Source organism: Chitinophaga sp. SVR4-12A (assembly GCF_056754765.1).
In genome coordinates, this window is record NZ_JBPGWP010000001.1 from 5628182 (window position 1) to 5858867 (window position 230686).

Genomic DNA, 230686 nt, shown 5'->3' on the forward strand with positions numbered 1-230686 from the left:
GCCCCGATATTAAGTAATTGGATGGATAGAAAATCTTAATCGGCTGTTAACAATTACCTGCCCTCACTTCACAATCTTATAACACTTCCTGATCATCTTCTGCTGAAAATCAAACGGCAAGGTTTGCGCCGTAATATCCTTGATGCTGCTGGCTTTTATCTGATCTTCCTCCAGCACAAAACGGCGATAGTTATTGCTGAAATAAATAACGCCACCGGGTTTGGTAGCCTGTAATACTTTATTCAGCATGCTCACATGATCCCTTTGTATATCCAGGAAATCCTTCATGCGCTTACTGTTGGAAAAGGTAGGCGGATCTACTACCACGAGGTCAAAAGTGTTGGGGGATAGTGTATCCAGGTATTGCAGTACATCAGCGTGTACAAAATGATGGGCACGAAGATCAAAATCATTGAGGCGCATATTGTCTTCAGCCCAGGCCAGGTATGTTTTTGAGAGGTCTACCGAAGTAACGCTGCTTGCACCGCCGGCTGCAGCGTATACGGAAAAGGAGCCGGTATAGCAGAAGAGGTTCAGCACCTGTTTGTCTTTTGCTTCCTCCCGCACAAGGCTGCGGGTGATGCGGTGATCCAGGAACAGGCCGGTATCCAGGTAGTCGCTGAGGTTCACTTTAAATTTGAGCCCGGCCTCATGAACGGTCATCTCATGTTTTTCAAAAGAAAGCTTCTCATACTGCGCCTGTCGGTTCTGTTTACGTTGACGCTGTTTAATGAAGATGTTTTCTGAAGGCATCTCCAGTATACGGGAGATCACTTCTATACAGCTTTCCAGCCATTCTTCATGCTCCTCTTCCGTCATACCGTGGCGGCGCTGGTATTCGGCCACGTACACACATTGTTCGTAGATCTCAATGCTGAACGGGAATTCCGGGATATCATCATCGTACACACGGTAACAGGTGATCTCCTGTCGGCGCGCAGTTTTGCGCAGGTGGCGGAAGACCTTAGCCAGCCTGTTCTCGAACATTGTTAGTTTGGTGGGAGCCGTCATAGATTGAAAGAGTCCATAGTCAATGGTCCATGGTCCATAGCATATGCCTTCAGGATCAGTAACTTGTCTTTCTGGTAAACGCCATGGACCATGGACCATCGACCATGGACTATATTTATTATCAGCTGAATATATCCCTTACTTTCTCGAAAAATCCTTTTTCAGATTTCTCGGGATTGGGCTGGAAGTTCTCTGCCTGTTGCATTTTTTCCAGCATGGCTTTCTCATCGGCGGTGACATTCTGCGGCGTCCACACGTTCACGTGTATCAGCTGATCGCCTTTCTCGTAAGAGTTCACAGAGGGGAAGCCTTTGCCTTTGAGGCGGAAGATCTTGCCGCTTTGTGTGCCGGGCGGTACCTTGATTTTAGCCTTTCCGTCGATGGTAGGTACTTCCACCTGGGTGCCGAATACGGCGTCGGGGAAGGAGATATGCAGGTCAAAGGCTACGTTCAATCCATCGCGATGCAGCTCCGGATGTGGTTCCTCCTCTATCAGGATCAGCAGGTCGCCGGGGGCGCCGCCTCTTTCACCGGCATTGCCTTTGCCGCTCATGCTCAGCTGCATGCCTTCACCTACACCCGCCGGGATGTCTACGCTGATCATTTCTTCGCCGTAAACGCGGCCTTCGCCTTTACAATGGCCGCATTTGCTGGTGATGATCTGCCCCTCGCCCTGGCAGGTAGGACAGGTAGTAACGGTTTGCATCTGGCCCAGGAAGGTTTGTGTAACCTTTCTTACCTGGCCCGAGCCTCCGCAGGTGTTACACGTCTGGAAGGCATTTTTATCTTTAGCGCCTAGTCCGTTACAGTGGGAACAAGGCACGTGTTTCTTTACTTTGATCTTCTTGTTGGCGCCTTTGGCGATCTCCTCATAGGTGAGGCGGATCTTTACCCGCAGGTTGGAGCCCCTGGTACCCCGGCTGCGACGGCCGGCCGCGCCACCGCGGTTACCGCCAAAGAAGCTGCCGAAGATGTCTTCGCCGAAGATGTCGCCGAAGTTGGAGAAGATGTCCTCCATGTTCATGTTGCCGCCGCCATAACCGCCGCGACCAGCACCCGTTGCCGCATGGCCAAAACGGTCATACTGAGCGCGCTTATCCGGGTCACTCAGCACTTCGTAGGCTTCTGCAGCCTCCTTAAATTTCTCTTCCGCTTCCTTGTTATTCGGGTTCCTGTCAGGATGGAACTGCATCGCCACTTTACGGTAAGCCTTTTTTATTTCATCCTGGGAAGCAGATTTGGCAACGCCCAGTATTTCGTAATAATCTCGCTTGGTAGACATGCTTTATCGCTTGAAGCCGGGCACTACCCGGCGTGTTTTTGTTGTGGTATGGTATAGGTATGTCACATCGTCATCTTATTTCCCCACTACCACCCTTGCATGACGGATCAGCTTGTCATTCAGGTAGTATCCTTTCTGTAAATCGTCTATTACTTTTCCTTTTAATTCATCTGAGGGGGCAGGAATTTCTGTAATGGCTTCATGCAGGTCGGCATCAAATTCTTTGTGCAGACTTTCCATAGGTTTAAGACCTTTGGATTGCAGGGTGGATTTCAGCTTGTTAAATACCAGCATTACGCCGTCTTTAATGGCGTTGATATCCGTAGCCGTTTCCAGCTGTTTGGTGGCACGGTCCATGTCATCTACCACGTCCAGCAGGGCCAGGATCACTTCCTTGTTGGCAGTTTGCATGAGCTCTATCCGCTCTTTCGCATTACGCTTTTTAAAATTATCGAATTCTGCTACCAAACGGAGGTATTTGTCCCGCATTTCGTTCACTTCCAGCTGCTTTTTTTCCAGTTCATTCTCAGCAGGCTGTTGTTCAGCACCTGCCTGTTCACCAGCGTTCGCTTCGGGGGCATGATTGCCGTTGGCTGCATCCTGACGCTCTGTCTGTATATCTTTTTCTTTATCTGTCATAGTGGTTTCAATATTTGGCTTGAATCTGCAAATTTACAACGGACAATTATTTTGCCAAGGTAATATAGGCGGACAATTTGACATAGGCTTTTAGCCCCTGGCCACCAGCTTTTAGCGTGCTAATTGCTAAAAGCTAACAGCTAAAGGCTAATTTAATTTACCTTTGCCCCGCTTTTATAAGAAATATGACCAAAGTTTTTTTAAAGAAGAAGATACAGAACCGTGTATTACAGGGACATCCCTGGGTGTTTGGCAACGAGGTAGGAGAGATGGACGGGCCCGTTAACCCGGGTGATATCGTAGATGTATTTACTCACCAGGGATTCTTTGTGGGCAGGGGCTATATCAATCCCCAGTCCCAGATACTGGTGCGCCTGCTTACCAGGGACAAGGACGAGGCCATCAACGATGCCTTCTTTCACCGCCGCCTGCAGAAGGCCTGGGAGTACCGTCAAAAGCTTGGTTATGTGGAAAACTGCCGCCTGATCTTCGGGGAGGCAGATGAAATGCCTGCCCTTATCATTGATAAATTCAACGACTACTTCGTGCTCCAGACCCTGGCATTGGGAATGGACCGCTGGAAAGGCGCTATTGTGGATGCGCTGAACAGCATCTTCCAGCCTAAAGGCATTTACGAGCGTAACGATGTACCCGTTCGTGAGCTGGAAGGGCTGCCTCAGCAGAAAGGCTTTTTAAGCGCGCCTTTTGACACCAATATCATTTTAAAGGAGAACGGCCTGCAGTTCCATGTAGATATCGAGAATGGCCAGAAAACCGGCTATTTCCTGGATCAGCAGGATAACCGCCGGGCCATTCAGCATATCGTAAAAGGAGCCGATGTACTGGAAGCCTTCTGCTATACGGGTACTTTTTCCTGCCATGCAGGGTACTACGGGGCCAAGAGCGTATTGGGCCTCGATATTTCAGAGCATGCCGTGAACACCGCCCGCCGCAATGCCCAGCTGAATAAGCTGGACGAAATATGCCAGTTCCAGGCAGTGAACGCCTTTGACGCGCTGAAGCAGTGGACAAAAGAGAACAGGCAGTTTGATGTGGTGATCCTCGATCCGCCTGCCTTTACCAAGAGCCGGGAGAACATCCAGAAAGCTATTACCGGCTATAAGGAGATCAACCTGCGGGGAATGAAGCTGCTGAAACCGGGCGGTTTCCTGGTAACGGCTTCCTGCACCAACCTGGTGCCGCCTTCCCTCTTCCTGGAGATTATTGACATGGCCGCCAAAGACGCCAAAAAGAAATTGCGCCAGGTAACTTTCCAGACACAGGCGCAGGACCATCCGATATTATGGAATATCGAAAACACTACGTATCTGAAATTCCTGATAGTAGAAGTTTCCTGAGAGTAAAAAATAAAGGAAAAAAGAGATACAGGTAAAGGTCTTGGATAAAAGCGTATATACTTACACGGTATAGAGGGATACTTTACTGAAAAAGTACTGCAATTATTTCACTACGTTAAACTTACCCGATTCTACCAGGTTGCCGTCACGGTCGCGCAGCTGGAAGATGTATACTCCACTGTAGTAGGCGCTCAGATCAACGGGCGTTCTGCCACTGATGTTTCTTAACTGGTCTACTTTTTTACCAAGGAAGTTGTATACAATAAGATCATACACCTTATCGTTATTATGCAGTTGAATTTCAAAAAAGATTCTGCTGTTAGCTGGGTTCGGATAGGCTTTAACGATCTTTACACCCCCCTCGCTATCTGTGGCGGGAAGTGTCTTTGCATTTTGTTGTGCCCTGAGTGTCAGGCTACAAAAGCTCAGTAAGAAGATAAATAGTAGGGTAGAGGTTCTCCACATAGCAATATAAAGATAAAGATTTTTTCAAATATTTCACGATTTATTTCCAGTAATACTCTTACGTAAAAATAACAAACGGCGAGCCAAAAGTTGCGGCCAGCCGTCTGTTTTTTGAAAATTTTAACGCTTGCTGCAACCTTATTGCAATCCAGCCAAAGTTTGCTGTATGCTACTAAAATTAGGGAGGTCTTTAGCGCTTTCCAGTACTTCGGCATAACGCACCTTTCCTTCCTTGTCTACTACAAAAGCCGCGCGCTTGGAAACCCCTTTCAGGTCTAACACGAATGTGTCATAAAAAGCGCCGTATGCCTGGGAGGCCTCCTTGTTGAAGTCAGACAGCAAGGGAAAGTTCAGCCCCTGCTCTTCCTTGAATTTACCCAGTGTAAAGGGAGAGTCTACGGAGATACCTACCACGGCTGTGTTCAAACCGTTATAAGTGCTCAGGCTATCCCTTACGGAGCAAAGCTCTGCGGTGCACACACTGGTGAAGGCCATCGGAAAGAACAAAACCACCAGGTTCCTGCCCTTGAAATCGTCTAATGATACCTTATTTTTTTCAGTATCAAATAATGAGAATGCCGGTGCTTGGTTGCCTACTGTTACGCTCATAAGTTCAGTCGTTAGTTGACAATTGTGAGTTGTCAGTGATAAATGATGTTTCAGGTGTTAAAGTTAAACTAACAACTGACAACTGGCAACTGTCGACTAAAACCTCGGACAGTTCGTCATTTCCAGTGTACTGTTCCGGCTGTTCAGGAAATCCTTGAAAACCAGGGATATCTCAAAACCGCCAAAGGTCTGGCTGGCTGTCCGCAATTTGGAAATGTTGGCATCATAGCTGGCCCCCATTTCCCAGCTGCCCATATCCAGTTTGATGGTGGGCACAATGGCATCGTTCCAGCGGAGGAACATCCCTCCATAGATTCCCCGGTCAGATTCCAGGCCCTCGTCCAGCAGGCCGTAACCTATCAGTGCGCCGCCTATGAACTCTGAATAGGTGCCCTGGTGCAGCTCGTTATACTGGCCGATCACCTTTACCCTTTCAGATACCGGTACCGTGATACCGGCGTTGATGGTGAACTTCATATCCAGTTCCACACTGGCGTCCTTATAGAAGGAAACCTTTGGCTTGTTAAAATGATATACGGCAGCGCCCAGAAAATAGTTTGTTCCCTCCCCGATTACGCCATTATAGCTGAGGCCTATACCTGCATCCAGGTAGGTATACCCCCGCAAGGCCAGCCTGTCTTCCCCGCTGGGGGCAGTAGGATCAAAGCGCCCGTTGGTATACTGGTTATTGAAGGTAAGGTTGGCAGGGTTGAACTGCCGTTGTACCATGCCGCCCATCACCCCGAGAGACAGGAAGCTGCTTTTATCTGCGCTCAGCGATTTGTGAAAGTTGATAGCCGGCAGCACCTGTACAGAAGTGAGGCGGGAAGTCCCTGCCCTGTCGTAGGTCATTTGCAGGCCGGCTGTTACAAAGTTGTTGCTCATACCTACGGGGAACTTCATCTCCCCGCTGAGCGCCCCTGTCTGGTAAGGTACAGTGACGCTATTCCACTGGTTGCGGTATACCGCCTGCACACGTACATCACCATTAAAAATGCCTATCAGGGCCGGATTTCGTAAAATCGGTGTCTCATAGAATTGGGATAGGTGTATATCTTGCGCCAGGGCCTGCTGGGTACAGACGCCTGCCGAAACTATTAGCAGCATGCTGCATAACAGTCTTTTCATAAGGTATGGATTTAATATTATCTTAATAATGTAACATTACCTCTCAGTTCGAAACGTTCGTTGGTGTCGCAATAGGCTTCAATGAAATAAACATACACGTCTGCCGCCTGCGGCTGGTTTTTATAGGTGCCGTTCCATCCTGAGCTGATGTCGTCAATGGCTATATTTTCACGTTTGAATACTTCTTGTCCCCAGCGGTTGAAAATGCGGAATGATTTAATGAAATTAACGCCTTTTCCGCGAATGTAAAATACATCGTTCGTTCCATCTCCATTGGGACTGAAAGTGTTAGGTATATATACCGCTTCTTTATCACATACCAAATTTATATTAACTATATCACTCTTTTTACAGCCATCTGAATTTGTTACCGTAATGCTATAGCTCATGGGCCTGCGCACAGAGGCCCGGGTATAGGGACAAGTGGCGCAATCCAGGAACTCCGTAGGCGACCACAGCACGCTCTCTATGTCTGCGCTGCCCGTGGCATTGAGCGTTACCACAGCGCCGGTGGCCACGGTTTGGTCCGGGCCTGCATCCACTGAGGGAAGCGGTTTCACGCGGATGTTCACCTGTGCCGTTTGCCCCGGACAGCTGGCATCATTGGTACCGGTAACCGTATAGGTGATGTCTTGTGGAGTAGTGCTCACCGGGTTGGCGATGTTGGTCGCACTTAAATTAGTAGCCGGGCTCCAGCTATAAGTGGCTGCTCCCCTGGCCCAGAGCTGCACCGGGCTTCCGGTACAGATCGTAGTATCCGGCTGCACGCTCAGCTGTACCTGCGGTACCACTTTCACGGTGACGGAATCCCGTACGGAACAACCCACTGCGTTGGTGGCTGTTACAAAGTATTTGGTATCCACAAGCGGAGATGCAGCGGGCGAAGCGCAGGTCACACAACTCAGGTTGATATTGGGCGTCCAGAGCAGGTTGCCGTCAGACTGTGTAAGCAGTGTAACGTTGTTGCCTTCGCATATGCGGTAGTTACGGTTCGCCAGCAGCAGCGACGGCACGGGGTTTACCGTAATGGCGCTTGTTACGGAATCTTTACAGTTACGGGCGTCTGTTACTACCAGTTTCACGTTGTAAACCCCTGCGGTAGCATAGGTAGTGGGCGGTGGTGTTTGGGCAGCAGCGCTTCCCCCGTTGCCCATTGTCCACTGCCAGCTGGTCAGCGGTATGTTGGGCCAGGGCTGTGAGGCATCGGTAAAGCTGACCGGTTGTCCTGCACAAGGATTGCTGACGTTAAAATTAGCCAGGGGCGCCAGGATAGTAATGTGATTTTGCTTTACCACAGTATCGTTACAGTAAACAGCGGGATCCTTATAGAAGATAATCAGTGTATCCGTAAACGTGCCGCTCTGGTAATAGGCTTTATCTACATCGGTAGCAGTAACATCCTGCCGGGTGTTATCGCCAAAGCGCCAGCTGTAGTGGCCTACCAATTGTGAAGGCACATTCAGTACGCCATAGCCGATATTGCTTCCACGGCAGATCGCGCTGATACCGGTGCTGAAATCGGGCTTAAAGTAAGACACCGTCTCGAAGTCGCTGCTCTGGCACGCGCCGCTGGTTTCCTTTACGGTCAGGCGCACGGTATAGTTACCGGTTTGTGTATAGGTATGCACCGCATCCTGTGTATAGGCCAGGGGGCTGCCATCGCCGAAATCCCATTCATAGCTAACGCCGGTGGTGGTGGCAGATGTATTGGTAAAGGTGAATTGTTGAGGGTTGCCGCAGCTGCGGGTGTAGGTGAAATGCGCTGCAGGCCCGGTTATCTGCACGTTTACCGGTGTGCTGGCTGTATAGCAGCCATTTTTACCAGCCCTCATCTGAACGGTAATGTTACCGTTACTTTGAAAGGCGTGGCTGATATCGTTGGAGGGCCCTTCCTGGCTGGTACCATCTCCAAAGTCCCAGCTATAGCTGTCTGCATTGGTGGCGGTAGCCAACAACCTTACCGGGGTACCCGCGCAGGCGGTGCCAGGGGTAGCGGTAAAGCTCACATTGGTGGGCGGTGTACCCGCGCGTACCAGCTGACCGGCGGTTACAGAAGCCGTACATCCCTGCTGGGTAGTAACGGTAACGCTTACATTATAAGCGCCCGGCGTGTTATACTGGTGCGCTACGCCGGATGCTGCGGTAGTTTGTGTGTTACCGTCGCCAAAGTTCCAGGCGTATTGAGACACCGGGTCGTTATTGGGCGTAGTAACGACCGCCGTCAGCGAAGCGTTGACCGGGGCGCAGCCGGTAATATTAGTGCCGCTCAGCACGATGGCTGGCACGGCTATATTGACAAACGATGATTTTGTTAAGCTTTGCGTACAGCCAAATGCGTTAGTAACACTCAGCGTTACGCTATAGTTACCCGGCCGGGTGTACATATGCTGTACAGAGCCGTTATTGGTGGTCAGGCTGGTGCCATCTCCAAAATTCCAGCTGCGTACCGCCGCACCCGTCGTAAGGTCTGTAAAGGTGGCGTTAAAAGGCTTGCAGCTGGTAGTGACGTCCACCGTGAAATCTACCGCAGGCGAAGGATTGATAGTGATTTCCTTCCAGTACTGACTGCTGCCGTTGGGGTACTGTACCGTTAAGGTTACGCGGTAAGTACCCGGCTGGGTATAGCTGGCCTCCGCGTTGGCGGTGTAGGCCACGCTGCCATTGCCCAGATCCCAGGTGTAGGCAATTGGGAAACCGTTACTGGTGTTCTGAAACGTAAGCGTAGCGGGTGTACAGAGACTGGAGGGAGTAGCGGTATACGTGAAACTGGCCTGCTGGCCGCGAACAGGAGCGCTGAACAGTACGGATAAAAGCAATATCGGCAATATTGCCGGTAGGTTTAGAGGCACTCGGCTTTTCATAGGTATAGTTATGGCCTTATAATTATACCACAAATTAACGAAAAAAATAATAGATAGTCGCCAGTGGTCAGTGGTCAGTGGTCAGTTGTCAGTTGTCAGTTGTCAGTGGTCAGTTGTCAGTGAATGCTGCGGGTATAATGTCCGCTCTGATCACTGACGACTGACAACTAACAACTTACAACTACCTTAACACAGTTACATTCCCCTTCAAAGTGATGGTCTCGTTCGTATCGCACACCAGTTCTGCATAGTAAATGAACACATCCGGGTTGACAGGAATGCCTTTAAATTTACCATCCCAGCCTGCTGTCGCGTCTTCAGTGCTCACGTTGCTGCGTTCAAATACCATCTGTCCCCAGCGGTTGAAGACCCTGAACACCTTGATGTTCTTAACGCCCCGTCCGCGGATGTAGAAGATATCATTCTGTCCATCTCCGTTGGGAGTGAAGGTGTTAGGCAGGAAGATGGAGCTGGATTCGCATACCAGCCTGATATTCAGACCGTCTGTAGCAGTACAGTTGTACTGGTTGGTAACGGTCGCAAAATAATTGATGGAATTTCTGGGCAGCGCCAGCGGTGTCTCACAATCCGTACAGCTGAGCCCTTCAGCGGGTTTCCATTGTATGCTGGTCACATCATTGCTAAGCACCGGTTGCAGGCGTACTTCTGATCCGGTGGCCACTACCAGGTCTGGCCCTACGTTGATCTCAGGTGACGGATGGACGGTCACGATAGCGATGGCCGTATCGGTAAAGCAGGCATCATGGCCAAAGCCGATTACGCGGTAGGTGGTGGTGGTCTCCGGACCGGCAACAGGATTATTGATATCGGCGCGGCTCAGGCCTGTTTCCGGCATCCATTTATAAGTAACGGCGCCCCCGGCGTTCAGCTGTACTTTGTTGCCGTGACAGATATCCACATCTGCTGTATTCACCGCGAAACGACGGCTAACGGTAATGGCTACATCTGCCTCGCGCGTACAGCCAAAAGCATTCTGCGCTATTACATGATAGGTAGTATCGCGATCGGGAGTGACCTGTGGTGTGGTGCTGCGCGGGTCTGAAATGTTGTAGTCTGTCCAGGTTACCTGCGTGCCTGCATCAACGTTAGCTTGCAGTTGCAGCGGACTTCCCTCGCATACCACTGCCTCGCTGGGGGTAGGGTTCAGTAGAGGATAGGGACGTACCTGGATGGTGCTGCCAGCCGTATCGGGACAGGAGCCATCACCATTGGTAACCGTCAGCAGCACAGGAATATCACCGGGCGTATCAAAAGTAAGCGCAGGTGGTGTGGTAACGTCGTACACGTCCTGACCTACCCTCCATTGCCATTTGGTGCCTGCCAGCTGTTTGTTCTCACGTCCCTGTAGCTGTACCTGGCCACCAGCGCAGAGCGGTGTCAAAGGTAAGATAGCTGGGTCGGGCTGAGGAGATACGATGGCGGGTAACGTGATCGTATCCGTACAACCCAGTGAGCTGGTAACAAGCAGATGCACGGGATAAATGCCCGTTTGTGTATAGAAGAAGCGTGGATTACGGCCGGTGGCTACATCGTCTGTTCTTCCCGGCACACCGAAATCCCATTGATAGGTCATTGCCTGGCCCAGCTGATCCAGGGTAACGCTGCTGCTGTTGTCCATGAAGTAAATGAAGCCACTGTCGCAGGCGGCGGCATTATCCATGGTGAAGCGGGCAGTTACCTTATCGGCCACGATGGTGTCATTGCCGAGGGCAGGCACCTGGCAGCCTTTTGCATCTTCCAGGATCACCCTGGGATAATAGATCCCTTCTTTGGGATAGGTATAATCAGTAGTAGGCGTGGTAGTGGTTACCAGGTGCCCATCGTCAAAATCCCAGATATATTTTACAGCATTGGTGCCTGTGGCGGTCATGGTCACGTGCAGGGGCATACAGCCTTCGGTAGGCGTGGTGGACTGTCTGCCGTCGGGGCCGTCAATGAAGATATCTTTCGTGGTATCGCTGGAACATCCGCCGGCGGTGGTAACGGTAAGCGTTATTGTGTAAGTGCCCGGGCGACTGTAAGCGTGACTGGGAGATTCGAGCGGGGAGGTGCTGCCATCACCGAATTGCCAGGCTATTTCGTCATAATCTATAGAGGCGTTGGTAAAGGGCACCAGTACAGGCGGACAGGGCGCCAGGTCGTCCGGTACGGTAAATATGGCCTGCGGATCGCGTACGGTAATGAAGTGAGTGGCTTCCTGGCTGGCCATACAACCGTTCGCATCTGTTACGGTCAGCTTGATCGTATATACGCCAGGGGTAGTATAGGTATGTTGCGGCGCTGATTGTGTGCTGGTGCCGCCATCCCCGAAGCTCCAGTCAAAAGTAAGGTTATTGCCGATGGAGTTGTTGGAGAAGCCGAAAGCTTTCTGCAAACAGGCTTCCTGCTGCGGCACTACGATCGATGCGTTTACCACATTCACGTTTACCGTCTTGCTAACGCTGGAGGAACATCCAAACTGGTCTGTTACTGTAAGCCTTACCGGGTAGCTGGTCATGTTCGGGAAAGTATGCGGGTAGCCCACCGGTTGTGTGCTAAGTGTATCGGGGTCGCTGCCATCGCCGAAGTTCCATACCCAGGAGTTAATGACCGTGGTAGGGAAGGCAGGAACGGAAGCATCGGTGAAGGTGAAAGGCGTTTCCTTACAATTACCGGCGAAGGTAAAGTCGGCTGTAACGCCGTTGATGATCACCGTTACCGTGTTGGATACCACCTGGCAACCGTTCAGGTCTTCCATGGTCAGTATCACGTTAAAGCTACCGGGCCTGTTATAGGTATGATTGTAAACGGTATTCGGGTCGAAGCTGGCGGAGGGCACGGTTTGGGAGGTCCCATCCCCGAAATCCCATCGGTAGGACCGGATCAGGTTGTTGTTGATCGTGTCGGCATTGGTAATGGTGAAACCGATAGATCTGCCAGCACAAACAGTGGGCACGGTGGCGGCGATGACTGCCTTTTCATCGATGATCATCACCTGCTGTGTGGTAGTGGAAGTACAGCTGCCATTGTCTACTATCAGTCTCACGGTATAAGTGCCCGGCGCTGCATACGTATGTAAAGGCGATTGCAGGGTAGAGGTGGTGCCATCGCCGAAGTCCCACAACCAGCTCCTGGAAACGCTGGCGCCAAAGTCAGACTGGTCATTGAACTGGCGGTCATATTTGTTCACGCAATTGGGTAGTACGGTGAACCTCGCCACGGGCGGATATATTTCAATCAGCATCCTTTTGATCAATGTAGACGGACAGCCGTTGTTGAATACCGTCAGTATCACATCATGCACGCCTATCTGGTTGAACTGGTGTGCCGGGTTTTGTGCGGCGTCAGAAGAACCGTCCTGCGGGAATTGCCAGAGCCATTCATCGCCAGGTGGAACTGATTTATTGGTAAAGTGGAAGATGTCCGGCTGACAGCCTTTTGTCTTATCCACATCGAAATCAACGATTGATTTTATTCCTGCTTCTATTACTGCCATAGCCGTTGCCCTACAGCCGCTCTGTGTTACAATTTCAAGGGTGACGGTAAAATCTCCCTGTGTGGTCCAGGTATGGCTGGGCGTTACCAGGTTGGAAGTAGTGCCGTCACCGAAGTTCCAGTTGTAGCTTACCACCGGGTCTATGCTGGTAACGTTGGCGACGAAGTTGGAGGTGAAGGGGATACATCCGCGCGCGGTGTCAACAGAAAAGGTGACAGTTGGTTCCTGGATGCGGATATAATCCCGCTTTGTAACGTTCACGCTACAGCCAAAAGCATTGGTTGCCTGCAGGCTAACGGTATAGGTACCTGCAGCGTAGCTATGGCTAAGGGTTTGACCGGTACCTGTGCTGCCATCGCCAAAGTTCCAGGTCCAGGAAGTAGCGCCGGTAGTTTGTGCATTGAAATTGACAATGGTCGGTACCCGGCACGATATAGTAGGTGTGCCCGTAAAATCAGCTGTGGGCAGTGGATTTACGTGAATCGTCTTGGTGATGGTTTCCTGGCAGCCGGCGGTACCGGTAGCGGTCATGGTTACCGGGTAATCACCAGCTGCAGTAAAGATATGAGAGATGTTAACGCCGTATTGTGTGCTGCCATCGGGAAAGTCCCAGCGGGCAGACTGTGGCGCAGGTGTAGTCCTGTTCTCCAGTGTTACTGCCTGGTTTACGCAAATGGTGCCGATGGCTGCAAAGTCGGGTACCATGCGCACAATCTGGATATAGTTTGCTTGGGTCAGTGTCTGGCTACAGCCGCCTGCTACCGTGGCAGTGAGGCGTACGGTAAAGCTGCCCTCCCTGGTATAGGTATGCTGGGGAGTGGCGTCGGTACTGGTGGCGCCGTCTCCAAAATCCCAGAGGTAGGTCATCGCGGCGCCATTGGGCGCGGTGCTGGTATTCGAGAAATTGACGGTCAGCGGAGCGGTGCAGCTGCTGCGTACATCGGCAGAGAACCTGGCAACAGGCGGTTCCTGGATGGAGATCTGTTTAGTGGTACCATTCGTACAGCCATAGCTGTTAACTACGATCACGGCGGTGGTTTGGTTACCGCTTAAGGTATAGGTATGGGATGCGGTAGGGCCGGTACCGTTGGTACCGTCTCCGAAGTCCCAGGTAACGCTGGTAATGGTGCCGTCTCCCGGGGTGCTCTGGTCTGTAAAGGTCACTGCCAGTGGAGTACATCCGCCGGGTACGGAAGTGCTGAAGGCGGGTACGGGTTTCCGGTACACGGTGACGTTCTTTTCGCTGGTAACAATGGCGCCGTCGGGATAGGTAACGGTTAAGGTGATCTTGTAAACGCCTGCGTTATTGAAGATCCTCCCGGGGTTAGGGTCAGAAACATCTGCTCCTACGCTGAAGCTCCAGTTAACGGAGCTGTAACCGGGGTCTGATAAGTTGGTGAATTGTACTGCCAGCGGTTCGCAACCGTTCCATTTATCGGCGTCAAAATCCACGCGATGGGTTTGAGCGGAAGCTGGTAAAATATGGCATAAGAAAATGGATACCAAACAAGCGGATAGTCGCATGAGGTTTTCCCATTGGAATGTCCAATGGCGACGCAGGTGTACTTGGCATTTCATGGTTATGGCAATAGGTATAGTCGTCGGTATAAGTCCTGTCTACTTTGTGATTTCGTCCCCCTCCGGTCAGCTTGGCTATAAAGTACTAGGTATAAAACGCGAACTAAAAGTAAGCATTTTATATTGCAATGCGTGTTAATATTAGATGAGAGTGGTCAGCTAAAAACAGCAATGAAGTGATATTCATCAGTTTTTATCATCTTTGTATTGGAAAAAGAATAATATGAAACATTATCTGAATGTATTACTCTCAACGGCAGGTGCTTTGTTGTTTACATCCTATGCAATAGCCCAGTCAGTAAATGTGGAAGCTTTTGACAAAGGCATGCACGGTGCTAATGTGCAGATCTTTGATGTAAGAACAGCGGAAGAATACAACTCCGGCCATATCAGCGGTTCACTGCAGGCGGATTATACCAATAAGCAGGAGTTTGCAGACCGCGTACAGTATCTGAATAAACAGAAGCCTGTTTACATCTATTGTTTGAGCGGCGGCCGTAGTTCGGCAGCGGCTAAGTGGATGCGGGAAAATGGTTTTAAAGAGGTGGTGGAAATGGATGGCGGTATCCGTGCATGGAAAGAAGCCGGGAAACCCCTGGAAGGCGCTGGCGAGGAAAAGCAGCTGGCGGTGGATGATTTCAAGGAATCGATACAGCATGGCAAGGTGCTGGTGGATGTAGGCGCTGTGTGGTGCCCGCCCTGCAGGGCAATGGAGCCGGTATTGCAAAAATTTATCCGGGAGCACCAGGATGTGAAGCTGGTGAAAGTAGATGGAGGAAAAGACCAGGAGGTGATGACGGCGATCAGCGCGAAAAAGCTGCCCACCTTTGTGTTTTATAAGGATGGCAAAGAGGTATGGAGGAAGCAGGGGATTGTGGAAGAGAAGGAATTAGAGGCAGTGGTGAAATAGCACCATTACCCCAATAAAACGCCTGTTTTGCCTGGTGAAACCCCGGTGAAACTCCGGTGAAACTCCGGTGAAACACCACCCCCCTATTTCATTCGTAAAATTACGATAGACATACCCGCTTTTCGCTTTGTATTCATGTAAACACAGTAACGATAACGTATCTCTTAAAGAGTTACTATATCGATACGTTATCGTTACTATATCGTTACTATATCCTGGAAGGTAGGTGCAATGTAAGTAGGGTTTTATCGACAACTATAGCCCTCAGCTATAAATCTCCCCAAACTTCTCCTCTGCATATTGCAGAAAATACTGGAAATCCAGCTTTTTACCGGTCACCTTTTCACACAATTCATTGGAAGTATAATAACGGCCGTAGGCATGTACGTTCTCCCGCAGCCATTGCAATAACGGGGCAAACTGTCCAGTTGTTATCTGCTCAGTAAGACCGGGCAACTTTTGCTTTGCAGTCGCAAAAAGCTGGGCTGCATAAAAGCTGCCAAGAGAATAAGTCGGGAAATAACCAAAGCTGCCATGCGACCAGTGGATATCCTGCAGGATGCCTTCGGTATCACGCTTTGGCGTAACGTGCAAATACTCCTGGTAATAGCGGTTCCATACCTGGTCCAGGTCTTTGGTAGTGTAAGTGCCTTCCAGCAAGCCTTTCTCGATTTCGTAGCGTATCATTACATGGAAATGATAGGTTAGCTCATCGGCTTCTGTACGTATCAGGGAGGGCTGTACCTGGTTGATGCCTTTATAGAAAGCAGCCAGCGGTACATCCTTCAGGTTATCGGGAAAGCTTTGCTGTAACTGCGGGTAATAATGTTGCCAGAAGGCCAGGCTACGGCCTACGTTGTTCTCCCATAGTCGTGACTGTGATTCGTGGATGCCTAAACTGGCGGCCTCCCCACAGGGCAATCCGTATTCATCCAGGGGCAATCCCTGTTCATACAGCGCATGACCGCCTTCGTGGATGCAGCTCCAGGTCATATTGCCGAAATCATTTTCGTCGATGCGGGTGGTAACCCTTACATCCTGCGGGTTGAAGCTGGTGGTGAAGGGATGTTCGGAAATATCCTGGCGGCCGGCTCCCATGTCATATCCCATATCTTTCAGCAGGGCGATGCCCAGCTGCCATTGCTGGTTGCGGTCATAATGCTTGTGCAGGAAATCTTTCTCTACCTGCGGGCGCTGTTCTATCCGGCGCAGCAGCGGGGTAAGGGCTTTCTTCACATCGTCAAAGATGGTATCCAGCATGGTGGTGGTGGCGCCTTTCTCGTATTCATTGACCAGGGCATTGTAGGGATGGCCCTCGTAACCCAGTATATGCGTTTCCTGTTGTTTTAACAGCACCATTTTTGACAGCAGTGGTTCAAACTCCGCATAGCTGTTGGCTTTGCGCGCCCTGATCCAGGCATGGTAAGCAGCATTGGTGGTTTGAGACAGGTCTGCTACAAAGCTGGAAGGGTATTTTTTGTTCTTCTCATAGTCTTCGAGCGAGAGGGCTACATTCTTCTGTTGTACAGCGCTAAGGTCTGTACGCTGGTGCAGCTCCTGCAGGATCTGGCCCAGTTCAGGAGCGATGAACATTTCATGCGCGATGGTAGAAAGCGTGGTCAGTTGTTGTCCGCGGAAGGCCGCTCCCTTCTCCGGCAGATAGGTTTCCTGGTCCCAGCCCAATACCGCCATTGCATTGCGAACGTCAGCAATCTGCTGCATTTTCTCTTTATAGCGGGAATAAAGTTCATTGGATGATGTAACTGTCGTCATGGCGGCAAATTAATAATTTAAAATCCATTAATTTTCGCCTATGAAGATAAAGGATATCATCAACGCCATAGAATCATTTGCGCCCCTGCAGTACCAGGAAAGCTATGACAATGCAGGGCTGCTGTTCGGCCATCCGGGCTGGGAGCTGACAAATGCATTGCTGACCCTGGATGCTACGGAAGAAGTGATAGATGAGGCGATCGCACGTAACTGCAACCTGGTGGTAGCCCATCATCCCATTGTATTCGGGGGGCTTAAAAAGATCACCGGCAGCAACTACGTGGAGCGGGTGGCTATCAAAGCCATCAAGCACGATATCGCGGTGTATGCCGCCCATACCAATCTTGATAATGTGCGGAACGGGGTATGCGGGATGATGGCGCAGCGTTTAGGCCTGGAGCAATGCCGCGTGCTGGTACCCAAAAAAGACCTGCTGAAAAAGCTCTATACCTTTGTGCCCCATGCCGATGCGGAAAAGGTAAGATCAGCCCTGTTTGCCGCCGGGGCGGGTCATATCGGCAACTATAACGAGTGCAGCTTTAATGCGGAAGGCAACGGCACTTTTAAGGCAGGAGAGGGAACGGCCCCCTATGTTGGGCAACAGGGCCAGCGGCATACAGAGCCGGAAACCAGGCTGGAGGTGATCTTCCCTATGAACCTGGAGGGACGGGTAATCCAGGCCCTGCTGGAAAGCCATCCTTACGAAGAAGTAGCTTATGATATTGTGCGCCTGGACAACGCATACCAGCAGGCAGGCTCAGGCCTTATCGGCACCCTGGCCCAGCCAATGGAGGAATCGGCTTTCCTGCAGCTGGTAAAAGAGCGGTTTCAAACCGGCTGTGTGCGCTATACGCCGCTAAGGGGCAAGCCGGTAAAAAGGGTGGCCCTCTGCGGAGGGGCGGGAAGCTTCCTGCTGAAGAAAGCGATGGCTGCCGGGGCGGATGCCTATATCTCCGCGGATTTCAAGTATCATGAGTTCTTTGATGCTGAAAACCAGCTTATTATCGCTGATGTGGGACATTTTGAGAGCGAGCAGTTCACAGTTGATTTATTTTACAATATTTTGACCGAGAAATTTCGTAATTTCGCGCCTCTTAAATCTACTATTCGTACAAATCCGGTAAATTATTTATAAAACAATATATGGCTACTGTAAAAGAATACTCCGTAGAAGAAAAATTGGTGTCTGTACTTAAGCTGCAGAAGATCGATTCCAAGCTGGACGAGATCCAGGTACTGAAAGGAGAGTTGCCAATAGAAGTAAAAGACCTGGAAGATGAGGTGGAAGGGCTGAACACCCGTCTTTCTCACGTAGAGGACGAGCTGAGAGGCATCCAGGACTTTATTGCCAACAAAAAGGCAGCGATCAAAGAGTCCGAGGCACTGGTAAAGAAGTATGAGAAGCAGCAGGACAACGTAAAGAACAATCGCGAGTTTGAAGCTATCACCAAGGAAATTGAAATGCAGACGCTGGAAGTTAAGCTGGCGGAAAAGCATATCAAGGACGCTAACGAAGAAATAAAGGACAAGACCAGGGCACTGGAAGCAGCTAAGAAAGCCATCGTTGATAAAGAAGCTAACCTGAAGCACAAGAAAGGTGAGCTGGAAAAGATCATCGGCGAAACCGACAAGGAAGAGAAAGGCATCCGCAAACAGAGCGAAGAAGCCCGTACCAAGGTAGAGCCCCGCTTACTGGCTGCATATGAAAAGATCCGCAAGAACTACCGTAACGGTCTGGCTGTGGTATCTATCGTGCGTGATTCCTGCGGCGGTTGTTTCAATGCGATCCCCCCTCAGCGTCAGGCAGAGATCCGTCAGCGTAAGAAGATCATTGTATGTGAGCACTGCGGTCGTATCGTGGTAGACAATGACCTGGATGCTACGGTAACGATATAACCAGTTGTCAGTCGTTAGTTGTCAGTTGACAGTGAATGCAACGGAGAGCTATTGACAGTCTCAAAAAATTAATCAGCAGTTGTTAGTCAAGCATTTTGGCTAACAGCTGCTTTTTTTTATACTGATAACTGACAACTAATAACTGATAACTGACAACTGATAACTGACAACTAATAACTGTCAACTGGCAAAAACGTTTGGAACGGAATTTGCCTACCTTTGGCCATGCGTATTTTCTTAACGCTCACTTTGTTGAGTATCTTTTTCTCCGCTTCCGCCCGACAAAAGGCATATGATTTTAATACCCGCTGCCAACAAGCCTATGAGGCCATCATGCAACTGCGCATTGATGATGGCAAGGCCCTGCTGGAAGCGGAAAAACGCGAGCATCCTGATAACCTGATCCCTTACTTTCTCGATAATTACGCTGATTTTTTCCCTTTATATTTTAACGAGGATCCTGCGGTGTACAACGCCAAAAAAGGATTGCGGGGCAGCCGGCTATCAAAGATGGAAGAAGGACCGGAGTCTTCGCCCTATTACCTGTATACCCAGGCCGCTATTAAGTTCCAGTGGGCGTTGATCCGTATAAAATTCGGGGAAAGATGGGATGCAGGCTGGGAGATACGCAAGGCTTACCAGACCCTGAAAGATAACCAGCGCAAGTTCCCGCAGTTCCTGCCTAACAATATGCTGCTGGCCACTATGCAAACGGTGTTCGGTACTATTCCTGACGGCTATAAATGGGTCAGCAATATGCTGGGCATGAAAGGCAGCATTAAGGACGGTATGCAGAACCTGCAGAATTTCATCGACAGTAATGCGCCGCAGGCACAGCTTTTCAGGCCCGAAGCCTGTTATTACTATTGCTATCTCAAGCTGACCATGGAGAACAAGCCGGATGAGCTCTGGCAGTTTATTCAAAGCCATCACCTGGATACGCATAATAACTACCTGTTCGCCATTATGGTGGCTAACCTGGCCCTCAATAACCAGAAGGCGGTGATGGGCATCAAAGTACTGACCGAAAGGAATGACAGCGCGCATTACGAGGATATTGTCTACCAGTACTATCTCCTGGGCATGTTAAAGCTGGTGCGCATGGATGATGATGCGCATGTGTACCTGGAAAAATTCGTGAATAATTTCAGGGGTAAATTTTACCTGAAACAAGCCTTACAGCGCCTCAGCTGGTACTATTACCTGCATGGCAATATGGACGCCGCCAATAAGTACAGGGCCATGATCCTGAGTCGCGGCAGCACCGATATTGATGAAGATAAACAGGCGCTGAAAGAAGCTAAAAGCGGCAAATGGCCCAATGCGGTACTGCTGAAAGCGCGCTTGCTGAGTGACGGCGGCCTGTTTAACGAAGCGCTGAAACAGCTGCAGAACAAGAAAGCAGCTGATTTTGCGCTGATCGAGGAAAGGCTGGAATACGCCTATCGCCTGGGCCGTATCTATGATGAGATGGGGATCGATGATAAGGCCATCCAGATGTACGACGCCACCGTGAAGGCAGGTGCCAATCGCCCGGAATATTTTGCAGCAAGGGCCGCCCTGCAGATGGGATATATTTACGAGAAACGCAACGATAAAGCCAGGGCCCTGCAATGCTTTCAGACCTGTTTGGATATGCAGGGGCATGATTATAAGAACTCCCTCGATCAACGCGCCAAGGCGGGGATCCAAAGGGTGAACGGGGGATGATCATATGCTGGTCCGCCAGCTGGCGGAATACTGATCCGGGGGTGCGCAAATACATTTCGTTCCCCCGGATTTATTTTGTGCATGTGATGTTCCGGGAATCAGCGCAGCAGATTGTGCATAACTTCTTGTTTAAAATTCGGGCTTTTAATTTTAATTCGTACCAGTAACGCAAACTCCCTATATGTTACAAAAACTGACTGTTAAGAATTATGCGATCATTGACCACCTGGAGATCGATTTCTCCGGCAGCCTGAACATCATTACAGGTGAAACAGGCGCCGGTAAATCCATCCTCATGGGGGCATTGTCTTTGATATTGGGGGAAAGGGCCGATCCGGGAGTGTTATTCGATAAGTCCGGTAAGTGTGTGGTGGAAGGAATGTTCAGGATCAAAAAGGCCCAGGTGGCCGAGTTTTTCCAACAGCATGAACTGGACCTGGAAGAAGATAGCCTGATCATACGCCGGGAGATAAGCGCCGCCGGTAAATCACGCGCATTTGTGAATGATACGCCCGTGAATCTCTCCCAGCTGGCAGACCTGAGCGGATACCTGGTAGACCTCCACCAGCAGTTTGATACGCTGGAACTGGAGAAAAGTGATTTTCAGCGCAGGGTGGTAGACGCCCTGGTAAATAAACCGGAACAGCTGCAGCAGTACCAGCAGCAATGGCAGCGCTATACACAGGTGCAACGCAGCCTGAAACAGCTGCTGGACCAGCGCGACAGCGCCAATAAGGAGCTGGATTATAATAAATTCCTGCTGGACGAGCTGGAGGAAGCGGCTTTTACAGACAATGAGATCGAGTTGCTGGATGCAGAGCTGAAAACCCTGTCGCATGCCGAAGAGATCAAGAATACCCTCAGCAAAGCCGTTTTCCAGCTGAAGGAGGATGAACAGCCTATCCTGCAGCAGTTAAGACAGCTGCAATCTTCCCTGCAGGGGCTCTCCGGCTTCCAGGCAGAGCTGCCTGGCCTGGCGGAAAGGCTGCAATCTTCTTACCTGGAATTGCAGGACATCGCAAACGAAATAGAACGCATTAACGACGGCGTACAGCACGACGCCGCCCGTATAGAACAGGTGAATGAAAGGCTCACCACCGGCTACCGCCTGATGAAGAAGCACGCCGTGCAGTCCACCGCAGCTTTGCTGGAAATAAAAGCCCAGCTTACAACGCGGGTGGAAAGCGCGCTGAATACCGATGAGCAGATCGCCCGGCTGGAAAAGGAATTGGGCAGCTTGCAGCAATCACTGCAAAAAGTGGCCGACGCTATCACCGCCCTTCGCAAGCAACAGGCAGCGCCTTTTGAGAAGCAGGTGAACGCCCTGTTGGCGCAGGTAGGCATGCCCAATGCCCGTTTGAAGGTGGATATTGCAGCAGGCCAGCTGCAGGCATACGGGCAGGATAACATCGAGTTCCTGTTCGATGCCAACAAGAGCGGCCAGTTTGCGCCTATACGAAAGGTGGCGTCTGGCGGGGAATTGAGCCGTTTGATGCTGTGCATCAAATCACTGGTAGCGCAGTCTGTAGCATTGCCAACCCTCATCTTTGATGAAATTGATACCGGTATTTCTGGCGAAGCAGCCAGGCAGGTGGGGGTGATCCTCAAGGACCTGGCCCGCGCTCACCAGATCATCTGTATCACGCACCAGCCACAGATAGCCGGGAAAGCGAACGCCCATTACTTTGTATATAAAGAAAGCAAAGGCGGGAAAGTGACCACCGGCGTACGTTTGCTCTCACAGGAAGAACGCATTAACGCCATTGCCCAGATGCTGAGTGGCGAGAAGCCCACGGCTGCCGCCCTGGAGAATGCAAGGGAAATGGTGATGAATTAGTCGTAAGTCGTCAGTTGTTAGTTGTCAGTTGTTAGTGAACGGAGCGGAAAATCCGCGCTAATCCCTGACAACAGACAACTAACAACTAATAACTATTTATACTATTTTTGCCGAAATTAATTTTTGACCTAATGGCTCATAACTTATTAAAAGGAAAAAAAGGTATCATATTCGGAGCGCTGGACGAGCAGTCTCTTGCTTGGAAAACAGCTTTACGTTGTGTGGAAGAGGGCGCCGAGATCGTGCTTACCAATGCACCTATTGCTTTGCGTATGGGGGAGATCAAGAAGCTGGCTGAGACTTGCAAAGCGCCGGTGATCCCAGCCGATGTTACTAACCTGGATGACATTAAGAACCTGTTCACTAAATCCATGGAGCATTTTGGCGGTCAAATAGACTTCGTGTTCCACTCCGTAGCAATGGGCATGAACGTGCGCAAGGGCAGGCCTTATACAGACCTGGATTACGATTTCAACCACAAGACCTTCGATATCTCTGCCATATCATTACACCGTGTACTGCAAACCGCTTACCAGATGGACGCCATCGCTGAATGGGGCTCTGTAATAGCGCTGACCTACATCGCAGCACAGCGTGTATTCCCTGACTATAGCGAAATGGCAGATGCAAAGGCCCTGCTGGAATCTATCTCCCGCAGCTTTGGCTACCACTACGGTGTGAAGAAGAAAGTGCGTATCAATACGGTTTCTCAGTCACCCACCCGGACCACTGCAGGCAGCGGTGTGAAAGGCTTTGACGGCTTTATCTCTTATGCAGAGAAAATGAGCCCGCTGGGTAATGCTACTGCAGACCAATGCGCTGATTATGTTGTTACGCTGTTCTCTGATCTTACCCGTATGGTAACAATGCAGAACCTGTTCCATGATGGCGGCTTTTCCTTCACCGGGGTTTCAGCTGCAGTGGTAGAGCAGATGGAGAAATAAGTTGTCAGTTGTTAGTTGTCAGTTATCAGTGTTTATAGCGGAAAGTCTTCGTTGATCACTGTCAACTGTCAACTGGTAACCGAAAACTAATAAATAAATAGCCGTCCCGTTCAGCAAGCGGGGCGGCTTAATTTTTTTCGTTGGATAGGAGGACGACTGAGGGGCCAACAAGGTGAATGGGTTCTCTATCTAATATTCATCCTCATTAAAGAAGAAGTCATCCTGGGATGGGTAGTCGGACCAGATGTCCTCTATTCCTTCGTAAATTTCACCCTCATCTTCCAATTCCTGTAAATTTTCAATCACTTCTATTGGTGCACCGGAACGGATGGCATAATCTATCAGCTCGTCTTTCGTAGCTGGCCACGGAGCATCCTCCAGGTATGAAGCTAATTCTAATGTCCAGTACATGTTATTAAAATTTTTACTTTCTTTAAATTTTCGCAAAAGTATTATTTAATTTGAAATAAACAACTATTACTATTTTAAAGGTTAATTACTTTTCTTTGAGTATGTTAGTTGCTCGCAATCTTACCAAAAATTATTCCAACTTACCCGTTTTGAAAGGGGTAGATGTTTCCGTTAGCAAGGGGGAGATCGTGACCATCGTAGGTTCTTCCGGGGCGGGGAAAAGTACCCTGCTGCACCTGTTGGGAACCCTGGATACCCCGTCTTCAGGGGAGGTATGGCTGGGCGACACCAATCTTACTGCACTGAAAGGTAATGCCCTGGCCGATTTCAGGAACCGTCACATCGGGTTTATATTCCAATTTCACCACTTATTACCGGAGTTTACGGCATTTGAGAATGTTTGTATCCCCGGGTATATAGCCGGCACTCCCAATGCGAAAGTGCAGAAAAGGGCCCAGGAACTGCTGGAAACTTTGGGATTAAAAGACCGTGCAGGGCATAAGCCGAACCAGTTATCAGGGGGAGAACAGCAGCGGGTAGCGGTAGCGCGGGCCCTGATCAATAACCCGGATATAGTGATGGCGGACGAGCCGACGGGGAATCTGGATTCGAAGAATGCGAGGGAACTGCACCAGTTGTTTTTGGAGTTACGGGATCAGATGAACCAGACGTTCATAATAGTGACGCATAACGAGGAGCTGGCGCCTTTAAGCGACAGGCAATTGGTAATGAAGGATGGGAAAATTATCAGCGGGTCTTAAACTCTTGGTTTCCAGGTGATCTCCGGCACTCCCAGCCGGTGACCTATCCAGCGGGCCAGTACAAACAGGTAATCGCTAAGCCGGTTTATATATTGTAGCACCAGGGGCTCTACTGCCAGGCCTTCTTCCTGCATACCCACGCATAAACGTTCTGCACGCCTGCATACACAGCGGGCAATATGACAGGTAGATACTGCCACATGTCCTCCCGGCAAGATAAACGATTTCATTTCGGGCAATTCTCCGTTCATTTTATCCATGCTGGTTTCCAGGAGTGTTACATCTTCCGGGTGAAGGTCAGGGATGCTTATTTTCGTCTCTTTTTCAGGATCGCAGGCAAGAGAGGAGCCGATGGTGAAAAGCCTGTCCTGGATCTCTTTCAGCAGGCTATTGGCGGTTTCGTCGGAGATATGATCATTCACCAGCCCTATATAAGAATTCAATTCATCCACAGTACCGTAGGCCTCTATACGTATATGGCTTTTAGGCACTTTGGTGCCGCCTATCAGGGCTGTTTTACCCTTATCGCCGGTTTTGGTGTAGATCTTGAATGCCATTGTTGCTGTTTTACATTTTCTGCTGCGCTGCCGCCAGGTGTCTTTCGTTCAAACGGTCGGTTTCAATGAGGCCGTCCCGTAAGCGAACGATGCGCAGGGCATGGTCTGCAATGTCTTCTTCGTGGGTAACCAGTACAACGGTATTACCGGAAGCATGGATGGCCCCGAATATTTCCATGATCTCTACGGAGGTTTTGGTATCCAGGTTACCGGTAGGCTCATCGGCCAGGATCATAGAGGGATCGTTCACCAGGGCGCGGGCAATGGCCACACGCTGACACTGTCCACCCGACAGCTCGTTGGGCTTATGTTTATAGCGGTCTCCCAACCCTACCTTTTTCAGCATTTCCACTGCTTTCTCCTCCCGGTCCTTTTTGGAAATGCCTGCATAGATCAGCGGCACGGCCACATTTTCCAGGGCGGTAAGGCGGGGCATCAGGTTAAACTGCTGAAACACAAAGCCAATTTCCTTATTTCGTACGTGCGCTAACTGGTTGTCTTCCATCTGGCTCACATCGTGCCCGTTCAGGATATATTTTCCGCTGGTAGGGCTATCCAGGCAACCCAGCATATTCATGAGCGTGGATTTACCGGAACCGGAAGGTCCCATCAGGGCCACATACTCATTCTTGAAGATGTCGAGGGAGATGCCTTTCAATACCGGTAGTTCATTACGGCCGATAAAGTAGCTTTTGCGGATGTTTTCCAAATGGATGACTGAGGATGGGCGCATAGTACAGAATTATTTCTTGATAACTTTCGGCACTTTAAAATACTGGTCATTGGCAGAAGGGGCGTTTTGCAACGCTGCTTCCCGGGTAACAGAAGGAATGACCTTATCCTCACGGAATACGTTATAGTTTTCTGTCAGGAACAGCAGGGGCTTAACATGGGTAGTATCCAGCTCATTCAGCTTCTCCACAAAAGTGATCATCCGCTGCAGATCCTGCTGGATACCAGCCTTTTCTGCTTCGCTGAAATCAAGCCTGGCAAGGTCTGCCAGCTGTTGTACCAATGCGTCATTTACTTCCATGATCAAATTAAATAAAAAGATATTAAAATATTACTGTTAAATATGACAGTTCCTCAAAATTAGGGATAAATGGGGATTTATTATCTTTGCACCCCATTATGGCAACAGGAAAAGAAATAGTAGTAAGCGGCATACGCTCTACAGGATTTTTACATTTAGGCAATTACTTTGGCGCTATCCGCAATTACATCCGGATGCAGGAAGATTTTAACTGCTACTTTTTTGTGGCAGACTGGCATTCGCTGACTACCCACCCGGACCCTAAAGACCTGCGGGGCAATGTGTTCCGCGTACTGGCAGAGAACATTGCTTCCGGCCTGGACCCCGAAAAAGTGGCCCTGTATGCGCAGAGCGACGTACCTGAGATTGCCGAGCTGTACCTGTTGCTCAACATGCTGGCCTATAAGGGCGAGCTGGAAAAAGTGCCTACTTTCAAGGATAAGGTGCGCCTGCAACCTCAGAACGTGAATGCCGGGCTGCTGACTTACCCGGTGCTCATGAGCGCTGATATCCTGATCCACCGGGCTGTAAAAGTACCGGTAGGGAAAGACCAGGAGCAGCACCTGGAAATGGCGCGCAACTTTGCCCAGCGTTTTAATGCCCGTTACGGCGAGCTTTTCCCCGAACCGGTGGCCTTTAACTTTGGCGACAACCTGATCAGGATCCCCAGCCTGGACGGTACCGGAAAAATGAGCAAGAGTGAAAATGAAATGGCTACCCTGTACCTGGCCGATACCGATGAAATGATCCGCAAAAAAGTTATGAAGGCCAAAACAGACAGCGGCCCTGCCGAGCCGGGCGCCCCCATGCCTGAAACCATTGCCAACCTGTTCCTGTTAATGCAACAGGTATCTTCGCCGGACGTGACTGACAGCTTCAGGAAAGACTATGAAAATCAGTCTATCCGTTACGGGGATATGAAAAAGCAGCTGGCAGAAGATATGGTTAATTTTATAGCCCCCATCCGTGAAAAAGCAAAGGAGCTGCAGGAGGATCAGGCCTACCTGAACCGCATCATGAAAACCGGCGCTGAAAAGGCGCGTGCAAGTGCGGCACAAACTTTGCAAGCAGCAAGAAAGTTGATAGGGATCGCGTATTACGGGTGACCACCGCCGTAAGTGAAGAAATAGGTTTTGAAAACGCAATTTATTGCGTAAATTATCCTTTTGTATAGCACTTACTGAAGCATAGGACTTTTACTTACCACAATAAAAGCATGGCAAAACAGAACAAGATTAAGCACATCGCAATTGCGGGTAACATTGGTGCGGGTAAAACCACCCTGACCGAATTACTGGCCAAGCATTACAAATGGGTACCCCAGTTTGAAGATGTGGAACACAATCCCTACCTGAACGATTTCTATGAAGATATGCCCCGCTGGTCATTCAACCTCCAGGTATACTTCCTCCACGGCCGTTTAAAACAGCTGCTGGAGATCCAGAACGGAAAAGATACCGTTATCCAGGACCGCACCATCTACGAGGATGCGCACATTTTTGCGCCTAACCTGTATGAAATGGGACTGATGACCAAAAGGGACTTCGACAACTATTTCAATTTCTTTGAAACCCTGAAGTCTATGGTAAAACCTCCGGACCTGCTCATCTACCTCCATGCCTCTGTGCCCACCCTGGTAGCGCAGATCCAGAAACGCGGCAGGGAATATGAAGAGAACATCCGGCTGGACTACCTGAAAAGACTGAACGAATACTACAATAACTGGATAGAGAAATACAAGGAAGGCCCCCTGCTGGTAATAGATATCGACAAGAACAAATTCCCCGATAGCGAAGAAGACCTGGGTGAGATCATTTCTAAAATTGATTCCCAGCTGTATGGCTTGTTCTAAAAGAAAAATAAAAAGTAAAAAAGAAAAACTGAAGTAAGCCCCAAGATTTTAATTTTTACCTTTTTACTTTTTACTTAGTTTCGCCCCCTCTCTCTGTTGCAAGCTTTCTCCCTCAAAGACATATTGTTACCAACCAACCATTATAATGATAAGGATCATTTCAACCCTTGTTTGTGCCATTATTGCATCCATGTTGTATGCCCAGCCTGTTTGGTTGCCCACAGGCCCTTTACCATCAGGTGGGGCTTACAGCTCGCAATTTCAGCATGTGTTTACGGCCATGCATAACCAGGCTGCCCTGGCGCAGTTACCCGCACTCACGGCAGGCGCCTATACGGAGCGCCGTTTTATGTTAAAGGCGCTCAGCACTTACGCGTTGGCGTTATCAGTGCCTGTTCCACCAGGCGCGTTCGGGCTGAACTTTGCACGTTTCGGTTCTTCCATCTTCTATCAGCAAAAGCTGGGCCTGGGCTATGGCCGTTCACTGGGCGATAAGGTGAGCATCGGTCTGCAGGCTGATTACCTCGCTGTTTCCATGCAGCAATACGGTAGCGCAGCTACGCTTACTTTTGAAGCGGGATGCCTCCTGCACATCACACCGCAGCTGCATGCAGGCTTTCATGTGTTTAACCCGCCGGCCCGGCAGCTGGATAAGTCGGGCGGGGAAGAGATTCCCGTAGTATATACCGCAGGTGCAGGATATGAAGTATCATCGTCTTTCCTGTTAAGTGTAGAAGTGATCAGGGAAACAGCCCGCGCTTTCACTACACGCCTGATGAGTGAATACCGGGTGATGCCTCAGCTATCATTGCAGTTAGGGCTGTCTGCGGATCCGCAGCTGAGCGGCGCAGGCGCCAGCTTTTCATGGGAAGGATTACGCATCCATCTTTATGGTAATTATCATCCGCAGCTGGGAATCACGCCCGCTACGGCTATTGTCTGGCAATTAAAGCAACGCGAAACATTGCCATGACACATCACCTTGTAATATTAACAGGCGGCCTCTTACTGGCCGCCTGCAAGCCGGCTCTGCGCGCAGGATTCATCATTTCTTTCAGCAGCTGCAGAAGAACAGCTGGAGCATAACGTCAATGCCGCAGCAGATGATACGCACTGGCAGCAGCTGAATACCTACTCCCGCAGAAAGCTTTCACTGAATACAGCGGATGCGGCGGCATTGCGCTCACTGGGATTGTTAACACCGCTGCAGATCAATAACCTGCTCACGTATCGCAGTTTGTTAGGGCCATTGGCCAGTATTTATGAACTGCAGGCGGTGCCCGGTTTTGATACGGCTTTGATATATCGCCTGCTGCCTTATGTAAGCGTTGGGAATGCATTCCAGCCATCGTATACATTGCACGATTATTTGCACAACGGTGAGCATGTGCTGTTGTTACGTTACCAACGTCAGCTGGAACTTGCACGTGGCTATCAACGCACAGATACTTCATCGCCTCATTATGCAGGCACACCGGATCAGCTGCTGCTGCGCTACCGATATAGCTTTCCGCGTTATGCCAGCTGGGGTATTACCATGGAAAAAGATGCAGGTGAACAGTTCTTTAAAGGTGCGCAACGACAAGGCTTTGATTTTTACAGTGCTCATTTTTTTCTGCAGGATTATAAAAAGATCAAAGCCTTGGTTGTGGGAGATTTCACGGTGAATATGGGACAAGGCCTCATCCACTGGCAATCACCAGCTTTCGGTAAAAGCGCCATGGTGATGCAGATCAAGCGCGAAGGAGAGGTGTTACGTCCCTACGTGTCTGCAGAGGAATCCCTGTTCTGCAGAGGGGCTGGTATAACACTGCAGCAGGGATGTTGGCAGCTAACAGGTTTTGCATCTTTGCGCCAGCTGGATGGCAGCACAGGCAACGAAGATTCACTGGAGTATGTGAACGCAATGGTAACAGGCGGTTATCACCGCACTACTGCGGAAGCAGCTAAGAAAGGTGTTCTGCAACAGATCTCTGCAGGAGGTAATATTGTATTTGATAACGGCAACTGGCGTATAGGTTTAAACGTTATACAGCATCTTTTTTCATCTTCTTTCAAAAAGGGAGATAAGCCTTACCAATTGTTTGCGTTGGATGGAGATCATTTCTTCAACCTTAGCGTGGACTACAGCGGCAATTGGAAACAAGTTCATTGTTTCGGAGAAACGGCTGTAGATGCAGATGGTAACATAGCTGCGGTGAATGGCATACTGGCCAGCCTGGCGCCTCGTGTGGATGTGGCTTTTTTATACCGGCATTACAGCCGTGCTTACTGTTCTTTGTATGGCAATGCTTTTGGCAATAATGCACGCCCGCAGAATGAAAGCGGATGGTATACGGCTTTGTCGCTGCGCATAACGCCGCGCATCAGGTGGGAGGGATATGCAGACCTGTTCACCTTTCCCTGGTTGAGATACAGGGTGCATGCGCCTTCCGCAGGAAGGGAATTGCAGATGGCGCTTACTTATACACCGGATAAGCAGACAGAAGTTTTTATTCGTTATAAATATACCAACGGTGTAGAGAACGGTTCATCTGAGATCAGTTATATACCGCCACTTATTCCTGTAGTTAAACATGGATGGCGCTGGCAGGTAGGTATGCCATTAGGCTTGCAATGGAAGCTACGCAGCAGGTTGGAGCTCATCCGTTATGCAAAAGCAGGAGTGCAACAACAGGGCTGGTTATGTTATCACGAGCTGCAATACCGCTTTGTTGATTATCCCTTCAATGTATCCGCCCGTATTACCTGGTTTGGTACAGGCGGCAGCGGTAGTACGGTATATGCGATGGAGAGCGGAATGGGAGCAGGGTATAGTGTACAACAATTCAACGGTGAAGGCTGGCAGTATAATATGAGCCTTAAATGGAAGCTCAGAAAGCGTATGTCTGTCTGGCTGCGATGGAACCGCATATCGTATCGGAATACGGATAGTATTGGCAGCGGCTGGGATGCTATAGACGGATCCCGGAAAAGTACTATTCAGTTGCAGCTGCAACTATTGCTTTAGCAAGGAAGCGGACAGGGCAAAAAGGTTAAGTGTAAAATTAACACAGCACCAACTTTCCTAGTTAACGGATTGATGTTACAACAAATATGAATTACAAATTAAAATATCCTTAACGATTTGTTAATTTTTTCTTGGATCGAAGCAGAATTTTTCTCTAAATTGTGGCCCGTGTCAACTAAGAATTGACCCGTGTCAACCAAAATCTAAATCGTTAATAAATGAAGAAGACGTTACTCTTTTTCACCATGCTTATGGTGATTGTAACCCTGGCCTTCGCACAACAGCGCCAGGTTACAGGTAAGGTAACAGGAGGCGATGGAGCTCCTATACCATTTGCCACTGTACAAATTAAAGGGACAACTACAGGTACTACCACCGACCAAAACGGAAATTTCAAATTAAATGTTACTGGCGACAACCCGGTGTTAACCGTTAGAAGTGTAGGCTTCACAAATAAAGATGTGACCGTAGGCGCTTCTGGCAGTGTTAACGTAGTGCTGGAAACCAGCAATGAAAGCCTGCAGGAAGTTGTAGTAACAGCTTTGGGGGTTCAGAGAAAGAAAAACGAATTGCCATATTCTGCACAGACTGTGGTAGGAGAAGACGTGGTGAAAGTGAGGGAATCCAACCTTTCCAACGCGCTCTCCGGTAAAGTATCCGGTTTGGAGATCCGCCGCAACAACAGCATTGGCGGTTCAACCAACGTAGTACTGCGTGGTAACAAATCCCTCTCAGGTAACAACCAGGCATTGTTCGTAGTAGACGGAGTGCCCATCGATAACTCCAATACCAACAGTGCCGATCAACGTTCCGGCCGCTTAGGTTACGACTACGGTAACGCTGCTGCCGACATCAACCCGGATGACATAGAATCACTCAACGTACTGAAAGGCGCTGCGGCTACAGCATTGTATGGTTCCCGCGCTGCCAATGGTGTGATCATGATCACCACCAAAAAAGGCAGAAGAGGCCTGGGTGTAACGGTGAACTCCGGCGTAACCATCGGTAAAGTAGATAAAAGCACTTTCGCTAAATACCAGAAAGGATACGGCGGCGGTTATGGCGCTTACTACGGTCCTAACGAAGATGATTACTTCAACTACGAAGATATAAACGGCGACGGCACGCCTGACCGCGTGGTGCCCACCACCGAAGATGCTTCCTACGGTGGCGCTTTCGATCCGAACTTAAATGTGTATGGCTGGTACTCCTTCGATCCGGGCAACCCTTACTTCGGTAAGGCCAGACCCTGGACCGCAGCAGTCAATGATCCTTCCAAATTCTTCCAGACAGCTGTTTCCACTGTGAACAGTGTAATGGTAGATGGTGGTGGAGACCAGGGTTATTTCAAACTGGGTTACACCAAGAACATTGATAAAGGCCTGATGCCGAACAGTGAGATCAAGAAAGACCAGATCAATTTCGGCGCTTCCTATAACATCACGTCCAAATTAACAGCAAGCGGCTCTATCAACGCTACTCTGCTGAACGGTCTTGGCCGTTACGGTACCGGTTACGACTCCAAAAACCTGATGACCAACTTCAGGCAATGGTGGGAAACCAACGTAGACGTGAAAGAGCAGAAAGATGCTTATTTCAGGAACAAGACCAATGCTACCTGGAACCAATCCGGTATCGGCGCTACCAATCCTATTTACTGGGATAACCCGTACTGGACCCGCTACGAAAACTATGAAAATGACAAAAGGACCCGCTACTTCGGCAACATAATGCTGAACTATAAAATAGCTGATTGGGTAGATGTAATGGGCCGCGTATCACTGGATACTTACAATGAACTGCAGGAAGAAAGGATCGCCATGACAAGTATCGATCCTTCCGAATATCAAAGGTTTGAGCGCTCCTTCAGCGAGTATAACTACGACCTGATGGTGAACTTCCACAAGAAGCTCAGCGACAACTTCAACCTGAATGGCCTCATAGGCGGCAACGTAAGAAGGACCAGCATTCAGTCTATACGTGCCAAAACCAATGGCGGCCTGCTGATCCCGCGCCTGTATGCGCTGCTCAACACCGCTAACCCGATGGAAGCGCCTGAAGAAATCGCTACCACTGAAGAAGTGGACGGTATCTTCGCCAGCGCCAACCTGGGTTATAAAGACTTCCTCTTCCTGGATGTAACCGGCAGAAGAGACAGATCATCTACTCTGCCTTTAGGCAATAACACTTACTACTATCCATCTGTATCCCTGGGCTTCCTGTTCTCCAAACTGGTAACAAATGCGCCCTGGTTATCTCACGGTAAAGTAAGGGCCAACTATGCAGAAGTAGGCGCGCCTGCTCCTGTACTGTATACAGTGGATTATTATGATGTGCCTACTGGTATCGATGGTACCCCGCTGGCATCTATCAACAACACCAAATACAATCCCAACCTGAAGCCGGAGCGTACCAAGAGCTGGGAAACCGGTCTGGAAGCTGCCTTCCTGAACAACCGTGTAGGCTTCGACCTGACTTACTATAACACCCGCTCACTGGACCAGATCGTAGCGCTGCCTGTATCAAGGGCTACCGGTTACGACTATAAGGTGGTGAATGCTGGTGAGATCCAGAACAAAGGTGTGGAAGTATCTGTTTTTGCTACTCCGGTTAAAACGCCTGACTTCTCCTGGACCGTTAACCTGAACTGGTCAAGAAACAGGAACAAAGTAAAATCACTGCCCGAAGGTATCCAGAACCTGCAGTTGAACCCTTCTACCATGCAGGGTAGTATTACCATCAACGCTGCACTGAATGAGCCTTATGGCACCATCAGGGGCTCCAACTATGTGTTTGACCAGAATGGTAATAAGCTGATCAGCAACAGCGGCTCCGATAGCGGCCACTATCTGATCTCTCCCACTTCCAACGAGATCATTGGTAATGTGAACCCCGACTGGATCGGCGGTATCACCAATACCCTGAAGTATAAAGACCTGAGCCTGAGCTTCCTGATAGATATGCGCAAAGGCGGCGACGTATTCTCACTGGATATGTACTACGGTCTGGCTACCGGCGTGCTGCCCGAAACAGCAGGCAACAACGACCTGGGTAAACCGATCAGGAACAGCCTTGAGCAGGGTGGTGGTGTTATCCTGCCCGGCACGAAAGTAGACGGCAAACCAAATGATATCCGTGTCCCCTCTGAATACGGCCTGTTTGGTTATGTATACAACCCGGGCGCTGCCTTTGTATACGACGCCAGCTTCGTAAAACTGAGAGAAGTATCCCTGACCTATTCTTTGCCAAGAAGCGTTATTTCAAGGATCAACCCGATCAAAGGTGTTGACTTCTCCCTGATAGGAAGGAACCTGTGGATCATCCATAAAAATCTGCCCTATGCAGATCCTGAAGAAGGTATGAGCTCCGGTAACGTACAAGGTTACCAGGCGGGCGCTTATCCTACTGCCAGGACTTTTGGATTTAATTGTAAAGTGAGATTCTAAAAAATCTATCAATCATGAAGAAGCTTAAGTTATCATCTATATTTCTTTCCTCAGTCTTACTGGCTGCATCCTGCACCAAGGACCTGACGAACCTTAACAACAATCCGAAAAAGCCACTCGCAGTGGAGGCGTCTAACTTGTTTGCCAATGCTGAATTAAGCATCACAGACCTGATGACCAACACCGATGTGAACATCAATATCTTTCGCCTGATCACCCAGCAGTGGACACAAACCACTTATACGGATGAAAGCCGCTATGATCTCAGCACCCGCAACATTCCGCAGAACTGGTGGCATACGGCATACCGCGACGTATTGAAAGATCTTTCAGAAGCGCAAAAGCTGGTTACAGCAAATGCGACGCTGGATGCCGCTACAAAGAAGAATCAGCTGGCCCAGATCGAGATCGTAACGATATATACTTACGCAGTACTGGTAAATACTTTCGGAGATATTCCTTACGGCCAGGCACTGGATATCGATAACCTGTCTCCCCAATATGAAAAGGCAGAAACCATCTACCTGAACCTGCTTGACAGGCTGGATGCTGCTATCGGCAATCTGGATCCTGCTGCCCAGGGTTTCGCTGCCAGCGAAAGGTTATATGAAGCCCGTCCTTTAACGCCCGGCACCATTGCATCCTGGCAGAAGTTCGCCAACTCTCTGAAAATGAGATTGGGCATGATCATCGCCGATGTGAATAATGCAAGAGCGAAGAAGGCCGTAGAAGAGGGATCTGCAAAAGCTTTTACATCTGCTGCAGATGACGCTATCTACGCTTATTCTACTATTCCGCCGAACACTAACCCGCTGTGGGTTGACCTGGTACAGAGCGGCCGCCTGGATTTTGTAGGCGCAAAAACGCTCGTTGATACCATGAACGGCCTGAGCGATCCGAGAAGGCCCTTCTATTTCAACCAGGCTCCCGGCGGTGGCTTTAAAGGCGGTACTCCCGGCGCCAGCAATAGCTATTCTTCATTTTCCAACGCTGGTGAACTGCTGCGCAGAAAAGATTTCTCCGCTGTATGGATAGACTATACAGAAGTGGAATTCTTACGCGCCGAAGCAATAGAAAGAGGATATGCTGTTGGCGGAACCGCTGCACAGCACTATAACAATGCCGTTACCGCTTCTATCGTATCATGGGGTGGTACCGCCGATCAGGCAGCCGCTTACCTGGCCCAACCTGCAGTAGCGTATACCAATGCAGGTCCCGGCGGCTGGAAAGGCAAGATCGGCGTACAGAAATGGATGGCCCTCTACAACCGTGGTTTTGAAGCGTGGACAGAGTGGAGAAGGCTGGATTACCCGCAACTGAAGCCTGCTTCACGCGCGCAATCTGCTATTCCGCTGCGTTACACTTACCCTGTGAGTGAGCAGAACCTGAACAAGAACAATTATGATAAAGCTGCAGCCAGCATTGGTGGCGATGTGGTGACTACAAAGATGTTCTGGGATAAATTCTAAGAAGCTTTCTTAAGATATCAGCTAACCAGGTAGCCTTACACGGCTACCTGGTTTTTTTATGGCTCACCCCACTAAAAAAGAGACCTTGAATCCAAGGTCTCTTTTTTACTTTTGTACCTCAAACCAGACAAACATGGATAATCAGCACGAAGAGCAGACCCAGTTGAACATCGAATTAAGTGAGGAAATTGCAGAGGGAACGTATGCCAACCTGGCGATTATTACGCATTCCAACGCCGAATTTGTGGTGGATTTCGTGAACGTCATGCCCGGTCTGCCGAAGGCAAGGGTGAAGTCACGTATCATATTAACCCCCCAGCACGCTAAACGTTTTATGAAAGCGCTGGTAGACAATATCAAGAAGTACGAGTCCGTACATGGCCCTATCCAGGACCAGGAACCCGTATCACTGCCCATGAATTTTGGTGGTCCCACTGCCCAGGCCTGATAATTATTACTGATACAAAAGCATGAGTCATCAATTTTCCTATCAGCATTTAAGGGAATTTACGCAAGAGGTATTTGTCCGGATGGGTTGTTCGCTCGAACATGCAGACAAAGCCAGTGAAGTGCTCGTATCCGCAGATCTGCGGGGCGTAGACTCTCACGGCGTGGCCCGTCTCAGCGGCTATGTGCGTTTGTGGGAAGCTGGCCGCATCAATCCCAGGCCGGATATTCATATCGTACATGAAACACCCAGCACGGCGGTGGTGGATGGCGACGGCGGTCTGGGGCTGATCGTAGCGCCCTTTGCCATGGAAGTGGCCCTGCAGAAGGCGGAAGCCGTTGGCAGCGGATGGGTGAGCGTAAAGCATTCCAACCATTTCGGCATAGCCGGCTATCATGCTATGATGGCCCTGGAAAGAGATATGATCGGTATTGCCATGACCAATGCCAGTCCGCTGGTAGCGCCTACCTTCGCCAAAGAGCGGATGCTGGGTACCAATCCCATTGCGGTGGCCATCCCGGCCAATCAGCAGCCCGCTTTTGTGGCAGATTTTGCCACTACCACGGCCGCCAACGGTAAGCTGGAAATATTGCAGCGTAAGAACCAGCAGGCCCCTTACGGCTGGATCCAGGATAAAGACGGGGCTTCCAGTATAGACCCTCACGAGCTGAGAAATGGCGGCGCTTTACTGCCGCTGGGAGGAGACCGCGAGCATGGAAGTCATAAAGGGTATTGTTTGGGAGCGATTGTTGACATATTTTCGGCCGTTCTTTCAGGCGCCAATTACGGTCCCTGGGCGCCACCCTTCGTAAGCTTTTTACCACTGCCTCCTGACCCCGTAGGGCAGGGGCTGGGCCATTTCTTTGGCGCTATGCGGGTGGACGCTTTCAGACCGGCGGATGAGTTCAAGGCCCATATGGATAAATGGATCAGCCGCTTCAGGGAGGCCAGCCCGGTAGACGGCGAACAGGTGCTGATACCAGGAGACCCGGAACGGGAGATGGAAAAGGTGAGAAGAGAGCAGGGGATCCCCGTGCTGGAGCCGGTGGTAAAAGACCTGCAGGAAGTAGCGAATAAGTTTAAATTAAGCTTTTAGTCACCCATATAAAAGATTCACAACTAACAACTGATATGAAAGTTTTAAAATTTGGCGGCACCTCAGTGGGAAAGCCGGAACGTATGCATGCCGTAGCCAGGCTGATAACGGCAGACAACGATCCAAAGATAGTGGTGTTATCTGCACTGTCCGGAACCACCAACGCACTGGTGGAGATCGGGCAATCACTCGCAGAAGGTAAAAAGGATCAGGCTAAACAGCAGATAGACAAGCTGGAGAAGCATTACCGTACCTTTTGTGAAGAGCTGGTCAAGCAGGAGGCTCCCCGCGCCAAAGCTAAAGCTATCGTAGACGAACATTTTGAATTCCTGAACATCATCCTGAAGATCTCATTCAACGAAGCGCTGAACAAGGATATACTGGCCCAGGGCGAGCTGCTGAGCACCAAGCTGTTCACCGTGTACCTCGAAGAAGCCGGTGTAACGGCTGCCTTACTGCCTGCGCTGGATTTCATGAGCATAGATGAATTTGAAGAGCCGGAGATCCCGAAGATCAAGATCAAACTGGGCAACTTGATCGATAAGAATAAAGGACAGCACATCTTCATCACCCAGGGATATATCTGCCGCAATGCCAAAGGCGAGGTAGACAACCTGAAACGCGGCGGCAGCGACTACTCTGCGTCCCTGATCGGCGCTGCTATCCAGGCCAGCGAGATCCAGATCTGGACAGACATCGACGGCATGCATAACAACGATCCCCGTGTAGTGGATAAAACTTTCCCCATCGACCAGCTGTCTTTTGATGAAGCGGCGGAGCTGGCCTACTTCGGCGCCAAGATCCTGCACCCTGCATCTATCTGGCCTGCCCAGCATTTTAACATACCGGTGAAGCTGCTGAACACCATGCAGCCGGAAGCGAAAGGCACTATCATTACCGAATTGCCCAATGGCGACGGCGTGAAGGCTATCGCCGCAAAAGACGGCATCATCGCTATTAAGATCAAATCCAGCCGCATGCTGCTGGCCTACGGTTTCCTGCGGAAGATCTTCGAGGTGTTTGAAAAATACCGCACGCCGATCGATATGATCACTACTTCTGAAGTGGCCGTATCATTGACAATAGATAACCTGCAGAACATCGACCAGATCCTGAAGGAGCTGCATCCCTTTGGTACGGTGGAGCTGGATCATCATCAAACCATCGTATCAATTGTAGGGAACGAAGTAGCGGCTACGCCTTCTATCCTGAAGAAATTGTTTGATTCACTCAATGAAGTGCCGCTGCGCATGATCTCTTACGGCGGCAGCAGGCATAATATATCCATCCTCGTAGGCGGCCAGTATAAGGAGAAAACCTTGCAGCTGCTGAACAAAGGACTGTTCAACTTATAATGTGTTAATAGAGTTGTCAGTTGATAGTTGTCAGTTGTCAGTGATTAACGGGAAATAGATTTATCTCCATTTCAATCACTGACAACTGACAACTATCAACTGACAACTTTTTTATTATTTCTTCGATTCCTTCAGCCTTTGATCAAACACAAAGGGATGCTGGCTGAGTACTGTGATCCCTTCTGCCTCGGGGTGCAGGGGATTGATCAGGTAGTTGAATTCCTCCGGAATTACAACAGAAGGTATTTTTAGCACAGGATATTTCCCTTCTTCCAGCCAGGCGTCGCCAACTTTTTGCAGCTCAGGGAAAGGGGCCAGTGATTGCCAGCCCGAAGGCAGTTCCTTGCGCTGCAGGGTTTTCACCGGGATGGAGTCCGGGATCATGATAGTAGCAATGCAAAAATCCTGTACGATGTTCTTTAATGGTACGTGCACCAGTACTTCCAGTGCAGAGAGGGCGCGGCTTCCGGCGGTATAAACAACAGGATGTCCCTTACTGTTCCAGCGTCCGCCGTATAAACGGGCGCCAACACCATTCAGATCAGTAATGTACATGCATTTGCTGATACGGTAAACTTCCATTCAAATAGGGTGGGTTATGCAAAAATGCCGTGGGCAATTTTGCCAAGTTCATCTTGGATGAGTTGGAAACCAAAGGTGGTATCCAATAAAGAAATAGGTGGTTGATAGTTAAATGCAGGCAACGGTGTGCGCATCCATTCCTTGAAATTTTCGAGGTCGCCAAATACCAGCGTGCCGTGTTGGTACAGCTGTGAAAGTAAAATGGCTCTCTCGGATGTGTCTGCAGACAGCTTTTCATCGTCTCCGTAGCGTTGAAGCGTTCGTTCTGAAATATGGAGTATACGCGCTATCTCTGCTAAAGAGAATGAAAGCTGCTGACTCAGGTTCATGAGCGCTTTCTTAATGATCCCATCTCTGGAAAGCTGAATAAATTCAAAGTACCCCCTGCCGCCTACATAAGAGACGCCACCACTGTCTTGTACTACCAGCAAGGCCTGCTCCTGCCCGAGGTACCCCCTGTCTTTTTGCGGTTTAATCATACTTACGACATTTGTCACAAATATACGGCTTTTTGTCCGGTATTCAAATTCTTATCCTCAAAATATCCGATCTTTCTCATATAGCTGATTTCCAGGGTAATAACGCCGTACTCTTCCGAAACCTTTCCTTCCAGGATATAAAATCCCTCTTTTTGCAGGGGGTACTGGCGAAAGCTTTCAGGAAAATGTACCGTATCCAGGAAAGCGCCGTCCCGGTCCAGGAAGGTGCCAAAGCACATGGGCGCCCCCTGCGAGGTGCGGACATACTTGGTGCATACCAGGTAACCCAGGCTGCGTACGGTCCGGCCCACTTGCTGTTCCAGTTCCTTTACTGTAAGATACTGACTTTGATCGTGTTCCAGCACACTAAAAGGGGAGGCTACCGGAAATCCCATCAGGGCTATTTCCTCAAAAGCGTCTTCGTGGGAATGATAGGCCAGCTGTGGCAGCCGGCAATCCGGGGCAGGTTCCCTGAACAAGGGCAGCACATGGTCGGCATTGGGGTCCTTGCTTTTCAGCAGCAGGCTCCTTTGCCACAAGAGCTCTTTTTTGGTGCGGCCGCTGAAGCTAAAGGCGCCTATCCGGATCAGGATGTCCAGCTGCTCCCGGGGAGGCTGCATGCGTTCCGTAAAATCTTCCAGGCTGGCATAAGGGCCGTACTGCTGCCGTTCTTCCAGCATGCGTTTGATCCAGGCTTCTTCCAGTCCTTCTACATGAATGAAGCCCGTATATACTTCTTCTCCTTGTATGCTGGTAGGGTACTGGCTATTATTGATACAGGGAGGATGGACCCTGACGCCGGTTTTCTGCAGTTCCCGGAAATACAATTCGCGGTTGTAAAAGCCGCCGAAATTATTGATCACCGCCACCATAAATTCTGCGGGGAAATAGGTTTTCAGGAACAGGCTCTGGTAGCTTTCCACGGCATAGGTGGCAGAGTGGGCCTTGGAAAAGGAGAAGCTGGTGAAGCTGGAGATCTGCCGCCAGAGTTCCTTGCTTACTTCTTCCGGGCGTCCCAGCCGCCGGCAATTAGAAAAGAACTGCTCCTGCAGCTGGAGGAATGCGCCGGGGCCGCGATATTTACCGGCCATACTGCGGCGCAGGATATCCGCATCCGCCAGGTCCATATCAGCATACTCGTGTATCACCTTGATCACGTCTTCCTGGTATACCATGATACCAAATGTTTCATGCAGCACTTCTTTGATGATAGGATGCAGGTAGGTCACTTTATCCGGGTTCCGGAAATGCTCCACATACTGCCGCATCATGCCTGATTGGGCTACGCCAGGGCGGATGATGGAGCTGGCCGCTACCAGGGTGAGATAATCATCACATTCCAGCTTCTTGAGCAGTTGCCGCATGGCAGGTGATTCTATATAAAAACAGCCGATGGTGTTCACGGTTCTCAGCTGCTTTTTGATCTGCGGGTCTTCTGTAAATGCTTTGATGGAATGGATGTCAATATCCACGCCCTTGTTCGCTTTGATGATATCCAGCGAGTCGCGTATGTGCCCTAAGCCGCGCTGGCTCAGGATATCAAACTTATGGAGGCCGATGCTTTCCGCCTGGTGCATGTCCAGCTGCGCGGTACAGAATCCTTTAGGCGGCAGATGGGTGGCGCAATACTGATGAATGGGCGCTTCGCTGATCAGGATCCCGCCTGCATGTATGCTCAGGTGGTTGGGAAAAGCTTTGTTGTCCTGCGTCATTAAGCGGTTAAAGTTCAGGATCTGCCCGTGTATACTGTCTTTCTCAAATTTAAGATCGAAGGGATTTTCCAGTATGCGGTCTATTTCTTTTTTAGGCAGGCCGTATACTTTGCCCAGCTCGCGTATAATGGCATTGTCCTGGAAAGTGGCCACCGTGCCCAGTAAGGCCGTATGTTCCTTACTGTGCGTATCAAACACATGCCGGATCACATCATCGCGGTCACGCCAGGAGAAGTCAATATCAAAGTCGGGGGGCGAGCTGCGGTAAGGATTGAGAAATCGCTCAAAGTAAAGGTTCAGCGCAATGGGATCCACATCGGTAATGCGCAGGCAGTAGGCGATAATGGAGTTGGCGCCGCTGCCGCGCCCCACATAGAAATATCCTTTATGCAGCGCGTAGTGGATAATATCATGGGTGATCAGGAAGTAGGAGTTAAAGTTTTGTGCTTCAATGATCTTCAGCTCCTTCTCAATGCGGAATTTCGCTTCTTCATTATCAGGGCCATAGCGATACAGCATGCCTTCATAGGCCAGTGCTCTCAGCCGCTCACGGTCGGCATCCGCGCTACCCAGGAAATATTTTTTATTACGGTGCGCTTTCAGATCAACATGCAGTTCGCAGGCTTCCATTACACGCAGGGTTTGCTGTACAATGTGCGGGTATTGCAGGTAATGTTCCAGGAGCTCTGCAGGGGATTGCCAGCATTCATCCTGCCTGGCAGTGGTTTCGGGTGGCAGCTGGCTGATGAGGATGTTCTGATCTACTGCGCGCAGCACACGATGTAATTGGTAATGTTCCGCATCCTGGAAGGTAATGGGATGCAGGATCACCAGTTTGTCCTTATAGGCCAGGGTATCTACGCGGAATAGTTTGTTCACTTCCCGGGGGCGGATGCCCATCAGTTCATGCGCCTGCAGCTGTGGGAGGGGTATGCTGCCCCAGGCATAGATCACAAATGTATCCGGCAGGAAAGGCGCCCGGTCGGGAAAAGGCAGCTCATCCTGCAGGTGGTTGGAAAGAAATCGGTTGATGTGGAACCAGCCCTCCATGCTACGGGCCAGCAGCACATATTTGAAAACAGGACCATTGCGGCATTCCAGGCCGATGATGGGCTTGATATCGTTCTCATGGCACTCCTTCACAAAAGTCCACACATCTGCCGTCATGTTGATATTGGTGAGGGCCAGGCTGGTAATGCCCATCTGCCGGGCCGTCTTTACCAGGTCTTTGGTGCCGATGGTGCCGTAGCGCAGGCTGAAATATGTTTTGCAGTTAAGGTACATGGCTCAGCGTTTTGGATGAGGTACCATGTTATAGCGGCTGCGGCGAACGGGTTGTCCGGGCGCTGCCACGTTAGTGCCCTTCATCAGGTATTGCCATCCAAAGCGGTTCTTGATCTGGTCAATAGCCTGGTATAAAGCGATCATTTCCTGGGTATCATCAAAGAGGCTGATCTGGTAATTGCCCTGCACCAGGTGACTGAAGCGCACGCCTATCAGGCGTACCAGCAGGCGGCGGTCGTATAGCCTGTGGAACAGTTCCTTTACTTTTTCCAGCAGCACATGATCGCAGCAGGTGTAGGGAATGCTCATCTGTTTGGTGACGGTCTCGAAGTCGGAATAGCGGATCTTCAGGGTTACGCAGCCGGTGAGCTTATCTTCCTGCCGCAGCTCGAAGGCGATCTTTTCTGTCATGCGTACCAGCTCAGCATGTAAAAAGCGCATGTCGATGGTATCGGCAGAAAAGGTGCTTTCTGTGGAGATGGATTTCTGTTCATGATAGGGCACTACCGGTGATTCATCGATACCGTTGGCCTTATTCCAGAGGGCGATCCCGTTCTTTCCCAGCCAGGCTTCCAGCATGGTGACGGGTATCTCGCTGAGGGTCCTGACATCTTCCACGCCACGGCGGCGCAGCTGCCCGGCCGTTTCTTTTCCTACCATGGGCAGTTTTTCCACCGGCATGGGGGCCAGGAAGGTTTTCTCTCCGCCAAAGGGCACTTCCATTTGCCCGTTGGGTTTGGCTTCATTGGTAGCCACTTTGGAGATCATTTTATTAGACGCGAGCCCCAGGGAGATGGGCAACCCGGTTTCATGCATGATCTTCTGCCGCAGTTCGGTGGTCCATTTCAGTGAGCCGAAGTATTTATCCATCCCGGTAAGGTCCAGGTAAAATTCATCAATAGAGGATTTCTCGTATAGGGGCGCGCCGTCGGCAATAACCTCCGTGACCTGTCTGGACAGTTCACTATACATTTCCATATCGCCGCTGCGTATAATGGCGTGGGGGCATAGTTTGAGCGCCATTTTCATGGGCATGGCAGAGTGAATGCCATAACGCCTGGCCTCATAGCTGCAGGCTGCAACAACGCCCCGGTCTCCATGGCCGCCTACGAGCAGCGGCTTGCCTTTTAGCCGGCTATCTTTCAGGCATTCTACGGACACGAAGAAGCAGTCCAGGTCAAAATGCGCAATAGATCGTTGTTGTAAAGTGATCATGATAATGCCCTGTTTTCTATCCAAATATACTAACAATATTAGTATTGCTAACGATATTAGCAGGATATTAACTAAACATATTTGGCCCGATCGCTGTAGTATGTATAGGATAATGAAAACTGAAAGAAGGGAATAGAGATTTATAAACATCACTAAATCATTTTCCCAATGCAAAAGTCCGACATTCCCAAAGAACTGTTATTGCTGTTATTGCTGCTCATTCCAATGGCTTACCTGGGCATTATCTGGAATGCGCTGCCTGCCGAGATCCCTACTAACTTCAACGTGTATGGCGTACCGCAGCGCGTAGGCGGTAAATCAGACATCCTGTTGCTGATGATCTTTTTGTTCCTGACGAACCTGCTGTTATATTTTCTTTTCAGATACCTGCCCGCGGCAGATGAAGATATTGCGGAGGCAGCTCCTGCCACGGAAGGCCACCAAAGGGAGTATTACCGTATCCGTTTTATGATCCATATTTACCTGGCCATTTTTACTTCGCTGATCATATTCATGGTGAGCCAGGGAAAGCCTTTTTTCATGGAGCGCTGGGCCTTCGTAGGGGTAGGCCTGCTGATTGCTTTGCTGGGAGGATACCTGAAGAAACTGCAGCCTAACTATTTTGTAGGAGTAAGAACACCGTGGACGCTGCAAAGCAGGGAGATCTGGAAGAAAACACATACCATGGCGGGTAATCTCTGGTTGTGGACGGGTATTGTAACCATTTTAGCTGGCTTTTTCCTGCCTTTGGTCACGGGGGTATTCATTTTAATGTTCGCCGGCGCCATACTGGCGGCCCTGCCTTACATCTATTCTTTTCGCTTATTTAATGAAGATAAAGGCTGATTAGCAGCTAACCGCCAAGGGCTAGCTGCTAATAGCTGCGTTTTTATATCCAGCCTCTGCCCAGCGCAGTTCTGAAGGGCCAGGGAATCATTGCCAGTATGATCAGCAGCGCCAGACCGAAGAAAATAAGCGCACGCTTATGTTTCAATGCGTCAGTGGGCGATTTTTTCACTTTAGAACGGCCAATGTGCACCAGTACCAGTGCAATCAGCGCCATAGTGGGATGCTCTACTGAAAAGAAACGTTCGGCGGCTTCTTTCATGTTGAAGGTTACCCACGGACTTACAAACATTAATATCAGTCCTATCAGAAACTGGATGTCCAGGCTGATAGAGAAAAACAAGCTGGCCTTGTTATCAGCAGCTGCATAAGGTGTTTTTCCATTAGCTCCTTTTAACGCCCGTACGAAAGCCCAAATGCCAGTCAGTAAAATAGCCCATCTTAAAATGGAGTGAATGAGAACCAAAGTGCTATGCATATGTGTGGTTTTATAGTTCCGGATTTTCCCGGGGCAAAAATAAGTGAAGCGTATAGAATAACTGGAAATATATTTGGTAATTACAAAAATTAATTACTAAATTTGTTAGCAATGTACTAAATAATTTGGGTATGTCCATAGCGTGTCAAAATCTCAAGTTCCTGCGTAAGCAGAAGGGTTGGACCCAGCAGGAGTTTGCAGATAAATTAGGAATCAAACGTTCCCTGTTGGGAGCTTATGAAGAGGAACGGGCTGAGCCCCGTACGGAAGTACTGGAGCTGGTTAGCGACATGTTCCGTGTATCCATAGACGACCTGTTGCGCCGCGACCTGGGCTCACAGAAGGATAATTTCCTGGAGAAAAGGCGTCAGCAGAAGCTGGGCAATAGCCGCCAGCATATAGAGTTTGTGCCCGTTAAAGCGGCGGCAGGCTACCTGGCCGGTTATAATGATGACGAGTTCATTGAAGAGCTGAACACCTTTACCCTGCCCATGCTGGGCGCTGGTAATTACCGCGCATTCGAGATCGCCGGTGATTCCATGCTGCCTACACCATCGGGCTCTGTGATCGTATGTCACAAAGTAGATGGCTGGGAGGAGATCAGGAATAACGAGACCTATGTCGTGGTGACCAACCGCGAAGGCATCGTCTACAAACGCCTGCTGAAAAGTAACCGCTCCAAAGGTAAGATCACCATGGTATCAGACAACCCGCAGTTTGAGCCCTACTCTGTTGCCATGGAAGACGTGATCGAGCTCTGGCAATCTGACGCCGTGATCAGTAAAACCGGACAGCAAAGCCGCCTCAGTGTAAACCACCTGGCAGATATGGTGAGCCATTTACAGGACCAGGTAAGTTTACTGAAGAAAAAGATCAAGGATTAACAGCTGAAAGCAGCAAAGCAGATCCCCGCTGAAGAGCGGGGTAAAAGATAGGCAGACAGGCTGTCTATCCAGCTGTGAATGCAGTGCAATGTGATGCGATGCGATGCGATGGAATGCGGTCCAATGTGGTGCAATGCAAATTAATCTCCCGGCTGATATAATAATCACTAATATACACGCGTTGACATATTGACATGATGTCGATGGAAAAAGACGCTGATTAATACATAAGTTTTGTTATCCCCCGCTTTTCTAAAGCCCATCAATCATGCCGCCCCGTTATCAAACGGAGCGGCTTTTTATTTAAAGCTGCAGGTAGTTAGAACCGCATTTATTGAGGGCTTCCCGTTTAGGGCTGCAAGCACTATCTTTAACCCCGGAAACGTTACTACAACTGAACACTATGCATCCCGCGCTGATACGAGCATTCAAAAAGCACATTCACCTGACTGCTGAAGAAGAAGAACTGATCAGTGAATCATTCCGCTACAAAAAAGTCAGGCGCAACCAGCTGTTAGTGCAGCCGCCCGATATTGCCCTGCATGAACATTTCGTGATCAGTGGCTGCCTGGCAGAATATTACCTGGATGACGATGGCACACAACATACCCTGCTCTTTGCACCGGAAGGTTGGTGGACCACCGACCTGCCCAGCTTCTTGTCAGGCCAGGCATCAAAGTATCATGTTGAAACACTGGAAGACAGCGAGCTGCTGATAATATCAAAAGAGGCCCTTGATAACTTACTGGTTAAGGTGCCTTCACTCAACAACTATTTCCGGGTGCTGTACCAGAATGCAATTATCGGACTGCAGGAACGCATCTTAAATGTGTTAAGCACCAAAGTAGATGAACGTTACCTCCGCTTCCTGAAAAAATATCCGCAGCTGGAGAACAGGTTGCCACAATACCTGATCGCCTCTTATCTCGGCGTAACCCCTGAGTTTTTCAGCCGTGTAAAATCAAAAATGCATAGGTAATTTTATCTTAAACTAGATCAATTTCATTTCTTAAGATAGGTTATTGGGCAGCAGCCTATAACTCTTCAACTTTGTTCTCGTAAAATTTTAATAAAAATGAGAACATTGATCCAACGGCTTACAGCTACACAGCCTGAACTCACTCCCCTTATTTTAAGACTGGTATTTGCCATCGTTTTATGGCCGCATGGCGCCCAGCTGCTCCTGGGTTGCTTTGGCGGATATGGCTTCTCCGGCACTATGCAATTTTTTACCACCCAGGTGGGCCTGCCTCCGGTGATCGCTTTCCTGGTCATCTTCCTTGAATTCTTTGGCAGCTTATTTATCCTGCTGGGCCTTTTTACCCGCGTCTTTGCAGCAGCCTCCCTTATCCTGTTCATCGGTATGATTGTCACCGTACACCTGCCCTTCGGCTTTTTCATGAACTGGTTTGGCAATATAAAAGGAGAGGGCTATGAATACCACCTGTTGGTGATCGGCATCTTGCTGTGTTTGATCATCTCCGGTGCAGGCAAAGCAAGCTTTGACAAATTGATCTACAAATCCACGAAATAAACCGATCATACAATGGCTGATTTAAAATATTCTCCGCTTGTACAACTTACCGCAACGGCGAAAGAACATTTTTCTGCCTTCCTGGCCCGGCATCATGCCTTTGGTGAGCTGATGAGCCCTGTGCTGGGCTTTGATCACTTCCGTATGACAAAGGACGTTTTTGGGCCGCATAAGCACCAGCATATTTCTGCCATCAGCTACCTCTTTGAAGATTCAGTGGCTTATCATAACAAGGACTCTATGGGAACAGACCTCGTGATCACGCCCGGCAGCTTGTTATGGACCTGGGCAGGAAACGGCGTTGTGCATCATGAAGTGCCCACAGAAGACGGAGAGGTACACGGTTTACAATTGTTCCTGGATATTCCTCCGGCCAGGCGGGACTTGCCGCCACAGAGCATTTATATCCCCCGCGAAAAGATGCCGCTGATCGCAAAAGACGGCGCTACTGTTAAGGTAGCGATGGGATCAGCAGGAGATACGGTAAATGCTACCCAAACGCCTGAACCGGTTACCTTGCTGGATATTCAGCTGAAGGAAGGAAAGACCTGGGATTATTCGTTGCCCGCAGGATGGAATGGAACGGTCTACCTGTTGTCAGGCACTATTAGCCTTAGCGCCAACGCAGCCGGCTTTGAGCTTCATAAAAATGAAGGGATGGCTTTTGGTGCAGCCAGTGCAGTTGAGAAGATCACATTTACTGCCGGAGCTGACAGCCGCTTTTTACTGATCAGCGGTCCCCCGGTTATGTTGTAAGATAACGATGAGTTTTTGGTTGAATAAGGGCGGGGCAACCTGCCCTTATTAGTTCCAGACAGCAGCAGCTACCTTGAAGGTATTGCAATGCGCATTTACAATGTCTTTTATATTGGCTGAGTATCCGCCGCCCATAGCCACTGTACAGGGAATATGATGTTTGTGTAAATAAGAGAGCACCATCTCATCCCTTTCTTTGCATCCGGCCTGCGTTACTTTCAGCTTTCCGAATTTATCTGTTTCCAGTATATCCACCCCGGAAAGATAAAATACTATATCCGGCTTTACCCTATCAATCAACGCGGGCAGGGCCTGTGCTAACAGTTGCAGATACGTGCTGTTATCCGTGCCGTCTTTTAAAGGAATATCCCAGTCGGATGCTTCTTTGTGAAAAGGATAATTATTGGCGCCGTGCATGCTAAAGGTGAATACCTGCGCATTATCTGCAAACAAGGCCGCCGTTCCGTTACCCTGGTGCACATCCAGGTCAATGACCAGTACCTGCTTTACCAGCTTTTGAGCTAAGAGATAATTGGCTGCTACCGCAAAATCATTCAGCAGGCAAAAGCCTTCTCCACGATCAGCATAAGCATGGTGCGTGCCGCCGGCTACGTTCAGTGCAATGCCATGATGCAGGGCATGCAATGCGCAATCTATGGTGCCACGGCAGATAGTGATCTCGCGTTGCGTCAATGCGGGCGACTGTGCAAAGCCTATCTTCCGTTGTTCGCGTTCGCTCAGGGTTTGCTGTTTCAGCTTTTGCCAGTATACTTCGTTGTGAGTAAGCAGGATGATCTCTTCTTCCAGCGGCGCAGGAGAGAAGAGATGTGCGGCGGTGATCACTCCTTCGCGCAGGAGCTGCTGGGGGATCAGCTCATACTTCTCCATCGGGAAGCGGTGGCCTTCCGGTAAAGGATGCACATAGATAGGATCGTAAGCAATTTTCATACGCATTATTGCACCTGGAAGATGCTTTTATTGGCAATAGCAAATACCTGCTCCCCATCATCCGGGTCCAGCATGGCCAGGCCTGTAAAACGGCCGAATGCAGGCAATATACCGCAATGTTTTCCGAAGTAGAAGCAGGGCAGGCGTATACTTTGTCTGCCTGTTCCGGAGATGTACACACCCGGGTGCAGGTGGCCGGAGAAAACATAATGCCCGTTCTCTTCGTCTTCGCAGGGCTCGTGCATGAAATGAATATTACGAAGGGTCAATGTGTCCTGTACACTGATCTGCAGGCTTTCATACAGCGAAGCATCCAGTATATCATGGTTGCCTTTTACCAGTATAAAACGGATATGCGGAAACTGTTGCCGCCACAGGCGAAAATATTGTACCTCGTTATTGGCGCTGCTGTGGAACAGGTCGCCCACTACAATGATCTGTTGCGGGTGATAGCGGGTGATCAATTGCTGCAGCCGATACAGGTCTTCTTCAATGATGCCTGTTGGTACGGCAATGCCTGCCTTACGGAAATGGGCGGATTTACCCAAATGCAGGTCAGACAGTATCAGGGCCATTTCTTCTGCCCAGTACAGCGCCCTGCCTGCCGATAAGTGCCATGTTTGTTGCTGAAAATTAAATACCGCTTCCTCCACAGTTCCACATGATTTTTTAGGACATCAAAGCTACATACTTTCCTGTTACGAATGCTTCAGCATTTTTTTGATCCGGTCTTCCAGTTTCTCGCTGGTCAACTGCTCCCGCAGGCTGTCTACCTTGATCGGGAAGCAGAAGGGTGTAAGCCGGTGAGGGTCCGTGATCACGATCCGGCTGTTGTAAATGCGTTCCATGGCTTCCCGCAAACGGGCTTCTTCCATCTGGTAAAAGAAAGCTTCATTGAAAGCCTGTCGCAGCAACAGGTTGTGCGCATCGTAATCTTTAAAAACGTTGAACAGCAGGGACGCCGATGATTGCAAATGTCGGCTGGTCTTGTGCTTGCCGGGGTAACCCTGGAATACCAGTCCCGCTATCACTGCAATGTCGCGGAACTTCCGCCGCGCCATTTCTGTAGAGTTCACACTGGCCTGCAGTTCCACGGTCAGATTTTCAGTCGTGAACAGTTCCCGTACATTGGTAGGGTCTACCGGGATGGGCTGATCGCTCAGCAGCTCAAAGCCGTAATCGGTCATGGCAATGGAGAAAGTGATCGGCGTTCGCTGACTGATCCGGTAGGCCAGCAGGGCGGCCATTACCTCATGCACTAAACGCCCTTCAAAGGGATATACAAAGAGGTGATGACCATCTTCCGTTTCTATTTTCTCGATCAACAGCTCGTTCTCCGTCGGGATGTGCGACAGCTCTTCCTGCAGGTCAAACAGCGGCTGCAGGATCCTCAGCTCCGGTTCACGGGAAGTACCGGAAAGTGCTTCATTGAAGGTGCGCCGCAGGATCTTCCCCAGGTTGGCGGATAAGGGCATACGGCCGCCTCCCCAGCTGGGAATGATACCCCGTTTGGCTTTAGAACGGCGTACCAGTACGGTCATATCCTTGATCATCACAAACTCCAGTATGTATCCACCAGTACTGAAAGTATCGCCGGGTTGCAAACGCGCAACGAACCATTCTTCTATCATGCCGATGTATCCGCCGGTCATGAATTTCACTTTCAGCATGGCGTCGCTTACAATCACGCCGATATGCAGGCGATGGCGCATAGCGATCATCCGGCTACGGCAGATATACAGATCGCCTTCACGTTCCAGCTTGCGGAACTCATCATAGCTTTGCAACGCCTCGCCGCCGGTGGTCAGGAAGGAGAGGATCCATTGCCAGTCTTCTTCGGTAATATCGCTGTAACAAAAAGTGCCGCTGATCTCTTCGAATACCTCATCTGCATAAAAGCCATCAGAAACGCCCAGCGTCATCAGGTATTGCAGCAGCACATCATAAGCCAGCAGCACAGGCATACGGCTTTCTACCAGCTCTTCCTGGAGGGCGGCTTTCAGGGCGGCTGCTTCTACCAGTTCCAGCGAGTGGGTGGGTAAAAAGTAGATGCGGCTCACCGCCCCGGGCTGGTGACCGCTACGCCCGGCCCTTTGCAGAAAGCGGGCTACGCCTTTAGGACTGCCCACTTGTATCACCGTGTCCACAGGCCGGAAATCAACGCCCAGGTCCAGGCTGGCGGTACATACCACGGCTTTCAGCACGCCGCTGTGCAGCGATTCTTCCACCCAGGTGCGCAGTTCCATATCAATAGAGCCGTGGTGCAATGCAATGGCCCCCGCCAGGTCCGGGCACTGGCGCAGGATCTCCTGGTACCATATTTCAGATTGAGAGCGGGTATTGGTGAATATAAGGGTGGTGCGGCTTTCCAGTATAATGGGCAGCGCCTTTGGCAGCATGCGGGTGCCCAGGTGCCCCGCCCAGGGATATTTCTCGATCTCATCCGGCAGCACGCTTTCCAGGGCGATCTGTTTTTTGAGCTTGGCGCGGATGATCACCGCCCCGGGATCCGGCCTGCCCAGCAGCACTTCCAGCGCTTCATCCAGGTTGCCGATGGTGGCAGATATGCCCCAGATCCTCAGGGGTGAGCGTCCTTCCTTGCGCGCCAGGCCTTTCAGGCGGCTCATGGCCAGCTCTACCATCACGCCCCGTTTGCTGCCCAGCAGCTCATGCCATTCGTCGGCTACAACGGTGTGTAAGCCGCTGAACACGCGCGCATAATCTTTTTGTGCCAGCAGCACATGAATGCTTTCCGGCGTAATGATCATGATCTCAGGCATCTGTTTTTTCTGCTGCTGCCGTACAGCCGTCGGCGTATCGCCGCTGCGGATGCCCACCTGCCAGGGCATATCCAGCTCCTGCAGCACTTCCTCCATGGCCCGGCCAATATCCTTTGCCAGCGCCCGTAAAGGCGTGATCCACAACATTTGCAGGCCGTTCTTTGTTTTCTTCCGGTACTCGCGGGGGTGACGGTCTATCCAGTCTATTACTACGCCCAGGAACAACGAAAAGGTTTTGCCGTACCCGGTAGGAGCGTTCACCAGCCCCGATCTTCCCTGCTGGTAGGCGCGCCAGGCTTCTTCCTGAAACGCAAAAGGCTGCAGCTCTTTTGCAGCCAGCCAATCTGTGATCACTTTCCATCCTTCGGTCATACTATGAAATTAGGATAAAATCTATTTTTGTGCATGCTATCAACATTCTTTCGTTTACCAGCACATCAAACTACGGTAAAAAAAGAGATCCTTGCGGGGCTGACCACCTTTTCCACCATGGCGTATATACTCGCTGTGAACCCCGGTATCCTTTCCAGCACCGGTATGGATTTTAACGCGCTGATCACCGCCACCGCCCTGTCGGCCGCCATTGGTACGCTGGTAATGGCCCTGTATGCAAAGCTGCCCATCGGCGTGGCGCCCGGCATGGGGCTCAACGCTTTCTTTGCATACACCATTGTAGCGGGAATGGGTTACAGCTGGCAGTTTGCGCTCACCGCAGTTTTCCTCGAAGGCATCATCTTCATTGCGCTCTCCCTGCTCCGTATACGCGAAGCCATCATCAACAGCATACCCGATAACCTGAAGCATGCCATTTCTGCGGGCATCGGGCTCCTGATCGCATTGATAGGAATGGCTAATGCAGGTATTATTGAAACCGGTATGCGGCACGTCGGTAACGACCGCCTGGCAGGTGTGGTGCTAAAGATAGGCGATATTACCAGCGCCGGGCCATTGATCGCATTAACAGGTTTGATCGTCAGCGCCGTGCTGATGTACCGTAAGGTGAACGCCGCGCTGCTCATCGGTATACTGGCCGCCACCGTGGTGGGCATCCCGTTCGGCTTAACACATTTGCCTGAGAACGGCCGGCTGGTGAGCCTTCCGCCCTCCCTGGCGCCTATTGCCTTTAAGCTGCAGTTTGACAGGATTTTCACTATGGACATGGTACTGATCCTTTTCACCCTGCTCATGGTAAACCTGTTTGATACTGTGGGCACCTTGATAGGCCTTTGTAATAAAGCCGGCCTGCTGGACAGCCAGGGGCGTATTCCGCGCGCTAAACAGGCGCTGTTGGCAGATGCAGTGGGCACTACCGCTGCAGGTCTGTTAGGCACCAGCGTGGTAACTGCCTATGTAGAAAGCGCCAGCGGTATTGCGGCCGGTGGCCGCACCGGCTTAACAGCGCTCACCGTTGCATTCATGTTCCTGCTGGCCTTGTTCTTTGCACCTGTATTCGCCATGATCCCGCAGGCGGCTACGGCGCCCGCATTGATCATTGTAGGCATGCTCATGATGAGCGCCGTCATGAAAATAGATTTCAATGATGTAACAGAAGCTATTCCTGCCTTCCTGGCTATTGTGATGATGCCTTACAGCTACAGCATTGCAGAGGGAATTGTATTCGGTATGCTGTCTTACGTGCTCTTAAAACTGTTAACCGGGCAATATAAAGTGATCAGCCCTGTGATGTACGTGTTGGCGATATTGTTTGTGATAGCATTGGTAATGGCCTGATGTTTATCTCAGTTCCATAAGTTCCACTTTATCGCTGCTTACGTTTAAGCGGTGCATCACACCGCATTTCAGCGCATAATTATTTCGCTGATGCCCTACCGGGAAATTAAAGCAAACAGGGTAGGGCAGGTCTTTCACTCTATCCAGCACCATATCGTAAACCGTGCGGCCAAATTCTTCTCCCGGGTCATCTGGTTTAATGCGGTTAAAGCCGCCGATGATAAGGCCTGCCAGGCTGTCCAGCTTATGCGAACGTTGCAGGTTGCCCAGCATGCGGTCCAGGCTATAGAGATACTCACCGGCATCTTCCAGGAAGAGTATTTTACCATTCGTATCTATTTCCGAATCTGTGCCGGATACACTTTGTATCATGGAGAGATTGCCGCCTATCAGTATACCGCTGGCTTCACCGTTGCGGTTGCGCGCATCCGGCAAAGCAATGTACTGCATAGGCACTCCCGTTAATGCCTGCCGGATGGAAAGAATAGTATTTTGTACTTCGGGATCTGCGTTTTGAAAGTCATCCGGGAAGCTGTTGCACATTTTTGAATGCAGGCTGGCAATACCGTAATGCCGGTTAATATGACAATGCAGCACGGTAATATCACTGAAGCCGATCACCCATTTGGGTTGTTCCCTGAATTTTGTGAAGTCCAATTGGTCTACGATCCTCGCACATCCATATCCACCGCGGCCACACATAATCGCCTGAAGATCCGTACTGTCCAGCATAGCCTGCAGGTCCTGCAAGCGTTCTGCATCCGTACCGCCGAAAGTAAAATCACGTTTGCCTACGGTATTGCCGCTACGAACTTTAAAGCCCCAGCTCTCCAGGATGCGTACGGCAGGCTGGATCTCTGCTGCGCTGATATAACCCGCCGGACAGGTAATACCGATCGTATCGCCCGGTTTTAAATAGGGGGGAATGAAAGGATAAGGAGCAACAGTAGCCGCACTTGCAGCAGCCCTTGAAAAACGGCTGAGCACAGGTATACTCATACCAGTGCTCAGCAAAGCAGAAAGGAAATGCTTACGGTTCATAGGGTTAATGTAACAATAATTTTCAACAAGCGCTTATTCGCCGCTGCTGATCACCTGTCCGTAACGCCAGTGCTCCGCGTATTGACCATTCTTCAACTTCACAATATCTATCAGGTACATCGATACCCTTTTACCGCTGGCAGGCTGCCCCATGAATTCGCCGGTTTGTAGGCCGGTGATGGCTTTGCGGGTCACTACGGTATCGCCTTCTGCTATCTGCTCAAAGATCTCCACCTTGATGTCTGAAAGCGCTTTGTGCAGCACGTCTATGATATAATCCCTCACGCCTTCCCTGCCGGGTTGTGCGCCAATCGCAAAGGCGCTGCGGTTCACAAAATCAGCTGCCACGATCTCTTCAAAGGCCTGCAGATCGCCTTTCTCAATAAAGTCCTTGTTAAAGCGGGTTACTACCGCTTTGTTCTTTTCCTGCTCGGTCATCGTTCATTTATTTTACAGTGAATGGATCAGCACTTTGCTTTCCAGCATAACAGGGATGTACAGGCGTTTCTTTTTAGCGTCCAGGTAGAAATCAGCCGGGCCTGCAATGAGGGGCATCTCTATCTTGCTGGCTGTTTTGCTGCGAAGGTCTATTTTTTCTACAATACCGGCCGGACGTCCCATCGCCACCCAGTCAGATACTACCAGGGTATGCGCATCCAGTTGTTCCAGGCCGTCAAAGCCACCGTGAATGTCGCCAATCCTTTCATACACGGGTTGTTGATCCTGCCAGCTCACTACGCCGATCTCGCCGCCCTGCACGTTCTCAAAAAGAAAATTGCAGGTGTACAAATGTTTGCTGGCCTTATCATAATGCAGGCCGTTAGCGCCTTTGAGGTCCACTACAGGTGTGGTTGTACCGCTGCTGATGTTCACTTCCACGATTTTGCCAACGTCCATCAGTGAAACAAATAAAGTATGATCATCCTTCACGGTAAGGTCATTGGCAAAGTTGGTGTGATAAGCGCTGAGGCTGATCTCTGCTGTTTTTTTCCCGGAAGCAAGATCAATGCCTACAATACGATCCAGGTCTGCTACGTATAAAATGCCTTTAATAATAGCAGTGCCTTTGGGTGCATTTAACACTTCGCTGGTAATGCTGGGAGTGATCATCTTTCCATCCAGCGACAGTTTGCTGATAAAGCCGTCGCCGTCTCTGGCCGCAGGGTCGCCGGTTTTACCGATGTTGGTGGCGTAGAGGAAATGACCATCAGCATTCAGGCTTTCAGGATGTGCCAGGGCCTGGTTGTCCTGCGCGCTGGCATGCCATGTCCATACCGCAGCAGCAAGCAGTAATACTATGTTTTTCATTGAAAAAATGTTTAAGCAAAGGTATTGGTGAGCAGGGGACTGCTGGTAACGCTAAAAGCTCAAACAATTGCTTTTTTGGCTCTGTCGGTATTGGGGGTAATACCGTACTCCTGTTTATATATCCTGATAAAATGGGGAATGTTCTCAAAGCCGCACTCCATCGCTATTTCAGACACCTGTTTATCAGTATGCTGTAGCAGCATGTGTGCGTGCGCCAATCTTTGTTCATTGATCCACTTCTTGGGCGGGCACTGAAATTTCTGCTGAAAATCACGTTTAAAAGAGGCCAGGCTGCGGCCCGAAAGTTTGGCCAGCTCTTCCAGCGACAATGGCTGAAAGAGATGCGTACGTACTATATAATCGATATCCAGCGGACGACCGAATGCAATGCTCTGCAGAAAGGTCAGCACCTGGGGCTTCTGCGGGCCTGCCAGTAAGAGCAGCAGCAGTTCTTGCAGTTTCAGCTGCAGGATGTTTTCCAGCCCGTCTACATTTTTTCCGAAATAACCCATGAACTGGTTCTTGAAATTATCCAGCAGCTCATTAGTAGGGATCACCAGGTGGGAGGCGGTTTCCGGCGCCGCCGCAGTAGAGAGCTGGTAGCTGTGCAGGAATTTCTTCAGGAACTCATCGGTAAAGAACAGCAGCAATGCTTCGTAGTTCAGTCCCTCCGGTATGAATTCAGACATGGTATAAATGCCGCGTTTCATCAGCATTACATGCCCCGCCTCCGCAATATGCGTATGCTCGCCAATGTGCAGGAGCTTATGTCCGCCCAGCACAAACAACAGCGTATGCTCTGTGATGAAGTTGGTCCGCTTGTCAGTGGTGACGGCCGTTTTATACCTGGCAAAAGGCATGGTGGCCGATTGCAGCACATGGTCATTCTTTTCAGTCACTAATTGTGGGTACCGGTGTAGCATACTGCAAAGTAAAGGGATTCTTACACAATTTTGTGAGTAGCCTTGATAACAGACATAACGAACACGCTTTCCATATGCCCGATATTATCCAGCTCGCCCAGCTTATTTACATTGAATTCGTAATAAGCGTTCATATCCTTTACCTGCACTTTCAGCATAAAGTCAAACTGCCCGGAGATGTTCAGGCATTCCGTTACCTCTGTAAATCCTGTTACTTCCCGGATAAATTTACCGCCTGCTTTTTTACCATGTTCTTTGAGCGAGATGTAACACAGTACGGTCAATCCCTTATTGATCTTACGCGGGTCTACAATAGCGGCATACTGGCGGATTACGCCCGACTGCTCCATTTTGCGGATCCGCTCATATACGGGCGTAGCGCTCAGGTTCATACGGGAGGCAATATCCCGTATCGTCATCTTGGCATCTTCCTGCAACAGTTTAAGGATGCCCAGATCTTTGTCATCCAATACTATATCATTCAATTCCATTAGAATATTGTACTGTTTAATGGTTAGATTACTGTACAATATACTAATTATTCCGCACCTTGCAGGGCAACCTTGCTAGGGCTTCGGGTTTAAAATGATAATACCGCTCCTGGAATTTACCTGGTCTCCATTCCTGACTTCCAGGTAGAGCTGAAGGGTATCTTTTTGTGTAACCGGCGGACATCCAAAGCGGAAGTGCGGCTTTGTCCACACTTCCACGCCGTTCACCTTCCAGCTGGCCTTACAGAGATGAGCCGGTGAGAACTGGATGTCATATTCCACGGTGTCGCCTTCATATACATTGGCTTCCTTTGTCCAGGTGCCGAGTATACGTGGATAGTCTGCTTCCGTCAGCGGCGGGTTTTGCGGATCTTTTTTGCAGGCGCAGTACAGGCTCAGAAATAAAAACAATACAACAGGATATTTAAGCGCATGATGCATACGATGGTTGCGTTTAGTCAGTTTAGTATTATTATTTATCCCACCACACAGGTTTGGTCCAGTCGTCCTTACCGCCCAGCCGCTGAACGGCGGCATTGTAATTATCTTTATTATCGATGCTTTCAAAAATCGGGTAGGGCAGCCGCCTGGGAATGGTAGCGGATTCCGATCCTCTCGAGGGATCGCTCACGGATTTCAGCTTCGGATAACCGGAGCGCCGCCAATTGGCAAAGGCCTGTACACCATCCATGAAATAGTACACCCATAGTTGTTCATTGATATGCTGCAAGGCTGCTTCGCCTGCCCCCAGGGGATTTGCTGTTATATATTGATCGATGCTGTCTTGCGGAACCGCTTTCACCGCGGGGTACAGGGTTAAAGATTTAATAGCAGCATCTACGCCGTTCTTGTAATGTTGTTCCGCACTTCCGTTGATATTCCAGCGCAGTGATGCTTCGGCCAGGAGCAATTCAACTTCTGCATTCGTGATGTGAATGCCCGGCGCATCAAATGTAATTAAGGCATTCGCTATTTGCGGACGGCGTTCCGAATCCAGCCATCTGTCTTCTACATGTGCGTATATCGGCTCATCTGGTAGTGCAAAACCACCGGGCCAGTCGTCCCACCAGAAATTACCCGGCTTTACAGGGGCAAAGCCCAGGTCACTTTTTTTCAGCAGCTCTGTAATATCCGTGCGGCCAAAAGGTTGCTGGCGGCTGTCATTCAGGTAAGCCCTGCCCAGGATGAACTGGCGCGGGTCATGTGTTTGCGCAAGATGATCCCATAAGGTGGAAGCGATACAGATATCCGGCCGTTCTCCTTCTCCTACAATGCCGGCCGACAGCCCATTGCCCCTGAACTCCCAGTTATAGCCGTTATGGATATTCAGGTGCTTGGTGATCGCGTTATCTTCAGCAGATAAGATCAAACCGCCCACGCCATTGATCGCCGCTGTTGCTTCCGTTTTAGCCATAGCAGGATCCGCTTTGATCACGCGCATGGCCAGGCGCAAACGCAACGAGTTCCCGAATTTCTGCCACTGTGCAATATTGCCGTGATAGATAATATCGCCGGTAACCTTGTCCTTGCTCATGTCCAGCGCTTTCACAGCAGCATCCAGCTCACGGAAAAAATCTTTGTAAATATCCTCCTGCCGGTCATATGCGGGCCTGTCTATACCGTTGATATAGCCCTTTCCCGCATCAAAATAAGGAACGTCTCCGTAGGTATCTGTCAGCTTTGAGAAAAGGTACACCTTAAAGATCCTGGCCACGGCGTTGATATTCACTTTTGCCGGATCGCCGGTGGTGCGCATAACAATATCTACCAGGTTCTTGATCATCTGCGGGTACATATTCGAGAACATCCTGTTGGAGTCAAAATCATATTGCTTGTATAAACCGCCGAATTGAGATCCCCAGCTGCCTGCATGCTGCTGTATCATCGGCGAGAGGAATTCTAAAACGGGCAAGGTCACATCACGGAAGCCTGTTGTTTGCAGCTGGCATAGCGAAAGCTGGTGGTTGGGATCTATATCGGAAGAGGTATCCGGGTCTTTGTTCAGCGCTTCATAATCCTTTTTACAGCCGGCCATTGTGATCACGGCTGCTATTAACACTATCCAGGTACAAGATCTGATAAACATAGTGATGATATTTAAAAATGAACGTGGATTAAAATTTAGCGTTCAGGTTGATGCCCCAGCTTTTCCTGGTAGGTAAGGAACCATATTCCAGTCCCTGACCGTTACTGTTATTATAGTTGGAGTCAGGATCAACATTGGGTACCCGCTTATAAATGATGAAAGGGTTACGGCTTACTACAGAGATAGCGGCACTTGTCACAAATGTTCTTTTCAGCCATGCTGCGGGAAGCGAGTAGCCTACGGTCAGCTCCCGCATCTTGATATAGCTGGCGTCATAGATATAGGGAGTAGGTATTTGTCCTGAGTTCTGGAAGTTTTGCCACCATACGCTGGGATTCACATAACGGGTATTGGGCCGGTACACTGTTTTGCCGCTGGCGTCTTTTTCTTCTATGACTCCTTTGGGCAGATAGCCGCCGGTGGGCGTCCATTCGGCAGAACTTTTGCCTGCGGCCTCTCTTTCTTCTTCGGAGCGGATCCAACCCTCTCGTCCCTCCAGGGTATGCTGATCGCTGCCGTTGGCATGTGCGATCATATTCGTCATAGAAAAGAGGTCTGCTCCCCATTTTACATCAAACAGCGCGGTAAGATAAATGCCTTTATAATTGAAGGTGCTGCTAAGCCCACCTGTCCAGTCCCAGGTGCCTTTGCCCAATACGGTGAAGTTGTCTGTAGGTACGGGTAAGGCCGTATTCGCATCCACGATGATCTGTCCGTCGGGCGACCGTTTAAAATCTTTGCCGATGATGGCGCCGTACAATTCTCCTTTCCTGGCTACAATGCGGGCGCCTGCCCAGCGGGCTTCTGCGAGGGAGAGGTCATCAAGGCCGGGCGCCAGTGAGATCACTTTGTTCACGTTCCTGGCAAAGTTGACAGACAGGTCCCAGGAGAAGTTTTTGTTACGCACCGGGCTGCCGGTTAGCAATACTTCCATACCGTTATTGACGATCTCCCCGGCATTGATCACCTGGAACCTGAACCCTGATGTAATGGAAGAAGGAACGGTGACGATCTGGTCCTTGCTGTTCTGCCGGTAATAAGTAAAGTCTAGCCCCAGGCGGTTGTTCAGGAATTTAAGCTCTGTTCCTAATTCTATGGACCGTGTGCGCGAAGGCCGCAGATCCGGGTTGGGCTTGGTTTCCTGGGCAATGTATGCCAGGCCGTAGTCTTCATAGGGCAATCCCAGCAGGTTGTAGCTTAAGGCCAGCTGAAAAGGATTGGTGTCGCCGCCTACCTGTGCCCAGGATGCACGCAGCTTACCGAAATTCAGCCATTTACCGGCCAGTTTGAAGGCATCTGTAAATATGAAGCTACCTGATACGGAAGGATACAAATAGGTGTTATCCGCAACCGGTAGGGTAGACGACTGATCCCTGCGAAGAGTGGCATCTACATACAGGTAGCTCTTATACCCGGCGGAGATCATGCCAAACACGGAGTTGATCTCTTTGCGATAGGAAGACTGCTTTACATCTTTCTGCAGATAGCTGTTCAGGGAGATCGCATCGCCTTTCATGTTCTTGCCTTCGGCATCCATGATCGTATTATCAATACCGAAAATGCTGCCGCCGATATTGGCGGAAAGCGAGATGTCTTTAAAGCCTTTTCTAAAACTGATCAGTAATTCGTGGTTATAGGTGAGGTTGTCAAAGGTCTGTCTTCTCAGCCTGCCGGGAATATCTCCGGGCGTTGTGCGCGGCACATACTCTTCAAAATAATAACCACTGTAATCAATGCCAGAGGTCAGTTGTGCACTGATGGCCGGGCTCAGCTCGTACCTTAACTGGCCGGAGGCAATGATGCGGTTCTTCTCTGATTTGTTGCTCATCTCGTATAGCGACCAGTAAGGATTTAAACGCCAGGGATTACCACCGTTCCAATCGTAATAAGTGCCATTTTCATCTTTATCATTTGCCAGCCATGCCTGGTCATAATTGTTGGCCAGCCCTATCAGGCTATAGGCGGCATTGTTCTTGCTGTCTGACAAAGCAGGGCGGTTGTGCACTTTTTCCCGGACGTAGTTCACCTTGGCGTCCAGGTTCAGTTTTTTCCCGAACCGCGAAGTGCCGCGCAGGGTAAAGGTATTGCGCGACATATCACTGTTAGGCAGGATGTCCGTATTACGCATATCGGATACAGACCCACGAAAAGTGCTCTGCTCATTGCCAGAGGAAAAAGAAAGCGTATTGGTGAATGTCATACCGGTGCGAAAGAAGTTTTGAATGTTGTTCGGCACCAGCGAATAAGGCCGCTCTTTTCCGTCAAAACCAATGATGGTGAGGCCGGGGTCCAGCTTAGCGCCCCAGTTGCTGGTCACGGAACCGCGGTCGCCCCGGCCCGGTAGCAGACCATTATTGCCCTGGCCATAGCTATACTGGTAGTTCTCAAAACGGGTGAGTATACGTTCAAAGCTGCTGGTGCTGTTCAGCTCAACGCCCAATCCTTTTTTCTTTGTGCCTTTCTTGGTAGTGATCAGGATCACGCCATGCGAAGCCCTGCTGCCATATAATGCGGATGCTGCGGGCCCTTTTAATACAGATACGGTTTCGATATCATCCGGGTTGATGCTGGAGATCCCGTCACCCAGGTCGTAACCGCCGTAAGTGCCTGCGCTGCCGGGGTTACTGTTGTCAATAGGCACGCCGTCCACTACATACAGGGGCTGATTGTTTCCCGAAAGCTCTGTATTGCCCCTGATGATCACCCGGGTAGAGCCGGAGGGACCGCCGGCCGTAGTATTGATCACAAGACCAGGTACTTTACCTGCCAGAGAATTGATTACATTCGGTTCCCTGGCTTTGTTGAGTTCATCGCCACCTACTTCTCCAATGGCATATCCCAATGCTTTCTTTTCTCTTTTAATGCCCAGCGCCGTTATCACCACCTCGTTCATCTGGCGGGCATTCTCTTCAAGTACCAGGGTAATATTACGTTGGGCCCCTACCGTTATTTCCTTTGTGAGGTAGCCAATAGAAGAGAACTGCAGCACCGCATCTTCGCCGGGTACCAGCAGCACAAAATTTCCGCTGGCGTCTGTAACGGTTCCTGCTGAACTACCCTTTACTTTAATGGAAACGCCTGGCAACGCTTCACCACCTGGGGCCGTTACCTTTCCTTTGATGGGGATCTCATTCTGCTGCGCAGCAGCGGTTTTCCTGGAGAGTACGATCGTTTTGCCTACTATACGAAAATGCAGCGGCTGATCTTTCAGGATAAGGGCCAGGAAATCAGCCAGCGGCATATCTTTTACTGTGGCAGATACTGGCCTGGCATCCTTTAGCAGCTCTTTGTTGTAAAAAACAACAAAGCCGGTCTGCTTTTCAATAAGGGGAAAGATCTGCTGCAATGCCATCTCCTTTGCAGAAAAGGTAATGGTTTGCGACAGCGCCCTGGCGCTTATTTGCACAAAGAACGCCGTTAAAAAAACGAAGGTAAGGGGCATTACATGCACAATAGAGTTGGTGATTCCCTTTTTCATAACAATCTGTTATTAACGTGGATGGTTGATCAGCTGAATAATAGGTCGCCTTTAAGGCATTACGATCAGGCGCCGGCCTTCTGTTCGGAAATGTACTTCTGAGTCGTCAAGCACTTTTAAAAGGTCGGATAATGGCATGTCCCTGCTTATTTTACCCCCGAATACAATAGGCGGAACGCCGGTTTCATACACGATCTCAATATCATACCACCTGGACACTTGCCGCATTACCTCTTCCAGGCTGGTATCTTCAAAATCAAAAAGCCCGTTCTTCCAGGCAAGCGCCTTCTCAAGATCTGTGTTGTTTATAATTTCAATGGCCTGTTTGCCCGCGCGGCTCTGAATCCGTGCCGCTTGTCCGGGCGACAGCAGGGCTGTATGTTGTCCACTGATCATGCGCACAGCTCCTTCTACCAGGGTGGTTCTTATAGCTGCTTCGTCGGGGTATGCATGTACGTTAAAGCGGGTTCCTAATACCTGTATGCCCGTTTCCTTGTCAATATTTACCATGAAAGGCCGCTGCTCATCTTGCGCGATTTCAAAATAGGCCTCGCCGCTGATTTGTACGCTTCTTTCCCTGCCGCTGAAAGCAGTGGGATAGGTGAGGGAAGAGGCGGCATTCAGCCATACGCGTGAACCGTCTGGCAGTACCAGCTGGAACTGTCGTCCACGTGGGGCGGTAATAGTATTGTAGCTTATTTGCGGACCTGCTTCGCCCACAGCGTCGTAGCTGAGTTGCCCGTTTTGTAACACCACCTGTGCGCCGTTCTGCCTGGCCACGAGCCCGTTCTTAAGGCTGTCCAGCACTACCTGGCTGCCATCTGCCAGGGTAAGGATAGCACCTTGTTGGCCGGGCGCTATATCTGGCAGCATGGCGGTACCAGGCGTCGCTACAGTTGTATTTTTTCTTTGAAGGCTTAACAAATAAGCGCCTGCACTAATTAACAGGATAACAGCGGCTGCCCATCCCCATTTGCGCAGCAGATACACCCGTCCGGCAGGCCTGGTCGCCGGCCTTGAAATGGTAAGAATGGCGTTCAATATCTCTTCAGCTGCCTGCTCGTCAACCGCAGGTGCCTGGTTGGCAGGAACATCATATTGCTCGCTGAGCTTGTCCAGCAAAGCCTGGTAAGCAGGCTGCTGGAGCAACGCAAAGAACTCTTCCCGCTCTGCTTCGGTATACGACTTCCGCAGGTACTGTTGAAAAAGATATTCAAAGCGCGCTGTTTGCATAATAGTAAGAGACCGTGGAGGGCGCAGATTATTAGTGGAACGTAAAATTTTTTTTAAAAAAGATCCCGGCGGTGCAGAAATACGATAAAAACCTCCAGGCTGGATACCAGGAAAGCCCTTACCAAACGGAGGGCAATGGTGAGGTGAACGCTGACGGTAGCCTTGCTGATGCCCATTTCTTTTGCGATCTCTTCCCGCGGAAGCCCTTCTATCCGGCTCAGTTCAAACACTTTCCGCTGCTGCGGACTGAGTATGGCCAATGCCTTTTGCAACAGCTCCTGGATCCGGTGCTCGGAAAGCTGGTATACCGGATCAATGTCAGATGCCATGAGATCAGCAACTGCGCTGAGGTCCTGTGTTCTGCCTGCCGCCAGCTGTTTTAATACCCTTAAGGAGCGGTTCCTGGCAATGGTATATAGGTACGCGGCCAGGTCCTTGATGGCAGTCAGCTGCTCCCGGTTCTTCCAGGTGATCAGGAATACGTCCTGCAGGATCTCTTCCGACAAGGCCTTATTCTCGGTATAGGTCCACGCTACATTATATACCAGCTGCTTATACGCATGAAACAGCCGGGCAAAGGCCTTTTCATCTCCCCGGGCGATGCTTGAAAGGAAGGAAGCGTCAGTATGTAGGCGATGATTTACCAATATGGCAGTGATTTATCAGCAGGATAAAAATAGCAGAAAAACGGGCATCACATACCTTTGTATTGTTGCAGCAGTTGCTGCAGGTCTTCCAGTGTATTGATCTCCTGTGGAGATTTATCTTTCCTCCAGCGGTGAATTCTCGGGAAGCGTAGCGCCACGCCTGATTTATGGCGGTTGCTGGCGGCAATGCCTTCAAAAGCGATCTCAAATACCAGCTCCGGCTTTACGGTTCTTACCGGGCCAAATTTCTCCAGCGAGTTCCTTTTCACCCAATAATCCACCTCGCCGATCTCTTTATCTGTAAGGCCTGAATATGCCTTGGTGAAGGGCACCAGCTGATCGCCATCTTTCACGGCAAAAGTATAATCGGTATAGAGGTCGGCGCGGCGCCCATGCCCTTTCTGCGCATAGATCATCACCGCATCGATGGTAAAGGGATCGATCTTCCATTTCCACCAGTCGCCCCGTTTGCGGCCTACCTGGTAGGGAGAGTTGCTTCTTTTCAGCATCAGTCCTTCGCTGCCCTGGTCCCGGGCTTGCTGCCGCAATGCGGTGAGCCGTTCCCAGCTGTCGAAGGTGATCACGGGGGATAAGCGCAGGGCGGGATGATTTACTTTTTCTACCAGTTGCTCCAGCAGCTGCCGCCGTTCCACCAGCGGTGTATCGCGGATGTCTTTGCCTTCCCATTCCAGCAGATCATAGGAAAGGAATACTACCGGCGCTTCCTGCAGTTGTTTACGCGTAACGTTCTTGCGGCCGATGCGTGTTTGCAGAAACTGGAAGGGCAGTGGGAAATTATTGCTGTAGGTAAGGATCTCTCCGTCTACCACGGTGCCTTCAGGAAGGATACTCAGTAATGGCGCATACTCCGGGAACTTTTCTGTGATCAGCTCTTCCCCTCTTGACCATACAAACAGCTGATCATTACGTTTGATAAGTTGTCCGCGGATGCCATCCCATTTCCATTCTGCGATCCATTCTTCCGGCGTTCCTAATGTATCCGGCTCTGCTTCCAGGGCGTAGGCCAGGTAAAAAGGGTAGGGCTTGGAAGCATCAGCGCCAGCATGGTTTTCATGTAACAATGCATCCAGGCTGGTTTGCCGCGGGTCCCAGTTACCGCTGATCATGTGCGATAATGTGGCAGCCGGTATATCATAAGTTTGTGCCAGTGCATTCACCATCATTTGCTGTGAGACGCCTATACGGAAACCGCCGGTGATGAGCTTATTGAACACAAACCGCTCATTGGTATCCAGCTCCTGCCAGGCTTGTAGTATGAATTGTTGTTTTTCGGGTTCCGGTGCTTTTTCTATGGCGATAAGTTGCTCCAGCCAGTAGTGAAGGGGATGGGTAGATAATCGTTGTCCCGTTTCCGGTAGCAGTAAGGCGATGGTTTCTGCGAGGTCTCCTACTGAATGATAGCATTCTTCAAACAGCCATTCCGGTAATCCTGCGGCTTGTATACACCAGTTCTTTAATTGCGTGCTGTTCACAGTACGTTTGGGCCGCCGCCCGCTGAACAGGGCCAGTACCCATGGCTTATCCCGGTCATCCGCTGTTGCGAAATAACCGCGTAAGGCATCCAGCTTTTCATTGGTTTTTGTGCTGTTGCTGATAACCTGTACTAAGTTGGTGAATGCTTTCATGAACTTGTATTAAAAAGTCTGAGGTTTGAGGTTTGAAGTTTGAGGTTTGAGGTTTGAGGTTTGAGGTTCGTTGAAGGTTGGAGGTTGCTGATGAAAAACCAGCACGAAAGTCGATATCTTTTATTTCAGATGTTTTGGATGAGGCCGAAAAATATGTTTTGAACTTTTAACCTCTAACGAACTTCAAACCTCAAACCTCAAACCTCAAACTTCAAACCTCAAACCTCAACATTTTCTTCTTCATCCTCCGTTCCAAACTCCGTCTTCACCTCCGCTGCCGCTATCCCATTCTCCTGCAAATACCTTGCAAACGCGCTGCTAAACCCATGCGTGGTAAACACTTGTTCCGCGCCCGTTGCCTTTACTACCTGCAGCAATCCCGTCCAATCCGCATGATCAGACAGCGCAAATCCTGCATCGGCATTGCGCCTGCGCATATGCCCACGAACCTGCATCCATCCGCTGCAGATCCCCAGCGCATAAGGATTAAATTTCCGCATCCACACACTCCCCGCTGCCGAGGGCGGCGCAATGATCACGGCCCCTTTCAGATCCGCCTTCGGCGTATCCGGTGTAATGCGTTGTGCAGGCGGTAGTAAATGCCCGTTGGCCAGCAACACCTGGTGCGCCACATCAATGGCCCCATGTACCATAAAGCGGTCTACACTGTCTGCTAAGTTATACATCAGCCGCTGCGCCTTGCCCAGGCTATAGGCCAGCAGCACGCTGCTCTTCCCGTTCTCCCGGTTTTCGTTGATCCAGTCCCTGATCTGGCTGAAGATGATGCCTTGCGGCTGCCAGTTGTAAATAGGCAGTCCAAACGTGCATTCCGTGATGAACACCTGGCAGGGCAGGGGCTCAAACTGCCCGGAAAGCCCGTCGTTCTCTATTTTGTAATCCCCGCTTACCACCCATACTTCATTGCCTTGCTGTACACGTACCTGTGCACTGCCGATAATATGCCCGGCAGGATGCAGGGATACCCGCACCCCATTGTAAGCAATGGTCTCCCCAAAGTTCACACCCTGTACGCTGATATCGCCTAAACGCAGTTTGAGTAATGGAACGCTGTCGTGCTGACAGAGATAATGCTGATGCCCCCAGCGGGCATGATCTGAATGCGCATGCGTGATCACCGCACGTTGTACCGGCCGCCAGGGATCAATGTAGAAGTCGCCGGCCGCACAGTAAATGCCCTTATCGGTAAATTGGAGAACAGACATGTAACTAGCTATTGGCTGTTAGCATTTAGCTTTTAGCTAAAGCTACCAAATACAAGGCGTCAAAAAAAATGCCGGAAGATGTATCATCTCCCGGCATTTCACTAATAGCCAACAGCTAACAGCCAGTAGCTAGTAAAAAAAATGCCGGAAGATGTATCATCTCCCGGCATTTCGCTAATAGCTAACAGCTAACAGCCAGCAGCTAGTTATTCAGCCGTACATCTGCGCTGTCGCTTTTCTGTATAATGTAAATATTCTTGTTCTCGAAATAATCCGGCTGCGCTTCGTTCTCTTTCAGGTATACCGGCTGGTAGTTATAGCTGGTGAACACCTTTTTGGAAGGATCGTTTACAGCGGTATTGAAATACACCCCTTTATCGTTCAGCAGCTTGAGAAAGTAGTAAGTGGCTTCAAAACCTTTGTAGGCCATATCGGAAGGACGTGCTTTATACACGCGCTTGAAATAGTCGCCGATAAAGCGGCTGTAGGCATCCAGCTTATCATTGAAGTAAGGAGTGGAGTAGTACAGCTGCAGGCTTTTCAGCTCCGGCTCTTTGAACTTCATTACATCCCAGGTAGGCATACCGAAGATGTGCAGGGGATAAGTGGCGCTTTGTACGCTTAGCTTCTGCAGGATGGCTTTAGCGCCTGCTTCATCCAGTGCGGTCACGATGCAGATGTTGGGCCGGTCGGCCAGCAGGTTTTGAGACAGTTCCATATCGGTAGTGCCTTCATTCCAGACTACTTCCTTGATACGTACTTTGCGGTCGCTCTGCATTTTGTCGTAAGCCGCTTTGATATCATTTGCTATACGCGATTCAATACTGTTGTTGCGGCGCAGCAGTACAATGTTCTTGGTGGCAAAGCCTGTCTGCACATAGTTCTGCAATGCTTCGCAGTGCGTCTTTAAGGTGCTGTTGGTGATCAGCAGGAAAGGGTTGGCGCTTACACCCCCATCATTCGGGTAGGTGGCGGATACCAGGTTCACTTCCTTGCTGCGTGCAAAATCAGCCAGCTCTTTCAGTTCCGGATTGCTCACGGAGGCGATGATCAGGTCTACCGCATCCAGGTTCCTGTTACGCACCAGGTTGGGTATGCTGTTCATGCGGGATTTGCTGTCGTATACAATCACGTTGAGGTTCAGGCCCTGCTGGCGTAAAGTGTCCAGCGCAAGCTGTGCGCCTTCGTAGAAATCCAGGCCGGGCAGCACATAGCGTGGCATGGTGCGCCCGGGAATATCCATGGAACTTGCAAATACGGAATCAAGATATAAAGGAGCAAATAAAGCAACGTTGTAAGAGGATCTTTTTACTTCCTTGGCAAAGGCAGGCACATTGAAGGGGGCTGCTTTGGCTTCTGCTTTCTTTTCCTCGTCTTTCTTTTTTTCTTCGGTTTTCGGTTTGGATGTTTCTGTTTTCGGAACATTCGTGCTGGTGCTTGTACCGCTTTTGAACAGCGAACAGGCGCTCAGGAACATTGCCAGTACTGATACAGCTAACAGTTTTTTGTTGATGGTTTTTCGGCTCATAGCGTTCTTTGAATTACAAAAATCATTCCCGGTTAATAGTCATTAGTCGTAAGTCATCAGTCGTCAGTAAGGAGCAAAATCGTAGCACTGATCACTAACCACTAATTACTAACGACTTACGGCTAACGACTTACGACTATTACTCCCATTCAATGGTAGCGGGCGGTTTGGAACTGATATCGTACACAACGCGGTTGATACCTTTTACCTTGTTTATGATGTCGCTGGACATCCTGGCGAGGAACTCGTATGGCAAATGTGCCCAGTCTGCCGTCATACCGTCTACTGAAGTAACGGCGCGGAGCGCTACTGTGAATTCATAGGTTCTTTCATCCCCCATTACGCCTACGCTCTGTACAGGCAGCAGGATGGTGCCCGCCTGCCATACTTTGTCGTACAGGCCTGCTTCACGCAGCCCTTCAATATAGATGGCGTCTGCTTCCTGCAGCATGGCTACCTTCTCGGGCGTGATAGCGCCCAGTATGCGGATGGCCAGTCCAGGTCCGGGGAAGGGGTGCCGTCCCAGGAACAGCTCACTGATCCCGATCTCGCGGCCTACCCGGCGTACTTCGTCTTTAAAGAGGAAACGTAAAGGCTCTACCAGCTGCATGTTCATTTTCTCCGGCAGGCCGCCCACGTTGTGGTGTGATTTAATGGTAACGGAAGGGCCGTTCACCGATACGGATTCGATCACGTCCGGGTAAATGGTACCCTGTCCCAGGAAGGAAATATCGGTCAGCTCAGTAGCTTCATGCTGGAACACCTCTATGAACAGGCGGCCGATGATCTTGCGCTTCTTCTCAGGATCGCTCACGCCGTTTAACTCATTGTAAAACAGTTGCTTGGCATTTACCCCCTTCACATTCAGGCCCATATGTTTGTAGGATTCCAGCACGGTCTCAAATTCATCCTTGCGCAGCAGGCCGTTATCCACAAAAATGCAGAACAGGTTCTGGCCAATGGCTTTATGGATCAGCTCTGCGGCCACGGTGGAGTCTACCCCCCCGCTCAGGGCCATTACCACCCTTTTGTTGCCTACCTGCTCTTTGATGCGGGCCACGGTTTCCTGTACAAAGGCCGCCGGGGTCCAGTCCTGTTTGCAATCGCAGATGTGTACCAGGAAGTTGCGCAGTAAAAGCTTGCCTTCCAGGGAATGGGTCACCTCAGGATGGAACTGAATGCCCAGGATGGGATGGGCGGTAAGGGAGTGGCTTTTGAAAGCTGCCACCGGTATATTTTCCGTACGGGCAATGATCTCAAAACCCTCCGGCATGCGTACAATGGTATCAGCATGGCTCATCCATACCTGGCTTTTGGCAGATATGTCATATAATAAAGACTCTTCCCTGTTGCTGTGCTCCATAAAAGCCCTGCCATATTCACGGCTATTGCTTTTAGCCACTTCCCCGCCAAAGTTTTTTGCCATCAGCTGGGCGCCGTAGCAAATACCCAGTACAGGTACCTTATTGGCCATGGCGGCAATGTCAACGCTGGGGGCGTTGGCGTCGTTCACTGAGAACGGGCTGCCTGACAGGATAATACCTTTGATGGATGGATCCCAGGTGATGGGCTGTAAGCAAGGCTTGATCTCACAGTAAATATTCAGTTCCCGGATGCTGCGTGCAATTAGTTGCGTATATTGGGAGCCGAAATCGAGGATAAGAATCTTTTCAGTCATGGTGGTGCAAAGATAAAGGCCAATTTCTAATGAACAATTAGGAAAATTCGAACGTAGTATAGCAGACCACCGGCACAAGGGACATTTTACAAGCAAAATCTTTTAACTTCATAACTAAATATTCCTCAACATGAAAACAATCTGCCTGCTAGCATCCCTGATGGCCATTTCCACTGTTTCCCTTACCAGCTGCGACGTTACCGGTCAAAACCGCGTAAAAGGCAGCGGCAACGTAACAAAAGAAGAGCGTAGCGTTGACGCATTCAAAGAGCTGTCTGTAAGGGGCAGTATGGACGTCTACCTTACCCAGGGCCCTGCCAAAGCCGCCGTTATTGAGGCGGAAGACAATCTCATCCCGCTTATTGAGTTCGAACGCGAAGGCGATAAGCTGATCATACGTGAAAAAAGGCATACGAATATCCATGCCACCCGTCCCATGAAGGTGTACCTCAGCACACCGGAACTGGAGAACATCGGCCTGGCCGGTTCAGGAAACATTAACCTGGAGAACAAGTTCACGAACAACACCCACATGAAGCTGAGTGTTTCCGGCAGCGGTAATTTCAGCGGCGCCATTAACTCCCCCGAAGTAGGCGCCGATATCGCCGGTTCCGGGAATATCTCTGTAGAAGGAGAGAGCCGCAACCTGGATGTAGATATCGCCGGTAGCGGCAATTTCAAAGGCCAGCAACTGCTCTCAGAAAAAGCGGATGTGAGTATTGCCGGTAGCGGTGATGCCAGCGTACACGCCAGCGTTAGTCTGGATGCAAAGATCGCAGGTTCCGGCGATGTGCATTATAAGGGCAGCCCCCAGGTAAACTCCAGGGTAGCGGGTTCCGGCTCCGTTAAAAAAGACTGATCCCTAACAGCCTGGGATAAACGATCATGATTAACTAATTGTTTCTTAAGTTTTATTTAACATTTCGTTTATCATATTTTACTCACCTTAGCGATCTGATTATTGCTTACGCTTTAATCAAACACAAACTTTTTCAAGTCCTTTAGCCTGGGTACTGCTGTAAACGATCTCGTGTTACTTCAGTACCTGGCTGAGGCACAAGCCGGATGATGAGTCCATGGTCCATAGTCGATGGTCCATGGCATTTCCTCACATCTTTAATGCCCCAACCGCCTTTATTACCATTCAATAAGAAATTTCCTCTGCCCCGATATGCTATAGACCATCGACTATGGACCATGGACTAACATATATCTAAAAATAATTTGTATGTTTACAGTTCCGATTGTTGAGCTCCGGTTTTTGTATGACTAAACAAAAGATCCTGGTAATATACTATTCCCAGACAGGGCAGTTGAAACGGATTGCAGATGTGATAGCAGCGCCCTTGCAACAGCAAGCCGATATTGTGTACGAAGAGATCATCCCTGTACAGCCCTTTCCTTTCCCATGGAATAAGAAGGAATTTTTTGATGTCATGCCTGAAACGGTAATGGGCAGGCCCCGCGCCATACAACCCCTCAAAGTGGATCCACAAGATCACTTTGACCTGGTGATACTGGCCTTCCAGCCATGGTTCCTGTCTCCCTCGCAGCCCGTTGCCGCCTTCCTCCAAAGCCAGGAAGCCGCCCGCCTGCTGAAAGGTAAAAATGTTATTACGCTGATAGGCGCACGTAACATGTGGCTCAACGCACTGGAAACCGTAAAAAAATACCTGTATCAGATAGGCGCCCAGCTGGTAGGCAACATCGTACTGGTGGATACCGCTCCTAACCTCGTGTCAGTGATCACCATTGTTCGCTGGCAGTTCAAAGGAAAAAAGGAAGCTACCAGGTTCCTGCCTCCGGCCGGCGTACAGGAGAAAGATATACAGGCCGCAGCCCGCTTTGCAGGCCCTATCGGGGAAGCATTGCAGAACGGCCACTATCATCAGGTGCACCAACAACTGTTAGAACTGGATGCTGTTACACTGAAACCCAATCTGGTGTTGCTCGAGAACAGAGGGATCAAAGCCTTCCGCTTCTGGTCAGCTTACATCAGCGCCAAAGGCGGACCCGGCGCCCCTGAACGTCAGCCTCGATTGTTCATGTACCGCAGCCTGCTGCTGCTGGGGATCATCGCACTATCCCCCCTTACCGCGATCAGCTCAATGATCACATTAAGGGTAAAGCGAAATAAACTGCAGAAGGAAGTAACATACTTTAAAGGCGTGCACCTGCGTTGAGAAGGAAGGTATCCTTTAATAATTATATATTTACACGCTGGACCTGGCATGGTCGAGGGACAAGACCATGTTGATCCGCACGGACGCGCCACAACATAAAGAGTATAATTTTCAGATGAACGAAGTTTACATCACAAGGCTTTCCAAGTTCCTGCCCAATGAACCGGTTGGAAACGACGAAATTGAAGGTATACTGGGTATGGTGAACGGAAAGCCATCCCGTGCAAGGCACATGGTCTTGGGTAATAACAAGATCAAGACCCGCTATTACGCACTGGATAAAAATGGTAACCCCACCCATAATAATGCCCAATTGACCGCTACAGCCATTCATGGTCTGTTTAACGATAGCTTTCCCATCAGTCGTCTCCAGCTGCTGGCCTGCGGCACCAGCTCTCCCGATCAGCTGCTGCCTAACCACGCAGCCATGGTACACGGTTTGCTGAAATGTCAGCCGGTAGAGCTGGTCTCTACGTCCGGCGCCTGCGCCGCCGGTATGCAGGCACTGAAATACGCTTACATGTCTATCAAATGCGGTAACACCGCCAATGCCGCCTGTACCGGGTCTGAAAGGATCTCCGGCGCCATGCTGGCCACCAAGTTTGAGCCCGAAACGGAGAACCTGAAAAGCCTGAGCGAAAATCCCATCCTGGCTTTTGAAAAGGATTTTCTCCGCTGGATGCTCTCAGATGGCGCCTGCGCTGCACTACTGCAGAACAAGCCCAATGAGGAGGGCGTCTCCCTGCGGGTGAACTGGGTGGAGATCGCCTCCTTTGCGCACGAGCTGGAAACCTGCATGTACGCAGGCGCTGTGAAAAATGAGCAGGGCGATACCAAAGGCTGGTGGGATATGCTCCCGGAAGAATGGATCCGGCAGAGCGTGTTCGCCCTGAAACAGGACACCCGCATACTGTCGAAAAATATAGTGCCCTCCGGCGCAAAAATGTGGAAAGAGCTGGTAGAAAAGTATAGTATCAATATTGATGAGCTGGATTATTTCCTGCCGCATCTGTCCTCTGAGTTCTTCCGCCCCAAGGTGGATGAGGAGCTGGCCCGGCTGGGTGTGGCCATCCCGCAGGAGAAATGGTTCACCAACCTTACCCGGGTAGGGAACGTTGGCACCGCCTCTCCCTATTTAATGCTGGAAGAGCTCCTGAACACGGGCATGCTGAAAAAGGGCCAGCAGATCATGATGATGGTGCCTGAAAGCGCACGTTTCTCGTACGCCTATGCCCATCTGACCGTAGTCTGATTTCTTTAAATTGCATATTATAAAACATCCGGATGAAGAAAGATGAAGTGCCGCAGGATGGCAATAACATGCATAACGGAGTTGTAAAGCAGCTCTTCTACGCGGTAGACGATAATGGTAAATATACCCAGGTACCCAGCGTTGGCTGGGAACCGGAGAATGTTGCCATGGCCCAGGCGTGGGACGACGTGAATGAAAAAGTGGAAAAGGCCCGCCAGCGGGTATTGGCAGGGGAAATCAGCCCCATTGCCTATTATATGGAAAAACAGCTCATGAATGTTTCGCTGCTGGCCCGCTACGTTGGCAAATTCCAGTGGCAGGTAAAACGCCATATGAAACCTGCGGTGTTTAACCGCTTAAGTGAAAGGATGCTGCATCGTTATGCAGCCGCCTTTAAAATTTCAGTGCAGGAGCTGAAGCAAGTAAAGTAATTGTTGTAATGAGCGAGATACAATTTAACCATGTCCAGACAGCACATTGTGAGAGTGGCGTTATTTCCAACCTGTTCCGGCACTATGGTCTTTCTATAAGTGAACCGATGGCTTTTGGCATCGGCGCAGGTATTTTCTTCGGGCACCTGCCTTTTCTGAAAGTGCACGGGGTACCCGGTACCACCTACCGCATATGGCCCGGCGCCATTTTCCAGCGCGTATGCAAACGGCTGGGCGCAAAAATGCAGTGGCAGCGCTTTTCCAGTCCGGAGAAAGCCATGCAGGAGCTGGATAACGTGATCGGCCGGGGCATTCCCGTAGGCGTATTATCCAGTGTATACTACCTGCCTTATTTCCCGCCTTCCTATCGTTTTCATTTCAATGCACATAACCTGGTGATCTATGGCAAGAACGGAGGCAACTATCTTGTCAGTGATCCCGTAATGGATACGGTTACTGAAATAGATCCGGTAAGCCTGGCCGAGGCCCGTTTTGCAAAAGGCTTCCCGGAACCTAAAGGAAAGATGTATTATCCCCTGCAGGTACCCAAATCGGTGTCATGGGAAAAGCCCATCCGCCAGGGTATAGACCAGGCCTGTCATTATATGCTGAAGATCCCTTTCTCTCCCTTTGGCGTAAAGGGAATGCGTTTCCTGGCTAAACGCCTGGAACATTACCCGGAGAAAGTCGGAGAGAGAAGGTCTGTGCTCTACCTGGGCAACATCATCCGGATGCAGGAGGAGATAGGCACCGGTGGCGCAGGTTTCCGCTTTATCTATGCCGCCTTCCTGCAGGAAGCTGCCGAGAAGCTCAACAACCGCGAGCTGGCCAGGCTGTCGCAGGAGCTCACCCGCATTGGTGATCTCTGGCGCAACTTCGCCTTCAACGCAGGCCGCGTGTGCAAGAACCGCGCAGTGAACAATGTATCCTACAAAGAGCTGAGCGAAATGCTGATGCAATGCGCCGCGGCAGAAGAAATATTTTTCAGGGAACTGTCGAAAGTTAAAATATGATCGCCGTACAAGAGCTGCATAAAACCTTCAAAGGCGCCTGGGAGCCATCTCTCAGCGGGCTCTCATTCAGTTTTCCGGAAGGCAGCATAGCAGGGTTACTGGGACCGAACGGCGCAGGTAAAACAACGACCATCTCCATCATCTGCGGATTGGTAAAGGCCGACAGGGGCCAGGTAAAGGTGTTTAACCTTCCGCAGCAGGGGGCCAACCGGGAACGCATCAAAAGGATGATCGGTATCGTGCCGCAGCAGATAGCGCTCTTCCCGCAGCTGACAGCCCGTGAGAACCTGCTGTATTTCGGCAACCTCTATGGCCTGAAAGGCAAGCCCCTGCGCGATAAGATAGAAAGATACCTGGAACGCTTCGGCCTGGAAAAGAACGGTGATAAAGAGATCCATAAATTCTCCGGCGGCATGAAACGCCGTACCAATATCATTGCCGCCCTGCTGCATGACCCAAAGCTGCTGATCCTCGACGAGCCTACCGCAGGTGTGGATGTACAATCCCGCAGCATGATCCTGGAATTTCTGCGCGACTATAACAGCCAGGGCGTCAGCATCCTCTATACTTCGCATCTCCTGGAAGAAGCGCAGGATCTCTGCACGGAAGTGGCCGTGATAGACGAAGGAAAATTAGTATTACAGGGACAACCATCCACATTGATCCAACAGCACCCGGATTGCCGCAACCTGCAGGATGTATTCCTGCATTATACAGGGCATGCGGTGAGAGACTAAATAATATGTTACGATTACTGGCTACCATAAAGAAAGAATGGCTGTTGCTCAAAAGGGACAGAACCGGACTGGCGCTCTTATTCTTCATGCCACTGGTATTGATCACCGTTATGGCGCTGGTGGAAGACGCGCCCTTCCGTGATTTCCAGGAGCTGAAATTCGATGTGCTTACGGTTGATAATGATCATGGCCGCCTGGCCCGCCAGGTGAAAGAAGGCTTGGAACGCACCGGTCAGTTCAACATCGTTGATTCGCTGGATGGCAAGCCCATAACGCTGGAACAGGCGCAACGCCTGGTGAACGACGGCGACTACAAAATATGTATCCTCATCCCGCAAGGGGCTACCGCCGCCATTGTCAGCAATGCCAACAAAGTGGTGAACGAAATATCCAGCCGTATCGGCATGCCTGCCACCCTACCGGTAAAGCAGCGAAACGATTCCCTTAACGTAGTGATCTATTTCGACCCTGCTGTAAAGAAAGCCTTCAAAAGCGGTGTGCACCAGGCATTGGATAATTTCCTGACCCAGGTGGAAGCCGGAATGTTGATGGAACGCGTACAAAGGCAACTGCGTAGCAAAGATTCCACAGCTGCTGCAGATAGCCTGTCTGTACAGCTCAAGGCAGTCGGACTGGAAGAACAGGCTAGCGGCCCTACAAAAGAATTCAAAGGCATTTACAGCTCTGTACAGCACAATGTACCAGCCTGGACCATCTTCGCCATGTTCTTTATCGTGATTCCTATTGCAGGTAATATGATCCGCGAAAGGGGAGATGGCAGCCTGGAGCGGATGAAGCTCATCCCTGGCTCTTACCTGGCCGTATTGGCAGGTAAGATGCTGTTCTTTGTGGCCGTTTGTGTACTGCAATTCTACCTGATGACATTGGTAGGCATCTACCTGATGCCCCTGCTGGATCTGCCCCGCCTGATGCTCGGCCCCAGTCATCTCTCCGCCTTCATCATAGCGCTGACCATCGGTTTGGCGGCCACATCCTATGGCATACTTATTGGCACAATTTTTAAAACGCCCAACCAGGCGTTGAATTTCGGCGCCATCTCCATCGTGATCCTTTCCGCCATTGGCGGTATATGGGTGCCGCTGGAAGTGATGCCGCCGCACATGCAGTTCATCGGGCATTTATCGCCCCTGAACTGGGGACTGGAAGCAATTAATAACATCTACCTGCGGAATGCAGGCATCGCACATATATGGGACAACGCCGTTAAACTGCTGTTACTTTGCACCGTCATGCTCCTGGTAGCAGCCCGGGTAGAGAAAAGACGGATGGGGTAGTTGAGTGGTCAGTTGACAGTTGTCAGTTGTCAGTCGTAAGTCGTTAGTCGTTAGTCGTTAGTCGTTAGTCGTAGGTTTAATGCCATCCTCTAACTGACCACTGTCAACTGACCACTGACAACTGACAACTCTCAACCAACTACTGACAACTTACAACTTACGACTACGACTTACGACTAATTCAAATATTTTCTAATCAATTGTAAAACTGTATTTTTACTCCCACCTAATTATGGAAGCATTAAAACAAAAGCTCAAACAACAAATTATTGAGGCATTGAACCTTCAGGATACCAAACCGGAAGATATTGATGATAATGCCCCTTTATTTGGTGAAGGGCTGGGACTTGACAGCATCGATTCCCTGGAACTGATGGTACTGCTGGAAAGGCATTACCAGATCAAGGTGGAAGACCCCCGCGAAGGAAGAAAGATCTTACAGTCTGTACAATCCATGGCTGAGTTCATACAATCTAAACAACCTGCGTAAGCAAAGGGCAGATCATGGCGGAACGCGTGCTAATAACGGGAACGGGAATGATCACCGCCATTGGTGGCACGGTAGCCGCCAATCTCAAGAGTCTTCAACAGCAGCAGAGCGGCCTGGGTTTTACCCGGTTCATCGATACCATCTATAAAGATGTACTGCCGGTAGCCGAAGTAAAATACAGCAACGAAGAGCTGGCCCAAATGGCCGGCGTTGCTGGCAGGCCCGAATACACCCGCACTACTTTACTGGGCCTCGTGGCCATGCAGGAAGCCTTGCAACAAGCCGGGATACATGATCTGCAGGAAGAGCCGGCTGGCTTCATCAACGCCTCTACCGTAGGAGGTATGTGCGATACGGAAAAGGTCTACTTTGATATTATTGATCCTGCAAAGGAAGGCGACTTCCTCCGCTATATCGATACGCTGGATTGTGCCGATTGTACCCAGCGCATTGCAGATAAGATCGGTATTACCGGTTATGTCACCACCATCAGTACTGCCTGCTCCTCCTCTGCCAATGCACTGATGTACGGCGCCCGCCTCATTAAACAGGGCCTGGCCCATCGCGTGATCTGCGGCGGAACAGAAGCCCTTACCAGTTTTACCATCAACGGGTTCAACTCCCTGAAGAATATCGACAAACAAGCCTGTCGGCCTTTTGACCAGCACCGTAACGGTCTGAACCTGGGCGAAGGGGCTGCTTACCTGGTGCTCGAAAGTGAAAGCCTGGCCAGGCGCAACGGCAGCCGGGTACTGGCGGAACTGAGCGGATACTGCAACAGCAATGAAGCGTTCCATCCTACCGCTCCCTCCCCGGAAGGCGATGGCGCTTACACCGCCATGAAAGAAGCCCTGGCCGTGAGCGGCCGTAGTATTGACCAGGTACAATACGTAAACGTGCATGGTACCGCCACCTGGCCCAACGATCTTTCAGAAGGCCGCGCACTGGAACGCCTGTTTGGCAGCCAGGTGCCGCCTTTTAGTTCTACCAAACCTTTCACCGGTCATGCTTTGGCTGCAGCAGGGGCTATTGAGGCTATTTACTCAGTACTGGCCATTCAGCACCAGCTGATCTTTCCGAATCTCAATTTTTCTGAAAAGATGGAAGAGCTGGCAATTGTGCCTGAAACCCGCCTCCTCGAAGGACAAGCAGTAGAAACCGTCATCTCTAATTCTTTTGGCTTCGGCGGCAATAATGCCTCCCTGGTGATCAGCAAATATGAAGGCTAATTGTTACATACAAGGTATGGCGGCTATCACCCCTCAGCATTCGTTTGAGGGAGATCTTTTCTCACAGCCGCTGCGCAATAACACCAGCAACCTGTTCCAGGTAACAGAGCCGGATTATAAAGCCTTCATTCCGCCTAATAGCCTGCGCAGGATGAGCCGCCTCCTGAAAATGGGCCTCACCACCGCCCAAAAATGCCTGCAGGATAGCGGCCTCGGGCTACCCGGTGCGATCATTACAGGCACGGGTAAAGGCAGCCTGCAGGATACCGAGCGTTTCCTGAAAGAAATCCGCCAGTACGAGGAAAGGGCCCTGAACCCAACGCCTTTCATACAATCCACGTATAATGCGGTGAACGGGATGATCGCCGTGGCGCAGCAGTGTACTACCTATAACAATACATTCGTTCACCGTGGCTTTTCATTTGAGCATGCCCTGCTGGATAGTATACTCCAGCTACAGGAAGGCGCTTCGCACACCCTCACGGGTGCGCTGGATGAAATGTCTGAAGAGCATTTTTATATAAAATCGCGTATTGGCCATTGGAAAAAGGGCCCGGTAAATAATGTGGACTTGTATAATACCTTATCTCCGGGTACGATGGCAGGGGAGGGGGCGGTGTTCTTTTCATTGTCTGCGACCAGCACAGATCATACCTACGCCCGTATTGCGGGACTTAAAATGTTATACAAGCCTTCACCCGCTATAGTTTCAGCTGGCCTATCAGCATTCCTGGAGGAACAGCAATTATCCCCTGCAGACATCAGCCTGGTGATTACCGGCCGCAATGGCGATAGTAATTTTGAGCATTTTTATAGGGAGCTGGATACTGTTATGGGTTCCAGCTCTCAATTACCTTTTAAACATCTTTGCGGCGAGTATGAAACTTCCGGCGCCTTTGCCGTCTGGTTAGCGGCGCATATTATGAAGGCGCAGCAGGTGCCGCAGCAATGGTACCCCATGCAGGAAACTTTTCCTTCAGCAGAATTCCGCCGTATTCTGATCTATAATCACTTCTTTGGGGAACAGCACTCATTTATTTTATTGGAGCGGGAGTGAGGAGCGACAGTAACAGGAAAAAGTGGGGTTATGTGAAGGTGTGTAGAGGGTATGTGAAGGGTATGTGAAGGGTATGTGAAGGGTATATGAAGGTGTGTAGAGGATATGTGAAGGGTATGTAGAGGGGTGTGTGGAACGTATACTTTTCATTCCTGTCGTTACGGAACAAGTGGGTCTTCAGCCTCCGTCATTGCGAGGCGCGGTCGCGCCCTGTGCGTTGGCCGACGAAGCAATCTTTTAACAAATCTCCGGTTAAAAGATTCCTTCGGCCCGGCTCCACCAGGCCTTTCCCGCCCTCGCAATGACGGCGGCTGAAGACCTGTTTATTTCCACGCTACCCCGGACTCCCGCAGCTCCCCGCGGCGCTACCGGGTGTAACGGCGAGGTGAAAAAACCGATACAATTTAAACCCGCATCAAGTCCACCTCAAGTCCACCTCATCTCCACCTTACCTCCGCTTCTACATGGGTTTTCCTGGCCGCTTACACGCCGAATGCTCTTAGTGTTAATTTAGTACCAGCTTAGTGGGAGTAACCTAAGTGCTTAGTCCCCTTGCTGTAAGTCCTTAGTAAGTCCCTGGTCCCCCTACTGTCCCACTACTCTATACACCGGGTACCTCATATACCCCGGCTCCGCATACACCGAATGGTCATACACAAACTCCAGCTGGTCATCCGCACTCTTCGCAAAAGCACTATCCTGTGCCTTGCGCTCCTCCAATTCCTTCCTCAACTCCGGATGCTGCCGCAGGTACTCCGCCGCCGTATCCTCAAAAACATAGCTGGAATAATGCTCCTTCGGCATTAAAATGGCGTCAAAGAAGTTCCAGGCAAAGAAAGAATCCCCGCCGCCTGGCTCCAGCGTTTCCACCAAAAAGCGATTGGCATTCTGATGAAGGGGTATATAATAATCTCCCTTCCGGAAAGCAATCTGCATTTTAAGGGTCTCCGTTTTCACCTGGCTGTGCAGGTAATGCTTTTCAAACGGCCGCTGCGCTGTTTTATAATCCTTTACCTGGTAAACCTCCACGGCTATTGTCGTGTCTTTGGCTAAGCGCTGCATGACCACGCGATTGTTTTTCAGGAGGTCGATCACTGTCCACCAGCCCTGCGGAATAATATAAGCCTCCGGTTTCTGCACAAAATTGCCCGGGGTCACAAAGTCGTAAAATGGAACCTGCCGCTCATACGGCTTGCTACGGTCGTAATACAGCCTGGGTAACCCTGATATATCACTGGGTTTATGCCCGGCAGCGTAACCTTTAAAGGTAATGGTGCTATGCCTGCTCATATCCGGCTTCCACTCCAGGGGAAAGCTTTGCTGCGTCAGCACCGCCTGTTTGGTCTGCTCCCGCAGTTGTTTGATCTGTTCACTATGCTGGCTTACAAACTGTATAAAGCATTCCATCAGCTCATAAGTAGCCTTTACCCGCTGGGGATAAGGTTTTAGCATATGTGTTTCCGGCACAAAGCCAAAGCTGTGGAACAGGGCCGCATAGCCGCTGGAATATCGTGGGCCGTCGCTGTATTGCGTCCATCCGCTGTCCGGCGTTTCGCCGAAATGGTTCACATACGGAACCAGGTCATACCCGCGATCTTTCATGAGCTGGTACAGGCCCGGCTCAAACTCCTTTTTCAGATAATCGCCCATTACGCCGCCCAGTTTACCGTACTGGGTACTGAGCAGTGTCATAACATGCTGGTAGTCAGCTCCATTACTCACATGATTATCTACCAGCACATCCGGGTCGGTTAGCTGGAAGATCTGCTGAAAGGAGCGCGCATTCTTCGAATCCGCCTTGATAAAGTCCCTGTTCAGGTCCAGGTTCTGGGCGTTGCCGCGCGACCCGAAGGCATCCGGCCCGTTCTGATCCGGCCGATAGTAAGGGCTGCGGTTCAGGGCGCCCCCGATATTGTACAAGGGAATCACCGCCAGCACGATATTATCCGGCAGTTTCTGTTTGCCCAGGGCCAGGTCGCGCAATAGTTGCATGCTGGCGTCTATGCCGTCCGGCTCTCCGGGATGAATCCCGTTATTGATCAGTATTATACGCTTATTCTTTTTCCGGAGGCTGGAAAAGTCAAAATCGCCGCTGGCGGAGTACACGGCCAGGTGTAAAGGATAACCGGCGTCTGTAGGGCCCATTTCCAGCAGCTTGATCTGCGGAAAGCGTTTGTCCAGTGTCTGATAATAGGAAATAACTTCATAATACGTGGCAGTTTCGCGGCCCTGGCTGCGTTCAAACCGGGTACTGAGGTCCTGTGCAGATACATGTAGTTGTAACCCAAGGCCCAGTAGGGCAGCGGTGAATAGTGTTCTCATCCAGCTTTAACAGGTTTAGATGTTTAGGTTTGAGGTTTGAAGTTTGAGGTTTGAAGTTCGTTAAACGTTACAGGTTCAACATCAGCCGTCTGACTAACAATTAGTTATCCATTTGTCAGCTGTTTGCCCCCAACCTTCAACCTCCAACGAACCTCAAACCTCAAACTTCAAACCTCAAACTACAATTTCTTTCCGACGCCTAAAATAAGACCTCCTCAAACTACAATTTCTTTCCGGCGCCTAAAATAAAAAGCCCTTCCCGTTTTATCAGGAAGAGCTGATGTATCTTTGAATAATGTAGTGGCGTAGTAATTAAGCCAGCGCGTTCACCTGCTTAGTGAGCTTGCTCTTCAGGTTAGAAGCTTTGTTCTTATGGATCACATTGCGTTTAGCAAGTTTGTCGATCATAGCTACTACCTCTGAAAGATCCTTCTGAGCAGCTGCTTTGTCAGTCAGTGCCTTCAAGTCACGGATGGCATTACGGGTGGTTTTACCGTAGTAACGGTTACGCTCATTACGCTTTCTGCTCTGACGTACGTCTTTTTTCGTTGCTTTATGGTTTGCCATTTTTCTATTTTCAGTTTCAGGAGGGCAAAGGTACAGATAAGTTTTTTACAAAACAAAAAATATACAAATTACGGGGTTTGAGGTTTGAGGTCTGAGGTTTGAGGTTCGTTAAAAGTTGGAGGTCCAGTTCAAATCATTTGACTAACAGTTAATTATCTGTTTGTCAGTTGTTCACACCGAACTTCCAAACCTCCGGCCAACCTCAAACCTCAAACTTCAAACCTCAAACTAATTCCAACCTGGTAAGGTTAAACTTCTTATTATTTTACTACCGCTTTAACAAAAAACAAGCGATATTTGCAATCCAATATTATAAAGGATATCAAATTTCAACAGAAACGACCATGCTAAGACCATGTTAGCATCCCTACCTGTTGCTAATAGATGGTGAAAGCGTCCGGGAGTTCCACCTGGCCAATAGAAAGGAATAAACTATCAGGTGAAAGTAATTTGAACCGAAGACCAAGCAAAACTCGTTGTAAATGAAGGACTTCTCATTTGTCACTAACTCGCATCCTGCTTACATTGAATCTTTATACCAGGATTACCGCAAAGATCCAAATTCAGTAGACCCCGACTGGGCCAAATTTTTTGAAGGTTTCGATTTCGCGGTTTCCAATGTAAATGGCAAAGCAGGTACGGCAGCGACAGCGACAGCAGGAAGTAGCGCTTTACCTTTATCCAGCGACCAGCTTAATAAAGAACTGGCCGTATACAGGCTCATCCAGGCCTATCGCAAAAAAGGACATCTGATCTCCAAAACCAATCCCATCCGCGAAAGAAAAGACCGCCAGGCCAACCTGGACATCTCTTTCTATGGCTTTAGCGAAGCTGATCTGAAGACCGAATTTTTTGCCGGACAGGTACTGGGCCTGGGCAAAACTTCCCTTGAAAATATCGTGAACAGGCTCAAACAGGTATATGCAGGATCTGTAGGCCTCGAATTCACCTATATTAATGATTCTAAACAAGTGGAATGGCTGCAGCGCGAAATGGAAACCACTTTCCAGCAACCCATTCCCCTCGAAAAAAGAAAGCGCATCCTGGAGAAACTGAACCAGGGCGTGATCTTCGAAAAATTCCTGCACACCAAATATATCGGGCAGAAACGCTTCTCCCTCGAAGGTGGCGAAAACACCATCCCCGCATTGGATGCGATGATCAATACCGCCTCTGAATTAGGTGTACAGGAGACAGTGATCGGTATGGCCCACCGTGGTCGCCTCAACGTACTCGCTAATATCCTGGGTAAAACCTACGAGCAGATCTTCACAGAGTTCGAAGGCCTCGCTACCCCCGATATCACCATGGGCAGCGGCGACGTAAAATACCACCTGGGCTTCCGCTCCATGGTAACCACACCCTCCGGCAACCAGGTGAACCTCCAGCTGCTTCCAAACCCTTCCCACCTGGAAGTGGTAGATCCGCTGGTAACAGGCTTCGCCCGCAGTAAAGCCGATGTGATCTATAACAGCGATTACGACAGGATCTTACCTGTACTGATACACGGCGACGCCGCCGTAGCCGGACAAGGCGTTGTATACGAACTGGTGCAGATGAGCAAGCTGAAAGGCTACTACACCGGCGGTACCATGCACTTCGTGATCAATAACCAGATCGGCTTCACCACCGACTTTGATGATGCACGCTCTTCCGACTACTGTACCAGCGTAGCATCCATCGTACAGGCCCCCGTATTCCATGTAAATGGAGACGATGCCGAAGCCGTGGTGAAAGTATCCGAAATAGCCGTTCGCTATCGCCAGGAGTTCAACTCCGATATCTTCATCGACCTGCTCTGCTATCGCAGGCACGGCCACAATGAAGGCGACGAGCCTAAATTCACCCAACCCAGCCTCTATGCGCTGATCGATAAACATCCCGATCCGCGTGAAGTATATACACAGTTCCTGCTGAAGAACGGCGAAACAGATGCGCAAACGCTGGCTAAAGACATGCAGCAGCACTTCTGGGCCGACCTGCAGGAAAGACTGGACGAAGTAAAACAGCACCCGCTGCCTTACAGCCGTCAGAAACCTGAAGAGTGGTGGGCCGCCCTGCGTAAAGCTACGCCGCAGGACTTTGACGCCTCTCCCGTAACTGCCATCAAGGCGGAAGACTTTAGCCGCCTGTTCAAAAGCCTGATGCAATGGCCTGCAGATTTTGTTCCCTTACGTAAAGTGGACAAGCTGCTGAAAGATAAGATCAAGCTGTTTGAAACAGAAGGTAAGGTAGACTGGGCTACCGGCGAGCTCCTGGCCTACGCCAGCCTGCTGATTGAAGGTAAAGACGTGCGCATGAGCGGTGAAGACGTACAACGCGGTACCTTCTCCCATCGCCACGCTATCCTCTCAGACGAGAACACCAACGCTACTTATAACAGGCTTGCACACCTGCAGGAAAAGCAGGGCAAGTTCCGGATCTATAACTCACTGCTGAGCGAATTTGCCGTAATGGGCTTTGAATATGGCTACGCCATGGCCAATCCCAATGCGCTGGTACTGTGGGAAGCACAGTATGGCGACTTTGTGAACGGCGCCCAGACAGTGATTGACCAGTACATTACCAGCGCAGAACAGAAGTGGACCAACATGAACGGCCTCGTGCTGCTGCTGCCCCACGGCTACGAAGGCGGTGGCCCGGATCACTCCAACGCCCGCCCCGAGCGCTTCTTACAGTCTTGTGCAGAATACAATATCGTAGTGACCAATATCACCACCGCGGCTAACTTCTTCCATGCGCTGCGCCGTCAGCTCACATGGCCTTTCCGTAAACCGCTGGTGAACTTCTCACCCAAAGCCAACCTGCGTCACGCAGGCTCTTACTCTTCGCAGGAAGAGTTTACAACAGGCGGCTTTAAAGAAGTGCTGGATGATCCATTCATCGATGATGCTTCCAAAGTGAAGAAGGTATTGTTCTGCACCGGTAAGATCTATTTTGACCTGAGTGAAAAACAAATAAAAGAAGGCCGCAAGGATGTTGCCATTGTACGCCTGGAACAGCTGTACCCCTTACCGGCAGCACAGCTGGACGCCATTAACCAGAAATACAAAGGCGCTACCTGGTTCTGGGTACAGGAAGAACCGCTGAACATGGGCGCTGCTTCTTACCTGCAGATGAACCTGAAAACGCTGAACTACGGCGTGATCAGCCGTAACCCCAGCGCAGCTACCGCCACCGGTTATGCCAAAGTGCATACCCGCGAGCAGCAGGAGATCATCGATACGGCGTTCAATATTTAAATTTTCACCTTTCACCCGTAATATTGCAAACAGAAAACTGAAATAATGGTTGTCGAAATCAAAGTTCCTACGGTAGGAGAATCTATAAGCGAGGTAACAATTGCAAAGTGGTTGAAGAAAGACGGAGACTATGTGCAGCAGGATGAAGTGTTATGCGAAATGGAATCTGAAAAGGCCACCTTTGAATTGAATGCAGAGAAAGCAGGGGTATTGAAGATAGCAGCCCCCGAAGGCGCCACCCTAAACATCGGCGCTGTTGCCTGCACCATTGATACAGATGCTGCAGCCCCCGCATCCGCATCCCCGGCTGCTGCAGCTAAACCCGCCGCTGCTGCTGCACCTGCAGCCCCCGCCGCGGCTGCCGCTGCACCCGCTGGACCTCCTCCGGCCATGAAAGGAACTGTTGATGTAAAAGTACCTACAGTAGGTGAGTCCATCAGCGAAGTAACGCTCGTGAAGTGGATCAAAAAAGATGGCGACTACGTAGAGCGTGATGAGATGATCTGTGAAATGGAATCTGAAAAGGCCACCTTTGAACTGAACGCAGAAGAAGCCGGTATCTTAAAGACAGTAGCAAAAGAAGGCGACGTGCTGAAGATCGGCGACGTAGCCTGCAAGATCGATACCAACGCTCCCCGCCCTGCTGGCCAGGCTGCTCCTGCCGCCCAACCGGCTAAGGCCGCCGCTCCACAGGCAACACCGCAAGCCCAGCAGGCTCCGGTAACCAGCATCCCGAATAATATCAAGGCTTCTCCCGTAGCAGCCGCCGTAATAGCAGATAAGCATGTAGATCCCGCTTCCATCAAAGGCAGCGGCGCACATGGCAAGATCCTGAAAGACGACGTGTATGCAGCCCTGGAGAACCCGGGCGTAGCCATCGGTAAAGAGCTGTTCAGCCGTAACGACCGCAGGGAGAAAATGAGCAACCTGCGTAAGACAGTTTCCCGCCGCCTGGTAGAAGCCAAGAATACAACGGCCATGCTCACCACCTTCAACGAGGTAGACATGACCCGTATCATGGAGATCCGCGCGCAGTATAAAGAAGTGTTCAAGAAGCAGTTTGAGGTGAACCTGGGCTTTATGAGCTTCTTCACCAAAGCCGTTTGCTTTGCGCTGCAGGAGTTCCCTTCTGTGAATGCTTATATCGACGGCGAAGAGCTGGTGTTCCATGACTACTGCGATATCTCTATCGCCGTATCAGCGCCCAAAGGCCTGGTAGTGCCCGTGATCCGCAACGCAGAAAGCCTGGGCATGGCCGAGATCGAGAAGAAAGTAGTGGAACTGGCTACCAAAGCGCGTGATAACAAGCTCACAATGGAAGAAATGACCGGTGGTACCTTCACCATCACCAACGGTGGTGTGTTTGGCTCGCTTATGAGTACGCCGATCATCAACATACCACAGTCTGCCATCCTGGGCATGCACAAGATCCAGGAGCGTCCTATGGCAGTGAACGGCCAGGTAGTGATCCGCCCCATGATGTACTTAGCGCTCAGCTACGATCACCGCATCATCGATGGCCGCGAATCTGTAAGCTTCCTGGTAAGAGTAAAAGAAATGCTGGAGAACCCCGAGCAGCTGCTGTTCGGAAGGGACCCTGTGAAAGCATTGCTGAAACTGTAACCGTACAAACGATTATAAACGTAAAAGGTGGAAAGTGTATCATCACACTTTCCACCTTTTTTTTGTTAGTATTCGTATTTTTTGATCAGTTGTTTTGCCCCATTGGTAACAACATAGGCTTTGCTAACGCGGTTACAGCGATCCTCCTCATAAGCATAAATAGTGGTAGTCTCCGTATAGCGCCTTTCTATATGTTTTACAGGCAATTCAGGGCTGCTTAATTCCGGTTCCCGGTTCAGCCAGCTGCCGCCTGAGGGATAGTCGAAAAAGAGCGCTGCACGTAAGGTGGCAAATTCCGGGTTCACTGTTGCGCCGTAAGTAAACAGGTGGGTAGTGGTATCAACAATAACATAGTACAAGCCCGTAACCATCCTGTTAACGTTGTTGTCAGCACCGATATAATAATCGGTGCGCTTCAGCTTACTCATCTCATTTGAAACGCTCATTTGTGCTGGTGGACTGTCTGGTGTGGGCCAATGTTCATTATACTTCACGTACATGGCGTAAGAAGGCAGGAAGGAAGTGGATATGAAGGTAGACAATAGCCCTGCCGCATTGTAGTTGTACCAGACAGCTGCCTTGTACCCCGAAGCGTAGTCCAGTTTTACAGTATCAAGTTGCTGTTGGCTGTTATAAGATAGTGTATAGGTGATCACCGTTGGTCCGTGATCCGTGTAATCCGTTTGTCGTATGCTTACCGCCTTACCGGCAGCATTATAGGTATACTTGCGTTCATAACGCAGCTGCGATGTGCCTGGTTCATACGCGGTAATTTTCTTCACCAGTTTGGAAGCAGGCAGGTCAGGAATTTTCTTGCAGGCTGTAAAAACACAACAAGAGAGAACCAGTAAACAGAACAGGTAAAAGTGTCTTGTTTTCATAATACAGGTTGTTTTGAGATGAACAAATACAAGAGGGGTGATCCGGTCAACAGTACAGCGAAGGGTTTGATGGGATATGGGGTTGTACAATACTTACTGTAAGATAGCGAAAAAACAGGAAACAACTACTGCCACTTATCCAATCCTTATCTTTGTCCCATGACCCGCTGGGAAAATTATCTGTCATCTGCAGAGCGCATCATCAATAGTTATGACGGTACACTACCGTTGCATCACTTCCTGAAAGCATTTTTCAAGCAGCATCCCCAAATGGGAAGCCGCGACAGGCGCTGGGTTTCCCAGCTGGCCTATGCTTTCTACCGCCTGGGCCATCTCTGGAAAGAGGAAATGCCGGTGAAAGACAGGATCCTCCTGGGCCTTTTCCTGTGCGAAGCACAACCCAGTGAAATGCTGGCCGCCTTCCGTCCTGAATGGAATGAACAGGTAACGCTTCCCATCCCGGAAAAGCTGGCGCTGGTTTCCTTTAAGGGACAGCAGCCTGTTCCCGCAGCCATCTTCCCCTTTACAGACGAATTATCTGATGGGATAGACGCCGCAGCCTTTGCAAATTCCTTCTTTGTACAGCCCCGTCTGTTCCTCCGTGCCAGGAAGAAAAAGCAAAGAGAATTAACCCTCCTGTTCGACAAAGCCAATGTAGCATACGAATGGCTGTCAGACGAGCTGGTGGCATTGCCCAACAGTACTAAAACAGAAGACATCATCCCGCAAAGGGACTGGTACGAGATCCAGGATGCATCCTCCCAGCAAACAGGCCGCCTCTTCCATCCTGCAGCAGGAGAATACTGGTGGGACGCCTGCGCCGCAAGCGGCGGCAAATCCCTGTTGCTAATGGACCAGGAGCCCGGTGTTAAGCTAACGGTAAGCGATATACGCTCTTCCATTCTGCATAACCTGCACGAGCGCTTTGAGACCGCAGGCATCCGCAATTATGAAAGCAGGATGCTTGATCTTACCAACCCTGTTTCTCCTGCTACCTTTGCCCATGGTGAGTTTGATGGTATCATTTTGGATGCTCCCTGCAGCGGTTCCGGTACCTGGGGCCGCACTCCTGAGAATCTTTATTTCTTTGACCGCGTGAAGATCAACCGCTTTCACGCATTACAGAAAAGCATTGCCACTAATGTGATCCCCCTGTTAAAACCAGGTGGCACATTGATCTATATTACCTGCTCTGTGTTCAGGCAGGAGAACGAAGCAGTAGTGCAGCACCTTTGCAGATCAGCCGGCCTGCAGCAGGAGGAGGGAGGCATCATAACAGGATATACCCATGGCGCCGACACGATGTTTGCAGTAAGATTAATAAAGAAGGGCTAAGCCGCTCACCATTTCATCAGCTTCACCACCCGCCGTGTATTGCCTTGCACCATCCGCAGGTAATAGATACCGGTAGGCAGTTGTTCCAGTCCTGTTTCCCAGGTAAAATAGCCGTAATTGCCATAGCTGGCGGCCGTCCGGTTCCGGGTAACACGGCCCATGCCGTCTATCAGCTGCAGATGAACTGTGGCGGCCGCAGTAGATTGATAGTATATATTCAGCCGCGTAGTAAAAGGGTTGGGAAATACTTTGATCACCTGGCCTGCCAGCTGTTCGCGGATATAGGTGGAGTCTGTCATTTCCTGTCTTAGCAGTGTATCATAGGCCGCGCGGAAATTGGGAATGCCGTAGCCTATGCGCGTATCAGGAGACGTATAACGGCTGGAGGATGCCTTTACGGCCTGCAGTATTTCCATATTACTGCGGCGGGGAAATGCCTGCCACAAACAGGCCACCAATCCGGCTACCACGGGGCAGGCATAAGAAGTGCCGTTGCCTGCGCCAACACTGCCCTCGCTGGTGATAAAGGAAGTGCCTACACCTAACCCCGCTACGTCTGGTTTCACACGTCCGTCTGCTGCAGGGCCATAGCTGCTGAACGAGGCGGCCTGCCGCTGGCTGTTCACGGCGCCCACGGTCAGTACGCTGTCTCCATCCGCCGGAGCCAGTAAATATCTCCAGCTAAGATTGCCTTCATTACCGGCAGAATTTACCACGATCATGCCTTTGGCAGCGGCCCTGTCTGCCGCCCGGGTAATAGCCAGGCTATGGCCATCCATTTGGGCGTACGTGTGATTAAAGTCGGGATCATCAAAGGTATTGTAGCCCAGTGAAGAAGATATCACATCTACGCCCAGGCTGTCTGCGAATTCAGCGCCGGCGGCCCAGTTCACTTCCTCGATCGGTTGTTCGGTATCCTGTTCCTCAGTGCGCAGCAGCACGTAATCCGCTTCCGGCGCGGTGCCGGTCATCTCGCCGGGCAGGTTGGCAGCGAGTATGGAGAGGCAGTGGGTGCCATGGTCATCGTAGGAATATACGTCTGCCGTATTATCGGTAAAGTTTTTAGTGGCTATAATCTGCTGCTGGTCACGCAATGAGGCAAAGGAGCTGCTGTTGTTCACGGAAAGAAAACCGGCGTCGAACACGGCTATCATCATACCATCTCCTTTCATGCTTCGGTTATGCAGGTACTCTCCTTCATGCAGATGGATCTGCGTGTAAGCGCTGCCGTAGTCAAGATCTGTAGTGCCTGTTTGCCGCGCCGGCGCCCTGATAATCGGTTGCGGTTTGTTATCGGTCATGTCGTCACCCATCATGCGGTTGGCATTCCTGTTCACATCTTTTACAAAGGGTAGCTCCTGGATCTTTTGCAGGGCTTCGGCATCGCTGGTACGGATCACAGCCTGGTTGGTCCAACGCAGGGTATATACCACCTGTACCTTGCCTGCCTTTAACAGGCTGTCAATATAAGCGGGGTTCACCGGCAGATCGGTACTGTCTATGCGGATGTGCTGGCGTGTACGGCGTTGCAGCGCGCGTTCAGACAGGTAAACGGAAGGCGCATCCAGGCGGTAAGGACTATTGTGCTTGTCTGTAAAAGAGATTACGTAGCGGGGTACCTGGGCTGACAACTGTAAACCGCTGATGAGCAATAGGGCAAGAGGAATGAGGTATGCGGGTAGTAAAGATATTTTCACACGCTTTTCAATCTTTTGTTTTTACAAGATAACAAAAAGGGCCGGATATAGATCCAGCCCGTTAATTTTTGGTTGTTTTTATTTGTATCACTCTCTTTTCTAAGCAACTAGCTACTAGCATCTGGCAACTAGCTAATTGCTAATAGCTAACAGCTAACAGCTATTGAATAATGATCTTCCTGGTGTAAGTATGGCTGCCATTGGTAATGGTCACCACATAGAATCCACTCGCAATATTGCTGGTGGGAACGGTCAGGGTACCGGCGTTAGCCTTGTGGTAGCCTACCACTTTCTTGTTTACGTCAAGGATCATTACCTGCAGCGGAGCACTGGCGTCATATTTATCTACCTTCACGGTAAATGGACTGCCCTTTACCAGCGGGTTAGGATAAACAATAGCAGCGCCTTCGACAGCTGTTGCAGGATCTTTTACTTTAGCAGCGGTAGCGGTAGCAGCTGTTCTGGCAGCAGCGCCCACTACACCGTAGTTGAATACTTCCCAGCCCTGGGCAGTGGCCCTGTTGGCGGTCATGGCTTTGGTACCGTTCTCCGAAGAAACGTACAGGCCATTGTATGCGCGCAGCGAAATAGTGCCGTCTGCATTGGTGATCCAGTCAAACTGTTCCCAGCCCTGGATAGTGGGCCGGTTACAGTTAATGGGCGCCAGGCCGTCCTCGCAGGATACGTACTGGCCGTTATTGCCTCTCAATGCGATCTTTCCGTTACCAGCATCTACTACAGTAAACTGTTCCCAGCCCTGTACGGTAGGCCTGTCGCAGTTCATCGGCTCTACACCGTTCTCAGAAGAAACATACAGGCCATTGCTGCCTCTCAGCCAGATGGTTTGTCCTACAGGAGCAGGGCCCGGAGGATTCGGGTTACCGCCACCGGCTCTTTCAATAACTACCTGGTTAATGGCAGTTAAGAGAGAGTTGGCGTTGTTTTTATCCTGCGACAATTCCCATATCATGATCCCGCCGCCGTTGTCAAACGCCAGGTTCGTCTTGCGTTTAATGGTGGGAATACCGTTGTAGCTGATGTTGCCGAACCAGTCTGCATTCGGGCTGGCGCCTCTGTCCAGCAGCTGCGCATAAGATTCCCAGCTGGGTTTTCCATAGAAGGGAACACCCAGGATAGCTTTCTCTTTAGGCAGTCCGCGGCCTCTCCAGTAGTTGAGCGATTGTACTGCATAGTCGTAGGTGGAGTGATGGGAGCCATTCACATCGCCATCATACGCCATGATGGTCAGGAAATCTACCACCGGGAACACGCTGCCCAGGATGCTGGAACCGCCAACAGCAACTACGGCAGCGGTCAGCAGCTTACCCCTGTTGTGCATCTGGGTAGACAGCGCCGTCATCAGCGTTACGTAGTTGTTGGCAGAAGCGCCGTCATTGGGATATTCCCAGTCAATGTCTGCACCGTCCAGGTTGTACTGGTTTACAAAATTGACAATGTTGTTCACGAAATTGGTACGGTAGGTACTGTTGGCAGCCAGGCTTTCAAAGCCGCTGTCGTCGCCGTTGTTCCATCCGCCTACAGAGATCATCACCTTCACGCCGTTGGCATGGGCAGTGTTCACCAGGCTTTGCAGCTTGGATGGGTTCTCGATGGGCTGAAGTCCGCCGGTGGCAGTAGGCAACAGGAACGCATAGTTGATGTGTGTGAGCTTGCTGTACTGTATATCGCTTACGTTGCCCGACCAGGAAGGCATATAACCCACTACTTTAAACTGGGCAAAAGCCTGGCAGGAGGCAAGGATCAGCACGAGCAGCATCAGTGCTTTGTTCAATAAAGTTTTTTTCATGATGACGATGGTTTGGTTAAGAGATAGGATTCGGATCCGGAGAGTGTGCACTGCCGCGTGGCAGAGCGGCAGTGCAGGATGATTATATGTTATTGGATAATGATCTTTTTGGTGTACGTGTTGTTGCCATTAGTGATGGTCACTACGTAGAAGCCGCTGGCAATGTTATTGACGGGAACAGTGATCGTACCTGTGCTCGCCTTATGATAAGCTACTACTTTCTTGTTCACATCAATGAGCACTACCTGTACCGGTGAGCTGGCGTCGTATTTACCTACTTTAACAGTGAAGGTGCCTTCCTTTACTACCGGGTTTGGATATACAGAGATGGAAACGTTTGCATTATTTTCCAGAGATTTTGCCTGTGTTGTAGCAGTTGTTCTGGCAGCAGCGCCAACAAAGCCATAGTTGAATGCTTCCCATCCCTGGATAGTAGGCCTGTTACAGTTCATGGGCTGGGTGCCGTTCTCAGAAGAAACGTACATACCGTTATTGCCTCTCAGGGAGATCTTTCCGTCTGCATTTACGATCCAGTCAAACTGCTCCCATCCCTGTATGGTAGGTCTGTTACAGTTCATAGGCTGTTCGCCGTTCTCGGAAGAAACATACATGCCATTCGTGCCTTGCAGCGCGATCTTACCGTTTCCTGCATCTACCACCAGGAACTGTTCCCAGCCCTGTACGGTAGGCCTGTTGCAGTTCATTGGCTTTGTGCCGTTCTCAGAAGAAACATATTGCCCGTTAAATCCTTGCAGCCAGATAGTTCTGCCTACAGGTCCCTGTGAAGGAGGAGGCGTAATGCCCGGTGCAACAGCAGCGATGGTGCCGTTATTCTTCACATTGTTAACGAATTTGATGTTGTTCAGCACAGCCGCCATATTGCTGGCGCCATCCATCAGGTAGGGAGGATTGATATGCAGCAGGGCTGCATTCTCCTGGCTGTCAAAACGTTTGTAGGTCCAGTGGCACCAGCCGATGCCTTTGCTGTTCAGCGCGCGGATGTTCTCACTCAGCCAGGCGTTATTGTTCTCCCCGGTTTCGCCTACCCATACAGGTACATTATGCGTAGCGCGGAAGTTCACCAGGTTAGCGATCTTGTTGATCTGGTTCGGGTTCGGATCTGTTTCAGTAGTAGAATTGGTAAGCCAGTATCGGTGTGCGTTGTAAACCAGGTTAGACCGGTTGGTGAAAGTAAAGGGTTCCATGTAATCGTAATTGTTGCCCCATCCGTTGCCTTCGATCATCAGCAGGTGGTTGTCGCCCTGCGCGCGGATGGCGTTGATCAGGCGCTCAAACAGATCGTGGATCCAGCGGTTGTCGGGTACATTGTTCGGCTCATTGATCAGGTCATAGAAAGCAACACCGTCGTTGTTGATGTAACGGGCAGACAGGCGCTGCCACAGGCGAACGGTAATGTCTTTGTAAATGCTCCTGTTCCAGAGGTCATTGCCCATCAGCGCATCAGAGATGTTGGCGTCTGTGCCTTGCGCGCCCGGAGCGGCATGCAGGTCCAGTACGACGTACATGTTGTTGGCAGCTGTCCATTTGAGCAGGCTGTCGATGGTTCTGAAGCCTTCCAGGCTGGCGTCGTTGAACAGCTGGTTGTTGTTGTACCAGGTGGTCAGCGAGCTCACATAATTGTTGTAATTACCGGAGTTGCGGGCTACACTGTTACGTACGGCGCGCTGGCTGCTGGTGAGGAACAGCTCATAGTGCATGGGGAGGCGTACGCAGTTGAAACCCAGGGAGGCCAGGTAATCAATGTCTGCCTTGGTAATGAAATTGTCTCTCCAGCTTTGATAGAAGGCTTCCACGGCGGCGTCAGACTGCCCCTGGTCATACAGCCTTTTTTTGATAGACCATTGGGTGCCGCCGCCATCAAAGGAGGGCTTGATCATGTAGCCTTCCTGCAGCAGCCAGCCGCCAAGGCCTACTGCTTTCAGGATCACCTCCTGGTTGCTGGCGTTTACGATACGGGGGCCATCTGCTCTGAGGCGGCTGAGCTGGGCCATAGCAGGTTTGCCCATACATAATGCCAGCAGCATGAACGATAAAGCATAGAGGAAAAGGTTCGTTGCACGACATCGTTGACGTCGCGCGTACATTGTGACGCGGTTCTTCATAGAGGGTTTTCGGTTTTTAATTTAAAATGGTTATTCTTCCTTTACAGGAAGCTACTAGTCGTACAAGATTAAATTAAGTACCACCCGCTATGAGAAAATACGAAAGAAATATGGGAGAGATCAGATGAGCGTATGATCACATCCGCTGGATAATACCGCCGCCTATCACGTCATCGCCTTCATAGAACACGGCAGACTGCCCGGGCGCGATGCCCTTTACCTGGTCGTAAAAACGGACCTTTACCTGCCCGTTCTCATTATACAGGTTGCTCAGTGCGCCTTTGTCCTTATAGCGGATCTTGGTGGTGGCTTCCAGGCCTTCGGGAATATGATCGTATTTGATGTAGTTAATGCCGGACACCATCATTTCGCTCTTTTGCAGGTCTTCTTCCTCGCCCAGTACCACGGTATTGGTTTCGGGGATGATGCCTGTCACGTAGATGGGGCGGCCCAGGGCAATATCCAGCCCTTTACGCTGGCCTACGGTATAAAAGGGATAACCTTTATGCTGGCCTACGATGGTGCCGTCTTTCAGCACGAAATTGCCGCCGTTCACGCTTTCTTCCAGTCCGCTTACCCGGCGCTTCAGGAAACCACGGTAATCGTTGTCAGGCACAAAGCAGATCTCGTAGCTTTCAGCTTTCTTGGCCAGTTCAGGGTAGCCGAAATCAAACGCCATCTGGCGGATCTCTGTCTTGCGGTATTGGCCCAACGGCAGCAGGGTACGCGCCAGTACATCCTGTTGCAGGCCCCACAGCACATAGCTCTGGTCTTTCAGCTCGTCAATGCCCTTGCTGATCACATAACGGTCATTATGCTGGCGTATCTGCCCGTAATGCCCGGTGGCAATAAAGGCACAGTCCATTGCGTCTGCCCTTTTAAGCAGCGCCCGCCATTTTATATGGGTATTGCACAGCACGCAGGGATTGGGGGTGCGGCCGGCGAGGTATTCATCTACAAAGTTGTTGATCACAAAATCCCCGAACTCATCGCGGATGTCCAGCACAAAATGGGGGAAACCGTGATGCACGGCAGCTGCACGCGCATCGTTGAAAGAATCGAGGTTGCAGCAGCCAGTTTCTTTTTTGCTGGAGCCGGAGGAAGCATAATCCCAGGTTTTCATGGTGATACCCACCACTTCATAACCTTGCTCGTGTAACATCAGTGCTGTTACTGTGCTATCTATACCGCCGCTCATTGCTACCAGCACTTTGCCATGTCTGCTCATAGTAAATCCATTATGGCTGCAAAGTTAGTGAAAATCCTGCCATTGAACGTTTGAGGTTTGAAGTTTAACGTTTGAGGCTCGTTAATCGTTAGAGGTTGAGGCTCAGTCCACTAAAAGAGGTTGGGAGGCTTATTTTGAACTTTCAACCTTTAACGAACCTCAAACTTCAAACCTCAAACTTCTAACTCACAGGCGGTAGGGGCTTTTTTTCCCCGATTGCTAGAAAATCTTAAAAGGTAACCTTATATTTATTGGGTAAAGTCTTAAATATTATAAATTAGTTCCATGTTACCTGTACTAAACAAAGCGTATGTGGCCGGGCACCCGGATCTGGCAATTTCTAATGAATATTTCAGCTATCCCGAAAAAATACTCCAGTTTGGTACGGGTGTATTATTAAGAGGCCTGGTAGACTACCTGGTTGATAAAGCCAACAAGCAGGGCATTTTTAAAGGCAGGGTAGTAGTGGTAAAATCTACAGACGGGCCTGTTACCGAGTTCTCCAGCCAGGATAATCTTTACACACAACATATCAAAGGAGTAGCGCAGGGAGAGCTGGTTAATCAAACCCTGGTGAACGCTTCTATTAGCCGTGTTTTGCAATCGAATGCAGATTGGACCGCTGTGTTGGAAGCGGTACATCAACCTGGTTTACAGGTGATTATATCCAATACCACGGAGGTAGGTATTCAATATGTGGCAGAGAATATCAGCACAGGAGTACCTGCCTCTTTCCCAGGCAAACTGCTGGCGGTATTGTGGGAAAGATATCAGCATTTCAAGGGAAGCACGGGCACTGGTTTCGTGATCGTACCTACAGAACTGGTGGTAGATAACGGCCGTCTCTTACAGGAGATCGTATTGAAGCTGGCGGCGCATAACCAGCTGCCGGAAGCTTTTGTACAATGGGTGAAGACGGAAAACCATTTCTGCAATTCGCTGGTAGACCGTATTGTACCGGGTAAGCCGCGCGACCTGGAAACATTGCAGCAGCAGGCAGGCTATACAGACAGCCTTTGGATCGATGTAGAGCCCTTCCTGTTATGGGCTATTGAAGGAGGCGCATATATACAGCAGGTACTGTCTTTCCACAAGGCAGATGAGCGTATGCTGATCGCTCCCAGCATTACCCCTTACCGGGAGCAGAAATTACGGATCCTCAATGGCAGCCATACCATTTCTGTGCCCCTGGCTTTCCTTGGTGGGCTCAACACCGTATATGAATGTATGGAGCATGCGTATATGCGTTCCTTCTTCCAGACAGTGGTGCTGGAAGAGATCCTGCCTACCATACAGGATATTTGTCCGCAGGCAGGTACCTTTGCGCAGGATGTGCTGGATCGTTTCGCCAATCCTTATATTGCGCATAAGCTGATCAGCATTACCTTCCAGGAGAGCTCTAAAATGAATGCCCGTAATGTGCGCACCTTCCTGCGTTATTACGAGCGGTATAAGACCCTGCCACAAGCCATGTGCATTGGTTTTGCAGCCATGCTGCTGTTCCTGCGGCCGGTAAAAGAGGAAGGGGGCAAGTATTACGGAGCCAGGGCTGCTGCAGAGCAATACCTTATCACTGATGATAACGCCGCGGTATTCGCCGGCTATTGGAAAGGGGTGGATACCGGGAACAATACAGCAATAGCAAAATTTGTTCAGCAGGTTTGTGCAGACAGTAAGTTATGGGAAGCGGATCTCAACCAGCTGCCCGGCTTTACTGAAGTAGTTGCAGGGCACCTCTCTGCCATGCTGCAGGAAGGCGCATTGGTCTACGCAGCAGGCCTTGGTAAAGCAGTTAAATAGTATGGAACTTTCACGTATATGAAGCAACAGATATGAAGCAATTTTTGTCAGAAGATTTTTTACTACAAACAGAAACGGCTAAGCGTTTATATCATGAGTATGCCAAAGGCATGCCTGTAATTGATTATCACAACCACCTTCCGCCCGAGGATATCGCTGGCAACCGGCAGTTTGAGCACCTCAGCGCCATGTGGCTGCAAGGCGACCACTACAAGTGGCGGGCCATGCGTGCAAACGGAGTGGCGGAAGAATACATCACCGGCAACGCGGATCATCTCACCAAGTTCAAACATTGGGCGGCTACGGTGCCATATACCATGCGCAATCCGCTTTATCACTGGACGCACATGGAGCTGCTGAACCCTTTCGGTGTGAAGCAACAGCTCAATGCAGAGAATGCAGAAGAGATCTACCAGCATTGTAATGCCCAGCTCTCTCAGTGGACAGCGCCCGCGCTGCTGCAGCATTTTAAGGTGGAGGCGCTCTGCACCACAGACGATCCTGCAGATGATCTGCCGCATCATAAGGCCTTACAACAGAAAGGTTTTGGCATCAAAGTATTACCTACTTTCCGTCCGGATAAAGCTATGATCGTAGAAGATGTACCGGCCTTCAACGCCTATATCGACAAGCTGGGCGCAGCCGCGGGCATCACGATCAATAGCTATCAAACACTGTTAGACGCCCTGCGCAACAGGCATGATTATTTTCATGCTGCCGGTGGCCGTCTCTCAGATCATGGGATCAATACCTTCTATGCGGCAGACTTTACAGAAGCAGCCGTGCAGCGGATCTTTGATAAGCTGCGTGCAGGCAATGCCGTTACAGCGGAAGAAGCCTTGCAGTTTAAATCTGCCACCCTGCACAGCATTTGTGAATGGAACCATGAAAAAGGCTGGGCACAGCAATTTCATGTAGGAGCTATCCGCAATAACAACAGCCGGTTGCTGCGCCGTATCGGCGCTGATGCGGGAGTAGATTCCATCGGCGACTGGCAGGTAGCAGAGAACATGTCTGCTTTCTTCGATGCGCTGGATAAAAAAGATAAGCTGGCCCGTACCATTGTCTATAACCTCAATCCGGCCTATAACGAAGTATTTGCCACTATGATGGGCAATTTCCAGGATGGCTCCATCCCCGGCAAAATGCAGTTCGGCTCCGGTTGGTGGTTCCTGGATCAGAAAGACGGCATGGAAAAACAAATGAACGCCCTCAGCAATATGGGGCTGCTCAGCCGTTTTGTAGGTATGCTGACCGATTCAAGAAGTTTTCTCTCCTACTCCCGTCATGAATATTTTCGGCGTATTTTGTGTAACCTCCTGGGGAACGATGTTGAAAATGGTGAATTACCGGCTGATGTTAACTGGCTTGGTAAAATGGTGCAGGATATTTGCTACAATAACGCTAAAGCTTATTTTAATTTCTGATGAAGCCAGTAAAAGTTATTTCTTACGGAGAGATCTTATTTCGTTTTTCGCCAGTATTTGATCAGCACACATCAGCGCTATATATAGGCGGGGCAGAGGCCAATATGGCCGCATCCCTGGCGCGTTGGGGCACCCCGGTATCGTATATCAGTAAAGTGCCCGATAACGGCCTTTCCAAACAGGTATTGGAGCAGCTGGAAAAATCCGGTATTGTTACCGACCGCATGCTCTGGGGTGGCGACCGCATCGGCGCCTACTACCTGGCGCAGGGCAGTGACCTGAAGCATGCAGAGGTGGTGTACGACCGTAAATATTCCTCCTTCAGCGAGATCCAGCCCGGTACCACAGATTGGGACACCTTGCTGGAAGGCGCCAACTGGTTTCACTGGAGCGCCATCACCCCTGCACTGAGCCAGCAGGCGGCCACTGTGTGCAAAGAAGCCCTGGAAGCTGCCCGCCGTAAGGGGCTCATCATCTCCACCGATCTTAACTACCGCAGCAAGCTATGGCAGTACGCCAAACCCTTCCAGGTAATGCCGGAGCTCACACAATACTGCGACGTGATCATGGGCAATATATGGGCTGCCCACCAGATGCTGGACACTGCACTGGATACCGTCGCGCTGGAAAAGAACCAGAAAGAGATCTACCTGGAACAGGCTATCAAAGTAGCACAGGAAATAACAGAGAAATATCCGCGTTGTAAACATGTGGCCTTCACCTTCCGTTTCTCAGATGGGCCCACACACAACCTGTATTATGCTACTTACTACCACCAGGGTAAGCAAACGGTTTCCCGGCAATATGAGACCAATGAGGTGATAGACCGCGTTGGCAGTGGCGATAGCTTTATGGCAGGGCTGATCCATTCCCTGGTAGAAGGCTTTGACGCGCAGCAGACGATCTCTTTTGCCGCAGCAGCCGCTTATTCTAAATTGTTCGTAAAAGGGGATTTCAACAAAACGGAAAAAGCAGACATTCAAAAACTGATCTGAACGGATCCGTCTGAAAACCTTACATTGATCACGTAAACAGCGAAAACAATTATGCCTCCACAACCAGCAACCATCATAGCTGCCTTTGAACGCAGCGGCATCATACCGGTCTTCTATCATGATGACCAGGAAGTGTGTATACAGGTAATGCAGGCCTGCTACGAAGCAGGCATCCGGGTATTTGAATTTACCAATCGCGGAGAGAATGCCCGGCGCAATTTTGCCGCTATGCGCGATAAAAAGCTGGTGTCTATGCCGGATATGTACCTGGGCATCGGCACCATCAAAAGTGCGGCAGATGCTGAAACCTACACCGGTATGGGAGCCGATTTCATCGTGAGCCCTATCACAGAAGCAACAACAGGAGAGTACTGCCGTACTGCCAATATCCTTTGGATCCCCGGATGTATGTCGCCCAGCGAGATCGCTGTAGCAGAGAAACTGGAGGCAAAGCTTGTAAAGCTGTTCCCTGGTAATGTGCTGGGGCCGGGCTTTGTAAATGCTATCAAGCCGCTGTTCCCCGGCATGAAATTTATGCCCACCGGGGGGGTGGAACCAACCAAAGAGAGCGTCCAGGCATGGTTTGACGCAGGTGTGGTCTGCGTAGGCATGGGGTCTAATTTATTGTCCAAAAAAGTGATTGAAAGTAAGGATTGGGGCGGGTTGAAAGATAAGATTGTGCAAACGTTTGCTTTAGTGAAAGCATTGCACTAAATTTAAGGCAGAACTAAACCCTTTGCTTTATAAATTCCAAAATAATTAGAATGAATTCCACAAAAACCGGAAGTTATCGTTGGACCATCTGTGCGCTGCTTTTCTTTGCTACCACCATCAACTACATAGACAGGCAGGTAATTGGATTGCTGAAAGACGACCTGCAGGTTCAGTTTAGCTGGACAGAGAAAGATTACGGTTATATCGTTGCTGCCTTTTCTGCTGCATATGCCCTGGGCCTCTTGGCTTTTGGCCGTTTCGTAGACAAAATAGGTACTAAATTAGGCTATACCATTTCTCTCATCGTATGGAGCGTTGCCGCCATGGCACATGCATTGGCAAAGTCCACATTTGGTTTTGGCGTAGCCCGTGCTGCCCTTGGTCTGGGCGAGTCAGGTAATTTCCCCGCCGCCATTAAAGCGGTTGCAGAATGGTTCCCCAAAAAGGAAAGAGCCCTTGCTACCGGTATCTTTAATGCAGGCGCCAACCTGGGCCCGGTAGTTGCACCGATCATCGTATATTCGATAGCGAGAACACAGGGCTGGCAGAGCGCTTTTATCTGGACAGGCGCCATTGGCTTTATCTGGCTGATATTCTGGTTTATCTTCTATGAAGTACCTTCCAGGAGCAAACGGGTTTCAAAAGCAGAATACGATTATATTCACAGCGATACAGTAGAACCGGCAGCAGACAAACATAAGATCAGCTGGTTGAAGCTGTTCGGGATCCGCCAGACCTGGGCCTTTGTGTTTGGTAAACTGCTGACAGACCCGATCTGGTGGTTTTTCCTTTTCTGGCTGCCTTCTTACCTGGCTTCTGCTTTTAATGTAGATATGAAAGCAAATAATGGTTTGCCGATCATTATCATTTATACCATGATCAGTGTTGGCAGCATAGGGGGCGGATGGATCTCTTCTTACCTGATAAAGAAAGGATGGCCTGTGTTCAAAGCGCGTAAAACATCTATGTTCGCTTTTGCCCTTTGTGTTGTACCGGTGATCATTGCTCCCTATTCCGGCAACATGTGGGCAGCTGTAGCGCTGGTGGGACTGGCAGGCGCTGCTCACCAGGCCTGGTCTGCAAACATCTTTACTACTGTTTCAGATATGTTCCCGAAATATGCCGTAAGTTCAGTAGTAGGCATTGGCGGCATGGCAGGATCTTTGGGCGGTATGTTGTTCCCTTTATTTGTAGGCTCCCTGCTGGATCACTATAAGCTGCTGGGAAATATCAATATCGGCTATAATATCCTGTTTGTTATCTGTGGTTTTGCTTATTTGCTGGCCTGGGTGATCATGCACTTTTTTGCACCACGTATGGAACAGGTTAGTATCAAAGAAGAAGAATAAAGAACGATGATCAATATTGAAAAAGAGCTCGTCCGCCAGCGGACGGGCTCTTTTCGTTTTGCGCTAATTCATATTATTTCCCGGTACTATTCAGGTAATAGAGGGGTAGATTTCAGGTGGATGTCCGGTACCTTATAAGAGACGGAACATCTACCCCACAACTACCGGGGAAATACCGGACATATACCGGACATCCTGGGCCTCCGCCGCAATAGTAGCGGGATTTAGGCCGAACCAGGTATAAAGAAGAAGGTGTATCACTTTTGATACACCTTCTTTCTTGTTGCAATATGTAAAGTGTGCTTGATCGTTTAGAGGCTCACGCCGCGTTTCCAGGGAATAAAGTCGTCCTGGTGCAGTTGTTCTGCCTTGGTAGTAATTTCGCCGCTGGCAGACTTGATCACAAATTCCAGTATTTCTTCGCCCATTTCTGCAATGGTCTTTTCACCGCTGATGATAGCGCCGGTATTGATATCGATAATATCGGGCATGCGTTGTGCAAGACGGGTATTGGTAGCCAGTTTAACAACCGGGGCAATGGGGTTGCCCGTAGGTGTGCCCAAACCGGTGGTAAACAATACGATATTGGCGCCGGAGCCTACCTCTGCGGAAGTAGATTCTACATCATTGCCCGGTGTGCAAAGCAGGTTAAGCCCCGGTTTGGTTACATATTCTGTATAGTCCAGTACGTCCACCACAGGAGAGGTACCGCCTTTCTTGGCCGCCCCTGCAGATTTAATCGCGTCTGTGATCAGGCCATCTTTGATATTACCGGGTGAAGGGTTCATATAAAAGCCGGAGCCTACAGATTCTGCCTGGCTTTCATAAGCACGCATAATACGGATAAACTTCTCTGAAGCGTTTTCTGATACGCAGCGGTTGATCAGCTCCTGCTCTACGCCGCACAGCTCCGGGAACTCAGACAGGATAGAAGTACCGCCTAAAGCAACCAGCAGGTCGGAAGTATGCCCCACCGCCGGGTTGGCGGATATGCCCGAAAATCCGTCTGAACCGCCGCATTCCAGGCCTATTACCAGCTTGGAAAGGGGAGTAGGCTGACGTTCTACTTTGTTTGCCTCAATAAGGGCCAGGAAGGTTTCTTTAATGGCAGTAGAAAGCATGTCAAATTCTGATTTGCTTTTCTGTTGCTCAAATACCAGTACCGGCTTATCAAAGGAAGGATTCAGCTTTTTAAGCGCATTCTGCAGGATGGATACCTGCGCATGTTGGCAGCCCAGGCTGAGGATCGTAGCTCCCGCCACATTGGAATGGTGAATATATCCTGCCAGTAAGGCGCACAGCGCTTCAGCATCCTGGCGGGTGCCTCCGCAGCCTCCTTCATGTATCAGGAATTTAATGCCGTCTATATTTTGAAATACGCTGTTCTTTCGTGTAACGGTTTCTGTTGCAGTAACCGGCTGATAGGTTTTGATAGCATCTACATTTCCATTCTTGTACAGGTTTACCAGGTCGTTTACCTGCTCATTGTACACTTCCGGCGGTGCAAAGCCCAGGCCTTTTTCGAAGGCGGTTTTGATCACGCCCACATTCCTGTTTTCACAGAATACCATCGGTATTACCAGCCAGTAGTTGCGGGTACCAACCTGGCCGTCTTTACGGGGGTAACCCATAAAGGTACGGTTCTTCCAGCGGCTCACATCCGGGGCGTTCCACTGTATATTTGCGTCTTTTTCATGGAAAGTGTTGGACTCATGCCGCACATTGCCTGTTGTGATGATTTCGCCCTTGTGGATGGGCTCAGTTGCCTTACCTACCAATACACCGTACATTACAATCGGATCACCTTCCCTCAGGTCGGTGAGCATGAACTTATGCTTTGCGGGAACGTCTTTTACCAGTGCCAGAGAAGTGCCGTTGAATTGTATCTTAGTGCCGCCCGGGAGGTCCTGTAGGGCCACCAGAACGTTATCGTCAGGATGTATTTGCAGATATGTGTTCATAATACTAAAGTAGGGAATATATGATTTTGATTTTAATACTAAAATGTTAATCCTTGATAAGATTTTGACAGTTTGGGAAGCAAAGAAACTAATAAACCGCTAAAGAGGAAGGACAAATTATGCAAACGTTTGCAAGATTCACTATTTAGAATTATCTTACCATGTATTTCAAAACTACCGAGGCATGAGTACCACCGCAGAAACAAGATATGCAAACAGTCCCCAGGAAGTGAAGACCTGGACTACAGCACAAACACGGGAAGCTTTACTGATAGAAAAACTATTCGAACAGGATACGGTAAGACTGGTCTATAGCCACTATGACCGCTTTATTACCGGTGGCGTAATGCCGGTAAGCAAAGAAGTTGCGCTGCTTCCCGTAGATCAGCTGAAGGCAGCCTATTTCCTGGAACGCAGGGAGCTGGGCATCATTAACGTAGGAGGGGCCGGTACTGTAAAGGTAGATGGTGAGGTGTTTGACATCGATTTCAAAGAAGCCTTATACATAGGCCGGGGCAAACAGGAAGTGATCTTCAGCAGCAAAAATGCAGCCGCCCCTGCTAAGTTCTATCTGAACTCTACCCCCGCACATACTGGCTATCCCACCCGCCGTATCACCCGGCAGGATGCGGAAGTGGTAACTTTGGGCGCCCAGGAGACATCTAATCACCGCACCATCAATAAGCTGATAGTGAACAGTGTACTGCCCACCTGTCAGCTGCAAATGGGCATGACGGAGCTGAAACCGGGCAATGTCTGGAATACCATGCCTGCGCATACCCACGACAGGCGTATGGAAGTATACTTCTATTTCGAGGTGCCGCAGGGCCAGGCAGTATGCCATTTCTGGGGCCAGCCACAGGAAACAAGACATATCTGGATGCAGAACGAACAGGCGGTGATCTCTCCGCCCTGGAGCATTCATTCGGGCGCAGGTACCAGCAATTATACATTTATCTGGGGCATGGCAGGAGAGAACCTGGATTACGGAGATATGGACGGCTGCGCTATTACAGCTCTACGTTAGTAATTACTTAAACGGAAAATACGATAAGCATGGTGCTCGATCTATTTAATCTGAAAGGGAAGACCGCACTGGTCACAGGATGTAAAAGAGGCATTGGCCAGGCGATGGCCGTGGCCCTTGCAGAAGCAGGCGCCGATATCATCGGTGTTTCTGCCTCCCTGGAAAAGAGCGGGAGCGAGGTAGAGAAGGCGGTGACGGCATTGGGGCGCAAGTTCAGCGCCTGGCAATGCGATTTTGCAGACCGCTCTGCATTATACGACTTCATACGAAAGGTGCAGCAGGCGTTTCCTGTGATCGATATTCTTGTGAACAACGCAGGGACTATCATGCGTAAGCCCGCGGCAGAGCATCCCGACGAATTCTGGGACACTGTGATCAACACCAACCTGAATGCGCAGTTCATCCTAACGCGCGAAATAGGAAAATCTATGCTGGCGCAGGGCAAGGGCAAGATCATCTTCACCGCGTCGCTGCTTACTTTCCAGGGTGGTATCAATGTGCCCGGCTACGCTGCCAGCAAAGGCGCGGTAGGGTCCCTGGTGAAGGCCTTCGCCAATGAGTGGGCGTCTAAGGGCGTCAATGTGAATGCAATTGCTCCCGGCTATATCGCCACAGATAATACCGCCGCCCTGCGGGCAGATGAGAAACGCAGCAGCTCAATCCTGGAGCGTATTCCCGCCGGCCGCTGGGGCGAAACAGCCGACTTTAAAGGACCGGTGGTCTTCCTGGCATCAGCGGCGTCAGATTATGTACACGGCACTATTTTGACGGTAGATGGCGGATGGATGGGCAGATAGATAGGTAGTTAGCAACTTATTTCATAAATTCCACGGAGCTAATTACTAACATATGAGCAAACGTTCAGAAAAAACCATCGTAGATATTGCAGAAGAACTGAACCTTTCCGTTTCAACGGTTTCGCGTGCATTGAATGATCATCCCAACATCAGTGTGCGTACAAAGGAGAAGGTAAAGAAAATGGCGCGTAAGCTGGGCTATCGGCCCAATGCGCTGGCAGCCGGTCTTCGCAACAACAGGAGCCGCACGGTGGGATTGATCATACCACGGATCTCCATGTTCTTCCCGGCCGCTATCAGCACCATCATTCAGAACAAGCTGCAGGACCATGGTTACCATCTGATCATTTGCCAGTCCAATGATTCATTTGAGCAGGAAGTAGAGCTGGTCAACACGCTCTATTCCGCCCGTGTAGACGCTCTGGCCGTATCTACCACTCTGCATACAACAGATTTCTCCCACTTTGATGTGTTCAGGAACCACCAGATTCCCCTGGTGTTCTTTGACCGTGTACCGCTGGAGCAGAATGTAAAAGTGATCAAAGGGGATGATTTCCTGGGTGGGTTTATTGCTACTGAGCATCTCATCAAAAAAGGGTGTAAAGACATCGTCCATATCTCCGGGCCGCTTAGCTGCAGCCTGTATATAGAGCGGGTGGCCGGTTATAAGAATGCCTTGCAGCAGTATAAGCTGCCGTTTAAAAAGTCGCGCATCTTTTACCAGGAGCTGACCCGCGAAAATGCCTTACAGGCATGCAGGCAGATCTTCGACAAACAGCCTTATCCTGATGGCATCTTTGCAGCGAATGATACTACCGCCATTACCATATTGCAGTATTGCCGGTCTATTAATTTAAGAGTACCTGAGGATATCAAGATAATAGGCTATTCCAATGATCCCCGTAGTGAGATCATTACGCCTTCCATTACTTCCATAGATCAGTCGCCTGAGATAATGGGTGAACGGGTAGCGGCCGCTTTGATCGAGATGTTGAATACGGCTCCGTCAACAACGCACCGGTATTCCCAGGAAATAATTCCCATTCAGTTGATAGAGCGTGGATCTTCTGCAGGAAAAGAAGTAGTGAAAGGCCAGCAGCCCAAAGTCAAAAAGGGAAATAAGAAATAAACAAATATTCACGGAATGGAAAAACTAAAACTACTCACGGGCATTGTACTGTTGTCTGCCATGACTGCGGCAATAAACGTACAGGCTCAAACTGCTAAACCGGAGTTGGTAAAGAAGGCTGATCAGGCCCTGGATCTGGCGGTAAAGCAATATAAGCTGATGGGCAAGCAAGTGCCCGATAGTTTACTGCCACGCTCTACAAATAAGGATGGCAGCCTGATGACATCCAAATCCAGCTGGTGGTGTAGTGGCTTCTTCCCCGGCACTTTATGGTACCTGTATGAGTATTCAAAAGATGAATCCCTGAAACAGGAAGCATTGAAACGAATGGCCATCATCGAAAAAGAAAAATACAATACCCATACACACGATCTGGGCTTTATGATGTATTGCAGCTTCGGGAATGCATATCGCTTAACCAAAGATCCTGCATATAAGGATGTGCTGCTTACCAGTGCAAAGTCCCTGTCTACCCGCTTTCATCCTAAAGTTGGCTGTATCAAGTCGTGGGATCACGGCGATTTCACCTTCCCGGTGATCATTGACAACATGATGAACCTGGAATTACTTACCTGGGCAAGCCGTGTAAGTGGCGATCCTTCTTTTGATAAGGTAGCCCGCACCCATGCCAATACCACCATTAAAAATCATTTTAGAGACGACTATAGTTCTTACCACGTAATAGACTATGATACCGCTACAGGTGCGGTATTACAGAAGAAGACCCACCAGGGCGCGGCAGACAGCTCTGCATGGTCCCGCGGGCAGGCATGGGGCTTATATGGTTACACTATGCTGTACCGCGAAACAAAGAATAAAACCTATCTCAACCAGGCCAAACACATTGCCGATTTCATATTGAACAATCCTAACATGCCTACAGACATGATACCTTATTGGGATTATGATGCTCCCGGCATACCCAATGTGCCGAGAGATGCTTCTGCAGGCGCCGTAGCTGCTGCTGCTTTGCTTGAATTAAGCCGTTATGCATCCGGTAAGGATGTAGCCCGCTACTGGAATGCCGCAGAAAAAATGCTGACCAGCCTTGCCAGTCCAGCATATCTGGCTACAGAAGGAAAGAACAACGATTTCATCCTGATGCACAGCGTAGGTTCAGCACCGCATAATTCTGAAGTAGATGTGCCGCTCACTTATGCTGATTATTATTTCGTAGAGGCATTGCTGCGATATAAGCAGTGGGGTAAAAAATAACGTTTACTAAATACAAGCTTTGAACAGGCGAAATTTTATTAAAGCGGTGCCACTGGCAGGAATGGCAGGTGCTGTAAATACAGACAGTAGCTGGTGGCCTGTTGGTGGCGCCGCTCAACATCCGGTTAATGGGCAGGACCGTGCCTATTGGGCAGGCCTGCTAAGCCGTATTGCAAGACCGGTACTGTTCCATTTAAGCAAGGGAGCGCTCAGGCAGTTCATGCCGAAAGAAGTAGCGCCCCATTATAACAAGCCCGTAGAAAGAGTTACCTACCTGGAAGCCTTCGCCCGTACAATGGCCGGTGTGGCTCCCTGGTTGGAATTAGGAGCAGACAATACCCCTGAAGGCAAAGAAAGGGGCCGTCTGATAGCGTATGCAAGGGCCGCTACCGCGCAGGCAGTGGATGCCGCTTCTCCTGATTACATGAACTTTACCGGTAAATATGACGGGCAACCCCTGGTAGACGGGGCTTTCCTGGCTCATGCTTTTCTGCGTGCGCCAAAACAATTATGGGAGCCGCTGCCACTAAACGTGAAGCAGCAGGTTATTGAAGCCTTTAAAAGCCTTCGTGAAATAAAGCCCGGCTATAACAACTGGCTGCTGTTTGCTGCTATTATTGAAGCTGCCTTGCTGCAGTTTGGCGAAGCGTGGGACCCCATGCGGGTAGACTATGCATTGAAGAAGCACGAAGAGTGGTATAAAGGCGATGGACTGTATGGAGATGGGCCGCATTTTCACTTTGACTATTACAATGCATTTGTGATCCACCCCATGCTGGCAGATATTATCAAAGTATTAGTGAGCCAGGGTAAGGCATCTCAAAATGACTATGAGCGCGAGCTTAAACGGATGCAACGTTATGGGGTAATACTGGAACGCATGATCTCTCCGGAAGGCACTTTCCCGGTGGTTGGCCGTTCCATGACCTATCGCAATGCAGTATTCCAGCCACTGGTGCAGTTAGCCCTGGAGGAACGTTTGCCGGAAGAATTATCACCGGCGCAGGTTCGTTCCGCGCTAACCGGCGTAATGAAGAATATTTTTGAAACACCCGGAACATTTGATAAAGAGGGATGGCTGCAGCTAGGGTTTTGCGGACATCAACCGGAAATAGCGGATGTATATACATCTACCGGCTCCCTGTATTTATGTACAACTGGTTTTCTTGCTTTAGGACTGCCACCCGGGCATCTTTTCTGGACAGCCGCCCCTCAGGATTGGACCGCTAAAAAGGTATGGAAGGGCAGTGCGGTAGGAAAAGACCACGCGATCGATGATTGATCCCGCCGCTGCCGAAATTCCATTATCAATTACTGATGTCGATAAGGCCATACTTTATACCGAAGATCACAAGGCCTACCCGTGTTTTCACTTTCAGCTTTTCACAAAGGCTGCTCTTGTAATCATCTATCGTACGTGGGCTAACGTACATCTTCTGCGCGATCTCTTTATACGAAAGCTCTGTGCACAGGAGCTGCAGGAAATATTTTTCCTTGGGAGTAAGGTCTATCTTTTCGCTCACAGACAGTACATCCTTCTGCAGACCAGAAATTACCTTACCTGAAATGTAATCCGGTAAATAGAAATCCTTTTTAATGATAGAGTCAAAGGCTTCTCTCAGGTCATCCGGTTCCACATTTTTCATGATGTAGCCCTTGGCGCCTGATTTCAGCATTTTTATGATCACTGACTCGTCATTAAGCATGGAAAGGGCCAGTACTTTGATCTGGGGAAAGTGATTGTTGATCCAGGTGGCGGTTTCATAACCGTTCATGCCGGGCATGTTTACATCCAGGATCAGTATGTCGGGTAACTGTATTTCGCGGCTGTTAATGATCTTTATTACTTCTTCGCCATTGCTGGCCTCAAACAGCATGAAATAATCGTTGAAGGTGTTGATAAGCCTGCCAAGTGCTTTACGTACGAGAACATGGTCATCGGCAATAGCCACGCTATATTTGGCTTTCTTCGTGGTGCTCATGAAACGTTTGTTTATTTACGGGTATGGTTATTTTAATAGTGGTTCCGCCATTCTTTATACTGTTGATGATACAGTTGCCACCTATAAGGGTAGCTCTTTTCCGGATATTTCGTAGCCCTAATCCTTTGGAATGTTCCTTTTCGAGCAGGGCGCCTGGGTCAAAGCCGATACCATTATCCCTGATCTCAAGTCTGATAGTATCGTTCTCATGGGTTAAATATACTTCAAGTTCACTGGCCCTGGCATGCTTTACAATGTTATTCAGCATTTCCTGTACAGTTCTGAACAGGATGATCTCAGTTTGATGATCTATCAGGTTCCGGACATCTGTAAAATTAAAGGAAGTTTTGTACAAATTTGTTCTTTCCAGCCTTTGTAGCTCAAATTCAATGGATTTTACCAACCCTATTTCTGTGATGCGTTCAGTTTGTAAGCCTTTTGATAGATCTCTCAGCTCTGTAATGGCCTTTTGCAGCATTTTACGGCTCTCTTCAATATAGAGGTGTGCCTCGCTGCCGTTCTCCACCGGTACAGTAAGCAGTGACAGCGAAACAAAGGTGAGGGACTGGCCAATATTATCGTGAATCTCCTGGGAAAGATTACCAAAGATATTTTCCTGGATCTCCAATTGGGTCCGCAGCAGTTCCTGTTCATACTTCTCCTTCAGCAGGCTTAGTTCCTGCACCTGGGCAAGCCGGCTCTTCTGGTTCAGGATCAGCATGATAACTATGAACCCTACCAGGAAAAGCAACAGGATGGTAGTAGTTATAATTACGATGACAACTTCCGGAAATTCAGACTGCATAATGATGATATACAATACAATGAGTAAAGAATTATGCTGGTAATAGTATTAATATTGGAAAAGGTCTTATAGGCATATCGCGGTAGGTCTGATACAAAATTCACAATCCCTATATAAGGCACCGTGATGGTATTAAAGAACAAAAGGCCCGTGGCAATCCAGAATGATGGGTCTCTCAGCAGGTTGTGCCTGCTGGGAAACTTAATACGCTGGTAAAAATAACAGATAGCACAGATTACCACTATTACAGCGCCTACAATATAGCTATAAGTGCCAAAATGATGAGTTCCCTGGATAAAATAAATATTTATTAAGGCCATGCCAGGGTATATCATCATGATCCACGTAAATGTCGCCTTCGCCTTTCCATCCAGTAGAAACGACCGCAAAAGGTAAATTGTATACGTAATGTGGAACACTATATAGAAGTTATACATATAGAAATTATTGCGGCCATGCCGGGCAAATGACCACCAGGCAGTACACTCTACAATAAGGGTTAAAAGGATGTAACACGTAAAAAGTAACAGGTACGTAGGAGGGTTCTTTTTGGACAATGAGGCAATGCTTATTATAAAGCAAAGGGTAATGACGAATATATGTAGAGGAATGTCTGAAAGCAGATTTATCAATTGGCCGGCACTCATATAAAAGTTAAAATATAGTTCAAATTAGCAAACTCAAATGAATTGGATGCATACATAACAAAAAACTGCCAGACAGTTTAGCTTGTCTGGCAGTTTTCAACAAGTTTATAGCTACTACAGCTCAGGAATTTTTCGCGATGATGAATGTAGGATGATCTTTCGTCCCTCCTCCGCCTTGGGGGCAGCTTGGAGGGCAAAGGCTACCAAGGTTGAATGCAACAATTTCTGGCCCTTTGGGTGTGGAAATATACAGGTCTTTGTTTTCGGTTTTGCCCGTTATGCTTGATTTCTGTTGAGTGGCAACAAACGCAATGGTTTGGCGGCCTTCGAACAGAATATTTTCAGGATATGTGGACGGATATGCTCCAAAGTACACCCTAATCCCATCAGCACCGGCAGCTTCAGCAGTTTCCAGGTATTCTTTTAACTCAGCCAGGCTATACCAAACACTTAAAGAGTCGGGTTTACCAAGATGGTTGGTATTATTTACCCACCTTTCTCTACGGTAATTCTCACGGAGTTCATTCACATGACGAGCATCCACGAATTTGCCCGCTTTATTGATTTGTTTAGTAGAGGACATAATCGGAAATTTTAGGTTTAATGATCAAATAACATCCTAAAGCTACGGTCAAATTTGATATTACTTTATTTATAAATTATTTATTTTCATTAGATAATAAATTAACTAAATTTATAATATTGCTATAATCATGTCATATTGAATTTTTTATAATATAAAAACCGTAATTTCCGGTATAAAATATGAAGATTAATGAAGAGAAAACTGCGTAAATCACGGTATTAATCACCCGTCATTTACCGGTGGTTTTTCAGACCCGAAACGCAACATGTGAATTTTAAAGAGGGAAAGTAAAATGTCCACACCCTTGATTCCCGTATATATAAAACAACATTGTAAAGTCCGTTAGAATACGGGGACCTTGATACCGTGATTTACGCAGTTGTTTATTTCGTATTTATACATTTTCAAACTAGGTTATTACCGGTTTTTTCGCCACAGCTAACACGTAAATATATGCTCGTTTCCGTTAGTATTGCCCACCTGAAATACCGGGTAACTTCGATTGGTAAAAGGTTTGGGACTAACGCTCTCTGGCCCGTGATTTACCTGCTTTAATGCCCAAACCGGCTGTTCTGCTATAGGTAAAGTTCCCTTTCCAGCCTTTTCCCCTTTTTAATTGGATTGATTTTGATAATTTGAACCTGCAATTGAAACTCAAATGCAAGTTTTAAGATCCATTGTAAATATACCCTAAGAAATTTTTGTACTCTTGTGAAAACCCAATTGTATTGTCCCCCCCAAAGTACCATAATTGGCCTGTTGTTTAGCAGGCCTTTTCTTTTTTATTATACTTTCAGGTGAAACATATAACTGCATATTGAATTTCAATGTTTTAAGGCTATTGTGAAATGTTTTAAAGCATCCAGGTCATGAAAGAACCTAAACACGATCACCGCCATTTCGCGCGCTTGCTGTGAAGGCCCTACGTAGCAGATCTCCGTTTCACCCTCCGTTACCCAAAAATGATGTGTGTTCACGGCCTTCCGTCCAGGTCCTCCCATGTCTACATTCGGTTCACCATATACCTGGCTGAGGCGGTCAGCGATCCGGCTGTTAACCTGTAAGGGGTAAACGAATATACTGTTAATAAAGCCCTCTTCATTGATACCCGCCAGCAGGTAACGTATGTCTATATCGGTTTGCGGACTGTTCAGCCGGCCTTTGAGGGCCCCATTATAGACATAGAACCGGCTGGCATCGGGCAATACCATGAAAAGATGCCTGTGCCTGTACGCAGGCAGGGGGATCAGGCCCGCAACATGCTGTGGTTTTTTCCCCAATAGGATGGGGCCAATACCCAGGGTGTGAAAAAGATGACTTTGTTCAGCTGGAGGTACCTGCATATTTCGGATCTTTTTGTAGTTCCGTGTATAAATGTAATCAACTTATGCAGGTAATAATCGGGGAGAGCGGCAGGGGAGTGCGTATCTGTTACACGTAGGTCACCCGGGAAGTGCCGGGTGACCATACTTGGATATATATGTAATATTTTCTATTTATAATTTGCCTTCGCAGCTTTCGGCCCCATATAAAAAGTAAGCTGGCCGCCGTTTATAATGTCTGCATGAGAAATAAACGGCGTAGTGAGCTGTTTCCCATTCAGCAGTACCTTTTGAACATACACGTTTTTGTCACTTTGATCCTTCGCCTCAATGATGAAAGTTTTTCCATTCTCCAATTGCAAAACGGCATGTGCAACGGCAGGACTGCCCAGCGCATATTGATCAGCCCCCGGGCATACCGGATAAAAGCCCAATGAGGTAAAAATGTACCAGGCACTCATTTGCCCACAGTCATCATTACCGCCTAAACCGTCTGGCGCTGGCTTGTACATTTTCTTTAATATCATACGTACGCGTTCCTGTGTTTTCCAGGGTTCGCCGGTCCAGTTATACAGGTAAGCAACGTGGTGTGAGGGCTCATTCCCATGTACATAATTCCCGATAATGCCGTCACGGGTGATATCTTCCGTTTCGGCAAAAAATGCATCCGGCAAGTGCATGGTGAAAAGCGAATCCAGGTGTTGCACGAACTTTTTCTTTCCACCCATCAGTTCAATCATCTCAGCCGGGTATTGCGGAACATACAGGCTGTAATTCCAGGCATTTCCTTCAATAAATCCCTGGCCGTGTGTAGTCAATGCGTCAAACTGTTTACGGAAACTGCCGTCGCTCATTTTGGGGCGCATAAAGCCGGTAGATGCATCATAGACGTTCTTGTAATATTGTGAACGCTTCATGAATTCATCGTAGACATCCGTTCTGTTCAGCTTTTTAGCCATTTGAGCAATGCACCAGTCATCATAGGCATACTCCAGCGTTTTGGACACAGAAGAAGAGTTTTTGTCTTCCGGCACATAACCATATTGCATATAATATTCGATACCGTCATATGGTTTGTAACGGGCCGTGTTTACACACGCATCGAGCGCATGGTTGGCATCAAAAGGAGCATTGCCTTTGATCACAGCGTCTGCAATGACTGATACACTATGATAACCCGTCATGCACCAGTTCTCATTTGCATAGTGCGACCATACCGGCAGCATCTTATGCACGCTCTGATCGTAGTGAGCCAGCATTGATTGTATCATATCCGCATTCCGCTTGGGCTGTATAACATTGAAGAACGGATGTAATGCCCGATAGGTATCCCACAGTGAGAAAGTAGTATAGTTGGTAAAGCCGCTGGCGGCATGGTTGTTCTGATCCAGCCCGCGGTACATGCCATCAACATCCATATAGGTAGTTGGCCCAAGGAAGGCATGATACATGGCTGTATAGAAATTGATCTTATCATCGGCATTGCCGGTTTCAATCGCTATTTTTTGCAGTTCTTTATTCCATAGCGCCTGACCATCCTGTTTTACTTTATCAAAGTCCCAGTGTGGTATTTCTGTATGCAGGTTTTGCAAAGCTCCGGCTATGCTCACGGGTGAGAGGGCAAACTTGATCTTGATCTTTTCATCAGCGTTTGTTTTAAAATCAAACCAGGCTCTTATCTGCTTTCCCGCCATCTCCGGGAAATTGTGAAACTGGTCGAACTTTCTCCAGAAGCCCTTGTACACATCATTCGCGTAGTTGGCATGGCCATACCGGTAAAAAGGCTTCGAAAAAGTCATTGCGAAATAGACCGTACGGGTGCGCGCCCAGCCGTTGGTTTGCCGGTAACCCGTGATCAGCGTATCGTTCTCTACCCGCACAAAGGTCCATACGTTCTTGTTCTCATAGTTATAGATCCCTGCCATCAGATCCAGTACGATGTGTGCCTGGTCCGTTTGCGGAAAAGTATATTGATGGAACCCTACCCTGTTGCTTGCGGTTAGCTCCGCGAGTACATTGTATTCATCCAGCTTTACCTTGTAATAATCCGGTTCGGCTACCTCTGTCTGGTGGGAGAACGTGGACCTGTAACCACTTTCCGGGTGACTGGCTGTACCGGGGTTTAGCTGCAGGGGACCGGTAGTGGGCATGATCAGGAAATCTCCAAGATCAGAATGTCCGGTACCACTGAAGTGCGTATGGCTGAAACCTGTAATGGTCTTGTCATCGTACTGATAACCGGCGCAGTATTTATACACATCCGGGTTGTATTTGCCATTCATCTCATAAGGAATGGTGTCTGTTTCGGGGCTTAGCTGCACCATTCCGAAAGGCACGGTTGCGCCGGGATAAGTGTGCCCCATTTTCTGGGTGCCTATAATGGGCTTTACATATTGTGTCAGATCTGCAGCCGGCCCTGTCTGGGCAAATAACGGCAGCTGCATAAAACAGCAGACATGGAATAACAGCTTCTTCATTCGCTAAAGATAAACATCCTCTGGTGTATATTCTATATGGAGTATAGTGTAGTATAGTTAAGATATTACTATCTTGGCTGAATAAAACATCCACTTATGAATCAGTTGTTATGCAGGCATTTGCTGTTGGCCTGTTTGCTTGTTGTACCCGGTGTAGCCATTACTCAGCAGAAAGCGCTCGTAAACACTTCCCAAAGCAGGTTTGCACCCTTAAGCAGCATAGATATGGGGGATGTGCTGTGGACCAGCGGTTTCTGGGCAGAACGCTTTTCTGTTTGCAGGAACGCTATGGTGCCACACCTATGGAAAACCTATACGGATCCGGATATAAGCCATTCCTTTAAGAACTTTGAAATTGCTGCAGGCCTGGATACCGGCACACATGCCGGGCCTCCCTTTCACGATGGTGATTTTTATAAATTACTAGAAGCCGTGGCCAGTTTATATGCTGTTACAAAAGACAAAGCGTTGGACTCCCTTATGGACAGCGTCATACCTGTCATTGCCCGGTCCCAGCGTGAAGACGGCTATATCCACACGCCCGTTATGATCGCAAGGCGTAATAAAGCTTCCGGCGTGAAGGAATTTGAGGACCGCCTCAATTTCGAGACCTATAACATGGGGCACCTCATGACGGCTGCCTGCGTACATTATCGTGTCACAGGCAAGACCAGCTTACTGAACCTTGCTATCAAGGCAGCCGATTACCTGGATCATTTCTATAAAACCGCTTCCCCCGAGTTGGCCCGTAATGCCATTTGTCCGTCCCACTATATGGGGGTGGTAGAATTATACCGGGCCACCCACAATCCCGCCTACCTGCAGCTGGCAAAGAACCTTATCAATATTCGCGGTTATGTGGAGAACGGAACCGATGACAACCAGGACCGCGTTCCATTTCGCCAGCAGACAACTGCCATGGGCCACGCCGTACGCGCTAATTATCTCTATGCCGGTGTTGCGGACGTATACGCGGAGACCGGGGAAGACTCTTTGATGGCCTGCCTTAAAAGCATTTGGGAAGATGTGGTATACAGGAAAATGTACATCACCGGCGCCTGTGGCGCATTGTATGATGGTGTTTCTCCTTACGGTACGTCCTATGAGCCACAGCAGATCCAGAAGACGCACCAGGCTTATGGCAGGGCTTATCAATTGCCCAATATGACCGCTCATAATGAAACCTGTGCCAACATCGGTAATGTGTTATGGAACTGGCGCATGCTACAGATCACGGGCGATGCCAAATATGCAGACGTATTGGAACTCGCCTTATATAACAGCGTACTCTCAGGCATCAGCCTCGATGGCGATCGCTTTTTCTATACCAACCCGTTGAGCGCCTCCGCTCAGTTCCCGTACCAGCTGCGCTGGAGCGGCGGACGGGTTAATTATATCCGTTTGTCTAACTGCTGTCCTCCTAACGTAGTGCGTACCATAGCGGAAGCTGTCAATTACGCCTACGGCCTTTCTGACAAAGGCCTGTGGGTGCACCTGTATGGCGGTAATACCCTGTCTACTCATCTTAAGGATGGAGCTGCCCTCAGGTTATCGCAACAAACTAATTACCCCTGGGATGGCAACGTTACCCTTACCCTGCAGGCGGCGCCGGCTAGGCCGTTCACTGTTTTCCTGCGGATTCCCGGATGGAGTAAAAATGCAAAGGTGCTTGTCAACGGCAAACCTGCAGATGTTGATGTTAGCGCTGGTCGATATGCTGCCCTTCACCGCAGCTGGAAGGCCGGTGATGTGATCTCCCTGCAGCTACCCATGCCGGTTACCCTGATGGAAAGTAACCCACTGGTGGAGGAAACCCGCAACCAGGTGGCGGTAAAGCGCGGTCCGATTGTATACTGCCTCGAGTCTGCTGACTTGCCGGAAGGCGCCAGGCTCTTTGACATCGTCCTGCCCGGACAGGCAAAACTGCAGCCGGTGCCTATGAAAATTGACAACAGTAAACTGATGGCCCTAAGCGGTACTGCCCTACTCAGGAAGGACACCGGGTGGAATAACACCCTTTACAGGCAGGCCGCATTGAATGATACCCGTCCGGTCAAGGTAACCTTTATACCCTACTATGCCTGGGGAAATAGAGGACTTTCTGACATGGCGGTATGGGTTCCGAAATATTTTCAATATTTTGGGGCTCAAATACATTAGCAGTGAGCAAGCCTATTTTAGTGATCAAGTTTGGAACGGCTTCAATTACTCGTGAGAACGGAGAGCTGGACGAATCAATTATAGCGGCGATTGCCAGGCAGGTGGCCACCCTGCATGCACAATATAATATGGTGCTGGTATCATCCGGCGCCGTAGCAGCCGGAAAGAAACACCTGTTGCAGTATAATGGTACCATCAGCGAACGTAAAGCTGCAGCAGCTATCGGAAACCCCTTGTTGCTTAATAAATATGCGCAATATTTTCAGCCCTACGGTATCGCCATCGCACAAAGCCTTTGTGAAAGACGGCATTTCAGCAACCGGGGGCAGTTCCTGCAGTTGAAGAAAACTTACGAGGAATTGTGGGACAGCAACATCATCCCGGTCGCCAATGAAAATGATGTGGTAAGCGACCTGGAACTTAAATTCTCTGATAACGACGAACTGGCTACCCTGATAGCGGTAGGCTTTGGCGCCTCAGGCCTCCTATTCAGTACTTCGGTAGGCGGGGTGCTTGATAAAGAAGGCAAGGTAGTACCGCAGATAGACGTGATCGATGAATCTGTATTTGCCCTGGCCGATACAAAGAAATCCAGCCTGGGCCTCGGCGGTATGGTCTCCAAGCTTACCTTTGCCCGTTTGGCCACCCGCATGGGCATTCGTGTAGTGATCTTTGGTATCCATACGCCCGATGGTATTTTAAACGCATTGGATGGCAAAACAGGCACCCTGTGTTTACCGCAGCAATGCAGCATGCCCGCCCGTAAGAAATGGCTGGCCAGCGGCAGCCTGGTGACAGGCCGTTTACAGGTAGACGCAGGGGCTCAAAAAGCATTAGAAAAGAGACATAGCCTCCTGGCAGTAGGCGTTAAAGCCGTGCTGGAAAGGTTTACCCGCGGCGAAGTGGTGGAGATCGTTAATGAGAATGACGAAGCCATTGCCGTTGCCCGGGCAAAAGTGTCCTCAGATGCACTGTCAGGAAATAAAAAGATGCAGAATGTGGAAATCGCACATGCTGATGATATAGTGTTATTGTAGTTAAGAAGATGGAAACGATACAACCTTTGCTGGAAAAGGCGCAGCAAGCCACCAGCGCAATCAAGACATTACCCGGTCAGCAAAAGCAGGAGCTCCTGCAGCGACTGGCCGCCCGCATACAGGAACATGCGCAGGAGATCATCGCCGCCAATCAGCAAGATCTTGACCGCATGCCGGACGCCGATCCTAAAAAGGACCGCCTGTTGTTAAATGCAGATCGTATCCGGCAGCTGGCTGAGAGCCTGCAGGAAATTGCCCTGTTGCCTGATCCGGCCAATCAGCTGTTGCTGGAGAAAAAGCTGGCCAATGGCCTGCTGGTGCAAAAGCGTACGGTGCCCCTGGGGGTAGTAGGCGTGATATACGAATCAAGACCAAACGTAACGGTGGATGTAGCCGCGCTCTGTATACGCTCCGGCAATGTATGTGTACTGCGGGGAGGGTCAGATGCCTTTTACACCAACACCTGCCTGGTAGGTCTTATACAGCAGCTGCTCCGTGAATTCAAACTTCCTGAAACAGTGGTACAGCTGTTGCCTGCAGATCGTAACCTCATCGGTGAACTGCTGACGGCAGTTAAGTATATCGACATCATTATTCCCCGCGGCTCTCAGCAGCTGATAGATTATGTGCGTGAAAACGCCCGTGTACCGGTGATAGAAACCGGCGCGGGTGTCTGCCATACTTACGTGGAAAGTACTGCTGACCTGGATCAGGCCAGCGCCATCGTAACCAATGCCAAGGTATCACGTCCTTCCGTTTGTAATGCGCTCGATACCGTACTGGTGGACAATGCTGTGGCAGCCAGGTTCCTGGCCCTTCTGGCGCCCTCATTACAATCATATCATGTAGAGATCTTTGCCGATGAAAAGGCATTCCCCATATTGGAAAAGGTAGGGTATCCCTATCTGCAGCAGGCTGCTCCGGAAGATTTTGGCCGCGAGTTCCTTGACTTTAAATGCTCCGTGAAAGTGGTGGATAATGCCGATGAGGCCCTCGAACACATCCGTCAATATTCCTCCAAACATTCCGAAGCCATTATTTCCACCAATGCGGCTATCAGCGAACGTTTCCTGAATGAAGTAGATGCAGCGGCCGTATACGTAAATGCCTCCACCCGTTTTACAGACGGAGGCGTGTTTGGCCTGGGCGCAGAAATAGGGATCTCTACGCAGAAACTACATGCCCGTGGTCCTTTTGCGCTTGAAAAGCTGGTAACAGAAAAGTGGTTTGTACACGGTAACGGACAGGTAAGGACGTAGAAACGTGCTATAACATCGTCGCCGTAATATAGGCCAACCCATAACTTCCCCAGTTCTTCAGGCTCTTGTTAAGGGTTTCAAGCATCGTTTTATTATCTACCTTTTTGCCCTTTGTAGGCGCCTGCAGGTTGGATGTCGTAATGCTTTCTGTTAATACTTTGGTAGCAAACCAGGTCACATGCTCATAGGGTAGGGCTACGCCAAGGATCATTCCAGGTAAACCGCTGAAAGACTCAGGTCCTCCCGGCGTAACAATGGCGTCTGTATAGAATGCCACTACATAAACCGAATCCATAATAACGGCATTGGCCCTGCGGCAGTCAAACCCTGCTATGTTGCGTTTTTCATCTGTTATCTTCCAGCGGATGGAGCGGGTACTGTCTTTTACCAGGAATACCTCCTCAAATACTTTCTTTTGCGTAACGCTTTCCTTTTTTTCTAACTCGCTGTATACTACATTGTCGTCTGCTGGTTCAGGCCGCAGCCGTGCGTTTTCCGGGTTATCCCTTCCCGGCGCATACAATGTGGTGTTGTTATGGAAGCGTAGCTCAAAATAAGTGGTCTTGAATTTAGGGGTTCTTTTTTTCTCCAGGTCCTTCCAGGTGTTGTTGTTATTGTTGCCGAACATGGCATCCAGCCGGGCATGTGCGTTCAGCCGCTTCTCATATTCAATGCGGCCTTCTGTGATATAAACGGGCATTTGTGCCGCTACGTTCAGCGTAATGCTTATAAAAAGGAAGATCAGTAAAGTTCTCATAATTGTTGTCTTTTGCGGTTATTGCTTAGCGGGCGCTCCTGTTTTGTTAAAGTTCCAAACTACCGAAAGGAAGAAATACCGCTGGATGGTGCTATAAGTGTTCTGTGTAATGAAGTTGCTGTTTACCTGTCTGCTAAAGCCGATGTTCTCATTCAAAAGGTCGTTCACAGATGCTTTGATCAGCAGGGCATCATTCTTCAGGAGCTTCTTGCCGATCCAGGCATTCCACAGGAATACGTTGTTGTTGCTGGTAAATACGGCTGTCTTTTGGCGCAGATTGATATTGCAATCCGAATGTATCTGCAGTTTCAATGGTAAGAAGAAGTCTACATCAGGGCCGATATTGAAGGTCCAGTAATTGGTTTGTATCCGTTGCTGTATGGACGAGCTGCTGCTGGTATAATTGGCAAACGCTTCAAGGCCGATCTCATATAGCTTATCTTTCCTGTGCCGTACATAAATACCGCCCCTGTAGTTGCCGCTGTTGGTCACGTTCAGAGCATCGTTTACATAGTTTACATAACGGTTGTAGTTTACACTTCCGTTGGCTCCTACGCGTGCATCCAGCTTTGATAATTTGATGCCATAGTCCACATACAGGGAGGCCGAACGGTTGCCGTTTACGTTTACAGACTGGTTCGTTCTTCTGCCATTGGCATCGATGGTGCTCCGGCTGCTGATGGCGTTACTGGTGAAATTATAATTGGCGCTAACCCATATTCCCCGCTCAGAAAGCATTCTGAAATCGTTGAATGAAATACGGAAACTGTTGGAGAACTGTGGCTTTAGGTCAGGATTGCCGATCGTTATATTCAGCGGGTCTTCATTGGTACGCAAGGGTTGGATCTGGTCAATGCCTGGCTGACGCGTGTTGCCGTTATAGTTGATGGACAGCCTTCTCTGGCTGTTGAACATATAAGATACATTGGCTTGCGGATACCAGTTCACAAAGTCACGTGTCCTGGTAATGTTCTTGTGCACATCCCGCTGGTCAAAACTGGTGAGGCCTACGTTACCGCCAAAATTCAACCGGAACTTTTTGTTGATCAGGTTGTAGTTGATCCCACCACGATGGGTAAACACGTTGAATGCATAGTCGTTACTAAACAGGGTGTCCAGCTGGCTGTACTTTCCGCCGCCGTCCTGGTTGAAGGAATTCCTGTTGGAATTACTGTTGTTCACTACAACGCCATAGTTGAATATCAGTGAACTGGTAGCCGACAAGGGCTCTGAGTAGGTCAGCTTGGTATCAAAGCTCAGGTTTTCACTGACGTTGGTCTTATACTGGTCTATCTTCTGCGTACTCTCGATGCTGCCGTTCTCATAGAATTCCGTGGTGGCATCCAGGTAGCCGTCAGAGGTATTCCGTGTAAAGCGTTCTATCACGTTTAGCGACAGCGTTCTGCCCCTTTTACGTAGTTTTTTCCGCCATAGGATATTGCTGTTCAGGCTGCGATTATCACCGATTGTATTAATGTTACGTTTATTCTGGTTCACCAGCGAGCTGTCTTCTGCAAGCGACTCCGTATTATAAACGCTGGCGGTGGTCTTATGATCTAGCCCGCCGTCTGCCTGTATCTTGATAGAGGAGGTAGAGTCCAGCTGGATCTCATAAGCGCCGTTGGCCCGGTGCCGTAATATGTTATTGGAAAAACGCTGTGATGAATTGGTATAATATAGCGTATCCGGCAACAAGTATTGCGAGTTGGTACTGCTGTTACCATCCACATACAACTGCATGATCTTATAGCTGCCATTAACCGATTGTTTATCCTCATTCCATTTGTTGTTGTACATCAACCCGCCTGTCTGTACCAGCGGATATCCCTGACCGTTATACCGGCCGTCCCAGTTCTCCAGGTCATCGCCAGAGCCGGAAAAGTAATAGGAATCAGTTGTTTCATCATAACTGGCATCCGATCCGTTTTGTCCGTAGCTATTTCTTTCCTGCCAGTTTAACCCCGTTTTACCGGTATTGGAAATAATACCATAGCCGGATAATTTCCGCTTCTTACTAAAGGTATTGAACATGGCCTGGGTGTCATGATAACCATCGTTACCGGCGCCGGTGCTTACCTTTCCGAAGTACCCGTTCTTTTTGTTGTCTTTCAGCTTGAGGTTCAGGGTTTTTGTACGCTGCCCATCGTCCACCCCTGTAAAAGTGGCCTGGTCGCTCTTTTTATCAAATACCTGCACCTTGTCTACCATATCGGCCCGCAGGTTCTGGGTGGCCAGGGTGGGATCATCCCCGAAGAATTCTTCTCCGTCTACCAGTACCTTCTGTATCTTTTCCCCCTGTGCAGTGATCTGCCCGTTCTTGTCCACCTGGATACCTGGCAGCTTTTTAAGCAGCTCCTCCACCGAAGCATTCGGCGGCATCTTAAAGCTGTCTGCATTGTATTCTGTGGTATCGCCTTTGAGCTTGATGGCTGCCACCGCCTGGTTGATCACTACTTCCTGCAGCAAGCGTGATTTAAGCGACATGATAATTTTAGCATTGGTGATCGTCGTCGAATCCGTTAAGGTTAAGGGCTCCACATAGTCTGCAAACCCGGGTGCGGTCACCAGCATCAGGTATTTGCCTCCCTTCAGGCCCTTTAGGTCAAAGTGCCCGGAGGCATTGGTCCTCGTGAATTTGTACAGGATAGAATCTTTGGCCTGTAAAAGGGTGATGACGGTGTTAGACAGGTTTTGATGATTGAGTGTGTCCGCAATACTGCCTTTTACTGAGGCTTGCTGGCTATAGCACAGGCAAGGGACAGCAGCACAGAACACAAGGGCAAAGAGTGTCTTCATTTACGGGATTTAACAGGGTTAGCCTATTATGAGATGCATACGTTTGTTGATTCCATAAATTTAAAAGAGATTATTTTATTTTTTATAGTCCTACATAGTGAAAAAACTGTTAATTTATAAATCTTCCTGTATGGATAAAAACCATATTTCATCATCTTTACATATCCCATCATCCGATGTATCATAGCTTTTTGCCCAGTGTCACTCCCTGGTTATTTTTTAATATCTTTAACAAGCGAACTAACACTTTACACTGTCGTGCCGTATGTCGAGGGTATTGCTTATTGCCTTTTTTTTATTGAATACCTCCCTGTTATCTCCAGCGCAGCCGCCAACAGATAAATCACCTGGGGAATTGCGCCTCCTTTTACAAAAAAGCCGGCCTGATACCAACCGCATACAATGGCAATTGCAGCTGAGCGATTATTACCTGAATAAGCCTGATGAATATAAAAATGATCTTGACAGCGCTTTAATGCTTGCGCTGGAAGCCTTGCGCCTGAGCGATTCTCTCCGGTATACCTCCGGCCGGTACCTCAGCCTGGGAGAACTGGGCAGGATCTATTTTGAACGTGGAGACCTGGAGCAGGGCAAGGCCAGCTTTACACAGGTGACAGACTTTTATCACCGCACCGGTAACCGGCAGGAAGAGCTGAAATGGCTGCGGTATTTTGCCATCTTTATGCCCGAACGGGATGTGAATTACCCTGAGAAGATCAGCATTTTTAACCGTATGCTGTCTGTAAGCCGCCAGCTGAAAGATCCGCCTGGCGAAGCGGATATCTTAAGAAACATAGCAGACGTTTACCTGCGCTGGGGCAAACTCGATACTGCAGAAGCGAAGCTGTTACAGCTGCTTCGCCTGGAGCAGTCTGCCGGTATCCGGAAGCTGCATTATACATACGATCTGCTGGCCACCACATCCATGTACCAGGGAAATTACAATAAGGCCCTGCCATATGCACTGCAAACGATCAGGTACATGCAGGCGACCGGCGATAGTGCCGCTGCTGCTATTTTCTATAACCGTATGGGAAGCATTTACCGCGAACTGCTTCAGTATGAAAATAGCATTCCCTGGTACCGCAAAGCGCTGGACCATATGCCGCCCGGGGTGATGGGACGATATACCGTCGCTGGCCACCTGGTACGCGCCATGATAAAGGCAGGGCAGAAAAAAGATGCTTTAGCCCTGCTCCTGGACCTTGTGGAGAAAGCTCCGCCTGTTGCCCTGCTGGACAGGGAGGAAGTAGCCAGGGCTATGGGCGACTGCTTTAACGCCCTGCAGCAGTATGACCTGGCAGAGAAGCACTACCGGGAAATGATACACTTCGAGGAACAGCAGCCGTTGGGCGCTAACCGACATCCACTGGAAATATACTATGTGATCGGTAAGTTCTATACAGACAGGCAGGAATATAACAAAGCGAATGTTTACCTGCAGAAAGCCCTGAGCCTTCCTACCATAAAGAACAACTTTGCTTCCAGGATCAAAGATGTACACCTGGCCCTTTTTAAAGTAGATTCGGCCGGCGGCAATTACCTGTCTGCTATACAACATCTTCGCGCCTATAATATCCTGGACGATTCCATCTTTAACGAAACGAAAAGTAAACAGATCGCTGAACTGCAGATACAATATGAAACGGCCCGCCGGGAGCAGGATATTAAGCTGTTGCGCAACGAAAGCCAACTGGAACGCAACAGTCTGCAGCAGGCCAACCTTGCGAGAAATGTTACCCTTGCCGGTATTGTTATGCTGCTGGCAATTGTCGGGTTATTATATAACCGTTACCGCCTCAAACAGCGCAGTAACCGGTGCCTGGAGGAACAGCAGAAAGAGATCAACCTGAAAAATCAATCCCTGGAAGAGCTCCTGCACGAAAAAGACAGGTTGCTGGAAGAGAAAGAATGGCTGTTGAAAGAGATCCACCATCGCGTTAAGAATAACCTGCAGATCGTAATGAGCCTGCTCAATACGCAATCTGCTTACATAGAGAATGATGCCGCCCTGGTAGTGATCCGCGAGAACCAGCACCGGGTATATGCCATGTCGCTCATCCACCAGAAACTGTATCAGTCTGAAAATGTAGCCCTGATAGATATTCCTGTTTATATCAGTGAGCTGGTGGATTACCTGCGCAGCAGCTTTGACACTCATCATATTTGTTTTGAGCTGGATATTGCGCCCGTCAAACTGGATGTAGCGCAAACAGTGCCTATGGGCCTTATCCTGAACGAGGCCGTTACCAATGCCATTAAGTACGCTTTTCCCGATAGCCGCAACGGGCTTATTGCTGTTATGCTGCAACAAACCGACAGCCATCACCTGCAGCTTAGTATTAAGGATAACGGTGCAGGCTTACCCGCAGGAATGGATATTGACCAAACCGATTCCCTTGGCATGAGCCTGATGCAGGGATTGAGCAGGCAACTGGGGGGCAGCTTCCGGCTGGACAATCAACAGGGCCTGACCATTACCGTGACCTTTGTGGATGAAAGGATGGCTCACCCGGGCGCCATACAGGCAGCTTCCGATCTTTTGACCGAAATAGTTACCTATGAGTGAAAAAGTACTGATAGTAGAAGATGAATTTATTGTGGCCAACGATCTGCGCCTGATACTGCAACGGGCAGGATACCAGGTATGCGGTATTGCCCCTTCGGTAAAGGAGGCCCTGGAAATTATTGACCTGCATCAGCCCGGGTTAGTGATATTGGATATCTACCTGAAGGGCAAACAAACCGGTATTGACCTGGCTAAACAGTTAAAGGAAAAGCACATCGCATTTGTATATCTCTCCGCCAACTCCAATCAGCGTGTGCTGGAGGCGGCAAAGGCTACAGAGCCTTATGGCTTCCTGGTAAAGCCTTTCCGGGAAAAAGACGTGCTGGTCACACTCGATGTGGCCCGCTATCGCCATAAACACAGCATGGAATCCGGCTTTCGCCGCGAACTGTTGTTACAGGATACCATCTCGCACATTATCGCCGAAGGGATCAGTGCTGAACAAAAATGCCTGAAAATAGCCCGTACCCTGCAATCCTTTGTGCCTTTCGACTATATGTCTGCCGGTACGCTTGGATTTCTCCGTATCGGGTTCGACGAATACCAGGTGATCAGGAATGATGAACTCTCTACCATCTCCGGCCTGAAGCCGGCAAATCTTAATGCGCTACAGGCTGCCACGCCGGCAGATCATCTCACTGCCTTATACAACCGGGAAACGTTTGAAAAGATCTTAGCACAATACCCTTTAAAAGGTTTACTGGCGCGTACTTTCCAGCTGCAGTCCCACCTGGTGATGCCTGTTTTGAAGGCAGGCGGAGGACTGATTGCTTTTTCTTTCTACAGCCGCAGGCCTGATGCCTATCAGCCTGACGATGCCGCTGTCTTAGGGCGTTTACAGTCCTTACTCGCAAAGGTAGAAGTGCCTGGAGAACAGGCCCCCGGGGCGGCTGTTGGCTCACTTCAGGCTAATGGCCATGATGTTGCGGCCAGGTTTGATGGTATTATCGGCAAAAGCCATCGCCTGCTGCACGTGCTGGATCATGTGGCCCAGGTGGCTCCCTTTGATACGTCTGTATTGATAACAGGGGAGAGCGGCACCGGCAAGGAGAAAGTGGCCTGGAGCATTCACCGGCTTTCTCCCCGCCATAGAAAGCCGCTTATTAAGGTGAATTGTGCTGCATTGCCCGCCAGCCTGATAGAGTCTGAGCTCTTTGGCTATGAGAAAGGTGCTTTCACCGGCGCCACCGATAGAAGGATCGGTAAATTCGAACAGGCAGATGAAGGCACTATCTTCCTTGACGAGATCGGGGAAATGCCCCTAGAGCTGCAGGTAAAGCTGTTGAGAGTATTACAGGAAAAGGAGATAGAGCGTATTGGCGGCAAAAGCGCCATCAAAGTGAATGTCCGCATCATTGCCGCTACCAATCGTAACCTGGAAAAGGAGGTGGCAGAAGGGCGTTTCCGCCTTGACCTCTATTATCGCCTGAATGTATTCCCGATCACCTTGCCTCCCTTGCGGGAGCGTAAGGAAGACATCAGCTTACTGGCGGAGTCCTTCGCTACCCAATGCACCGGCAGGATAAAGAAACCCTATCACGGGATCGCCCCACAGATGATGGAAGCCCTGGAAGCCTGGGACTGGCCGGGCAATATCCGTGAACTGGAAAACGTCATCGAACAATCCGTTATACTGAACGACGGTCAATCTCCGCTTGAACTAAAACGCCCGCTGGGCAACGGATGCTTGTCAGGCCTTACGCCGGCTGCCACGGCTGGTGATGCACAGGTGAAAACATTCACTGACGTGAAAAAGTTACTCCAGGAAACAGAAAGGGCTTATATATTATCTGTGCTGAAAAAAACAAATGGCCGTATCAGAGGGGAGAACGGCGCCGCCAGGCTGTTGAACCTGAACCCTACTACCCTGGAATCCAGGATTGCCAAACTGGGAATTAAAAAAGAGGACATTTCGTAAAAGTGGCGAGGAGTCATAAAAAAAACCGGAATAAGAATACCCCGGCCTTTACCTAAACCTACAACTGTTACACTGTTAAAGACTAGCACATGATATGTGCCTATATTATCAGGTAATTCAATTCAACAGCAAAGATGCAACTAAAAACGGGCTTGGGAAATATCTAAATGACGGATTCTGTTGTACTTATCCCGGTTTATCAGAAAGCTCATCCACGATAAACCGTATTTTTACGGGGCTAAGCTCCGAAAAAATCGGAGGGAGAACATCCTCTCATTGTACGATAAATAGAAAAGGCAACAATTAAGTGCTTCTTTTTCAAAGCGCTATATCCGGAAAATATAAGTATGCTTCCGCCTAGCAATTCCGGTACATTAATAGACGGAATATGCAAAACCACAATGTTATGCTATCCCTTAACAGGCCAACGAGCATCATTAAAAACGGAACCTCTTTACAACAGCCAACCATGGGCAATGCCTTACCCTTTGAGATCCACACTATTGAATGGGTGATGAAGCACCGGTGGGGACATCCAGCTACCCCGCACCGGCATAACTATTACAAGATCATCTGGGTGAAACAGGGAGGAGGCAACTACCTGGTAGACCTGGATAAACATGGCATCAGCAATAATACGGTGTATTGCCAGGCGCCCGGACAGATATACCTGTTCAATGCCGACGAGCACACTACCGGCTATGTCGTCTCCTTTACTGCAGAATTTCTGGGCCTTCATGAGAACAGCTTTGAGCCTTTGCATGATCCGGGCTTTCTCAACGCCTGCGCACAGGCGCCTGTCATTAAAGTGAGTGGAGATCTGCAAAGAGATATGGAGGAGATCATTGAAAAAATGGTCAGAGAATATGATAACTTTTTCCTGCTCCGCTCCGAGATACTGAAAGGCCTCCTGAAGATATTCCTGATCTATCTTACCCGGCAATTTGAAAGACCTGCAAAATATCAGCAACGCACAAAAAATACAGAGCTGACAGATAAATTCCTCGCCCTGCTGGAAAAGAACTACACCAGCTGCAAAATGGTGAGCGACTATGCTGAAGAGCTGTTTGTAAGCTCCAACTACCTGAACGAAATAGTAAAAAAGATCTCCGGCTTCCCGGCCAGTTATCATATCCGGCAGCGTATCGTGCTGGAGGCGAAAAGACAGGCTATCTATGTAAACGCCAGTATGAAAGAGATCGCGTATCATCTCGGCTTTGATGATATTGCGCACTTCAGCAAATTCTTCAAGAATGTTTCGGGCATGAGTTTTACAGAATTTAAGAAGGAGGCGATGCGCCGGTTCAGCTTTCAATAGGGTAGACCTGCAGGAATTATGAAAGAACAGCCGCATAAAGTGACCTGGGTAATAGATCCTGTTCACACCAGGATCCGGTTCAGCATCCGGTATCTGCTACGAAGCTGCGTTTCAGGTTGGTTTACCCGTTTTGAAGGTGTGATCATGGCCTCGGCAGATGATTTCAGTGATGCACAGGCCCAGCTCTCCATCTTTACCAGCTCTGTCGATACGGGTAACACCCGCCGTGATACGCATCTGCGCTCTGCCGATTGCTTTGATGTGGAACAATACCCGGTCATTTCCTTTGAATCCACTTCGGTAGCGCCAGCAGGCCTCTCCATCAGTATGACCGGCATCCTGCGGATAAAAGACGTTACCGAAGTGATCGGGTTCAATGTCATACATAACGGCACGGTGGTGGACCAGCTGGGGAACATAAAGGCCGGCTTCGAAATGGAATTTGCTTTTAACCGCAGAGACCTTCATCTGCAATGGAATGAGCGCTTTGATTCCTTTGAGGAGTGCTTGTCAGATGAAGTGAAGATATTTTGTGATGTGGAACTGTTAAAGCTGGTATAAACTGGTAAATTTGTAATATGGATCAATTGATTACAGGCATTCATCACGTTACGGCCATTGCTGCCGGCGCACAAAAGAACATCGATTTTTACAGCGGTATCCTGGGATTGAGGATGGTAAAGAAGACAGTGAACTTTGACGCACCCGGTGTATACCATTTTTATTATGGAGATGAAACCGGTAGCCCCGGCAGCATCCTTACCTTCTTTCCTTATGAAGGGCTTACACATGGCCGTCATGGCAAAGGCATGCTCAACACCACCACCTTTTCGCTGCCCCTGGCATCCATGGATTATTGGCTGGAACGCCTGAAACGTTTTAACATTAGCTATAAACAACCGCAGGAGCGGTTTGAAGGCGAAGCGGTCGTATACTTTGAAGATGCTGATGGACTGGGCCTGGAACTGGTGTTCAACGATAAGGATACCCGCAGCGGTTTTACTTACGGGCACATCCCTCCGGAGCACGCCATCAGGGGATTTTACAATGTAGAGATCTGGGAAGAAGGTTACGAGCGAACTGCCGGACTGCTGACAGAACAGCTGGACCACAAGCTGATCGCCGAGAAAGGTAACCGTTTCCGTTTTGCCGCCACCGACGCGCCTGGTAATTATGTGGACATCATCTGTTCTCCCGACAGTCTGAAAGGACTCGCAGGCAGTGGCACTGTGCATCATATCGCCTTTAGCACTCCTGATGCCGCCAGCCAGCAGGAAGTGCGCCTTAAAATAGTGAAACGGATGCTGAACCCAACGCCTGTGCTCGACAGGAATTATTTTACCTCCATTTATTTCAGAGAGCCTGGAGGCGTGCTGTTTGAAGTGGCTACCGCAGGCCCGGGCTTTACTGCAGACGAGAGCAAAGAGCACTTAGGCGAAGCGCTTAAATTACCCCCGCAATATGAACCAGACAGGGCAGACATTGAAAAGAAAGTAGCTCCCGTAACTTTGGCGCCCGGTAACTATAAATAATAGTATTTTGCCGTCTATGCAAGCAACTGTATCTAACAGACGCGGAGGCCTGTTATTGTTGTTAACAGGCCTCCTGGCTATTTCCCTTATTGTAGCGGTGAACAGAACCTGGTTCGAAAGAATAGCCGGCTACTGGGAAGCCTTCCCTTTACAGGCCGCTCAGCCAGACCCTGAAGTGAGGAAAGCATCCCGCTATGGCAATGCCTATATTCTTTCCAGGTCTATTGCCCTTTCGCTGGAGAAGGCTGGTAAAAAAGAAACAGCGCTGGTGCTGTTGCCGCCTACCAGCTATTTCAAGGCTAAAGGGCTGGACTATCATGTACCGGAACCAGCCGTATTCTACTACTATACTTCATTGAGAACAGTGCGCCCGGATACAAAGGATACTGCTAATATCAATTACGTGGTTAGCGTCGAGCATAAAGACATTGCGATCAGGAAAGTGCGCGATAAGCAGCAGCTGAGCAACATATTGGCAGAATACAGAAAATACACGATCACCTTATGAACATAGTTGCCTTGCTGCTGTTGACATCATTGCAGTTCATCTCAGGTATCGGTGTGCTCGCTTTGTTCAATCTATCATTACGGAACGGTCTTAAAATTCCAATGGCATTATTGCTGGGAGTTGCCGTGTCTTCTTTTGTTCCTTTCCTGTTACAGTTATTGTATGTTCCGCTTACCGCCTTTTCTGTTTTCAGCGCGCTGGTAATGACAGCGTTGTTGTTGAACCTGAATATGGCCCGTACTGCAGCACAATGGGGTACGATGTTCCATAAGATCCGTTTTACGATAAAACTGTATGAGCTGCCTTTTATCCTGCTCATAACAGCTATCGTTTTTATCAGTGTGTGGCGCTGTTATTATCTGCCGCCTACGCCGAGAGATCTTACTTCAGGCGCCGAAGTGCTCGCAGAATATGCAGTACGCGAGCATACCATGATCAATTCGGTTTTTAAGGTAGATCTTGCGAGCACCAATAATCCTTATAAACCTGCATTCATCACCAGCCTGCAGATCATTTACAAATATGCGGGCTTCCCCTTCGGGCAGCTGTGGCTTTCTGTGATATTCGCCAGCTTTACGCTGTTGCTGTACCAGTTGTTGTGTGAGCGCCTTCACCGCTTACTGGCAGGTGTGTTGTTGTTGTGCTTCCTGGCAATACCGGAAATGTATGCTTATACCTTCATGGCATTGTTCGATTACAGCAATGCGGTGTTCTTCTTCCTGTCGGTGTATTGCTTAACACTTTACTTCAGGGAACAATCCAGGCCGTATTTACATTTTGCAGCCTGGCTAATGGGCATTGCCACCTATATACGCCCGGAAACCCTGGTCTTGGCCTTTTTCTTCATTCCCTTGCTGGTATACCGCCAATGGAGTAGTCAAACCATCAGGCAAGTGGCACTCGATGCCGCGGCGTTTGTAACGCCTGCTGTGCTGCTGTATGCTGTTTCTGTTGTGTTTTATAACAGTTATTACCTGCCTGCTCAATACGAAGTGAGTAACCTGATCAACGCGCATCCATTACAGTTGCGGCCATTCTTTGAGCGTTTTATAGACATGCACACCCGCCTGCTGTTCGGCGGGCGTGGCGTTTCCCTGTATGGTTATTTTATGGTACTGTTTGTGGTGCTGTTGCTGGTAGAAGCAGTGATGTATAAGCTGCGGTTTTCCCGTACCGCCAGGGTGTGGTTGTATGCGGTACTGGTCATCTATATTGGACTGCCTTTCCTGGGATATTTGCTCCCCCTGGTAGATCTCCAGCATTCTACCAAAAGAGGTTTGCTGAAGATCTTTCCCCTGATGTTATTATACCTGGCGCATAACCAGGCTTTGGTAAAATTATCTGCCCGTCTTAGCAGATGGGGATGATGATAAACACGTGAGGCCGTCCAAAATACTTCGGACGGCCTCACCATTTTCTTTAATACAAAATATAAGTTTGAACGGTCCTTATTACAGACCGATACCTTCGCACCAGAAAGTGTTAGGTGGAATGGTGGCAGCTTTCAGCTTGGCCTGGTTGCCTTCGCTAAGACGGGCGATTTTCACTTTTCTTTACGTCAAGTTTTTTCTTGGTTTTCTTTTTCATAAAAAGGAATTTTTGGTCAGAAATCGGGTTTAGATTAAGTATTAAGTAAAGGCCGGGTTATTGTTCAATTTACTAAATACAATGTTACAGCCCAAATCATTTGTTAGCTTTTTTTACCTGATAATTAGCCTGGTTGAGGCTGTCTTTTACAATCGTCCATCCATCCTGCAGGGTGAGGGTCCATCCTTCGCCGCTGAGCTGCTGTCCTTCAATTTTTAACGGCGCGCTCACCGTGATCTTGTCCCAGTTAGGGCTCATGAGCGCGCCCTGCTGCGCTTCCAGGATGCCCCACTCATCTGTTACCCGTATGGTAGGATATACCGTGCCTTTATCCTCTAAGGGCTGTATGTTGCTCGGATTGAAGGATACGTTCATTTTTACGAATGCTATTTCCAGGTGGGGCTGCACAATAAAGATCTGTTTATACCGGGCGATAAGCGCCTTTTTTTGTGCTGCCCGCGTTGTCTCGGCAGCGATGATCGTATCTCCCTTGTAGTATTTTAAAGCCGCAGCAACATGTGCCTTGAGGTTTCCCGGCATCGGAATAGGAAAAGTTTTGATGAAATAATCCGTTAGCCTGGTTTGTATAGAGATCTTCCCGTTCCACCGGGGAACTTTGCCTTCCAGGAGATAGCCATAAACAGGGATGGTTTGGTAAGCGAAGGATCGAACAAAGGTAGGATTGGCCAGGAAGCGTTCCATGCTGCTTTCAAAATGCTGCAGCTGTTGTGCTTTCGTTCTTCCGCTGCCCATCATACCGGTGTATTCGGCAAGCCCTTCGTTCAGCTCAAGGGCATTTTCCACGGTATCTGCTCCCGGGTACAGCTGGTAGCGGTATTTCCGGAAGCTGACGGCATCGGCCAGGTGGCTTTGTATATCCGGCCAAGCTGTAGATTGCAGGGCGGCTTTTAATGCCGCCAGTTCCAGGCGCAGGTAGATACGGCCGTCCTTTTCATCCAGGTGATTGTTATCCGGGTTACGGCCCTGGAAGCCCAGCTCAGGTTGGATCCTGTGGAAAAGCTCATGCGCCAGCAGGTTAAGCCGGTCTTGTTTATTGGCAGGCAAAGGGAGCAATACCATGGCCCAGCGGTGGCTACCCAGTTGCATGGCAGTATTGGCAATGTTATTGGCTTTAGGCAGGACGCCGGTGTATACAGGTCCTGTTCCCTGTAAGCCCAGGGCAGTGTCTGGCAAGTTTGCATACAGCTGCCGGGTTTGGGGGTTAACAAATAATAAAGGCCCTTCCAGCGGATGATCCCAGATGGCCTGCAATTGCGATGCTGCCTCCTTTATTTCATTAAAATACAGCGCGGCGCTGTCTGCATAGGGATCTTTGTTCTGGCTAAAGGCCGGTATGGCTGCTAACAGGCATAGCAGCAGATAAGTAATTGATTTCATACAGTACAGGTGTTATCGTTCGCTTACAATAATGTTTCTTTGAACAGGCGTAAGGTTCTTTCCCAGGCTAATTTTGCAGCTGCTTCATTATATCGCGTAGGGGCGGTATCGTTATTGAAGGCGTGTTGTGCACCCTCATAAATATACAGTTCGTATTTAACGCCCGCAGCTTTCAGCGCCGTTTCGTACGCGGGAATGCCAGCGTTGATGCGTTCGTCCAGTCCGCCGTAATGTAATTGCATGGCGGCTTTGATCTTTGGCACATCGGCCGCATCAGGTTGGCGTCCGTAGTAGGGCACTGCAGCTTTCAGGCCAGGTGCATGTACGGCCAGCTGGTTGGCCATGGCTCCGCCCCAGCAGAAGCCTACACAGCCCGTTTTACCGTTGCTTGCTGGTAGGGTGGAGAGGTAGTCTAGTCCTTTCAGGAAGTTATTCAGGTTTTTGGCGGCGTCCAGTTTACCTATCTGGTCGCGGGCTTCGTCTTCATTCTGCGGGGTACCGCCAAAAGGGGAGAGGGCATCCGGGGCCAAAGCAATAAAGCCAGCCTGTGCTACCCGCCGTGTTACGTCCCTGATGTGCGGGTTCAGTCCGCGGTTCTCATGTATCACCAGTACAGCGCCTGTTTTTGTAACTCCTTCAGGTTTAACCAGGTATGCTTTCATGGTAACGCCGTCGCCCTCATAGGTAACATCTGTACCCTCGATACCCTTCGCGTTTTCAGGAACAGTGGCTGCATGCGCATAGTTCACTTCCAGTAAGGGCAGTACGGCCATGGCCGCGGTCATGCTGCCGGTCAGCTTTACCAGCCGGCCGATGAATTCGTCACGCCGTAGTGGTTTGTGCGTGTATTCGTCGAAGAGGTTGATGATGCGTTGGTCCATATATTAAATTTCTGTAAGAAGTGTTTTTTATATCACGAGAGTATCAACTAAATTTAACAATTTTGAGGCATAAAGAAAATTAATCGGGATGAAGCATATTGTTGTTATTGGTGGGGGCTTTGCAGGGATCAACTTCGCGAGGTCATTGGCTGGCAGTAAGGATTTCAGGGTGACCCTGGTGGACAAGAACAATTACAATTTTTTTCCGCCGCTGATCTACCAGGTAGCTACGGCTTTCCTGGAACCTTCCAGCATCAGCTATCCTTTCCGTAAGCTGTTCCGTGGAAAACAGAACCTGTTCTTCAGACTGGGCGAGCTGCAAAAGGTAGTACCGGCAGAGAACAAGATCATCCTTTCCAATGGCGAGCTGCAGTACGATTACCTGGTATTTGCCACGGGCGCCGAAACCAACTACTTCGGTATGCAGAATGTAATGAAGCATGCGATGCCCATGAAAACCCTGCACGATGCCATTGCCATGCGTAACCGTATGCTGCAGCAGATGGAGCAGGCCATTATCACTACAGACGAGGCGGAGCGTAAAAAGCTGCTCACTTTCGTGATCACCGGCGGCGGGCCTACCGGCGTGGAAATATCCGGCATGCTGGCAGAAATGGGCAAGACCATCCTTGGAAAGGATTACCCGGAACTGAAGGGTAAACGCGGTGAAATTTATTTGGTAGATGGCAGCGAGGCCTTGTTGTCGCCTATGAGCACCAGGTCGCAACGCAATACCATGGAAGCCATCCGCAGGATGGGCGTTAAAACCCGTCTCAACACGCACGTAACAGATTATGTGAATGATACCGCCATACTGGATAATGGCGAAGAGATCCCTACTAAAAACCTGATATGGGCAGCCGGCGTTACCGCCAAAGTATTTGAGGGCATCCCGGTAGAAAGCTATGGCCGTGGCAAAAGAATGCTGGCAGATGAGTTTCATAAAGTAAAGGGAACCGAAAATATCTACGCTATTGGCGATACCAGTATGCAAACGCACGAGGCCCGTTTCCCCAATGGTCATCCGCAGGTGGCGCAAACCGCTATCCAGCAGGGTAAGCACCTGGCAAAGAATTTCAAGGCCATTGAGCAGCACAGGCAGCCTACGCCGTTTATCTATCATGATAAAGGCTCCATGGCTATCATCGGCCGTAACAAGGCGGTGGTAGACCTTCCGGGCCCTGTCAAGCATTTTAAGGGATTTATCGCCTTCTTTATCTGGTTGTTCATCCACCTAATGTCTTTGATCAACTATCGCAACAGGCTTAAAACTTTATATAACTGGACAGTAGCATATTTCAGCAAGGATCAGTCCTTACGTATGATCATCCGTCCCGATGAAAAAACAAAGGCATGAGGTATTTGCTTTATTTTTTTTATATCACATGGTATTGGGGACTGGATCTGGCAATTTTTATTATAAGGCATGAAATAAAAGGTGAAAAGAAATATGGTATCCGCACCATAGGGCTGGACAACCTGCCGGATACCGTGCCTGTTATAGAGCGCAAACACTTCAGCCTCTACGAGCCGGTCAATTATTATTCACTCACCACCCTTTTTGACCATCTCAAAGCACCCGATGTAAAAACTACCCTCCTGGATGTTGGTTGCGGCCGCGGAAGGGTGCTGGCAGTGGGTGCGGCCTATGGTTTCCGTGACATGATCGGTATTGACTTTTCCGAAAGGCTCTGCGAACAGGCCAGGGAAGTAATGGAAGGTGTGAAGGAAGGATTCCCCGGCCTTAGCGTTACCATTACCTGTGCCGATGCCCGCGATTATGATATCCCTGATACGGTGGGTGTTATCTTCCTGTTCAATCCCTTTGACGATCTTGTAATGGAGTCTTTCATAGATAAGGTTTTTGAAAGCCTCTACCGCAGAGAGCGACCTATCAAGGTGCTGTATGCCAATCCCCAGTTCAAGGAGCTATGGCTGAATGCCGGCTTTAAGGAAACCGGTTCCTTTCTCAGGAAGAAATACCTGAAAGGCAGCGTGCTGGAATGGAAGTAGTGGCAGAATTGCATATTTTAGCAGTATGCATAACCACTTTGGCTTTTACCTCATTATCCTCCTGGCGATCCTGTTCCTGTTCATGATAGCGCAACGTCTCAGGATCGCTTATCCCATCGTGCTGGTGCTGGGCGGCCTGTTGATCAGTTTCATTCCCGGCCTGCCCGAGATCAGGATCGACCCCGAACTAATATTCGTCATTTTCCTGCCGCCTTTACTGTATGAGGCGGCCTGGTATACTTCCTGGAAGGATTTCTGGAAATGGCGGCGTGTCATCAGCAGTTTTGCATTCCTCATTGTGCTGCTTACCTCTACCGTTATTGCTGTGGTGGCGCATTACTGTATCCCTGGTTTTTCACTGGCCCTGGGCTTCCTGCTGGGTGGTATTATTTCCCCGCCAGACGCTGTTTCTGCCACCTCTGTGCTCAGGTATATCAAGGTGCCCAAGCGCCTGATCGCTATAGTTGAAGGTGAAAGCCTGCTCAATGATGCAGCCAGTTTGATCGTGTTCAGGTTTGCCCTGGTGGCGGTAGAAACAGGCATGTTTGTTTTCAGCAAAGCAGCTACCAGTTTTGTGCTGGTAATCGTGATGGGGATCATTGTAGGACTGGCCATTGCTTTGGTATTTTACGCCGTTCACCGCTGGCTGCCAACCACGCCCAATGTAGATATCCTGCTTACTTTCATTGCACCGTACATGATGTACATTGTGGCGGAAAAACTGCATTTTTCCGGTGTGCTGGCTGTAGTGAGCGGAGGCCTTTTCCTGTCTGCCAATAACCAGATTATTCTCAGCTTCAGCAGCCGTTTCCGGGGGGAAACGGTATGGTCTACGGTCGGTTTTGTGCTGAACGGGCTGGTATTTATGCTGATAGGTCTTGAGCTGCCCTTTATTGTAGATCAGCTGGGGGACGTAAGCCTGGGCAGTGCTATCTCGTATGGGGTGGTTATCAGCGGGGTATTGATCGTGCTGAGATTGCTTTCTACTTTTGGCGCCTCTGTATTCACAGTATTCATCAGCCGTTTTATTACTACTGCAGACCCTCACCCGGGATGGAAAGGCCCTTTGCTCTTAGGTTGGGCTGGTATGCGCGGTGTGGTGTCGCTCGCGGCAGCATTATCTATTCCCTTAACACTCAGTAATGGGCAGCCTTTCCCGCAACGCAACCTCATCCTGTTCATCACTTTCACGGTAATATTGATCACGCTGGTGTTCCAGGGCCTTACCCTCCCATGGCTGGTGCGCGTGGTGAACATGGAAGACAAAGACCATCAATACTCTGAAGAAGAGCAGGACGCCATCATACGCAAAAAACTAGGCCACCGGGCCCTCACCCTGCTGAATGAGCAATACCAGCAGGAACTGGCTACCAATGAATTGCTACAGAGCCTGAAAACAAAGCTGGAGGCGGTACCTACGCCGCAACCGGGCGACCAGCTTTCCAACCCGGCTCACCAGACCTTCCGCAGCATCTACTCTGCCATCATTAAAGAACAACGCCTGTTACTGGAGGAGCTTAATAAGAATGAGGAGATGGACGAAGAGCTGATCCGCAAGCACATCGGCCTGCTGGATCTTGAGGAGGAGAAGATGCGCATACAGGTAGATGGAAAGGATAGGTAAGAGTTGTCAGTTGTCAGTTGCTCAGTTGTCAGTCGTAAGTCGTCAGTCGTCAGTGATTAACCCGGAGATCGACGTTGCTGTAATAACTGAGCAACTTACAACTGACAACTGAGCAACTTACGACTTACGACTGACGACTTACAACTTACGACTGATATTCGTATATTGGGGCTTTTCGTGAATTAAAGCACTGGTAGCACCCATGAGAAAGACACTGACGTTCCTGGCAGCCGTTTCTATCGGCTTATGTATGCAAACACAGCAAGCTGCTGCGCAAAACGGCAACCCGGTCATAACGGGATGGTATGCCGATCCTGAAGCCGCTATCTTCGGTAAAAAGTACTGGATTTTCCCGACCTATTCTGATAAGTACGAAAAGCAGGTATTCTTTGATGCCTTTTCGTCTGACGATCTGCGTAACTGGAAAAAACATCCCCACATACTGGACACCGCTGCCGTGAAATGGGCTAAGAAGGCCATGTGGGCGCCTGCTATTGTTGAAAAGGACGGCAGGTATTATTTCTTCTTTGCTGCCAATGATATACAGAGTGATGCAGAACAGGGCGGTATAGGCGTTGCAGTGGCCAATAAGCCAGGCGGCCCTTACAAAGATTACCTGGGCAAACCGCTCATTGACAAATTCCATAACGGCGCACAACCTATAGACCAGTTCGTGTTCCATGATAAAGACGGCCAGTACTATATGATCTACGGCGGCTGGCGTCATTGCAATATCGTAAAGATGAAACCTGATTTTACCGGTTTCCAGCCCATGGAAGACGGTACCCTATTTAAAGAGATTACCCCTGAAGGATATGTGGAAGGCCCTTTCATGTTCATCCGCAACGGCAAATACTATTTTATGTGGTCTGAAGGCGGTTGGGGCGGCCCTCACTATTCCGTAGCCTATGCCATCGCTGATTCTCCGGCAGGCCCCTTCAAGAGGATCGGCAAAATACTTCAACAGGATACCACTGTAGCCACCGGCGCAGGTCACCACTCCGTGATCAACCTGCCGGGTACTGATCGCTGGTATATCGTATACCACCGCAGGCCGCTCACTGAAACCGCAGCTAACCACCGCGTGGTATGCGTGGATGAAATGCATTTTGATAAAGACGGCGTGATCGTACCGGTGAAGATCACAAAGGAAAGCGTACAGCCGGTGAAGATCAGATAGGTACTCTTGTTGGGGTATGCTTGTATGCTAACATTCCGGTTTATATCTTTAGCCGTTATACCACCAGTATACCTTCAACGTTCACCAAATCTAAACAGGGACATCGATTTGTACGGCAGCCTTGATGATAAAGCGTTATGGGCCAGAGTAATGGAAGGCGATAAAGACGCATTAGCTTTCATTTACAATACTTATTTTCCTTCTCTTTACAGGTATGGGATGAAGCTATGCCCGGATGCAAACCTGGTGAAAGACAGTATTCACGACCTTTTTACCGGTATCTGGCTTAGCCGCGAACGCCTCTCTGCCACGGATTCCATCCGGTTCTACCTCCTGGCCTCCCTTAAACGGAGGATCAGCAGGCAGCAGGGATTGCTGAACCGTTGGGCAGGCCAGCCGTCTCTCGCGATACCCTTCACGGGCTCTCATGAAGAGGCACTGATAGGAGAACAGACCGATAAAGAACGGAAGGAGAAGCTGGAAAAAGTGATCAGCGGCCTGCCCCGCCGTCAGCGGGAGATACTGTACCTGCGCTATTACGAAGGGCTCGATACGCAGGAAACGGCCGCCATCATGTCGCTCAGCGTAAGCTCTGCCTACGTGCTGCTGTCCAAAGCACTGAATTACCTTAAACAACACAGTGATAAGCTGATTTCCCTTTTTTTAACGTATTCATTATTAAGGGGATAAAATTTTTTTAAAAAAAGTGCGGTACAAACGCTAAGATTTTGTCCGCTTGCTGCTTTATCTGTTAAGAACCAACGATGACATCCAGGGATTTTACGATCGAAGAGCTTTTGCAACATCCTGTTTTCCGCCAGTGGGTGATTGAACGGAGCGCCAGCGCTGCTGTGTACTGGCAGGAATGGCTGCAGCAGTACCCGCACCGGGCAGCAGACCTGGCCAAAGCCAGGGAGATGCTGCTGCTGATAGGTGGTCCTTCCCATGCGCCTGCTGCCACCGACGCAGCCGAGACCTGGGAAAGGGTTTTGCAAAGCATCGACAGTGGTAGCACGAAGGTGCTGCAAATGCCCGGCAACCGTATGCGTCGCTGGTGGTCCTATGCCGCAGTGATGGCAGGTGTGCTGGTGATGACCTATGCCATTTATTCCTTTTTAAAGAAGGATACCTTGCACTATGCCACCGCCATGGGCGAAATGAGAACGGTTGAATTGCCGGATCATTCACTGGTGCGCCTCAATGTAAATTCCACCTTACGCTACTCAGCAGCACTCGACGATGGCGGTCCCCGTGAAGTATGGCTGAACGGAGAGGCTTTCTTTACCGTACAGCACCAGCAGAACAACCGCCGCTTTATTGTGCATACTACGGATGTAGACATCCAGGTGGTAGGCACGGAGTTCAACGTCAACACCCGCCGGGTGAAAACACAGGTGGTGTTAAGCACCGGTGTGGTAAAGCTGGTGCTCAATAAGAAGGATGTACCCGGGGCTGCACCGATCACCATGAAGCCGGGCGACATGGTGACCTATTCTTCCACCACGGAAGAGCTGAGCAACAAAAGGGTTGATCCCGCTGCATACGCCTCCTGGCGCACAGGTGTATTATCGTTTGATGAAACGCCTGTAGCAGAAGTGATCAGATCCCTGCAGGATAACCTTGGCGTAGTTATACAACTGGAAAACGACAGCCTGGGTCTGCAAACCTATACAGGAAGTATACCAACGAGCAATATTGAGGTGTTCTTTAAAACACTCGAAAGATCATTTAATGTCCATATCAGGAAGACAGGAGCGAATACTTATACGATAGTGAACCGGGAGGATAAATAGTACATAACCAACCTTAATCTAATGCTATGGTGAAATTTTACGCCGCTTGTATCGGTGGTGTCTTTGCTATGTCCTTACTATTGGAGCCGGGCGGCTTTGCTGCTGCAGCTGCCAGTATACAGCGGCCGGCGGTTGTTTTATCAGCCGGTTATGCACAGGCGGACAATCAGCAGGAACCACTTAAACACCAGCTGGCCCGTGTGGAACAGCGCTACAAGATCCGCATCAATTATGTGGGTAACACCGTCAACGGACTTTATACGGATGCCCCCCCTGCCAAAGATCCCGCTGTGCCTATGATCGATTACCTCAACGATTTTCTGCACACCCTGGGACTGGAGGCAGAGCAAGCTGGAAAAGACCAGTACATTATCTTCAAAAAGGAAAAATCAAAACCAGCTGCTCAGCCGGTTAAACAATCAAGCGGCCTGGAAATGGACCCGCTCAACACTAGGGTAGCGGGCACGCAGCCGGCTACAGACCTGCTGCAACAGTCTGTTATTACCGGCCTGGTGACCGAGGAATCAGGTCTTCCGCTGCCGGGTGTTACCATCGTGGTAAAAGGCACCTTCAATGGTACCAAAACCAATGAGAGTGGTAAATACAGGCTGACTAATGTACCGCCCAACGGCACGCTGGTGTTTAGCTATATCGGCTATAAATCAATGGAATTGAAAGTGGACGGACGCACCTCCATCGATGCAAAGCTGCTGACTGAAGTGCAGTCCATGAAAGACTTTGTAGTGAACGGCTACCAGAAACTGCAGAAAGATAATTACACCGGTTCCGCCATTGTTATAACAGGAGAGGAGCTCAAACACTTCAACCCGCAGAATATCCTGCAAAGCATACAGGCCCGCGATCCTTCTTTTCGCCTCGTAGAGAATAATATCGCGGGGTCTAATCCTAACCAGTTGCCTAATATCAATGTGCGCGGCACCACGGCCTTGCCTTCCGGTGCGCCCAGCCAGTTGAGCCGCAACCAGCTAGCCAGTATCACCAACCTACCACTGTTCATACTAGACGGTTACCAGGTAAGCATACAGAATATTTTCGACCTGGATTTTAACCGGATAGAAACCGTGACCCTACTGAAAGATGCAGCGGCCACTGCTATCTACGGTTCCCGCGCCTCCAACGGTGTGTGCGTGTTTACCACAAAGGCGCCCAAAGAAGGCGCGCTGGAACTGTATTACAATTACGAGCTGAATGTGACCACGCCGGACCTTAGCGCCTATAACGTGCTGGATGCTGCCCAGAAGCTGGAATACGAACGGCTGGCAGGCCTTTATAAGGAAAACCAGGTAGATGGCGAGGAGGTGCTTGAGCGCCTGTACTATGCCAAGAAAAAGAATGTGCTCAGCGGTATCAATACCTATTGGCTGTCGCAACCTGTTAGCAACGATTTCGGTCATAAACATTCCGTATCCCTGCAGGGCGGCTCTTCGTCCATGCGCTATGGGGTGGATGTGCGTTATCAAACCAATAATGGCGTGATGAAAGGCTCTGGCCGTGACCGTTACAGCTTGAGCAATACGCTGTCTTATGCGCCACGCAGCAACAAGCTGTTGTTCCGTAACCAGTTCACCATCTCGCAGGTAAAAGGTACAGAGTCGCCGTACGGTTCCTTTGCAGACTATGTGAAGATGAATCCCTATTACCCGATCTATGATTCTACCGGAAGGCTGCTCCGGGAAATGGACAAATGGAATTACCGCAGTGCTGCAGAAAACAGCGCCATTAAAACAGCGAACGTGCTCAACCCCATGTATGAGGCTACCATCGGCAGTTTTAACAAACAGGAATACCTGGAGTTTATGGATGGTTTTAACGTTGAATATAATCCTACCGCGCAATGGCGGTTCAGCGGTAATATCAGTCTTATTAAGCGCAAGCAGTCGAACGATAAATTTGTATCTCCGCTCAGTAATGAATTCTATACCGCCACCGGCGATGAGCTGAAAGACCGCGGTACCTACGAATACGGCTCAGAAGACTATACGCAGGTAGACGGTAGTTTTACCATTAACCACAACCAGGTGATCCGCCGGGAGCATTTCCTGAACTTTTCACTCGGCACCAATATTCAGTCCACTACGGCCACACAGCGTTCCTTTAAAGCCCAGGGCTTTACCAACGACCGTTTTTCTGATATATCCTTTGCACGCATGTATGAGAAAGACGGCGCTCCCAAAGGCGGTGTAACAGAACAACGGCTGGCGGGCGCTTTCCTGTCTTTTAACTATTCCTTTCAGAACCGCTTTCTGATGGACGGTACCCTGCGGGTAGACGGTTCTTCCAAATTCGGTTCAGACTCCCGTATGGCGCCTTTCTGGTCTTATGGCATCGGATGGAACCTGCATAAGGAGAAGTTCCTGGAGCATACGGCTATCAGCCAGCTGCGGCTGAAAGCTACTACCGGATTAACAGGCAATGTGTCCTTCCCGGCCTATTTATCCAATACCACTTACCAGTACTACACCGGAGAATGGTACTCTACAGGCGTAGGCGCTGTGTTTACTGCTTACGGCAATTCCAGGCTGAAATGGCAGCGTACACATAACTACGAACTGGGCATGGAACTGGGCCTCTTCCAGGACCGTGTGTACTTTTCTCCCAGGTATTATCACAAGCTGACCACCGATCTGCTGGCAGACATCAATGTGCCTTCCTCCACCGGTTTTGAAAGATACAAGGAGAACCTGGGGGAGATGGTGAACAAAGGCTTTGAGCTGTATATGCGCGCCAACGTATTCCGCAGCCGTAACTGGTCTGTGAACCTGAACCTGAACATGGTGCACAACAAGAATGTGATCACCAAAATATCTGATGCGCTCAAGAATTATAACGATGATGTAGACAAGCAGCAGCAGGAGAACCCTGAACTGAAATCAGTGCCCCTGCTGCGTTACCGTGAAGGGCAGTCGCTCAACACTATTTATGCCGTACGCTCACTGGGCATTGACCCGGAGAACGGGCGTGAGATCTTCCTGAACCTGGACGGCACCCGCACTTATGATTACAACGTAAAGAACACGGTGCCCATTGGCGATCAGACACCGAAGCTCGACGGCTATTTCGGCGGCAGCGTGATCTACAAAAGCTTTATGCTGGAATTAAGCTTCTATACCCGCCTGGGTGGCGACATCTACAACCAGACGCTGATAGACCGTGTGGAGAATGCCAACCCCTGGTACAATGTAGATGCCCGCGCATTGAGCGACCGCTGGAAGAAACCCGGCGACCAGGTGTTCTTTAAAGACATCGCAGACCTGAGCGCTGCGCTCAACGGTAACACGCTTACTTCTTCCCGCTTTGTACAACGTGAGAACAGGGTAGAACTGAAAGCAGTATACCTCTCTTACGAAGCGCCGGCGTCTATCTACAAACGCCTGCGCATGAAGAACCTGCGCTGTGCGCTTAACATGAATGACATCGCTTACTGGTCTTCCATCAAACTTGAAAGAGGGATCGACTATCCTTTTGCCAGGAGCTTCACCTTCTCATTATCAACCAGGTTCTAAAAGTTTTGAACATGAAAAAGTATCTCATACTCATCATAACAACTGTTGCGCTATCCTCCTGCAAAAAATGGCTGGATGTGAAGCCGCAGACAGAGGTAGAGCAGGAAGTGCTGTTCAGCACCGAAGCAGGGTTCATGGAGGCCATTAACGGCCTGTATACCCGCTGCGCCCAGCAGGATATGTATGGTAAAGAGCTCAGCGTGGGCTTCCCTGATGCATTGGCGCAGAACTATAACGTATCTCCCGAGGATCCGAACAAGTACCGGCAAACCATGCTGTACAATTACAAGGACCAGGACTTTATGACCCGGAAGGATGCTGCCTGGAAAGGCTTGTACAACGTGATCGCCAACAGCAACATTATCCTGGAGCATGTAGATAAACAAAAAGGTGTGCTTACACAGCCCATCTATGCAATAGTAAAAGGCGAGGCCCTGGCCATGCGTGCTTATTGTCATTTTGATGTGCTGCGCCTCTTTGCTGCCTCGTATGCCGTGGAGCCGAATGGTAAAGGCATTCCTTATGTTACTGCTTTCAGCAAGAATGTTCCGAAGATGTACAAGACCGGCGAAGCAATAGATGCAATGCTACAGGATCTGAATGCTGCAAAAGAACTGTTGCGCACTGCTGATCCTATCCTCACACCGGGATATAAAGTTGGATATGACCGTACGGTGGATACTTCTACTGAGAAGGACGGTCCCATGTTCACACAGCAGCGCCGCCATCATCTCAACTACTATGCTGTTTGCGGGGAGCTGGCCCGCATCTATCTCTATAAGGGAGATCATCCCAATGCGCTGCTCAATGCCCTGGAAGTGATCAATGCCAATAAATTTCCCTGGACAAAACAGGCAGACTTCCTGAACCCGGATGAGGAGAAGAAAGACCGTATGCTCTACAAAGAGCTGCTGTTTGCTGTGTACATCTCCAATGCCGAAACGACGGATGCATTGCGCCGGCTGTTAAGGATCGAACAATCGTCATTATACGTTACCCTGCAGGACGGCCGGAATATTTATGAAACAGGCAGCGTAGGTGGTGAAGATTTCCGCTATAAGCAGTGGTTCTCAGAACAATCTGTTTCATCCGGCAACTATCTGCGCCTGGAGAAGTACACCCGTGACCCGGATCGTAACATTCACCCGCAGCTGGGGCCTGCCATCCGCCTGAGTGAAATGTACTACATCGCGGCAGAGTGCACCTTCGATAGCGATCCTGCCAAAGCCTGGGGATACTTTAATACCGTACGCCTCAACCGCGGCATCGGCGCGCAGCGGAATGATCCGTCTAAAGCCACCTTCCTGCAGGAACTGGTGAAGGAGGCACGGAAAGAGTTCTTCGGTGAAGGCCAGATCTTCTATATGTACAAACGGCTGAACATTTCTTTCCCGGGTCCTTTTGGCAGCACGATCCCGGCTACCAGCTCCGTTTTTGTGCTGCCCTTTCCGGATGATGAAATTGCTTACGGTAACAGATAAACACTGACAGATGAAGCGTCTAATAACATTTGGTTTACTATATATGGCCGTGCTCAGCTCCTGCAAGAAAGCCACGGAGCTGCAATACACCACAGACGATAATATCTATTTCGACCTTACGGACCGTACCGGCGCGCGAATAGACAGTATCGTTTACTCTTTCGCATTATTTCCTGAACTGGCCAGCGATACGGTGCTGCTGCCTTTGCGCATTTCCGGTATCAGAACACAGTCTGAACGGACTTTCAGGATAAAAATAGTGGATAGTGCTACTACCGCGGTGGCTAACCAGCATTACAAACCTTTGGAAGATGTTTATAAAGTGCCTGCAGGGCAGGGCATCATCAGGGTGCCGGTAATCATCTACAACACAGACACCGCGCTGGCCAATAAGATGGTGCGCATCAAATTCCAGCTGGAAAGCACATCGGATCTTCATGCTGATTTCAAAAAGCTGGACACCCTGCGCCTCCTGTTCTCCAACCGGCTGGAGAAGCCGGTGTGGTGGGATGCCTGGTCTGGTGAGCTGGGGCCTTACTCCCGGGTAAAGCATGAGCTGTTCATCCGTACTTCCGGTACTACTGAGCTGCCGCCTACTAACAGTGATGCTACTACTACCCCCAAAGTACTGTACTATACCAGGCGTTTTCGTTCTTTCCTCAATGACCCGGCAGGCTGGGTAGCGGATAACCCGCAGGAGGGATACACCCTGGAAGCAGCGGGCACAGGTAAGTACTACTTCTATAGCGTCACCAACCCGGCAAAAAGATACCTGATGACGCTTAACGCTTCTGATAACAGGTATTATTTCACAGACGAGAACGGCAACCGCATTATATAAACCAAAAACATTCCTGCAGATGAAAAGATATCTGTTATATATACTTGGAGGACTGGTGCTGTTGATGCTTGCCTGCTCCCGCGATAAAGGCAATTATGATTATGTGGAGCTGCCAGACCCCGTAGTGGAAGGTCTGGATACGGCCTACACTGTTCTTACTGGTGATAGCCTGATTATAACGCCTACGGTTAAACTGGCTTCCGGAAAAAGTGATTACACCTGTTACTGGAAGATCAATGTACCGGAAAAGGCCACTTCACTTGATTATGAAAGCCGCAACCTGCGTATTGTTTTCGGGCTGGCCTCCGGCCGTTACACTGCCGTGCTCTCGGTAGTGGATAACAGCAACGGCATGAAGTATTACCATGAATTCATCATCAACTGTCAAACGGAGTTTACCAGGGGCGCAGTGGTGCTTACCAGCAGCAGCGGCAGGGCAGAGCTGACTTTCATCAAGCCGGATGGCACTGTTCAATCAGGCATATACCAGGCCATCAACCAGGAGGCGCTGGAGGGAGCGCCCATGCAGCTGGTGCCCGTACAGAACCAGTTTTACCTGAACCGGCTCACTTCTTACTGGATCACGTATACAAACGGTGGCGTGCTGGTGAATGCAGATAACCTGCAGCGGATACGTACCATGAAGGAGAACTTTTTTAACCCGCCGGCTTCCGTTAAACCGGAGTACATGATGAACATGCCTAACGGTGTTACCCAGGCCGTTATTAACGGTAAGTTATATACCGGCGCTACAGAAACGGCCCCGTTCTGGCCTTACTACGGCTTCTTCGGTGTGCCGGTAGCAGGCAATTATAAACTGCACCCACAGGTGCTGCACAACGCGTACGAGAGCCCTTACAATAATTATTACATCGGCTTTGAAGCAAACCTGAAACAGTTTGTGCGCATCATGAAGCTGTCTTATTACGGTTCAGACTTCTCCGTGATGGATACTGCTTTCAATCCAAAAGACCTGAAAATGGACCTGCTGTATATGGACCGCTTCAGCGATAACGACCTGTATGCCTTCTGCGACAGCGCCGGTAAGAAGATGGAATTAAAGTTCCGTGTGACGCTGAATGACAGTACGCAGCGCTTCTATCCTTCGTATAAGAAGGCATTTCCCGGTGCAGCTTTGCTGACTGCTGGCACAATCTGGCGTTCATCTCCCATTGGCGTTTTCTTTTTCAGTGCTAATGACAAAGTATACCGCTATAACCCGCTGAACCAGGAACTGAAGGCGCTGGATGCCAACTTCGGTGGTAAGCAGGTAACCATGCTCAAAGTACAGCGCAACGGCAACCTGCTGGTAGCCGGCACCGAAGGCAGTATCTACTACCTGGATATCAGCACCGGTAAAACCGGGCAGGTGACACAGCAGTATAACGGGATAGCCGGTATACCGAAAGACGTGATCATCAGAGACTAAAATGATTTCATCATCTAAACAGCATAAAATGAGAAAATGGATATTAACGGCTTTTGTTGCCCTGCCTGTAGTGGCTGTGGCACAAAGTGGCGAATTCGTACTGAATGGTAAGCTGGGCAACCTCAATGCGCCAGCTAAAGCATACCTGCATTACCAGGGGGAAGATAATAACAGCATGCTGGATTCTGCCGTGCTGCATAACGGCACATTCGTGATCAAGGGCAAAGTGAAAGGGCCGCATATGTGCATGCTGATGGTAGATCACCAGGGCAGCGGCGATCATAACCCGCAGACAGCAGAAGACAGGCGCCTGATCTATATTGACAAGGGCAGCATCAATATCAGTGCAAAGGAAAAGCTGGAAGACGGCGCTATCACCGGCTCTCCTGTGAATGCGGAGCATGAGCGTTACAAGAAATTCCTGGCTCCCTTTGATGAGCAGATGAACAGTCTCAATAAAGACTATGGTGCATCTACACCGGACCAGCAGCGTGATACTGCTTTTATGAATGGCCTGCGTGCACGGTTCGACAAAGCCATGAAAGATAAAAGGGATTTGATGAAACAGTTCATTGCGGCAAATCCTGGCTCTTTCTTCAGTGTGGAAGCCTTGAAAGAGCTGAGCGTACACCTGAACATGAACCTGGCTATACTGGAACCGATGTATAAAAGCCTGACGCCTGAGCTGCAGAACAGCATAGCCGGTAAAGAATTTGCCGCTGCTATGGAAAGAGAGCGCCGCCTGGCCATTGGCTCACCTGCGCCTGAGTTCACGCAGAACGATGTGCAAGACAAGCCGGTGAAGCTGTCTGACTTCCGTGGTAAATATGTACTGCTCGATTTCTGGGCTTCCTGGTGTGGTCCCTGCAGGGCAGAGAACCCTTATGTGGTGGCTGCTTACAACCAGTTCAAAGACAAGAACTTTACAGTGCTCAGTGTATCCCTGGATCAGCCGGGTAAGAAAGATGCCTGGGTAGCTGCTATCAAAAAAGATGGCCTGGAAGCCTGGACACATGTTTCCGACCTGAAATACTGGAGCAACGAGGTAGCTGTATTATATGGTGTAAAAGGAGTACCAACTAATTTCCTGATCGACCCTTCCGGGAAGATCATTGCCAGGAACCTGCGCGGAGAGAAGCTGCAGGCCGAACTGGACACGATCATCAATGGCAAGACTGCGTCAAACTGACCCAGCCGATAACTATCCTATCAGATCTCCAACCAACCACCAGGCGAGGCCGGAAGCGATTCCGGCCTTCGCGTTTTTGATACGCTTGTTTGTACATTTGTCACTTTATAACTAATTTACGCCGCAAGGGGTAACCGTCTTAAATGTACAACCAATATGGAGAGTATGCCACCCGGCGAGGAGGTATTGTTAAGAATGATAGAAGGCGACGAGTCCGCATTTACAAGCATTTACAGGCACTACCATCCTGCACTCTATATCTATTTACTACGCTTCTGTAAAATACCCGACCTGTCGGAAGATCTGGTGCATGATGTTTTCCTGAAAATCTGGGAGATCAGGGACCGCATAGATCCCGCTTTGCCTTTTACCGGCTACCTGTATCGCATTGCCCGGAATCACGCTTTTAAGACCATCAAGAAACTATCGCAGGATGAAGGCCTGCAGGAACAGGTGCTGGAACACCTGGCCGCCACCGGTAGTGGTGAGCCCGAACAGCTGGTAAGGGAGAAGGAGTACGACCGCCTGTTCCGCGAAGCCCTGGGCCGCCTCGGCCCCCAACGCCTCAACGTTTTCCGCCTCTGCCGCCAGGAAGGTAAAAGCTATGACGAGGCAGCTGCTATATTGGGCATTTCCCGTAATGCCGTTAAAAAACACATGGTGCTCAGCATGCGTTTTATCCATGATTACATCTACCGCCACGGTGATCTGTTACTGACCTTCTGCCTCCTGTTAAAAATCTTTTAAATTTTTTTTGGGGAGGGGGTACCCTCCATCCTCATTTTGGGATATTATAGTAGGCGCCCGCCTGAAAGGGCGCCGGCATAACGTATGTCTCAACTAAATGGCCACTACGAAAAACTGCTGCAGCGGTACCTTGACGGGCAATGTTCGCCGGAAGAGGTAGCGGAACTGTATGCCTGGCTTCGCACGTCTGAAGCCCACCGTCCCCTGCTGGCAGCCATGCAGCAGGAGTTTGAGCAGGTTATGCAACAGCCCCAACAGGTACCTGCAGCGCTCAGCGACAGGGTAGAAGCCCGCCTGATGCAGGATATCAATCGTAAAAAGATAAGGCCCCTGTTCAACCGCTACCGGGTAGCGGCTGCTGCTGTGATCCTGCTGGCGATGGCTGGCGGTTTCTGGTGGTTCGCATCTGTCTCCCGTAACGCGCAACAAAGCGCTCCTGCCAATCAAATTGCCGCCGTTAATAAAGATAACGATGTGGCTCCCGGTACCAGCAAAGCGGTGCTCACCCTGGCAGACGGATCTACGGTAACACTGGATAGCGCCGGTAACCAGGTGATCCAGCAGGGTAGGACCCTGGTACAACAAAGTAATGGCCAGCTGCAATATGCTGCTGAAGGCAGGGGAGAAGCGATCGGGTATAATACCCTTACCGTGCCCAGGGGCGGGCAGTTCAATATAGTATTGCCGGATGGCAGTCATGTATGGCTAAACGCCGCTTCCACATTACGCTTTCCTACCGCGTTCGCCGGTAAGCAGCGTTTGGTGGAGCTGCAGGGCCAGGGCTATTTCGAAGTGAAGAAAGATGTGGCCCATCCTTTTATCGTAAAAGTGAATACAACGGAAGTGGAGGTGCTGGGCACCCGTTTCGATATTATGGCCTATGCCGATGAAAAGAGCCTGAATACCACCTTGCTGGAGGGCGCTGTACGTATGAAACAGGGAGCCATCCAGCACCAGCTTATTCCCGGTCAGCAGGCCGTGTTGGACTATGCCAGTGGCCGTATGTCTGTACACCCGGTGGATGTAGACGAAGTGGTGGCCTGGAAAACCGGCTTCTTTGAATTTGATAATGCCGCCATCACTGTCATTATGAGGCAGTTGTCAAGATGGTACGATGTTGAGATCAGCTATCTGAATAATAACAGCAGCCGGCTTTTCGGCGGCCGTATCAGCCGCAACCTGCCGCTGTCTGAAATATTGCATATGCTGGAGGCAAACGGCGCGAAGTTTAGCCTGGAGGGTCGCCGGCTGATGGTTACAGTAGAAAACTAAACTATTTGAACTAAAACAATTAATCAGCAACAAAATCTCATTACGGGCCCGCATCCACGTCCGGGCCGTAATGAAAATATCGTAAACATGAAAAAACTGGTAAACATCAACGTTATGATTCAAAAATCAAGCTAGTACAAAGGGGGGAATCAAAGAAAAAGCCGGAAGTGCTCGCAACACTCCCGGCAGGAAGTCTGGGATTCCCGAAGATCATCAGTCCCGTTTAAGAACTATTTATCTCGTCATTTCCCAAACACTACAAAAGTATGCAATTAAACTTTAGTGGTAGCGCTTTCCATGTGGGTAAGCGATCCGCTCATCAACCACGCCAGGTAGAGGCCATACTGAATGAAACACCTCGTTTTGCCTGCAAAATCGTCCGCGTCATGAAATTGACTGCCTTTTTGCTGCTCGCAGCCTGCTTGCAGATCAGCGCAAAAGCGGTATCGCAGCAGATCACACTCTCAGCGAAGAACGCACCTTTAAAGAAGGTATTGAAAGAAGTATCCAGACAGGCCGGAATTTCCATCGTATATGATGAAGGCCTGATCTCCCGTGCCAACCCGGTGACGATCTCTGTTAAGAACGCCTCCGTGAAAGAGGTACTGGACGAATGCCTGAAAGACCAGCCGATCATCTACAGCATGGATGGCATGCGTATCATTATACAAAAGCCGCAGGCGCCCCGCCAGGTACAGCAGGAGGATACTACTATTGCCGTAAGCGGCCGTATTGTGGATGAAAAAGGAGATCCCGTACCGGGCGCCAGCGTTCGCGTACAGGGCACCAACAGGGGCACTGCTACAGACCCTGAGGGCCGGTACACCATCCGTGCCCCGCGCAATGGATCACTGGTGGTGAACTTCCTGGGATATGCTCCTAAGACCGTTGCGGTAACAGGCGGCACCCTGGATGTGAAGCTGGAAGTAGCCCAAACGGCTTTAAGTGAGACCGTTGTGGTAGGTTACGGCGTACAGAAGAAAAGCGTAGTAACCGGCTCTATCTCCAGCGTAAGGGCTTCCGACCTGGAAAATCAGCCTGTTACGCGCCCGGAACAGGCGCTGCAGGGCCGCACTTCCGGTGTTACCATCGCCGCTAACTCCGGTCAGCCGGGATCCGCATCCGCAGTAAGGGTGAGGGGCCTTACCACCTTCGGTAACAACAACCCCCTGTGGGTAGTGGATGGAGTAGTAGTAGACAATGGCGGTATCGGTTACCTGAACCAGTATGATATAGAATCTATAGAAGTGTTGAAAGACGCTGCTTCCCAGGCCATTTACGGTGCACGTGCAGCCGCCGGCGTTATCCTGGTTACTACCAAAAAAGGTAAAGCAGGAACGCTGAAGGTGAACTACAATGGTTACTACGGTATTTCTGCGCCTGCCAAAAAACTGAAAATGCTGAATGCTACCGAATATGCCACTTTAAGGAATGAGGCGGCGCAAAACATGAATAACCCTACTAAATATCCTACTCCTTTTGCGGACCCTACTTCTTTCGGACAAGGCACTGACTGGCAGGAACAGATCTTTAACAACAGCGCACAAAGGCAGAACCATGAGATCAGTGTAAGCGGCGGTAACGACAGGTCTACCTTTTACAGCTCTTTCGGTTACCTGAACCAGGAAGGTATTGTAGCTACAGACATTTCAAAGTATCAGCGCGTGAATGCACGTCTTAACTCCGTGCATAAGGTGTCAAAGTATATCACTTTTGGTCAGAACGTGGGCTACTCCTATGAAAAGTCTGTTGGCCTGGGTAATACCAACAGTGAGTTTGGCGGCCCCTTAAGCTCTGCGCTCAACCTGGACCCGATCACTCCTGTAGTGGAGACGGATCCTGCTAAACTGGCACAGTCGCCCTATAACCAGGCCGGTATAAGAAGGGATGCCCAAGGCCGTCCTTACGGTATTTCCACGATAGTAGGACAGGAGATCACTAACCCGCTGGCCTACATCACTACACGCCTGGGCAACTATAACTGGTCGCATAATATTGTAGGCAATGCTTACCTGGAAGTACAACCCATCCCTGGCCTGCGGTTCAGGTCCAGCATAGGTACCAAGATAGCGTTCTATGGCGCAGAGACCTTTACGCCCAGCTTTTACCTGAACTCTTCTACCAACAACTCACGTACTTCTTTCCGTAGAACCAATAACCAGCGTTTTGACTGGAACCTGGAAAATACAGTCTCCTATACAAAGGCATTTGGTCCGCATGATGTAACGGTATTGTTAGGACAGGGCGCATATAAGGAGAACCATACCAGGGGCACGGATGTAACTTACTACGGTATTCCCGTGGATAATTTCGATGATGCTTCCATGCAATGGAATGTTGCTCCCGCAAACAAAGTGTCCTCCGGCAGCGAAGGAATCGATCATAAAGTAGCTTCCCTTTTTGCCCGTGTGAATTATGCTTACGAGGAGAAGTACCTGTTTACCGGTATTGTACGCCGGGATGGTTCTACCCGCTTTGGCGCCAACAAGAAATATGGTGTCTTCCCCTCTTTCTCACTGGGATGGGTAAGCTCTAAAGAAAACTTCTGGCCGGCTAACAATGTGGTAGACTTCCTGAAGATCCGTGGTGGATACGGCGTGGTAGCTAATGATAATACTGACGACCTGGTCTATGCGTCTCTCATCGAAGGTGGGCGTAACTATCAGCTGGGTACGCAAGACAACTTCCAGGTTGGCTACAGTCCCAAAACACTGCCCAACCCGGATCTGCGCTGGGAACAAACCAGCCAGACAAATGTCGGCTTTGAAGCTACGCTCTTCAGGGATTTCATCCTGTCTTTTGACTGGTACAAAAAAGTAACCAGCGGCATTCTCCAACCGCTGCGTATACCCATGTATGTGGGTGTTACGGTGAATCCCGTTGCAAACGTAGCCGATATGAATAACACCGGTATGGAGCTGGAGCTGGGCTACCGTAAGGAGCTTGGCGACTGGACCGTGTCCGCCAATGCGAATGTTTCCCATATAAAGAATGAAGTGACTTATCTGGGCCCCGGTAAAACCTATGTAACGGACGGACAGCAGACTTTCCAGTCTACTTCCTGGCCGCTTACCCGTACCGCACTGGGACAGCCCTTCGGCGCATTCTATGGTTTCCGTACAAATGGTATTTTCCAGACCCAGGCGGATGTAGACGCCTATGTGAATAAAGAAGGCAAAAAGATCCAGCCGAATGCAGCTCCAGGCGACTTCCGCTGGGTGGACGTGAATGGTGACGGACAGATCAACGAGAACGATCGTGATTTCATCGGTAATCCTACGCCTACCTGGACTTACGGCCTCACCCTGAACGCAGCGTATAAAGGATTTGATCTGACTGTATTCGGACAGGGCGCCGGTGGCAATAAGATCTTCCAAGGCCTTCGCCGGCTCGATATCCCAACCGCCAACTGGCAGACAACTGCCCTGGGCAGGTGGCATGGCGCGGGTACTTCCAACGACATCCCCAGGCTAACAGTGGACGATCCTAACGAGAACCACAACTACACCAATCCTTCCGACTTCTATCTGGAAAGCGGCAATTATTTCAGGATCAGGAACCTGCAGTTGGGATACACCATACCGGCATCTCTGTCTAAACGGGCTAAGATCGAAAAGATACGTGTATACATTATGGCAGAGAACCTGGTGACCATTACCAAATACTCGGGCTACGATCCTGAGGTAGGCGGTGATCTGCTGGGTGTAGACCGTGGTATTTATCCGCAGGCCCGTTCCTACATGCTGGGATTGAATGTTACTTTTTAACAAGTTAAAGCTGATCAACAATGAACAAACTGAAAATATCCTATATCGTTTTGCTGGCGGCAGGCATACACCTCGGCAGCTCCTGCAAAAGAAGTTTTGTGGAAATAAAGCCTAAAGGGGCTACCACGGAGTCCAATTATTACCGCGACCAGACCGAGGCATTCAACGGGCTGGTAGCAGTGTATGATGTAGTGGGTTGGCAGGGCAGCGGTTTTGTTACAAAAGTGGGCGCCCTCGATGCTGCCTCAGACGATCACTATGCCGGTGGCGGCGGTGCCAACGATGTAAGCGCACTGCAGGTGTTCTCTAATTATACCCTGACGCCTGCACAGGGGCCCTCCGAAGAAATGTGGAAAATGGGCTTCTCCGGCGTATATCGTGCTAATCTTTTATTGTCCAAACTGCCGAACGTACCTATGGACGAAAATCTGAAAAAGCGGTATGTGGCAGAAGCCAAAGCATTACGCGCCTATTTCTATTTCGACCTGCTGCGTTTCTTCAAAAATATACCCCTGATCCTGGAGCCGCTAACACCCGGTAACATGTATGATGTGCCGCAGGTAGCTCCGCAGGCGGTATATGCGCAGATCGAAAAAGACTTGAACGAAGCCATTGCGGAAGCAAATTTGCCTGACCAGGTTCCAAAAAACGCAGAAGGCGGCCGTGTAACCAAAGGCATGGCACATGCTTTATTGGGTAAGGTATATCTCTATGAGAAAAAATGGGCACAGGCTGTTACCGAGCTCCAGGAAGTGAACGGCGCCACCCCCGGCCAGATAAGCGCTAAATATGGTTATAACCTGCTCGCCAACTTCGGTGATCTTTGGAAATCCGATAAAAACAGCAAATTCAACAGCGAATCCATTTTTGAGATTTCCCATAATGCTACCTCTGCTGGTAACTGGGATTGCGTGGGTTGTACAGAAGGCAACGTGCTGGGCGTGATGGTAGGGCCCAGGGCATATACGCCGAAGGCTCCCGGTGCACCTGACTATGTGTCTGGTTGGAGCTTCCTTGTAGTAACACCCAGCCTCTTTAATGCTATCCATGGCGATCCCCGTTACAAGTATACGGTGGCCAACCTGGACAGCATGGAAAAGAACAACATTGCTACTTACCAGAAAGCTAACATGAACACCGGCTATTTCCTGGAAAAATTCGCCGGCCGTGTATCTACCCGCAGCGACGCCGGAGGTAACTGGGAGCTGAACTTTGGTCAGAATATGTATGAGATCCGCCTGGCAGATACTTACCTGATGGAAGCGGAAGCCCGTGTGCAAACGGGAGAAAGCGGCGCTGCAGGCACCCGTTCCTACCAGCTGCTGAACGCAGTGCGCGCCCGTGTAGGCCTGCCTCCTATCAACGCCACACTGGATAATATCTTTGCGGAAAGACGCCTGGAATTGGCTGGCGAAGGTCACCGCTGGTTTGACCTTGTGCGTTCTGGCAGGGCTGCTGCCGTATTGGGCAGCCGCGGTTTCGTAGCAGGTAAGCACGAGATCCTGCCTATTCCGCTGCTGGAAATGGAGAATACCCTGATCGAGCAGAGCAAGGAGTGGGGCGGCACCAAATAGGAAATATTGATGCTGAGCTTTATAATATAGCGCTATATTGCACGAGCTGCCGGTAATGAGGCCGGCAGCTCGTTTTTATTAAAATAAGCTTGATGTGATGAAGACAGGTAAACATATTCGCTTTTTCCTCCTCACGGCGATGTTCGCAGCTGTTGCCGTTTCTGCCCGGGCACAGGCTCAGGGACAGGCCCCTGTAGACAAAGGCTGGAAATTCGAGTCTGCCCCCGCCTGGGCGGATGAATTTGACTATACCGGCGCGCCTGACAGCACCAAATGGGGATATGATATTGGCGGCAACGGCTGGGGCAATAATGAATTGCAGTATTACACCAATAGTACAGACAACGCATCCGTAGCCAAAGGCATCCTTACCATCACGGCGCGTAAAGAGGAGAAGGAAGGAAAACACTATACCTCTGCACGTATGGTGACCAAGAACAAGGGCGATTTCCTGTACGGCCGTTTCGAGATCAGGGCTAAACTGCCAGCCGCCAGGGGTACCTGGCCTGCTATCTGGATGCTGCCTACCGACTGGGCATACGGCGGCTGGCCTGAGTCAGGCGAGGTCGATATCATGGAGCATGTAGGTTATGATCTCAATAACATCCATATTACCACCCACACCAAAAAGTATTACTTCAAGATCAACACACAAAAGACCGCCACCAAACGGATCAGCAACGCCACTACGGAGTTCCACCTTTACCGGATAGACTGGACGCCCGCTACTATCCGCGGATACATCGACGAAGAGCTGATCTTCGAATTCCGGAATGAAGGAACCGGACCTGACGTATGGCCCTTTGACAAACGCTTTCACCTGCTGCTGAACATTGCGGTAGGCGGCGACTGGGGCGGACAGAAAGGCATTGATGAATCAGCCTTTCCCAGCGCTATGGAAGTAGACTATGTACGTGTATACAAAATGATAGAAAAATAAAGCATTAAGGAAATAATAACGATGGGGAAAAAGATGAACAGGCATGCGGCCCTGCTGTTGCTGTCAGGCATGCTGTATACTACTACTGTTACAGGCAATATACATACATCCGGCCCGGGCGATCCGCCTGCAAAAGCATCCGTAGCCTGCTGGCTTACCACTCCGGATAAAACGGCCTTATTTGCAAAACAGCCGCTGAACCTCTTGTTCAGGAAAGAAACAAAGAATGACTATCCTGTCATCGACATCAATGAAGCACAAACTTTCCAGGAGATAGATGGATTTGGATATGCACTTACCGGTGGCAGCGCCACGCTGATCCACTCATTGCCTGCAGCTACACAGGATGCCTTGCTGAAAGAGCTGTTCCTGGCAGACGGCACGCATATCGGCGTAAGCTACCTCCGCATCAGCATCGGCGCTTCAGACCTCAGCGATACTACATTTACGTATGATGAAATGCCCGCCGGGCAAACCGATGAACAGCTGCAGCATTTCAGCATAGCGCCGGAATATAAAGACCTGATACCTGTACTGAAAAAGATCGTAGCGTTAAACCCCGCTATTAAGATACTGGGCTCTCCCTGGACGGCCCCTACCTGGATGAAGACCAACAACAGCTTTAAAGGCGGCAGCCTTAAGCCTGAATATTATACCGCCTATGCGCAATACCTGGTGAAGTACGTACAGGCCATGCAGCAGGAAGGTATTGTGATAGACGCGATCACTCCACAGAACGAGCCCCTGCATGGCGGCAATGTTCCCAGCATGGTGATGCAGCCTGCAGAGCAGGCGGCTTTCATCGGCAGTCATCTTGGCCCTGCTTTCCGGTTGGCAGGTATCAAAACGAAGATCATCATATATGATCATAATGCAGACCGGCCTGATTATCCCATTACCGTGCTGAATGATGCCGGGGCGAGGCCCTACGTAGATGGTTCCGCTTTTCACCTGTATGGCGGGCCCATCACCGCACTGTCTGAGGTGCATAATGCTTATCCTGATAAGCATGTGTACTTTACTGAACAATGGGTGGGTGGCCCCGGCAAATTTCCCAGTGATCTGCAATGGCATGTAAGCACGCTGGTCATCGGGGCTACACGCAACTGGTCGCGGAATGTGCTGGAATGGAACCTGGCGGCAGATCCGGCTTACAAGCCTCATACCATCGGCGGATGCACTACCTGCCTGGGCGCTTTAACTATTGACGGAGACACGTTTACACGTAATGTGGCCTACTATATTATCGCCCATGCCTCTAAGTTTGTAAGGCCGGGCGCTGTGCGTATTGCTTCTACCGTTCCTGCTGAGCTGAACAATGTAGCGTTTAAAACGCCGGATGGAAAGAAAGTGCTGATCGTAGTGAATAACGGGAAAGAAGCGCAAAGCTTCAAGATCCGTTACAAGGGAGAAGTGCTTACCAGTTCCCTGGACAAGGGAGCGGTGGCTACATATGTGTGGTAACGAAGGTGAGCGTCAAAATAGTAAAGGAATGATATTTTTGTATTCCTATGCTATTTAAAACGGTTCATCTCGAGGGGATCAGGTCAGGGAAGATCAAACTGGCTTTCCGTAAATGGAAAGTGGCTGCTGTTAAAAGCGGCAGCCTGGTAAAGACGAGAGTAGGCCTCATACAAATAGTGGATATCAGCCAGGTTACAACAGATGAGATTACTACAGCCAACGCAAAGCAGGCAGGCTTTGAAAACCGCGAAAAGCTGCTGGCCCAGCTGAATGCCGTCACCGAAGGCAAGATCTTCAAAATAAAAGTGCAGTATCACGGGCAGGACCCGCGTATTGCTTTACGCGAACAGGTAACTTTAACGGATGATACCTTTGCCGTGCTCAAAGAAAGATTACAGCGGCTGGACCGCTACAGTAAGCAGGGCGCCTGGACCCGCCAGCTGCTGGAACTGATCAGGGACAACCCCAAACTGCGGGCGGCAGACCTGGCCGCTAAAAACGGAAGAGAAAAAGAATGGCTGAAATTAAATGTACGCAAGCTGAAGAACATCGGCCTGACCATCAGCCACGATCCCGGCTACACGCTTTCACCTTTAGGAGAGGAATTTCTCCGTAAGCTTATCAGGGAGGGCTAAGATCCTGCCTGGAAATGCCCTATCTTGGAATAAACATTCCTTTATGAAAGACAGCTGGACATTGCAATATGAACTGGTGCAAGGCGCCAGGGCGGTGCTGCTGGATTATTGTGATACTTTTCAGTCAGCACATTTTACTGCAGAAACAAGCGGCTTTGGCAGGGGTGGCAGCATTCGCAACCTGCTGGTGCATAATGGCCATGTATACCGCTACTGGATGGGTGAGCATTCCCTGGGTAGGGAAATGCAGTACCCGGAGTATACGGAGATCTCCAATGTGCAGGAATGCCGTGATTATTATGCAAGTATCAATACGCTTGTAGATGAGTTTATCGGCCGCTTTGCAGAAACGCCTGCTGCAGTGCTTAGCTCTACCCGTGATAATAAAATAACCACCACTACTGCGCTGGAGGTTTTTACGCATGTCATCACCCACGAATTTCATCATAAAGGACAGATGCTTTCTATCAGCCGTCAGCTGGGATATACGCCGGTGGATACAGATGTCATCCGTTAGCAAGCGTATTATTTGTAACTTTAATGCTAATGAAGCAGCCACTCATTGCCTTTTTACAATTGTTCAGTACCATTCCTGAAGCTGAGCAGGAGCTGATCAGCGCGGCCTTCCAGCCGATGTCGCTGAAGGAGGGAGATTACCTGCAGCGTGGCGGACAGGTTTGCAGGCAGCTGTTCTTTATCTGCAGCGGTGTGCTGCGCATTGTGGTGGTGAATGATAAAGGCGTGGAAGTAACGCATTACTTCCTCAAGCAAAACCAGTTCTGTACTATTCTTAACAGCTTCAATACGGAAACGGTAGCCGATGAAAGCATACAGGCCGCCTGTGACGCGGAAGTGCTGGCCATTACAAAGCCGAACCTGCTGGCCTTGTATGATCAGCTGCCGTATGTGCAAACCCTCATTAACCAGGTTATCCAGCAGGGATTGCTGGATAAGATCCGGATCCGCAATACTTACCTGGGGCAGGAGGCTGCTACCCGGTATAAGCTCTTCATGATGCAGCAGCCTGATATTGCCCTCCAGGTTTCGCTGAGCGATGTTGCTTCTTACCTGGGCATTACGCCGCAGTCGCTCAGCAGGATCCGTAAAAACTTTCGCTAAGCTTTTGTTTTTTACCATATGGTAAATGTTGCCCGCTACCGGGTACAGACCTTTGCATTACTAAAATGATCTGTTATGAGTAAGCAAAGCGAGATTCACGTATTGACAGGAAAGAAAGTAATGGTACTGGGCGGAAGCTCAGGCATTGGATTGGCAACCGCTAAAGCTGCTGCGGCAGAAGGTGCGCAGGTAATTATCGTTTCCGGTAACCGGGAGCGGATCGATCAGGCGCTGAAAGAGCTGCCAGATGGGGCAGCAGGGCATGCGGTAGACCTGGGTAATGAAGCAGCGATCAAAGATTTCTTTGCTACGGCAGGCAGCTTTGATCACCTGGTATACACCGCTGGTGAGAACATCAGCCTGGGCGATATCAGCGGAACAGAAATAGCCACCGCCCGCAATTTCTTCAACATCCGTTACTGGGGAGCACTGGCAACGGTAAAGTACGCCGCCTCCCATATCAATCCCGGCGGTTCTATTAACCTGATCGGCGGTATTGCCAGTCCGCGGCCCGGGAAAGGCTGGGGAATAGCCGCCAGCATATGCGCCGCGATGGAAGGGTTTACCAGGGCCATGGCCATAGAGCTGGCGCCTATACGGGTGAACCTTGTTGCTCCCGGCGTAGTAAGAACCAACCTGTGGAACAGCTTATCTGCAACAGACCGGGAGCAGCTGTATACTTCCGTTGGGAGCAGTCTGCCGGTGAAGCGGATCGGGGAGGCGGAAGACATTGCCCTCAGTTATATTTACCTGATGAAGCAACAGTTTGCCACCGGCCAGGTACTGGTGGTAGATGGCGGCGCCGTACTGGTATAAATACCCCCTGAAATTGGCATGTTTGCCCGCCTTGCTTTCCCCCGGATGGTAGTAAGTTTGATCTACAAACTGATCCCGGATGCAAACAGCTGCTACAGTACATAAGATCGTTCCCGCAAAGGCAGGGCGGAAGGAGTGGATAGGGCTGGCCGTACTGGCGTTACCTACCTTGCTGGTGGCGATGGACGCCACTGTCACCTACCTAGCCCTGCCTGCGCTCAGCGCCACCATGAAACCCAGCAGCGCGCAGCTGCTGTGGATCACGGATGTTTTTACCTTCCTGGAAGGAGGCCTGCTTATTACCATGGGTACGCTGGGCGATCGTATTGGCAGACGGCGCCTGCTGCTTACAGGCGCTGTTGCTTTTGCCGTTGCATCGGCCTTTGCTGCTTTTTCAAACACACCTGGTATGCTGATCGCAGCCCGCGCACTGCTGGGTATAGCGGGAGCTACTTTGTTGCCTTCTACGCTTTCTATTATCCGCAATATGTTCCATGATGCTGCGCAGCGTACGTTTGCGATCGGCATCTGGACCACCTGCTTTGCAGCAGGCACTATGCTGGGGCCTTTGCTGGGTGGTATCCTGCTGGATCATTTCTGGTGGGGTTCCGTGTTCCTGATAGGGACACCGGTGATGCTGCTCTTCGTGATACTGGGGCCTTTGTTGTTACCGGAGTTTAAAGATCCGGGAGCCTCGCGTATGGATCTGTTCAGTGCATTGCTTTCATTGCTGGCTATCTTGCCTGTTATTTACGGTATAAAACATATCGCCGAAAATGCGAGGGTGGAGATGATATCAATTATAACGATCATCGCAGGATTGATGCTCGCAGCTGTGTTCATACGGCGGCAGCAAAGCCTGGCTGATCCGCTGATCGATCTGCGGCTGTTTAAGATCACGGCATTCCGTTCTACCTTGGTGGCCTTGCTGGTATCCATGTTCTGCTGGTCGGGTTTGTATTTGTTTATTGCGCAGTACCTGCAGCTGGTGCTTAATATGGATCCTTTAAGGGCTGGTTTGTGGACGATCCCTGCCGCGGCGGTTAGCATGGTGGGTTGTATGCTGGCGCCGGTTACTGTTCGTAAAGTACGCAGGGCGTATATGATGGCAATAGGGATGACGATTATGAGCATAGGGTTGTTTATGTTATCTCAGATACAGATCCCTTTAGGCTTAGCTTACCTGGTGGCTGCTTCGATCATATTGAGCTTTGGTTGTGGCATTACCGTTACACTAGGTGTGGATATGGTGGTGGCTACGGCGCCGCCTGAACGTGCGGGTGCGGCGGCTGGGTTGTATGAAACCAGCACTACATTAGGAACGGCATTGGGGGTAGCGATATTGGGAAGCATAGGTACGGCGGTGTATCGTGGGAAGATGGCGGTAGCCGTCAGTAATTTACCTGAAGATGTTACAAGGGCGGCGAAAGGTACGCTGGGTGGGGCAGTGGCGGTTGCGAAGCAGGTGTCAGGAGATGGAGGTACTTTATTGCTAACTACGGCAAGAGCAGCTTTTGTGCAATCTATGCGGTTTAGTGCAATGGTGGCGGCGGTGTTGTTGATAGCGACGGCGGTGGTAACGGCGGTGTTGTTAGGACGTGCGGGGATGAGTAAAGATTAATTATTACATTTTGATATTCTCTTGCTAAAACAAATGGATAGAGAAGAAATGGTTGCTAAATTTTAGCAAATTATTTGGTGGATATTTATCCGGCATTTATATTTGCGATGTCATATACCGTTTCCAAAAAGAAACTCACTTAATTTAAAGCCCAGTGTGCTCGTTCAAGCAACTGGGCTTTTACTTTTTTGCTAACAATTAGCAATGGCTCAGTGTCGCAAGGGCCTCTTAGTTGGTGACGCCTAAACAAAACGGTATATGACTAATCGTTTCTGTTCTGGCAACTGCCGCGACGGCTGGGTATTTAGCCCTTACATCACTGTAAATGGTGTACGTAAGCGGCATCCCAAAGGCAAAGTGTATCGCTTTGCCTGCCGTTGTTGCTGTAAGTACTAACGGAGATCCCTCAAAACTAAAACTTTGAGGAGAGCTCTACAGGGAGCCGATATGACCGGGATCGTTAAATCCGGCGCCCTCCGTTTGTGGGAACGGGGGGCTTCCTATTTATAACGCTGTAAAGATTAACAAAGTTATGACAAAATCCATGTTTGTATGGCATTTTGTATATTATACTAGCAGAGAAATTTGCTAAAGTAAAAGCCCAATTGTTGGAACGGACAATTGGGATTTAAATTTGTTAATGAATTAGCAATGGTTGGTGACAAGAAAAAGTTCAACAAATATGACAACTCAAAGTTATGCTAAAAAACCAATGCCAAAATTCCTTTTGCATATATTTTGTATATTAGCCGCCATTCAACCACGTCATGAATAAACGTCTTTTATACGTATCCTGTTTTCTCATTTCCTGTATCACCATTCTTTCACAATGCATCACAAAAGCGCCGCATACTGCAGATCCCAGGGGAGCTGATTTTGCAGGGGCTGCCGCCTGTGCGAATTGTCACAAAAATATTTACGATAACTACATCGGCACTGCCCATTATCATACTTCATCTCCTGCTTCCAAAGCAACGGTGAAAGGCAGTTTCGCAGCGCCAAATAATGTCTTCGCATTTAGCAATGATGAAAAAGTGATCATGGAAGAACGTGACAGCGGCCTTTTCCAGGCGGAGTATCACAATGGCGTATTGAAAGAAGCACACCGTTTTGATATTACAATAGGCTCCGGACAAAAAGCACAGACCTTTCTCTATTGGAAGGATGCCAAGTATTATCAATTGCCTTTGTCTTATTTTATACAGACGGACAGCTGGGCTAACAGTCCGGGTTTCCCTCCCTCGCATCCTAAGTTTGACAGGATGATCCCCAGCACCTGTTTTGGTTGTCATAGCGCTATGGTAGGAATTAAGAATGTGGAGATAATAGGGCGCAACCTTTCTGAAGATTTTGAAAAGAACCAGCTGGTATATGGGATAGATTGCGAGCGCTGTCATGGTCCGGCGGCGGAGCATGTGGCCTTCCATACAGCACATCCGGATGAGCGGAAGGCGATGCATATAAAGGCGATCGGTACCCTGAACAAGCAGCAAAAGCTGGATATGTGTGCGCTCTGTCATTCCGGGCTGAGAACTCCACAAAAATCAGCCTTTGATTTCAGGCCCGGTGATGCTTTGAATGATTATTTCTTTCCTGATTTCTCCCGTCCTGCCAAGCCAACGGAAATGGATGTGCATGGCACGCAATACCAGTTATTCACCGCCAGCAAATGTTTCATCAGGAGCAGGGATATGAACTGTTCTTCCTGTCATAATCCGCATAACAATGAGAGAGGGAACCTGCAGGTATTTTCCTTACGCTGTATGGAATGTCATAACAGCGCGGGTCATAGCACCTGTAAAATGACAGCTTTACCGACGGCTACGCTGGTAGAGAATTGTATCGATTGCCATATGCCTGCATTGCCTTCCGGCAGCATTACTTTACTGACGAATGCCAAAGTAAGACCGGTGCCAGATTCCATCCGTACGCACCTGATCACTATTTACGAAGAGGCGACAAAGCGCGTGACAGCGCGCCTGCAGAAGAAAAGCTGATCATCGTCTTTCCCAAAGCGGCTTCACTTTCATCAGCCATTTCAGGTAGGGGATCAGCACAATCAATTCTCCCCTGAAGCTAAAGCCTGAACGGTTGATCAATGGATAGATCATCACGAATGTGCAGCATAAAATGCCCACTACGGCATCTGCTAAACCTAATTTTATCGCCCACTGCTGTTCTGTGAGCAGGCAGATGGAAGTGGCGGCTTTCAGTGAGTAAAGCACTATCAGTATCAGCGTTATCAGGGAAAACGGCCTGGTGCTGGCGCTCAGGCCATACAGGGAAAGGTCAACAGACATACCTCCGAGGCTGGTCAAGAATGATACTACTACTCCGAAGCCCATGATCAGGAAGATCCATGTAAATATTTTCACCCACCAGGGCAACAGTGATCGTCTGCCCGGCAGGGCCATCTCATCGAATTCAGGCCCAAAGATGGATTCTTTTTCCTCCATAAGTACAGGTTTGGTCGATGGCTAAAGATACAAAGAAAAGAATAGCCGTATAGCGGACAGATGCTATACGGCTTTGATGGTATGTAGGAAGGTAAAAGCCCCTGTTTAGTAGAATGTTGGCGGCGGGTTCAGTGTCAGGTTCTGACGCTGGTGCCAGTAGGGATAGATGGTGGGTACCTCGCTGGCGGCATCCAGCTTTTTCAGCTGGTCTGTGCTGAGGTTCCAGCCTACGGCCGCAAGGTTCTGTTTTAACTGTTCTTCGTTGCGGGCGCCTATAATGATGCTGGATACGGTAGGGCGTTGCAGCACCCAGTTGATGGCTACCTGGGCGATGGTCTTACCGGTTTCGGCGGCTACTTCGTCCAGTGCATCAATGGTATTGTAGAACACTGTATCGTTCACGACTGCTTCGGGCACGGGACTGCCGCCCTGCGCCACGCGGCTGTCTTGCGGGTAGGGTTGTCCGCGGCGGTATTTGCCGCCCAGTTTCCCGGCTGCCAGGGGAGACCATACCAATGCGCCTACTTTCTGGTCGATCCCCAGGGGCATCAGTTCCCATTCATATTCGCGGTTGGCCAGCGAGTAGTATACCTGGTGCGCCACGTAGCGGTTCCAGCCATATTTTTCTGAAACGGCGAGTGATTTCATCAGGTGCCAGCCGGAGAAGTTCGAGGCGGCAATGTACCGTACCTTGCCACTTTGCACCAGGTCGTCAAGGGTGCGCAGGGTTTCTTCAACGGGCGTATTGCCGTCAAAGCCGTGCATATGGTAAATGTCTATATAGTCTGTTTTCAGGCGTTTCAGGCTGCCTTCTACCTGCTTCATGAGGTGAAAGCGGGAAGAGCCCTGGTTGTTGGGTGGAGGACCAAACGTAAAAGTAGCCTTGGTAGAGATGAGCAGTTTATCACGCTTGCCGCTGATAGCTTTTGCCAGTACTTCTTCTGCCAGTCCGTCTGAGTAAATATCAGCCGTGTCGAAGAGGTTGACGCCTGCATCCAGGCAGATGTCTACCAGGCGGGTGGCCTCTTCTGCCTGTGTATTGCCCCAGGCTTTAAAGAAATCGTTCCCGCCTCCAAAGGTAGCAGTGCCAAAGCTGAGCACCGGTACCTGCAATCCTGATGCGCCTAATTGTCTGTATTCCATAAGCTATCCGTTTTGTATTTGATATCCAATTTACGACATTGCTGTTAATGCTGCTCTTACTACCAATTTGGATAGTATACTTTTAATGCCGTATTTTATCATGGTATTGTAACCTCAAATCAGCAAACTATGGACGAACTTCTCTTCCTCGACAAGGACTATGAACGGAAGATCGGCTTCCTTGTTCAGCAGTTCAGCCGGATGTGGACCCGGTTCAACATCTTTGTTACCATCGAATCTTCCCTGATAGGCGGCAAGTTCATTTTCGATCCAAAAGGCCATAACGCGGGTTTTGCCCTGCTGGGTATTGTGCTTTCATTCACCTGGTATGTGTTCGGGGCTAATGACAAGTACCTGGTAGAGGTGTACCGGAAAGCGGTGGAGGAAGCGGCTAAGAAGATCACTTCGCTGGCTGCGCTGGACAAATCCTATCCCCAGGGAAATGGCTATCATTTTGTAGGAGATGTGTACCGGTACCCCGACATCAGGCCGGGCTTATTCAGCTGGCGCCTGGAATGGTGCAGTATTACGCACCTGGCGGCATTGTTCCCTTTTATACTAATGATCGCATGGATTGTTTACCTGATCGTTGCCTGATTTTTTTTAAGCGCCCCGGGCTATTTGTAAGATAATTTACTTAAATTTAAATTGATTTGTTTGATTACCTGTTGTGCCGGCCATTTGTACTGTAATGACACATTTTCCCTTAATTTAAACTATATCACCAATGAAAAAGATCTGTATTCTTTCCGGCATTGCTGTAGTAGCCTTATTATTTGTATCCGGCACTTCTTCCGGAAGCGGTTGTCAGGATGATCATCATGGCCTGCGTGGTAAATGCAGGGTTACCGTTGTAGATGGCGTATACCATTTTGATTGCGTAACACCTATTGATCCTACTGTCACAAACTGTACTTATTACGTAGAATAGCCGCACGCTCATTAACCAAAACAAGAAAATAAACAGGGTATTTTCCCTGTTTATTTTTTTTCACCTGTATCATATGCCTGGAAGACCACTGTTCCCTCTTTTATTATGCTGGATCACTGCAGTAAGTTTAACTGCCTGTAATAATGGGAGAGAAAAGCCCTTTCCCAACTGTATCCTTACCAAAGAACCTGTTGTGCCCATTCGCATCACGCAGGGCAAAATGCTGAACCTTTACCTGGATAGTCTTATGGTGATGGGAATATCAACGCCTATTGATTATCATGAAAAGGAACAGGTATTATATGCGTTTGACAGCTATAATAAGCGGCTGCTGGAATACCCGCTGGTGTTCAACGGGGATACGATCCGCCCACGTAACATTCAGCCAGTGCATGTAAGGCATAAGATCTCCTACTTAAAATATATTTCCGCTGATAGCCTGGTATTGTATGCTTATGGCGGCGCTAAGCTGTTTTATTATTCCATTAACCGTGGCGTGGTGGATAAGGAGTATTCGTTTATGAAAAACAAGACCGCCGGTATGCATGCGGCGCCACCCTATGCCAATGCGGCTGCGCCGTTGTTGTTCAGGGGCCAGACCATTACCGGCTTTGGATTCCTGCTGGGAGAACAGGAAGGGGAAAATCCCGCGCTCCGCACGATCTGCGCTACTATGCAAATGCCGTCTGGTAATACCCGTTATCACCTTCCTTACCCCGATGTGTACCGCGAGCATAACTGGGGCGGATCACATCTGCGAACGCCGTATGCAAGCTACAATGAGCAAACGCGGCAACTGTTGCTTAGCCTGCCGGCGGATCATCACATCCGGCTGGTGGACAGTAACTGGCAGGTAAAGGATGTGTATGCGGGAAGCCGTCAGCAAATCTGTATCACCTCTATGGGACTGTCAAAAGGGGATGAGCAGGTGCTGGATGTTGATTATGCACTGCAATATTATACCGGTACTCCTTCCTACCGTAATATCATCTATGATCCATATCATGACCGGTATTACAGGATACTGGAATTGCCGCCGGCGAAGGAGAAGCTGGCCGGTGGGAAGCCCGCCGCTAAGACGGCCAGCCTTATTGCATTTGACAAAGACTTTCAATACCTGGGTGAGGCAGCTTTACCGGATGGATTGGCGCTGGATAATTTCTTTATTACTGCTGAAGGATTGTATTTCCTGAATGTGCGCAATAAAGATCAGAACATTGCGCAGTATGCGCAGTGTAAGGTATCCATACCGCGTTAGTCGAAGTAAGGTTCAGGGCCGCTTCTGTCTACATGGAAGGCCTGGTCAAGATAATATACTACGCTCTCCGGCGCTTTGGCGGAGGGCATCAGCTCCCGCAGGGGAGTGACTATTTTCGGGTATTCATCGATAAATTCCAGTCCTTTCACAGCGGGCAGGTGGAATGACTGCATCAGCAGTTTAAAACGCTCCAGCTCTACGCCCCAATACCGGATGTATTTGCTTTCGCTGATGCTTAGTTCCATCAGCACTTCTTTGGTCTGGAATAAGAGGCCAAATTCCAGCTGGCAGTCCTGTGTCAGTTCTTCCCGGTATTTTTCCAGTTCGTTTAATATAAACTGTTTTTGCAGTAAGCCGGTGGTGGCGCTTTCATCTTCGGATATCCCGTACACGCAGCACACCTGGGGGGGCAAGGTGAGGGCAAGGGCCTGGAAGAGGTCCCATAGGCGGTTGTTGTCAATATTGATAGTGGCGTGAAAACGGTAGGGTAAACGGTGGGTAATGGCTTCGTTGAGCTCGAGGGTATAGCCTTCCTGGATCCGGGCCTTTCTTCTTTTGTGGAGGATCTCGTCGAAGTCGGGCCGGTAGCTGATCTCTTCATCGGAGGGGATGCGTATGGTGATGGGAAGTACGAGCATAGGGCAAATATACGGCGGAAATTAAAGGATTGGGGAGGAGGGAGAAAGAGCTGGCTAAGCCCCGACTAAGCACTTACAAGGCAGGGACCAGGCACTTAGTAAGCACTGACTAAGCACTTGCTAAGCTGGTTCGCGGAGCAGGCATATAGTAAGCGGCCAGTGGGAGTATACTGTAACACAAGGGTTAATGCACGTAAGGTGGACTTGATCGGGAGTTCAGCTGGGGATGAAAAGGAGGAGGGTAGGGGATGAAGTTGGGGGTTTGAGGTGGGATTGGCGGGCGCGAAAGTTTGAGAAGCAGGAGTGGACGAACGGAAAGGAGCTGTTTTTGGGATGGAAAACAATGGATGTTGAGGGTGTGTGATATAGCTTTCCCGGGAGCGTGGCGCCCAAGACGAAGGGAAGGTGGTGAAGTGATTTTAGTGCGACTGAAGACCCTGAGGAGATTGGCTTCGGCCCGTCTCTACACAGGGCTCCGAGGGCCTCGCCATGACGGATGGGGAGACCCGGGCGCGCTCTCTGGGATTTCCGGGAACGGCGATGAAGATGTGGCTTGAACGCGGTTACGGAAAACGAAACGCTTACGTGTTGCTTTTGCCGGGAACGGCGATGTTGTGGCTTCTGCTGCAGGGATAGCCATGCTGATCACATCGGCGGCCATGTAGCGGCGGTCGCCGGAGGGGTAGAGAACGCCGTTGCATGCTTTACAGGCACGGTATTGCAGTACGACCATGAGGGCGCCCTGGCCTTCAACAGGAACGTTGAGGGCTATACCGTTAAAGGGTACGTCTTCATTGAGCCCGATGATAGCTGTGGCGACATCGGTGCTGATCACACGGTTTTCAGCGAAGCTGATGCGGGTAGCGATGAGGCGAAGCTCCACATGCGTATTATTGCCTTGTGGCAGAAGTTCCTGGGCGGGGATATGCAAGCCGCCATTTACCGTGAAAACAGGGAGAATAGTAAAAAGCTTTTCAATGCCGGTATGCTTATTAAAGTGGAAGCCCTGGAGGTTCGGGAAATTGTCACGACCTGCCTGGATGAATAGCTTGTTAAGGCGGTTTACCAGGGTGCCGTCGCAGCGGACGTCCAGCTGGGGGCGGAATGCTTTGCGAACAAGTTTCCCTTTCCGGCTGGCGATGCCGAAATAGCGGGCTGCCCTCCGGGTGGCGGAGGTTTGTCTTACTTTGTCCGGCATGCTACGCAAGAAATATTTGCCATTTCTACGGTAGCCGATGACGTTCTGTAACCTGCCGGTGAATTTGAGAACGCCGGTTTGCAACGCCATGGGAAACAGGTTTTAATTAAAAATACGGGAAACTTTTCAATGGCACATCAAGGGCGGGAATTTGATGATTTAGATCAACTTTTTTGGGGTGTTTTCTTACTTTGGCCAGTGCGAGACTCAATTCACCCCTTGGAAAGTCGTTTTCAGCCCCGTTCATTTCAGAGATGAGGGCTTAGTTTTGGGGAACAAACAATTGCACTATGCGTAAACTAATTATGAAGATGTCGATGTCAGTCGACGGTTTTGTATGCGGCCCCAATGGCGAAATGGATTGGATCTTCAAATCCTCAGATGAAACATCCAGGGCCTGGGCTGTTGGACAGACCTGGGAGGCAGACCTGATCATCATGGGCAGGAAGTCCTTCGAGAATATGGCTCCTTACTGGCCAACTGCCACCGGGCCTTTTGCCGCACCGATGAACGAGATCCCCAAGGCGGTCTTTACTCAAAATGGATTTAAAGGCGTTGATCCGGTGCCTACCACAACGGAGGAGCAGGCACGCGCTGCGGCTTCCTGGGCAGCCGCACAGGTTTTCGATGGTGATCTTGCCGAAACGATAAAGGAGCTCAAATCTCAGCCGGGTAAGCCGATCTGTGCGATCGGAGGCGCCGGGTTTATGCGGAACCTGATAGCAACAGGGTTGGTAGACGAATATCTTTTGGTAACCCATCCCGTAGTGTTGGGCGCGGGCATGCCAATCTTCAATGGTCTTGCAGCACCGCTGGACCTGAAATTAGCCGATGTCAAAAGTTTCCCCGGTGGGATTGTTGCCCATGTTTATCGTCCTGCCTAAATTTGGGAATGAGCTATCATCAATTCAGGCCTCACCATGATCTGGCCGATTATATTGATGCCTTCTGGATCGTTGAAGGTGTTGAACAGCAAACTATCAAAACAAACATCCTGCCCGACGGCTGTGTTGACCTGATCTTTAACCTGGGAGACGACTGTAAAACAGCAGAGGGTGTTTTGACCATGCCATCCGGGAAGCCTTACCTGGTTGGTACCATGAAATAAAGCGGTATACAGGGCTGACGCCATCCGGGATCTAAGTTGTCGTTTTTTTCCAACCAGGGGATGCGCCCGCCGTTTAACTTTGCTGACAACTCAGTTAAATACAAGACCACTAATATGAAGACAAGTGTTTTAGGGCTTAGAACAGCCATCTACCAGGTAGGAGACATTAACAGCGCAAAGGAATGGTATGCCGAAGTGTTTGAAACGCAACCTTATTTTGACGAACCGTTTTATGTTGGATTTGAGATCGGCGGATATGAACTGGGACTTCAGCCAGAAGAAAAGCCGTCAAAAAATAAAACAGAAAGCGTAGTGGCTTATTGGGGGGTTAATGATGTCCAGGCGGTATTCGACCGGTTTGTAACATTGGGAGCGCTGGAATGTGAGCCACCTGAAGAAGTGGGAGGCGGTATTATTGTTGCTAAATTAAAAGACCCCTGGGGCAATATTATTGGCCTGATCTACAACCCACATTTTAAAGTTGGTTCCTGAGCTTTATTTAGGGTTTAACAGTTTCCAATTTCCTTCGGAGATGACCTCGACGGCGCCGTTGCTCACTTTAATGGCGGTTTGATCGTCGATTGCATAGGAGGGCATGGCTAATCCGGCGGCTAATTTTTCGATGTTAGCCAGTGAATTATCCGGGAACCACTCATGATCCAGGTGCGGATGCAGCGCAAAATCAAGCAGGCCTAGCGATTTAGGGCTTTCCGCCGGCAGTGTATGGTGATTGTACGTTGTTCCAAAGCGGGTCATTATCATGCTGCCGGCGCTCAGGCCTACGTAGACCATCTTCTGCAGCAGCGAGGGCAATAGATCTGCGAGTCCTGACTGCTGCATCCAGTAACACAAATACTGACAATCACCGCCGCCAACCAGTAAGGCGTCTGTCTCCTGGAGCATAGGCGCCCAAAGCGCTTGCCTGATACTTGGCAGCGCGGTGAGCTCGAGCAGTCCTAACGACTTCCAACCCAATTCGCAGAAAGGATCACCTAAGGACCCGCGGATCACCCGTCGTGCTAAGTCGCCACCATTAGGTATAGCGTATATCGCGGTGGGGATAAAAACAGCGCTTGCCTCGGCAACCGGCTTGCCGAGAAGATCAACCAGCGCCTTGTGAATGCTCGGGTTACTGATGCCAGCGGAAGTAAGAAGCAGCTTCATAGGGTTATAATATCATTTCCTGAAATTAGCGAAATTATCCGCAAATACCTGGTACGGGTATCGACGAAACCGGGTTTTTATCCGGCGGAGCGAAAAGTTAAGGCGCTGAAACGGACAGCAGCAGACCGTTTTAACTGCACCAGGTGTATGTTTGACAATCAATCAAATAAGCCTTTATCTGATGTTTTTTTTACAAAGACTGATCATCTTTTCTCCTTTTTAACAAATCCTTTGCGCATTCTCAAAACTTTATCTAAGTTTATCGCCATAGTGGACATGTAGAACGGAACAATGAGTGTAAGTCATTCATTGAACGATTATCCCTATCATTGCAAGCATTTTCAGCCAAAAAATACCAGGAAACTAATGCCTATTCCTAGTTATTCTACGCGTGTGAAATAGTAAGTAAACAGTGATGAGGGCGGGGGAGCAACAAGAGACTTGTTAAACTTTACAGCAAAAATTTAAACATGAAGTACCGGTGCAATACTGTACCTGACCGGCATATCCGGGTTATCCGCTATATATGAAACATTAAAAAGACCATATGCGCCATAGCGCGCACGGAAGCTATTTTGCTTTAATCTATTATTTTAACAAAAACAACTGCAATCAATGCAAAGATCGTTATTTGTATGCACGGTCCTGCTATTGCTATGCGCTTTTGGAGCCATCGCACAGGAAAAGAAGACGGTTTCGGGAACCGTATCGGACGAAAAAGGCAGCCCGCTTATCGGGGTTAGTGTACAGGAAAAAGGTACTACTAACGGTGCGTCTACCCAGGAGAACGGAAAATTTACCCTCAAAGCAGCTCCCAATGCAACATTGGTGGTGTCTTACATTGGTTACCTGAAAAAAGAAGTGCCTGTGAGCGGCGATGTGCTCAACATTCAGCTGGCTCCTGATACCAAGGGGCTGAATGAGGTGGTAGTAACTGCTATGGGTATCAAGAGAGAAAGCCGTGCTTTAGGTTATGCGGTAAGTACCGTTACTTCCAAGGAGTTGACCCAGACCGGTAGCCCCAACTTTGCGTCCGCATTGTATGGTAAAGCAGCCGGCGTGAAAGTTATTGCTGCTCCCGGTGGCGCCAGCAGCGGCGTTTCCGTACAGGTGAGAGGTATTACGTCCATCAATAACAGCACGCAGCCCTTGTATGTAGTGGACGGTGTGCCTATCAGGAACTTCAATAACCTGACTACTCCTTCCTTTGGGACTACCAACAACAGGATCGATGGGAACGGTGCGGTAGATATTAACCCGGAGGACATCGAAAGCCTGACCGTACTGAAAGGCGCCAGCGCTACTGCATTGTACGGTTCTGAAGCTACCAACGGTGTGATCGTGATCACTACAAAGAAAGGTAGCAAGGCGAGGGGCCTGGGTGTGGACGTGAACTATATCTTCACTAAGGAGAACCTGGCTTACAGCCCGGATTACCAGAATGAATATGGTCCTGGTTACGATGCACAGACCAATGTGGTGAATGGTATTGACCCTGATGGGGATGGAATGATAACAGATGCTGATGGTTCACGTCATCCTTTTTACAGGGCTTACGGACAGTTCGGCCCTAAGTTCGATGGCAGCGACGTTAAATACTGGGATGGCTCTACCCGGAAATATGTAGCCAACAAAAATAACTACAAGGATTTTTACCAGAATGGTTATAATTCCACTGCTAATGTGGCATTGTCCAATTCCGGAGATAACGGTAGCTATCGTTTTTCTTATACAAGAACAGATTATAAGAGCATCCTGCCCGGCAGTAAACTCTACAAGAACAACTTCAACTTTAATGGTACGCTGAAGTTGGGCAGCAGAGCGTCTGTTGACCTGGTATCTACCTACAATAATAACTTTACGCATAACAGGGCATATACCCTCAGCAATGTGTTTGGTTCTTTTGACGGATTCTTTAGCCGCATGGACGACATGCAGACTTACTTCGACAAGTACCAGACCACCAATGGCTATAAGTATGTAGTTTATAACAACTTCAACTATGACCAGGACCAGCGGTTGGCCTATAATATCAGGGCTAACAACCTGCTGGATTATTTATGGACCAACCTGCGCAATAACTACGACGAAAGGCAGAACCGTTTCATTAACAGTGCAACGCTGAATGTAAGCATCCTGGATAACCTGCGCTTCAGGGGCCGTGTTGGAGGTGACTTCACCAACTGGCGTGCGGCGGATGAAGAACATAATACGCAGCCCGTGGGCTTTGGATATACCGGTAAATACCAGGTAGAACAAAGAAGCAACAATATTTTTTATGGAGATGTAATGCTGACCTATAGCCCGAAGCTTACTGCAGATCTTGGTCTTACGGTATCAGGAGGTTTCACCGGCAGAAAACAGAACTACACTTACCAGACTTCATACACTGATATAGGCCTCGCGAGCGAAAACTGGTTCAGCCTCGCTAACTCTGCAGGCACCCTGAAAACTTCTGCGCAGCGTGCAGAACAGGTAGACATCGCAGGCTTCGGCATAGTGAACCTGAACTATAAGGACTTCCTGTACGTTGAGGGTACCGCCCGCCAGGAGCGCACCTCTACACTGCCGGCTGCTGTAAATTCCTATTTCTATCCTTCAGTGAATGCAGGTTTTGTTTTCTCTGACGTGATCAAGCTGCCTTCTTTTGTAGATTATGGTAAAGTAAGGGCTTCCTACGGATTGGTGGGTAACCATCCCAGCATTTACCAGGCGAATGTTGGTTATTACCAGTATGCCCTCGCTTATAATAGCTCCACCATCTTATACCAACAATCACAGAGCAACTCATTCGGTAATCCTAACATCCAGTCAGAAAAGAAACGTGAATTTGAGTTAGGCCTGGAGACCAGGTTATTCGAAGGTAAAGTAGGCGTAGATTTCAGCTATTATAACAATAAGGTGAGCCGCCAGATACTGCTGGCCAGCACAGCTCCTTCTACCGGCGCTACTTCTAACCTGATCAATGCAGGCGACCTGGCTAACTACGGCTACGAGGCTGCTATTAACGCAACGCCCTTAACGCTGAAGAATTTCCGTTGGAGCAGCCGCTTTAACTTTGCTATCAACAGGAATAAACTGGCGGCACTTCCGAGCAACCTTTCAGACCTGACCTGGAACGTAGAAGGTGGTGGTTACCTGATCGTGAAAGCTGAAGTGGGCGATGCACTGGGTAATATATATGTACACCCGCGTAACCAGGATGCTAATGGCAACTATATCGTGAATGGTGATGGCTATTATACCAACAACCTCAATGAGTACAAATATGTTGGTAACATGATGCCTAAGATCGTGGGTGGTTTCTCCAACACTTTCACTTATAAAAACTTCTCACTGGACGTTACACTGGATTATCGTTGGGGAGGAAAGCTGGTATCTATACCTACCTACTACCAGATCGGCGGCGGTATGTTTGAAAGCACTCTCCAGTACAGGGATGCAGCGCACGGCGGTATCTCCTATAATGTAATAGACGATGCTACTGCCAATTATGTAGCTGCACCTAATGGTACCCGTAATGACGGTTTGATCCTGCCCGGTGTTACTGAAGATGGCAGGGCCAATACCAAAGTGATCTCTGCTGCTGCTTATTACCTCAACAACTTCAACTGGAGAACAGAAGGTGATTATTCTGCTGCGGTGTTCAACAATAACTATATTAAAGTGCGCGAAATTGCCCTGACTTACAATATGCCTAAAAGCATCACTGAAAAATTGCATTTCCAGGGACTGCAGCTGGCATTGATCGGCCGTAACCTGTTCTACCTGTACAAATCACTGCCTTACGGCTTAGACCCCGAAGTGGCAGTTGGTTCTACATGGCTGAGCCAGGGTGTAGACAATGGTACTGTTGGACCGACCAGGAGCTTAGGCGCCAGCCTGCGTGCCCGCTTTTAATTTCTATTGCTGAATGTCTTAAAAATTATTCGATGAAACGACTTTTGATAAATACGACCATCCTGATCATACTTGCAGGCCTTTTCGCTTCCTGTAAGAAAAGGATAGAAGATGATTATATGAACCCGGAACTGACAACGACCGGTTCCCTGGGAAAATTGTTGTCCGGTATGTTTATGAATAAACGTGTACGCCCTTCCTACTGGGATTACTATACGTTTATAATGTCTACCCAGGCGCCTTTCTCACAAACTGTGGCATTGCAGCCAACCACCCAGATGTACATTCCGTCTACTTCCTATACTTCCGACCGCTGGACAGATTTCTATGCCGGCGCATGGAGCAAGGATGATAATGATCCTAACTACTATGGTCCTGGTATCGTGAGCACCTATAGGGAAATGCAAACCACTTACAAGGCGCTCAGCCCTGCACAACAGCAACAGCAGGAAGTCTTCCTGAAATGTGCCGAAGTGCTGCTGTATGACCAGGCTTCGCAGATGATCGATATGTGGGGAGATATTCCTTTCAGCCAGGCGGGCAGCCTTAATACCGACCGCCAGGCTACCGGCGCTCCCTTTGATGATGCGGCTACTCTCTATAATACTTTTATCGCGAACCTGAAGTCGCTGAACACTTATTTTGATACCGCCAACATTATTACCTCTGCCTCTGCTGAGCTGAAATTGCAGGATATGATGTATAAAGGCGACCTTTTAAAGTGGCAGCGTTATGCGAACTCTTTACGCTTGCGCCTGTTGATGCGTATTTCAAATGTAAGCGAGGCTACCGCCAGAACTGAGGTGACCGCTATGTTAAGCAATCCGGCTACTTATCCGCTGATCACAGACAACAGCCAGAATGCGGTGATAAAAATGAGCCCAACTGCACTGAAAAGTGACCTGGGCGGCGTTTTCTCCGACTTCCGCGTTGCACCGGCTTACCTGTTAGATACGCTGATGCTGGCTAACAATGACCCGCGCACGCCTGTATATTGGGATACTAATCAGTCTGGTCAATATGTAGGATTCCCTTACAATGGAACCTCCTCCGATTTTGAAACAGCAGGTAAATATGCCACTTACGATTCTGCGACGTTCAATTATAACTACAACATTCCCGGCGTGCTTTTCACTGCGTCTGAAGCGAGCTTCCTGCAGGCTGAAGCATCCGAAAGGTGGAGTGTGGGAACCCCGCAAACTGCATATGAAACGGGGATTCGCCAGTCTATATCATTCTACTACGATCTGAATCACTCTGTGGTATTAAGGGGACTTTCCTGGGATACGCTGAGCGTGCCTCAGGAGCCAGCTATCACTGCTTATCTCCAGAAACCGGCTATCGCCTATAGCGGTACCGCTACACAGAAGCTGGCGAAGATCTATACCCAGAAATGGGAGCACTTCTTCATCCTGCAAGCCGGTCAGGCATGGGCAGAGCTGAGAAGAACAGGCTATCCTGCGCTGAAGTTTGCAACGGCTTCTGCTTCCGGTGCAACCACACCTCCGGTACGTTTGCTGTATCCTTCAGCAGAGCAGCTGTATAATGCAGAGAACTATTCAAAAGTGTCGTCTAAAGATACCAGGAACACCAGGATATTCTGGGATGTAAATTAAGGGCTACTTATTTACCTTCATGAATACCTGAAAGGAAAAGGCCGTCAACGGAAGTTGGCGGCCTTTTGGTTTATGCATTGGCACACCGAACGCCTCCTGGTTTAAAGGATGTAAAAGAGTTAATTTTGTATTTTGCTTATTGCTAATATATTGGTACGGGTTTAAAACATGGGTTTTTGTTATTTTTACATTTAAATGAACAATAATGATACCCGAAGCAAACTTGAAAATATCATTAGAGGGATTATCATTGAAGGGGCAAACAGTAGAATGCTAGCGCTGCACAACCTCCATATCATTCATGAAAACGCGAAGGATCTATTTATCGATAATGGTATGATCCTTCCTGCCGCCCCCGATGCCGTAGGCAGCCATGCAGTACAGCACCTCTATTTTGATCACTGTATCGCTTTTCCTGGCCTGATCAATTCACATGATCACCTTGATTTCGATCTCTTTCCCCAGCTTGGTAACAGGGTATATAAGGACTATGTGGAGTGGGGCAATGATATTCATGCAGTGAACAAGCCAGCCATCAATGCGGTGTTACAGGTGCCCCGCCATTTGCGGGTGAAATGGGGTGTTTATAAAAACCTGCTGGCAGGCGTTACCACGGTTGTGCATCACGGGCACTATGTAGCGGAGATGCCGGAGGCCCCTATACAGGTGTTCCAGGATTGTAACATGCTGCACTCCATTCAACTGGAGAAAAAATGGCGGCTTAAGCTGAACAACCCTTTAGCGGCAAAACGCCCCTGGGTAATACACATAGGAGAAGGGACCAATGCCAAAGCTCATAGTGAGATCAACAGTTTGCTCCGCTGGAATATTTTCGGGAAAAAGCTGATCGGGATCCACGGTATAGCATTGGATGTGCGGCAGGCCCGTTCTCTTACGGCCCTGGTCTGGTGCCCTGATTCAAACTTTTTCCTGATAGGCACTACCGCTGATATCAGGCAGCTGAAAGCCGTCACCAGAATTGTTTTTGGCACTGATTCTACCGTGTCAGCAAGCTGGGATATCTGGGAACAGCTGCGCCTGGCCAGGAAAACAGGATTAATGACGGATGAAGAGTTGTTCTATTCACTTACTACTTCACCGGCAGAGCTATGGGATCTGAAAAATACAGGCGCACTGAAAGCCGGCATGTATGCAGATATAGTAGTGGCAAAACAAAAAGGAGCAGTTGATGGCCTGGATGCCTTTTTCGGCCTGGACCCGGCCGATATACAGCTGGTGTTGAAAAAGGGAGCGATTGTGCTGTTTGATCAGCTGCTGCTTGAACAATTGAATTTCAGTGACGAACAACTGAAGGGATACAGCCGGGTACTGGTGAATGGCGTTTGTAAATATGTGAAAGGAGATCTGCCCGCCTTGATCAGAGATATTCATGGATATGCACCGGGTTTGCCATTGCCTGTTGAATAAATGCCGGGCCGTTTGGGTATTCCGCTTATTGTTTATATCTTGATCCGTTCAAACATTAACCCTATGGACAGAAAAGCCCAGGTATTCAACACCATCGAATTTACAGGAAACGGAACCCTTTACTATGGCGCCTCTATTAATATGCCAGACATTCTGCTGGAGGAAGGTAATTACAAGAAACATACGGAAGTCGAAATTCCCCTGGGCCATTCCCGTTATGGCGGTCCCGTGGTAGATCTTCCTGCAGGCGTATCCTACCCGGAAGGTTTCTTTTTCGCGGCGCAGCTGGATCTATCCAAATTCTCCCCTTTTGATAAAACGGGCTTATTGCCTAAGTCCGGCCAGCTCATTTTCTTTGCTGATATCATGACAGATACCGGTAAGGTTGTTTATGCCGATGTAGACAACAAAGACCTGGTTCGCCATATTAAAGAACATGAGGACAACTTTTTCTCCGGCATGTTGGTAGATGAGATCTTTGCAGGTACCGAAACACTTGCAGAACGTTTTCGCGATGCGGAAGATGAAGAGGAGGAAGAAGACGCGGATGAGAACGGGAAGCTCTGGGATTATTTTGCGGGTAGTGAGAAGTCGAAGATCTTCGGGATCTATACACATTGCCAGGCAAGCCAGGAAGAGATAGAAGCGATCAGCTTTTCTGACAAGGTAGTGCTGCTGCAGGTAGGAGAGAATGGTTTTAACGACGCGGGCGTGTTCAGCGTACTGATCTCGCGGAGCGACCTGGAAAAGCGGAATTTTGATAACTGCGAGTTTGCCTGGGGACAGTCCTGATGCTCATCCATTTCTTGGCTATGTTGTAAAAATTTATTTCTATCTTACCCCCCTAACAGTAGGGCTGTCCACGTTTAAGGGGTGATACATGGTTCAGAAACAAGATATTAGTGACCAATCTTTGCTTGCCGGAATATCGGCCGGCGATGAGGTAGCATTTCGCTGCCTGTTTGACCGCTACCGTGGGCGGATCTACACTTATGCCCTGCGCCTGTCTGAAAACACTTCCCTGGCAGATGAGGTAATACAGGATGTTTTCCTGAAAGTATGGCTGAAGCGAAAGGATCTTCCGGAGGTCGAGAACTTCAGCGCCTGGCTATACGCTATTGCCCGTAACCGTATGTTTGACATGCTGAAGCAGCAGGCCCGCGAACAGCAGACCCGCGAAACCGTGCAAACGGAAGCGGACGCTTATGCCAATAATGCGGAGCTGTACCTGCAGGAAAAAGAGCAGCAGCTGCTCTTAAAGGATGCCCTGGCCAAGCTGTCGCCCCGGCAGCAGCTGATCTACAACCTCAGTCGCGACCGCGGCATGAAGCATGAGGAGATCGCCAATACCCTGAATATTTCCCGTAATACGGTGAAGACGCACCTGGTGCACGCCCTGCGTGTCATAAAAGATCATATCAGCCCCTATATCAACGCGGTTGTCATCGGTATCAGCCTGCTGGCAAATTTTTTTTAAAAAGATATACTCCTCTTTTTCATTTCCACAGTCTTATTATAAAGCCCGGCAAACAGGTGCTATTTTTTACCTAAAAATATTGTGCTATGCAGACGCATGAAAGGTTTGCGTACCTGTTTAAACGTTACCTCGGGAAAACCCTTACTCCGGAAGAGGTAGCCGAGATGCGGACCTATATCGGCAAGCCGGAGTACGACGAGGAGCTGCGGGATCTGATCAAAGAAGGATGGGACCAGGACTGGCCGCCCGAAGAGCAGGACCCTGACCGTGCGGAGCTCATCTTCCGGAACATCCTGGAGCAGGACCGGGGCACGCCCAGGCTGCGCCGCCTGTGGTGGTGGACCGCCGCCGCTGTTACGCTGGGAGCCATCACTACGGGTGTTTACCTGCTGTCGCAAGGCCCGGCGCCGGTTAAAGAAGTGGCGCAGAAAGTACCGTCCACAAAGCCTGAGCAACCTGCGCATCAATACCTGGTGCTGCCAGATCAAAGCAAGGTATTGCTGAATGAGGGGTCTACACTGGAGTACCAGAACGGCTTCAATGAAAAGACAAGGGTGGTGCACCTCTCGGGGGAGGCCTTTTTCACCATCAGGAAAGACACCCGTCCTTTTGTGGTGTATACCGGAACGGTGAGAACGGTGGTGCTGGGCACCTCCTTTAACATCCGGGCCTATCCTTCAGATAAGGATGTGACGGTAACGGTAACCACCGGTAAAGTGAAGGTAGTGCACGGGGTGAAAACAGTGGGGATTGTATCGCCCAACGAGCAGGTGAGGATCAGTGGTATTGACAATGCCGTGGAAAAACTGCAGGGAAATGTGGAACGGGCTACCGATTGGAGAAAGCAGGACCTGCTCTTTGATGACCTGCCTATGCAGGAGGCAGGGCGCCTGCTGGAGCAGCGCTTCCGGGTCAGGTTCTTTTATGAGCACCCGGCGCTGGCGGATTGCCACATTACAGCTGCTTTTGTACGGCAGGAACCACTGCAGGATATTGTAAAGATCATTGCACGCGTAAATAACCTGGAATTCCGTATCAGCGGGGACAGCGTATTGCTTTCCGGCCAGGGATGCAGGTAAGCATTATTTGTTATTCTACTAAACTCAATGTTATGAAAAGAAAAGATACCTGACCACACATTACAAAAAAGGCCGCTCTGACGTGCGAGGTCAAAGCGGCTGTTGCGTTTTAACTGATTAAGTCACCATTTAAAACATTCTAAAACTATGTTTTTTTCTGCAAAAAATGCAGAAAGCGATGCTATTGCTAGAACTCCACGCTATGGACATCTTTCTGCTGCTTATCAAAAAAGACTGAAACAGATTATGAGAGTGAGCCTTCTTTCGTTCTTCGTGATGTCGTGTTCGTTTCAGGTATTGCTGGCCCATAGTACCAAGGGACAGGACATGGAAGATATTACAGTACGGTTAGAGTTGAAGGCTGAGAAGCTGATAACCGCGCTGAAAAAGCTACAAAAGCTGACGCCCTTTACCTATGCCTATAATAAACGGGCGCTGGGCAATATTTCAGATGTTTCGTTGCCGGAGGGTACCAGGACGGTGAAGGAAACACTGTCGCTGCTGCTGAAAGGCCAGCCACTGGTATTTGAACAGATCGGGACCAATATTGTGATCTCGCCGCTGTACGTGGTGCGGTCGGAAAGTGCTGCTGCGAGGCCGGATGTGGTTACGGTGATGCAGCAATATACTATCCAGGGTACAATAAAGAACGCAAAAGGCGAACCGCTGCCTGGCGTTACGGTTGCCATCAAGGGAACCAGCACCGGTACCATCTCGGATGTAGACGGCCGCTTCAAGCTGAATGTGAGCAGCGACCAGCAGGTAACACTGGAATTTTCCGCCATTGGCTTTGAAACACAAACCATCGCCGTGGGTGAGCGGAGGGAGATCAACATCGTTATGCAGGACAAAGCCGTGGGATTGAATGAAACAGTGGTGGTAGGTTACGGCACCCTGAACCGCCGCGAAGTGACGAGCGCCATTACCCACGTTTCTGATAAGGACCTGCTGGCTGTAGGTGGTAACAACCCACTGATGTCTTTGCAGGGAAAGGTGGCCGGCCTTACGATCTCCAACCCCGGCACTGCAGATCCCAACTCCAACCCGGTTATACAGCTGCGCGGCGTTTCCTCCCGCAATGCAGGTCTCGGACCATTGATCGTAGTGGATGGGGTGCCAGGCGCTAACCTGGAGAATATTAACCAGAACGATATCGCATCGATAGATGTGCTGAAAGACGGTGCTGCATCTGCCATTTATGGTACAAGAGGCAGCAATGGGGTGATTATGATCACCACCAAGAAAGGCGGCAGGGGTAACGGTCCGCAGGTTACCTACAACGGTTATACCACCTTCGATTTTCCCACCCGTACGCTCAAGCCACTTTCAGCAGAGGAATTCGTAAAACAGAACAGGGGCACGGATTATGGCGCCAGAACCGATTGGGCGAAGGAGATCAGCCGCGAGGCCGCATTTTCGCACAAGCATACGCTGTCTTTTTCAGGAGGCGACGCGCGCAATAATTACCGTGCAACGATGGACTACAGGAATGCCCAGGGTATTGATATCCGCTCCAGCCGCCAGGAATACGGTGGACGCGTATCGCTCAACCATACTTCCAAGAATGAGCTTTGGAACATGGGACTGGTGGTAGCGCCGCGTTATTTCAAACGGAATAATGCTGATTACGATGTGTTCAACATGGCGTTATCACTCAATCCTACTGAACCGGTGATGGACCCCAATGATCCCAACAAATATTTCCTGGATAACGGATCGGAGGTGTTTCATCCCGTTGAAAGACTGAAGACAGAATTGAGCGGGTCAGAAGCGAAGTTCCTGGACCTGAATGCTACTATCAAGCTGAACATATCGCCTACTCTTAGCAGCCAGGTGACCCTTGGTCAGACTACCAGGGATTATTTTGATTTCTTCTTCCGTCCGTCAACGTCTACCTACGCCCTCAAAAATGAAGGCGGGCAAAGCAATGCCAACCGCAAATATGATAAAACGGATCAGAAGACCTTTGAATGGATAGGCAGCTATAATCTTAACAAGGGCCGTCATTCCCTGAAAGCGCTTGCAGGTTATTCTTACCAGTATTTCCAGTATTCTGAGCTTTATGCGGAGAACAGGGGATTTACTTCCGATGCCTTTACTTATAACAACCTGGGTAATGGAATTTATCAACAGGTGGAAGGAAGGAATGGAATGAGCAGTACGAAGAATGATTCCCGCCTGATCGCTTTCTTTGGTCGTGTGAACTATTCATATAATGATAAGTACCTGGCTACTGCCAGTCTTCGTTATGAAGGCTCTTCCAAGTTCGGCTTCAATAACAAATGGGGATACTTCCCTGCTTTCTCCCTGGGCTGGCGCATCAGTAGTGAACACTTTATGCAGGACGTTACCTGGGTGAATGAACTGAAGTTGCGTGGCGACTACGGTGTTACCGGTAACCAGGATTTCGGTAACTACCTGTCGCTTGACCTGTATAACGGCTACGGCTATTATCCGCTCAATGGCAGTTATTACCAGGTATGGGGCCCCGGTCAGAACACCAACTACAACCTGCGTTGGGAAAAAGCACATAACTGGAACGTAGGGCTTGATTTCGCGTTGTTTCGCAGTAAGCTGAGCGGCAGCATCAACTACTACCAGCGCAAGCAGCAGGACCTGCTGGGTAATTACAATGTGCCCATACCCCCGAACATCCAGACACAGACCTATGCTAACGTAGGCTCTATGAAGAACGCTGGTTTTGAGCTGCAGCTGACTGCGGTGGCTATCGATAAGAAGGACTTCAACTATAGCGTATCATTTGCAGGTGCTACCAATAACAATCGCTTTGTGTCTTTCTCCAATGATCAGTATCATGGCCAGGGCTTTATTGACGTAGTAGGTATGCCTGCTCCGGGTAGTCCGGGTACTGCACAACGGATGCAAGAAGGGGAGCGCATCGGTAATTTCTATATGTGGAAATACGCCGGTGTGGACGATCAGGGTAATTTCCTGGTGTACGACAAAGGCGGTAAGCCTATCCCTTCCAACCAGGCCACGAATGATGATAAGCGGATCGTGGGCAACGGCCTTCCTAAAGTGACCGCCAGCCTGGGCAATACTTTCAACTATAAGAAATGGGATGCCAGCGTATACTTCCGTGGTGCTTTCGGCTATGACATATTTAATGTGCATGATTTCTATTATGGCCTGCAAAACGTACAACAGAACACCAACGTGCTGCAGTCTGCCTATGGTAAGAATGCGCATATCAGCGGGCAGAATACACTGGCCTTCCTGAATGATTATTTCCTGGAAAAAGGAGATTATGTAAAGCTGGATGTGGTGACAGTGGGTTATACCATCCATTCAAAGTCCAAGTATTTTGAATCGCTGCGTGTATACGCCTCCACCAAGAACCTGGCCACCTTCACCGGCTTTTCCGGTATAGACCCGGAGGCATACCCGGTGAACGGCCTGTATCCAGGCATCCTCACCAACAACGATGGCGGAGGTAGTAAGGCATATTATCCTTCTACCACACAATTGTTGTTTGGTGTGCAACTTAATTTCTAAGTGCTTAAATATCCGCGAACATGAAAAAGAATCTTTTCCGAACATATCTTATTGCAGGTGGTTTGTGCGTACTGTCGGCCGCCTGTACCAAACTTGACGAGACACTGTACGACAAGGTGAATTCAGATAACTTCTTTCAAACGAAAGATGATGTATACCGTTCCTTCCTGCGCACCTTTGAGCATGGTTACTGGACCGTGCAGGGTACTACCTTCATGATGCAGGAAAATACGGGCGACCAGATCATGACGCCTAACCGCCAGGGCCACTGGTATGATGGCGGTACTTATTACAGGCTGCATTATCATACCTGGACACCGCAGGACAACTATACCAGTGATGGCTGGAATAACCTGTACCAGGGTATTGCACAGGCCAACAACTCCCTGGAGGACCTGAGGGCGCTGGATGCTTCCAAGTTCTCCATGACGGATACAGAATTAAAGCAGCTGATAGCTGAACTGAGGACGATGCGCTGCTGGTATTACCTGCGCCTGTTTGACCTGTACCGGAATATAGAGCTGGTGACCACGTTCAAAGGACAAACACAAGGTGTAGCGCAATCATCTCCCAAAGAAACATTCACGTTCATTGAGACAGAACTGAAAGAAGCTATTCCGGACCTGGCTGCCAAAGGCGCCGAAGGTACCGCGAACTTCCAGGGCCGTTGGACAAAAGCCGGAGCCGGCGCGCTGCTGGCCCGCCTGTACCTGAACGCAAAGGTGTATATCGGGGAAGATCACTTCAACGATTGCGCTACCATCTGCCAGGATATCATCAATAACAAATATGGTAACTATGCACTGGCACAGCGCTGGGATGAGCCCTTTGACTGGAATAACGATAAGAGCCCTGAAACCATCTTTGCTTTTCCCGGCTCATTTGGCCGTACCCATTGGCAGTACGACGGGGGCATGTATTGGTGGGGCGGGCCTTACAAGGCTTCCCAGTATTTCGGCTTTACAGACTGGGGCAATATGAATCCCAAGTATGCTTTACAACCCGGCCGTGATGTAGACGGAAAGGAATATGGTTTCCAGCTGGGAAAACCTTTTATCAAGTTTGCAAAGTATCCTGATGATGTACGTCTAAAGCTGTATAAGAACCTGGGCAACAGTACAAGGGAAGGGATGTTCCTTTTCGGTTACCTGGTATATAACAATGGTAAGGATACGGTGACCAGCGATAACGGCTACACGCTTTACATCCGCGACCAGGTAGGTATTTTCAACCACAAGGTGGGCGATAAGCTGGTGAGCTATGGCCCTAATGAAGTGCCCAGCGACAAGCAATCAGATATGACGCATGCTGACCAGAATTCAGGCATGTACTTTATAAAATATCCTTTCTATCCTACGGATGATGCACACCGCATAGAATCAGACTATGCAGAAGTAAGGCTGTCAGAGATCTACTATGCACTCGCAGAATGCAAGTTCAGGGCTGGCGATAAAGCCACTGCCGCTACCTTGCTGAATGCCGTGCGCAAACGCTACTATCCGGCCGGGTCTTCCAGCCTCTACGATGCAGGTGGCAGCACACTGACAGAGCAGGAACTGCTGGATGAATGGGGACGCGAGTTCCTGGGTGAAGGCCGTCGCCGTACAGACCTGGTGCGTTTCGGTAAATTCAACAGCGGCAGCTGGTGGGATAAGCAACCTGACGGGGATGATCATACAAGTATATTCCCGATCGGGCAGAACGTGATGAATGTGAATACATCGCCCGCATTGAAGCAAAACCCGGGATATAATTAATTATAATTAACTATTCCAAACTGAAGTAGCAAAGAGGCCGTTCTCAAATACATTGAGAACGGCCTCTTTTAATTTCGGTATAACCGGGGAAATGTGTCATTCTGACAAAAAAATTCCCGGCAGCTATTAATATTCAGAATATTTGCTTAGATTAGGATAACAAATAGCCAATGAATGCCAGTGTGAACCCGAAGACTTCCTGAAAATTCCATAACTCCAATTGTAAATTAGTATTCCATGTTAAGAAAGACCGTCGTGGAGACAATATGTCTCTTGTTCATTCTTTTGTTCGTTTACACAGCCGTCAGTAAGTTCATTGATTACGAAAATTTCCGGGCCGTTATAGGGCAATCTCCCCTCATTACACGGTTTGCCCCTGTGCTGGCCATCGTAGTTCCCCTGCTTGAAATAGCGATCGCTTTGCTGCTGGTCATCCCACGTTACCGGCGGGCTGGCCTCTACGCATCCTTTGCGATGATGACCCTTTTCACCGTTTACATTATTGTGCTGGTCACCTTATCTGATAAGATCCCCTGTTCCTGCGGGGGCGTGATTTCCATGATGAGCTGGACGCAGCACCTCTATTTTAATATTGTTTTTGTTGCCCTGGCCTTGTTGGGCATGTGGCTGTATACTAAGCTGGCTCACGTTTAAAAGAACATACCATGATGCAACCCTTCCGATTTGCCGCACTTTGTGTGGCAGCCTGTATTGTGCTTGTCCTTATTTTGTACGCCTTTGCAGATAAGCCTAATGAGAAGAAGAATGGATTTACCCGCAAGGTGCTGCCACAGGCAGCGACACTGCAAAGCTCACTGGAATTGAAATATCCGGCTTATTATATAGCCGGGCATAGCGGCAAACATATCTACCTGGGTAATTATTCCGCCTCCCTGCATTTGCTGACAGCAGATCAAAATTTGCGCGACACACAACAACTAACGCTGAAGATTCCCACCGGTGAGCGTTACGCCTGGAAGCTGGCAAGGATCATAGTAGATTCTCCTGCGGTGTATATGACAGAAGGAGCTACGCCCACACTCTACAGGGGAAATCTGGATGACCTGCAGATGAGCCGCTTCCTGCGGCAAAGCTGCTTCTTTAACCTGCTGCAAAATGTTTCTGCTACTTCTTTTATATCGCGCAGTATCCATATGGATTCCCTTGGGAATGGCCAGAACATACTGGTGAAAATAAAAACGGATTCGCCCTATGTAAGCTTAGGAAAGGATGTTATCAGAAAGCAGGTGGACGGCATCTTCTGTACAGATGGCACACTGGACTATGATCAGCAAACCGGTAAGCTGGTGTACGTGTACCACTACCGCAATGAATTCATCACACTGGATACCAACCTGCACACGCTCTATACGGGCCATACCCTGGATACTAATACTACCGCCAAGATACAGGTAGCTAAGCTGCCTACCGGCGTCAGTAAATTTTCGGCTCCGCCTGCTTATGTGAACAGCCTGGCAAGAGTGGCCAATAACAGGATTTATATATTGTCTACCCTGGTGGCAGACAATGAGCATTGGCAGGCCAGGCGGGATACTGAGATCATAGACGTGTATTCGCTGGACAACGGCGCATACCTCCACACATTATACATTCCCCTGGAGAAGAAAGGGCGTATAACAGACTTTATGGTAAAGGGAGATCAGCTGTTTGCAGTGTGTGATCATACCCTGAACGCGTATACTATCGCCAGGAACTAACCTTATTTCTATTGCAATAGAACAGGCGAAGCCGAAAACCTGTAGAAAAAAGTAGGCATGTATCTGAATTCAACATTTTACTGACATGAACTTTAAAAAAATCGGATTATCAGTAACGGTATTTGCGTTAGCCATTGCAGGCGCTTTTGCTACCAGCGGCGGTAAAAGATCTGCGGGGAGCGGGTATACGAACCTTCAGCAGGTTCCTAACCAGGGCTCACCTTGCGTGTACAGGGGATATTGTGCGGGCGGGTTTAATACCTGCCACGTATTCATTGACGGAAGGCCGCTCCAGCTGTTAAACCTGGAGTCTAACGGAACATGCAGTAGTTTTGTGCTTTCCCAGCCCTGATTAGCAGGATATTGTGTAAAGCCTTGCAGCATTGCAAGGCTTTACCTTTTTTTGTATTTTTAGGATCATGTCCACGTTTAATACCATTACCGCATTGAAAGAAGGGGATACCTCGGTTTTCAGTGAAATATTCAATGAATATCACCGGAAGGTATATTTATATGTCCTCTCTAAAACACACTCCGAATACATCGCCGAAGAGACTACACAGATCACCTTCATCAAATTATGGGACTACCGGCAGCAGCTGGATGAATCGGAGCCGGTCAGTAAGCTGATCTTTCATATTGCCCGGACCACCTGTATTGACCTGTTCAGGAAGGACGCCGTCAGGGACAGAGCGCTGAAACAGGAAAAACCCCGGGAAAATGTTACAGAAAATATATCCGAATCAGTAGAAGTAAAGGAGCTGCAGCAGCGGATAAAGCAGGCAGTGCACACCATGCCCCCCGTGAGAAGGAGAGTATTTGAGCTGAGCCGTTATGAATTTAAGTCTTACAAAGAGATCGCCGAACTGCTTTCCCTCTCCGTAAAAACAGTAGAAAATCACATGGCGCTTGCTATCAAGTATTTAAGGAAAGCGCTGCCCCTGCTGCTACTGCTATCCCTGTGGTAAAAAAAATTATCTTCTCATTAGGGGATGCCCCTTTTTCAAACGATATAATTAGGAAGGCTCCACATTATCAAGCTGCAAATGATACCAAAGGAATTAATTGACAAGTATTTCAGGAATGAATGCAGTGACGAAGAAAAGAAGCTGGTACTGGAATATTTCAGGAATAGTCCGGAAGAGTGGAATAAATATATGACAGAGGAGGACTGGGATAATTTTACGGTGAGCCGGGAGCTGGACCCCCAGCTTTCTGAAAGGCTGTTTAAAACAGTAAGCAGGAACTCCTTTAAGAAAGGCAGCAGGGTACGGATCGCCTGGTTGGCAGCTGCAGTGTCAGCCGGACTGCTCATCGGCTTATTATGGATCTATCAGCCTGGTAAAAAGGGTCTTCTTACAAGGGCGGAGAAAGCTTCAGGAACAGCAGAGCGGATGATAGAAAGAAAAAATGCTTCCGACACACTGATGCCTGTATTGCTGGCTGACGGCTCTGAGGTTATATTATCACCGAATAGTAGTATCCGGTTCTATGAGCCCTTTGTTGCAGACAACAAAAGACCAGTGTACCTGTCTGGGAAGGCCCTGTTTAAAATTGCCGGTGATGAGGCGCGGCCGTTCACCGTGTATGCAGACAAACTGGTCACCACTGTACTGGGTACTTCTTTTACAGTACAGTCATTTACGGAAAGCGATGTGATAAAGGTGCGACTGCATGATGGCAAGGTACAGGTAGCTGCTGCCGATACCCTGCATGCAAAATGGAAAAGCGTGGTGCTGCTGCCTGGCGATGAACTGACATACAGCAAGATCACGATGCTGGCAAGCATAAAACGCAATGCGCCTGTGGAGCATATGGTAAAGGCTGGTCCGGCCAGCAGAGAGACGCATGCCGTTCAAAGGCCCGACTGGTACACCTTTGACACCTCACAGCTTTCAGAAGTGTTTGATCAGCTCAGCAGCTATTACCAGGTGGATATCTATTATTATCCTGCTGACGTGCATAATAAATACTTCTCCGGAAGAATGCGTAAAACCGATTCCTTAGAAACCATATTAAACGATATAGCAATGCTCAACCATCTTACAGTTGAGAAAAAAGAGGGGATCTATATTATCAGGAAAAAGAATTAGCCAGAATCACGGATATCAGTTTCTCCGGGACGTTGCACAGATCAACGTCGGGCGCGCTATTGCCTAACTTAAGACTTGTACTTGTAAAATGAAAAAATGGAATTCCACGTATGCCCTGCTGGGCATAGTTGCTATGCTTTGCCTTATTCCGCGTTTAGTCCACGCTCAGCAAAACCGCGCTGATGTTACCGGCATCGTAAAAAGCGAAGTAACGGGAGAAGCGCTCTGGGGTGTAAGCGTTACCGTTAACAATGCAGCCAATAATTTTTCGGCCTCCGTGCAAACGGACAGCGCCGGTGTTTTCACCTTCAGCCGCCTGCCTGCAGGGCCTGGGTACACCTTTACATTTTCCTATATTGGATTTGAAAAGCAGGTGCTTTCAGGTTATAACCTGAAGCCCGGTGCAGAATTCTCCCTGCGGGTACAACTGAAGAACCAGGATCAGCAGATGAGTGAAGTAGTGGTGGTGGGATATGGCACCATGAAGAAGAAAGACCTGACCGGGGCTATCAGCCAGCTCAAGACCACGCGGCTGGAAAAGGAAAGCCCGCGTTCCGTGCAAGACCTGCTGCGCAGCGGCATACCGGGGCTCTATGTTGAACAGAACACTTCGGCAAAAGGAGGAGGCGATATGCTGGTGCGCGGGCAACGATCTTTAAAAGCCAACAATGCTCCCCTGATCGTGTTGGATGGCGTTATCTTCTTTGGTGAGCTGTCAGAGATCAATCCACAGGATATTGAACATTTCGACGTGCTGAAAGACGCCTCTGCGGCCGCTATCTACGGCGCAAAATCAGCTAATGGCGTGATCATCATCACCACTAAAAAAGGGTCCAGTGACAAACCGACGATCCGTTTTGACGCCAATACCGGTTTTGCCGCCATGGGAAAAAAGCGGGCCGTGTATGATGCGCAGGGATATCTGAACTACCGTTCAGACCTGTTTAACAGTACTACCAGGTGGGCCAACCCTGCCATGTACATGCAACCTACAGAACAGCACCTCGCCAAATACGGTATCACCATGAACGACTGGCTGGCCTATGATGCCCTGACAGGCGACCCGGATGATATATGGCTGCGGCGTATCGGTTTGTTTGACAAAGAGCGGCAGAACTATGCCAAAGGCAAGACCTACGACTGGTTTGACGGTTCTTTTCAGCATGGGCTACAGCAGGATTACAACGTGAGCTTTTCGGGAAGAAACAAGGATGCCTTTAACTATTATGTTTCCATGGGCTATCTGAATAACAAAGGAATTATTGTGGGCGATCAGTACCGTGCCTACCGGTCTAATATCAAGATAGACGGAAAGATCAACAAATGGATGCATACCGGTGTGAACATCAATTTCCAGGACCGCTCAGATGGCAACCTGGAGGTAGACTGGGACGGACAGATCATCAATAATTCGCCTTATGCGCTGCCCTTTGATGAAAACGGGCAGCTGGATCCGCAGCCCATGGGAGCCAGTGTGAACCAGGGCGCCAATACCGCTTACCATAACCAGTACAAGCAGCTGGAGAAAGGATTTACCGTATTAAATACCACCCTTTACCAGACGATCAAGCTGCCTTTTAATATCACTTACCAGCTGAACTTTTCGCCGCGCATGCAATGGTTCTACAACAGGTATCATGAGTCATCACAAAATCCCTTCTGGTCGGATAACGGCAAGGTGGTGCGGGAAAGCGAAAAGAAATTTGACTGGCAGATAGATAACATTATTACATGGGACTATACTTTCGCCAAGAAGCATAGCGTGAAAGTAACCCTGCTGCAGAATGCAGAGGAGCATAAGGGATGGCAGGAAAGTATCACTGCCAGGGATTTTTCTCCTACTGATGCTTTGGGCTTTCATAATCTCGGCGCTGCCAATCCTTTGAAGACCACTATCAGCAGCAGTGATTTTCGCAGCACAGGAGATGCGCTCATGGGCCGCCTGTTCTATTCATATGATAACAGGTATATGCTGACAGCGTCTGTCCGCAGGGATGGGTACTCTGCATTTGGTGCATCTAATCCAAGGGCTACCTTCCCCTCACTGGCCTTTGCGTGGAACTTCGCCAATGAACGCTTCTTCCACTGGGAGCCGATGAGCAGCGGTAAGCTGCGCCTGTCATGGGGCATGAACGGCAACCGTTCTATTGATATCTACCAGGCGCTGTCCAACCTTACTACAGGTTCAGGGCGTTACCCCTACGTTCAGCCGGATGGAACGGTGTATGAGCTGTCGCAATTGTATGTGGACCGCATGGCCAATTACAACCTGAAATGGGAGGCTACTTCTTCATGGAACATCGGGTTAGACTTCGGCTTCCTGAACAACCGCATCACCGGTAACATGGAAGTATATTACATGCCTACCACCGACCTGCTGATGGATCAGTCGCTGCCTGATTTCACAGGTTTCAGCACCGTAACCACCAACCTCGGCGAAGTAGTGAATAAAGGTTTTGAGCTGGGGCTTACCACCCTGAACATGGACCGGAAGAACTTTGAATGGAGCACCACTTTCGGCTTCTTCTTCAACAGGAACCAGATCAAGCATCTTTACTATACCTATGAAGATGTGCTGGATGCGAATGGCAAGATAGTAGGCTCCAAAGAGATCGATGATATCTCCAACAAGTGGTTCATCGGCCATGATATCTCCTCCATATGGGACTACAAGGTACAGGGTATATGGCAGGAAAGCGAGCGGGAGCAGGCTGCTAAATATGGCGAGATACCCGGCGATGTGAAAGTGGAAGACGTTAACAATGACGGAAGATATACCAACGAGGACAAACAATTTCTTGGCTATACCACACCGCGTTTCCGCTGGACGCTGCGGAATGATTTTACGCTATTCAGGAACATCGAGTTTTCTTTCAACTTATATTCCAACTGGGGACACAAGCAGACCTCTACAGATTACCTGAATAATTTCGGTGCAGGTACAACATGGACCAGTTCCTACGTCAGGAAGTACTGGACACCGGAGAACCCGTCTAACACCTATGCCAGGCTGAATTCTACCAACGTGCAGAACATAACGCCTCCGAGGGCTATAGATAAAACCTATATCCGCCTGGATAATGTGGCGGTTTCGTATACACTGCCCAGGCGTATTGCCGGGCGGCTGGATATGAGCCAGTTCAAGATCTATGCAGGTGTGCGTAATGTAGCGGTATGGGCAAAGGACTGGGAGTATTGGGATCCTGAAACCACTTCCCTGATGCCGCGGTATTATACTGTTGGATTAAGCGCCACCTTTTAAAAAGTATTAAAAGAGTTTACAATGAAGATCACATTATATAAAGCTATAAGAATTATATTATTGGGAATAGTGGTACAATTACCGGTCAGCTGTTCAAAGAACTGGCTGAAACCGGATCCCTTATCTTTTTATGAGCCGTCTGTTACGTTTACTTCCAGGGAAGGATTGGAAGCAGCTATTACCAGCTGTAACAGGAATCTCAGGTATGTGTGGGCAGGGGAAGGGGCGCCCCTGCTTACTGACCTGATCTTCTCGGATATAGCGGTTATCGGCACTACTGATAAATCCGGGCCTGCGCAGGATCTGAACGCCATGATCACACCTACTTCCAATAACAATGATCTCAACACCAATAAGATCGACTGGTTTTGGTTTGAAGGATATAAAGGTATCAAGTACGCCAATTCTATTATATCTAACCTGGACAGGGTACCGGGCCTGGATTCCACCCTGCGGAACCAGATGATGGGCATGGCTTATTTTCACCGGACCTTTCGCTACCTGTGGCTGGTATTTGAGTTTGGCGATGTGCCGCTGCTGACGAAGGAGATCACTACTCCCAAGTTCAACTTCCGTTCTACCAAAAGAGAGGTGATCCTGCAGCAGCTGGTAGCTGACATGGAGTTTGCCGTGCAGCATGTACCACCTACCGGTGATTTCGGAATGGTTAATAAAGGCGCTTGTCAGCAACTGCTGATCAAATGTTACCTGGCTACCGGGCAGTTTGACAAGGCCATAGCGGTGGCTAATGCGCTGATTAACGGTTCCGGCTATTCCCTGATGACAGCGCCTTTCGGCACGTTTGTAAATCCCATGCCAGCTGTTCATAACATTACCAGGAATGTGATCTGGGACCTGCACAGGGGACCAAACAAATCTATTGCCACCAATAAGGAAGCCATTTTCAATGTGATCAGCCGGGAAGATTTTGCCAACAGCCGCCAGGATATGTTCACCATGAGAAGTGCGCTTCCATTTATTTCAGGCACCGGCAATCAGCTGATCAGCACACCCTCCGGCAAATCCGGTATGAGCACCAGCTATACCCAGACACACGACAAGATAGATCTGCGCAAAACATACGGCAGGGGCGTTGGTATATTGCGGCCTACCTGGTACAGCACCAATACCATCTGGGATGATACAGCCGACCTGCGCCACAGCACCGCTACCGGGAACTGGATGCGCATGGAGGATATGGTGTATAACAATCCTAATCTGCTGAGAGATGGCGATCCGTATTACGGAAAGCCGTTGCAGAAATATAACGGCTCCGGCAAGCTGCTGGTGATTGACACGATCAGGTCCTGGTATGACTGGCCGCATTATAAGCTGTGGGTGGAATCTCCCAGGAGCGAGACGGTGGATAACTATAACGGTGGCGCCAGCGACTGGTATGTTTTCAGGCTGGCAGAAACTTATTTGCTGCGCGCGGAAGCCTATTTCTGGAAAGGCGACAAGGCCGCTGCTGCCAATGATGTGAATACGATCCGCAGCCGCGCACATTGTACAAAGCTGTATACCGCTGCTGAGATGACCATGGGGACCATCATGGATGAAAGGGCCAGGGAGCTTTTCTATGAAGAGCTGCGGCATATGGAACTGAGCCGCGTATCCTACATTTTTGCCCTTACGCACCAGTCCGACGAATTTGGCAAAACATATACAGTGGATGGGCTTTCAAAAAGCAGCTACTGGTTTGAACGCATCAGCAGGTATAATAATTTTTACAACAAGGGTGTAAAAACCGTGTATGGTGCAATATTTACGGCAAGTCCGTATCACCTGTTATGGCCGGTGCCACAGGCGGATATCAACGCCAACAGGGAAGGACAGCTTAACCAGAACGTTGGTTATTCCGGTTATGAGATGAATCAACCGCCGATCGATAACCTGGAAGATGCGATAGCAGCACAGGAATAGAACGGGGAGCCGCATGGATCGTGGAGGTCTATGCGGCTTTGTATTTGTCTTTAATACTTATGGCCGCCGCAATTCCAGTTAAGCGTTCCTTTAAAACTGAGGGAAGCGTCCTCGTATGCTTCATAACTGCTGAGATATCCTGCTGCGCTCACAGTCTGGTTTTTAAATTCCATGGTTTGATTCGGGTACTCATAGTTGTTTTTGAATTTTACCAGCTGGTGCTTAGGCTGGGTATCCAGGTAGCCCAGGAATTCCAGCAGCCGCGGTCCGAAAGCAGGGAAGTTGAAAACACCTGTTTCATAGTAAGCGCCTTTGACAGGCCGGGAGTAGTTATACTGGTATTCAAGCCCCTGGGCGGGCGCTCCGGCAGGGTAAACCTTTGTAACGTTATTAAATTGATCGTACTCATATTGATAGGTATAACCACCGCCGGGCCGGGTATGTACAACTTTGGAGATCCTTCCCTTGTGATCATAAGTGTATTGATCGTAGTGGCGCTCGCCAAATACAAGGGTGGCAGATGACTTTGGCCTGTCGCAGTCATCCAGCTCAGCTCTCAGCAGCGTGTCGCCGGAGAGCGAATCCAGCATGACCACCAAATGATTCGTATGACTGATAAAGCCATGGAAGCGTAGCACCCCCCACAGGGAGGTGGGATAGGCATCCATATAATTCACCTTACCATCTGCGCCATAAGTTTTGATGAATTGGTGCGGCTCCGGCTTTACTGCAGGGGGCGGAGCGTAGGTAAGATGCGATTGCGCATTGCAGGCAGGTTTGGGTGGACAACAAGGTTTGTTATGATCGTCTTTGTGACAGGCGTTGAGGAACAGCACGAGGCTGTAGGCTGCCATGAGCATGCGGAAGGGAATGGAGATGTTCTGCATAGAGGGTATTTATTAGGGTGAACGAGTATAACTGGAATTAACAATTCTTCAAGGGCTATAATAAAATTAAAGAAACGCTGAGATAAAAAGCGTTTCCCACGGCTTATATTTCTTTAGATAATATGTTGGAATTAATAATATTATTCACACCCACATCATTCTACTGTGGTTGCTTTCATCTTCTTTGCAAACTCAGGATGCATCAGGTACAAAACAGTGAGCGTAAATGTGTCGGCATCTTTACCCTTCTTGTATTGGCGGGTAAGTGATACTGCTTTGTCTAATTGTTTAGCTTCTGCATAGGCATTAATCAGCTCGAGGGTGCCGGATCCAAAGGCGGGCAGGTTTTGATGCAGCCGTTCCAGGCAGCTCAGCCTGTTGACATCATCTTTACTTTCCTTATAGATCAATGCGCGGTAATAGTCCAGGAAAAAGTCCTTGTTGATAAGAGAATCCAGGCGGTTAACACAATTGAGGGCGGCGGGGTAATCCTTCTTTAGAAAATAAGCGTCCAGCATAAGGAGGTACATATTGGGGGCGTCCGGGTATTCCTGCTGGAACTTGTTCAATGCAGCGAGGTATTTGTCGTTTCCCAGGCCGCTGGCAATTTGAATATAGATCAGCTTATGGAGTTTCTGTTGCCTGATCACAGCCGGGAGTGTTTCAAAGATCCTGTCGGCTTTTTCATATTCATGCGCATTCAGGTATTTTTTGACCAGCTGGATTTTTTTGACTTCCTTTTTACTCACCTTGCTGACTGCATCCTCCTGTTTATCTATGTATTGGAGTGATTCTGCCAGGGTGCTGCTAAGGTTTTCGCCGGTAACATACACAAACATGTCTGCTATTTTAACCTGGTCTCCTTTTTTGATCAACTCGAAATCGTGGTAGTTGAGTTGTTCATTGTATAGCCGGAACACCAGGTGCTGGTGATGGTCCTTTTCATATTGCTTTACCAGTTCGTAGGTTCCTTTTTCGCCCAGGGCCGCTACCAGTTGATGACCAAATTCCCCTGATTTTATGCTCTTCATAGCGCCGGTTACCATTAAGCGGTTTAGCTGGTTGTGGCTGTAGGTCATGATCCTTTTTTCAAGGGCCTCAAGGTCGAGCAGGTCGTTGAATGCGTTGGCATTACGGCGCGCCAGGGCGGCTGTCAGCGTAGTGGCTACTTTTGCAGCCTCCGCCTTTGTGACCGGCCTTTCGGGCTCGGAACAGGCTATTACAAGCAATAAGAATGACAGTAAGATATACCGGAGGCTGATAGTACAGTGCATAGTAAGGAGATAAATAGGACATAAAAGTAATAAAAGGAAAGCAAATCCTTTACTACTTAGCTGCCTGCTTATCCATCCACTGCTGAAAGGAGATCTTGCCTAAGCGGGCTTCTCCCAACGGAACAATTGATTTGTCATCCAGCTTGCCTCCAAAATAAGGGGTTCCGGGATCGCCCACTACTTTTCGTTTGTCGCCTTTCAGGCTAAGAAATTCACGGACAAGTTCATCGAGAGGGAAGCGTTGGGGGCCTGCAATCTCTGTGATGCCGTTGATGGGCGCTGCTTCGGCAATATCTGCCAGCGCTGCTGATACTTCCTCGGCTGCGATCGGCTGGATAGCGCCTGTCGACAAGTGCACTTCATCTCCCTTCATCGAAGAATCAGCAATACCGTTCAGGAACTCGAAAAATTGGGTAGCACGCACGATGGTGTAAGGAATACCGGATTTTTTGATCAGCTCCTCCTGTGCCACCTTTGCACGCAGATAGCCGTTATCCGGCAGGCGTTCAGCGCCCACAATAGACAAGGCAATGTGATGTTTTACGCCCGCAGTTTTCTCTGCTGTACCGATATTCTGCTGGGAGGTTTGGAAGAAGGAGAGTACAGCGTTGTCTTCCCATGAAGGAGCGTTGGAAACATCAACTACCACGTCTGCTCCGGTCAGCGCCTCTTGCAGTCCATCGCCGGTGATCGTATTTACGCCTGAGGAAGGGGATGCAGACTGCACCTGGTGGCCGCGATCCTTCAGTATTTCAACCAGTTTTCTGCCAATGAGGCCTGTGCCTCCTATGATCACGTATTTCATAATAGCATGTGTTTTGTGGTTTGTACTACAAAACAACAACTATTTCATTTACAGACCATTAATCCAGGACAAGAAAAGCTACAGTATTTCTACATATCCATCTGTTCCATTCACCCGGATACGCTGTCCGTCTTTGATCAGCTTAGTAGCGTGCTCGATTCCCACTACTGCGGGTAAGCCATATTCACGTGCGATCACTGCTCCATGCGTCATGACTCCGCCCACTTCTGTGACCAGGCCTTTTATGGTAACAAACAATGGCGTCCAGCTGGGATCGGTAAAGGAAGTTACCAATATATCGCCATCTTCCAGGTCGGCATCTTCCATGTTTAAGATGACACGTGCCCGTCCCTCTATCACTCCTGAAGATACGGGGATGCCTGCAATCGCTCCGGCAGGGAGGTTTTCGCGTTTATACCTGCCCCTGATGATCTCACCTTCGGATGTGATAACACGTGGCGGCGTTAATTTTTCGTATAGCTGATAGTCCTCTTTTCGTTTGGTGATAAGCTGGTAATCCAGTTTTCTGTTGTGTATGACGTCGCGCAATTCTTCAAAAGAAAGGTAGTATATGTCTTCCTTTTCGTGGATAAGCCCCGCTTTTACGAGTTGTTCCGCTTCTTTCAGTAAGGCTTGCTTATATACGAGATAGCGGCTAACGATGCCGTACTTTGGATATTCGCGATAACCGCATAGATTCCTGACAAGGTCAATCATTCTTTTTGTTTCCCTGGCTTTTTCTTCGCCATCCGGCAATTGTTTCAGCCGTTCTAATAATTCCTGTTCTTTTTTGGAAGCTTCCCGCAGCCCTTGCTCAAATTTCCGCCGGCTGGCGCCCGGCTCCTGGTTTTTGATGTTACTAAGGATCATGGGGATCAATGTAGCAGGTTTTTCGCTCCAGCGGGGCCGTGTAATATCGATTTCCCCTGCACATCGCATTCCATATTTGTTGAGAAAAGCAAGCAGCGCGTCTTTGGTTTCCTGTCCGCCATCCAGCTCAGGCAGTTCATCCAGGAAGGTATCATCTTTTGCCTGCTGGAGATATGCGATGACCTTCGGATGAGGACGGATCACATCTGCGACATCCAGCAATGCCAGTCCCATTGCTGAAGTAATATTGTTGGGTACAGACTGAGATAAGGTATCTGCTGCACCTTTTTCACCCAGCCACTCCTCCATTTTTTCATTGATCCAGGTGGAAGCATTCATACCGGTCATAATCACACCAAAGCTTTGCGTGCGAAACAGATCCTTCTTTGATTCCAGGATATCTTCCAGCATGAAATCGATCAGGTCTGGTCCTGATTTCGTCGCGATATTTTGTTTCAAGGCTGCTATCGATGCCTCACTGAGCCGGATCAGCTCATCAACGATTGCCGGATCGTAATCAGATAGTGTCTGAAAATCCCGGGGCGGCGTGCCATTACCAGGCTGCTGTTCTTTTTCATCCTCGGGTAACAATTTTATGAAATCGCGCTCAACCACGCTCATAAGCGCGTCTCTAAAGAGGGGATCGGATTTAGCCAGCACATTTACCATAATGTTTCTTCTGGCAGGGGAGGCCAGCTCAGGAGTGATATCAACAAATAGTCTTCCACCGGCAATATTCATGTGCCGTGCAGATAACTGGAATAAGGACAATCCCAGTGGTTTCATGGCGTCGGTCATCATTTGCTGATGGCCCACGGATATATATACACGATTTTCCCGGTCGTTTGCTTCGGGCACGGGGAATAGCGTCGTGATCGGCCGGCTTTGTACAATGTAAAATGTATCATCCGCCAGGCACCATTCGATGTCCTGCGGGGAGCCGAAATGAGCTTCGATCTTTCTGCCGGTGTATTCAAGCTGCAGGATCTGTTCGTCTGTCAGCGTTTGCCTGTTCTGCTGATCCGGCGCAATGGCCTGTTCTTTTGTACCGCCATCTTTTACGGCATAGATGGCCAGTTTTTTGGCGGATACTTTCTTTTCGATCACCTCGCCGTTGAGCACTTTATAGTTATCCGCATTCACCAGGCCGGATACAAGGGCTTCCCCCAGGCCAAAGCTGGCATCAATAGATACCACCTTCCTGTTACCAGTGACAGGATCGGCAGTAAACAAAATGCCAGCGGCCTGAGGGAAGACCATTTGCTGAACAACTACAGAAAGGTAGACTTTGCGGTGATCAAAGCCGTTTTGAAGCCGGTAGCTTACTGCCCTTTCTGTGAACAGTGATGCCCAGCATTTGCTGATATGGTTTAGAATGGAGGCTCTTCCGATAATGTTCAGGTAAGTATCCTGCTGGCCTGCAAAAGAGGCCGTTGGCAGATCCTCTGCAGTTGCGCTGGACCGTACTGCATACGCGGTAGTTTCGCCGAGCGTAGAGAGGAGGCGGCAGATTTCTTCGTTAATGTCCCGGGGAATGCTGACTCCTTCAATGGTATTGCGGATCTCAGCGCTCAACGCACGGATCTTATCCCGGTCTTCCCCCTTTAATAAGGATAACTGATCTAACAGGCTGTTAAGGTGCGGGGTTTCTTCAATGATCCTTTTGAAGGCGTCAGTAGTGATGCAAAAGCCGTCGGGCACACGTATTCCTTCTATCCCGGACAGCTCGCCCAGGTTGGCGCCTTTGCCGCCAACGAGCGCTATTTTTGTTTTGTCGATATCCTGGAAGCTAAGTACAGATAAAGGCTTACTCATAGTTGTCATGTTTTTGGGTTTTTCTGACATTACTTGTTACTGAGCTTGTTGGTAGTGTCGTTCATTATTTCAATTGCTTTTGAAAAGTAGGTTGCAATGATCTTGATTTCTTCGTTTGAAAATGAAGCGAGCAATTTCTCCGATCTGCTTCGGTACTCTTTATAAAGTGGTTCAAAAAGCGCCATTATTTTCTTAGTGTCAGGTTCAATGAGCACCTTTCGCCGGTCATCTTCAGCAAAGCGTCTTTTGACCAGTTTTTTCTTTTCAAACCTGTCTATTAAACCGGTAATGGCGCCTGTTGTAAGGCCTGTTAAACTTGAAAGCTCGCCTGCCGTCATCTCACCTTTTTGTAATAAAAACCCTAAGTATTTATGGTCAGTGCCTGAAAGCCCTGCCTTTTGGCCAATGGTTTCGTGCATTTGAATAGCGGTATATGCGTAGGCCTGGCTCAATTTTCTTACTTGGGTAAGTATATCATCATTCATTATATATCTTATTGGGTAAATATCTTAGTTGCTAAGATAATATTTTATACCGATATACTCTAAGGAAATTGATCTTATTTTTTTTATGTAAGGGCTTGGCAGGGTTTTAAGGCGTAGGAGGCTTATGCTCAGTAAACGCTCTACCCCAGCTGGCCAGGGCATCAAAAACGTTTTCCAGCGACTGTCCCAGGGGTGTTAACTGGTATTCAACCCGTGGGGGTACCTCTGCAAAAACAATACGGGTAATGATCCCGTCCTGTTCCATCTCTCGCAGCTGAGCAGTTAAGGTCTTTTCAGATATATCTCCCAGTTCGTTATTAATGAGGTTGTATCGCACAGATTGTCCTTTTTTCAGGAGGTCATATATCCTGAGCTTCCATTTTCCACCAATCGTAGCGAGCGCAGTTTCAACCGCGCATGCGTCGGGATTAGTTACCCAGTTGGACCGCTGTGTTCTGCTGTATGCCAATTTTTATTGGGTTTAATTTATCACAAAAGTAAGCCAGAAGCTGCTCAAAATGACTGTCATTCTTATGTCATAAATCAATTTTCCGGATTTGGCAAGTAATTGAAAATGAACAATACAAACCTTGATTACAGTACACTTACACTGCCGTAAGTTATTGGAGATGAATTCAATGCGGCGGTACTTTGCGAAAAAAAAGATGAACTTATTTGAATCTAACCAGCTGGGATCCTTGCAATTGGCCAATCGCATAGTAATGGCGCCGATGACAAGAACCCGTACTTCAGCCGGCGATGTACCCAATGCCCTGATGGCGAAATATTACGGGCAGCGTGCCAGCGCCGGGTTAATAATAGGAGAAGCAACAGATATAGCGCCACATGGCAAAGGGTATTTGTGGACGCCGGGCATTTACACAGATGCCCAGATAGCAGGATGGCAACTGGTAACAAACGAGGTTCACCGCAATAATGGTAACATCTTCATGCAGATCTGGCATGTAGGACGAATGTCACATACTTCCATAATGCCCGGGGGACAGGCGCCATGGGGCGTTACTGATGAACAGGCAGTGGGATCTGATGTGTTTGCGCATGATGCCGAAGGTAAGCTGACATTTGTACGCGCCAGTAAACCCAGACAGCTCAGAACAGACGAATTGCCTGCTTTAGTAAATGATTTTAAAGTTGCCTTTAGCAATGCCCGCAAAGCAGGATTCGACGGCGTGGAAATTCATAGTGCAAACGGGTACCTGTTTGAGCAGTTCATGAACGCAACGCTCAATACACGCAATGATCAATATGGTGGTCAGACATTGGAAAACCGCACGCGTTTCCTGTTGGAGGTGATCGATGCAGCGATAGCGGAGCTGGGCGCCGGTAGCGTAGGAGTGAGGCTTTCTCCGTTCGGGCATTACAATAGTATGCCACACGATCCGTTTGCAGAAGAAACCTTTTTCTACCTGTGCCAGGAGCTAGACCGCCGTGGCATTGCCTACATTCACCTGCTTTACGAATTAATGCCAAAGGGAAACATGCAGGAGGCCACCTTCAATCAACAGCATCTGCCAGATGAGTTTGTAAAAAAAACGCGGGATCTCTTCAGGGGCGCTATCATCTGGTGTGGCAGCTTTAATAAAGCGTCAGCACAGGCTGCATTAGCTACCGGCTGGGTGGACCTGATCGCCTTCGGCAGACCTTTTGTAGCCAATCCCGATCTTGTTGCGCGCTTGAAGAACGACTGGCCGCTGGCCGTAGCGGACCGCTCTGCGTATTATACGAGAAATGGAGAGAAAGGGTATACTGACTTTGCGAATTTCAGCTTATAAGATCTTTGCGACACGAAACAGCAAAGCCGCACAAATCATGTGATTTATGCGGCTTTTGTTTTATCAGTTTCTGGATGCGAATCTTAACCCCGAACCCAATATCTTTGCGGTTATGTGTTTACTAAACCACTAACCTATGAAACTAAGTCTCCTCTTCATTTCCATTTCCTTTCTCGTCATCATCGCATGCCACCAGTCCTCTCAACCTGCAGCCAACGTACCTTCCGGCTATGATCAGCAATCCTTTCTCTATCTCGCCAGCCAATTCGACCGTTTCGCTCCCATAACTCCTGTAACTATCCCTGATTCCACGGAGCTCTTTTTCTATCGCGAGAACTACGATTCCATTCTTCTTCTCCATTGCAAGAAAGACAGCGACAAAATATCCGCCCGTGTCTATCAGGTCACCCGCGCCTACAGTCAGGAGGCCCGGATCAGCTTCGATCGCTGGAAATGTCCAACCTTCTATGATGGCTTCAGCACGAAGCTTGATTCCTCCCAATGGTGCCAGCTCACAAGATTTGCCGACAGTATCTTAGTTCCAGCCAAAATAGGAACGATAAATATCGTCATGAGCAATGCCAGTTATGCGCTTGCTTTTAACGGAAGGGTGATGAACGATGCCTATTCTGAGCATTGCGAACGCCTCGATAGCTTCACAGCCTGCATAAAACGGACTTTCCTGGACGATTATATGGCTAAAAAGAAGGAATGGCTGCGGCAGCAACCGTGGTAAGATCGCTATGCGATGTATAAAAACAAAAAGGATTATCGTTGCTGATAATCCTTTTCTGCGGACCGGACGGGACTCGAACCCGCGACCTCCGCCGTGACAGGGCGGCATTCTAACCGACTGAACTACCGATCCGTTCCTTAATTCAGGGCTGCAAATATATGCAGAAATATTTCAAAAATGCAAATCAAATTTTATTCAGGCACTTTTCCCGCGCTAAGTATTAATTTGCCAGCCATGAATCCGGCGCTCACTTTTTCGAAAACCAGGATAGCACCTACACCCAGCGGCTTTCTGCATGTGGGCAATATATTGTCTTTTGCATTGACCGCCACCATTGCCCGGAAAACACAAGCCCGTATCCTCCTCCGCATCGACGACCTGGATCGCGAGCGCGCTGCGCGTGAATACGTAGAAGATATCTTCAATACCCTCCACTTCCTGGACATTCCCTGGGACGAAGGCCCACGCGATTACCCGGAATTTGAAACAACTTATTCCCAGCTGCACCGGATGGACCTTTACAGGCAAGCCCTGGAACATCTCCGGGAAAGCGGACAGGTATTTGCGTGTAGCTGTTCACGTACCCAGATCGCCGCCGCCAGCGTGGACGGTGTTTACCCGGGTACCTGCCGTTATAAAGGCATTCCGCTGGATGAAGAAAACGTGAGCTGGAGATTATGCACAACAGGGGAGGAGCAGGTGCATGTCAATACGCTCTCCGGACAAAGCATCAAAGCTGCGTTACCACCGGCTATGTCGTCATTCGTGGTGAGAAAAAGAGATGGCTTTCCTGCCTACCAGCTAACGTCCGTCATCGATGATCAGTATTTCGGAGTTGATCTCATCGTACGCGGGGAAGACCTCTGGCCATCCACGGTTGCTCAGTTGTACCTGTCCTCACTATTGCCCGGCAACAACTTTCAGGGCAGCACTTTCTGGCATCATCCCTTGCTGATGGGAGCGGGGGATAAGAAACTTTCCAAATCAGCGGGGGATACCTCTATACAATATCTCCGCAGGCAAGGTAAAACACCCGCAGATATTTTTACCGGTATAGCAGCTATGTCAGGACATCAAACAACTGTTGCTGATTTCCGGGAGCTGCTACAGGTAGCCACGATACTTTAGAATACCAGTACCATTGCTATCACCATAGCCAGGCTTATAACAATCCCTTCTCCCGCATATAATCTTCCTGGTCAACATGAGAGATATACATAATGATCCTCGGCATCTTGCCGGTAACATCCACGAAATAGGTAATGCTAAAAGTGATCAGCTCATCGCCGGTTTGCTGGAATGTTACGCCCCATTCAATGGTCACCATCTGATAGTAACCGCTGATAGGGCTTTCCTCGAAGTGAACGATCTGCATCTTGCCCATACCGGTCTGCCGGTTGAATGCTTTTAGCTGGTTCAGCCATTGCAGGAATTTTTCATCGTTCTGGAAGGCCATGTTGCCTTTTGGGCCTGCTGCTATAAAGTTGTCCGCATAGAAACCTGCGACGGTAGCGGCCTTCATTTCATTGGTAGCTTGTGCATACTGGTCGAAGAACGACCGCAGGGAATGATGAGCTGCTGCTGCCATATGCGAAAGATTTTATAGCTGAGGGAACAAAAAGCAGGCCATCAGCTATTTGGCTAAGGCCTTGTATAACAGTGCGCTGATGTATGTTTTATACAGCATGGCCTTTCGCAAACGCTTTTAGCAGGGTCATCACTTCTCTGTCCTCGGTCTGGCTGAAATCCAGGTAAAATTTCCCCACTCCATAGAAAGGAGAGGGGATATACAGGCAAATCAATTCATCTACTTCCTGGCTGATCCTTTCTGCCGCCTGATCTGAAGCAACAGGAACTGCTACGACCAGTTTTTTAGGTTGTTTATTGCGTAACATTTTTAAAGTGGCCAGTATCGTTCTCCCAGTGGCTATTCCATCATCTACGACGATCGTTATTTTATCACGTATAACCGAGGGCGTTATTCTGCCCATAAATTTTTTATAGGTTTCTTTCAACTGGCGGCGGATGCGCGGTATCACCTCATCCAGGTAAGCCTTAGGTACATTTATAGTATCCTCTATTATGCTGTCTTCCAGGCCTACAGCGCCTATGGCGTATTCTTCGTTTGCCGGGTGCCCGATCTTTTTGGTCATCAGCAGGTCAAGATCAAAGCCAAGATATTTGGCCAGGTAATAGCCAATCGGTACGCCGCCTCTTGGTATAGCCAGTATTACACCGTCATTCTTTTTATATTTCTCCAGCTGGGTCGCCAGCTGCCGGGCAGCATCATATCTGTCTTGGAAATACATAATATCACATTTTATACCCCGAAGGGGTAAGTTTCGGGTACTCCCTGGCCGTGTGGATGCAGGTGGACAGGGTGCAGCGCCCGCGTTTCATCAAGAAATACAAAAGCGTCATAACGTTTTGCCAGTACAGATGGAACATAATTACTACTGCGTTCCGGTCCAGGATGATATACTACGCCGATAGCGCGGTGCCCAATCCTGTTATGAAAGAGGTCGCGTTGTTCTTCATGCAGCAGGAGATAACCATCATGGTCTGTTTCCTGGTGCAGTACGGCCTCTATACTTCCCGGTTTGGCTTCCGGCATTTCCATTTCCTGCATGGGGGCGCCCCAGCTATCGCCTGCGATCACCGTTCCTTTATAGCTGCTGAAACCGGTCAGGAACACATTGGCGGCTCCATAAGTGTCTCTTGCCAGTTGTCCGATGTTCACCATGCCTGCTTTCGCCATATCTGTTGCCCTGGCGTCTCCGATATGTGTATTGTGTTCCCACACAATGCCTTTTGACAGCGGGCCATGGAATAACAGCAGGCGCTCCAGCGTGGCCATCATATGTTTGTCCCGGATGTTCCAGCTCTCATTATTAAAGCCGATCATGCTGCTATAGTATTTTTCAGCATTCACGGCGATCAGTGCATTCTGCTCTGTATTTAAGGCTGCTTCCCGGTCGCCGTCCAGGTATTGCGCTTTCAGCCTTATTTCTCTTAGCAGGGCTACTACTGCATCGCTGCAGCGATGGCCGCTGAGTGAGAAATGTGCATACAGCCGTTCGTCTTCATTGAAAGGCTCAAAGCATGCAATGGCTGCTTTAACGGATTGCGCAGCTTGTGTATCTTCTTTTTCCAGGTAGTCTACCATGGCTTTCATAGAGTCCCAAAGGCTGTATACGTCCAGTCCGTAGAATCCTACTTTTTCATCCGCAGGCAAATGACGATTATATTCACGCAGCCATTCGGCCAGTGCAGCAATTTCCCAGTTGGCCCACATCCAGGTGGGCCAGCGGTCAAAGCTCTGTAGTATCGACATGATGTCGTCGCCCGCGTCCTCATATCCCTTCACATAGCGGTTAATGCGGTAGCAATCCGGCCAGTCGCCTTCTACTGCAATGAATTTGAATCCCTTTTCTGTTATAAGCTGTTTCGATATGCTGGTTCTCCAGGTGTAATATTCGTGGGTGCCGTGCGAGGCTTCGCCAAGCATGACGATACGCCGGTCTTCTATAGCAGCCAGCAAGGGCTGCAGGCTGTTTCTGTCTGTTAGCCTGTGCATATAGAGAATGCCACAATTATTGTACCGGTGGGGTTGCTGTTTATGAAGTTTTTTTGATAATTTATGTCCAAATCCCATCGTATGCTTAGATCCCTGTTCCTATCGTTCGCTATTCTACTTCAGTCATCTGTATGTTTATATGCACAGAAAGGGCTCGATGAAAAAATAGACCGCATCATCAGCAAGGCGATGACGGAAGAGCAATTTCCGGGCATGGCAGTAGCCGTGATCCAGCAGAATAAAGTACTCTTCAAAAAAACATATGGTGTTACATCCATGCAGGGGAAAGAAAAGGTGAATGAGCAAACGATCTTCAGCATTGGTTCCGTATCAAAAGCGTTTACAGGTATTGGCCTCATGATATTAGTACAGCAGGAAAAAATAAGCCTGGAGGACCCGATAAAAGAATACATGAAAGAGCTGCCCAAAGCCTGGGGCGATATCACCATCAGGCAGTTCATGACCCATACCAGCGGTATCCCTGAGTTGAAGGGAGAGAAGGATGATGATTCGTTTGAGCGCTCAATAAAAAGCGCAGCTAAGTTACCGATGTCTTTTGCGCCCGGCCAGAAACAGCAGTACAATAATTTCAATTTCGCTATCCTTGGTAAACTGGTTGAAACAATATCCGGCGCCACTTACCTGGAGTATATGAATAAAAGTATCTTCCAGCCCCTTCAAATGAGCCACAGCGGCGTAGGTATTGCTAACCGTAATGGTGCCATGGGCCACCTTTTAAAGAACGGAAAATGGAAGGAAGTGGCATCGCATTTCCGTCCCGGAGATTATGGTATACCTTCCGGTGGACTGCAAACTACTTTAACTGATTTCATCTCTTTAAGCCAGGCCCTGAATAAGCACACCTTGTTAAATAAGCAAACGACAAATACGATGTGGACACCCTATTCTAAAAAGTTATCCAATACGCCCGGCTGGCATTCCAGGATGAATGGTGCGGATATCATTATACACAAAGGTGGCGGTGGAACAGGTATCGGCAGTGTGTGCGATTATAAGATCGTTCCTTCACAGCAGCTTTTTATTATTGTGATGACCAATAAGGCGAATAATAAGATCGGCCCTGCAGAGATCACCGATGATATTCTGCAAAAATGCTTTAATATCCCTAAAGACCCTAACGGCGCAGGGGCAGGAGAAGGGAACGAAGAAAGCCGGTACCTTTCCTTTGCCCGTAATCACCGCGGTGCCCGCTCTAACTTTACTGGAATAAGTACTGGACAAGCACGCCCATTTCCTGTAATTTCAATCTGATTATAGACCATTAGGTAAGCCCCTGACGCGACACTTCTTTATATAACCCTAATAAATAGTGATTGTTATGGAAAACGTTTTACGCAGATCTATCTTACTGGCAGCTTTGTGCTGTTCATTACTGGCAGGTTGTATCAAAGATCATCCCGGCCCCTGTATCCCGCTGCCCCCCAAACCATCTGTGCTCCTCACACAGGTAAGGACCATCTTCGTATATGAAGGAGGAGAGCCAAGCTATTCCAAGGTGCTGGACATCTATCACTATAACAAGTTCAATAAGCCCTGGCTGCACGTCAGGATGAGCTCCGGAACAGATACTACCCAGTTGATACAAACCAATGTAGACACGCTTTATTACGATAACCTGCAGCGTGTAGTGAAGGTAGTTGGCTACCAGGTAGACCACTGGCAAAGGATCCGCCTGCGCAAATTCTATTATAACGGTGTTGAACGCCTGCCATTCCGCGCTGAGTACGAAGAGGCGAGTGACAACTGGGTGAACATTCCTCCTGCTGCCAGGTACATCTGGGGTGACACTGTTGTGCTGCAGATCACCAATACCGACACTTCCCGGGCCGTTTACAGCCAACAAGGTAATTTCTGGGGATGGAACGACTTCCGCGAAAACCGTTATGATAACCTGCCTAATGCCGAACGTTTCTTTAACCTGGAACATGGCCTGGCATTGAATGCTCCTGATAATTACAGCGCGGTGCTGCTGCCCCGTTATTCTACCAATAACTGGACAGAGAACGGTGATTTTGTTTTCCGTATTCAGCGTTTTACGACGCCGGATGCCCGGGGGCGTGTTGGCGTAATCAGCTGGCGCGACCAGTTGAAGGGAGATTTTTTGGCAGAGTCGTATTATACATACACACCCGCGAAATAATGTAGCATACGTATAAAGAGGCTGGTTGGTATACGAATAATATACGGACCAGCCTTACTTTTTGCGCACATACCGATGAATCAGCGCCCCTGCCAACAGCAAGCTGCAGCAGGAAACTAACCCGCTGGTTCTGGCCGTCCAGGCAATGTTCCGGGCGCTGCCGCTGGCCATTGCGCCAAAAACAGCCACTCCAAGCGCGCCTGCCGCCTGCCGTATAGTATTAAGAGCAGCGGAAGCAGTCCCGCAACAACAAAACCGCCTGTATTCCCATCGGCTTTTTTACTATCTTCATTTCCTGCAACAGCCATTGATCAATGGAATACAAAGAATACAAACCGCATCCTCTCCTGGCGGGCTATATTGAATGCTATTGGTCAGCATTGGCCGACAGGCCGCCGTTCAGAGAACAGGAATCGCTGATCCCTGACGGCACCATTGAGCTGATGTTTAATTTTGGAGATCATTATGCGCAGATCAAAGACGGCCAATCACTGACTGTAAAAGGATCGCACGTCATCGGCATCCGCAGGCAATCACTCATCATTTCACAAACCAGGAAACAGCATATCTTCTCTATACGCTTCAAACCTGGCGGTTCATATCCCTTCTTCCAGATCCCTGCTCATTTGTTTTCAAATGCATTTTTCCAGCTTGAAGACCTGCTGGGAAAGGAATACAGCAGGCTGGAAGAGCAAATGGCTGAAGCGAGCAATAAAGAAAGAGTAATACTGGCAGACAATTTCCTCTTGCAAAAGATTTACAAAACTTGTGATGCTTACAGCTTTGTAGCTAAATGTTCGAAGGTACTGTTACAATACCCTGCTACCCCTATTAATGAATTAGCTGCTCAATTCAATACCAACTACAAAACACTGGAACGTCGGTTTAAAACAGTAATGGGGTTAACACCTGCAGAACTATTGAAAATAAAAAGATTTAACGACGCCGTGCTGGCGATGTATTCATGCAGGCATACCTCTCTCACAGGTATTGCCTATGAATGCGGGTATTATGATCAATCGCATTTTATAAGAGAGTTTAAACAGCTTACAAACTTTACCCCGCGCGACTTTCTCAAAGAACAATTTACGATTGTACAGGTTATTCAACCCGCGCTGGCAAATAGGATGGCTAAGTTGTATAATTTATAGTGCTGTCGAAATTGTACAATTAAACCTTCTCCTCATAAAGTAATTTTGATGTAAATATTTTTGCCATGAATCAACAAACAATTCAGCTGGTTCCCTACCTGCACTTCAATGGGGACTGCGAAGAGGCTTTGACAACTTACCAGCAGATCCTGGGCGGCGAGATCAATGTAGTAAACCGCTATGATAACCCGGCGATGAAAGCCCCTGAGGAATATAAGAACAAGATACTGCACGCTGCTTATTCCTTTGGAGGAAACACGATCCTGGCCAGTGATACCATGCCCGGGAAATCAATTACCAGGGGCACGGGGGATGTATCATTATCTATATCAGTATCCAGTCCGGAGGAAGGCCAGAAAATATTTGATCAGCTGTCAGAAGGAGGGAAGCCACATGTTCCCTTCAAGCAACAATTCTGGGGCGCATGGCATGGCAATTTTACGGATCGCTTTGGGATACGGTGGATGGTAAATGCGGGATAGTTCATTTACTTTAGTCCAACGGCGCTTCGTATGTAGCAGGTTGAATAAAAATATACCGCACTAATTTATAAGTCGCCTTTATTTCTTTGCGCATCCGGTCAATAGTTGCTGTTATTTCTCTGGCATCAAGATCCGGGCGAAAGGCAACCATCAGCATCAGGACCACCTCTTCAGGCGACTGATAGGTAGATAATACGGTGACCACTCTTTCAATGCCCGGATCTTTTTCTACCAGCGCCTTGATACGGGTAACCGTTTCGGGCGCAATACCTTCTCCCATCAGCAAGCTACGGCTTTCACGGGCCAGTATCATCGAAACGAATACCAGGACCAATCCCACCAGCACGGAAGCTACACCGTCCAGCACCGGGAGCTCATAACGCTGGTTCAGGAACATGAGAACGCCTACTATCAGCAATCCGGTTACGGCAGCGCCATCTTCGAATAATACCAGGAAACTGGACGGATCCTTGCTCTTTACCACCGCCGGCCACCAACGCAGATTACCTCGCAGTGTATTAAACTCCCTTATTGCGATGACAAAGGAGCTGCCTTCGAACAATATGGAAAACCCCAGCACCACATAGTTCCATGTAATATTGCCAAGGGGCTCGGGGTGCAGTATGTGCTGTATCCCCTGGTAAATAGAGATGCCGCCACCCAAACCGAAAATAAGGATCGAGACAATAAATGACCAGAAGTAGAGTTCTTTCCCGTAACCAAAAGGTCTTTTTATGTCCGGCAGCTTTTTGCTGCGTTTCAAGCCATATAATAAAAGTACCTCGTTAATGGTATCTACCATGGAATGCACCCCTTCTGCCACCATGGAAGAGCTGTTGGTAAAGGCGCCGGCTACGAATTTGACAATTGCTATCAGCAGGTTTGCCCCAAGCGCGCTGTAAATCGATTTGTAACTCTTGGCCATATTTGCCTGCTGTAGTCACTAATATTATGCCATGAAGAAAGCTGCTGGCGTGGCGAAGGCATGCTTTTTGGTCCGGTTCCTGGAACGCCTCCTCAAACTTTTTCAAGATGGACACACATAAAATACAGATATCATATAAAGGTATTGACTATGATGTCGTTGTTACCGTTGATCATGAAAGCGGCGATTGCAGAATAATGGCTGATGTGGCAGGCCACCAGATCTTATTTTTGTCAACAGAAGACGATTGTCTGCAAGCGGTATATGAAGAAAATATTATCGACTCCGGGCTTATTGACGCAATAGGGGACAGGATCTGTAAGGAATGTTTTTGAACATAAGCTAGCTTTGCATAAAAAAGGGTATGAAAGCAATTCGTTTACACGCCGCAGGAGGACCCGGGCAGCTTGTCTTTGAAGATGCGCCACAGCCCGCCTTGCGCGATGAAGATGCGCTGGTCCGGGTGCTTGCCTGCAGTATCACCCGGGGAGAGCTTGACTGGGGGCCAACTTATACCGACGAGAAGGGCAACAGCAGGACGCCTACAATCCCGGGCCACGAGGTATGTGGAATTATTGAAGCCCTGGGCCCCGGCGTGCAGGGTGTAGCCGTGGGCGACACGGTCTATGGCCTCACTTCATTCTTCCGCAATGGCGCGGCTGCAGAGTATGTTGCCGTGACCGCTGCCGACCTTGCGCCAAAGCCTCAGACATTGGACCCCGTCAACGCTGCATCTGTCCCTTTATCCGCGTTGACCGCCTGGCAGGCTCTTTTTGATCATGCAAAACTCCGGTCCGGTAAGCAGGTACTTATTCATGGGGCCGCTGGCGGCGTGGGCATCTTTGCGGTACAGATGGCGCGCTGGGCTGGCGCTCGTGTCATCGCTACGGCAGGGGCGGATAATATCGAAATGCTGAAAGCACTTGGTGCGGAAAAGGTCATTGATTATAAGACGCAGGCTTTTGAAAAAGAGCTCAGCGATGTGGATGTTGTGCTGGATACTATTGGCGGCGACACACAGCAACGCAGCTGGCAGGTATTGAAAAAGGGCGGTGTATTGGTGTCGATCGCAGGTGAGTCGATCGATCAGCCTTCTCCCAATCTTGGTGTAACAGGGATCTTTTTTATCGTCCGGTCAAACCGTCAGCAGCTCATAGAGATCGGAAAGCTGATCGATGGTGGGTTTATACGCACGGCTATCGCGGGTGTTTTTCCTTTGGCTGAGGCGCAGCAGGCATTTGAAATGCTGTCTGAACGCGGCAAGGTGGGGAAGATCGTTTTGCGCGTGAGCTAAATTTCTTTCTTACCGGGACCTTTCATAGACTACCCCGGAATACCCCGGTTTAATCCTGAAAAATTATCTTTCTTAAACCAGTTTAAGCAGATAGGCAGTTTTCCTTCGGAGCTTTGCGATTGCAAAAAGTTCAAATCTTTATAAGATGATGACAACAAAGATGCCTAAAACTGTCGCAGGTATTAAAATACCTGACAGCACAATAGCCCGTCAGGCAACTGAATTGTTGCTGGAGCATGGAAGCGAATTGTTATACAATCATTCACTGCGTACGTTTTTATTTGCTGCCTTAAACGGCGGACAAAGAAAGCTTGCTTTCGATCCTGAACTGTTGTACGTCAGTGCGGCTTTTCATGACCTGGGGCTTACTGCACATTACTGTAGCCCGGATAAATGTTTTGAGGTAGACGGTGCTAATGCGGCCCGTGAATTTCTCAGGGGTCATGGACTGCCGCAGCAAACCTTACAACTCGTATGGGATGCAATCGCCTTACATACGATACCCGGCGTTGCGCCGCATAAAGAAGCAGAAGTGGCGCTATTGAATTATGGGGTAGCATTGGACGTGGTCGGAAGGGGATATGACCAGCTATCCGAAGAACAACGTGCAGAAATTGTCAAACAATTTCCGCGTACCGGTTTTAAGGAAAAGATCATTCCTGCTTTTTTTGAAGGCTTTAAACATAAGCCGGACACTACGTATGGCACTATCAATGCAGATATCTGTGCTTTCATGATACCCAATTTCGAAAGAAAGAATTTCCGCGATGCTATTATTCATTCGCCCTGGAGTGAGTGACCGGCAGCAGATATATGCTATAATCTATAAAAACAGTTATTATGAAAAAGTTTGCATTGGGCCTCGTGCTTTTGTCCACAGTATTTGCAGTGAACGCAAAAGCGCAACATTCATCACATGATGAAGTAACCAAACATGCACCTAAAGTGCTTTTTAAGAGAGAGATTACATCTTTACCTGATGTTAAAGGACAGGAAGCCCAGGTAGTACTGGTAAATTTTGCTCCGGGTGAAGTAGCCAGCGCTCACAGGCATCCACAGGCAACAATTGGATATGTACTGGAGGGTGAAATAGAATCTACCTTTGAAGGGCAGAAGTATGTCTACAAAACAGGTGACACCTTCTGGGAGGAGCCAAATGGTTTACATAGCCAAACCAAAAATCTGAGCAAGACCAAGGAAGCTAAGCTGCTGGTGTTTTTTCTTGGAGCGAAAGGAACGCCATTTCTTGTTCCGGAGAGAAAATAATTAGCGCGTGGAGACAGTAACATCTTCACAGCTATATACTTTGTAAAACAAAAAACCCGCTCATCGAGCGGGTTTTTAACTTTGTATCAGTCTTACTATGCGGACCGGACGGGACTCGAACCCGCGACCTCCGCCGTGACAGGGCGGCATTCTAACCGACTGAACTACCGATCCTCCTCACTTCCAGGGTGTTATCCCTGTTCCGTTTTGGGATGGCAAAGATAGCAACAAATAGATCAAATTCGCAAATCTTTTTTAAAAAAACTTTAGAGCTTTATCTTTACACCGTTCTTTAACCAATTTTAAATCTGATTATGCAATTCCTGGACTTTGAAAAACCTGTTGCTGACCTGTATGAGCAGTTGGAAAAGCTGAAAGAGAATGGCCAGAAATCCGGCGTAGACGTCTCTGCTACCGTAAAAGAGTACGAACAGAAGATCGTTGCCACCCGCCAGAATATCTATGACCATCTCACCAGCTGGCAAAAAGTGCAGCTGAGCAGGCATCCCGACAGGCCCTATACCCTTGCCTATATTGAAAAAATGACTACAAACTTCCTCGAGCTGCATGGCGACAGGAACGTGAAGGACGATAAGGCAATGGTAGGCGGTTTTGCCGAACTGGATGGCGAAACCATTATGTTCATTGGCCAGCAGAAAGGTATTAATACCAAAATGCGCCAGATCCGCAACTTCGGGATGGCCAATCCCGAAGGCTACCGCAAGGCCCTCCGCCTCATGAAACTGGCTGAGAAATTCAATAAGCCTATCGTTACGCTGATAGATACGCCGGGAGCATTCCCCGGGCTGGAAGCTGAGGAAAGAGGACAGGGGGAGGCCATTGCCCGCAACCTGTTTGAAATGATGCGCCTCCGTGTGCCCGTAATCTGTATCATCATCGGAGAAGGCGCCTCCGGCGGCGCGCTGGGCATCGGTATAGGCGACCGCGTATTCATGCTGGAAAACAGCTGGTATACCGTGATCTCCCCCGAAAACTGCTCCACCATCCTCTGGCGTACCTGGAACTTCAAGGAAAAGGCTGCCGAAGAACTGAAGCTTACTTCCGATCACATGAGCCAGTTCGGACTGGTAGATGGAGTGATTAAAGAGCCCCTGGGTGGTGCACATGTAAACCCGGAGGAAGCAGCTGCTATCCTGAAGCAAAGGATCAAGGAAACCCTGGCAGAACTGAAGAAGATCGATCCCGATACCCGCATAGAGCAACGGATTGAAAAATTCAGTAACATGGGCTTTTACGACGAACGCTAAAAAAAGTTGCCAGTTATCAGTTAACAGTTGTTAGTTTTGAGTCTTTTTTCACTAACAATTTGCCACTGACAACTGACAACTGTCAACTAACAACTATTAATGGAACAGTTAAGAGGATCAGGTGTAGCACTCGTTACACCCTTCAAAGCAGATGAAAGCATCGATTGGAATGCTTTGGAAAAATTGATAGATCATGTGATTAATGGTGGGATAGACTACGTGGTATCATTAGGTACTACAGGCGAAACACCTACGCTCTCTTCTGAAGAGAAGCTTGACCTGATAAAGTTTACTTTCGAAAAGGTGAAAAAACGGGTCCCCGTGGTAGTGGGTATTGGTGACTACAATACACGCGATGTGGTGAAACGCCTCGAAACCTGTCCGCTGGATGAAGCTGCAGCGGTGCTCAGCGTGGCTCCCTATTACAGTAAGCCCAGCCAGGAAGGTATTTTCCAGCACTATAAAACGATCGCCAAAGCATCTCCTAAACCGGTTATCCTCTATAACGTACCCGGCCGCACTGGTCGTAATATGACGGCCGCCACTACCGTACGCCTGGCGCATGAAGTGGAGAATATTGTCGCCATGAAAGAAGCCAGCGGCGATATGGTACAGTGCATGCAGATCATAAAGGATAAACCAGCCGGTTTCCTGGTGATCAGCGGTGATGATGCCCTCGCCATGCCCCAGCTGGCCTGTGGTATGGACGGCGTGATCTCTGTTGCCGCCAACTACTTTGCAGCCGATTTTTCAGCTATGGTAAAAGCGGGCCTGGCTAACAACTTCCCTGCTGCCCGCAACCTGCATTACAAGATGCATGAAGCGTTCGACCTGATGTTTGCAGAAAACAACCCGGCTGGCATCAAAGCGTTCCTGTATCACGGTGGAATAGCTGAAAATGCCTTCCGCCTGCCCGTAGTGCCGGTAAGCAGGGAGCTGGATGCTAAAATAAAAGCTTTTGTAAGTAACTATAAGTAACTGCGAAATTCTCCACCCTCCAGGGGTTTCAAACCCTTGGAGGGTTTTTCTTTGGTGCAAGCCTCGTGTTTTCCCCGTTCACTCCTCATGTTTTCCTCGTCCGCTCCTCGTCCACTCCTCGTCCACTCCTCGTCCACTCCTCGTCCACTCCTCGTGCCACCTTAGTGAAACCTTCCTGAAAGCTTCCTGCAAGCTTAGTCACCTTTCCTCAGATGATGAAAGTAGCGCCCTCTACAGACAGCTCTGTATTTGGGAAAACAGGCCAGCATTCATCCAGGAAAGGCTGCAGCTCTGTGTATTTAGAGGAGAAATGCCCTATCAGCAGCCGTTTGGCGCCTGCCTTTAATGCCAGCGTAGCGGCTTGCACGGACGTGCTATGGAACCGTTCCGCTGCCCTTTGGCTCAGGGCTGAAAGGTAAGTGGTCTCATGGTACACCAGGTCCGCTCCTTGCAGGTAGGGCAGCAATCCTTCGTCATAGATGGTATCGGCGCAATACACGTATTTTTTGCCTTTAGGAGGGGGGAGGGTCACCCAATGGTTTTTTACCAGCACACCGTCCTTACGCTGATAATCAGCGCCTTCCTGCAGATGGGAATAGTAAGCAGCTGGTATCTCGTAGGCCTGGGCCTGGTCGGGGATAATTTTCCGCTTTTTGCGCTGCTGGTCAAATATGAATCCAAAGCAGGGGATCCGGTGATTTACTGGGAAGTAGCTCACCTGCAGGTCCTTTTCCTCCAGGATCACACCAGCCCGTTCTGCCAGCAGGGCTACAAAGGAAAGCTCAAATTTCAGCTGGGTTAAAGAACATTCCAGCTGAAGGCGTATAATGGTTTCCAGTTCCGGTGGCGCGTATATGGTAAGCGGTTCCGTTCGGCCCAGCAGGTTAAGGCTGTTCACCAGCCCTATCAGGCCAAAGTAATGATCGCCGTGTAAATGACTGATAAAGATGTGCCGCATCTTGCTGCGCCTGATCTTAAAGCGTGTCAGCTGCAGCTGGGTGCCTTCCCCGCAGTCTATCATGAGCACTTGGTCATTGGAGGTAATAACCTGGGAGGTAGGATGTCGTTCTGCAGTGGGTATGGCGGAATTGTTGCCTAAGATCGTAACTCCAAACATATATCAAAAGTCGTCAGTCGTTAGTAACTAATTGTTAGTGGCCGGACAGCCTTGCGCCGAAAATAACGAATTCTGCCCACTAACAACCGTTAACTGCTAATTGCCAGCTGCTAACGGCTAACGGCTATTCTTCATCCAGCAGGTCTCTTTCAAGTGATTCCATCATCACCATATCGATGGCCTCGGAAAGGGTAGGGGTGATATTCAGTTCATAATCGCAGTCCTTGCTGAGCGCTGCTGTTAAAGTGTTGTTAACGTTTGTGATCGCACACGAAAGATTACTGTCATACTGCTGACCGTATACTGTTAAAATGGCCTGTATTCCGACCTCATCTGCCGACTCAACCAATGCCATGTCCAGTATAAGGTTCCTGCCATCGAGCTCCGGTAATTCGGTGATCTGGCGGATAAATTCTTCTGACAAATTAGCATCCAGCACTTGAATTTCCGGTCGGAAAATCACTATTTTTTCTTTGGTATCAATTTTGAATCTCATAAGGCCGGATCTTGTTTAGTACATTTAGTGAAATAATTGAGGGAAACCGCGAAAATTCTCCAAGAGCCGGCAACTGAAAAGTCGCTTTCTCCGTAGGTATAATCACAGCCTTTTCCTGCAACACACAGCACAAAAGTAAATCTTATACTATTAACGTGTTAGATCAAAAGAATCAAAATTATTTGCTAATATTGTATAAGCAAGCCCCCGTAAGGGTTTTAATAATTTAATAATCTCACAATGGACCAGAATTTTTCACCGCAAGTAAAGGAGATCATTTCGTTTAGCAGGGAGGAGGCTTTACGCTTGGGAAATGATTTCATAGGCACAGAACACCTGCTGCTGGGCATTATTCGTGAGGGTGAAGGCACCGCAGTAAAAATTCTGCAGGCATTGAATGTGGACCTCTATGAATTGCGCAAAGAGGTTGAATTGGCCGTAAAAGACAAGACTGGAAAGAACATTGCCAATATCAATAGTCTTCCACTTACAAGGCAGGCAGAAAAGGTCATCAGGGTTACTGTACTCGAGGCAAAGGCTTTGAAAAGCCCAACCGTTGAAACGGAGCACCTGATGCTGTCTATTCTCAAGAATAAGGAAAACGTTTGTACACAAATCTTACAACAGTTTGACGTGGACTACGATACTTTTAAAAACGAGCTGGGCTTTGTAAAGTCAGCAGATCCTAAAGCCGAGTTTGACGACCCGGGCGAAGAGGAATTCGAGGACGAAAGAAAAAGTTTCGCCTCAAAAAGCAAACAGACCAACACCAAGTCTAAAACTCCGGTTCTGGACAATTTTGGCAGGGATATCACCAAGCTCGCTGAAAGCGGAAGCTTGGATCCCATCGTTGGCCGTGAGCAGGAGATAGAGAGAGTATCCCAGATACTTTCCCGTCGTAAAAAGAATAACCCGATCCTTATCGGCGAACCTGGTGTGGGTAAAACCGCTATCGTGGAAGGTCTCGCGCTGCGCATCGTGCAAAGGAAGGTATCCCGCGTATTGTTCGACAAACGCGTGGTAAGCCTTGACCTTGCTGCACTCGTAGCCGGTACCAAATACCGCGGCCAGTTCGAAGAAAGGATGAAGGCTATTATGAACGAGCTGGAAAAGAACAGGGATGTGATCCTCTTCATCGATGAGATCCATACCATTGTTGGCGCCGGCGGAGCCTCTGGCTCACTCGATGCGTCCAACATCTTTAAACCAGCCCTGGCACGTGGCGAACTGCAATGCATCGGCGCCTCTACCCTGGACGAATACCGCATGTATATCGAAAAGGATGGTGCGCTTGACCGCCGCTTCCAGAAAGTAATGGTTGATCCCCCCACTGTGGACGAAACGATACAGATCCTCAACAATATCAAACCCAGGTATGAAGAGTATCACAACGTGAGCTACACAGAAGAAGCGATCGACGCATGTGTGAAGCTGAGCGACCGCTACATGACAGACCGCCTGTTGCCCGATAAGGCCATAGACGTGCTCGACGAAGTTGGCGCCCGTGTGCACCTGAAGAATATCAACGTACCGCAAAACATCCTGGACCTCGAAAAACAGATCGAGGACATTAAACAGGAGAAGAATAAAGTCGTGAAAAGCCAGCGCTTTGAAGAAGCAGCTGCGCTGCGCGATACCGAAAAGAAACTGGGTGAAGACCTGGAACGCGCCAAAGCAGTATGGGAAGAAGAAGTGAAACATAAACGCTACCCCATCGATGAAGAAGCCATCGCAGAAGTAGTGAGCATGATGACCGGCATTCCCGTAAAACGCATGGTGCAGGCCGAATCTGAAAAGCTCCGCCGCATGGGTGAAGACCTGAAAGGCGCGGTAGTTGGACAGGATGAAGCCATCTCCAAGGTGACCAAAGCCATCCAGCGTAACAGGGTAGGCTTGAAAGATCCTAAAAAGCCCATCGGTACCTTTATCTTCCTCGGTCCTACCGGTGTAGGTAAAACAGAGCTGGCTAAAGCGCTGGCCCGGTACATGTTCGATTCCGAAGACTCACTGATCCGTATAGATATGAGTGAGTATATGGAGAAATTCTCCGTAAGCCGCCTGATAGGCGCGCCTCCGGGATACGTAGGTTACGAAGAAGGCGGTCAGCTCACTGAAAAAGTGCGCCGCAAACCTTACTCCGTGATCCTGCTGGATGAGATCGAAAAAGCACACCCGGATATCTACAACATCCTGCTCCAGGTACTGGACGACGGTATACTGACAGATGGCCTGGGCCGTAAGGTGGACTTCAAGAACACCCTCATTATCATGACCTCCAATATCGGGGTGCGCCAGCTGAAAGATTTCGGCGCAGGTGTGGGCTTCACTACCGGAACCAAGGCGATGAACGAAGAGGAAAATACCAAGGCAGTGATCGAAAAATCACTTAAACGGACATTCTCCCCGAGTTCCTCAACCGTATCGATGACGTGGTGATCTTCAACTCACTGACCAAAGAACATATCTATGTGATCATCGATATCACCATGAAGAGCGTACTGAAACGCCTCAACAACCTGGGCTTCAGCCTCGAGCTGACAGACGAAGCCAAAGGCTTCCTGGCAGAGAAAGGCTACGACCAGCAGTTTGGCGCCCGTCCGCTTCACAGGGCCATCCAGAAATACCTGGAAGATCCCCTGGCAGAAGAGATCCTCAATATGAACATCCATAACGGGGATATCCTGGTGGCTGACCTGGATAAAGAAAATCAGAAACTGATCTTTACCATTAAGAATCAGCCCAAGAGCAACAAATCAGAAAAATCAGAAGCATAATAAATAGAATGCTTTGTTAAATTTATGATCCCGATCCGGTTTTCCGGGTCGGGATTGTTTTTTGCAGTAACACGAAGATGTTAGCTGATGGCCGGTTAGACTACCGAAGTTGAGCCATTTACTGGCTTGTTACCAGCCCTTTAACCACTTTCACCGGAAATTATTATACGTTCACCCACACCTGCCTCCCCTACATATACCAAATCTTACATATAAAATGGCACCATAATACCATTTTAGTTACTATTTAAATATATCATTTTTGTGATATGATATTTATCCTGTATCTAAATGTGTAGTGGATAAACCTTACTATTGATACGGAAACACTTATGAGCTGAACCTCAACAGCCAAATTTTAGCCATTAATTATTGGGGATGAACAGTAGAACATCGTAGCTGCAATGAGCGTGAATGCGCTTCTGTGGCCATTATTATACTTTGACACTAATGAACGTAATCGAATTGGTGAATATTAAATAAATCTAAGAAGAAGGCTACCCCTTCAAAAATTATTTGGACTGATAACTATCCTTATACCATGAACAGATCTTTACGTATTGCAGCCAGACTGCTCTTCGCCGGTGTCCTCGCTTTGGGCGCCCTTACCTCGAAAGCCCAGCTGAAAGTGGGCGACAATCCTACCAATATCCAGCGTTCCGCTGTATTGGAACTGGAATCTACAAGGCAGGGTCTTTTACTGCCCCGTCTTACGGATACTACGGCGATCAACGCCCTTTCTCCACTGGACGGTATGATCATCTACTTTTCAGATGGCGTTACACCTGGTCCTAACAGAGGCTTGTATGTAAGAAAATTCGGCCACTGGGAAAGAATGGCTGATGCTTCTGTGGCAAGTGGTAACTGGACATTGACCGGTAACGCAGGTACCAACCCTACCAACAACTACATTGGTACCAGTGATAACCAGGCTTTATCCATCCGCACAAATGCTACTGAAGCGATCCGCGTTACCGGTGCTGGTAACGTAGAGCTGAAAACCGTAGCCGCTGGCGCTAATACTGACGTAGAAGTGCTGGTATTAGGCGCAGGTGGTGCTGTAATGAGGCGTACCATGCCTGCTGCCGCTTTTACCAACGTTATCTCTAGTCTGAATGGCGATCTCACACCCGCCCAGACCCTGGTGATTGATAGCGCTGGAATGGACTTCAATATCGCGGATAATGGTACCGGTGAGCACAGGTTCAATATACCAACACAAGACGGTACCAAAAAAAGAGGTCTGTTAACGCAGGCTGACTGGAACAGGATCAACGCCGCCCAGAAAGCGATCGTGATCGGTACCTTCTCTACTACTCCCGTGGCCACAGGCTTAACATTGGACGCAGCCGGTAACCTCGTGTTGCACGCTGCAGACGCTACCAACGCTGGCGCCGTTTCTACTGGCGCTCAAACTTTCGGTGGCGCTAAAACCTTCCAGAATGATCTGACTGCAGGCGCTAACCTGAATGTTACAGGTAATACTGTACTGGGTGGTACTGCTACCGTAACTGGTGCAACCACCCTGAATGGCACTGCTACCCTGAATGGCGCAACTACCCTGGCCGGTGCTACCACCCTGAGCAATACGCTGACTGCTACTAACCCGTTCCCCGCTGCTGCTGCTACGGAGAACAATGTACTGATCCGCGCTGCTTCCGGTGTGATCTCTCAGAAAACACTGAACGATGCTGCCTTCAACGGCGCTGTACAAAATATCAATGGCCAGACTGGTCCCGCTGTTCACTTTAAGAACGGTACTGCTGGTACAGACGTTGCGTTTGACAGTACTACCACTGCAAACGTGATCACCCTGAACGTACCTGATGCGGCTGTAGCTGCCCGTGGTGTGGTAACTACCGGTAACCAGGCATTTGCAGGTGCTAAAGAATACCGCGATTCAGTAATGATCGGTGGTGTTACAAAACCCAACTCTACTTTACAGGTGAACGGTTCCGTGTCTATGTCTATCAGAACGGTGACCACTAACACAACCGTTGCAGAAACAGATAACACTATACTGGTGAACACAACCGGTGGTGTTGTAACAATTACATTGCCTGTAGCTACCAACATTGCCGGTCGTATCTATACGATCAAGAAAATTGGCGGCGGTCTGGATAACGAAGTGAATATCACTTCTCCTGCACAGATAGAAGGTGGTGCAGCCGGTGGTACGTATAAAATATACAACGACTGGACTTTCGTTACCCTTCAGACAGACGGTACCAACTGGTATATCATTAAGAAATAAGGATACTTTCAGTTAACAGGAACGGCATATAGCCGTTCCTGTTATTACCGTTTTTGTAAGCGCCTTTTTTCCTAAACTATCCATGAGAATTTGTGATGAATACAACGCTACCCTTCCGTATAGGTAAACTTGCAGCCCTGTTGATATTTACTTCTGTTGCAGCACAGGCACAGCAACTGAAATTAGGTACCAACCCCACAGCAACAAAGAAATCCGCGCTGCTGGAGCTGGAAAGCACTACGCAGGGCTTGTTGTTAACACGTATCAGCGATACTACTACCGCCACCTCTCCATTAAAAACTGCGCTTGACGGCACACTGATTTATTATACGCCGGATAACAGCCTGTATATTCGTTCTCTCGCGAAATGGAACAAACTGTCCACAGGTTCCGGAACCGGTACCATCACCCTAACCGGTGATGTTACCGGTACTGGCACAGGAACAGTACCATCGACGATCAGTAACCAGGCCGTTACCTTCGCTAAATTTCAGAACATCAATACGCAGCGATTGCTGGGCAGGTACAGTGCAGGTGCTGGTAGCATGCAGGAGATCTCATTGGATGCCTCACTCAAACTGAATACAAGTGGTGTATTATATGCTGACAGCTCCCTGGCTATCTGGAATGCCAGCAAACTGCAAAGCAGAAGAGTATTGGATTCCGTGCCCGGTAACGGGGATGTATTGAAATGGAATCCCACCAGGGCCATGTGGCTGCCTTCACAGGATATCACCGGTGGTGCTGCATACGGTACGCTTGCAGATAACGATATAAGAAATGCTACTGCGCCCGATCCCCAGTACAGGATGAAAATATGGGCCAGCCCCATTACCGGCGTAGTGTCAAACGGACCGCTCAATACATCTGCCTACGCTTGGAGCGTATTGTCATTCCAGATGCAGTCCGGAGGCAATGCATTTACCACGCAGCTTTACTTTGATAAAAATACCCTTGCTCTGAAAGAGTGGGCAGGCGTCGGCCCCTTAACTTCTAATACCGGTAATCCTTGGTATAAAGTGGTGACTACACATGGTGATAACGCTTTCACAGATGGTGGGATCATCTTCGCAGGTAAAACTTCTGATGCCAACACGGAAGTAAAGCAGGATGCTGCTAACTTTTTCTGGGATAATACCAACAAGGAGCTGGGGATCGGAACGAATACACCGGCTGCAAACCTGGATGTAAGAGGAGACTTCAGATTGGGAAATAGTGGTACGGTGCTGAACAACATGATTAAAACCAGCGCGCAATTGACGACCGCTGGTGGCACCAACATCACCCAGATCCCCAATGGTACGAACACATATTACCTTACCGTAACAGGCGCCACAACAAATAGTACCGTTATTGTCAATCCGAGGTTCGATTTTCCGGGTACTATGGATATGAAACCTCCGCGTGTTAGCGGTGCCAACACGGTCGCCGTTACATTCACCAGTACGGCGAACACCAACCTTACTACGGCACAGAGAATATTTGATGTAACTATAATCCAATAGTGAATTGAAGCGAATTGTCTGCATATTAATCTGGTGGGTATCTCAAATATCTTTGTCCTTTGCCCAGCAATCCGCCTACATCCCCCCCGGCGGACAAGCCTGGATATTTGGCAATGCCCCCGTTGCGCTCTACGGCAATATGCAACAGGAAGGTACGCTCGGTTCTAA

Annotated in this window: 185 protein-coding genes, 2 tRNA genes and 1 pseudogene (1 of these 188 only partly in view); 117 read left to right on the plus strand and 71 right to left on the minus strand. The window is 49.3% G+C overall.

The window, feature by feature from the left end; translation table 11 throughout:
- Positions 1 to 63: 63 nt before the first annotated feature.
- From ACR9Y8_RS22885 to ACR9Y8_RS22895, 3 genes are all read right to left on the minus strand, one after another.
- Positions 64 to 987, minus strand: a complete 924-nt coding sequence (locus ACR9Y8_RS22885; RefSeq protein WP_481215577.1) for a class I SAM-dependent methyltransferase — start codon at positions 985 to 987, stop codon at positions 64 to 66.
- 145 nt (positions 988 to 1132) lie between these two features.
- Positions 1133 to 2293 carry a molecular chaperone DnaJ gene (dnaJ, locus tag ACR9Y8_RS22890; RefSeq protein WP_481215578.1) on the minus strand — a complete coding sequence of 387 codons (1161 nt, stop codon included), beginning with the start codon at positions 2291 to 2293 and terminating at the stop codon, positions 1133 to 1135.
- 75 nt (positions 2294 to 2368) lie between these two features.
- Complete coding sequence (locus tag ACR9Y8_RS22895) at positions 2369 to 2932, minus strand: nucleotide exchange factor GrpE (protein ID WP_481215579.1); 564 nt, start codon at positions 2930 to 2932, stop codon at positions 2369 to 2371.
- 185 nt (positions 2933 to 3117) lie between these two features.
- On the opposite strand from ACR9Y8_RS22895, the gene ACR9Y8_RS22900 reads away from it, so the two are divergent.
- A complete protein-coding gene (locus ACR9Y8_RS22900; protein ID WP_481215580.1) occupies positions 3118 to 4290 on the plus strand; it encodes a class I SAM-dependent rRNA methyltransferase in 1173 nt (390 codons plus the stop codon).
- 102 nt (positions 4291 to 4392) lie between these two features.
- Here the strand turns inward: ACR9Y8_RS22900 and ACR9Y8_RS22905 are convergent, their stop codons facing one another.
- The 5 genes from ACR9Y8_RS22905 to ACR9Y8_RS22925 all read right to left on the minus strand — a co-directional run bounded on the left by ACR9Y8_RS22905 (position 4393) and on the right by ACR9Y8_RS22925 (position 14301).
- Positions 4393 to 4755: a T9SS type A sorting domain-containing protein gene (locus ACR9Y8_RS22905; protein ID WP_481215581.1), complete on the minus strand. Its 363-nt coding sequence runs from the start codon at positions 4753 to 4755 to the stop codon at positions 4393 to 4395.
- A 138-nt stretch (positions 4756 to 4893) separates the two neighbouring features.
- On the minus strand, positions 4894 to 5364 hold the full coding sequence (locus ACR9Y8_RS22910; protein ID WP_481215582.1) for a redoxin domain-containing protein: 471 nt from the start codon (positions 5362 to 5364) through the stop codon (positions 4894 to 4896).
- A gap of 96 nt (positions 5365 to 5460) precedes the next feature.
- Positions 5461 to 6492, minus strand: a complete 1032-nt coding sequence (locus ACR9Y8_RS22915; RefSeq protein ID WP_481215583.1) for a PorP/SprF family type IX secretion system membrane protein — start codon at positions 6490 to 6492, stop codon at positions 5461 to 5463.
- A 17-nt stretch (positions 6493 to 6509) separates the two neighbouring features.
- A complete protein-coding gene (locus tag ACR9Y8_RS22920) occupies positions 6510 to 9308 on the minus strand; it encodes a PKD domain-containing protein (RefSeq protein WP_481215584.1) in 2799 nt (932 codons plus the stop codon).
- Positions 9309 to 9534: 226 nt separating this feature from the next.
- The gene (locus ACR9Y8_RS22925) at positions 9535 to 14301 is read right to left on the minus strand and encodes a PKD domain-containing protein (protein ID WP_481215585.1); all 4767 of its coding nucleotides are present in this window, start codon (positions 14299 to 14301) and stop codon (positions 9535 to 9537) included.
- Between the two features lie 349 nt (positions 14302 to 14650).
- Here ACR9Y8_RS22925 and ACR9Y8_RS22930 point away from each other — a divergent pair, with 349 nt between their 5' ends.
- Entirely contained in the window at positions 14651 to 15337 is a 687-nt protein-coding gene (locus tag ACR9Y8_RS22930; protein ID WP_481215586.1) for a rhodanese-like domain-containing protein, read from the plus strand.
- 264 nt (positions 15338 to 15601) lie between these two features.
- On the opposite strand, the gene ACR9Y8_RS22935 is transcribed toward ACR9Y8_RS22930, so the two are convergent.
- Positions 15602 to 17110, minus strand: a complete 1509-nt coding sequence (locus tag ACR9Y8_RS22935) for a carboxypeptidase M32 (protein WP_481215587.1) — start codon at positions 17108 to 17110, stop codon at positions 15602 to 15604.
- A 40-nt stretch (positions 17111 to 17150) separates the two neighbouring features.
- On the opposite strand from ACR9Y8_RS22935, the gene ACR9Y8_RS22940 reads away from it, so the two are divergent.
- The 5 genes from ACR9Y8_RS22940 (at position 17151) to ACR9Y8_RS22960 (ending at position 23497) form a co-directional block, all read left to right on the plus strand.
- Positions 17151 to 18245 (plus strand): Nif3-like dinuclear metal center hexameric protein, encoded by a 1095-nt coding sequence (locus ACR9Y8_RS22940; protein ID WP_481215588.1) that lies wholly within the window; start codon positions 17151 to 17153, stop codon positions 18243 to 18245.
- Between the two features lie 8 nt (positions 18246 to 18253).
- Complete coding sequence (locus ACR9Y8_RS22945; protein ID WP_481215589.1) at positions 18254 to 19006, plus strand: zinc ribbon domain-containing protein; 753 nt, start codon at positions 18254 to 18256, stop codon at positions 19004 to 19006.
- Between the two features lie 225 nt (positions 19007 to 19231).
- On the plus strand, positions 19232 to 20716 hold the full coding sequence (locus ACR9Y8_RS22950; protein WP_481215590.1) for a tetratricopeptide repeat protein: 1485 nt from the start codon (positions 19232 to 19234) through the stop codon (positions 20714 to 20716).
- Positions 20717 to 20897: 181 nt separating this feature from the next.
- Positions 20898 to 22553 (plus strand): DNA repair protein RecN, encoded by a 1656-nt coding sequence (gene recN, locus ACR9Y8_RS22955; protein ID WP_481215591.1) that lies wholly within the window; start codon positions 20898 to 20900, stop codon positions 22551 to 22553.
- A 131-nt stretch (positions 22554 to 22684) separates the two neighbouring features.
- Positions 22685 to 23497, plus strand: coding sequence for an enoyl-ACP reductase FabI (locus ACR9Y8_RS22960; protein ID WP_481215592.1), 813 nt, complete (start codon positions 22685 to 22687; stop codon positions 23495 to 23497).
- Between the two features lie 189 nt (positions 23498 to 23686).
- Here ACR9Y8_RS22960 and ACR9Y8_RS22965 read toward each other — a convergent pair whose 3' ends face one another.
- Positions 23687 to 23908: a DUF2795 domain-containing protein gene (locus tag ACR9Y8_RS22965; protein ID WP_012794455.1), complete on the minus strand. Its 222-nt coding sequence runs from the start codon at positions 23906 to 23908 to the stop codon at positions 23687 to 23689.
- Between the two features lie 149 nt (positions 23909 to 24057).
- Between ACR9Y8_RS22965 and ACR9Y8_RS22970 the strand changes: the two genes are divergently transcribed.
- The gene (locus tag ACR9Y8_RS22970; protein WP_481215593.1) at positions 24058 to 24669 is read left to right on the plus strand and encodes an ABC transporter ATP-binding protein; all 612 of its coding nucleotides are present in this window, start codon (positions 24058 to 24060) and stop codon (positions 24667 to 24669) included.
- Here the strand turns inward: ACR9Y8_RS22970 and ACR9Y8_RS22975 are convergent.
- Genes ACR9Y8_RS22975 through gatC form a run of 3 tightly spaced genes read right to left on the minus strand, consistent with a single transcriptional unit; the run spans position 24666 to position 26259 of the window.
- Positions 24666 to 25226, minus strand: a complete 561-nt coding sequence (locus tag ACR9Y8_RS22975; RefSeq protein WP_481215594.1) for a cob(I)yrinic acid a,c-diamide adenosyltransferase — start codon at positions 25224 to 25226, stop codon at positions 24666 to 24668. The genes ACR9Y8_RS22970 and ACR9Y8_RS22975 overlap by 4 nt on opposite strands.
- 10 nt (positions 25227 to 25236) lie before the next feature.
- A complete protein-coding gene (locus ACR9Y8_RS22980; protein WP_481215595.1) occupies positions 25237 to 25959 on the minus strand; it encodes an ABC transporter ATP-binding protein in 723 nt (240 codons plus the stop codon).
- A gap of 9 nt (positions 25960 to 25968) precedes the next feature.
- Entirely contained in the window at positions 25969 to 26259 is a 291-nt protein-coding gene (gene gatC / locus ACR9Y8_RS22985; protein WP_481215596.1) for an Asp-tRNA(Asn)/Glu-tRNA(Gln) amidotransferase subunit GatC, read from the minus strand.
- Between the two features lie 98 nt (positions 26260 to 26357).
- Here gatC and trpS point away from each other — a divergent pair, with 98 nt between their 5' ends.
- The 9 genes from trpS to ACR9Y8_RS23030 all read left to right on the plus strand — a co-directional run bounded on the left by trpS (position 26358) and on the right by ACR9Y8_RS23030 (position 38935).
- Positions 26358 to 27365, plus strand: coding sequence for a tryptophan--tRNA ligase (gene trpS, locus ACR9Y8_RS22990; RefSeq protein WP_481215597.1), 1008 nt, complete (start codon positions 26358 to 26360; stop codon positions 27363 to 27365).
- Between the two features lie 110 nt (positions 27366 to 27475).
- On the plus strand, positions 27476 to 28111 hold the full coding sequence (locus ACR9Y8_RS22995) for a deoxynucleoside kinase (protein WP_481215598.1): 636 nt from the start codon (positions 27476 to 27478) through the stop codon (positions 28109 to 28111).
- Between the two features lie 145 nt (positions 28112 to 28256).
- On the plus strand, positions 28257 to 29084 hold the full coding sequence (locus tag ACR9Y8_RS23000; protein ID WP_481215599.1) for a hypothetical protein: 828 nt from the start codon (positions 28257 to 28259) through the stop codon (positions 29082 to 29084).
- Positions 29085 to 29288: 204 nt separating this feature from the next.
- Positions 29289 to 31121, plus strand: a complete 1833-nt coding sequence (locus tag ACR9Y8_RS23005) for a ComEA family DNA-binding protein (protein WP_481215600.1) — start codon at positions 29289 to 29291, stop codon at positions 31119 to 31121.
- A gap of 218 nt (positions 31122 to 31339) precedes the next feature.
- Positions 31340 to 34567: a SusC/RagA family TonB-linked outer membrane protein gene (locus tag ACR9Y8_RS23010; RefSeq protein ID WP_481215601.1), complete on the plus strand. Its 3228-nt coding sequence runs from the start codon at positions 31340 to 31342 to the stop codon at positions 34565 to 34567.
- A gap of 14 nt (positions 34568 to 34581) precedes the next feature.
- Positions 34582 to 36036 carry a SusD/RagB family nutrient-binding outer membrane lipoprotein gene (locus ACR9Y8_RS23015; protein ID WP_481215602.1) on the plus strand — a complete coding sequence of 485 codons (1455 nt, stop codon included), beginning with the start codon at positions 34582 to 34584 and terminating at the stop codon, positions 36034 to 36036.
- Positions 36037 to 36169: 133 nt separating this feature from the next.
- On the plus strand, positions 36170 to 36484 hold the full coding sequence (locus ACR9Y8_RS23020; protein WP_298732130.1) for a DUF3467 domain-containing protein: 315 nt from the start codon (positions 36170 to 36172) through the stop codon (positions 36482 to 36484).
- 22 nt (positions 36485 to 36506) lie between these two features.
- On the plus strand, positions 36507 to 37580 hold the full coding sequence (locus ACR9Y8_RS23025) for an Ldh family oxidoreductase (RefSeq protein WP_481215603.1): 1074 nt from the start codon (positions 36507 to 36509) through the stop codon (positions 37578 to 37580).
- A 35-nt stretch (positions 37581 to 37615) separates the two neighbouring features.
- The gene (locus tag ACR9Y8_RS23030) at positions 37616 to 38935 is read left to right on the plus strand and encodes an aspartate kinase (RefSeq protein ID WP_481215604.1); all 1320 of its coding nucleotides are present in this window, start codon (positions 37616 to 37618) and stop codon (positions 38933 to 38935) included.
- Positions 38936 to 39049: 114 nt separating this feature from the next.
- Here the strand turns inward: ACR9Y8_RS23030 and ACR9Y8_RS23035 are convergent, their stop codons facing one another.
- Genes ACR9Y8_RS23035 through dinB form a run of 4 tightly spaced genes read right to left on the minus strand, consistent with a single transcriptional unit; the run spans position 39050 to position 44207 of the window.
- Positions 39050 to 39517 carry an RES family NAD+ phosphorylase gene (locus ACR9Y8_RS23035; RefSeq protein ID WP_481215605.1) on the minus strand — a complete coding sequence of 156 codons (468 nt, stop codon included), beginning with the start codon at positions 39515 to 39517 and terminating at the stop codon, positions 39050 to 39052.
- 14 nt (positions 39518 to 39531) lie between these two features.
- The gene (parS, locus tag ACR9Y8_RS23040; RefSeq protein WP_481215606.1) at positions 39532 to 39996 is read right to left on the minus strand and encodes a type II RES/Xre toxin-antitoxin system antitoxin; all 465 of its coding nucleotides are present in this window, start codon (positions 39994 to 39996) and stop codon (positions 39532 to 39534) included.
- Positions 39997 to 40010: 14 nt separating this feature from the next.
- The gene (locus ACR9Y8_RS23045) at positions 40011 to 42992 is read right to left on the minus strand and encodes a DNA polymerase III subunit alpha (protein ID WP_481215607.1); all 2982 of its coding nucleotides are present in this window, start codon (positions 42990 to 42992) and stop codon (positions 40011 to 40013) included.
- A gap of 3 nt (positions 42993 to 42995) precedes the next feature.
- Positions 42996 to 44207, minus strand: a complete 1212-nt coding sequence (dinB, locus tag ACR9Y8_RS23050) for a DNA polymerase IV (protein ID WP_481215608.1) — start codon at positions 44205 to 44207, stop codon at positions 42996 to 42998.
- Positions 44208 to 44375: 168 nt separating this feature from the next.
- Here dinB and ACR9Y8_RS23055 point away from each other — a divergent pair, with 168 nt between their 5' ends.
- A complete protein-coding gene (locus ACR9Y8_RS23055; RefSeq protein ID WP_481215609.1) occupies positions 44376 to 45053 on the plus strand; it encodes an SdpI family protein in 678 nt (225 codons plus the stop codon).
- 43 nt (positions 45054 to 45096) lie between these two features.
- Here the strand turns inward: ACR9Y8_RS23055 and ACR9Y8_RS23060 are convergent, their stop codons facing one another.
- Positions 45097 to 45531: a hypothetical protein gene (locus ACR9Y8_RS23060; RefSeq protein ID WP_481215610.1), complete on the minus strand. Its 435-nt coding sequence runs from the start codon at positions 45529 to 45531 to the stop codon at positions 45097 to 45099.
- Between the two features lie 131 nt (positions 45532 to 45662).
- On the opposite strand from ACR9Y8_RS23060, the gene ACR9Y8_RS23065 reads away from it, so the two are divergent.
- The 4 genes from ACR9Y8_RS23065 (at position 45663) to ACR9Y8_RS23080 (ending at position 48705) form a co-directional block, all read left to right on the plus strand.
- A complete protein-coding gene (locus ACR9Y8_RS23065; protein WP_481215611.1) occupies positions 45663 to 46415 on the plus strand; it encodes an XRE family transcriptional regulator in 753 nt (250 codons plus the stop codon).
- A 403-nt stretch (positions 46416 to 46818) separates the two neighbouring features.
- Positions 46819 to 47394: a Crp/Fnr family transcriptional regulator gene (locus ACR9Y8_RS23070; protein ID WP_481215612.1), complete on the plus strand. Its 576-nt coding sequence runs from the start codon at positions 46819 to 46821 to the stop codon at positions 47392 to 47394.
- Positions 47395 to 47490: 96 nt separating this feature from the next.
- Positions 47491 to 47949 (plus strand): DoxX family protein, encoded by a 459-nt coding sequence (locus tag ACR9Y8_RS23075; protein WP_481215613.1) that lies wholly within the window; start codon positions 47491 to 47493, stop codon positions 47947 to 47949.
- Between the two features lie 12 nt (positions 47950 to 47961).
- Positions 47962 to 48705: a pirin family protein gene (locus tag ACR9Y8_RS23080; RefSeq protein WP_481215614.1), complete on the plus strand. Its 744-nt coding sequence runs from the start codon at positions 47962 to 47964 to the stop codon at positions 48703 to 48705.
- 48 nt (positions 48706 to 48753) lie between these two features.
- Here ACR9Y8_RS23080 and ACR9Y8_RS23085 read toward each other — a convergent pair whose 3' ends face one another.
- The 3 genes from ACR9Y8_RS23085 to ACR9Y8_RS23095 are packed head-to-tail and all read right to left on the minus strand — an operon-like array spanning position 48754 to position 52805.
- Positions 48754 to 49653, minus strand: a complete 900-nt coding sequence (locus ACR9Y8_RS23085; protein WP_481215615.1) for a histone deacetylase family protein — start codon at positions 49651 to 49653, stop codon at positions 48754 to 48756.
- A 5-nt stretch (positions 49654 to 49658) separates the two neighbouring features.
- On the minus strand, positions 49659 to 50306 hold the full coding sequence (gene pdeM, locus ACR9Y8_RS23090; RefSeq protein WP_481215616.1) for a ligase-associated DNA damage response endonuclease PdeM: 648 nt from the start codon (positions 50304 to 50306) through the stop codon (positions 49659 to 49661).
- A gap of 45 nt (positions 50307 to 50351) precedes the next feature.
- On the minus strand, positions 50352 to 52805 hold the full coding sequence (locus ACR9Y8_RS23095) for a ligase-associated DNA damage response DEXH box helicase (protein ID WP_481215617.1): 2454 nt from the start codon (positions 52803 to 52805) through the stop codon (positions 50352 to 50354).
- Positions 52806 to 52838: 33 nt separating this feature from the next.
- On the opposite strand from ACR9Y8_RS23095, the gene ACR9Y8_RS23100 reads away from it, so the two are divergent.
- Positions 52839 to 54164 (plus strand): NCS2 family permease, encoded by a 1326-nt coding sequence (locus tag ACR9Y8_RS23100; protein WP_481215618.1) that lies wholly within the window; start codon positions 52839 to 52841, stop codon positions 54162 to 54164.
- A 3-nt stretch (positions 54165 to 54167) separates the two neighbouring features.
- Here the strand turns inward: ACR9Y8_RS23100 and ACR9Y8_RS23105 are convergent, their stop codons facing one another.
- The 14 genes from ACR9Y8_RS23105 to guaA all read right to left on the minus strand — a co-directional run bounded on the left by ACR9Y8_RS23105 (position 54168) and on the right by guaA (position 71446).
- Positions 54168 to 55205, minus strand: coding sequence for a S66 peptidase family protein (locus tag ACR9Y8_RS23105; protein ID WP_481215619.1), 1038 nt, complete (start codon positions 55203 to 55205; stop codon positions 54168 to 54170).
- Between the two features lie 33 nt (positions 55206 to 55238).
- Positions 55239 to 55643, minus strand: a complete 405-nt coding sequence (locus tag ACR9Y8_RS23110; RefSeq protein WP_481215620.1) for an ester cyclase — start codon at positions 55641 to 55643, stop codon at positions 55239 to 55241.
- A 12-nt stretch (positions 55644 to 55655) separates the two neighbouring features.
- Entirely contained in the window at positions 55656 to 56513 is an 858-nt protein-coding gene (locus ACR9Y8_RS23115; RefSeq protein WP_481215621.1) for a YncE family protein, read from the minus strand.
- Positions 56514 to 56572: 59 nt separating this feature from the next.
- A complete protein-coding gene (locus ACR9Y8_RS23120) occupies positions 56573 to 57436 on the minus strand; it encodes a helix-turn-helix transcriptional regulator (RefSeq protein ID WP_481215622.1) in 864 nt (287 codons plus the stop codon).
- Positions 57437 to 57456: 20 nt separating this feature from the next.
- On the minus strand, positions 57457 to 57927 hold the full coding sequence (locus tag ACR9Y8_RS23125) for an Lrp/AsnC family transcriptional regulator (RefSeq protein ID WP_481215623.1): 471 nt from the start codon (positions 57925 to 57927) through the stop codon (positions 57457 to 57459).
- 75 nt (positions 57928 to 58002) lie between these two features.
- On the minus strand, positions 58003 to 58368 hold the full coding sequence (locus tag ACR9Y8_RS23130) for a hypothetical protein (protein ID WP_481215624.1): 366 nt from the start codon (positions 58366 to 58368) through the stop codon (positions 58003 to 58005).
- A gap of 31 nt (positions 58369 to 58399) precedes the next feature.
- The gene (locus ACR9Y8_RS23135) at positions 58400 to 60013 is read right to left on the minus strand and encodes a SusD/RagB family nutrient-binding outer membrane lipoprotein (RefSeq protein ID WP_481215625.1); all 1614 of its coding nucleotides are present in this window, start codon (positions 60011 to 60013) and stop codon (positions 58400 to 58402) included.
- 28 nt (positions 60014 to 60041) lie between these two features.
- The gene (locus ACR9Y8_RS23140; RefSeq protein WP_481215626.1) at positions 60042 to 63491 is read right to left on the minus strand and encodes a SusC/RagA family TonB-linked outer membrane protein; all 3450 of its coding nucleotides are present in this window, start codon (positions 63489 to 63491) and stop codon (positions 60042 to 60044) included.
- Between the two features lie 51 nt (positions 63492 to 63542).
- Positions 63543 to 64724, minus strand: coding sequence for a FecR domain-containing protein (locus tag ACR9Y8_RS23145; protein WP_481215627.1), 1182 nt, complete (start codon positions 64722 to 64724; stop codon positions 63543 to 63545).
- Positions 64725 to 64777: 53 nt separating this feature from the next.
- Positions 64778 to 65371: an RNA polymerase sigma-70 factor gene (locus ACR9Y8_RS23150; RefSeq protein WP_481215628.1), complete on the minus strand. Its 594-nt coding sequence runs from the start codon at positions 65369 to 65371 to the stop codon at positions 64778 to 64780.
- Between the two features lie 47 nt (positions 65372 to 65418).
- Positions 65419 to 67017, minus strand: a complete 1599-nt coding sequence (locus tag ACR9Y8_RS23155; protein ID WP_481215629.1) for an ATP-dependent DNA ligase — start codon at positions 67015 to 67017, stop codon at positions 65419 to 65421.
- Between the two features lie 218 nt (positions 67018 to 67235).
- Positions 67236 to 68240 (minus strand): ligase-associated DNA damage response exonuclease, encoded by a 1005-nt coding sequence (locus ACR9Y8_RS23160; protein ID WP_481215630.1) that lies wholly within the window; start codon positions 68238 to 68240, stop codon positions 67236 to 67238.
- Between the two features lie 202 nt (positions 68241 to 68442).
- The gene (locus tag ACR9Y8_RS23165) at positions 68443 to 69768 is read right to left on the minus strand and encodes an ABC transporter substrate-binding protein (RefSeq protein ID WP_481215631.1); all 1326 of its coding nucleotides are present in this window, start codon (positions 69766 to 69768) and stop codon (positions 68443 to 68445) included.
- 139 nt (positions 69769 to 69907) lie between these two features.
- Positions 69908 to 71446: a glutamine-hydrolyzing GMP synthase gene (gene guaA, locus ACR9Y8_RS23170; protein WP_481215632.1), complete on the minus strand. Its 1539-nt coding sequence runs from the start codon at positions 71444 to 71446 to the stop codon at positions 69908 to 69910.
- 130 nt (positions 71447 to 71576) lie between these two features.
- Here guaA and ACR9Y8_RS23175 point away from each other — a divergent pair, with 130 nt between their 5' ends.
- The 10 genes from ACR9Y8_RS23175 to ACR9Y8_RS23220 all read left to right on the plus strand — a co-directional run bounded on the left by ACR9Y8_RS23175 (position 71577) and on the right by ACR9Y8_RS23220 (position 81133).
- Entirely contained in the window at positions 71577 to 72305 is a 729-nt protein-coding gene (locus tag ACR9Y8_RS23175) for a head GIN domain-containing protein (RefSeq protein ID WP_481215633.1), read from the plus strand.
- A gap of 406 nt (positions 72306 to 72711) precedes the next feature.
- Entirely contained in the window at positions 72712 to 73629 is a 918-nt protein-coding gene (locus ACR9Y8_RS23180) for an NADPH-dependent FMN reductase family protein (protein WP_481215634.1), read from the plus strand.
- Between the two features lie 115 nt (positions 73630 to 73744).
- A complete protein-coding gene (gene darB, locus ACR9Y8_RS23185; RefSeq protein ID WP_481215635.1) occupies positions 73745 to 74881 on the plus strand; it encodes a dialkylresorcinol biosynthesis protein DarB in 1137 nt (378 codons plus the stop codon).
- Between the two features lie 32 nt (positions 74882 to 74913).
- Positions 74914 to 75312 (plus strand): flexirubin biosynthesis protein DarG, encoded by a 399-nt coding sequence (gene DarG / locus ACR9Y8_RS23190; RefSeq protein ID WP_481215636.1) that lies wholly within the window; start codon positions 74914 to 74916, stop codon positions 75310 to 75312.
- A gap of 8 nt (positions 75313 to 75320) precedes the next feature.
- Complete coding sequence (gene darH, locus ACR9Y8_RS23195) at positions 75321 to 76325, plus strand: BtrH-related acyltransferase DarH (protein WP_481215637.1); 1005 nt, start codon at positions 75321 to 75323, stop codon at positions 76323 to 76325.
- Positions 76322 to 77062, plus strand: a complete 741-nt coding sequence (locus ACR9Y8_RS23200) for an ABC transporter ATP-binding protein (RefSeq protein WP_481215638.1) — start codon at positions 76322 to 76324, stop codon at positions 77060 to 77062. Before darH ends, ACR9Y8_RS23200 begins: the two co-directional genes overlap by 4 nt.
- A 5-nt stretch (positions 77063 to 77067) precedes the next feature.
- Complete coding sequence (locus ACR9Y8_RS23205) at positions 77068 to 78357, plus strand: ABC transporter permease (RefSeq protein WP_481215639.1); 1290 nt, start codon at positions 77068 to 77070, stop codon at positions 78355 to 78357.
- A 232-nt stretch (positions 78358 to 78589) separates the two neighbouring features.
- Entirely contained in the window at positions 78590 to 78847 is a 258-nt protein-coding gene (locus ACR9Y8_RS23210) for a phosphopantetheine-binding protein (RefSeq protein ID WP_481215640.1), read from the plus strand.
- 14 nt (positions 78848 to 78861) lie between these two features.
- A complete protein-coding gene (locus ACR9Y8_RS23215; protein WP_481215641.1) occupies positions 78862 to 80076 on the plus strand; it encodes a beta-ketoacyl-[acyl-carrier-protein] synthase family protein in 1215 nt (404 codons plus the stop codon).
- A gap of 16 nt (positions 80077 to 80092) precedes the next feature.
- Positions 80093 to 81133, plus strand: a complete 1041-nt coding sequence (locus tag ACR9Y8_RS23220) for a beta-ketoacyl synthase chain length factor (protein ID WP_481215642.1) — start codon at positions 80093 to 80095, stop codon at positions 81131 to 81133.
- A gap of 585 nt (positions 81134 to 81718) precedes the next feature.
- Here ACR9Y8_RS23220 and ACR9Y8_RS23225 read toward each other — a convergent pair.
- Positions 81719 to 83455: a M14 family metallopeptidase gene (locus tag ACR9Y8_RS23225; protein WP_481215643.1), complete on the minus strand. Its 1737-nt coding sequence runs from the start codon at positions 83453 to 83455 to the stop codon at positions 81719 to 81721.
- A 312-nt stretch (positions 83456 to 83767) separates the two neighbouring features.
- Positions 83768 to 84022 carry a 30S ribosomal protein S20 gene (gene rpsT, locus ACR9Y8_RS23230; protein ID WP_298732191.1) on the minus strand — a complete coding sequence of 85 codons (255 nt, stop codon included), beginning with the start codon at positions 84020 to 84022 and terminating at the stop codon, positions 83768 to 83770.
- 482 nt (positions 84023 to 84504) lie between these two features.
- Here rpsT and ACR9Y8_RS23235 point away from each other — a divergent pair, with 482 nt between their 5' ends.
- Positions 84505 to 87264, plus strand: coding sequence for a 2-oxoglutarate dehydrogenase E1 component (locus ACR9Y8_RS23235; protein ID WP_481215644.1), 2760 nt, complete (start codon positions 84505 to 84507; stop codon positions 87262 to 87264).
- A 45-nt stretch (positions 87265 to 87309) separates the two neighbouring features.
- A complete protein-coding gene (gene odhB, locus ACR9Y8_RS23240) occupies positions 87310 to 88887 on the plus strand; it encodes a 2-oxoglutarate dehydrogenase complex dihydrolipoyllysine-residue succinyltransferase (protein WP_481215645.1) in 1578 nt (525 codons plus the stop codon).
- 65 nt (positions 88888 to 88952) lie between these two features.
- Here odhB and ACR9Y8_RS23245 read toward each other — a convergent pair whose 3' ends face one another.
- Positions 88953 to 89768 (minus strand): hypothetical protein, encoded by an 816-nt coding sequence (locus ACR9Y8_RS23245; RefSeq protein ID WP_481215646.1) that lies wholly within the window; start codon positions 89766 to 89768, stop codon positions 88953 to 88955.
- A 159-nt stretch (positions 89769 to 89927) separates the two neighbouring features.
- Between ACR9Y8_RS23245 and ACR9Y8_RS23250 the strand changes: the two genes are divergently transcribed.
- Complete coding sequence (locus ACR9Y8_RS23250; RefSeq protein WP_481215647.1) at positions 89928 to 91103, plus strand: RsmB/NOP family class I SAM-dependent RNA methyltransferase; 1176 nt, start codon at positions 89928 to 89930, stop codon at positions 91101 to 91103.
- 5 nt (positions 91104 to 91108) lie between these two features.
- Here ACR9Y8_RS23250 and ACR9Y8_RS23255 read toward each other — a convergent pair whose 3' ends face one another.
- The 4 genes from ACR9Y8_RS23255 to mnmA all read right to left on the minus strand — a co-directional run bounded on the left by ACR9Y8_RS23255 (position 91109) and on the right by mnmA (position 97958).
- Complete coding sequence (locus tag ACR9Y8_RS23255) at positions 91109 to 92800, minus strand: S8 family serine peptidase (RefSeq protein WP_481215648.1); 1692 nt, start codon at positions 92798 to 92800, stop codon at positions 91109 to 91111.
- A gap of 160 nt (positions 92801 to 92960) precedes the next feature.
- Positions 92961 to 94607 carry a glycosyl hydrolase family 18 protein gene (locus ACR9Y8_RS23260; protein WP_481215649.1) on the minus strand — a complete coding sequence of 549 codons (1647 nt, stop codon included), beginning with the start codon at positions 94605 to 94607 and terminating at the stop codon, positions 92961 to 92963.
- An 89-nt stretch (positions 94608 to 94696) separates the two neighbouring features.
- Positions 94697 to 96730, minus strand: a complete 2034-nt coding sequence (locus ACR9Y8_RS23265; protein ID WP_481215650.1) for a cellulase family glycosylhydrolase — start codon at positions 96728 to 96730, stop codon at positions 94697 to 94699.
- 136 nt (positions 96731 to 96866) lie between these two features.
- The gene (mnmA, locus tag ACR9Y8_RS23270; protein WP_481215651.1) at positions 96867 to 97958 is read right to left on the minus strand and encodes a tRNA 2-thiouridine(34) synthase MnmA; all 1092 of its coding nucleotides are present in this window, start codon (positions 97956 to 97958) and stop codon (positions 96867 to 96869) included.
- Between the two features lie 285 nt (positions 97959 to 98243).
- On the opposite strand from mnmA, the gene ACR9Y8_RS23275 reads away from it, so the two are divergent.
- From ACR9Y8_RS23275 to ACR9Y8_RS23295, 5 genes are read left to right on the plus strand one after another with little or no spacing between them, the layout of a single operon-like run.
- A complete protein-coding gene (locus ACR9Y8_RS23275) occupies positions 98244 to 99758 on the plus strand; it encodes a tagaturonate reductase (protein WP_481215652.1) in 1515 nt (504 codons plus the stop codon).
- 32 nt (positions 99759 to 99790) lie between these two features.
- Positions 99791 to 101185, plus strand: a complete 1395-nt coding sequence (uxaC, locus tag ACR9Y8_RS23280; RefSeq protein ID WP_481215653.1) for a glucuronate isomerase — start codon at positions 99791 to 99793, stop codon at positions 101183 to 101185.
- Entirely contained in the window at positions 101185 to 102180 is a 996-nt protein-coding gene (locus tag ACR9Y8_RS23285; RefSeq protein ID WP_481215654.1) for a PfkB family carbohydrate kinase, read from the plus strand. Before uxaC ends, ACR9Y8_RS23285 begins: the two co-directional genes overlap by 1 nt.
- Positions 102181 to 102231: 51 nt before the next feature.
- The gene (locus tag ACR9Y8_RS23290) at positions 102232 to 102894 is read left to right on the plus strand and encodes a beta/alpha barrel domain-containing protein (RefSeq protein WP_481215655.1); all 663 of its coding nucleotides are present in this window, start codon (positions 102232 to 102234) and stop codon (positions 102892 to 102894) included.
- A 50-nt stretch (positions 102895 to 102944) separates the two neighbouring features.
- Positions 102945 to 104243, plus strand: a complete 1299-nt coding sequence (locus ACR9Y8_RS23295; protein WP_481215656.1) for an MFS transporter — start codon at positions 102945 to 102947, stop codon at positions 104241 to 104243.
- Positions 104244 to 104554: 311 nt separating this feature from the next.
- On the opposite strand, the gene ACR9Y8_RS23300 is transcribed toward ACR9Y8_RS23295, so the two are convergent.
- Positions 104555 to 106204: a UxaA family hydrolase gene (locus ACR9Y8_RS23300; RefSeq protein WP_481215657.1), complete on the minus strand. Its 1650-nt coding sequence runs from the start codon at positions 106202 to 106204 to the stop codon at positions 104555 to 104557.
- A 184-nt stretch (positions 106205 to 106388) separates the two neighbouring features.
- Between ACR9Y8_RS23300 and kduI the strand changes: the two genes are divergently transcribed.
- From kduI to ACR9Y8_RS23325, 5 genes are read left to right on the plus strand one after another with little or no spacing between them, the layout of a single operon-like run.
- Positions 106389 to 107231 (plus strand): 5-dehydro-4-deoxy-D-glucuronate isomerase, encoded by an 843-nt coding sequence (gene kduI, locus ACR9Y8_RS23305; protein ID WP_481215658.1) that lies wholly within the window; start codon positions 106389 to 106391, stop codon positions 107229 to 107231.
- A 32-nt stretch (positions 107232 to 107263) separates the two neighbouring features.
- The gene (kduD, locus tag ACR9Y8_RS23310) at positions 107264 to 108028 is read left to right on the plus strand and encodes a 2-dehydro-3-deoxy-D-gluconate 5-dehydrogenase KduD (protein ID WP_481216242.1); all 765 of its coding nucleotides are present in this window, start codon (positions 107264 to 107266) and stop codon (positions 108026 to 108028) included.
- 52 nt (positions 108029 to 108080) lie between these two features.
- Positions 108081 to 109157 (plus strand): LacI family DNA-binding transcriptional regulator, encoded by a 1077-nt coding sequence (locus ACR9Y8_RS23315; protein WP_481215659.1) that lies wholly within the window; start codon positions 108081 to 108083, stop codon positions 109155 to 109157.
- A 15-nt stretch (positions 109158 to 109172) separates the two neighbouring features.
- A complete protein-coding gene (locus tag ACR9Y8_RS23320) occupies positions 109173 to 110372 on the plus strand; it encodes a glucuronyl hydrolase (RefSeq protein WP_481215660.1) in 1200 nt (399 codons plus the stop codon).
- Positions 110373 to 110391: 19 nt separating this feature from the next.
- Complete coding sequence (locus ACR9Y8_RS23325) at positions 110392 to 111654, plus strand: DUF2264 domain-containing protein (RefSeq protein WP_481215661.1); 1263 nt, start codon at positions 110392 to 110394, stop codon at positions 111652 to 111654.
- A gap of 25 nt (positions 111655 to 111679) precedes the next feature.
- Here the strand turns inward: ACR9Y8_RS23325 and ACR9Y8_RS23330 are convergent, their stop codons facing one another.
- The 5 genes from ACR9Y8_RS23330 to ACR9Y8_RS23350 form a co-directional block, all read right to left on the minus strand.
- Entirely contained in the window at positions 111680 to 112354 is a 675-nt protein-coding gene (locus ACR9Y8_RS23330; protein WP_481215662.1) for a response regulator, read from the minus strand.
- Positions 112326 to 113159, minus strand: coding sequence for a sensor histidine kinase (locus ACR9Y8_RS23335; protein WP_481215663.1), 834 nt, complete (start codon positions 113157 to 113159; stop codon positions 112326 to 112328). Before ACR9Y8_RS23335 ends, ACR9Y8_RS23330 begins: the two co-directional genes overlap by 29 nt.
- 768 nt (positions 113160 to 113927) lie before the next feature.
- Positions 113928 to 114389, minus strand: a complete 462-nt coding sequence (locus ACR9Y8_RS23340) for a hypothetical protein (protein WP_481215664.1) — start codon at positions 114387 to 114389, stop codon at positions 113928 to 113930.
- 827 nt (positions 114390 to 115216) lie between these two features.
- Positions 115217 to 115735: a hypothetical protein gene (locus ACR9Y8_RS23345; RefSeq protein ID WP_481215665.1), complete on the minus strand. Its 519-nt coding sequence runs from the start codon at positions 115733 to 115735 to the stop codon at positions 115217 to 115219.
- A gap of 149 nt (positions 115736 to 115884) precedes the next feature.
- Complete coding sequence (locus tag ACR9Y8_RS23350) at positions 115885 to 118191, minus strand: GH92 family glycosyl hydrolase (RefSeq protein ID WP_481215666.1); 2307 nt, start codon at positions 118189 to 118191, stop codon at positions 115885 to 115887.
- A 96-nt stretch (positions 118192 to 118287) separates the two neighbouring features.
- Between ACR9Y8_RS23350 and ACR9Y8_RS23355 the strand changes: the two genes are divergently transcribed.
- The 3 genes from ACR9Y8_RS23355 to ACR9Y8_RS23365 are packed head-to-tail and all read left to right on the plus strand — an operon-like array spanning position 118288 to position 122647.
- Positions 118288 to 120351 (plus strand): aceric acid hydrolase, encoded by a 2064-nt coding sequence (locus ACR9Y8_RS23355; protein ID WP_481215667.1) that lies wholly within the window; start codon positions 118288 to 118290, stop codon positions 120349 to 120351.
- Between the two features lie 2 nt (positions 120352 to 120353).
- Positions 120354 to 121388, plus strand: a complete 1035-nt coding sequence (proB, locus tag ACR9Y8_RS23360; RefSeq protein WP_481215668.1) for a glutamate 5-kinase — start codon at positions 120354 to 120356, stop codon at positions 121386 to 121388.
- 8 nt (positions 121389 to 121396) lie between these two features.
- Positions 121397 to 122647 (plus strand): glutamate-5-semialdehyde dehydrogenase, encoded by a 1251-nt coding sequence (locus ACR9Y8_RS23365; RefSeq protein WP_481215669.1) that lies wholly within the window; start codon positions 121397 to 121399, stop codon positions 122645 to 122647.
- Positions 122648 to 122654: 7 nt separating this feature from the next.
- Here the strand turns inward: ACR9Y8_RS23365 and ACR9Y8_RS23370 are convergent, their stop codons facing one another.
- Positions 122655 to 123404: a GLPGLI family protein gene (locus ACR9Y8_RS23370; RefSeq protein WP_481215670.1), complete on the minus strand. Its 750-nt coding sequence runs from the start codon at positions 123402 to 123404 to the stop codon at positions 122655 to 122657.
- 18 nt (positions 123405 to 123422) lie between these two features.
- Positions 123423 to 126200 (minus strand): outer membrane beta-barrel protein, encoded by a 2778-nt coding sequence (locus tag ACR9Y8_RS23375; protein ID WP_481215671.1) that lies wholly within the window; start codon positions 126198 to 126200, stop codon positions 123423 to 123425.
- A gap of 355 nt (positions 126201 to 126555) precedes the next feature.
- Between ACR9Y8_RS23375 and ACR9Y8_RS23380 the strand changes: the two genes are divergently transcribed.
- The 7 genes from ACR9Y8_RS23380 to ACR9Y8_RS23410 all read left to right on the plus strand — a co-directional run bounded on the left by ACR9Y8_RS23380 (position 126556) and on the right by ACR9Y8_RS23410 (position 135412).
- Positions 126556 to 128769 (plus strand): tetratricopeptide repeat-containing sensor histidine kinase, encoded by a 2214-nt coding sequence (locus tag ACR9Y8_RS23380; protein ID WP_481215672.1) that lies wholly within the window; start codon positions 126556 to 126558, stop codon positions 128767 to 128769.
- Positions 128762 to 130687 (plus strand): sigma 54-interacting transcriptional regulator, encoded by a 1926-nt coding sequence (locus tag ACR9Y8_RS23385; RefSeq protein WP_481215673.1) that lies wholly within the window; start codon positions 128762 to 128764, stop codon positions 130685 to 130687. The genes ACR9Y8_RS23380 and ACR9Y8_RS23385 overlap by 8 nt, the downstream gene beginning before the upstream one ends.
- A gap of 406 nt (positions 130688 to 131093) precedes the next feature.
- On the plus strand, positions 131094 to 132005 hold the full coding sequence (locus ACR9Y8_RS23390) for a helix-turn-helix domain-containing protein (protein ID WP_481215674.1): 912 nt from the start codon (positions 131094 to 131096) through the stop codon (positions 132003 to 132005).
- An 18-nt stretch (positions 132006 to 132023) separates the two neighbouring features.
- On the plus strand, positions 132024 to 132566 hold the full coding sequence (locus ACR9Y8_RS23395; protein ID WP_481215675.1) for a YceI family protein: 543 nt from the start codon (positions 132024 to 132026) through the stop codon (positions 132564 to 132566).
- A gap of 17 nt (positions 132567 to 132583) precedes the next feature.
- Complete coding sequence (locus ACR9Y8_RS23400; protein ID WP_481215676.1) at positions 132584 to 133537, plus strand: ring-cleaving dioxygenase; 954 nt, start codon at positions 132584 to 132586, stop codon at positions 133535 to 133537.
- Between the two features lie 16 nt (positions 133538 to 133553).
- A complete protein-coding gene (locus tag ACR9Y8_RS23405) occupies positions 133554 to 134045 on the plus strand; it encodes a hypothetical protein (protein ID WP_481215677.1) in 492 nt (163 codons plus the stop codon).
- The gene (locus ACR9Y8_RS23410; protein ID WP_481215678.1) at positions 134042 to 135412 is read left to right on the plus strand and encodes a hypothetical protein; all 1371 of its coding nucleotides are present in this window, start codon (positions 134042 to 134044) and stop codon (positions 135410 to 135412) included. Before ACR9Y8_RS23405 ends, ACR9Y8_RS23410 begins: the two co-directional genes overlap by 4 nt.
- Positions 135413 to 135728: 316 nt before the next feature.
- On the opposite strand, the gene ACR9Y8_RS23415 is transcribed toward ACR9Y8_RS23410, so the two are convergent.
- The gene (locus tag ACR9Y8_RS23415; protein ID WP_481215679.1) at positions 135729 to 137030 is read right to left on the minus strand and encodes a hypothetical protein; all 1302 of its coding nucleotides are present in this window, start codon (positions 137028 to 137030) and stop codon (positions 135729 to 135731) included.
- A 23-nt stretch (positions 137031 to 137053) separates the two neighbouring features.
- Positions 137054 to 137911 carry a dienelactone hydrolase family protein gene (locus ACR9Y8_RS23420; RefSeq protein WP_481215680.1) on the minus strand — a complete coding sequence of 286 codons (858 nt, stop codon included), beginning with the start codon at positions 137909 to 137911 and terminating at the stop codon, positions 137054 to 137056.
- A gap of 88 nt (positions 137912 to 137999) precedes the next feature.
- Here ACR9Y8_RS23420 and ACR9Y8_RS23425 point away from each other — a divergent pair, with 88 nt between their 5' ends.
- From ACR9Y8_RS23425 to ACR9Y8_RS23535, 23 genes are all read left to right on the plus strand, one after another.
- A complete protein-coding gene (locus ACR9Y8_RS23425; protein ID WP_481215681.1) occupies positions 138000 to 139268 on the plus strand; it encodes an NAD(P)/FAD-dependent oxidoreductase in 1269 nt (422 codons plus the stop codon).
- Positions 139265 to 139924, plus strand: coding sequence for a class I SAM-dependent methyltransferase (locus ACR9Y8_RS23430; RefSeq protein ID WP_481215682.1), 660 nt, complete (start codon positions 139265 to 139267; stop codon positions 139922 to 139924). The genes ACR9Y8_RS23425 and ACR9Y8_RS23430 overlap by 4 nt, the downstream gene beginning before the upstream one ends.
- Before the next feature lie 25 nt (positions 139925 to 139949).
- On the plus strand, positions 139950 to 141548 hold the full coding sequence (locus ACR9Y8_RS23435; protein ID WP_481215683.1) for a Na+/H+ antiporter: 1599 nt from the start codon (positions 139950 to 139952) through the stop codon (positions 141546 to 141548).
- A 202-nt stretch (positions 141549 to 141750) separates the two neighbouring features.
- The gene (locus ACR9Y8_RS23440; protein WP_481215684.1) at positions 141751 to 142728 is read left to right on the plus strand and encodes a glycoside hydrolase family 43 protein; all 978 of its coding nucleotides are present in this window, start codon (positions 141751 to 141753) and stop codon (positions 142726 to 142728) included.
- 108 nt (positions 142729 to 142836) lie between these two features.
- Positions 142837 to 143418 (plus strand): RNA polymerase sigma factor, encoded by a 582-nt coding sequence (locus tag ACR9Y8_RS23445; RefSeq protein ID WP_481215685.1) that lies wholly within the window; start codon positions 142837 to 142839, stop codon positions 143416 to 143418.
- Between the two features lie 74 nt (positions 143419 to 143492).
- On the plus strand, positions 143493 to 144521 hold the full coding sequence (locus ACR9Y8_RS23450; RefSeq protein WP_481215686.1) for a FecR family protein: 1029 nt from the start codon (positions 143493 to 143495) through the stop codon (positions 144519 to 144521).
- Between the two features lie 26 nt (positions 144522 to 144547).
- On the plus strand, positions 144548 to 148045 hold the full coding sequence (locus ACR9Y8_RS23455) for a SusC/RagA family TonB-linked outer membrane protein (RefSeq protein ID WP_481215687.1): 3498 nt from the start codon (positions 144548 to 144550) through the stop codon (positions 148043 to 148045).
- 11 nt (positions 148046 to 148056) lie between these two features.
- Positions 148057 to 149526, plus strand: a complete 1470-nt coding sequence (locus ACR9Y8_RS23460; RefSeq protein ID WP_481215688.1) for a RagB/SusD family nutrient uptake outer membrane protein — start codon at positions 148057 to 148059, stop codon at positions 149524 to 149526.
- A 10-nt stretch (positions 149527 to 149536) separates the two neighbouring features.
- Positions 149537 to 150367 carry a DUF4843 domain-containing protein gene (locus ACR9Y8_RS23465; protein ID WP_481215689.1) on the plus strand — a complete coding sequence of 277 codons (831 nt, stop codon included), beginning with the start codon at positions 149537 to 149539 and terminating at the stop codon, positions 150365 to 150367.
- A gap of 19 nt (positions 150368 to 150386) precedes the next feature.
- Positions 150387 to 151796 carry a PKD-like family lipoprotein gene (locus ACR9Y8_RS23470; RefSeq protein ID WP_481215690.1) on the plus strand — a complete coding sequence of 470 codons (1410 nt, stop codon included), beginning with the start codon at positions 150387 to 150389 and terminating at the stop codon, positions 151794 to 151796.
- Positions 151797 to 151824: 28 nt separating this feature from the next.
- Positions 151825 to 152985: a redoxin domain-containing protein gene (locus tag ACR9Y8_RS23475; RefSeq protein WP_481215691.1), complete on the plus strand. Its 1161-nt coding sequence runs from the start codon at positions 151825 to 151827 to the stop codon at positions 152983 to 152985.
- 156 nt (positions 152986 to 153141) lie between these two features.
- A complete protein-coding gene (locus ACR9Y8_RS23480) occupies positions 153142 to 153732 on the plus strand; it encodes an RNA polymerase sigma factor (RefSeq protein WP_481215692.1) in 591 nt (196 codons plus the stop codon).
- Positions 153733 to 153816: 84 nt separating this feature from the next.
- Complete coding sequence (locus tag ACR9Y8_RS23485; protein ID WP_481215693.1) at positions 153817 to 155004, plus strand: FecR domain-containing protein; 1188 nt, start codon at positions 153817 to 153819, stop codon at positions 155002 to 155004.
- 266 nt (positions 155005 to 155270) lie between these two features.
- A complete protein-coding gene (locus tag ACR9Y8_RS23490) occupies positions 155271 to 158771 on the plus strand; it encodes a TonB-dependent receptor (protein WP_481215694.1) in 3501 nt (1166 codons plus the stop codon).
- 20 nt (positions 158772 to 158791) lie between these two features.
- The gene (locus ACR9Y8_RS23495; RefSeq protein WP_481215695.1) at positions 158792 to 160345 is read left to right on the plus strand and encodes a RagB/SusD family nutrient uptake outer membrane protein; all 1554 of its coding nucleotides are present in this window, start codon (positions 158792 to 158794) and stop codon (positions 160343 to 160345) included.
- Between the two features lie 97 nt (positions 160346 to 160442).
- Positions 160443 to 161285, plus strand: a complete 843-nt coding sequence (locus tag ACR9Y8_RS23500) for a glycoside hydrolase family 16 protein (protein ID WP_481215696.1) — start codon at positions 160443 to 160445, stop codon at positions 161283 to 161285.
- Positions 161286 to 161318: 33 nt separating this feature from the next.
- Positions 161319 to 162749, plus strand: coding sequence for a glycoside hydrolase family 30 protein (locus ACR9Y8_RS23505; RefSeq protein WP_481215697.1), 1431 nt, complete (start codon positions 161319 to 161321; stop codon positions 162747 to 162749).
- A 47-nt stretch (positions 162750 to 162796) separates the two neighbouring features.
- The gene (locus ACR9Y8_RS23510) at positions 162797 to 163384 is read left to right on the plus strand and encodes an ASCH domain-containing protein (RefSeq protein ID WP_481215698.1); all 588 of its coding nucleotides are present in this window, start codon (positions 162797 to 162799) and stop codon (positions 163382 to 163384) included.
- Positions 163385 to 163427: 43 nt separating this feature from the next.
- On the plus strand, positions 163428 to 163901 hold the full coding sequence (locus ACR9Y8_RS23515; RefSeq protein WP_481215699.1) for a DinB family protein: 474 nt from the start codon (positions 163428 to 163430) through the stop codon (positions 163899 to 163901).
- Between the two features lie 29 nt (positions 163902 to 163930).
- On the plus strand, positions 163931 to 164503 hold the full coding sequence (locus ACR9Y8_RS23520) for a Crp/Fnr family transcriptional regulator (RefSeq protein WP_481215700.1): 573 nt from the start codon (positions 163931 to 163933) through the stop codon (positions 164501 to 164503).
- A gap of 75 nt (positions 164504 to 164578) precedes the next feature.
- Entirely contained in the window at positions 164579 to 165319 is a 741-nt protein-coding gene (locus tag ACR9Y8_RS23525) for an SDR family oxidoreductase (protein WP_481215701.1), read from the plus strand.
- A gap of 79 nt (positions 165320 to 165398) precedes the next feature.
- Positions 165399 to 166940, plus strand: a complete 1542-nt coding sequence (locus ACR9Y8_RS23530; RefSeq protein WP_481215702.1) for an MFS transporter — start codon at positions 165399 to 165401, stop codon at positions 166938 to 166940.
- A gap of 767 nt (positions 166941 to 167707) precedes the next feature.
- Positions 167708 to 168937 carry a multiheme c-type cytochrome gene (locus ACR9Y8_RS23535; protein WP_481215703.1) on the plus strand — a complete coding sequence of 410 codons (1230 nt, stop codon included), beginning with the start codon at positions 167708 to 167710 and terminating at the stop codon, positions 168935 to 168937.
- Here ACR9Y8_RS23535 and ACR9Y8_RS23540 read toward each other — a convergent pair whose 3' ends face one another.
- Together ACR9Y8_RS23540 and ACR9Y8_RS23545 are read right to left on the minus strand one after the other, a co-directional pair.
- Positions 168938 to 169396, minus strand: coding sequence for a hypothetical protein (locus ACR9Y8_RS23540; RefSeq protein ID WP_481215704.1), 459 nt, complete (start codon positions 169394 to 169396; stop codon positions 168938 to 168940).
- 105 nt (positions 169397 to 169501) lie between these two features.
- Positions 169502 to 170539, minus strand: a complete 1038-nt coding sequence (locus ACR9Y8_RS23545; RefSeq protein ID WP_481215705.1) for an aldo/keto reductase — start codon at positions 170537 to 170539, stop codon at positions 169502 to 169504.
- A gap of 129 nt (positions 170540 to 170668) precedes the next feature.
- Between ACR9Y8_RS23545 and ACR9Y8_RS23550 the strand changes: the two genes are divergently transcribed.
- The 3 genes from ACR9Y8_RS23550 (at position 170669) to ACR9Y8_RS23560 (ending at position 172728) form a co-directional block, all read left to right on the plus strand.
- The gene (locus ACR9Y8_RS23550; protein ID WP_481215706.1) at positions 170669 to 171136 is read left to right on the plus strand and encodes a RipA family octameric membrane protein; all 468 of its coding nucleotides are present in this window, start codon (positions 170669 to 170671) and stop codon (positions 171134 to 171136) included.
- A 130-nt stretch (positions 171137 to 171266) separates the two neighbouring features.
- Positions 171267 to 171470, plus strand: a complete 204-nt coding sequence (locus ACR9Y8_RS23555; protein ID WP_481215707.1) for a hypothetical protein — start codon at positions 171267 to 171269, stop codon at positions 171468 to 171470.
- Between the two features lie 73 nt (positions 171471 to 171543).
- Entirely contained in the window at positions 171544 to 172728 is a 1185-nt protein-coding gene (locus tag ACR9Y8_RS23560) for a DUF4221 family protein (protein ID WP_481215708.1), read from the plus strand.
- Here the strand turns inward: ACR9Y8_RS23560 and ACR9Y8_RS23565 are convergent.
- A complete protein-coding gene (locus ACR9Y8_RS23565) occupies positions 172725 to 173366 on the minus strand; it encodes a hypothetical protein (protein ID WP_481215709.1) in 642 nt (213 codons plus the stop codon). The genes ACR9Y8_RS23560 and ACR9Y8_RS23565 overlap by 4 nt on opposite strands.
- A gap of 463 nt (positions 173367 to 173829) precedes the next feature.
- The gene (locus ACR9Y8_RS23570; protein WP_481215710.1) at positions 173830 to 174654 is read right to left on the minus strand and encodes a hypothetical protein; all 825 of its coding nucleotides are present in this window, start codon (positions 174652 to 174654) and stop codon (positions 173830 to 173832) included.
- A gap of 200 nt (positions 174655 to 174854) precedes the next feature.
- On the opposite strand from ACR9Y8_RS23570, the gene ACR9Y8_RS23575 reads away from it, so the two are divergent.
- The 3 genes from ACR9Y8_RS23575 (at position 174855) to ACR9Y8_RS23585 (ending at position 176164) form a co-directional block, all read left to right on the plus strand.
- The gene (locus ACR9Y8_RS23575) at positions 174855 to 175448 is read left to right on the plus strand and encodes a dihydrofolate reductase family protein (RefSeq protein ID WP_481215711.1); all 594 of its coding nucleotides are present in this window, start codon (positions 174855 to 174857) and stop codon (positions 175446 to 175448) included.
- Positions 175449 to 175456: 8 nt separating this feature from the next.
- Positions 175457 to 175672, plus strand: coding sequence for a DUF6597 domain-containing transcriptional factor (locus ACR9Y8_RS23580; RefSeq protein WP_481215712.1), 216 nt, complete (start codon positions 175457 to 175459; stop codon positions 175670 to 175672).
- Between the two features lie 114 nt (positions 175673 to 175786).
- Complete coding sequence (locus ACR9Y8_RS23585; protein WP_481215713.1) at positions 175787 to 176164, plus strand: VOC family protein; 378 nt, start codon at positions 175787 to 175789, stop codon at positions 176162 to 176164.
- A gap of 3 nt (positions 176165 to 176167) precedes the next feature.
- On the opposite strand, the gene ACR9Y8_RS23590 is transcribed toward ACR9Y8_RS23585, so the two are convergent.
- The gene (locus ACR9Y8_RS23590; protein WP_481215714.1) at positions 176168 to 176836 is read right to left on the minus strand and encodes a Type 1 glutamine amidotransferase-like domain-containing protein; all 669 of its coding nucleotides are present in this window, start codon (positions 176834 to 176836) and stop codon (positions 176168 to 176170) included.
- Between the two features lie 615 nt (positions 176837 to 177451).
- Between ACR9Y8_RS23590 and ACR9Y8_RS23595 the strand changes: the two genes are divergently transcribed.
- The 15 genes from ACR9Y8_RS23595 to ACR9Y8_RS23665 all read left to right on the plus strand — a co-directional run bounded on the left by ACR9Y8_RS23595 (position 177452) and on the right by ACR9Y8_RS23665 (position 200605).
- Positions 177452 to 180736, plus strand: a complete 3285-nt coding sequence (locus ACR9Y8_RS23595; RefSeq protein WP_481215715.1) for a SusC/RagA family TonB-linked outer membrane protein — start codon at positions 177452 to 177454, stop codon at positions 180734 to 180736.
- Positions 180737 to 180768: 32 nt separating this feature from the next.
- Positions 180769 to 182352, plus strand: coding sequence for a SusD/RagB family nutrient-binding outer membrane lipoprotein (locus ACR9Y8_RS23600; protein ID WP_481215716.1), 1584 nt, complete (start codon positions 180769 to 180771; stop codon positions 182350 to 182352).
- Positions 182353 to 182622: 270 nt separating this feature from the next.
- Positions 182623 to 183780: an amidohydrolase family protein gene (locus tag ACR9Y8_RS23605; protein ID WP_481215717.1), complete on the plus strand. Its 1158-nt coding sequence runs from the start codon at positions 182623 to 182625 to the stop codon at positions 183778 to 183780.
- 63 nt (positions 183781 to 183843) lie between these two features.
- Positions 183844 to 184572, plus strand: a complete 729-nt coding sequence (locus ACR9Y8_RS23610) for a DUF1963 domain-containing protein (RefSeq protein WP_481215718.1) — start codon at positions 183844 to 183846, stop codon at positions 184570 to 184572.
- A gap of 88 nt (positions 184573 to 184660) precedes the next feature.
- Positions 184661 to 185257, plus strand: coding sequence for an RNA polymerase sigma factor (locus ACR9Y8_RS23615; RefSeq protein WP_481215719.1), 597 nt, complete (start codon positions 184661 to 184663; stop codon positions 185255 to 185257).
- Between the two features lie 86 nt (positions 185258 to 185343).
- A complete protein-coding gene (locus tag ACR9Y8_RS23620) occupies positions 185344 to 186336 on the plus strand; it encodes a FecR family protein (protein ID WP_481215720.1) in 993 nt (330 codons plus the stop codon).
- A gap of 246 nt (positions 186337 to 186582) precedes the next feature.
- Positions 186583 to 189852, plus strand: a complete 3270-nt coding sequence (locus tag ACR9Y8_RS23625; RefSeq protein WP_481215721.1) for a SusC/RagA family TonB-linked outer membrane protein — start codon at positions 186583 to 186585, stop codon at positions 189850 to 189852.
- 20 nt (positions 189853 to 189872) lie between these two features.
- Positions 189873 to 191609, plus strand: coding sequence for a RagB/SusD family nutrient uptake outer membrane protein (locus ACR9Y8_RS23630; RefSeq protein WP_481215722.1), 1737 nt, complete (start codon positions 189873 to 189875; stop codon positions 191607 to 191609).
- A gap of 237 nt (positions 191610 to 191846) precedes the next feature.
- Positions 191847 to 192263, plus strand: coding sequence for a MauE/DoxX family redox-associated membrane protein (locus tag ACR9Y8_RS23635; RefSeq protein WP_481215723.1), 417 nt, complete (start codon positions 191847 to 191849; stop codon positions 192261 to 192263).
- Between the two features lie 11 nt (positions 192264 to 192274).
- A complete protein-coding gene (locus ACR9Y8_RS23640; RefSeq protein WP_481215724.1) occupies positions 192275 to 193327 on the plus strand; it encodes a hypothetical protein in 1053 nt (350 codons plus the stop codon).
- Between the two features lie 85 nt (positions 193328 to 193412).
- Positions 193413 to 193679 (plus strand): hypothetical protein, encoded by a 267-nt coding sequence (locus ACR9Y8_RS23645; RefSeq protein ID WP_481215725.1) that lies wholly within the window; start codon positions 193413 to 193415, stop codon positions 193677 to 193679.
- Between the two features lie 67 nt (positions 193680 to 193746).
- Positions 193747 to 194295: an RNA polymerase sigma-70 factor gene (locus ACR9Y8_RS23650; protein WP_481215726.1), complete on the plus strand. Its 549-nt coding sequence runs from the start codon at positions 193747 to 193749 to the stop codon at positions 194293 to 194295.
- A gap of 78 nt (positions 194296 to 194373) precedes the next feature.
- Entirely contained in the window at positions 194374 to 195420 is a 1047-nt protein-coding gene (locus tag ACR9Y8_RS23655) for a FecR family protein (protein WP_481215727.1), read from the plus strand.
- An 88-nt stretch (positions 195421 to 195508) separates the two neighbouring features.
- The gene (locus ACR9Y8_RS23660) at positions 195509 to 198682 is read left to right on the plus strand and encodes a SusC/RagA family TonB-linked outer membrane protein (protein WP_481215728.1); all 3174 of its coding nucleotides are present in this window, start codon (positions 195509 to 195511) and stop codon (positions 198680 to 198682) included.
- A 21-nt stretch (positions 198683 to 198703) separates the two neighbouring features.
- Positions 198704 to 200605 carry a RagB/SusD family nutrient uptake outer membrane protein gene (locus ACR9Y8_RS23665; protein WP_481215729.1) on the plus strand — a complete coding sequence of 634 codons (1902 nt, stop codon included), beginning with the start codon at positions 198704 to 198706 and terminating at the stop codon, positions 200603 to 200605.
- 50 nt (positions 200606 to 200655) lie between these two features.
- Here ACR9Y8_RS23665 and ACR9Y8_RS23670 read toward each other — a convergent pair whose 3' ends face one another.
- The 6 genes from ACR9Y8_RS23670 to ACR9Y8_RS23695 all read right to left on the minus strand — a co-directional run bounded on the left by ACR9Y8_RS23670 (position 200656) and on the right by ACR9Y8_RS23695 (position 207210).
- On the minus strand, positions 200656 to 201492 hold the full coding sequence (locus ACR9Y8_RS23670; RefSeq protein ID WP_481215730.1) for a hypothetical protein: 837 nt from the start codon (positions 201490 to 201492) through the stop codon (positions 200656 to 200658).
- 155 nt (positions 201493 to 201647) lie between these two features.
- Positions 201648 to 202766, minus strand: coding sequence for a tetratricopeptide repeat protein (locus ACR9Y8_RS23675; RefSeq protein WP_481215731.1), 1119 nt, complete (start codon positions 202764 to 202766; stop codon positions 201648 to 201650).
- 52 nt (positions 202767 to 202818) lie between these two features.
- Entirely contained in the window at positions 202819 to 203571 is a 753-nt protein-coding gene (locus ACR9Y8_RS23680; RefSeq protein ID WP_481215732.1) for an SDR family oxidoreductase, read from the minus strand.
- A gap of 78 nt (positions 203572 to 203649) precedes the next feature.
- Positions 203650 to 206256, minus strand: a complete 2607-nt coding sequence (gene ppsA / locus ACR9Y8_RS23685) for a phosphoenolpyruvate synthase (protein WP_481215733.1) — start codon at positions 206254 to 206256, stop codon at positions 203650 to 203652.
- Positions 206257 to 206285: 29 nt separating this feature from the next.
- Positions 206286 to 206741, minus strand: a complete 456-nt coding sequence (locus ACR9Y8_RS23690) for a MarR family winged helix-turn-helix transcriptional regulator (protein WP_481215734.1) — start codon at positions 206739 to 206741, stop codon at positions 206286 to 206288.
- 106 nt (positions 206742 to 206847) lie between these two features.
- Positions 206848 to 207210, minus strand: a complete 363-nt coding sequence (locus tag ACR9Y8_RS23695) for a winged helix-turn-helix transcriptional regulator (RefSeq protein WP_481215735.1) — start codon at positions 207208 to 207210, stop codon at positions 206848 to 206850.
- A 196-nt stretch (positions 207211 to 207406) separates the two neighbouring features.
- On the opposite strand from ACR9Y8_RS23695, the gene ACR9Y8_RS23700 reads away from it, so the two are divergent.
- Entirely contained in the window at positions 207407 to 208534 is a 1128-nt protein-coding gene (locus ACR9Y8_RS23700; RefSeq protein ID WP_481215736.1) for an alkene reductase, read from the plus strand.
- Between the two features lie 136 nt (positions 208535 to 208670).
- Positions 208671 to 209270 (plus strand): hypothetical protein, encoded by a 600-nt coding sequence (locus ACR9Y8_RS23705; RefSeq protein WP_481215737.1) that lies wholly within the window; start codon positions 208671 to 208673, stop codon positions 209268 to 209270.
- Positions 209271 to 209328: 58 nt separating this feature from the next.
- Here the strand turns inward: ACR9Y8_RS23705 and ACR9Y8_RS23710 are convergent.
- Positions 209329 to 209402: transfer RNA gene (locus tag ACR9Y8_RS23710), tRNA-Asp, on the minus strand.
- Between the two features lie 102 nt (positions 209403 to 209504).
- Between ACR9Y8_RS23710 and ACR9Y8_RS23715 the strand changes: the two genes are divergently transcribed.
- Complete coding sequence (locus tag ACR9Y8_RS23715; protein ID WP_481215738.1) at positions 209505 to 210398, plus strand: glutamate--tRNA ligase family protein; 894 nt, start codon at positions 209505 to 209507, stop codon at positions 210396 to 210398.
- A 34-nt stretch (positions 210399 to 210432) separates the two neighbouring features.
- Here ACR9Y8_RS23715 and ACR9Y8_RS23720 read toward each other — a convergent pair whose 3' ends face one another.
- The 3 genes from ACR9Y8_RS23720 to ACR9Y8_RS23730 all read right to left on the minus strand — a co-directional run bounded on the left by ACR9Y8_RS23720 (position 210433) and on the right by ACR9Y8_RS23730 (position 212847).
- On the minus strand, positions 210433 to 210858 hold the full coding sequence (locus ACR9Y8_RS23720; protein WP_481215739.1) for a hypothetical protein: 426 nt from the start codon (positions 210856 to 210858) through the stop codon (positions 210433 to 210435).
- Positions 210859 to 210946: 88 nt separating this feature from the next.
- Positions 210947 to 211579, minus strand: a complete 633-nt coding sequence (locus tag ACR9Y8_RS23725; RefSeq protein WP_481215740.1) for a phosphoribosyltransferase — start codon at positions 211577 to 211579, stop codon at positions 210947 to 210949.
- A gap of 11 nt (positions 211580 to 211590) precedes the next feature.
- Positions 211591 to 212847, minus strand: a complete 1257-nt coding sequence (locus ACR9Y8_RS23730; protein ID WP_481215741.1) for an erythromycin esterase family protein — start codon at positions 212845 to 212847, stop codon at positions 211591 to 211593.
- Positions 212848 to 212928: 81 nt separating this feature from the next.
- On the opposite strand from ACR9Y8_RS23730, the gene ACR9Y8_RS23735 reads away from it, so the two are divergent.
- The 4 genes from ACR9Y8_RS23735 to ACR9Y8_RS23750 all read left to right on the plus strand — a co-directional run bounded on the left by ACR9Y8_RS23735 (position 212929) and on the right by ACR9Y8_RS23750 (position 216641).
- Positions 212929 to 214119: a serine hydrolase domain-containing protein gene (locus tag ACR9Y8_RS23735; protein ID WP_481215742.1), complete on the plus strand. Its 1191-nt coding sequence runs from the start codon at positions 212929 to 212931 to the stop codon at positions 214117 to 214119.
- A 67-nt stretch (positions 214120 to 214186) separates the two neighbouring features.
- Positions 214187 to 215008 carry a hypothetical protein gene (locus ACR9Y8_RS23740; protein WP_481215743.1) on the plus strand — a complete coding sequence of 274 codons (822 nt, stop codon included), beginning with the start codon at positions 214187 to 214189 and terminating at the stop codon, positions 215006 to 215008.
- A gap of 314 nt (positions 215009 to 215322) precedes the next feature.
- On the plus strand, positions 215323 to 216159 hold the full coding sequence (locus ACR9Y8_RS23745; RefSeq protein ID WP_481215744.1) for a DUF6597 domain-containing transcriptional factor: 837 nt from the start codon (positions 215323 to 215325) through the stop codon (positions 216157 to 216159).
- A gap of 65 nt (positions 216160 to 216224) precedes the next feature.
- Positions 216225 to 216641: a VOC family protein gene (locus tag ACR9Y8_RS23750; protein ID WP_481215745.1), complete on the plus strand. Its 417-nt coding sequence runs from the start codon at positions 216225 to 216227 to the stop codon at positions 216639 to 216641.
- 10 nt (positions 216642 to 216651) lie between these two features.
- Here ACR9Y8_RS23750 and ACR9Y8_RS23755 read toward each other — a convergent pair whose 3' ends face one another.
- Complete coding sequence (locus ACR9Y8_RS23755) at positions 216652 to 217566, minus strand: cation diffusion facilitator family transporter (RefSeq protein WP_481215746.1); 915 nt, start codon at positions 217564 to 217566, stop codon at positions 216652 to 216654.
- A gap of 107 nt (positions 217567 to 217673) precedes the next feature.
- On the opposite strand from ACR9Y8_RS23755, the gene ACR9Y8_RS23760 reads away from it, so the two are divergent.
- From ACR9Y8_RS23760 to ACR9Y8_RS23775, 4 genes are all read left to right on the plus strand, one after another.
- Positions 217674 to 217901 (plus strand): hypothetical protein, encoded by a 228-nt coding sequence (locus ACR9Y8_RS23760; RefSeq protein WP_481215747.1) that lies wholly within the window; start codon positions 217674 to 217676, stop codon positions 217899 to 217901.
- 29 nt (positions 217902 to 217930) lie between these two features.
- The gene (locus ACR9Y8_RS23765; RefSeq protein WP_481215748.1) at positions 217931 to 218860 is read left to right on the plus strand and encodes an NADP-dependent oxidoreductase; all 930 of its coding nucleotides are present in this window, start codon (positions 217931 to 217933) and stop codon (positions 218858 to 218860) included.
- Positions 218861 to 219005: 145 nt separating this feature from the next.
- Complete coding sequence (locus ACR9Y8_RS23770; protein WP_481215749.1) at positions 219006 to 219659, plus strand: HD domain-containing protein; 654 nt, start codon at positions 219006 to 219008, stop codon at positions 219657 to 219659.
- Positions 219660 to 219700: 41 nt separating this feature from the next.
- On the plus strand, positions 219701 to 220126 hold the full coding sequence (locus tag ACR9Y8_RS23775) for a cupin domain-containing protein (RefSeq protein WP_481215750.1): 426 nt from the start codon (positions 219701 to 219703) through the stop codon (positions 220124 to 220126).
- Positions 220127 to 220226: 100 nt separating this feature from the next.
- Here ACR9Y8_RS23775 and ACR9Y8_RS23780 read toward each other — a convergent pair.
- Positions 220227 to 220300 (minus strand) — tRNA-Asp (locus ACR9Y8_RS23780).
- A 140-nt stretch (positions 220301 to 220440) separates the two neighbouring features.
- Here ACR9Y8_RS23780 and ACR9Y8_RS23785 point away from each other — a divergent pair.
- Positions 220441 to 221394, plus strand: coding sequence for an acetyl-CoA carboxylase carboxyltransferase subunit alpha (locus ACR9Y8_RS23785; protein WP_481215751.1), 954 nt, complete (start codon positions 220441 to 220443; stop codon positions 221392 to 221394).
- 99 nt (positions 221395 to 221493) lie between these two features.
- Positions 221494 to 222372, plus strand: a complete 879-nt coding sequence (dapA, locus tag ACR9Y8_RS23790; protein WP_481215752.1) for a 4-hydroxy-tetrahydrodipicolinate synthase — start codon at positions 221494 to 221496, stop codon at positions 222370 to 222372.
- A 208-nt stretch (positions 222373 to 222580) separates the two neighbouring features.
- On the opposite strand, the gene ACR9Y8_RS23795 is transcribed toward dapA, so the two are convergent.
- Together ACR9Y8_RS23795 and ACR9Y8_RS23800 are read right to left on the minus strand one after the other, a co-directional pair.
- Entirely contained in the window at positions 222581 to 223489 is a 909-nt protein-coding gene (locus ACR9Y8_RS23795; protein WP_481215753.1) for a ribonuclease Z, read from the minus strand.
- 124 nt (positions 223490 to 223613) lie between these two features.
- Positions 223614 to 223985 (minus strand): STAS domain-containing protein, encoded by a 372-nt coding sequence (locus tag ACR9Y8_RS23800; protein ID WP_481215754.1) that lies wholly within the window; start codon positions 223983 to 223985, stop codon positions 223614 to 223616.
- 240 nt (positions 223986 to 224225) lie between these two features.
- On the opposite strand from ACR9Y8_RS23800, the pseudogene ACR9Y8_RS23805 reads away from it, so the two are divergent.
- The 4 genes and pseudogenes from ACR9Y8_RS23805 to ACR9Y8_RS23820 all read left to right on the plus strand — a co-directional run.
- Positions 224226 to 226759, plus strand: a pseudogene (locus tag ACR9Y8_RS23805) (ATP-dependent Clp protease ATP-binding subunit).
- Positions 226760 to 227300: 541 nt separating this feature from the next.
- Complete coding sequence (locus tag ACR9Y8_RS23810; protein ID WP_481215755.1) at positions 227301 to 229013, plus strand: autotransporter outer membrane beta-barrel domain-containing protein; 1713 nt, start codon at positions 227301 to 227303, stop codon at positions 229011 to 229013.
- Positions 229014 to 229108: 95 nt separating this feature from the next.
- A complete protein-coding gene (locus tag ACR9Y8_RS23815; protein WP_481216243.1) occupies positions 229109 to 230518 on the plus strand; it encodes a hypothetical protein in 1410 nt (469 codons plus the stop codon).
- Between the two features lie 52 nt (positions 230519 to 230570).
- Positions 230571 to 230686: the 5' portion of a T9SS type A sorting domain-containing protein gene (locus ACR9Y8_RS23820; RefSeq protein WP_481215756.1), read on the plus strand. Its footprint extends 1438 nt past the window's final position; only the first 116 of its 1554 coding nucleotides appear in the window; it begins with the start codon at positions 230571 to 230573; the stop codon falls past the right edge of the window.

Coding starts and splice junctions, on each gene's coding strand:
- ACR9Y8_RS22885 (WP_481215577.1), bottom strand. CDS start 987: ATGTTCGAGAACAGGCTGGCTAAGGTCTTCCGCCACCTGCGCAAAACT.
- dnaJ (WP_481215578.1), bottom strand. CDS start 2,293: ATGTCTACCAAGCGAGATTATTACGAAATACTGGGCGTTGCCAAATCT.
- ACR9Y8_RS22895 (WP_481215579.1), bottom strand. CDS start 2,932: ATGACAGATAAAGAAAAAGATATACAGACAGAGCGTCAGGATGCAGCC.
- ACR9Y8_RS22900 (WP_481215580.1), top strand. CDS start 3,118: ATGACCAAAGTTTTTTTAAAGAAGAAGATACAGAACCGTGTATTACAG.
- ACR9Y8_RS22905 (WP_481215581.1), bottom strand. CDS start 4,755: ATGTGGAGAACCTCTACCCTACTATTTATCTTCTTACTGAGCTTTTGT.
- ACR9Y8_RS22910 (WP_481215582.1), bottom strand. CDS start 5,364: ATGAGCGTAACAGTAGGCAACCAAGCACCGGCATTCTCATTATTTGAT.
- ACR9Y8_RS22915 (WP_481215583.1), bottom strand. CDS start 6,492: ATGAAAAGACTGTTATGCAGCATGCTGCTAATAGTTTCGGCAGGCGTC.
- ACR9Y8_RS22930 (WP_481215586.1), top strand. CDS start 14,651: ATGAAACATTATCTGAATGTATTACTCTCAACGGCAGGTGCTTTGTTG.
- ACR9Y8_RS22935 (WP_481215587.1), bottom strand. CDS start 17,110: ATGACGACAGTTACATCATCCAATGAACTTTATTCCCGCTATAAAGAG.
- ACR9Y8_RS22940 (WP_481215588.1), top strand. CDS start 17,151: ATGAAGATAAAGGATATCATCAACGCCATAGAATCATTTGCGCCCCTG.
- ACR9Y8_RS22945 (WP_481215589.1), top strand. CDS start 18,254: ATGGCTACTGTAAAAGAATACTCCGTAGAAGAAAAATTGGTGTCTGTA.
- ACR9Y8_RS22950 (WP_481215590.1), top strand. CDS start 19,232: ATGCGTATTTTCTTAACGCTCACTTTGTTGAGTATCTTTTTCTCCGCT.
- recN (WP_481215591.1), top strand. CDS start 20,898: ATGTTACAAAAACTGACTGTTAAGAATTATGCGATCATTGACCACCTG.
- ACR9Y8_RS22960 (WP_481215592.1), top strand. CDS start 22,685: ATGGCTCATAACTTATTAAAAGGAAAAAAAGGTATCATATTCGGAGCG.
- ACR9Y8_RS22965 (WP_012794455.1), bottom strand. CDS start 23,908: ATGTACTGGACATTAGAATTAGCTTCATACCTGGAGGATGCTCCGTGG.
- ACR9Y8_RS22975 (WP_481215594.1), bottom strand. CDS start 25,226: ATGGCATTCAAGATCTACACCAAAACCGGCGATAAGGGTAAAACAGCC.
- ACR9Y8_RS22980 (WP_481215595.1), bottom strand. CDS start 25,959: ATGCGCCCATCCTCAGTCATCCATTTGGAAAACATCCGCAAAAGCTAC.
- gatC (WP_481215596.1), bottom strand. CDS start 26,259: ATGGAAGTAAATGACGCATTGGTACAACAGCTGGCAGACCTTGCCAGG.
- trpS (WP_481215597.1), top strand. CDS start 26,358: ATGGCAACAGGAAAAGAAATAGTAGTAAGCGGCATACGCTCTACAGGA.
- ACR9Y8_RS22995 (WP_481215598.1), top strand. CDS start 27,476: ATGGCAAAACAGAACAAGATTAAGCACATCGCAATTGCGGGTAACATT.
- ACR9Y8_RS23000 (WP_481215599.1), top strand. CDS start 28,257: ATGATAAGGATCATTTCAACCCTTGTTTGTGCCATTATTGCATCCATG.
- ACR9Y8_RS23010 (WP_481215601.1), top strand. CDS start 31,340: ATGAAGAAGACGTTACTCTTTTTCACCATGCTTATGGTGATTGTAACC.
- ACR9Y8_RS23015 (WP_481215602.1), top strand. CDS start 34,582: ATGAAGAAGCTTAAGTTATCATCTATATTTCTTTCCTCAGTCTTACTG.
- ACR9Y8_RS23020 (WP_298732130.1), top strand. CDS start 36,170: ATGGATAATCAGCACGAAGAGCAGACCCAGTTGAACATCGAATTAAGT.
- ACR9Y8_RS23025 (WP_481215603.1), top strand. CDS start 36,507: ATGAGTCATCAATTTTCCTATCAGCATTTAAGGGAATTTACGCAAGAG.
- ACR9Y8_RS23030 (WP_481215604.1), top strand. CDS start 37,616: ATGAAAGTTTTAAAATTTGGCGGCACCTCAGTGGGAAAGCCGGAACGT.
- ACR9Y8_RS23035 (WP_481215605.1), bottom strand. CDS start 39,517: ATGGAAGTTTACCGTATCAGCAAATGCATGTACATTACTGATCTGAAT.
- parS (WP_481215606.1), bottom strand. CDS start 39,996: ATGATTAAACCGCAAAAAGACAGGGGGTACCTCGGGCAGGAGCAGGCC.
- ACR9Y8_RS23045 (WP_481215607.1), bottom strand. CDS start 42,992: ATGTACCTTAACTGCAAAACATATTTCAGCCTGCGCTACGGCACCATC.
- dinB (WP_481215608.1), bottom strand. CDS start 44,207: ATGATCACTTTACAACAACGATCTATTGCGCATTTTGACCTGGACTGC.
- ACR9Y8_RS23055 (WP_481215609.1), top strand. CDS start 44,376: ATGCAAAAGTCCGACATTCCCAAAGAACTGTTATTGCTGTTATTGCTG.
- ACR9Y8_RS23060 (WP_481215610.1), bottom strand. CDS start 45,531: ATGCATAGCACTTTGGTTCTCATTCACTCCATTTTAAGATGGGCTATT.
- ACR9Y8_RS23065 (WP_481215611.1), top strand. CDS start 45,663: ATGTCCATAGCGTGTCAAAATCTCAAGTTCCTGCGTAAGCAGAAGGGT.
- ACR9Y8_RS23070 (WP_481215612.1), top strand. CDS start 46,819: ATGCATCCCGCGCTGATACGAGCATTCAAAAAGCACATTCACCTGACT.
- ACR9Y8_RS23075 (WP_481215613.1), top strand. CDS start 47,491: ATGAGAACATTGATCCAACGGCTTACAGCTACACAGCCTGAACTCACT.
- ACR9Y8_RS23080 (WP_481215614.1), top strand. CDS start 47,962: ATGGCTGATTTAAAATATTCTCCGCTTGTACAACTTACCGCAACGGCG.
- ACR9Y8_RS23085 (WP_481215615.1), bottom strand. CDS start 49,653: ATGAAAATTGCTTACGATCCTATCTATGTGCATCCTTTACCGGAAGGC.
- ACR9Y8_RS23095 (WP_481215617.1), bottom strand. CDS start 52,805: ATGACCGAAGGATGGAAAGTGATCACAGATTGGCTGGCTGCAAAAGAG.
- ACR9Y8_RS23100 (WP_481215618.1), top strand. CDS start 52,839: ATGCTATCAACATTCTTTCGTTTACCAGCACATCAAACTACGGTAAAA.
- ACR9Y8_RS23105 (WP_481215619.1), bottom strand. CDS start 55,205: ATGAACCGTAAGCATTTCCTTTCTGCTTTGCTGAGCACTGGTATGAGT.
- ACR9Y8_RS23110 (WP_481215620.1), bottom strand. CDS start 55,643: ATGACCGAGCAGGAAAAGAACAAAGCGGTAGTAACCCGCTTTAACAAG.
- ACR9Y8_RS23115 (WP_481215621.1), bottom strand. CDS start 56,513: ATGAAAAACATAGTATTACTGCTTGCTGCTGCGGTATGGACATGGCAT.
- ACR9Y8_RS23120 (WP_481215622.1), bottom strand. CDS start 57,436: ATGCTACACCGGTACCCACAATTAGTGACTGAAAAGAATGACCATGTG.
- ACR9Y8_RS23125 (WP_481215623.1), bottom strand. CDS start 57,927: ATGGAATTGAATGATATAGTATTGGATGACAAAGATCTGGGCATCCTT.
- ACR9Y8_RS23130 (WP_481215624.1), bottom strand. CDS start 58,368: ATGCATCATGCGCTTAAATATCCTGTTGTATTGTTTTTATTTCTGAGC.
- ACR9Y8_RS23135 (WP_481215625.1), bottom strand. CDS start 60,013: ATGTTTATCAGATCTTGTACCTGGATAGTGTTAATAGCAGCCGTGATC.
- ACR9Y8_RS23140 (WP_481215626.1), bottom strand. CDS start 63,491: ATGAAAAAGGGAATCACCAACTCTATTGTGCATGTAATGCCCCTTACC.
- ACR9Y8_RS23145 (WP_481215627.1), bottom strand. CDS start 64,724: ATGCAAACAGCGCGCTTTGAATATCTTTTTCAACAGTACCTGCGGAAG.
- ACR9Y8_RS23155 (WP_481215629.1), bottom strand. CDS start 67,017: ATGAAAGCATTCACCAACTTAGTACAGGTTATCAGCAACAGCACAAAA.
- ACR9Y8_RS23160 (WP_481215630.1), bottom strand. CDS start 68,240: ATGTCTGTTCTCCAATTTACCGATAAGGGCATTTACTGTGCGGCCGGC.
- ACR9Y8_RS23165 (WP_481215631.1), bottom strand. CDS start 69,768: ATGAGCCGAAAAACCATCAACAAAAAACTGTTAGCTGTATCAGTACTG.
- guaA (WP_481215632.1), bottom strand. CDS start 71,446: ATGACTGAAAAGATTCTTATCCTCGATTTCGGCTCCCAATATACGCAA.
- ACR9Y8_RS23175 (WP_481215633.1), top strand. CDS start 71,577: ATGAAAACAATCTGCCTGCTAGCATCCCTGATGGCCATTTCCACTGTT.
- ACR9Y8_RS23180 (WP_481215634.1), top strand. CDS start 72,712: ATGACTAAACAAAAGATCCTGGTAATATACTATTCCCAGACAGGGCAG.
- darB (WP_481215635.1), top strand. CDS start 73,745: ATGAACGAAGTTTACATCACAAGGCTTTCCAAGTTCCTGCCCAATGAA.
- DarG (WP_481215636.1), top strand. CDS start 74,914: ATGAAGAAAGATGAAGTGCCGCAGGATGGCAATAACATGCATAACGGA.
- darH (WP_481215637.1), top strand. CDS start 75,321: ATGAGCGAGATACAATTTAACCATGTCCAGACAGCACATTGTGAGAGT.
- ACR9Y8_RS23200 (WP_481215638.1), top strand. CDS start 76,322: ATGATCGCCGTACAAGAGCTGCATAAAACCTTCAAAGGCGCCTGGGAG.
- ACR9Y8_RS23205 (WP_481215639.1), top strand. CDS start 77,068: ATGTTACGATTACTGGCTACCATAAAGAAAGAATGGCTGTTGCTCAAA.
- ACR9Y8_RS23210 (WP_481215640.1), top strand. CDS start 78,590: ATGGAAGCATTAAAACAAAAGCTCAAACAACAAATTATTGAGGCATTG.
- ACR9Y8_RS23215 (WP_481215641.1), top strand. CDS start 78,862: ATGGCGGAACGCGTGCTAATAACGGGAACGGGAATGATCACCGCCATT.
- ACR9Y8_RS23220 (WP_481215642.1), top strand. CDS start 80,093: ATGGCGGCTATCACCCCTCAGCATTCGTTTGAGGGAGATCTTTTCTCA.
- ACR9Y8_RS23225 (WP_481215643.1), bottom strand. CDS start 83,455: ATGAGAACACTATTCACCGCTGCCCTACTGGGCCTTGGGTTACAACTA.
- rpsT (WP_298732191.1), bottom strand. CDS start 84,022: ATGGCAAACCATAAAGCAACGAAAAAAGACGTACGTCAGAGCAGAAAG.
- ACR9Y8_RS23235 (WP_481215644.1), top strand. CDS start 84,505: ATGAAGGACTTCTCATTTGTCACTAACTCGCATCCTGCTTACATTGAA.
- odhB (WP_481215645.1), top strand. CDS start 87,310: ATGGTTGTCGAAATCAAAGTTCCTACGGTAGGAGAATCTATAAGCGAG.
- ACR9Y8_RS23245 (WP_481215646.1), bottom strand. CDS start 89,768: ATGAAAACAAGACACTTTTACCTGTTCTGTTTACTGGTTCTCTCTTGT.
- ACR9Y8_RS23250 (WP_481215647.1), top strand. CDS start 89,928: ATGACCCGCTGGGAAAATTATCTGTCATCTGCAGAGCGCATCATCAAT.
- ACR9Y8_RS23260 (WP_481215649.1), bottom strand. CDS start 94,607: ATGAAAAAAACTTTATTGAACAAAGCACTGATGCTGCTCGTGCTGATC.
- ACR9Y8_RS23265 (WP_481215650.1), bottom strand. CDS start 96,730: ATGAAGAACCGCGTCACAATGTACGCGCGACGTCAACGATGTCGTGCA.
- mnmA (WP_481215651.1), bottom strand. CDS start 97,958: ATGAGCAGACATGGCAAAGTGCTGGTAGCAATGAGCGGCGGTATAGAT.
- ACR9Y8_RS23275 (WP_481215652.1), top strand. CDS start 98,244: ATGTTACCTGTACTAAACAAAGCGTATGTGGCCGGGCACCCGGATCTG.
- uxaC (WP_481215653.1), top strand. CDS start 99,791: ATGAAGCAATTTTTGTCAGAAGATTTTTTACTACAAACAGAAACGGCT.
- ACR9Y8_RS23285 (WP_481215654.1), top strand. CDS start 101,185: ATGAAGCCAGTAAAAGTTATTTCTTACGGAGAGATCTTATTTCGTTTT.
- ACR9Y8_RS23290 (WP_481215655.1), top strand. CDS start 102,232: ATGCCTCCACAACCAGCAACCATCATAGCTGCCTTTGAACGCAGCGGC.
- ACR9Y8_RS23295 (WP_481215656.1), top strand. CDS start 102,945: ATGAATTCCACAAAAACCGGAAGTTATCGTTGGACCATCTGTGCGCTG.
- ACR9Y8_RS23300 (WP_481215657.1), bottom strand. CDS start 106,204: ATGAACACATATCTGCAAATACATCCTGACGATAACGTTCTGGTGGCC.
- kduI (WP_481215658.1), top strand. CDS start 106,389: ATGAGTACCACCGCAGAAACAAGATATGCAAACAGTCCCCAGGAAGTG.
- ACR9Y8_RS23315 (WP_481215659.1), top strand. CDS start 108,081: ATGAGCAAACGTTCAGAAAAAACCATCGTAGATATTGCAGAAGAACTG.
- ACR9Y8_RS23320 (WP_481215660.1), top strand. CDS start 109,173: ATGGAAAAACTAAAACTACTCACGGGCATTGTACTGTTGTCTGCCATG.
- ACR9Y8_RS23330 (WP_481215662.1), bottom strand. CDS start 112,354: ATGAGCACCACGAAGAAAGCCAAATATAGCGTGGCTATTGCCGATGAC.
- ACR9Y8_RS23335 (WP_481215663.1), bottom strand. CDS start 113,159: ATGCAGTCTGAATTTCCGGAAGTTGTCATCGTAATTATAACTACTACC.
- ACR9Y8_RS23340 (WP_481215664.1), bottom strand. CDS start 114,389: ATGTCCTCTACTAAACAAATCAATAAAGCGGGCAAATTCGTGGATGCT.
- ACR9Y8_RS23345 (WP_481215665.1), bottom strand. CDS start 115,735: ATGCAGGTACCTCCAGCTGAACAAAGTCATCTTTTTCACACCCTGGGT.
- ACR9Y8_RS23350 (WP_481215666.1), bottom strand. CDS start 118,191: ATGAAGAAGCTGTTATTCCATGTCTGCTGTTTTATGCAGCTGCCGTTA.
- ACR9Y8_RS23355 (WP_481215667.1), top strand. CDS start 118,288: ATGAATCAGTTGTTATGCAGGCATTTGCTGTTGGCCTGTTTGCTTGTT.
- ACR9Y8_RS23365 (WP_481215669.1), top strand. CDS start 121,397: ATGGAAACGATACAACCTTTGCTGGAAAAGGCGCAGCAAGCCACCAGC.
- ACR9Y8_RS23370 (WP_481215670.1), bottom strand. CDS start 123,404: ATGAGAACTTTACTGATCTTCCTTTTTATAAGCATTACGCTGAACGTA.
- ACR9Y8_RS23375 (WP_481215671.1), bottom strand. CDS start 126,200: ATGAAGACACTCTTTGCCCTTGTGTTCTGTGCTGCTGTCCCTTGCCTG.
- ACR9Y8_RS23385 (WP_481215673.1), top strand. CDS start 128,762: ATGAGTGAAAAAGTACTGATAGTAGAAGATGAATTTATTGTGGCCAAC.
- ACR9Y8_RS23390 (WP_481215674.1), top strand. CDS start 131,094: ATGCTATCCCTTAACAGGCCAACGAGCATCATTAAAAACGGAACCTCT.
- ACR9Y8_RS23395 (WP_481215675.1), top strand. CDS start 132,024: ATGAAAGAACAGCCGCATAAAGTGACCTGGGTAATAGATCCTGTTCAC.
- ACR9Y8_RS23400 (WP_481215676.1), top strand. CDS start 132,584: ATGGATCAATTGATTACAGGCATTCATCACGTTACGGCCATTGCTGCC.
- ACR9Y8_RS23405 (WP_481215677.1), top strand. CDS start 133,554: ATGCAAGCAACTGTATCTAACAGACGCGGAGGCCTGTTATTGTTGTTA.
- ACR9Y8_RS23410 (WP_481215678.1), top strand. CDS start 134,042: ATGAACATAGTTGCCTTGCTGCTGTTGACATCATTGCAGTTCATCTCA.
- ACR9Y8_RS23415 (WP_481215679.1), bottom strand. CDS start 137,030: ATGAAATCAATTACTTATCTGCTGCTATGCCTGTTAGCAGCCATACCG.
- ACR9Y8_RS23420 (WP_481215680.1), bottom strand. CDS start 137,911: ATGGACCAACGCATCATCAACCTCTTCGACGAATACACGCACAAACCA.
- ACR9Y8_RS23425 (WP_481215681.1), top strand. CDS start 138,000: ATGAAGCATATTGTTGTTATTGGTGGGGGCTTTGCAGGGATCAACTTC.
- ACR9Y8_RS23430 (WP_481215682.1), top strand. CDS start 139,265: ATGAGGTATTTGCTTTATTTTTTTTATATCACATGGTATTGGGGACTG.
- ACR9Y8_RS23435 (WP_481215683.1), top strand. CDS start 139,950: ATGCATAACCACTTTGGCTTTTACCTCATTATCCTCCTGGCGATCCTG.
- ACR9Y8_RS23440 (WP_481215684.1), top strand. CDS start 141,751: ATGAGAAAGACACTGACGTTCCTGGCAGCCGTTTCTATCGGCTTATGT.
- ACR9Y8_RS23450 (WP_481215686.1), top strand. CDS start 143,493: ATGACATCCAGGGATTTTACGATCGAAGAGCTTTTGCAACATCCTGTT.
- ACR9Y8_RS23455 (WP_481215687.1), top strand. CDS start 144,548: ATGGTGAAATTTTACGCCGCTTGTATCGGTGGTGTCTTTGCTATGTCC.
- ACR9Y8_RS23460 (WP_481215688.1), top strand. CDS start 148,057: ATGAAAAAGTATCTCATACTCATCATAACAACTGTTGCGCTATCCTCC.
- ACR9Y8_RS23465 (WP_481215689.1), top strand. CDS start 149,537: ATGAAGCGTCTAATAACATTTGGTTTACTATATATGGCCGTGCTCAGC.
- ACR9Y8_RS23470 (WP_481215690.1), top strand. CDS start 150,387: ATGAAAAGATATCTGTTATATATACTTGGAGGACTGGTGCTGTTGATG.
- ACR9Y8_RS23475 (WP_481215691.1), top strand. CDS start 151,825: ATGAGAAAATGGATATTAACGGCTTTTGTTGCCCTGCCTGTAGTGGCT.
- ACR9Y8_RS23480 (WP_481215692.1), top strand. CDS start 153,142: ATGGAGAGTATGCCACCCGGCGAGGAGGTATTGTTAAGAATGATAGAA.
- ACR9Y8_RS23485 (WP_481215693.1), top strand. CDS start 153,817: ATGTCTCAACTAAATGGCCACTACGAAAAACTGCTGCAGCGGTACCTT.
- ACR9Y8_RS23490 (WP_481215694.1), top strand. CDS start 155,271: ATGCAATTAAACTTTAGTGGTAGCGCTTTCCATGTGGGTAAGCGATCC.
- ACR9Y8_RS23495 (WP_481215695.1), top strand. CDS start 158,792: ATGAACAAACTGAAAATATCCTATATCGTTTTGCTGGCGGCAGGCATA.
- ACR9Y8_RS23500 (WP_481215696.1), top strand. CDS start 160,443: ATGAAGACAGGTAAACATATTCGCTTTTTCCTCCTCACGGCGATGTTC.
- ACR9Y8_RS23505 (WP_481215697.1), top strand. CDS start 161,319: ATGAACAGGCATGCGGCCCTGCTGTTGCTGTCAGGCATGCTGTATACT.
- ACR9Y8_RS23510 (WP_481215698.1), top strand. CDS start 162,797: ATGCTATTTAAAACGGTTCATCTCGAGGGGATCAGGTCAGGGAAGATC.
- ACR9Y8_RS23515 (WP_481215699.1), top strand. CDS start 163,428: ATGAAAGACAGCTGGACATTGCAATATGAACTGGTGCAAGGCGCCAGG.
- ACR9Y8_RS23520 (WP_481215700.1), top strand. CDS start 163,931: ATGAAGCAGCCACTCATTGCCTTTTTACAATTGTTCAGTACCATTCCT.
- ACR9Y8_RS23525 (WP_481215701.1), top strand. CDS start 164,579: ATGAGTAAGCAAAGCGAGATTCACGTATTGACAGGAAAGAAAGTAATG.
- ACR9Y8_RS23530 (WP_481215702.1), top strand. CDS start 165,399: ATGCAAACAGCTGCTACAGTACATAAGATCGTTCCCGCAAAGGCAGGG.
- ACR9Y8_RS23535 (WP_481215703.1), top strand. CDS start 167,708: ATGAATAAACGTCTTTTATACGTATCCTGTTTTCTCATTTCCTGTATC.
- ACR9Y8_RS23540 (WP_481215704.1), bottom strand. CDS start 169,396: ATGGAGGAAAAAGAATCCATCTTTGGGCCTGAATTCGATGAGATGGCC.
- ACR9Y8_RS23545 (WP_481215705.1), bottom strand. CDS start 170,539: ATGGAATACAGACAATTAGGCGCATCAGGATTGCAGGTACCGGTGCTC.
- ACR9Y8_RS23550 (WP_481215706.1), top strand. CDS start 170,669: ATGGACGAACTTCTCTTCCTCGACAAGGACTATGAACGGAAGATCGGC.
- ACR9Y8_RS23555 (WP_481215707.1), top strand. CDS start 171,267: ATGAAAAAGATCTGTATTCTTTCCGGCATTGCTGTAGTAGCCTTATTA.
- ACR9Y8_RS23560 (WP_481215708.1), top strand. CDS start 171,544: ATGCCTGGAAGACCACTGTTCCCTCTTTTATTATGCTGGATCACTGCA.
- ACR9Y8_RS23565 (WP_481215709.1), bottom strand. CDS start 173,366: ATGCTCGTACTTCCCATCACCATACGCATCCCCTCCGATGAAGAGATC.
- ACR9Y8_RS23570 (WP_481215710.1), bottom strand. CDS start 174,654: ATGGCGTTGCAAACCGGCGTTCTCAAATTCACCGGCAGGTTACAGAAC.
- ACR9Y8_RS23575 (WP_481215711.1), top strand. CDS start 174,855: ATGCGTAAACTAATTATGAAGATGTCGATGTCAGTCGACGGTTTTGTA.
- ACR9Y8_RS23580 (WP_481215712.1), top strand. CDS start 175,457: ATGAGCTATCATCAATTCAGGCCTCACCATGATCTGGCCGATTATATT.
- ACR9Y8_RS23585 (WP_481215713.1), top strand. CDS start 175,787: ATGAAGACAAGTGTTTTAGGGCTTAGAACAGCCATCTACCAGGTAGGA.
- ACR9Y8_RS23590 (WP_481215714.1), bottom strand. CDS start 176,836: ATGAAGCTGCTTCTTACTTCCGCTGGCATCAGTAACCCGAGCATTCAC.
- ACR9Y8_RS23595 (WP_481215715.1), top strand. CDS start 177,452: ATGCAAAGATCGTTATTTGTATGCACGGTCCTGCTATTGCTATGCGCT.
- ACR9Y8_RS23600 (WP_481215716.1), top strand. CDS start 180,769: ATGAAACGACTTTTGATAAATACGACCATCCTGATCATACTTGCAGGC.
- ACR9Y8_RS23605 (WP_481215717.1), top strand. CDS start 182,623: ATGCTAGCGCTGCACAACCTCCATATCATTCATGAAAACGCGAAGGAT.
- ACR9Y8_RS23610 (WP_481215718.1), top strand. CDS start 183,844: ATGGACAGAAAAGCCCAGGTATTCAACACCATCGAATTTACAGGAAAC.
- ACR9Y8_RS23615 (WP_481215719.1), top strand. CDS start 184,661: ATGGTTCAGAAACAAGATATTAGTGACCAATCTTTGCTTGCCGGAATA.
- ACR9Y8_RS23620 (WP_481215720.1), top strand. CDS start 185,344: ATGCAGACGCATGAAAGGTTTGCGTACCTGTTTAAACGTTACCTCGGG.
- ACR9Y8_RS23625 (WP_481215721.1), top strand. CDS start 186,583: ATGAGAGTGAGCCTTCTTTCGTTCTTCGTGATGTCGTGTTCGTTTCAG.
- ACR9Y8_RS23630 (WP_481215722.1), top strand. CDS start 189,873: ATGAAAAAGAATCTTTTCCGAACATATCTTATTGCAGGTGGTTTGTGC.
- ACR9Y8_RS23635 (WP_481215723.1), top strand. CDS start 191,847: ATGTTAAGAAAGACCGTCGTGGAGACAATATGTCTCTTGTTCATTCTT.
- ACR9Y8_RS23640 (WP_481215724.1), top strand. CDS start 192,275: ATGATGCAACCCTTCCGATTTGCCGCACTTTGTGTGGCAGCCTGTATT.
- ACR9Y8_RS23645 (WP_481215725.1), top strand. CDS start 193,413: ATGAACTTTAAAAAAATCGGATTATCAGTAACGGTATTTGCGTTAGCC.
- ACR9Y8_RS23650 (WP_481215726.1), top strand. CDS start 193,747: ATGTCCACGTTTAATACCATTACCGCATTGAAAGAAGGGGATACCTCG.
- ACR9Y8_RS23655 (WP_481215727.1), top strand. CDS start 194,374: ATGATACCAAAGGAATTAATTGACAAGTATTTCAGGAATGAATGCAGT.
- ACR9Y8_RS23660 (WP_481215728.1), top strand. CDS start 195,509: ATGAAAAAATGGAATTCCACGTATGCCCTGCTGGGCATAGTTGCTATG.
- ACR9Y8_RS23665 (WP_481215729.1), top strand. CDS start 198,704: ATGAAGATCACATTATATAAAGCTATAAGAATTATATTATTGGGAATA.
- ACR9Y8_RS23670 (WP_481215730.1), bottom strand. CDS start 201,492: ATGCAGAACATCTCCATTCCCTTCCGCATGCTCATGGCAGCCTACAGC.
- ACR9Y8_RS23675 (WP_481215731.1), bottom strand. CDS start 202,766: ATGCACTGTACTATCAGCCTCCGGTATATCTTACTGTCATTCTTATTG.
- ACR9Y8_RS23680 (WP_481215732.1), bottom strand. CDS start 203,571: ATGAAATACGTGATCATAGGAGGCACAGGCCTCATTGGCAGAAAACTG.
- ppsA (WP_481215733.1), bottom strand. CDS start 206,256: ATGAGTAAGCCTTTATCTGTACTTAGCTTCCAGGATATCGACAAAACA.
- ACR9Y8_RS23690 (WP_481215734.1), bottom strand. CDS start 206,741: ATGAATGATGATATACTTACCCAAGTAAGAAAATTGAGCCAGGCCTAC.
- ACR9Y8_RS23700 (WP_481215736.1), top strand. CDS start 207,407: ATGAACTTATTTGAATCTAACCAGCTGGGATCCTTGCAATTGGCCAAT.
- ACR9Y8_RS23705 (WP_481215737.1), top strand. CDS start 208,671: ATGAAACTAAGTCTCCTCTTCATTTCCATTTCCTTTCTCGTCATCATC.
- ACR9Y8_RS23715 (WP_481215738.1), top strand. CDS start 209,505: ATGAATCCGGCGCTCACTTTTTCGAAAACCAGGATAGCACCTACACCC.
- ACR9Y8_RS23720 (WP_481215739.1), bottom strand. CDS start 210,858: ATGGCAGCAGCAGCTCATCATTCCCTGCGGTCGTTCTTCGACCAGTAT.
- ACR9Y8_RS23725 (WP_481215740.1), bottom strand. CDS start 211,579: ATGTATTTCCAAGACAGATATGATGCTGCCCGGCAGCTGGCGACCCAG.
- ACR9Y8_RS23730 (WP_481215741.1), bottom strand. CDS start 212,847: ATGCACAGGCTAACAGACAGAAACAGCCTGCAGCCCTTGCTGGCTGCT.
- ACR9Y8_RS23735 (WP_481215742.1), top strand. CDS start 212,929: ATGCTTAGATCCCTGTTCCTATCGTTCGCTATTCTACTTCAGTCATCT.
- ACR9Y8_RS23740 (WP_481215743.1), top strand. CDS start 214,187: ATGGAAAACGTTTTACGCAGATCTATCTTACTGGCAGCTTTGTGCTGT.
- ACR9Y8_RS23745 (WP_481215744.1), top strand. CDS start 215,323: ATGGAATACAAAGAATACAAACCGCATCCTCTCCTGGCGGGCTATATT.
- ACR9Y8_RS23750 (WP_481215745.1), top strand. CDS start 216,225: ATGAATCAACAAACAATTCAGCTGGTTCCCTACCTGCACTTCAATGGG.
- ACR9Y8_RS23755 (WP_481215746.1), bottom strand. CDS start 217,566: ATGGCCAAGAGTTACAAATCGATTTACAGCGCGCTTGGGGCAAACCTG.
- ACR9Y8_RS23760 (WP_481215747.1), top strand. CDS start 217,674: ATGGACACACATAAAATACAGATATCATATAAAGGTATTGACTATGAT.
- ACR9Y8_RS23765 (WP_481215748.1), top strand. CDS start 217,931: ATGAAAGCAATTCGTTTACACGCCGCAGGAGGACCCGGGCAGCTTGTC.
- ACR9Y8_RS23770 (WP_481215749.1), top strand. CDS start 219,006: ATGATGACAACAAAGATGCCTAAAACTGTCGCAGGTATTAAAATACCT.
- ACR9Y8_RS23775 (WP_481215750.1), top strand. CDS start 219,701: ATGAAAAAGTTTGCATTGGGCCTCGTGCTTTTGTCCACAGTATTTGCA.
- ACR9Y8_RS23785 (WP_481215751.1), top strand. CDS start 220,441: ATGCAATTCCTGGACTTTGAAAAACCTGTTGCTGACCTGTATGAGCAG.
- dapA (WP_481215752.1), top strand. CDS start 221,494: ATGGAACAGTTAAGAGGATCAGGTGTAGCACTCGTTACACCCTTCAAA.
- ACR9Y8_RS23795 (WP_481215753.1), bottom strand. CDS start 223,489: ATGTTTGGAGTTACGATCTTAGGCAACAATTCCGCCATACCCACTGCA.
- ACR9Y8_RS23800 (WP_481215754.1), bottom strand. CDS start 223,985: ATGAGATTCAAAATTGATACCAAAGAAAAAATAGTGATTTTCCGACCG.
- ACR9Y8_RS23810 (WP_481215755.1), top strand. CDS start 227,301: ATGAACAGATCTTTACGTATTGCAGCCAGACTGCTCTTCGCCGGTGTC.
- ACR9Y8_RS23815 (WP_481216243.1), top strand. CDS start 229,109: ATGAATACAACGCTACCCTTCCGTATAGGTAAACTTGCAGCCCTGTTG.